This window comes from Musicola keenii (assembly GCF_014855505.1).
Taxonomy (GTDB): Bacteria; Pseudomonadota; Gammaproteobacteria; order Enterobacterales; family Enterobacteriaceae; genus Musicola; species Musicola paradisiaca.
Genome location: NZ_JAAWVW010000005.1, coordinates 57,672 through 288,357 on the forward strand (window position 1 = coordinate 57,672; position 230,686 = coordinate 288,357).

Below are 230,686 nucleotides of genomic sequence, written 5' to 3' on the forward strand. Positions count from 1 at the left end.
CACAAGGCACGGAATCCTGATAACAGGTACGTAACGCAGCATGCTTGCGGATCACCTTAGACCAAGCTTGAAGGTAATTATTAACGTTCAGTTCAGAGAAATTCTGTTCAGCATAAATATGTGCTACCGCATTGCCATCCGGAAAAATATCACTCTCACCAAGAATATAAGCTTGCTGAATGTCAGTCAGTTTTTTATATTCCGTCGCTTGCGGTCTGATGTCACCTTTAGGACTCGTTTCTGCACGGATGGTTTCAATAAGTAACGAGAGGATATTCTCTAGGCTACCGGTGAAAATATCTTTTATAGCTATGCGGATATTAAAGTGGCTTTCAATTTTTTTCTTTATCGACAAAATCGTCAGTGAATCAATGCCATTATCCTGCAGCGTATTTTCGGCAAGTACGACCTCGGGCAGTCGCAATGCACTCTCGACAACAATATCGTTTAGCACTTGCCGGACTTCTGACGTTTTGCTGTCAGTCTTATCACTCAGCCAACGAATATTTTTGACACCTGGCTTCTCTTTTACGCCAAAGATCGCCTGAAGATCGGTGTTGAAACGTTGATTGCGGATCAGGGTCGGAATTAAACGTAAGTCTGATCTGCCGCTGGCAGCCTCGACATACTTTAACAGTGTCGGATGAGGGCTGATCTCAATATAGTCGGTATAATCATCCGCGAGCGCCTCTGCCAGCGCAGCCGAAAAGCGAACTGGAAACATTTCGCTCTCAGCCCAATATTCTGGCGTAAGCTGATTGCCGTCGATGGCATAACCATAGCGAGTCGAATAATAAGTTTTGCTGCCTTTTCCTGGTACAATGCCTTTGAGATCGTCGATCAACGCATCTCTGATTTCTGCAACATACGGAGAGTGTGAAGCATGATTGACCGCGAGGATCTTATGAAAAATATTGTTGCTTTCCAGCCTTTTCACCAGGACATCAAGGCTCTGTTTTTTACCTGAAACCACATGGGATTGCTGGCTGTTGTATACCGAAATATATAAATTTTCATAGGGGGCAATCAAATCTACCACCTGTTCCAGAGGCAAGTTGATCGCCATCATGCTGCCATCGCTCTGCGAGGCAATCGTCTTTATCTTCTCGACCCGGGCATACACAATTTTTAAGGCGTCTTTCAGGCTAAGATAACCGCCATAGCAGGCTGCGGTAATTTCCCCCAAGCTGTGCCCAATCACGGCGTCAGCCCGTACCCCCAGGCTGTTCCACATGCGTGCAAGCGAGTATTGTATGCAAAATAAAACCGGCTGAATTCGAGTTATATCATCATATATCTCCGGGGTTCCTCTGGCACTTGCAAGTAAATCAAGTACCGATAAACCGGAAATACTCTGGTATATTTCATCGCACTCAGCCATCTGTTTTCTGAATGTATTATTATTTTCTAATAAATCGTCACACATTCCGGGCCATTGATTCCCCTGACCAGGGAAAATAAAACAGATACTTTTTTTTTGCATTATTTCACGGCCCATAACACACCACCTAAGTCATGTTCACCCGAACGGAGTTGTGAATAACCCCACTCTCGGAACCCGGCGGTGATAAACATTTGTAACCATTCTTCGCGCTGTAAAAAACCGGATACATTCCACCAACCATCAAAAAGGCCAAATAATCCATTTAACGCCCAAGGCGTTCCGGCGTTATTTGTTGTATTATTACCTTCCCCCAGTACCAGTGTGCCACCGTGCTTCAGCATCTGATAAAAGTGACAGAGCGTTGCCTGTTTATCCGATGCACAATGAATAGCATTGACTGAAAATATTGTGTCAAGATCGCGCCAGTTGCCCGGTTGATTAAAATCGTAGAATTCACAGTGGCCGCGTACGGAAATTTTGCTCAAAATCTGAGTGTTACAGTCGGTTCTGATATAGTCGGAATTTATCGCATCCGCGATCAACCTAGTCGTATTACCCACCCCGGCCCCCGCTTCCAAAACCTGTCCCTCCAGCAACCGATTGGCGATCAAGAAATCAGCGGTCATTCGGGCATAGGCATCCATCGGCCACTCGCACATCAGGCGGGTCCATAAGCCCTTTTCTTTACGGACAATGTCTTCCCCTGCTAGCTCGCCCTGCACCAGCGAATTAATATTATCCACCAGCATCTTTAGCAATTGCATTGCTGGTGCCGCTTCCACCAGCGAGTTGTTAGTATTTCTGCCGTCGATAGCGGCTCTGTGAGCAACTAGGCGCTGGGCTTCCCGAAGTATATAGCCAGCCGGACTATCTACTGTGACAGGTTGGCCACTAATTTGGCTGATGATATTATCCGCATAGTCGGCAGCGAGTGACAGCAGGGAAGCATATTTGATGTCATTCTCGGTAACACTAAACAGCTTAGCCCCCATCTCCCTCCTTCTTGGCTTACCTGTTGAGGTGGTTTTTAACGGGGCATAGGCGACAGCTGAAGGTATATAAGGTTTGAGCTTACGCAGCATAGAGAGATCACTTATCCCTCCTTGCTCAATACATAAACCAATATCTTCTCCCAATTTTTCATTCGCAATTTGCACGGCGGCAAAGGGTTTTTTCAGGCCGATGTTTTCCCAATGCTTCTCAATATCCACCGGGTAAAGAGTTTCTCCTCCACGGTTAATAATTTCCTTAACACGCCCTTTCAGTACCAGTAATCCATCCCGCATCTCACCAACATCACCGGTTTTCAACCAGCCATCAGCGGTCAATGTTTCGCGGGTTTTTTCCTCGTTTTTCAAGTAACCATTCATGATGGTTTCACCACCAATCACCACCTCTCCGCTATCAAGGATTCGGTATTGCTGGCCTGGAAGAATTTGGCCGACTGGGGGGTAATTATCTATATACAGTCTGACAAAATCTTCATCACTGAGCTTAGGCATTAAAAAGCTAAAATTAACCGCTTCAGATAACCCGTAACCTTGTCTGATGCGTGGCCCATACTTCTGGTAAAAGCGTTTGGCCAGGCTCTGACTCAAAGGTGCTGCTGCGGTGATCAGATACTCCAAGCAATCCGGCCATTCAGGGTTGCATTCGACCAGCTCTTCCAACAGTGCGGGAACAATGGTTGCGGTACGAATTCGATGTTTCCTGATATTTGCAAAATAGTCATATGCATCAAAACGATGCTGTATCAGCAACCTCGTACCAGCAAGATGGCTGCCAATCAGAGACATCATTAGCGCATTACAGTGAAAAAGCGGCAAACAGGTGGCATGTCCATCTTTAAAATTATGGATATCAGAAAGCACCCGGGCATTTTGTTCGATTGCTGGCTTTTGCAGAACAATGCCTTTCGGATCTCCCGTTGAGCCCGAGGTGTACATAATAAACGCCGCTTTATTATCCAGTGGATTGCTGTAGGCATTATTTAACCTATTCAACCCCTGCTTATTATATAAAAAAGTGGCTTCGCTATGATCAGCATAAAAGCTAATCTGCTTTGCAGTTGCGCTAGGACTTACAGGGACAGATACAATTCCTGATGTATAAGCATGGATCAATACTCTGGCCAGCATTATTCCGTTTGGTAGTGAAACTAAAATTCTCTCACCAGAAGGTATTTGCTCAAGAACCGAGAGTTCAATATTCTCAATACTTTTTTCAGAAGTTATTAAATCCATGTTTATTCCCTTAAAAATTATTATGCGCCCTGATTCATCATATAGGTTCCATTAAACATTGGGTGCGATGTTTCCTGAGCACCAGTCGAAGAATATATATGCAGAGGGATGACCACTAGCGGTTCACCATAAGGCGTTTCAAAATGATGTGGGCACATAGGCTCGAGGATACACACCATTCCGGGAAGTAAATCTTGCTCAACGCTTTTACCTTCCATTCCGACAATGCTTTTTCCTTTACCACTTAAGACATAAACTACGCGCACCGTAGAATGGATATGATGAGCCTGCTCTGCACTATTCGCGGGAATTTTAAGCAGTTGCAGTGTGGGGTCGCCAACGCGCGGAGGAAAGAAAATTTGTTTGGTCGAGCAGCCATTAACATAAGGAAGTAGTGTTGTACCTTCCAGTGAGGCAGTCACTTCGCTCGGCATGTAGCCGCGAATAATTGTTGCACAATGTTTAGAGCTGACCTGACAAGGGCCACGTTTCAGGGAAGCGTTTTTATTGCAGTCACTGATAAAATAGACGCAATCCCCACGCTCTACATTAATTTCATATTCACCTATGTAGGTTTCAAAATAATAGGCCTGAGAAGCAGGGGCTTCGTACTTATATCTATCGCCTGATTGATAATAGCGTACGCCATAAAGCTCTTGAATTTCTTTTTTTTCTGAAGACTCTTTGTATTCATGTAGATGCATATTCCTCTCCTTATGATGATACAACTAAAATTCACTATTAATTGTTCAGACGTAATCCTTTAAATACTGCAACGAGACCTTCCGCATAGTGAAGGCATGCCTCACGCCCCAAAAACATTAGTTAAATTAACATAACATACTGAATAAACACTCTCAATAGGTTAATTTAACTTATGGGTAACAAACTTACCTCATCTATTAAAAGAATGTAAAACTATAAAAAAAATTATTTTCAGATAAAAAACCTATTTTAAATTTTAAAAAAGAATAATATTTTAAATTTATTGGGTTGATAGTGAATGTCAAATATAATTATCATATCTCTATTAAAAATTTCGTTTTTTTGTTATGAATTGACGAAAGGTTGTGTTTAGTTTTTTTTATATGTTCGATTTTTGTAAACATCCCACTAAACCGAACCATTCATTTTTAGAGATCTTCCGACATACTGATTATGTCCCTTTGAGGAGATCGCCATGCGCAAAGTCCGATTCACTGAGTACCAGATTATTGCCGTTCTCAAGTCCGTGGAAGTTGGGCGTGTCGTTCAGGATGTCTGCCGTGAAGCCGGGATTTCTGAAGCCAGCTTTACAACTGGAAAGCGACGTTTGGCGGTATGGAAGTCTCTGATATCAAAAAGTCGAAAGATCTGGATGAAAAAATCGGATTATAAAACAGACAGTTGGCGATCTCAGTTTGGCGTGCCGGGCACATCAGCGATATTATCGAAATGATCTGCCTGTCAGTAAAACGTGATCGCTTCATAGAAATCCCCCCTGCATTCAGGTTAGGCGAAAATTCTACTTATGCATGCACTGGTTTTTTGGGGGGGATGACCGCTGTCCCGACCCCGGTATCAAGTAGGGCAAGTTGCTACCGTCTCAGTTCCTTTGTGCGGCCCATTTTCGGTATTGGGTCGGTGTCATTCCCATCAATTGGGAAAAGGCGCGTCTGAAAGCCGTATCTTCACTGTAACCACACTCTTCTGCGACCTGTTTGATGCTGGCCGCCGGATTTTCAAGCAGCATGCACGCCGTTTCGATTCTGACGCGAGTAATAAAATTTTTAGGGCTTTCGTTCGTGAGCTCTTTCAGTTTTCGATGCAGTGTCCGGTCACTAAAATTAAGCGCGCTGGCCAAATCTTCCGCCGTCATTGATGGGTTCTGATACCGAATCAGATGTTCGGCACGCAGCAGTAGCGGATCGACAGTATTCATGAACCCCTGTGGGGCATAAATACGCTGAGACAGCGGCTGGCTATCGGCGACTGCGATGTCCGCCGCTAGTTTGGCGATGTCCGGGCCTGCGTTACGCCGGATAATGTGCAGGGCCAGCTCAACCCAGGACAACGGGCCGCCTGTCGTAATGACGCCATCCTGTTCTTCCAGCGCTTTGCCCCATACAGGTTTTGCCTTGGGATACTGTTGTTTAAAAATGTGGTAAAGCCACCATGTTGTGCTGCAAAACCGTCCATCCAGCAACCCAGCTTCCCCCAGAATAAAACTTCCTGCGCAGGCGCCGCCTATCAGTGAGCCACGCTGGAATTGCTCTTTGAGCCAGCGCGCCGATTCATTTACAGGCCCGGTCGCCATAGGCAGTTTATTGGGGCCGAGCACCATTCCCGTTGCCAGAACGATATCTGGCGTGCCGACTGTTTCAAATGAATGGTCTACATGGATGAGCCTTCCCTGCGCATCGGGTACCGGCTTGCCGTCGGCGCTGATAATCGATGTTTCAAAAGCGCGCTCGGCAGGTGGCGACTGATGCGCTTCGTCCAGCCGCGTTATCAGCGCTTGATTGACGATCCAAAATATATCGGCGAGCCCCGATATCGCTGACGACATACTGCCCGGCAGCGCCAGGATGGCGATACGCATGGTGTGTTCTCTCATTATGGAATGTTGGCGAATTTTGCATGAACAATGTCAACTTTGCCATCTTATCAGAGGCCGCCATGCAGGCTAAGCTTTCCTCACTCCCTCTTGTAGGAATAATCAGCGCGTTTGAAAAAACGGTGAATAGCAACCCCACTGTTAACGGTGAACTTATGATGGATTCTCGTATTAATTGGCTGAGTAATCTGATGATTGCAATAAGTTTGGTTTTTGTTATTACCGTTCAGAACATTGCGGAGGCGGCAAAAATTAAAAATATCGTTTTAGTGCATGGGGCATTTACGGATGGCTCCAGCTGGGCATCGGTGACGGCCAAATTGCAGAATATGGGATACCATGTTACCGCGGTTCAAAATCCATTGACGTCTTTAGCCGATGATGTCAGGGCGACAGAGCAGGTTTTGCAAAGACAACCAGGCGAGGTATTACTAGTCGGTCATTCATGGGCCGGTGCTGTAATTACCCGGGCGGGAAATTATCCCAACGTGCGCGGTATCGTTTATTTGTCGGCATTAGTTCCAGATAGTGGGGAATCTGTTGCTGATTTATTACAGCGCCTGAATGCGCCTATGGACAGTATGGTCCCGGATGCCCATGGGTTAATTTGGCTAGATAATCCAGAAAAATATCATGAAATAATGGCTGGGGACGTGCCGCTAAAAAAAGTGTTGGCATTAACCGCCGTGCAGCAGCCGATCGCGGCCAGCGCATTTGGCGAAAAAATTCAGCACGCTGCCTGGAAAGAAAAACCAACATGGTATTTGCTAACCCGTAATGACAAGGCATTAGATCCATCCGTGCAGAGAAGAATTTCCGACCAAATAGGGGCGAAAGTTATGTCAATTTCATCCAGTCATATGTCTCTCGTCTCTCATCCTGAAGATGTCGCGAGATTTATTGATAACGCAGCCAAGGCTATCAAGTTGTAAATCCTAACAGAGAGATTATTTTGATGAATATATTACATATAGACTCCAGTATTCTTGAAGATGATTCCGTCACACGACAAATTTCCGCTGAGGTGATTACCAGTCTGGTTGAAAAACATCCTGATGCGGCGGTGCATTATCGCGATGTGGTTAAAAATGAAATACGCCATCTCACGGGGGCCATCGCCGCCGGGTTTCGTCCAATAGCGTCAGCCTCGGCAGACAGTGACATGGTGCAAGAACACCAGCTTTCTGACCAACTGGTCTCAGAATTTCTGGCGAGTGACATCATTGTTATTGGTGCGCCAATGTACAATTTTTCGGTGCCCAGCCAGTTAAAATCATGGCTGGACAGGCTGGCTCAGGCCGGGAGAACCTTTAAATATACGGAAAAAGGGCCGATAGGTTTATCCAGCGGGCGAACCGTTATCGTTGTTTCCGCGCGCGGGGGTTTTTATGTTGTTCAGCCTATTGCCGATATGGATTTTCAGGAGCGATATCTCCAGGCTTTCTTCAAATTTCTGGGCATTACCAATATTCATTTCATTCGTGCGGAAGGCGCATCAAAAGGCGATGAAATAAAAAATCGTGAAATCAAAAATGCTAAATCATCTATCCATACTGTTATCGACGCTATTGCTGGCTAATTATTTTAAAGGTGGTCTTTATGTTACACGCAATTACACTTGAGTATACCAGCCCTAAATATGAGTTTGAAAAGCATATGGACGCGCATAAAAAGTGGCTGGCAGATAATATCCGAGGTGGCCATATCATTTTTGCCGGGCCGCTGGAGAATGGAACGGGAGGGTTTATTCTGGCTTCTGGTATCAATGCAGCTGAAATCGGCATGTTGCTATCTGACGATCCATTTGTGATTTTTAAATTGGTCAAGATAGATATAAAAACGATTGAGCCAGCGATTTGCTCTGGTAGTTTTTACTCAGAATGGGCGAGCGGTGCGACGTTCCTATAATATAACGTCGAAATATGAAAAATAAGTCGACTCATATCTATGATGAGAATGAGTTTAATGACAATCACTGTAGTGATATGTTGCGCATTTAAATATTATTAATAAGGGTATTTCTATGTGATGCGGTGACGTTTTTTATGTTGAATTTAGCGTAATACATTTGTTGATTGCATCAGAGTGTTATAACGAATTAGCCGCTCTATTTAACTTTGGATAAAGGGTTATGGTTAATTTAATGATGTTAACGGTGCCGAATGTTAATGTGGCGCCGGTTGTGATAGTCATCATTGATGGAAAGCATAACGGCTAATTTATTCTGTTGAATATCATTGACTCCAATGTTCGCCAGTCATATTTTTCTGGCGAACATTTTATTCTGGATATCACCGCAATTCGCTGAATGCAGTTTTTATCGTCGATGGTTCGGTTGGCGAAAATTTCATTCATTCAGAGCCAATCCTATTTCGGGCAATTCACTGGCCATGTTGGTTCTTGGCAGCGCTCGAAACCCTCACATACTCCGTATACGCTCCGGTTTACTCGCTGCGCGCGCGCGTTGACAGTACACTGGCTGAATGGCGGTTATCTGAACGGAATGCGGCATGATTACCCACATTCCTATCCTGTTTGCTCCTTTTCCACGGAGGTTATCTCTGGATGAACTACCTCAAGATGCTGGGCGTCGGTTTTATCAGCGTATTAATCCTGTCATTAGGGCAAAGCTTGGCACAGGCGACGCGCAATGACGAAAACCTTAAGGGGCAGAGTTGGCAGTCGGCGCGCCGCGATTCTGCCGGAGTGGCGCCGGATCCGGTCAAGAATGGCGATATCGCCATTGTGCAGGTGTATGCGGCGCCGACTTACGGCTGGCGTGGCCTGCTGGCTGTGCATCCCTGGATTATCTTCAAAAGGGCGGGGGAAACCCGCTATAGCCGCTATGAAGTGATCGGCTGGGGCGGGGATAACGTTGTCCGGCGCGACTACACCGTCCCTGATGGGTTTTGGTTCGGTTCGAAGCCGCGATTATTGGTGGAGCATCGTGGGGCGGGCGCGGAAACGATGATCCCGAAAATTGAGGCTGCGATCAAAAGCTACCCCTGGCCGCACACGTATCACGCCTGGCCTGGGCCGAACAGTAACACTTTTATGGCGCATATCGGCCGGGAAGTGCCGGCGTTGACGTTGGATATGCCGGCCAATGCGATTGGTAAAGATTTCCGCGCGATTACGCGCCCGGTGGGGTTATCGCCGTCGGGCAGCGGCGTGCAGGTATCGTTGCTGGGCGTAGTGGGCGTTACGTTGGGCGTGGAGGAGGGGGTTGAGGTCAATATCCTCGGCGCCAGTATGGGGATCGATCTGAACCCTCCGGCACTGCGTCTGCCCTTTATCGGCCGGCTGGGGTACGACAATGCGAAGCAGGATGAGGGGTAAGTCTGCGTATTGCAGCATCGACATCCGGCTTTTACTCATGCGACGAAGCCCGCTCTAATGGGGGCTGAGGTTGCTGAACAATACGCCATCCCGTCGCCGGTGGTACAGACGCCGGCCCCGAAGTTCAGGTGTCACGGACGGGAGCGAGACCGCACTTCGTCAGGTTTAGGCTGGCGCCGATCGCTGTTCATCTGGCGCACTTGGCTAGTTCACCGAGGGGCGTGGCCCTTTATGGTGAAGGCCTCTTCACTCGATGAGGTGTAACATGTTTACCAAAGGAAAAAAAACGGCGCTGGTCACTGGCGCGTCGTCAGGCATGGGCAAGGCCATAGCTCAGCGTCTGATAAAGGATGGCTACCAGGTTTATGTGGCGGCGCGTAGCGTGGACAAGATGGTCGATCTGGCCGCACTGGGTGCTCAACCTTTGCGCATGGACGTCTCCAGGGATGAGGAGATCGTCGCGGGCGTTGAGACCATCCTTTCCCTGACGGGGGGAGTGGACGTGCTGGTCAACAACGCAGGCTTCGGCTTATATGGGCCGATCGAAGAAATCAGCATCGACGAAGCGCGCTACCAGTTCGAGGTCAATCTCTTCGGCGCCGCCCGGCTCACGCAGCTGCTACTGCCCGCCATGCGGGCCAAAAATTCCGGACATATCGTCAATATCACCTCAATGGGCGGCAAGATGTACAGCATTCTGGGCGCCTGGTACCACGCGACCAAACATGCGCTGGAGGGATGGTCGGATTGCCTGCGCCTGGAAGTCGGTGAGTTCGGCATCAAGGTTGTGATCGTCGAACCCGGCGTGATCGAGACGGGGTTCGGTGATGCCGCCACGGACAGCATCGTCAAGCGCTCGGCCAGCGGCCCATATGGCCGGCTGGTGCAGATGGTGGCCAAGTCTATCAAAAGCACCTACGGGCATGGCACGGGTAGCGATCCGCGCGTGATCGCAAACGTGGTTTCCAGAGCGGTGTCCAGTAACAATCCTCGTACGCGCTATGCTGCCGGTAAGTTCGCAAAAATGCTGATCCGCATGCGCGTTTGGTTAGGCGACCGCATGTTCGACCGCATCATTCTGAGCCAGACCCGCTGATAGGCGCCGGCGATATTGCGACTAAAGGCCGCCATGTCGCGAATTGCCGGACTCTATGCGAACGATGCGCATTTTCTGCATCCAGTCACCTTGCATGATGACCTGCGTACCGTGGTCGATGAGAATATTGGCGCACATATCTTCGATTCGGGTGATATGGAAGAGATAAAACGCGAGTGTGCAATATCCCTGATATTGGGGGCTTCTGACGACCCGAAACATCGACTCGTCGAGATCAACAGTGGGTATAGTGTTACCGCTGTGTACCAGACCGTGCGGCGTCAGCGCGGTCTCGATGATTTGCGTCAGACCCCTGTTTTTGATGCTGTCCTTGAGGTTTTTTTGCAACGGATTCCAGTCATGAGTCACGCTGAGCATAGTTCTGCCTTTAACCAAACGGTTGAGTGAAGGGCAGCGTTATGAGCATCTCCTTATCGTCGCAATGTGTTGCAGCCTAATACCTGATTGGGCCTATGTATTGCGGCATATCAAAAGAGCCGGTTTTTGATCCGCAACGACCGGGCAGGTAGGGGCGCTGGCTTCCCTCCGTTTATGCAAAACTGCGGTTCGTCCTTCCGTTCAATATCTTCGGGTATGGCATTGCCATCCCCTGAAATTCATTGATTTTCCTGAAACGCATAAACCGATTGACGCATAGATCCGGTTGGGATAGTTGTGAGTCATATAATCTTAAAACATTACTTTTTATGGCGTTCGGGACGCACGGCGATGCGGCTACGGGCGTACTAAGGAACCGAGATGCAACTGACACCCCACCTGGCGGATGCGTTCGCCCGTATGCCGTTGACCTACCTACGGCAGGAATACCCCAACCACATTATGCACCTGATGAATAGCGATGCCGATGCGTTGCCGCCACGTGAGTTGCACCCGGTATTCTACGGCTGTTTCGACTGGCATTCCGCTGTGCATGGCTACTGGCTACTGCTGCGTAGTCTCCGTGAGTTTCCCGAACTGCCTTGTTACGACGACATTACCCGGCTGTTTGACGAGCATTTTACGCGGGATAACATGGCGCGTGAGGCGGCGTATTTTCAGGCGCCGATGCGTGCCCCTTTCGAACGGCCTTACGGCTATGGCTGGCTGTTGGCGTTGGCGGGAGAGCTCGCTCAATCGCGGCACCCTGCCGCGGCCAGTTGGTTGGATGCACTGCGGCCGTTGGTGCAGGATATCCGGCAGAGGTTGATCGACTATCTGGACAAACTGACCTACCCCATCCGGGTCGGCACTCACTTCAATACCGCTTTCGCGCTGAGCCTGTCGCTCGACTATGCACGCATTGTGGCGGACAGCGAACTGGAGACCGCCATTGCCCAGGCAGCCATGCGCTATTTTGTCGATGACATCGCTTATCCCGCGCATTATGAACCGGGCGGGGACGAATTTTTGTCCGGCGCCTTGACCGAAGGGTTATTGATGAGCCAGGTGCTGGGGGCGGCATTCCCTGCCTGGTTTGATGCATTTTTACCGACAATGTCTGTGTGCAATACGCTGCTTCATCCGGCACGGGTGAGTGATAGGGCCGATCCGAAAATTGCGCATCTGGATGGGTTAAACCTCAGCCGTGCCTGGTGTATGCGCCATATCGCAGAACAACTGCCGGCATCGGCCGCTTCGCGGTCGGTCTTGCTGGATGCCGCCGAACGGCATCTTCACGCCAGCGTTGGGCATGTGGTGGGAAGCCACTACAGCGGCGGACACTGGCTGGCGAGTTTCGCCATGTTGGCGCTGGTGCGCTGACCTTTACGGTTGCCCGACAGGGGGGCGCAATCATCCGTGGCGTTTTTCATGCCATTACGCAGTGTTCTCTTTGCCGATCACGATCAGGTTTCCCGTGAAACGGTGGGGGTATGGTGGCGTGATATCCTCCATAACAACCATCAGCAAGGAGACATCATGCTGGATCATCTGAGTATTCCGGTGACGGATATAACCCGTAGCCGACAGTTTTATGAGGCTGCGCTCAGGCCGTTGGGTTATCGCCTGATTAAGGATATGTCGTTCGCCGTCAGCTTCGCGGTGACGGACGGGTACGGGCAAGCCAGTGATCCGGGCGGCGAACTCTGGTTCTATCAGGCGGAGGCAGGAGCTTGCCCGGCGGTGCACTTTGCGTTCAGTACCGCATCGCGTGAGCGGGTCGATGCTTTCTTTGCCGCAGCTATCGCTGCGGGGGGCCGGGATAATGGGGCCCCGGGGCTGCGTCCGAACTATCACCCGAATTACTACGCGGCCTTTGTGTACGACCCTGATGGGTACAATATTGAGGCGGTGTATCACCGTGCACCCTGAAGTGACGGCATTCTGCCGACACCATGATTTAGCACGCGGGTGTGATGAGGTGCTATTGCGACTGCATTGATGGATGAGGCGGTGTGGCCGTTAATGGACTGACGCCTGGGATCAGGAAACCGTAGTGATTGATCTTTTCCCAAACGCTCTGAATAATACCGCTGTTGACTCGGGGTGCCCTTCTGAAAAGCGGGGCTGAGAAATACCCGTATTACCTGAACTGGATAATGCCAGCGTAGGGAAGTCACGGTATCCCGCCGGTTGCCGTCTTCTTCCACGCCGGTCGGGAGGTTTATGAAGATGCAAGCAACACCTTTCCCTGCCGCCTCTGTCGCGGATTCCCTCGCTTTGTTTCACCAGCGTTCTCCGTTGGTTCATTGTCTCACTAATGACGTGGTGCAAAGTTTTACCGCCAATGTTCTGCTCGCGTTGGGTGCCTCTCCTGCGATGGTGGTGGATCCGGGCGAAGCGGCGCAATTCAGCGCACTCGCTGATGCACTGCTGATCAATATTGGAACGCTAGAAACATCCCGTGCGGATGCCATGCTGGCGGCGATCGCCAGCGCGACACAGGCAGGCACGCCCTGGGTGCTGGATCCGGTTGCTGTCGGCGGGTTGACATATCGCACGGCATTTGCTCAGCAACTGCTCACGATGAAACCGACCGCCATTCGTGGCAACGCCTCGGAAATTCTGGTGCTGGCCGGGGAAGGTTCCGCCGGGCGCGGTGTCGACAGCGGCAACGATTCATGGTCCGCGCTTCCCGCTGCTCGCTCGCTGGCGCAACGTTGGTCGACCTGCGTCGCCGTCACCGGTGAGGTGGATTACGTCACCGATGGTCAGCGCGATTGGGCGGTGGGCGGTGGCGATCCGCTAATGACGCGAGTGGTGGGCACTGGCTGCGCGTTGTCGGCCGTGGTGGCTGGGTTCTGTGCACTGGAGGGGGATCGCCTGGCCCATGTGGCGGCGGCTTGTGCCATCATGTCGCGTTGCGGTGCGCGGGCCGCTCAGCAGGCGTCGGGGCCGGGCAGCTTTATTCCCGCGTTTCTGGATGCGCTGTATGCCGAACGCGGAGGGGTGAAGGTATGAAACGCATTAATGCATTAACCATCGCCGGTACCGATCCCAGCGGCGGCGCGGGGATTCAGGCTGATCTTAAAACGTTTTCCGCGTTGGGAGCTTATGGCACCAGCGTGATTACCGCATTAGTGGCGCAGAACACGCGCGGGGTGCAGTCGGTATACCGGATCGAACCGGCATTTGTCGCCGCACAACTGGATTCCGTGTTGAGCGATGTGCGTATTGATTGCGCCAAGATCGGCATGCTGGCACAGACGGACATCGTGGAGGCGGTGGCAGAACGATTGCAACGTTACCCGGTGCCGCATGTGGTGCTGGATACGGTGATGCTGGCGAAAAGCGGCGATCCGCTGCTGGCGCCAGAGGCGGTGGAGGCAGTGCGTCAACTGTTATTGCCGCGCGTGTCGTTGATTACCCCCAATCTGCCGGAAGCCGCGGCGTTGTTGCAGTGCGCGCCAGCGGTCGATGAGGCGGAAATGCGGCAACAGGGCGAGCGGTTGTTGGCGATGGGGTGCCAGGCTGTACTGATGAAAGGCGGGCATCTAAGCGACCGGGAAAGCCCGGACTGGTTGTTTACGACGCATTGTGCGCCGGTACGTTTCAGTACGCCGCGTGTCGTGACCCGTCACACTCACGGGACCGGCTGTACGCTATCCGCGGCGCTGGCGGCGTTGCGTCCGCGTCATGCCGACTGGCAGGAGACGTTGCCCGCCGCGAAAAATTACCTGCAGGGCGCGTTGGAGCAAGCGGATTCGTTGCAGGTCGGCGGAGGGATCGGCCCAGTGCACCATTTTTATCGTTGGTGGTGATTGGGCCTTAAGGGATAAGAAAATCAGATAAATAGCAAAAAATATTGCATAGACAGCTCGCCCGCTACCCGTTAATTTTGTGATCTGTGTCAGATTATTGTCAGCGTGGCGACATCTGCGGACAGTAGTCTGGCGGTCACGGTTGTGTCGATGAGTGGACTTAAGGAGGGGCTCATGGCGGGTTCAATACGTGCGGTAATGATTGCCCGAGGACTACAGACGATCCTCAATGTCGGGCTGCTGGCACTGGCGGTGATGCTGGTCATCTTCCTTGCCAAGGAGACTGCGCATCTGTCGACGGTACTGTTTGTCAGCAATGAGAAGGAATCTTCCTACATGCTGATCGAGAGCCTGGTGATCTATTTTTTATATTTCGAATTTATTGCATTGATTGTGAAGTATTTTTTGTCTGGATATCACTTTCCGCTACGCTATTTCATCTATATCGGTATTACCGCCATCATTCGGCTAATCATCGTCGATCACAAAAATCCGGTCGATACTCTGACCTATGCCGGCGCCATCCTGATTTTGGTGGTGACGCTCTATTTGGCCAACAGCCCGCGCCTGAAACGTGAATAAGCGACGGGCTGGTGTGTCATGTTGGTCAATTAACACCCGGCGTCGGCGGGGCGATGCCGGATGAGGCATCGCTCTAGAACACCACTCTGCGTTTCCGCCCCACAATCATGTTTAACAGCACGGGCATTACGACACACCACGGCTTGTTTAGGCCGGGGGTGCGTCCGGGCCGGCATTGGCGCAGCCGGTCGACGAGGGTGAACGTAAACCGCAGGTTGTACGAAAAAGGAGTTTAGAATCAAAAAGAAAAAGCCAGCCCAAGGGAGATTGGGCCGGCCAAGGAGGTGGTTCCTAGTAGTATAACTACGCTTGTTTTCGTTCTGTATTTTCTCAGCGCTGCAATAGTAACCAGTTGTCGCCGTCATTGATGTGATCGGATTCTAAAAATACGACAACTGGCCGCTATTGTGCTGTATTCCGCTTATTTCAGGTGAGGATTCCGGGTGTTGGTGCCCGGCAGGTTACGCAACAGCAGAGCGTAATCCAGCGCGATATCTTCCGGCACCGGCAAATAGACGGTATGCCCGTCGCCCGGTGCGACGTCAATCGCTTCCCCTTTGCGGTTTTGCATTAGCGTAATGGTGAACTGCACATTACCGCCGGGTGTCATCATTTCTACGCTGTCGCCGACTGAGAATTTGTTTTTGACCGCGACGGCCGCCAGCCCGTTCAGACGTTCGCCGGTGAACTCGCCGACAAACTGCTGACGGTCGGAAACCGAATAGCCGTAGTCGTAGTTTTGATAATCCTCATGGACATGGCGGCGCAGAAAGCCTTCGGTGTAGCCGCGGTGCGCCAGCCCTTCCAGCGTTTGCAGCAACGTAGGATCGAACGGTTTACCGGCGGCGGCGTCGTCAATGGCGCGGCGATAAACCTGCGCGGTGCGGGCGCAGTAGTAGAAGGATTTGGTGCGGCCTTCGATCTTCAGCGAATGCACCTGCATCTGAGTCAGGCGTTCGACATGCTGGATGGCGCGCAGATCGCGCGAGTTCATGATGTAGGTGCCATGTTCGTCTTCAAATGCGCTCATGTATTCGCCCGGACGCTGGCTCTCTTCCAGCATGAAGACCTTATCGGTCGGGGCGCCGATGCCCAGCGTTGGATCGACCTGGGTGACGGCGATAGGCTCATGGATGTGCACAATGTTGCCGACGTCGTCTTCCTTGCCTTCCTGCACCTTGTATTCCCAACGGCAGGCGTTGGTGCAGGTGCCCTGATTGGGGTCGCGTTTGTTGATGTAGCCGGACAGCAGGCAGCGGCCGGAATAGGCCATGCACAGCGCGCCATGGACGAACACTTCCAGTTCCATTTCCGGTACCTGGGTGCGAATTTCTTCGATTTCTTCCAGCGACAACTCGCGGGACAGGATCACGCGGCTCAGCCCCATCTGTTTCCAGAATTTAACGGTGGCCCAGTTGACGGCGTTGGCTTGAACAGAGAGGTGGATCGGCATCTGCGGGAAGTTTTCCCGTACCAGCATGATCAACCCCGGGTCGGACATGATCAGCGCATCCGGATTCATTTCCACGACCGGTTGCAGATCGCGCAGGAAGGTTTTCAGTTTGGCGTTGTGGGGCGCGATATTGACCACCACGTAGAATTTTTTCCCCAGCTCATGGGCTTCGGCGATCGCCTGAGCCAGCGTCTGGTGGTTGAACTCGTTATTGCGCACGCGCAGGCTGTAACGGGGCTGGCCGGCATAAATTGCGTCGGCGCCGTAGGCAAAGGCGTAACGCATATTTTTCAGGGTGCCGGCCGGAGACAGTAATTCCGGTTTAAACATGGTATCTCTCAATGTCTGATCGCAGGTCAGGCTGCTCCCGAACGGAAGCAGTAAAAGCGGGCGATTCTAACGCCAACGGCGGGAAAAATCAGTAGTTCACGGAGGAAAAGTACGGCTATCCGGCTATACCGGGCGGGTGTGACGCGAAGGATGAATGAAATTGCCGCCTGCAGGCGACGGTACCCGGTAGCCTGACGCTCGGGCGGAAAGACACGTCAGGATAGGGGGCGGTGGCCGGGCCGCCGCTTTATCCCAGGGTACCGGCATAAAGCGACGGGGCATCGAGCGGGTCAGCGGGAGCGAATGCCGGCGGAAGGGCCGACGTGATCACGCCGGTGAGGGCGGGTGAAGTCCACCGTCGGGCCTTTCGGTACGATCCCGGTAGGATTCAGCCAGCGGATGCCGTAGTAGCCAATCTTGATGTGCGACAGATTGACCGTGCTGCTGATGCCCGGCCACTGGTACAGTTCGCGCAGGTAGCCCGAGAGGTGCTGATAATCCTCCAGACGGCGGATATTGCATTTGAAGGCGCCGTGGTAGGCGGTATCGAAACGTACCAGGGTCACAAACAGGCGCCAGTCGGCCTCGGTCAGCGTATCGCCGGCCAGATAGCGGTGCGTCGCTAGGTGAGCTTCAACGGTATCCAGAGCGTCGAACAGTGCAGTGACGGCACCGTCGTAATGCTCTTGGGTTTTGGCAAAGCCGGTTTTGTACACGCCGTTGTTGATATTGTCGTAAATCAACGTGTTCCAGCGGTCGATTTCTGCTCGGAGTTCGGTGGGATAGAGATCCAGCCGGTTGCCGGTCAGCACATCGAACGCCTGATTGAGGATACGGATAATATCCGAGGATTCATTGTTAACGATGCGGCCAGTGTTGCGATCCCAGAGCACTGGCACAGAAACCTTGCCGGTGTAGTGGGCATCGCTGGCGGTGTAGAGCTGGTGCAGGTAACGCACCGGTTCGAGATGTTCCCCGACGTCTTGCGGGGTACGGAATTCCCAGCCTTGTTCGCCAATCGTGGGTTCAGCAACGGAGACGGCGACGATGGATTCCAGCCCCTTCAACGCGCGGAAAATCAGTGTTCGCGACGCCCAGGGACAGAGGTAGGAAACAAAAAGCTGATAACGCCCGGCTTCCGGGACTAATGCCGTCTCCCGGAATCGGGTCTCCTGGCGGTGAAACGCACCGTTTTTGATCTCCTCCGCCGCGACATCGCCATCCACCCATTTTCCATTTACCAAACCCGACATGTTCGACCTCGTTACTGTGATAGTTGCCCGTCGACTATGTTAGCGAGCGGGGCTGGGCAGTCCTATCGTAAATTTTTAACGAAGTTGAACAGTTTCTTTGACGCCATCACGGATAGGATTACACCTCCTGACTGGCGGCCGCTTCCCAGCGGTAGCCGATACCATAGACGGTGCGGATAAACGACGTTTCCTGATCGAACTGCTCCAGTTTGCGACGCAGGTTCTTGATGTGACTGTCGATGGTGCGATCGGTGACGACGCGATAATCGTCGTACAGATTGTCCAGCAACTGTTCGCGGGAAAATACCCGATTAGGCTCGGCGGAGAGAATTCTCAGTAACCGGAATTCGGCGGGCGTTAAATCGAGATTGCGGCCCAGATAGCTGGCCTGATAACGATATTGGTCGATCAATAACGCAGGGCGATCGGTGACGGCAGTAGGTTCCGATTGCCAGTGGCAGCGGCGCAACAGGGTTTTGACTCTGGCCACCACTTCGCGCGGGCTGTAGGGTTTGCAGATATAGTCGTCAGCGCCTATCTCCAGCCCCAACAGGCGATCGATCTCTTCCGTCCGTGCCGTGACCATGATGATGGGCACATTGGAGAAACCGCGTATTGCCTGACACAAAGACAGCCCATCGCGGCCAGGCAGCATCAGATCCAGCAGCACCAGGCGGCAAGGATGCGCCCTGACCCAGGGCTCGACATCATTACCCTGGGTCAACCAGTGTGTTGCATAGCCGGATGCCTGTAGGTAATCCACCAGCAACTGGCCAAGTTTGGGTTCATCTTCCACGATCAGTACCGGCAATGTGTCATCGGTGGCTGGAGCGGCGGATGTCGCAGTCATTACGATACCTCTTGTATTCAGCGCGTATGCAATGGGAGTTCGACGGTAATTTGTACGCCGCCGAGCGGTGAGTGTGCGGCGTAAAGCCGGCCGTTATGCGCTTCGACGATATTGGCGCAGATGGCGAGCCCCAGCCCTGAGCCGCCACTGGCGCGGTTACGGGAGTTTTCCGCACGATAAAAACGTTCAAAAATCAGCGATAGCTGCTCGTCGGTGATACCGGGGGCGCTGTCGCGCCAGTGGATCATCAACTGCTGAGGATGCCACTCTGTTTCCACTTCCAGCAGACCGTGATCGTCAGTATAGCGCAGGCTGTTTTCCAGCAGATTGTTAAACAACTGACTAAGCCGATCCGGATCGCCGAATACAGTGCTCTCGTCGACGCCGAAACGTGTCGTCAGCGTGATGCCTTTGTGCTGAAAACGCTCCCGGTAGAGCGCCACGGATTGCTGCAACAAGTCGATGACCGTCACTGGCATTTTGCGGTAGGCCAGCGCACCCAGATCAGACAACGACAGTTGATGCAGGTCATTTACCAGCTTGGTCAGGATTTCCACTTCCATCTGCAACGAATGAAACGCGGAGGCGTCGGGGCGTCGGACACCGTCTTGCAGCGCTTCCAGCTCACCGCGCAATACTGCCAGCGGTGTGCGCAACTCATGGGAAACATCCGCCATGAACGCCCGGCGCGACTGTTCGTTTTTTTCCAGTGCGGACGCCAGTTGGTTAAAATCCTGTGCCAGACGCCCCAACTCATCGCGGCCGCTGGCGGTCACTCGGGCGCTGAAATTTCCTCCCGCCAATTGATGGATGCCGTCCACCAGCCGTTTTACCGGCGCCAACAAACCGCGAGACATCAGCCAGGTGACGACGATGGCCAGCAGTGTAGAGAAAGCGACAATCAACCAACTGGTACGCTGTTGCTGACTATCGAAGCTGATATCCGCATTACGGGTCAGGCCATCGATCGGCGCACTGACCATCCAGCCGACGGTCTGATTTTTGTAACGGAAAGGTTGCCAACTGCTGCCTGCCGGAATCGCTATCGGCGGCCCAAGCAGACGTTGATCATTGGTGTCCATGACCCAGAATCGGGTTCGCCAACCATGTAGCGCCCCATCGTTGCTTTGTTCCAGCGAGCGGATCATGGAAAAAATGCCGCGTTCGTTATTCCGCAAAAACTCCCAACTGCCGTGTTGCTGATACTGTTCTTCCACTAACCCTTTAAGCTGCGTGATGCGCTGCTCATTGCTGCGGCGGATATAGTCGATGAAACCTTTTTCAAAACTCATCCGCACGCCAAAATGCATGATGATCAGCACCAGCATGCTGGTGATGAAGATAGCGAGAAACTGTCTGGCGGCGATTCCGAATTTCATGGTGGGCCTCATGAACGACGCGGCAAAGTTGCCTGTTGCAGAATGTCGGCGGGCGCCCGGCTGAATATTAACGCCGGAAACGCCATGACGGCCGCCATACACAAATAGGTATAGAGGAAGATGATATTGGTTTCCGTCGTTCCGGCGACCAGATGCTGGTGTGCGAACAGCCCCAGTAGCAGGCCGGCGATACTGACCCCCATGCTGGTGGACAACTGCATCGACATTGATAGCAGGCTGTTGCCGCCGCTGGCGAGGTCATCCGGCAAGTCTTTCAACGTCAGGGTATTCATGGTGGAGAAACGGATGCCGTTGACCATACCGACCATAAACAACACGCAAGGCATCAGCCAGCGCCAGTTCATCATCGCCACCAGCGCGAACAGTAGAGATGCGATCGCCAACGTCAGCGTCGAGACGATCAGCACGTTGCGATACCCGAAACGGTTGACGATCTTCACCACCAATCGTTTCATCCCCATATTGCCCATCACCAGCGGGATCATCATCAGACCGGCATGGAACGGCGAATAACCCAGGCCGAGTTGCAGGAAGACCGGCGTCATAAAGGGCAACATGCCGCTGCCGATGCGCGCCAGCCAGCCGCCGAACAACCCGATGGTAAAGCTATGGGTGTTGAACAATCGCAGGTTGAACAGCGCCTGTTCGTTGTGTCTGGCGTGCAGCCAGTAGCCCGCCAGCGCCAGGCTGCCGGTGCCGATCAACGCGGTGATCATCGCAGGCGAAAAACCCAGGCTTTTTTGCCCATCCAACGCCAGCGTCAGGGTTGCCATACAGATGACTAAACAGAAAAAACCACGCAGGTCGAAGCGTCGAGCGGGCATGGTGAAATTGGGCATCAGCAGCCCGGTGGCGATGGCGCCGATAATGCCCACCGGAATATTGATCAGGAAGATCCAGTGCCAACTGGCGTACTGCACCAGAAAACCGCCGAGCGACGGCCCCATCAATGGGCCGATTTGCCCAGGTAGGGTCACGAAGGTCATCGCCGCCATGTACTGATCTCTGGGCACCAATTTCATCACGGTCAACCGGCCGATGGGCACCATCATCGCGCCGCCAAACCCTTGCACTACGCGCGATAGCAACAGTTCGTTGAGGCTTTCCGAACGGGCGCACAGCAGCGAGCCGAGGCTGAACAACAGGATGGCGGATAAAAATACATTGCGCACGCCAAGTCTATCCGCCAGCCAACCGCTGGCGGGCAGTACCATGGCGACGGTCAGCACATAGGCGACAATCACCGCATGCATATGTAGTGGACTTTCGTTTAGGCTGACCGCCATCGACGGTAATGCCGTGTTGACGATGGTGGTATCCAGTGTCTGCATGAAAAAGCCGAAGGCCACGATCCACAGTTGCCAGCGAACGGCAGCAGGCGAGTCGGTCATGGATGGGAATACTCCTTGGGTCATATCATTCATGGTAAACAGACGCCGGGCAATCCCGGCGTCTGTGCTGGCGGCTAATGGCCCTTAGCTCGCTATTCGCCGGGCTCGACCTGGGTGAGCCCGGTTTCGGTCTGTGTGCCGGAACGCCGACGCAGACGATCGAAAAACAGATAAACCACCGGCGTCGTATACAGTGTCAGCAACTGGCTCATCACCAGCCCGCCGACAATCGTGATTCCCAGCGGCTGCCGCAGTTCCGCGCCGTCGCCGCTGCCCAGTACCAGCGGCAGTGCGCCGAACAGCGCCGCCATGGTGGTCATCATGATCGGCCGGAAACGCAACATGCAGGCGCGGAAAATCGCCTCCTGTGCCGACAATTTGCCCTCACGCTGCGCCACCTGAGCAAAATCCACCATCATGATGGCGTTCTTCTTCACAATCCCGATCAGCAACATGATACCGATGAGCGCAATCAGGCTGAACGGTTTGCCGAACAGTTCCAGCGCCATCAGCGCGCCCACGCCGGCGGAGGGCAGGGTGGAGAGGATCGTCAGCGGGTGGATGTAGTTTTCGTACAGAATTCCCAGCACGATATACACCGTAATGATCGCGGCGATGATCAGGATCACCTGAGAATGCTGAGACTGCTGGAACGCCAGCGCGGTACCGGCGAATTGACCACGGATCGAAGAGGGCACCCCCAGCGCGGTCATGGTGCGTTGGATGGCGTCGGTCGCGTCCGACAGGCTGGCGCCTTCCGGCAGGTTGAAGGCAATGGTGGCCGCTGCCGACAACCCTTGATGGTTAACCGCCAGCGGCGTGTTGGCCGGCCGCCAGTGGGCGAAAAACGACAGCGGTATCGGTTTGCCATCACTGTTGATCACAAACATTTTTTCCAGTGATGAAGGATCCTGGGTGTAGGCGGAGTCCACCTCCATCACCACTTTGTACTGGTTCATCGGCTGGTAAATGGTGGAGATCTGGCGCTGACCGAAGGCGTCATTCAACAAGGCGTTGACGCTGGCAACGCTGATGCCGAGACGTGCGATGGCGTCACGATCGTATTCCAGCATCATTTCCGCCCCTTTATCCTGCTGATCGGAACTGACGTCGGCCAGTTGCGGCAATTTACTCAGTGCGGCGCGAATTTTAGGCTCCCAACTGCGCAGTACCGCCAGATCATCGGACAACAGGGAGTATTGATAGCCAGCGTTGGCTTCGCGGCCGCCGATACGTACATCCTGTACCGCCATCAGATACAGGTTGGCGCCCGGTTCTTTCGAGAGTTTTTCGCGTAGACGGGAAATCACCTGCTGGGCGGTGACGTCGCGTTCGGATAAGGGCTTGAGACTGATAAACATCGAGCCGCTATTGGTACGCATCCCGCCGGTAAAGCCAGTGACATTATCTACCGCCGGATCGTCCCGCACGATTTTCATAAAGTCCTGCAACTTGCCCTTCATCGCCTGGAACGAAATGCTCTGATCCGCCTGGATGAACCCCATCAGGCGCCCGGTGTCCTGCTCCGGGAAAAAAGTCTTGGGAATGCTGATGTACAGCCAGACACTCAGCGCGATGGTACCCAGCAGCACCATCAGAACCCAGCGCGAGTGATTCAATACCCATTGCAGCGAACGGCCATAGCCTTGCTGCACGCTCAACAGCACGCGGTTGAAACCGCGCTTGCGCGGCTGGCTGCGCGCCGGGTGGGCACGTAGCAGACGGGAGCACATCATGGGCGTCAGAGTGATGGACACCAGCAGAGAGATCAGGATCGCGACCGACAGTGTGACAGAAAATTCGCGAAACAGGCGCCCCGGCAGCCCACTCATCAATAACAGCGGAATAAACACTGCGATCAGCGACAGGCTCATGGACACCACGGTAAAACCCACTTCCCGCACCCCTTGCAGCGACGCCTGCAACGGTTTCATACCGGCTTCGATGTGGCGGGAAATGTTTTCCAGCACGACGATAGCGTCATCCACCACAAAGCCGGTGGCGACGGTCAGCGCCATCAACGATAAGTTGTTGAGGCTGAAACCGCAGAGATACATGGCGGCAAATGTACCGATCAGCGACACCGGCACGGCGATGGCCGGTATCAGCGTGGCGCGGCCGGAACGCAGGAACAGAAACACCACCAGAATCACCAGCGAAACGGCGATCGTTAGCGAGCGCTCTACGTCACGTAGTGACGCACGAATCGTGGGGGAACGATCCTGCGCGACCTCCATGTTGATGGACGCGGGCAACAGTGTGCGTAATTCCGGCAATGAGGCGCGGATATTATCGACGGTGGAGATGATATTGGCGTCCGGCGCGCGTCGGATCAGGATCAACACCGCCGGTTTGGCGTTGGTCATCCCGGCGTTCAGGACGTTCTGTACCGAATCCCTGACGCCGGCGACATCGCTCAGACGTACCGGCGCGCCATTGTTGTAATGAACAATCAACGAACGATAGGCATCGGCGGTCTTCAGTTCATCGTTGGTCTGAATCTGGTAGTGGATGTCGCCGCTGTCCAGACTCCCTACCGGCTGACGCACGTTGGCCTGAGCGATGGACTGGCGGACTTCATCCAGCGATACCCCCTGATTGAACAACGCCTGTGGGTTCAGCGATACCCGAACGGCGGGCAGGGAACTGCCGCCGATGGTGACATCGCCGACCCCTTCGATTTGCGAGACGCGCTGGGCGATTTGGGTGGAGGCGTAGTCATAAAGCTGGCCTGGGCCGTAGGTATCGGAGGTCAGCGTCAGAATCACGATCGGCGCATCGGACGGATTGACTTTGCGATAGTAGGGGCGGCTCGCCATGTTGCTGGGCAATAAGCTTTGCGCGGCGTTGATGGCGGCCTGGACATCGCGGGCGGCGCCGTTGATATCACGATCCAGGGCAAATTGCAGAATGATGCGGGTACTGCCCAGCGAACTCATGGAGGTCATTTCATTGATGCCGGCAATACGCCCCAGTGATCGTTCCAGCGGTGTCGCCACCGATGACGCCATGGTTTCCGGCGAGGCGCCCGACAAGGTTGCCGTCACTGCAATCACCGGAAAATCCACCTGGGGCAGCGGCGATACCGGCAATAGTCGGTAGCCAAGCACGCCGCACAGGGTAATCGCCAGCGCCAACAGCGTGGTGGCGACCGGCCGTTGGATGAACAGTGCGAAGAACTTCACTGCGCCTCTCCTTCCTGCGGGCGGGTACGGCGTAGACGATGCGCCAGGCGATCAAACAGCAGATAGATCACCGGCGTCGTGAACAATGTCAGCACCTGGCTCATCACCAGCCCGCCGACCATACAGATCCCCAACGGACGCCGCAGTTCGGCGCCGACGCCGGTGCTGAACATCAAGGGGACGGCGCTGAGCAGTGCCGCCATGGTGGTCATCAGAATCGGGCGGAAACGCAACAGACACGCCTGATAGATCGCCTGATACGGGCTCATGCCTTGCTCACGCTCGGCGGCCAGCGCAAAGTCGATCATCATGATGGCGTTTTTCTTCACGATACCGATCAGCAAAATAATGCCGATGATGGCGATGATGTTCAGATCGCTGCCCGAAATCATCAGCGCCAGCAAGGCACCGACGCCCGCAGTGGGCAGCGTGGACAGGATAGTGACCGGATGGATAAAGCTTTCGTACAAGACGCCCAAGACGATGTACATCGCCACGATCGCCGCCACGACCAGCCAGATGGTGCTGGTCAGCGCAGCCTGGAACGCCAGCGTGCTGCCCTGGAAGCGGGTGATGATATCCGACGGCAATTGCATCTGCTGTTGGGTGGTTTCAATCGCCTTGACGGCATCACCCAGCGCATAACCCGGTGCGACGTTGAAAGAGATGGTGCTGGACGGGAACTGGTCGATATGGTTGACCGCCAGCGTACCTTTGCGCTCTTCAATCGTCGCAATGCTATCCAACGGTACGACGCCGCCGGCACTGTTCACCAACCGGATATCGTGCAACGGATCCAGCCCGGTTTTGCTGGGTGAGTGCTGTTCCAGTACCACGCGATATTGGTTGGATTGGGTATAGATGGTGGAAATCAGCCGCTGGCCGAAGGCGTTATACAGGGCGCTGTCGATCTGCGACATGGTAATGCCCAGCCGGCTGGCATTGTCGCGGTCAACCTTGACGTAAGCTACCGCGGCGCCGTCTTGCCAGTCGCTGCTGACATCCTGTAATTGCGGCAGTTTTTGTAGCTCAGCGGTCAGCTTGGGTACCCAGACGCCCAATTCATCCAGTGACATGGTTTGCAAGGTGAACTGGTATTGGGTGCGGCTGACCTGGGTGTCGATAGTCAGGTCTTGTACCGGTTGCAGATAGAGTTGAACGCCGGGAATCGCGGCGGCTTGTTGTTGCAATCGATCGATGATGGTTTGTACGCGCTCACTGCGTTCGCTGAACGGCTTGAGGTTAATCTGCAGGCGACCGCTATTGAGCGATGGGTTGGTGCCATCAACGCCGATGAATGACGAGACGCTCTCGACGGTCGGATCTTTCAGGATGGCTTCGGTGACTTGATGTTGCTTGTCCACCATGCTGTTAAACGAGATCGTCTGCGCCGCTTGCACCGTGCCCTGGATGATACCGTTGTCCTGAATCGGGAAAAATCCTTTGGGGATGACGATATACAGCAGAACGGTTAATACCAGCGTGCCGATAGCCACGCTAAGCGTTATCCACGGATGGCTGAGTACCCGTGTCAGGCCACGACCGTAAGCGGCAATTACCCAGTCGAAGAAACGTTCACTGGCACGAGTAAACCTGTTTTGATGAGCCAGCGCTTCATGATTGAGTAAGCGAGCGCACATCATGGGCGTCAACGTCAGCGAAACGATCGCGGAGATCAGAATCGAGACGGCCAGGGTGACGGCGAACTCACGGAACAGTCGGCCGATGATATCGCCCATGAACAGCAGCGGGATCAGCACAGCGATCAGCGAGAAGGTCAGTGAAATAATTGTAAAGCCAATCTCTCCGGCGCCTTTCAGCGCCGCATCCAGCGGTTTTTCGCCTTTTTCGATATAGCGGGCGATGTTCTCGATCACGACGATCGCATCATCCACCACGAAGCCGGTGGCGATGGTCAGCGCCATTAACGTTAGGTTATTAACGGAAAACCCGAGGAAGTACATGGCGGCAAAGGTGCCCACCAGCGACAGCGGCACGGCGATGCTGGGGATCAGCGTCGCTACCGCATTGCGCAGAAACAGGTAAATCACCATCACCACCAGCGCGATCGCCAACAGCAGTTCGAATTGAACATCGTCTACCGAGGCGCGAATGGTGGTTGTGCGATCCGCCAGCAGCGTGACATTGACGGATTTGGGTAAGCTGGCTTGCAAGGTCGGCAACAGATTACGGATATGATCCGCAGTGGCGATAACATTGGCGCCCGGCTGCCGTTGAATATTGAGAATGATGGCCTGATTTTGATTAGCCCAGGCTGCCAGTTTGGTGTTTTCCGGCGCCTGTTCGACGGTGGCGACATCCTGTAGCCGTACCGGGGCGTTGTTCTTCCAGGTGATAATCAACTGGCGGTAGTCATCCACCGAACGAATTTGGTCGTTGGCGGACAGTGTGACCGAACGGGTCGGGCCATCAAAACTGCCTTTCGGCGTGTTGACGTTGGCGGCGGTAATGGCAGTACGCACCGATTCGCTGCTCAGCCCGAAGGAAGCCAGCGCGCCCGCATTCAGCTTCACCCGTACTGACGGTCGTTGGCCGCCCGCCAGTGTCACCAGACCTACCCCTTCGACCTGGGAGATTTTCTGCGCGATGCGGGTTTCAAGCATATCCTGCACCTGCGTCATGGGCATGGCGGTGGACGTGACCGCCAGCGTCATGATCGGCGGATCCGCCGGGTTGACTTTGTTGTAAGTCGGCGGGAAGGGCAGGTCGGTCGGCAGCAGATTAGTGGCGGCATTGATCGCCGCCTGAACATCCTGCTCCGCGACGTCCAGCGACAGCGAAAGCTGGAATTGCAGTGTGATGACGGATGCGCCCGCAGAACTCTGGCTCGACATCTGTTTGAGCCCGGACATGCTGCCGAACTGGTGTTCAAGCGGCGCAGTGACCGACGAGGTCATGACATCCGGGCTGGCGCCTGGATAGAGCGTCACAACCTGGATGGTCGGGTAATCGACTTCGGGCAGCGCGGATACCGGCAGTGCGCGGTACCCCACCAGACCCGCCAGCAGAATGGCGACCATCAGCAGGGTGGTGGCGACCGGCCTGAGGATAAACAGGCGCGACGGGCCGCCGCCGTGAATCGGCGAGCTTTCCTGCATCAGGATTTCTCCGCTTTACGCTGACGTTTTTCACCGCTGGCGGTGGCCTGGGCATCGGGTTTTTCGGGCGACAGCACTTCAACGCGCGCCCCTTCGGTCAGTTTGTCGATACCATCCGTCACGACGCGCTCACCGGCATTAAGCCCGCTGGTGACGACGGTTTGTTGGCCGTACTGGATGCCGGTAACGATCATGTGTTTGCTGACCTGATCTTTGTCGTTCAGTACCCAGATAAAGCGTCCGTCATTACCCATCTGAATCGCCGACGACGGGGCTACCACCACATTCTGCAAGGTATCCACCTTGATGCGGATGTTGACGAACTGATTGGGAAACAGGGCATCGTCCTGATTGTCGAACCGAGCTTTTAGCTTGATGGTGCCGGTGGTGCTGTCGATCTGGTTGTCCATGCTCAGCAGGGATCCCTGCGAGAGCATTTTCTGATTGGCGCGATCCCAGGCTTCAACCGGCACCGGTTGCCCGGATTTCTGCGCTTTCAAGACAGTGGCGATATCCCCTTCTGGCAGCGTAAACACCGTATCGATCGGGTGTGTTTGCGTCAGTACCAGTAAGGTGGTGGTGCTGGTGATGTAGTTACCGACATCGACCTGGCGTAACCCGACCCGACCGCTGATTGGCGCCGTAATCCGACTGTAGTCCAGTTGCAGTTGAGCACTGGCGACCGACCCCTGATCCGATTTCACGGTGGCTTCATACTGCCGTACCAGCGATTCTTGGGTATTCAACTGTTGCCCGGATACCAGACTGGTTTTGGATAGCTGCTGATAGCGCGCCAGATCCTGCCTAGCATTGACCAGCAATGCCTGATCTTTGGCCAACTGCCCTTGGGCCTGGGTCAGTTCAACCTGGAAGGGGCGAGGATCGATTTCGAGCAGGAGTTCCCCCTGCTTGACCTGTTGCCCCTCCTGGAAATGAATGGCCATCAGTTGGCCGCTGACCCGGCTGAGTAGGGTGACGGTATTGGCGGCATTTACCGTACCTAATGCAGAAAGATAGTGTGGAATCGACGCGGTGGCGGTCATAGCGGCTTGTACCGGCGGCGGCGCCATAGACCCTCGTCTACCACTCCGGCCTTGACTGGATGACTGTTGAGTGCGGCTGGCTTCTGACGATGCGGATTGTGCTGGTGTTTGATGGAAATAACGCCATGCAAAAAAAGCGGCTGCGATGGCAATGACGACTATCAATAATTTAAGGGAGCGTTTGGCATTCATAGTAATGAAATCGTGTCTCCAATGAGCACAGGCCGCTGATAAGCCTATGAAAGCTTGAGGTATGTAACGATACTAGTTTAAACAGCAACCAGCAGAACAAAAATGGAGGAAATATGGAAGATATGTCAGTGTTTGTAGAGAAAAAAAGCCCCGGCGTGGTATTTGCCGGGGCTGATTTAGAGAGCGTCAATCGGAAAAATAATTGGTTACAGTACCAGACCGGCAATAGCGGCGGAGAGCAAGCTCACCAGTGTGGAGCCATACACCAGTTTCAGACCGAAACGGGAAACGGTATTACCCTGTTTTTCATCAAGGCCTTTGATGGCGCCGGCAACAATGCCGATCGATGAGAAGTTAGCAAAAGACACCAGGAAAACGGACAGAATACCCACGCTGCGCGGAGACAGTTGGCCCGCTACTTTTTGCAGTTCCATCATGGCGACAAATTCGTTGGAAACCAGCTTGGTGGCCATAATGCCGCCGACTTGTAATGCTTCCTCTTTGGGAATGCCGACGATCCAGGCAAATGGATAGAAGACATAGCCCAATAGCTCCTGGAAGCTCAGCCCAAGAATGGTGCTGAACAGGGCGTTGACAGCGGAAATCAGCGCGATAAAGCCGATTAGCATAGCCGCGACGATAATCGCCACTTTGAAACCGGCAAGAATGTATTCCCCCAGCATTTCAAAGAAGCTCTGACCTTCATGCAGGTTGCTTAATTGCAATTCCTGTTCTTCGTCCACACGGTAGGGGTTGATCAGCGAAAGTACGACAAAGGTGCTGAACATGTTGAGTACCAGCGCTGCGACCACGTATTTGGCATCCAGCATCGACATGTAGGCGCCTACGATGGACATGGAGACGGTTGACATGGCGGTTGCTGCCATGGTGTACATCCGTTTTTCCGACATCTTGCCTAGTATGTCTTTGTAAGCGATGAAGTTTTCAGACTGGCCAAGGATCAACGAGCTGACGGCGTTAAAGGATTCCAATTTCCCCATACCGTTGACTTTGGACAGGATGGTTCCGATCAGACGAATGATGAACGGTAGAACCTTGATGTGTTGCAGGATGCCGATCAGCGCGGAGATAAATACGATGGGGCATAGCACTTTCAGGAAAAAGAACGCCAATCCCTGATCACTCATTTTACCGAAGACGAAATTGGTGCCTTCGCCGGCAAAGCTGAGCAGTTTGTCAAACAGCGATGCAAAGCCTTTTACAAAACCTAAGCCTACGTTGGAATAGAGGAAAAAATACGCTAATAGAATTTCGATAACGAGTAACTGAATAATGAATCTGACACGAATACCTTTTTTGTCACGACACACCAGTAGCGACAAGGCGGCAACAACAGCTAAGGCCAGAACGAAGTGAAGGATATTGGACATTTTTGCTCCAAACATGACTAGGGCCGATTTTTGGTCGTCATTTTATGTAACAGATGCGCCTAAAATGAGATGAACGACGCAAAAGCTGAATTATATCTTGGAAAATAACCTAAACTAAAGCCTTGGTCTCATAGCATTCGCTTTTGTCTGCCGTCTGGCATGAAATTTCATCTAACGGCACTGATCGGAAGTATAGCTGTTTCCCTTTTTTGGGAAATATGGGTTCAACAAGGAGATGGACTATGCCTGTTTCAGATGTATTCCGTGAACTTGGCCATTCGGGGATTCGCGTGCCGGTATTGACGTTTGGCGGGAATGTGTTCGGCTGGACGGTTGATGAGTCGTCATCGTTTCAGATTCTGGATGCGCTGGTCTCCGAAGGGTTGACGTTTATCGATACGGCAGATGTGTATTCAACCTGGGCGCCAGGAAATAGTGGCGGAGAATCGGAAACTATCATCGGCAATTGGTTGAAAAAACGCGGCAATCGCGACAAGGTTATTATTGCTACCAAAGTCGGTAAAAATATGGGCGAAGGTCGACACGGGCTGTCTGCCGCGTATATTCGTCAGGCGGTTGAAGCATCGTTGCGTCGTCTGCAAACCGATTATATCGATCTGTATCAATCTCACGAGGATGATAAAGAGACTCCGCTTGAGGAAACGCTTGCAGCATTCGATACGTTAATTCGGGAAGGTAAGGTTCGCGCTATTGGGGCTTCAAATTATGAAGCCGACCGTTTAGCTGAGGCATTGAAAATCAGTCGCGAAAACCATTTAGCGCGTTATGAAACATTACAGCCTGAATATAATTTATACGACCGTCGGCATTATGAAGAAACACTATCTCCCATTGTGAAGTCAGAGCAATTAGGCGTGATTGGTTATTATTCTCTCGCCAGCGGGTTTCTCTCCGGAAAATATCGTGTGCCGGAAGACGCGGTGAAAAGCCCGCGTGGCCAGGGCATCATCGCACGTTATTTGAACCCTCGCGGTTTGGCTATCCTGAATGCGCTGGAACAGGTAGCGACGGTACATAGATCGACAGCTACGCAGGTCGCTTTGGCTTGGTTGATTGCTCGTCCGGAAGTGACTTCGCCGATTGTCAGTGCGACTACGGTCGATCAGGTAAAAGAGTTGGCATCAGCGACGCGACTGACTCTAACTGCACAGGATATATCGCTGATTGATGGCGCTAGCGCCTGGTAAGCTAGGTTGACGCGGTTCTTAAATCTCATGTAGTTACACAACGAAGAAAGCAGGAAAGATGCTGCCGGCAGGGTAGGGTGTCAACAATACCGCCTAATGACTGCTTTGGGGGGCGGACTGTATTTTCAGATGAGAGACAGCATGAATACATGAGGGTGGATGTATTAGGTGGGATTGAGCCAATAGAGGGTCCGAGGCTAATTCATCCATGTTCAGATATAAAAACAGCCCTGATCAAGGGCTGTTTTTATTGCCAGCGTTAAACCACCTCCTCGGGAGGTGGTTTTTTACTGGAGTCAAACGAATGCTTGAAGATACTTATTCGCTTACTCGTCGGGTATTGACGAAAACTTAAGCCTGAGGCTGAGTTACAACGTCTTTGATACCTTTAACTTCGATTTCTACGCGACGATCCGGGGCCAGACAATCGATCAGTGCAGCACGAGCTTTCACGTTAGCACAGGTGGAACCGCTGACCGGATTCGCTTTACCCATACCGCGAGCAGAGATCTTGTTAGCTGGAACGCCTTTGTGAACCAGGTAATCAACAACGCTCTGCGCACGTTTGGTAGACAGTGCCTGGTTGTACTGATCAGAACCCAGACGGTCCGTGAAGCCCAGAACAACTACGGAACCATCTTTCGGATCGATAGTGCTTAACTGGGTATACAACTGATCCAGAGAACGCTGACCTTCAGGTTTCAGAGTCGCTTTGTTGAAGTTAAACAACACATCAGATTTCAGCGTGAAACGTTTGGTCTGCACAACAGGTGCCGGGGCTGGGGTCGGCGCTGGAGCCGGTGCCGGGGCAACGATCGGTGCCGGAGCTTCCTGACCGAAACGGTAAGAAACACCTACACTTAGCAGGCCATTATCAGGACGACCACCTACAGTGGAAGCATCACCGATATTGTTCACCCACTGGTAATCCAGACGTGTAGCCCAGTTTTTGGTGATAGCGTATTCAACACCCACTGCAGCCAAAGGAGAAACACCGGTGTCGTGACCGCTATTGCCAGAAACGTCGTCATGGCTATCTGCACGCCATACGAAACCACCCAGACGAGTATAAACATCCAGATCGTCAACAATCGGATAACTCAGCTTAGCGGCTAATTGAACGCCTTGAGCTTTGAAATTGCCACGGTTTACGCCGGTATATTTCATACGGCCAAGCCAATCGTAGCCCATCTCAAAACCTAAATAAGGGTTAGCCTGGTAACCACCGAATACACCAGCACCCAGTTGATTTTCCTGCGCATCGTTGGTGGTCTGATAACCACTGCCGTTCAGGCCTGTATCGTGGAACTGAGACCAGCCCAGTTTACCGCCTGCGTACCAGGTGTTATCGTTCGGTGCGGCTTGCGCTACGGTAGCAAAGCCAGCCACTGCCACTGCTATCGCGATAGCTGTTTTTTTCATTTTTACGCCTCATTATCATCCAAACTGGCAATTGGTTTTCAGATCCAATGTGCCCTTGGTTAAAATTCTTGTTGGAGGTACTGCCCTTATATTATTACACATCATCAGTAACCTGACGTTATATGAGGAAGGGCAACTCCAGCGTGCTAAAGTCTACAACGTGGTGAGAAAGTTACAAGCGTGATGTGATGTGAGTTCTGAAAAAGCTAGTAGAACATACATATTTATTAACAAATAATAGATAATTTTGGCAGTTTGCGTGGTCTAATTTCTTATTTTCAAAATCCGCAACAAGACTATGAATGCTATTTTGCTGTGAATTTTTTCATTCAAACCCATTCCGATGAGAAAATTCTTAATTTATTCAATGATACAGCCGCGAGTGAATTTTCAGTGTGGAAAATGGCCTTTCAATTGATTTTTCCTCTGAGCGAATAATAAATCCATAGGTATTTCCATGTTGTGCCGCATGACGTAATCGCATTTTTTGTTCATCACTCACTTCAGTATTTAACCAGCACAACACCACACTGTAATTTCCTGTTATTAGCGCTTTTTCCATGGCATCGACGATATAAGCCGGATCAAGATGATGGAACGCTATCATCTTATTCAGTGGAAGACCTGACTGCTGTAACCAGGGACGACTGAGTTTCTGTTGTGGCGATAACCACAATAACCAGCGAGACTGCATTCCCAACTGCTGTAGTAGAGGTAGCAACAACGGAGCAAATACAGGCTGTTCACCCCCATAAACAATTTCACTGATAACACCGCAGCCTGGTGAAATGGAAGGTATCTGCTGCCCTTGATGGGGGGCCTGAAAAAACGGACGAGAGTGAATGGTTTGATGGCGCATGATTTTCTGCCTCACAGTGATACTGTATGTGTGTACAGTATCTGTTGTGTGAGCAAAGATCAACCGTAATTTCTGAAAGCGCTTCGCATAATCTGATCGTAACCGTATGAATAACACGTTTTGTATTTGATGTGAGAGTTTTGCTGTGATTAATTAATTGTTAATTTTGTTAATGTTTTTAAAAAGCAGGAATGTCCTTTCAATACAAGGAATAAGTAATGAAAAAGTTATGTGAAAAGAGGATTTTGCAGTCTAAAACGGTGCTTGCACCTTTGGGAAAAATAACATCTCGCTCCCAGTTTGGCGGTTATAGTATCGCGGCTAATCAGGTTATTTTTGCATTGGTGGCTCATGGCGAGCTTTATCTGCGAGCCTCAAAGTTAAACGAACACCTGTTTCAGGGCCGTCAGATGCCAGGCTTGATTTATACCAAGAGAGGCATTCCTATTCCGCTTAATTACTATTTGGTTGACGATGCTCTGTGGCAAAGCGAGCAAACGTTGCTGGAGTTGGCGCGTTTTTCCCTGCAAGGCGCCAATAACGATAAAATCGCCAAGGTACAATCTGCCCGTCTAAAGGATTTGCCAAACCTCAACCATGGTCTTGAACGCCTGCTTTGGAAAGCAGGTATTAAAAATATTGACGATCTGCGTCAACTGGGTGCCAAAAGTTGCTATCTGCGGATGAGAGCGGTCAAACAAAATCTCAGCGTCAATATATTGCTGGCTCTGGCCGGAGCGATTTGCGGCATACATCAGGCAGCATTGCCCGCAGTTATGCGACGAGAACTGCTGGAATGGTACGAAAGTAATCAACCTCACTCGAACAAACGGCATAAACACTGATTGCGTCGGCATGATATGCGCTTGCCCACAGTATTCTGGTATTCCTGTGGGCAAGCGCATAGCGTATGAACGATCGATAAGAAGTTAAAGCGTCAATTAACTCTGTGCTTGAGTTTGTGTTTCTTCCGCCAGTATTTCATTTTTCAACTGTGTCAACTCAGGAAGCAAACTGATAATCAAACGTATCTGCTGCAGCACCAGTTGCTCTTTGCTGTCCTGCTCTGGAGCATGATCGCGGAGGCGTTGTTCCAATATCTGGCGTTCTCCGGCCAGCTTTGGCTGGTACTGCGTATCCTGATATAAGGCGTCTTCTACGTAGCAAACGGCATCATTTAGAAGCTGCAAAACGTCTGGCGAGGTGATGCGTTCACGATGTGAGCCTAGCGTCGAGATGTAACTCAGGAAAGTATGGTTGAGGCACATTAACCGGAAAGCCCGTTCCATTCCTTCTGATGAGGTATGAGGCTCGGCGGACATATTGGCGATAACTGATGCCAGTTCTGCATCGCTGTTATGGGCATCCCGACGGGCTACCCGATAGGAAAGGCCATTATCTTTGCCCTGGTGATATTGCACCATAATGGCATCCAGATAACGGCAGTTGCTGTTCAATACTTTACTAATGACGGCCGGCAATCCCCGGAATCGCCAGTCGGGCCAGATAAAACTCACCGCTGCCCAAGCTATACCACATCCAAGTAAAGTATCGATGACCCGTGGAAGCGCCACGTCGAAACCTTCCCCCAACAGATTGAAACACATCAAAACCAACAGGGTGATGAACAAGGTCGCCTGCGCATACTGTACGGTACGCAGCGCAAAGAACAGAACCCCGCTGATGACGATCAAGAGCAATTGTCCTTCAATAGACGGGACGAAGTAGAGCAATGGAACACCAATTAGCACCCCGGCCAGTGTCCCGATAATGCGTAAGGCCAGACGACGGCGGGTCGCGCTGTAATTGGGTTGGCAGACAAACAGACTGGTCAGCAGGATCCAGTAACCATGTTGCAGCCCGGAGAATTGAATAAACGCATAGCCGGCGCACAGAACCAGCGACATACGAACAGCATGGCGGAACAGCGCGGATTTTGGCGTCAGATGACGACTGATTCGTAGTCGCACATCGCTCCAGCCGGTGATTTTATCGTCTGACAATGAACTTTCGGTGGCGAGGCTATGGTTGTGCCGTTCAAGCGTTTGTTCCGACTCTATATTGAGCAACTGTGCATCGATAGCGCGCAGATTATTAAGCAGGTAACGCAACGCTTTAGTGTGCAAAGCATCTACGCCTTGCATCGACAGCCGATCGATAGCGATATCCAACCGCGAGAATGCTTTTTCCAGACGTGCTTCGTGCTGATATTTCTGCTGCAGCAAAATGGACTGCGAGAGTTGCTGACAGGCATGGGAAAGCAGGGTTAGCAAGCGCTGAAAGCGAAAAGGAACGTCGCTATAGAGCAACGTCTGACGTAATTGTTCATATTGAATATGGGCGGAGCTGACCCGCTCATGGATATCTTGCGCGACAAAATAGTAGTGCAACGTGCGGCGTGTTCCTCGCTGGCCGCGATCGCCGCGTAATCGCGTCAACAGTGTGGCTTTGGCTTGATTCAGCATGTCCACCACTTTTCCGTTAACCATGGTGACAGCGATAAGTGTCTGGTGTGTGTCGTCATTATCAGGGTCGAACAGGGTAGACTTGGCGTCCAGATAACTGGCTAGTTGCTGATAACAACGAGCGATACTGTCCTGCAGAGGTCGAATCGGAAAAATCAAGTGGCCTGATAGCGTCAGCAGGTTGTACCAGAGTGCGCCGATAAAGAGCAAAAGTGGTTGTTGATACCAATTGGTATAGAGCGATGCGCCCAACATCGTGTAAATCGCGATCAATAACGCGCCAAAAGCGATAGTGGCATAACGCTGCCCCAGCGAGCCCAGCAGGATAAACGCCCAGGTGGAAACCGCCAGGCCGATGACGAAGAACCAAGGGTAAGGATAAAGTAGTTCGACGGAAATGGATGCAACCAGAAAACAAATCAAAGTAATCAGTAGGTTGAACAACCTGCCGGACAATCGATCATCAAGATCAGCCAACGCGGCCGCGACTACGCCCAAGGTTAATGGGATAGTGCTGGTGGGCGCTCCCAACCACCAGGGAACGATAGCGGCGCCGCTGAGCGCCAGTAGAATTCTAAGGTTATATAACCCACTACTGTTGTAGATAAAACGGCGTAAGCCAGTACCGACGTTGACGTGCACGATGATCCCTACTGATAACGTTTACGGGCATTGGCCTCTCTGGCTGCCCGGGCTTCTTCCACTGATACCACTCGTCTACCTACCGGCCAGAGTGCAATCGCAGCAATTTTGAAATTGGCGATGCCGACAGGAATACCGATGATGGTGAGACACTGGGCGATACCACTGCAGATGTGAGATAAGCACAGCCACCAGCCGAAAAAGATAAACCAAAATACGTTGAGCAGGGCTCCGCTGGCATTGCGCAGCGAATTCTTCCCATCCGGATGCAATTCATCAACATGAATGGCTTCGTTACCGTAAGGAAACAGCGACAGACGGGTGATTTCCCAACAGGAACGTGTCAATGGCAGTGTAAACACCAGAATGATGCTGATGCAGGTCGCCAATAGCCAGGCGAAGGTAGTGAAGAACCCTCCCAGCACGAAATTCAGAACATTAAGTACGCTACGCATAGTATCCCGTTACAGGTTCGAAAATTACCGTGGTAAGTGAATTATCTTACTATTAATCAGGCTATTTGAACCTGTTTTTTATGCCTGGAGCCTGAGCTGATATCGCGGTTACACTATGAGCATAAATAATAATTTCGCAGTGATGGCGCAGGGATTATGGAACTGAAATCGACTGCTTTGGGTAAGCATTTGGCACAGCATCCCTACAATCGGGTGGAATTGCTGAATGCGGGGGTGCGTGTCAGTGGTGAGCGCCATGAATATCTGATTCCATTTAATCAATTGCAGGCGATCCGTTGCAAAAAAGGACTGATTTGGGGGGAACTGGAGTTTGAATTACCGGATGGTCAGGTCGTCCGGCTCCATGGTACCGAATGGCAGGAAACGCAACAGTTTCACCGTTATTTACTTCAGTCCTGGATGGCGTGGAGCCATGAGATGGGGGAGATCAGCACATCGGTTTTGCAACAGCAGGTGCAAGCCATTGCACAGTGGGCGTCTACCGGGCACTGGTTTACCCGTAAAGCGTTGGCGCAGCTGCAACAGGATATTCGACATTGTTTTTCCGCTATCCCCTTGCCGTTGACACGTCTGGACGAATTTGAACGCTGTCGTGACGCCTATCGCCTGTGTCAGAGCTGGCTGGATCATGGGGAACGTTTGCGTCAGCAAACCAATCAGCGCTGGGCTGACGATACCTTAGTGCAGCAACGGACTTTTTTTGAATCAGTAGAATCTTCGCCGTTGAACGACAGCCAGTCTCGGGCCGTGATCAACGGTGAGGATGCCGTGTTGGTTTTGGCCGGAGCGGGCAGCGGTAAAACGTCGGTGCTGGTGGCGAGGGCGGCATGGTTGCTGCGCAGCGCACAGGCGCGGCCAGAGCAAATACTGTTGCTGGCGTTTGGCCGACAAGCAGCAGAAGAGATGAATGGACGTGTACGTGAGCGTTTGCATACTGAAGAGATTCAGGCCAAGACTTTCCATGCGTTGGCGTTGCACATCATCCAGCAGTGTAGCCGAAATGCTCCTGTCATTAGCCGGCTTGAAACTGATGCAGAGGCTCGTCGCTCGTTTCTGCTGCAACAGTGGCAGCAGCAATGTGCGGAAAAAAAGACACAGGCTAAAGGGTGGCGCCAGTGGCTATCGGACGAAATGGAATGGGGGTTGCCGGAAGGGGATTATTGGCATGATCCCGTTGTGTCGGGGCGGGTAGCGGGACGGCTGGAGCGTTGGTTGGGATTAATGCGTATGCATGGCGGTACGCAGAGTGAGATGGTGGAGCAAGTGGATGAAGAGGTGCGTCCCGCAGTGCAACAGCGTCTGCGGTTGATGGCCCCCTTGTTGAAAGCCTGGAAGAAGGCGTTGAAAGACGAAGGTGCCGTTGATTTTTCCGGTTTGATCCATCAGGCAATCAACTACCTGGAAAAAGGACGGTTCATCAATCCCTGGAAACATATTCTGGTTGATGAGTTCCAGGATATTTCGCCGCAACGAGCACAATTGTTGTCGGCGTTAAGACGGCAGAACAGCGGCACCAGTTTGTTTGCCGTCGGCGATGACTGGCAAGCTATCTACCGCTTCAGTGGTGCGGAACTTTCTCTGACCACCTCGTTCGAGCATCACTTTGGCATCGGTGCTCAATGCGTGTTGGATACGACGTACCGCTTCAACCGGCGTATCGGCGAGATCGCCAATCAGTTTATTCAACAGAATCCGGCGCAATTGAAAAAATCCCTCAACAGCTTGCGGGATGGAGACAGACGTTCGGTTGCGCTATTGCCGGATGAGCAGCTTGAGGCGTTGCTGGATAAAATGAGTGGTTATGTCACGGAGCAGGAGCGCATTCTGGTGTTGGCTCGGTACCATCATCTGCGACCTGATGTGTTGCAAAAAGCGGATACCCGATGGCCCAACCTGAACGTTGATTTTATGACCATTCACGCCAGCAAGGGGCGGCAGGCGGATTATGTGATCATTGTCGGGCTACATGAAGGGAGCGATGGTTTCCCCGCTCCTGGCCGGGAATCTCTGCTGGAAGAGATATTGTTGCCGGCTTTGGAGCCGTTTCCTGATGCGGAAGAACGTCGGTTGCTGTATGTGGCGCTTACCCGGGCCAGACATCAGGTCTGGTTATTGTATGACCGGGAGAAACCGTCGGTTTTTGTCGAACAGCTACATGGTTTGGGCGTGCCTAAGCAACGTAAACCGGGATGATGAACAAACGACAGGGCGGATGAATCTCCCTGTCGTCACATGAATGGAATTACTTCAGCCGGGTATGGAGATAACGCTGATAGTCGGGGATCGTGATATCGACTTTCTGTTTGAACAACGCAGAGTTAATCAGGAAGTCTGCGGTTGCGCGATTGTTGGCTACCGGAATGTTCCACACGGTAGCCAGCCGCAACAAGGCTTTGACGTCTGGGTCGTGAGGCACGGCGTTCAGAGGATCCCAAAAAAACATCAGCATGTCGATTTTGCCTTCGGCAATCAGGGCGCCCACCTGTTGATCCCCCCCCATCGGGCCACTCATCATACTTCTAACGGGCAGACCGGTATGCAACTGGATCAGATTACCTGTAGTGCCGGTTGCGTACAGGTGGTGTTCTGAGAGCTGCGATTTATTGGTGCTGACCCATTCCAGCAGCGTTTGTTTACAGTGATCATGTGCGACCAGCGCAATATGCTTATGCACTTCTATCGTACGGGTGGTGAACTCCATGGTGACATCCTTCGAACGGTGAGATGTTCACAGATTACGGAAACCTTATTTCGGTGAAAAGCGGCGAACCGAAAAAATGCGAACGCCTTTTCAAAAATGAGGTTAATTGATTGTAAAACAAACAATACTGCCAGCTGGAGTCGAGATTATCGTTGGTGGTGCGTTACCATTTATCACCATGTGGTTTTATTGTTTCGATGTGGCTGCTGGCAATGGATATGGACAAACAAGAACAAAAGGAAACGTACTGGACGATGAATGTGCGGTGCAGAGCGCGGTCTGCCGTCAGACATTTACGTTACACTTAATCTCTGTGGCCGAATCGCAAGGTGAGACAACTATGCAAGACAGTGATATCAAATCCATTTTAGCTCAGGTCAAAACCATTGCATTGGTTGGGGCCAGCGAAAAAGCTACACGACCCAGCTATGGCGTGATGGCTTATCTACTTGCGCAGGGGTATCAGGTGATTCCGGTAAGCCCCAAACTGGCAGGGCAGTCATTGCTGGGGCAACCGGTTTATGCGTCGTTGGCCGATATCCCGTATCCTATTGATATGGTTGATGTGTTTCGGCAACCTGATGCCGCCTGGGAAGTTGCTCAGGAAGCGATTGCGATTGGTGCTCGGGTATTGTGGCTGCAAATCGGCGTGATCAACGAGCAGGCCGCCGTCCTTGCACATAACGCAGGTCTAAAAGTCGTGATGGATCGCTGCCCAAAAATTGAGATACCCAGACTGGGAATGGAGAAATAACCCTTGCTCGGCTTTATTACGTACGCGGTGGTGATAAAGCCTGCGTCTGTTCTGATTAATGCAGAAGCCGTGGAGCCCTGCGTTTAATGGTTTCAGACAACTCATCCAACGACGGGTGGTCGCTTTGGTTCAGTGTTTCATCCATCAGTTGCTCTTCGGCCAGGTAAGTGTGTATGGGATGGCCTTCTTCGTCTTCCATAACCACATGGTACCAAGGCGCGGTGCGTAAGGTATCGTTCGTCGCGAGTTCTTCCCATTTGGGTTGCTCAAGTGAATACTCGGGATCAATATCGATAACTACCCCGGGATATCCCAGCAGCTTATGACGAATCTGTTGTCCGATGGCAAATTTACAGATAATCATATGACCTCCTGAGAAACGTAGTACATATCCTAAGTTGGGGGAGATACGCGGTTTTCAAGTTGTCAGGCAGTCTTGTTTCTCGTTATTACCGTCTTTGCCAGCAAAGATTCTCCTTGTTTACAGCATAGTGTCTGCTGGCATCCAAATGCGTTAACTGTGGTGCATTTTTGTACTCATGAGATGTGTTTTCCAAGGGGGAATGTCAATGCCGACTGTCTCGATGATTGCCTGGGTATATGGGGTAGTGCAGGGTGTCGGTTTTCGCTATCACACCCAATTGCAGGCGCAACGACTGGGGGTGTGCGGTTACGTTAGGAACTGCGACGATGGCAGCGTTGAAGTCGTTGCCTGTGGCGAGCCGCAGGCCGTCGAACAGTTAATCAACTGGCTCAGGCAAGGCGGGCCACGTTATGCCAGAGTGGATCGGGTGCTAGTGGAGCCTTGCGCTGTCGCGGATTTTGAGGGTTTTGGCATTCGTTACTGACGGCTAGATGCATTTTACCGGTTTGGGTAAACCCGCAATTTTAGTGGCCTGCTTAGCGGGGCCTTTAGGAAAAAGCCGATAGAGATAGCGGCTGTTGCCTTTTTCTTCGCCGTACTTTTGCGCCATAGCTTTTACCAGCATACGAATTGCTGGGGATGTATTAAATTCCAGGTAAAATGCGCGAACGAAACGCACCACTTCCCAGTGTGCTTCCGTAAGTTCAATTCCTTCCTGGGCTGCCAACTCTGGAGCCATTGCTTCCTGCCAGTCGCGGGTATTTTTGAGATATCCCTGGGTATCGGTTTCGATAACCCGGCCTTCAAACGTTAACATATCACCTCGATCACCATGAAAAGCGTCCTCATGCTAACAAATTTCGTCATGGCGAGCATCGTACTGCTGGGGTTCACTGGCGCATAAAACGCTCAAGAGCGCCATTGGCGCCCTTGATGATGTACTTTCATTCTCGTTGTCGCTATTCGCTGCGCGACATGCCTAGCAGGCTCAGCAAACTGACAAACAGGTTGTAGATGGAAACATACAGGCTGACCGTCGCCCGGATATAGTTAGTTTCCCCACCATGGATGATATTGCTGGTTTCCCACAGGATGGCGCCGGTGGAGAACAGAATAAACATCGCACTGATTGCCATCTGCAGCCCCGGCAGGTTAAGGAACAGATTGGCGATGACGGCGACCAGTAAGACGACAAATCCGGCCATTAGCATGCCAGACAGGAATGACATATCTTTGCGGGTCGTCAGTACGTAAGCGGAACAGCAGAAGAAGACCAATGCCGTGCCACCTAGTGCCAACATAATGATATCGCCCGCGTTGGCGCTAATCAGCGCGCTGAGGATCGGGCCGAGGGTATACCCCATAAACCCAGTCAACGCGAATGCCGCCAGAATGCCAGCCGGGCGATCAGACAGACGATAGGTTAGAAACATCAGGCCGTAAAATCCGACCAGCGTCAAAATCAATCCGGGTGCCGGTAGTTGGAATACCGTACTCAGAGTAGCGGTGAGCGCGGAAAAGCCCAACGTCATCGACAACAGGAAATAGGTGTTGCGCAGCACTTTATGCGTGTTGAGCAGGGAATATTCACGTGTCGAGGAAACAACGATGCGATCCATGATAACGACTCTCTCTCTTCAGGGTGCCATTTGTTTCAGAGAGTAAGTAGTTGCGCGGTGCAATTAAAGGTGTTTTACCCTTCTTTACGCTGAATTATCGTCGCTTTCTGAACATAATGACGGTTTTATATGCTTTTGGTACCGTATCGACTATTTTTCAGGCGATTGAGCCGGTGGTCGCTTTACAATATCGGGCAGTCTGTTTATAGTTCGCGTCGTTGCGGAGGAGTGGCCGAGTGGTTGAAGGCACCGGTCTTGAAAACCGGCGACGCGAAAGCGTTCTAGAGTTCGAATCTCTACTCCTCCGCCAGAATTCGAAAAAGCCAGCAGAAATGCTGGCTTTTTTCGTTTTTATTGTTTTTTCAAACAGGCCTGTGTGCTCTCTTCCTCATTAGGATCAGAGAATTATGGGTTTCTGTACATCTATATGCATATGCTCATGATGAATGGCTTTCCATCCTTATTGTTGCCTCGGTAGCGGCAAAAATTATGCGCATGCCGAGTAGCATGCAGGAGAAAAAGATGCAGCTGTTGATGGTTATTGACATGCAAAACTCAGTGTTTCAGACATCTCGTTACCAGAAAGATGCGGTAGTCGGGCGGATCAACCAGCTGATTGATGCTGCTGATAGAACATTGTTCATTCTTCATGTAGATGAGGCGATGCAGCCTGGAAGCGAAGGGTGGCAACTATTACCGGAACTCCATCGCCCGAAAAATGCCATTTATATCAATAAAACAGCCTGTGATGCATTCTACTGTACCGAATTGGCCGCTACGCTGGAGCAGCTTGGGGTACATCATTTCACCGTATGTGGTTGTGCTACCGATTATTGTGTTGATGCGACAATAAAAAATGCCGCTAGCCGGGGATATGCCCAGACTGTCGCCGCGGATGCGCATACCACGGCAGATCGCCGTGCGGTTAGTGCCGCGCAATTGATTGCACAGCATAACGAGGTGTGGGCGGATTTCATCATTCCCGGCAATCAACTATGGGTAAAAGAGACGCAACGGATTTTGCAGGAGTGGGATGTGAAAACGGGCGACGCTGAGAGTTCATTGCCCGCCGTCTAGCAGATCTTTCTCAAGCCAATACAGGATAATATCCACGATATAGCGTTGTTCCTGTTCAGTCAGCGCCCGTTGTTGCGGGATACCATGCCACTTGGCCAAACATCCGCGGCAGCAGGTAGCGGTTGCATGCTGTGCAATGAATACTGGATGCCCATGCATCGGAGTCTGTTTGCCATCGTTGGCCGGCAATGCGGGTGCCAGCCGTTGGGCAATAAACTCTGCGGCGTGGGATGAAATCACCTCTTTGCCTTTACTGAAGCAATAATTGCGTTCCCTGGGGCCTAAATGAAAACGCTGACGAAAGCGTGAGCGTGATAATCGGAGGAACAGCGCATTAATGGTATTCATACATGAGGGGCCGACATCGAAGCGGAAGAACAAAGCCTAGCGCCATGACGAATCGAGGGCAATTGTAAATATATAACTCATTGTATTTTATTGGTAATGTGTTTTTTTTAAATATCGCGTCGCTTCACAAATACCTTAAAAATCCGTGTCGCTTAACGTCAATCGGGTCTACGCTGTCAGTGTCGAGTTGATAAACCTAGGGAGCTTTTATGTACAAGACTATCCTGGTGCCTGTGGACATTGATGAAGAAGAGCTGACCAAAAAAGCGCTTTCCCATGCAGTGATGTTGGCAAAGCTAGCCGATGCAAAGCTACACCTGTTTCATGCCTTGCCCGATGCCTCGGCATTTATGTCGGCCTATTCATTCGGTATCAAAGAGTTTGAAAACGAAGCGGTGGTTAAGGCGGATGAGAAACTACACTTGCTGGTGAGCACGATCGACCTGCCGCCTGAAAAGCTTTCCCATAGTATTAGCTTTGGGATACCGCGCGATGAGGTGCTGGAATTGGCGCAAGAAATCGAGGCTGATCTGATTGTGATTGGTTCGCGTCGCCCAAATGTTAAAACCTATTTGTTAGGCTCCAATGCCGCCGCGATTGTTCGTCATGCCCAGACGACGGTGCTGGTGGTAAGGTAGTTCCTGCTGCGGGGTTGCGCGAGCAGCTCCGTGTTTATCTTAACTGGCTGTCCTTGCTGCCCCTGCGGTTATAGCCGCTGATGAGTGTGTTTTTGCGATCCCGTTTTTCCTGACAATCGACGCAATAACGAACCCCCGTTAATGCTGTACGGCGGGCTTCGGGAATAGGCTCTCCACACGCCTCGCAATATTGCGCGCTATCACCCTGATGTAACTGACTGCGGGCATGTGCAACGGCGTCATCCACCGTCGCATCAATCTGATCCTGAACGGCGCCATCGTTAGACCAACCACTCGCCATTTGTATGCCTCCTGCTCCTGGGTTTGATGACACAGCTATAGAATCAAGTATGGCATTAATGCAGTACAAACAGGAGAACAGCGGAGAAAATAGGGTACGTGGGGGAAGCTCGTTATTGATCAGCGAGTGACTTCGGGATATGGCCGGCAACATTCCTCACCGAAAGTCTGCTTCGGCGATTATCATCGGCAAACTGCGCCATGTTGGCATAATAACAAGGGAGAACGGGAGTGCGAGCCCTACTCCCGTTGGGAAGGGGGAAGGTTAGTCGTTGTCGTCAACGGTTGTTCAATGCGTTGCTGCTGTTTTTCCTGGTGGTGGAAAAATGCGCCAATAGCTGAGTAGGCAAAACGGCCGAGAAGGATGAGGAGACTGATGATGAGAACAGTTCGGGCGACCTGGGCGGTGCTACTTCGTCGGCGCCTGATGGATATTCGTCGTTTATGAGTGATAGAGGACATTATCCTTCATTTTCCTGGTGATCGCGGGGATTCGCTGTTTTTTATTTAGGCACAGGAGATGAAGACGGTCAATGCAGTAGGGGCAAAAAGCACTTTTCGTCACCATTTGGCGGCGATTGAAACGATGGAATGTTACTGCGATCACGGCAACTAGAACGGGCGGGCGTCAGTTTGAGACGCCCGCCCGTGAGAGTGGTCAATCCGTCAGTTTTTTTCTTCTTCGAGCAGTAGTTTCCAGCCACTGACTTCCTGCCAATACTGTTGCTCCCGCTCAAGATCGAGCTGAACCAGCATATTCTGGCTGAAAAAACCTTGGGGGAAAATCAGCGTCCAGGCGCTTTCGGTTGCGATAAGCTGCAGTGTTTTGGGCGTGGTCGTCGCCTGCCGCTGATTGTTCAGCAACGTTGCCAGCCGCAGCAGTTGCACCATCGGCAGGTACTGCTTTTTCTTGAAAAGATTAAGCCGCGGTAGTTCCTCAAGCCGGATGGCCTTACGGTGTAGACGCACCATCAGCGCCAGCAACAACTGCTGCTCCTGATTGAATCCCGGCAGGTTGGTATTCTGCAAAATATAAGCGGAGTGACGATGCATGCCGCTATGGTTGATGCCCAACCCAACTTCATGAAGCATGGCTGACCATTTCAGCAGCGCCTCAAGCTGCGGATTCACTAACGATGGGTTCTGCTGCGCCCACTGGGCGTAGAGCAGTTCGGCGGTTTCCCTTACGCGCCGGGCCTGCTCGCGGTCGATATTGTAGTGGCCGGCCAGGCTTTGCGCCGTGCGGATACGGATATCCTGATGGCGAAAACGTCCTTCCATCTCATACAGTACGCCTTCGCGCAGCGCGCCGTCGGAAAGCCTCAGTTCCTTGATGGCCAGCGCGTCGAACACGCCGCACAAGATAGATAAACCGGGAACCAAAACCGTCTGGCGGTCTTCCGTCAGCCCCGGCAGGCTAAGCGCTCGGAAATTTTTGAACTGTAGGATGCGATCCTTCAGCATCTCCAGTCTATCCGGCGTGATCAGGCCGTCTTTCTCGCCCATCGCTACCAAAATCTCATGGGTCGCCTTGATGGTGCCGGATGCGCCGAGCGCGTAGTCCCAACTATAAATACGATATTCCCATGCCAGCGTTTCCAGTTTTTGTGCCGCCGCAAGGCGGGCTCGGCGGAAATTCGCTTCGCTGATTTCGCCGTTGGGAAAAAACTGTTGGGCGAAGCTGACGCACCCCATACGGCGACTTTCCACCAGAATGGGTTCGAAATCTTCACCGATTACCAGCTCTGTAGAGCCGCCGCCGATGTCGATAACCAGCTTGCGGCCCTTCTCCGGCTGGGTATGTTCGACACCCATGAAAATCAGACGGGCCTCTTCATGACCGGAAATGATTTCAATGGGATAGGGCATGATTCTGGCCGCGCGTTTGAGAAAATCCTGAGCGTTGACAGCCTGACGCAACGCATGGGTGCCGACGATGGAAACGTTGGTGGCTGGGAATCCCTGCAGTCGTTCGGCAAACAGCGCCAGACAACTCAAACCGCGCTGGATGGATTCCTCGCTGAGTCGGTTGGCACTGTCGAGGCCGTCGGCCAAATGGACGCGCTGCTTCAGGCGTCCAAGCACCTGAAGCGCGCCGTTGACCACGCGGGCGACCACCATGTGAAAGCTGTTGGAGCCGAGGTCGATGGCGGCGAATTCCTGCGGTTGTTCGGTAGTGTAATTCGTTAACGGCATGGGGTCAGGCCTGTTCTCCGTGTTGCTCAAGCGCCTTGATATAGTCATAGATGGCATACTGGGCGCGTACTTTGCGCCGGTTACCGCGGGCGACATAGCAATTGCTCTGTTCCTTGTCGACTACGCGGGCTTTTACCGTATCGCTGAACAGGATCTCCAGTATGTTCAGCACCCGTTCCTTGAGAGTGTGATCCAGCACTTCCACCGCGACCTCAATACGGTAATCAATATTACGGGTCATCCAGTCAGCAGAGGAGAGGAACACCTTCTGATCGCCGCCGTTATGGAACACATAGACACGATCATGCTCCAGAAAACGGTCAACAATACTGACGACTCGGATATTATCGCTGATCCCCGGCAATTCTGGAATCAGGGAGCACATCCCGCGCACCAGCAGGTTTACCTTGACGCCAGCCGCAGAGGCCATATACAGCCGCTCGGCTAATCCCTTGTCCACCAGGTTATTGACCTTCAACGTAATCCCCGCCTCTCTGCCCGCCGTCGCATGGGCGATTTCACCATCAATCAGCTGATAGAGGCGATCGCGGGAGTTTTGCGGGGAAACCAGCAGGTAGTCGAAACTGACCGGACGATAGGGGTTCTCAATGAAATTGAATACCCGGCGAACTTCATTGGTGATGCGTTCATCGGCAGTAAGCAGTGAATAGTCGGTATAGAGCCGGGCAGTTTTCTCGTTGAAGTTCCCGGTGCCGATATGCGCATAACGTACGATGTTATCCCCCTCTTTGCGGGAGATCAGAAACAACTTGGCATGGATTTTCAGCCCAGGGACAGAAAAAATCACATGCACGCCGGCTTCAGTCAGCCGTTTGGCCCAATGGATATTGGCTTCTTCATCGAAACGCGCTTGCAGTTCAACGACGACAGTGACTTTTTTGCCGTTATGGGCGGCGTGAATCATCGAGTTGATGATGCGGGAGTCCTTGGCCACACGATAGATATTGATGCGGATGGACAACACGTTAGGGTCAAAGGATGCCTGACGCAGCAGTTCCAGTACGTGCTCGAAAGTATGGTAAGGGTAGTAGAGCAGTATATCGCGCTGCCGAATGGCCTCGAACCCGTTGCGGAAGCGGCTGAATCCGTCGTGACGCAGGCGCGGCAGTGGCTTGTTCACCAGATTGGCGCGGCCGACATTGGGAAACCCGATGAAATCCTTGAAGTTATGATAACGCCCGCCGGGAATGACCGAATCGTAGGACGAAATCCCCAACTTACCGAGCAGACAACGCACCATGGCGTCCGGCATATCACGCTGATAGACGAAGCGCACCGGCTTGGCGGTCAGACGCTGTTTCAGGCTGGATGACATCAGCTCCAGCAGGCTGGACTCCATTTCCGTGACCAGATCGTATTCGGCGTCACGAGTCATCTTCATCGAATAGGCGTTCAGCGAATCGAAGTCAAAAAAGCCCCTGAAGATGTCATCCAAACAGTAACGAAGGATATTATCTATTAATATCATTGTCTTGCGACGGCGCGGTGCTTCTGATGGCAGATCGACGAAGCGCGCTATCTTGTCTGAAGGGATTTCCAGCAGTGCGTAATCGGTTTTGTCGCCGCGGATAATTTCTACGGCCAGATAGGTGTAGTCATCTTTGAGAAACTCGACCAGATTGGTCTCCGGCAACAGCAAGATCGGGGTAATCAGCGGGCGCAGGTACTGACGGAAATACTCACGCAGCCAGATTTGCTGGCTGGGGGAAACCTGCCGCTCATTAACGAGAAAAATCTGGTTGCGAGCCATTTCCAGCAGCAGTTCGTTGTAAAGGTTGTCGAACAGCTGGTCGGTTCTTAGCACTCGTTCCTGTATTTTATTCAACAGATGGCGCAATCCACTGTCGGAGCCTTGTTCTTCATTGATCAGGATGCGGCGTTTGAGGTCGGCAAAACGGACTTTGTAGAATTCATCCAGGTTGCTGGAGTAGATGCCCAGAAAACGCATACGTTCGATCAGCGGGTTGCTTTTATCTGCGGCTTCCTGCAGTACACGTTCATTGAAAGATAACCAGCTCAACTCTTTGTCTATATAGAGTTTGTCCTGACTCATTGTCACTCCGTTACACTATTTTTAATAAAGTGCAGCTACTATCTACCCGCATTGTGGCGTGCACATGACGATAAAAGCGAATGTACGGGCAGACTTACCATTGTCATATTCCAGGGGTAAAGGCAACATATGTACCCCATTTATGGTGATAGTAAGCCAAATCATCCGGCGGGCCGAATGTCGTTTCGGGCGCCAGACCGTATTGGCTACCGATTTCAAATGAACCGGCAGGATTGACGACGACAGCGATGGCAGACACAGGCAGATTACCGTATCGGGACAAACGGCGGGCGTTGATTGATCGCCTGACCCACCGGATCGTGGTGGGAAGCGGTTGGCTGGTGTTGCTGGCGCTGCTGTTGATTTTTTTCTATCTGCTGTATGTAGTGATTCCGTTGTTCTTCCCGCCCTCAATCCATGCAGTACAGGAAGTGACATTCGACGACCGGGAACCGGCGGTAGCGCTCGGCATCAGCGATGATGGTCAAACTGGTTTTCGTCTTGATCGTCATGGAAACGGCGAATGGATTTCGCTGACGCGCGGCCAACGCACCGCACGTCTTCCTCTTATGCCCGAGGTGGTTTTGACGGCCAGCAGCATTGATGAACGGCCGTTGCTGGCGCTGGGGCATCCCGATGGTTCAGTGAGCATCGTGCAACCTGATATGTCGCAGCCCGCAGGCGCGACGCCACAATGGCGGTTCCCCCTGGGCTCCAGGCCGTTGACGTTAGATGGCGATGCCGCGCCATTGCGATTATTAGCGATTGCCCATGGAGACGACGGCCCGCGCCTTGCCGTGGTGACGCAGGATAACCAGTTGCGATGGTATTTGCCGGGGGCGGCGGGTATGACGCCGGGCGGGCGAATTGCATTGGACGATGTTGTCGGGCAACTGTTGCTCGCGCCGGATGGGCAACAACTGTATACCTTGTCTGAACGTCGGTTAACGGTGTGGGAATGGCGCGGTTCGATGCTAAGTATACGTGAAACCCTGGTGCTTCCCGGCACGGCGCCTTTTTCGCTCTCCTTGCTGGCTGGTGGGCATTCGCTGTTGATCAATGACGCCAATGGCGTTCTCAGCCAGTGGTTTGATACCCCGACGGAGAACGGCATGCGGCTCACTGCGGCACGTCATTTTCCGGTGGCCGAACCACCATTCCGCCTGATTGTCGAACCCCGTCGTCGGGTGTTTGCCACCCTGACCCCCGCGGGGGCGTTTTCGTTATTCGCCAGTAAACAGCCGGGCGCATTGCTGACTGCACAACTGGCATCGTCGGCGACGTTGGCGGCATTTTCGCTGCATGGGCGAGCATTGTTGATTGAGTCGCCTCAGGGTTGGCATACCTATCAGTTGGATAATGCGTACCCGGATATCGGCTGGCGCGGGCTTTGGCAAAAGCTCTGGTACGAGAACTATCCCCACCCTGATTATGTCTGGCAGCCAACGGCGGCGGATGACAGTTATCAAGCCAAATTCAGCCTGACGCCTTTACTGGCGGGGACGCTCAAAGCGGCGTTTTACGCCATGCTGTTCGCCACGCCGCTGGCGCTGGCTGCCGCCGTCTATACCGCTTGTTTTATGGCACCGACGTTGCGGCGTTGGGTAAAACCGACAATGGAAATCATGGGCGCGTTGCCTACCGTAGTGATCGGGCTTATCGCGGCGCTCTGGCTGGCGCCGCAGATGGCCGATTATCTGGCTTCATTACTGCTGTTGCCGGTGCTGTGGACACTGGCGGTGCTGGCGTGCGGCTGGTGGTTGGATCGTTTGCCGGCGTGTTGGCGCAGGCGCTTGCCGACGGGGTGGGATGCCATGTTGCTGATCCCCGCCATGTTGCTGATGCTGGCGACGGCCTGCTGGTTGGGGCCACGGCTGGAGATGGCGTTGCTGGGGCAACCGCTTTGGCAATGGTTGGGCGACGGGTTCAGCCAGCGTAACGCGCTGGTCGCTGGCGTAGCGTTGGGTTTTGCCCTGATCCCGCTGATTTTTTCGCTGGCGGAGGACGCGCTATTCAGTGTCCCCGCTGCGTTGAGCCAGGGCTCGCTGGCATTGGGGGCGACCGCTTGGCAGACGTTGTGGCGCGTGATTTTGCCTTCGGCCAGCTCCGGGATTTTTGCCGCGTTGATGCTGAGTTTCGGCCGTGCAGTCGGCGAAACGATGATTGTATTGATGGCGACGGGCAACACGCCGGTGATGGATAACAGCCTGTTGCAGGGGCTGCGTTCGCTGGCGGCGAATATTGCTATCGAGATGCCTGAGGCGGCGATGGCGAGCGGCCATTACCGGGTGCTGTTTTTCGCGGCGTTGGCGTTATTCATTTTTACTTTTGTTGTCAACACGTTGGCGGAGACAATTCGCCAACGTCTGCGTCGGCGTTATCGCGATGAGGGAGAGCAGGCATGAAACGCTGGTTTGGCGGCGGCACGCCGTGGATCTGGCTGACGGCGTCTTCCATCAGCTTTAGTCTGATCGCGCTGGCGGCGGTGTTTATCCTGTTGGCTGGTCAGAGCGCCCGTTATCTCTGGCCGCAGCCGCTGTGGGCTTTCAGTTACAACGATCGGCAGGGCAGCCCGCGTCAGTTAATTGGCGAACTGTACAGTGAGCAGCCGCTTTCGCTGCAGCAGCGGAAAGCGTCCGGCATCACGCTGCCGTCGCAGGAGACGGTCAGCCGTTATCTGGTGAAAACCGGTATGCGGGAAGTGTACGGGCAGAGTTTCCAGACGTTGTTGTCCACCGATATCGCGCAAAGGGAGCGTGCTGCGGCATTGCTGGCGTTGCGCCGTACCGTCAACGGGATGGCGTATGGCTATCTGGACGGCATGACGGAGGATGGTCAGCCGTTGGTGGCGGAAAATCCGGCGACTGCGCTGCAACAACGTATTGCGCAAGTGCAGGTGTTGATGGGGCGTGCGCAGGACATTCGGTTGAAAAGCATGGTCAGAATCAACCAGCAGTTCGAGTCGTTGCGGTTGGACGAGCGTAAGCGCCTGCAGGAAAACCGGTTGGATAGCCGTACCCAGGCGCGGCTGCGGGCGGAGCGTATCGAGCTGGAGCGTCAGTTTGATGAGTTGAACCAGCAACTGGTCAGCCTTAACAGTGAAATTAATCGCACGACGTTGCTCCTGCGAGACGCCGATGGCCGGAAGCATGAGATCCCGGTGAAGTTGATTGAGGCGGCATGGTACCCGAACACCATGACCACCGTGCAGAAAGTGGCGCACGCCTGGCAGACGCTGGTATCGATGATGGCCCGTTTCTCGCCGGATAACAGCGGGCCGGGCCAACTGTTCCCCGCCATTTTCGGCACCATCCTGATGGTGATTCTGATGTCGATCATCGTGATGCCTCTGGGGGTGGTGGCGGCAGTATATCTACATGAATATGCTGATAATAATGGTTTAACGCGCTGGGTGCGGATCGCCGTGGCGAACCTGGCGGGGGTGCCTTCCATCGTCTATGGCGTATTTGGGCTGGGCTTCTTCGTCTATCTGGTCGGCGGAACGCTGGATTCACTGTTTTACAGCGCATCGTTGCCCAACCCGACATTGGGTACGCCAGGATTGTTATGGGCGTCGCTGACGTTGGCACTGTTGACATTGCCGGTGGTGATCGTGGCGACGGAGGAGGGGTTATCACGCATCCCAGCGTCGATTCGTCATGGGTCGCTGGCGTTGGGGGCGACACGCGCGGAAACGCTGTGGCATGTGGTGCTGCCGATGGCGGTGCCGGCGATGATGACCGGGTTGATTCTGGCGGTGGCGCGTGCCGCCGGTGAAACCGCGCCCCTGATGCTGGTGGGGGTGGTGAAATCGGTGCCGGCGTTGCCGGTGGACGACCTGTTCCCTTATCTGCACCTGGAGCGGAAATTCATGCATCTGGGATTCCAGATTTACGATCTGGCGTTTCAAAGCCCGGATGTGGAGGCGGCGCGCCCGCTGGTGTACGCCACGGCGCTGCTGCTGGTACTGATTGTGGTGGCGTTGAACCTGTCGGCGATTGGCATCCGCCATGTGCTGCGCGAAAAATACCGGGCGATGTCGCTGTGAGTAACGGGAGTAAATGGATGGGCATATTCAAACAGTCGGAATCGCTACCCTTGATGGATGTTCAGCAACTTAGCGATGAGCAGACGGCGTTGTCGGTGGATCACCTCAGCCTGTATTACGGCGGCACACAAGCGCTGTGCGATATCTCGCTGCGTATTCCGAAACATCGCGTTACTGCGCTGATTGGCCCTTCCGGTTGCGGTAAATCGACATTGTTGCGTTGCTTCAACCGCATGAACGATCTGCTGGATAATTGCCGGATTGAAGGCGATATCTATCTGCAGGATATGAAGATCAACGATCCCGCGGTGGATGTACCGAGGCTGCGTCGCCGTGTCGGTATGGTGTTTCAGCGGCCGAACCCGTTTCCGAAGTCCATTTACGACAATGTGATCTACGGCCTGCGGCTGCAAGGCGTGAAGACGCGCCGTGTGCTGGATGACGCCGTGGAGAGCGCATTGCGAGCGGCGGCATTGTGGCATGAGGTGAAAGACCGCCTGAGCGATAACGCACTGACTCTCTCCAGCGGCCAGCAACAGCGTTTAGTGATCGCTCGGGCGATCGCCATCGAGCCGGAGATTCTGTTGCTGGACGAGCCGACATCGGCGCTGGATCCGATTTCTACGCTGGTGATTGAAGAACTGATCGGGGCGCTGAAGCAGCGGTTTACGCTGGTGCTGGTGACGCATAATATGCAACAGGCGGCACGAGTATCGGATTACACCGCCTTTCTCCATCAGGGGCGCATTATCGAATATAACCACACCGATGCGTTATTCACCGCGCCGTCCGAACGGCGTACCGAAGACTACATCACCGGGCGTTTTGGGTGAATAGTCATATCTTTTTCTTATGAAAAATTGACCTGCGTCGAGAATCCGGCGTTTTGTTGCCGGCCCGCCTCCGCCATTTATCGGTGCAATGGTAGAATATGCGCACTTTAACAGCGGGGCGGCCAATAGCATTATGAGATTCAGCACCATGAGCGAAGGTGACATCATCACCGAGCTTTGCCGACGAATAAAAGATGCACGTATCCAGCAACGATTATCGCAGGTCGATTTAGCCGAGCGAGCCGGGCTGGGCATCGCCACCATCAAACGCGCCGAAATGGGCGAATCCATCACGTTGAGCAGCCTGTTGTCCATTCTGCGCGGCCTGAATCGGCTGCATCAGCTGGAAGGTGTCTTATTTGATGCCAGCGTGGAAACCTTCAATGCGCAGGTGAACGGCGAACAGTCGAAAACGCCGATGCGTATTCGCAAGAAAAATGCAGCCTTCCCGGCCGGCGCTATGCCAGTCGACGCTAGCGTACCCAAGGCGGCGACAGCCAGCAGCGCGCTGGATTGGTATGTCTCGGCGGCGGAAAACAACCTGATCTGGTCCTGGCCGAGTGGCGAAAAAAAGAACGTCTGACTTGCCGATGGCTGGTGACAGGTGCGCTTTGTGTGGGATGTCGGCGGTAGCGGTAAAACACGTGGGGCTTTTTAAGCACTAGCGGTAACGGATAACCCTGATGGTACCTGTGAGACGCTGGCGAGAGCGGTAAGATGGGCGGTGCTTTTCCGAAGCGTCAGCGGTAGTGGATAACCAGATAACCGTCGATAGCGTCAGTAATCAGTAATCAGTAATCAGTAATCAGTAACCGGTAAAAAGGGCCGATGCGTCTGCATCAGCCCTTTTTCTATAGTGTGATTGCCATGGTTCGAGTGGCTATTGTCCAGGTTGCTATTGTCCGCGTCGGGCGTGTCGCGCATCCATATCCGACATCCAACGCCTATCCCGCGCGGACGATGACCCGATCAACGTTTATTCACACTGCACCACTTTGATAGCCAGGCCGCCGCGCGAGGTTTCACGGTACTTGGCGTTCATGTCTTTACCGGTTTCGTACATGGTTTCAATCACTTTATCCAGCGATACGCGGGGTTCGCTGGCGCGGCGAATCGCCATGCGTGCGGCATTAATCGCTTTCACTGCAGCGATGGCATTGCGTTCGATGCAGGGAACCTGCACTTGGCCGGCGACCGGGTCGCAGGTCAACCCCAGGTTATGTTCCATACCAATTTCCGCAGCGATGCACACCTGTTCCGGATTGGCGCCCAACAGTTCAGCCAACCCTGCGGCGGCCATCGAGCAGGCGACGCCGACTTCCCCCTGACACCCGACCTCCGCACCAGAGATGGAGGCATTCATCTTGAACAGGATGCCAATAGCGCCCGCCGCCAGAAAATAACGTAAGCTGGTTTCCGGTGTTACCGGCTGAATAAAGCGGTCGTAGTAGGCCAGTACGGCGGGAATAATGCCGCAGGCACCGTTGGTCGGGGCAGTGACTACCCGCCCGCCCGCGGCGTTTTCTTCAGATACTGCCATCGCGAACATATTGACCCAGTCCATCGCGTCCATCGGATCGCTGGAGTAACGACCGTTGATGAACAGCAGACGGTGCAGGGCAGAGGCGCGGCGCGGTACGCGCAACGGCCCCGGCAGTACGCCTTCGGTATTCATGCCGCGATGGATACCGTTCTGCATGGTTTGCCAGACGCTGGCAAAGTAACTTTCCAGCGCTTCGCGGCTATGCATGGCGATTTCGTTTTTCATCACCACGGCAGACAGCGACAGGCAATTGTCATGGCAATGTTGCAATAGCTGTCGGGCGGAATAGAACGGCCAAGGGGCGCTTTCTTCCTGAACCGACGGCTTGCCGAAACTTTCCTGATCCACGACGAAGCCGCCGCCGATGGAGTAGTAGGTCTTGCTGTATAGCACCTCTTGCTGATCGTTGAGCGCGTTGATAGTCATGCCATTTTCATGCAGCGGCAGATTTTCCGGCTGAAAACGCAGTGCGCTGTTCAGCGGGAAACTGACCTCATATTGCCCATGCAACAGCGGCAAACGCTGAGTGTGTTGAACTTGTTGGATAAAGGCGGGGATAGCATCGATATCAACAGTATCCGGTAGATTACCCGCCAGGCCCATAATGATGGCGATATCGGTATGGTGCCCTTTGCCAGTCAGAGAGAGGGAGCCATAAACGTCCACCGTGATAGCGGCAACCGATGGCATCAGATCGCGACTGACCAGATCGTCCGTGAACATTTTGCCAGCTTTCATTGGGCCAACAGTATGCGAACTGGAAGGGCCGATACCGATTTTGAAAATATCAAATACGCTGACCATAAGGGGTTCCTTTCAGACTACGGCGTTGGTGATGGTGGCTGCCAGCGCCGGGGATAACAATGGGGTGTCGGGCGGTGTCGGCGCTATCCGGCAGCATGACGCGCGGTAGGGCGCGTTCGGCTCACCGGATAGCGCCGCACAAGGGCGGCGCGAAGCCCCGGGATTATTCAAACAGGGTGTAGATGATGGCGGTAATGGCAATCAGACCCAGCAGGGTGATGAACAGGTTGCTGAGTGCGCCACTGTATTTCTGCATCGCCGGTACACGACGGATGGCGTACATCGGCATCAGGAACAACAGACAAGCGATAACTGGGCCGCCCAGCGTTTCAATCATACCCAGAATGCTGGGGTTCAATGTAGCGACCAGCCAGGTGGTTAACAGCATGAACAGCGCGGTGATGCGGTTGAGTTTAACCGGAGAGACCGTTTTGCCGCGGCTGCGCAGGCTTTTCAATATCATACCGTTGAAGCCTTCGCTGGCGCCCAGGTAATGGCCCAGGAATGACTTGGAAATCGCAATGGTCGCGATGATGGGCGCCATGTAGCCCATAACCGGATTGTTAAAGTGGTTAGCCAGATAAGACAGGATGGAAATATTCTGTGATTTGGCTTCCATCAGATCCGACGGCGATAACGCCAGTACGCAACTGAACACAAAGAACATGACGGTCAACACCATCATGGTGTGGCTACAGGCCAGAATATGGGAGCACTTTTTCTCGGCATAGTCGCCATACTCGCGACGTTTAGCGACCGCGAAGGATGAAATGATCGGCGAGTGGTTGAATGAAAATACCATTACTGGGATCGCCAGCCACAAAGTAGCCAATAGGCCATTACCGGTAACGCTATTGCTCAGAGAAATATTTTCAAATACGCCAGTATTCCAGTGCGGGATTAAATAACAGGCCAGCATCATTAATACGGCAAGGAAGGGATAAACCAGAACACTCATTGCTTTAACAATGATGGCTTCGCCTAAACGAACAACAAACATTAACCCAAGAATAAGCACCAGCGACAGGATGGCGCGTGGCGGTGAGGGTAAATGAAGTTGATGAGTAATAAAACTATCTACGGTATTAGTAATGGCGACACTATAAACAAGAAGAATCGGGTAAATAGCAAAAAAATAAAGCAAAGTGATTAATTTACCCGCGCCGACGCCGAAATGTTCTTCCACGACTTCGGTAATATCTTCACCACCGTTTTTGCCAGATAATACAAAGCGACATAATGCGCGGTGAGAATAATAGGTCATCGGGAAAGCAATAATTGCCATGATAATTAACGGGATAAGCCCGCCAATGCCCGCGTTGATGGGTAAAAACAGCACGCCTGCGCCAATGGCCGTGCCATAAAGTCCCAGCATCCAGATGGTGTCGCTTTTGCGCCAGCCAGAGGCCTGATCAAGTGCCTGACCGCTGTCTTGAACTATGCTCATAGTTGTGTCTCCTTGGTGAACACAGGTATAAAAAAGTACCGTACTGGCTTGATGCCAATACTGAATTAATTTGCAGGTTCAAACATGAAATATCATGTTTTTGGGATAATCTGTTTGTGGCGGCATTCTATATCCGGGGTGGGTTTAAATAATAGCGGAGCGATCACACAAATGGATGGGGGTGAATTATTTTTATTTTATCTCATTAAAATTAAAATATCAATCCTGATGCGTTAAATATGCCGTAATTAAGGGTATCTATTTTGATGCGTTATATTGATTACGCTTAATTTATTCTGTCATCTGTATGTTAATAACGAATAATTAACGTATGCGCTAATTAATATCAAGATGCTTTTTATCGAGTGGGGAAATAATACCCTCGCTGGTTTATCTGTGGTACTAAAAAATGTCATAGACTGAATAAGTTTACGTTATCGGATTAAGAGCCTATCCCATTAGGGCTATTTCACTTGCCACTTTGGCCCTGGGCAGTGCTCGAAATCCTCATGTACTCCGCGTACGCTCCGGTTTCTGTGTGCTGTCGAGTCCAAACTGGCTGCGCCAATAACGCCTACTGGGATAGGCTCTAAGCCATACGCAACGGTGGCGGTGATGATGCCGGTCGTTCCTGCAGAAACGACCGGGGTAATAAGCCGTCTCAGTCAGTCAGACACTGTTGCGCCCAGGCCAAGCCCGATTGGTATTCCTTGGGCAGCAGCGGTGATAGCGACGCCAGCGTGCGGCACAGCAGAGAACGGTCTGAGTGATTGAAATTGAGATGCCCCACCTTGCGTCCCGGACGCACTTCTTTTTCGTACCAGTGCAGTCGCAGCAGCGGCAAGGCTAACCAGTCGATATTCACATCGGTACCGATCAGGTTGATCATCACCGACGGTGCGTCGACCTCCGGCATCGGCAGCGGCAAGTTCAATATGGCGCGTAGGTGCAGCTCGAATTGGCTGATGGAGGCACCGTTCTGCGTCCAGTGGCCGCTGTTGTGTACCCGCGGCGCCAGTTCATTGATCAGCAGACGGTCGCCGACGATAAAACACTCCATCGCCATTACGCCCACATAGTCGAGGCGGTTCATGATGGCGGACAGCATCTGTTCTGCCTGCTGCTGCAACTGCGGGGCGGGGTGCGGCAAAGCAACGCTGGCGCGTAGGATCCCATCCTGATGCAGGTTATGGGTCAGCGGGTAGAACACGCATGCGCCCTGCGCGCTGCGCGCGCCCACCAGCGAAACTTCACCGGAAAAGTTGATGCCCTGTTCGACGATGCATTCGCCGTAGCACTCGGCCGGCAGACTATTCTCTTCGCCGGGACGGATCCGCCACTGGCCGCGACCGTCGTAACCGCCGGTGCGGCGTTTGACGATCGACAGTTCGCCCAAGCGGGCGAAGACGCCCGGCCATTCCTGATCTGATGCCAGTAACTGCCAGGGCGCGGTTGCCAGATCGAGCTCATCCAGCAACTGCTTCTGGGTATAGCGATCCGCCAGCAGTGGGAAGATGTCGCGATTAACGAACGCCGGATGACGGGCCAGCTCGCGGGTGAGCGCGGTTTCCGGCCAACGTTCGATTTCAGCGGTGATAACGCTGTGATGCACCGGCACCGATTCCGGCTCCGCATCCAGCCCCACCGGATAAACGGCGATGCCCAGCGGTTCGCCCGCCTGACGCAGCATACGGCCCAATTGGCCGTTACCCAGTACGCAAACCGGTTTCATGCTTCCTCCCGCGGGTCGGGATGGTTCAGCACTTCGTCAGTCTGTGTTTGGCGCCAAACCGCCAAACGGCCTGCCAGTTCGCTGTCGTGACGCGCCAGAATTTGTGCGGCCAGCAGTGCCGCGTTGGCGGCACCGGCTTTGCCGATGGCCAGCGTACCGACCGGGATGCCGCGTGGCATCTGCACGATGGAATAAAGACTGTCGACACCGCTCAAGGCTGCGCTCTGCACCGGAACGCCCAGCACCGGCACTAATGTTTTGGCCGCCAGCATGCCCGGTAGGTGGGCGGCGCCGCCCGCGCCGGCGATGATCACATCAAAGCCGTTGTGTTCCGCCTGTTCGGCAAAACTGAACAGTTTGTCCGGCGTGCGGTGCGCGGAAACGATTTCGACATGATAGGGAAGGTTCAGCGTGGTGAGGATTTCTGCAGCAAACTGCATGGTGGCCCAGTCACTCTTTGATCCCATGACAATGGCGATTTTCGCTGGGGCAGCGTTGGATGACATGCCTGTAATGCTCCTGTGATTGCGCGTAGTGCGGGTGTCGTGCGGGTAGTGCAACGGTCATCGATACCACAGCGACCGGCGACGGAGCGCCGATCGCGAGGGCGTAGAGCATACCACGAGCCCGAAGGGAGGAAAACGGTTGCGTGGCGATGAAATGCGGCTTCCCGTGGAAAGTTGACTGTACGGCCGGCGCGTGAAATTTCCGGTTTACGTGGGAAACCTTCAGTACGGAAATGTGGTCAGCGTGATGTCGCCGTCCGGTGCGACGCGAATCGCCGATCCTGCCTGATGCCAGGCGCCCAGCACTGCACGCTCGGCGTGCTTTCCGTCGAGCAGAAGAACATGAATGGCCGGACGGTGGGTATGGCCGTGGATCATGCGATCAACCTGATGGTGGCGCAGGCGTTCAAACACGGTGTGCGGGTTGACGTCCATGATCGCCATGGATTTGGTCTGGTTCGCTTGCCGGCTGGCGGCGCGCATACGGGCGGCGATGCGTAGCCGAACAAAGAGCGGCAGGCGCAGAAATAGCCATTGAATCAGCGGATGATGAACTTTACGGCGAAAGTGTTGATAGGCGGCGTCGTCGGTGCAAAGTGTATCGCCATGCAGGATCAGCGTGCGGCGGCCGTAGAGATTGAGCACAGTCTCCGTCGGCAATAGCGTCATTCCGCTCTGGCGGGCAAAACACTTTCCTAACAAAAAGTCACGGTTGCCGTGGACAAAGTAGCAAGGGACGCCCTGTTGAGCGAGCGCTTGCAGCGCCGTAGCGATCGTCGCATGCAACGCTTTGGGATCATCATCACCGATCCAGGCGTCGAACAAGTCGCCAAGAATGTAGAGCGCATCGGCGTGCGACGCTTCTTCCTGCAAAAAACGCAGAAAACCGGCGGTAATCGCCGGCTCCTGTTCGCTCAGATGAAGATCGCCAATAAACAGCGTGGACATGCAGCGAAATTACTCGCTGATGGTCACTTTGGTGACGATGACGTCTTCTTTCGGCACGTCCTGATGCATACCGCTGCGGCCGGTGGCGACCGCTTTGATTTTGTCGACGACATCCAGGCCTTCCGTCACTTCGGCAAATACGCAGTAGCCCCAGCCGTTGGCGTTTTCAGCACGAAAATTCAGGAAGTCATTGTCTACTACGTTGATGAAAAACTGGGCGGTAGCAGAGTGCGGATCGTTAGTGCGAGCCATAGCCAGTGTGCCGCGGTTGTTTTTCAAACCGTTGTTGGCTTCATTCTTGATGGGGGCTTTGGTCGCTTTCTGTTCCATACCCGGCGCAAAACCACCGCCCTGGATCATGAAACCGTTAATAACACGATGGAAGATGGTGTTGTCGTAAAAACCGCTGCGGCAGTAGTTCAGGAAGTTTTCCACGGTGATTGGCGCTTTGTCAGCAAACGTATTGATAACGATATCGCCGTGATTGGTATGAAACGTAATCATAAATGAACCTTACTTAGCCATAATAAGTCATAAAGAAAGATGTTCACGGAAGCAGTGAGCCACCAAAAGCGCTCTTATAACATAAGTGAATGACTGAGTCAGCACGACGCCGTGGTAAAGCGCGGCTAAGGGGGGGAACGCAGGAATCTACTTCAAAATAACTTTCTTATTTCATTGATTTTAATGAATTAATTTGAATTAGAAAATTCTTGCGCTAAATCAATATTTAGTATCATTTAGATATGTTTTTTTACTTCCAAAATTTACTCTTATCGCAACTGAGATCTCCTCGCGTTAACACACTATCCTTGAATACAACCTTAATAGGCAGGTGAATTATGTTGGACCGGATTAATCAACTGTTGGACAAACCAGATTTAGGCAAGCTGATTCTTCGTGTGTCGTTTAGTGTGCTGATGTTGTTTCACGGTATTCACAAAGTTATCGCGGGTATCGGCGGTATTCAGGGAATGCTGGCGGCAAAAGGGTTGCCGGGCTTTATTGGTTACGGTGTGTTTGTCGGCGAGGTGATTACGCCGGTGCTGATGATTTTCGGTATCCTGACGCGCGCCTCGGCGCTGGCGTTCTCCTTTACCATGATCGTTGCTTTCTTGTTGGCCCATCCCGAAGCGATCTTCACGCTGGATAAAACCGGCGCCTGGGGTATTGAAAGCGTCGCCGTTTATTTCTTTGCCGGGATCACGATTGCTTTGCTGGGCAGCGGCAAGTATTCCGTGATGTCCAATCCACGCTGGCGTTAAGCCGTCGCTACTCGACGCAGCAGTAAGTCGTAAACGTAGTAAGTTGTCAGTTGTGTCGCGGGCCCGATCGAACGATCGGGCTCTTGTTTTTGGGCTCGGTGATAGTTTTTGGGCTCGGTGATAGTTTTTGGGTTCGGTGATAGTTTTTGGGCGCAGGGATAATGGCTTTATCGTCAGAGTGCGCCGGAAATAGCCGAGCGGCCAGCGATATTCACATTGCTGGCGGGTAGCGATCTTGCAATGGTGCAGGGTTCAGGGTTCAATACACAGCCTAAGTTGTAAAACCGGATAAAAACTGTCTTTTACGTGTACTGCAGCCGTGTGCCCATCGCCTGCGAAACCATGGAACGTCCTGATGCTAAAGATTTTTAACACCCTGAGTCGCCAAAAAGAGGAATTCAAACCTATTCACGCCGGCAAGGTTGGCATGTATGTGTGCGGGATAACCGTTTACGACCTGTGTCACATCGGGCATGGGCGTACTTTCGTGGCATTCGACATGGTTTCCCGTTATCTGCGTTATCTGGGCTACGACGTTAAATACGTTCGTAACATCACCGATATCGATGACAAAATCATCAAGCGTGCAGCGGAAAATGGCGAGACGATCGCGCAATTGACCGATCGCATGATTGCGGAAATGCATGCAGATTTCGCCTCTCTTAATATTTTGAGTCCGGATGAAGAGCCTCGTGCCACCCACCATATCGCCGAAATCATTGAACTGGTGGAAAAACTGATCGCCCGTCGCCATGCCTATGTGGCGGAAAACGGCGACGTGATGTTTTCGGTGGATACCGCGCCGGGTTACGGCGTATTGTCCCGTCAGGATCTGGAGCAGTTGAAGGCCGGCGCTCGGGTGGAAATCGCCGAAGTAAAACGCAATCCGATGGATTTCGTGTTGTGGAAAATGTCTAAACTGAACGAGCCGAGCTGGCCGTCGCCGTGGGGAAATGGCCGTCCGGGTTGGCACATCGAGTGTTCGGCGATGAATTGCAAACAGTTGGGTGAGCACTTCGATATCCACGGCGGCGGTTCTGATTTGATGTTCCCGCACCATGAAAACGAAATCGCCCAGTCGACCTGCGCCCACGGCGGCGAATACGTCAATTACTGGATGCATACCGGCATGGTCATGGTGGATCGGGAGAAGATGTCCAAGTCGTTGAACAACTTCTTTACCGTGCGTGATGTGCTGGCGCATTACGATGCAGAGACCATCCGTTATTTCCTGATGTCCGGTCATTACCGCAGCCAGCTCAACTACAGTGAAGAAAATCTGAAGCAGGCGCGCGCGTCGCTGGAACGGCTTTATACCGCGTTGCGTGGTACGGATGCGTCGGCGTCGCCAGCGGGCGGCGAGGCGTTTGAAGTCCGTTTTTGCACGGCGATGGATGACGACTTCAATACGCCGGAAGCGTATTCGGTGCTGTTTGATATCGCACGCGATATCAACCGCCTGAAAGCGGAGGACGCCGCAGCGGCTAATGCACTGGCGGCAGAGTTGCGTCGTCTGGCGGGCGTGCTGGGCTTGTTGGAGCAGGATCCGGAACTGTTCCTGCAAAACGGTGCGCAGGCCTGTGATGACGAAGTACAGGAAATTGAAGCGTTGATTAAGCAGCGTAACGATGCGCGTCAGTCGAAAGACTGGGCGGCAGCGGATGCGGCGCGTAACTGTTTGACCGACATGGGCATCGTACTGGAAGACGGCCCGCAAGGTACTATCTGGCGCCGTAAATAGTCTTGACTGCCAGACCACACGATAAAGGCCCGGTTTCGCCGGGCCTTTTCACATAGGATGACAGGGAGAAGAACGCGCGTGTCAATCCTGAACGGTCACTGATTCGCCGTGAAAAAGCACTGTCTGGCCGGCGATGATTTTGCAGCGTTTACGGGTTTCGGTTTGGCCGTTCACCGAGACTTCCCCGGCAGCGATAGCGACCTTGGCCGCAGCGCCGCTTTCGGCCCAACCCAACAGCTTCAGCAAGTCGCACAGTTCAACGTGCGGATGTTTATCGAGATGAAAAATTGCCATAAGTATCATGCCTGCACTGGAGTGTCGTGATATTCCTCGCATGCCTGCAAGGTATTCTGGATCAGGGTTGCCACGGTCATCGGCCCGACGCCGCCAGGCACCGGCGTAATGAGTGATGCGCGTTCTTGAGCTTCGTCAAAGCGAACATCGCCGACAACTTTGCCGTTTTCCAGGCGGTTGATGCCGACATCAATCACGATAGCGCCGGGTTTGATCCATTCACCGGGGATAAAGCCGGGTTTGCCGACTGCAACGATCAGCAGATCTGCATGCTCGACGTGGTGGCGCAGATCCTTGGTAAAGCGATGCGTCACCGTGGTGGTGCAGCCAGCCAGCAGCAGTTCCATACTCATGGGGCGACCGACGATGTTGGACGCACCGACGACCACGGCATTCAGACCGAACATATTGATGTCGTAGCGTTCCAGCAGGGTGACGATGCCGCGCGGCGTACAGGGACGCAACAGTGGATCCCGCTGGCACAGACGGCCAACGTTATAGGGATGGAAACCATCCACGTCTTTATCGGGCGCGATGCGTTCAATCACCCGGGTGTTGTCGATCCCCGCCGGCAGCGGTAATTGCACCAGAATGCCATCGATTGCCGGATCGGCGTTCAGCGCGTCGATAAGCGTTAACAGTTCTGATTCGGTAGTGGTGGCGGGCAGGTCGTAAGCACGGGAAACGAACCCGACCTCTTCGCACACCTTGCGTTTGCTGGTGACGTAAATTTGCGACGCGGGGTTTTCGCCCACCAAGACTACAGCCAGACCCGGTGCGCGTTTTCCGGCCGCCAGACGCAGTTTCACCCTGGCGGCGACTTCGTCCTTAACCTGCTGCGCAATCGTTTTACCATCAATAATTTTTGCAACCATCTACGGAAAATCCATCATTTTCAATGCGGGGAGATGCGTCTATTTTGGCAGAAGCGGCGCGGGCTGTCAGGCGTTGTGTGGTGATTAATTGCGAGGCGGCGGCATAAATGCCGTGAATGCGCGTTTTTTATCTGAAAGACAACCGGCTATGGCACCATGCATATCCATTACCTTTCCGAGTCGATGTCGCGGCGGTTTTGCCGGGGATCGTACTGTCACACCTTTCATTAACATACGCTTAACAGTACAGTGTTACTGATTTATGGCGGTTTTTTATGCCCGGAGATTGTATTTCAGTCATGCAATAACGGGCAGACTCCGCTTGGATTGCTACTCTCTACTATATCGTCGGGAAACCGGGGAGAGCAGACCGTGAAGCAATGTGCTTTGGGTTTTTCATTAACGATTCTGATGTGAACAGAACGAAATAAGAAAGCCATAACATTGAGGCTAGACTACACAAATCGTCGGGGGACGTTCATGTTGCGATTATCTTCACTTTCTATGCGATACAGGTTTGCGTTGGCGCTGATGCCATTGTTGATTGCGTTGTTATGGTTCTCTTCTAACGGCATGCTGGAGCGCCGTCAGGCAGAGCGGGAAATGGCGCAGTTTTCGCAGTTACTGACACTGGCGGAGTATGCGGGGAATGCCGCACACGCTATGCAGCGCGAGCGCGGTATGAGTTCCGGTTATATCGGCAGTAAAGGGCAGAAATTCGCCACGTCGCTGCGTGATCAGCGGCTTGAAACGGACAAAACGCTGGCCATCTTGTGGCAAGGCTGGGCAGCGTTGCCGCAGAACGAGATATCGGGCGTGATTGCACAACGCCTGAACACGCTCAAAGAGCGTCAGCAAGGGCTGTCTGCACTGCGTGCGCAAGTCGATACGTTTTCACTACCGACGTCGCAGGTCGTGGGGTGGTACACCGCCAATATCAGCGACATGATCGCCGTGGTGGGCGACATGGGCAATCTGGTGACGGAAGGGGAATTGGTGACGCGCGTGGTGGCGTATTACAGCCTGCTGAACTTCAAGGAACAGGCGGGCATCATGCGGGCGCTGTTGTCGGAAGTTTTTGCAGTGGATCGGTTCGGCGCCGGGCAGTATGAGCGGTTTAGCCAACTGGTGGGGATGGAAAATGCGTATGGCGCGGCGTTTAACCAGTTTGCGCAGCCGACGCTTAAACAGCGGATGCGGGATGGCCTCAACAGCCCCGATGCGCAGCCTGCGATCGCCATGCGTGATCTGGCGTTTGCCAAAGCGGCGACCGGCGGGTTTGGTGTGAATGCGGATGAATGGTTCAAGCAGCAGACGGTGCGTATCGATAGGTTGAAAGTGATCGAAGATGCGGCGGCGGAAACATTGCTGAGTTTTGCCCAACAACTGGAGCACAATGCGAAACAGAGTTGGCACGCCTATCTGGTCGGGATGGTCGTGGCGTTGGCGCTGGCATTGCTTTTGGCGGTACTGGTGGTGCGCAGCATTTATCGGCAGATGACCTCCACGCTGCAAACCATTGATGAAATGGGGAATGACTTGACCCGCCGGCTGTATGTACCGGGTAACGATGAGTTGTCGCAGTTGAACCGGGCTTACAACCGTTCGTTGGAAAATATTGAGCGCATTGTTTGCTCCATTAAGAAAAATGCCAGTCTGGTGGGGCGTGCCAGTAATGACATCTCACAGGGAAATCAGGATCTGGCCCAGCGTACCGATGCTCAGGCGGCGTCTCTGGTCGAGACGGCAAGCAGTATGGAGCAAATCTCCAGTGCGGTGAAACAGACCGCAGACTATGCGGCGCAGGCATCGGCATTGATGCATAGCATGGAAGAACGGATCATGCTGGCGGAGCAGATTTCCCGGCAGGCCAATGACGCGATGGCGCAAATCCAAAACTCCAGCGCACAGATGTCGCAACTGACAGGGGCGATTGACACCATCGCCTTTCAGACCAATTTGCTGGCGTTGAATGCGTCGGTCGAGGCAGCCCGAGCTGGCGAACAAGGCAAAGGGTTTGCCGTCGTAGCAACGGAAGTACGTAATCTGGCGCAGCGCAGTGCGAGCGAATCACAACGTATCCGGGAACTGATTTCCGCCAGTATTGAACAGGTTCGATCCGGCGTCATGCTGGTGGATAGCAGCAGCCAGACTCTACGCGAGATCATGACCAGTTCCGCACAGGTGCGGGATTTTGTCAGTGACATCGCGACGGCGGCGCGTGAACAATCGCTGGGCGTCGAGCAAGTGCATCAGGCACTTAACCAACTGGAACGGGTGACGCAACAGAATGCCACCTTGGTTTCACAGGCGGCTGACGCCAGCCAATTGTTGGATCGGCAGGCTAGCGATATGCGGGAAACCGTCGACCGCTTTGTGGTCTCGGATGAGGAACAACATAACGCATTGCCTGTTTACTAAGACTATGAAACGACGGTCAGGCGCGGTAGCGCGCCGCCGTCGATGTCACAAATGTCGTCACGATATTTTTCAGCATTGGTTGCAGTTCGGCGGCTTTGCCCAAATCCCAGTCGAATGGCGCCAGTTCACTCATGTAGTTGCATTGCGCCAGTTCCAACTGCATGGCGTGCTGGTGTTGATCCGGCTGTCCGTAGGCGCGGGTGATATGGCCGCCTTTGAAACGACCGTTCAGCACCCAGCTCCAGCGTTGCTGGGGCTGGCATACCGCCCGCAGCGCTTCTTCCGCCTCGATCGAACAACTCAAACCGCCGTTGGTGCCCAGATTCAAATCCGGTAAGCGCCCTTCGAACAAACGAGGGATCTGCGAGGCGATCGAGTGGGCGTCGAACAGACAGGCGTAACCGTGTTGCTGCCTGATGCGAGCCAGTTCCTGGATGATTTTCTGGTGATAAGGCTGCCAGATATCATGCAGATAACCCGCGCGAACGGCGGACGTCGGGGCTTTCCCCGGCAGAAATGCTGGCGTGCCGTCGAACAGGATATCCGGGAACAGGCCGGTGGTTGCGGTGGCATACAGCGGTTTGTCGTCGGCGGGGCGGTTCAGGTCGATAACGAAGCGGGAATAGCGGGCAATCAGCACGCTGGCGCCCATCTCCTGCGCGAACTGATACAGCCGGGGGAGGTGCCAGTCGGTATCCGGCAAGGGTTTAGCCACGTCGCTCAAGGCGTCGGCCACTTCCGGCGTCAGCGCTGTCCCGGCGTGCGGGATGCTCAGTAGCAACGGGCCATCGCCCGGAATAAAAGTGAATGCATCCATTAACGGGGTTCTCCACGGAAAATGGTGGTACAGGAAAGTTGACCGCCCAGCCAGTAAACCAGCTCTGCCGGGTGTGCAAGCGGCCAGTGGACAAAATCCGCCACTTTTCCCACCTCTAACGAACCGTGGCTGTCTTGTAAACCCAGCGCGCGAGCGGCGTGCAGCGTGACGCCCGCCAATGCCTCTTCCGGTGTAAAACGGAACAGCGTACAGGCCATATTCAGCATCAGGCGCAGCGACAGCGCCGGCGATGTCCCAGGGTTGCAATCGCTGGCGATGGCCATCGGTACGCCATAACGACGGAATAGCTCAACCGGCGGGCATTGCGTTTCCCGCAGCAGATAGTAGGCGCCGGGCAGCAGGACGGCGACGGTGCCCGCCGCGGCCATTGCGGCCACATCCTGTTCGGTGGCGTATTCCAGATGGTCGGCGGAGAGCGCCTGAAAGCGGGCGGCCAGTTCGCTACCGTGCAGGGAAGACAGCTGTTCGGCGTGCAGTTTGACCGGCAGACCGAGCGCCTGCGCCGCCGTAAACAGCCGCTCGACGTGCTGTGGGCTGAAGGCCAGATGTTCGCAGAAAGCGTCGACCGCATCGGCCAGGTGTTCCTGCGCCACTGCGGGCAGCAGCGACTGGCAAGCCAGTTCGATCCAGGCATCCGGTTGCCCCCGGTATTCAGGCGGAATGGCATGGGCCGCAAGACAAGTCGAGACGACGTGTACCGGCTGTTGCTGCGCCAACGCGCGGATAACCCGGAGCATTTTTAGCTCGGCGGCGACATCCAACCCATAACCGGATTTGATTTCAATCGTGGTGACGCCCTCGGACAATAGCGGGCGCAGGCGGGCCAGCGCCGAACGCAACAGGCTGTCGTGGTCGGCCTGACGGGTGGCGTTGACGGTGGAGAGGATACCGCCGCCCTGGGCAGCGATGTCGGCATAGCTAGCGCCGTTGAGGCGTTGTTCGAATTCATGGCTGCGATTACCGCCAAACACCAGATGGGTGTGGCAGTCAATCAAACCGGGGGTAATGATACCGCCGCCGAAATGGGTGACGCGCTCAGCTTGTATCTCCGGCATATCAGCGCGCGCGCCAAGCCAGACAATCCGGCCTGCGTTAACCGCCAGCGCGCCGTCTTCAATGATGTGATAACAGCCGTTACGCAAAGTCACCAGATTGGCGCCAAGCCACAGGCTATCGCAGTTGAGCATCACAGTCGCTCCTGGTTTTATAATCTTGTATAGACAAGTTATACGCCCGCCGCGGTTTTCAGCAAGTCGCAATCGAATAGGAGTTTCTTATTTTCCACCCGCATGACGAGTTGCGACGGCGTGTCATGATAAAAAAGCGCTATGTCATTTAGCGCCTACTTTGGTGTATAGGTAAGTATATACAACCTCACGACAGGATTTTCCCATGACTGCTTTCTTTGCTCCTCGCGCCTTATTGCCGCAAGGCATGGCGCGCAATGTCCGGCTGGATGTGGACGCGCAAGGCTATTTGCTGGCGGTAACGCCGAATGCGTCGGTGGAGGGGGCGCAAATGCTGGCCGGTACGGTGCTGCCCGCCATGGTTAACCTGCATTCCCATGCATTTCAGCGGGCGATGGCCGGGCTGGCGGAGGTCGCCGGCCATCCGCAGGACAGCTTCTGGACCTGGCGCGATCTGATGTACCGGTTGGTGGGTAAGTTGACGCCGGAACAGGTCGGCGTCATCGCCACCCGGCTGTATATCGAAATGCTGAAAGGCGGTTACACCCAGGTGGCGGAGTTTCACTACCTGCATCACGATACGCAGGGCAAACCCTACCGCGACCATGACATGCTGCGCCAACTGATGGCGGCGGCGAAGCTGGCGGGCATCGGTCAAACGCTGTTGCCGGTGCTGTACAGCTACAGCGGGTTTGGCGCGCAGGCGCCGACGCCGGGACAACAACGTTTTATTCAGAATGTCGATCGCTACCTGCAACAACTGTCCGCACTGGCGACGCTCACCCGTGATGACGCATTGCTCAATCATGGCGTCTGTTTCCACTCGCTGCGGGCGGTCAGTCAAAACCAGATGGAAGACGTACTGGAAGCCACTGACAGCACGTTGCCGGTACATATCCATATTGCTGAACAGCAGAAAGAGGTGGACGACTGTCTGAGCTGGAGCGGTGAGCGGCCGGTTAACTGGTTGTTGAACCGGTTCGCGGTAGACGGACGCTGGTGCCTGGTGCACGCCACCCATCTTGACGAGCGCGAGCGAACGTTGCTGGCGCAGAGCTTAGCGGTCGCGGGGCTGTGTCCGACCACCGAAGCCAACCTGGGCGACGGCATCTTTCCGTTGGATCGGTATGTGGAGCACGGCGGGCGCTGGGGGATTGGTTCCGACAGCCATGTCTCGGTCAGCGTGCTGGAAGAGCTGCGCTGGCTGGAGTATGGCCAGCGACTGCGTGATCGTCGGCGCAATCGGGTCGTCACGCCGCAGCAGCCTGCGGTCGGTAATGTGCTTTATCAGCAAGCTGCACAGGGTGGCGCACAGGCGTGCCGCGTGCCGGTGGGGGAACTGAGCGTGGGCTGGCGGGCGGACTGGCTGGTACTAAAAGATGACGCCATGCTCGGTGCGGTGCCGGACGACGCGGTATTGAATCGTTGGTTGTTCGCCGGCGAACGTCAGCAGATCCGCGATGTCTGGGTGGCGGGTAGGCAAGTCGTTGCTAAAGGGCGGCATGCGCTGGATGACGACTATGACGCCCGCTTCGTCGCAGTGATGCGTCGCTTGCAGGAGACGGCATAATGAAACGGTTTTCATTGCAGCAACTGCCGGTCAGCCGTTGGAAGAACGGCGGTGGAGAAACCCGAGAGATCTGCCGGATTGCCGCGCCGCAAGGCGAGTTTGTCTGGCGCGCCAGTATCGCGACGTTGTCGCAGGATGGCGCGTTCTCCCTGTTTCCAGGCATTGACCGGGTGATTACGTTGCTGTCCGGCGAGGGCGTGGAGTTGCAGGCGGAGGACTGGCGGCATGCGTTGCGCTGCCATCAACCGTTTCGTTTTACCGGTGAGCAGGCGATTGTCGCCCATTTGTGCGGCGGCGAGAGTTTGGATTTCAACATCATGACCGATCGTCGTTATTGCCGGTCGCAGGTGGAGGTGGTCAGCGCCAGTGCAATGCCACCGGACGATTGCGGCGGCATTGCCTACGTGTTGTCAGGGGATTGGCGATGCGATGGCGCAGTTTATACCCCGGGGGATGGGGCATGGTGGCTATCGCATGGCGCCTGCTGGATGCCGGAAGGTGAGGAGAGCGCGTTATTATTGACGACTATCTATTCAGACCAGCCAATATCTTCCTCACTGCCTAAGTAGCGGTACCCAATGGTGTTTTGCCGCTGTCACCCGTTTATAAAGCCGAAAATGAAGGGATTTACTGTACAAGCGATACAGCGAATGGGTCATCAGGCGCTCAGATACGGCGGCTAATGGCCATGACAGTGGGTGAAGTAGCGGTGTTATGCGTATCTATTCTAGCCGTTGCTGGCAAAGCGCCCGAACAACTGATAGCGCGAGCCGGGGTAGAGCAGACGCGCTGACGTCACCACCCGCGAGCCGTGCCAGGTACGGCGGCGGATCAGCAGGCAGGGTTCATGGTCGCCAAGCGCCAGCACGTCACGCTGGGCGGCTTCGGCGGCGACGGCCTCCACCCGATGTTCGCCGGCGGTCAGCGGCGCCACGCGCGTCAGATAACTGTGCGGCGTTTCGCGCGTGAAGTCTTGCTGCAGATAGTCCGGCGCCAGCGAAGGGTTGACGTAGCGCAGTTCTAACTGCACCGGCACATCGTTTTCGTAATGCACAATCTGCGAGTGAAACAGCGGTTGGCCGGGGGATATTTCCAACTGAGCCGCCTGATCGCCGTCGGCGGTGAGCGATTCCAGCACGATCACTCGGCTACTGTGGCGGTGGCCGCGAGCGGCGATTTCATCGGCGATATTGTGCACCTCCAGCAGGGCGGTATAGGCCTTTTGTTCGGCGACAAAGGTGCCGACGCCCTGCATTCGCACCAGATAGCCTTCGCTGGTCAGTTCCCGCAACGCGCGGTTGATGGTCATGCGGCTTACGCCCAACTCATTCACCAGTTCGCTTTCCGACGGGATACGCTGGTGCGCCTGCCAGGCGCCGCTGCGAATTTGGCTGATGATCGCCTGTTTAACCCGTAGGTAAATCGGTGCGGGCACATCGCTCATGGCGGCGGCGAGTTGGGAGGCGGTTTGCGGTTCTGTCACGGTATCGTTCTCAACATCAATGGATACGTTGCAGTGTAGCCAACAACCGCTGCTCCTGTATAGACAAGCTACCTATGCCATTTACAGCGCACCGACTTTGGCTGGTCAGCGGTAGGGGTGGTGGACTTCGTAAACCAATATATTCCAATGTTTCAATGTGTTAGTGGCTGTGTTTTCCACTGGAAAAACAGCGCCTATGCCCTATGCTGACGACGGCTGCCGGTGATGGCAGCGACCGAGGCGTCCTTTCCGCACGGCACAGTGGTCGGTGCCGGATCGATAATGGCTATGCAGGAGTCCGTATCATGAAAAAAGGGTGGATACTTTTGCTCACGCTTTCCGCGTTTTCCGTCCAGGCCAGTCTTAAGGTCATCAGCACCCCCGGCGTTAAGGCTGAGGAGGTCGACAGCGTCAAAATGTATTTCACCGGCGCGGTTAACCAACACAAAGTCACCGAACTGACCACCGCGCTGGATGAGGCTAACATGCGGTTTAAAAACGCCCAGGCGATTTATCTCTACATCAACAGCAGAGGGGGGGAGATGGACAGCGGGCATTCCGGTTATCTGGCGATCCGCAGCTCTCGTATTCCCGTGACCACGGTCGATTTGTCCGTCGTGGGGTCGGCGGCGACCATGCTGTTTTGCGGTGCGCAGAACCGGGTGATGTTGAAAGACACCTTAATCATGATTCATGCCCCCAAAGTAGGAATCGGGGAAAAAGAGGCGGCGCCGGACATGCTGGATAGCCATCATCAGTGGATGGACAACTACGTCGGGATGTTGAAAAACATCTACCGGGAGTGCACCTCGCTCAGCGATGACGAGCTGCGCCAGCGGCTGTACAGCGAGGATAACCACCTGTTTTTGAATAATCAGGATGCAGAAAAAATCAAAATCAGCACACGCACCGAGGACAAAATTCGTGCGGCGGAAGTGGTTTACTTTATCGATGACGATAACAGCTCGGCTAACAATCCATCCTGAGGCTGGTTGAAAACGGTGCAATGCACCGTTTTGGCTCATGTTTGCGTCACCTGGCGTGCCGGGATACTGCGCCCGGAAGAGGCCGGTATCCAGCCGGGCACGCCTGTTCCGGCGATTATTGGGTATTGATCCAAACTGGCATAGCCATTGCTTGTATAGACAAGATTATACACTTTGAATCATCCCCTTCACGACAGGAGCAGGAACATGAGTACAGCATTACGCCATGCCGGTTGGAAACTTTCCCTGATTGCCGTCTGTTTGTCTGCCGCTACGCTGGCTCAGGCCGAGGAGACGCCGGTGGCGATCGGCATCTCTGGATGGACCGGCTTTGCCCCGCTGACGCTGGCGGACAAGGCGGGTATTTTTCAGAAACACGGCCTGAAGGTGGATTTGAAAATGATTCCGCAGAAAGACCGGCATCTGGCGGTGGCGTCCGGCGCTATTCAGTGCGCCGCCACCACGGTGGAGACCTATGTATCCTGGGCCGCGGCTGGCGTGATGCTCAAACAGATCGTCCAGCTGGATAAATCCTACGGTGCGGACGGCCTGGCGGTGCGCAACGACGTTAACAGCGTGCGCGACCTGAAGGGGAAAACCATCGGCGTGGATGCGCCGGGCACATCACCTTATTTCGCGCTGGCGTGGATCCTGGATAAAAACGGCATGAGCATCAAGGATGTGAAAGTCGCTACTCTGTCGCCGCAAGCCTCGGCGCAGGCCTTCGTCGCCGGTCAGAACGACGCGGCGATGAGCTACGAGCCCTACCTGTCCACCATTCGTCAACAGCCGGACAAAGGTAAAATTATCGCCACCACGCTGGATTATCCGATGGTGATGGATACCTTGGGTTGCACGCCTGATTTCCTGAAACAACATCCGCAGGTGGGAAAAGCGTTGGTGGAAAGCTATTTCGATGCGCTGGACATGATCACATCCCAACCGGACAAATCCTACGAAATCATGGGGGCAGCGGTGAAATCGAGCGGCAAGGAGTTCGCCCAGTCGGCCCAGTATTTGCGTTGGCAGGATCGCGAGCAGAATCGCGTGTTCTTCAGCGGTGAGATCGCCAAATTCAGCGAAGAAGCCGCCAAGCTGTTGCTGGAGGCCAAGGTGATTCGCCAGAAACCGGATCTTTCGGCGCTGTATGACGCCAGTTATGTGAAATAAACCGATGAAGGAAGCGGACATGAACAGCCTTACCCGCACGGACGCGGCGCCCGCCGCCCTGCCGGATGCGCCGCGCCCTTCGCACCATCCGCTGATGGTGCCGCTGCGGCCGGTATCCTACCGCCTGCGTTGGACGCTGGGGGTCGGTTTTTTTGTACTGTTTTTCGGTGTATGGGGCGGTGTGACGCTGGGCGGATGGGTGCCTGTCACCTTCCTGGCCGACCCGTTCACCATGCTGCGCGAAGGCGTGTTGCTGTTTACCGACTACGATTTCATTCAGGATATCGGCATGACGGTGATGCGAGTGGTGGCGGGGTTTCTGCTGGCGGCGTTGATCGGCGTGCCGTTGGGGATCTTGATGGGCGCCTACAAGCTGGTGGAAGCGTTCTTCGAGCCGTTCGTTTCTTTTTGTCGTTACTTGCCTGCGTCCGCCTTTGTGCCGTTGCTGATCCTGTGGGCCGGTATTGGCGAAATGCAGAAGGTTTTGGTGATTTTTATCGGCTCGTTCTTTCAGATCGTGCTGATGGTGGCGGTCAGCGTCGGCACCGCTCGCCGCGATCTGGTGGAGGCCGCTTACACGCTGGGCTGTTCCAGCCGTAGCGTGGTACTGCGGGTGCTTATCCCCGGTTCCGCGCCGGATATCGCTGAACTGCTGCGGCTGGTGCTGGGCTGGGCCTGGACTTATGTGATTGTGGCGGAGTTGATCGGCGCCTCCAGCGGTATCGGCCATATGATCGTCGGCAGCCAGGCGTTGCTGAATACCGGGCAGATTATCTTCGGCATTATCGTGATCGGGGTGATCGGCCTGTTGTCGGACATGTTATTTAAGGCGCTTAACCGCCGGCTGTTTGCCTGGAGCGTGCGATGAAATACAGCAAATTATCGATTCGTCAGGTCGAGCGGGTGTTCACCAGTCCGAAGGGTGAGCGGGTACAGGCGCTGCAACCGATCGACTATCAGGTGAATGAGAACGACTTCATCACTATTCTGGGGCCTTCCGGCTGCGGCAAATCGACGCTGTTGCGTATTATTGCCGGGCTGGATGCGCCGGATCGCGGTGAAGTGTGGCTGGACGGGCGGCTGGTGGACGGCCCCGGTGCCGATCGCGGCATGGTGTTTCAGAGCTATACGCTGTTTCCGTGGCTCACGGTGCGGGAGAACATCTGTTTCGGCCTGCAGGAGCGCGGCATCAGCAAGGCGCAGCAGCAAGCGCGCAGCGATTACTATATCCATCAGGTGGGGTTGCGCGGTTTTGAACATCACTATCCGCGCCAGTTGTCCGGCGGGATGCAGCAGCGCACGGCTATCGCCCGTGCGTTGGCCAATGATCCCAAGGTCTTGTTGATGGATGAACCGTTTGGCGCGCTGGATAACCAGACGCGGGTGATGATGCAGGAGTTGTTACTGTCGGTGTGGGAAGCGTCACGCAAAACGGTACTGTTCGTCACCCATGACATCGATGAAGCCATTTTTATGGCGAACCGGGTAGCGATTTTCAGCGCCAGACCGGGCCGGATCAAAGACGAGGTGGCGGTGGATTTTCCCTGGCCCAGAGACTATACCCTAAAGACCTCGCCGGCGTTTATGGCGCTCAAGGCGCGTATTACTGAAGAAATTCGCAGTGAGACCCTGCAGGCGTTGGCGCATTGACGCTGGGCCGTTCGACGCGGGAATCCGTGCTGGGAGGCGGCAGATCTTCCGCGCGCCCGGTCAGCCTGAATAGGTTTATGGCCGGGGCATGCGTTGGCTTAAGTTCGGCCGGCGGGGAAATGCAGGGCGCGGCGTTTCCGGTTGTGCGTCTCATGACGCTTGCCGGATGCCGCATCGGCGTGTATCACTGACAGGGCCGCATTTTTTTTATTCATACTTGTATATACAGGATTAGATTATGTCGCACATCCCAAGTTATTGCCTGACGCCCGGCGCAGTGGATCTCGCCACGCTGCGCGCCATTTACCACGGCAATGTGACGCTGACGCTGGCGGAGCCGGCGCGCGCCGCGATTGAGGCCGCGCAGGAGACGGTGCAAAACATCGTGGCGCAAGGCCGGGTGGTCTACGGCATCAATACCGGTTTCGGCAAGCTGGCGCAAACGCGCATTCCGGTGGATCGGCTGGCGGAACTGCAACGCAATCTGGTGTTATCGCATAGCGTGGGCGTCGGCGAACTGTTGCCGGACGATGTGCTGCGTTTGGTGATGGCGACCAAGGTGGTCAGTTTGGCGCGCGGACACTCCGGGGTACGGATGCGGGTGATTGACACGCTGCTGGCGCTGTTCAACGCCGGCGTGATGCCCTGCGTACCTGAAAAGGGCTCGGTGGGCGCGTCCGGCGATCTGGCGCCGCTGGCGCATTTGTCGCTGATGCTGCTGGGAGAAGGCCAGGTACGGGTTAATGGCACGCTGATCCCGGCGCGGGACGGGCTGGCGCTGGCCGGTGTCGAGCCGTTAGTGCTGGGGCCGAAAGAGGGGCTGGCGCTGCTTAACGGTACGCAGGTTTCCACCTCGCTGGCGCTGCGCGGGTTGTTCGACGCGGAAAATGTGTTTGCCGCCGGTCTGGTGGCGGGCGCGTTGTCGCTGGAAGCCATCAAAGGGTCGGTCAAGCCGTTTGACGCCCGTATCCATCAGGCGCGCGGCCAGGCTGGGCAGATCGCCGTGGCGGCCGCCATCAGCGAGCTGTTGGCAGACAGCGAAATATTGCAGTCGCATGTGAACTGCGGCCGGGTGCAGGATCCCTATTCCATCCGTTGCGTGCCGCAGGTGATGGGCGCCTGCCTCGACAACCTTAACCACGCCGCACGCATTTTGCAGATCGAGGCGAATGCCGCTTCCGATAACCCGCTGGTTTTCCCGGAAACGGAAGAGGTGATTTCCGGCGGTAACTTCCACGCCGAACCGGTGGCGTTCGCGGCGGATATCATCGCGCTGGCCGTCGCGGAAATCGGCGCTATTTCCGAGCGCCGCATGGCGCTGCTGCTGGACAGCGCGCTGTCCGGCCTGCCGCCGTTTCTGGTTAACGACGGCGGCGTCAACTCCGGGTTTATGATTGCACAGGTCACTGCCGCCGCGCTGGCGTCGGAGAACAAATCGCTGGCTCACCCCGGCAGCGTGGACAGCCTGCCGACGTCCGCTAATCAGGAAGATCATGTGTCAATGGCGACCTACGCCGCTCGCCGTCTCGGTAGCATGTGCTTCAACACCGCCACCGTCGTGGGCATCGAAGCGATGGCCGCCGCGCAGGGCATCGATTTTCACCGGCCGCTGAAGAGCTCGCCGCTGCTGGAGCAGGAATTACTGCAACTGCGGGAGCGGGTGGCGTTTCTTGATAGTGATCGCCTGATGGCGACGGATATTGAACGGATGCGTCAGTGGGCCGTCAGCGGCCGTTGGCCGACGCCTATCTTCACCTTGTTACCCAGTTATGCCGCCGTAGCGGCGCACGCCTGATAAGGAATTTGCCATGACAACTCAACCCACCGCTTTGGCCCGCGTGGTGCGGGCCCCGCAGGGAACCGAACTGCATTGTGAAAACTGGCTGATTGAAGCCGCCTACCGCATGATCCAGAACAACCTGGATCCGGATGTGGCGGAGCGGCCGGAAGATCTGGTGGTGTACGGCGGCATCGGCAAAGCCGCCCGCAACTGGCCGTGCTTTGACGCTATTCTTGCCAGCTTGCGTGCGTTGAAGGCGGACGAAACCCTGCTGGTGCAGTCCGGTAAACCGGTGGGAGTGTTCCGTACCCATGCGGATGCGCCGCGTGTGCTGATCGCTAACTCCAATTTGGTGCCGCACTGGGCCACCTGGGAACACTTTCACGAGCTGGATAAGGCCGGGCTGATGATGTACGGCCAGATGACCGCCGGTTCCTGGATTTACATCGGCGCGCAGGGCATCGTGCAGGGCACCTATGAAACCTTCGCCGAAGCCGGTCGCCAGCACTATAACGGCGATTTGAGCGGCAAATGGATCCTCACCGCCGGTCTTGGCGGTATGGGCGGCGCCCAGCCGCTGGCCGGGGTGCTGGCCGGCGCCAGCGTGCTGGCGGTGGAGTGTCAAGAATCCCGTATTGATTTCCGGCTGCGTACCCGTTATCTGGATTACAAGACCGACAGTATCGATGAGGCGCTGGCGATGATGGCCGACGCCTGCGCGCAGAAAAAAGCCATTTCCGTTGGCCTGCTGGGTAACGCCGCCGAAGTGCTGCCGGAGCTGGTGAAACGCGCCAACGCCGGGGGGCTGAGGCCGGATATCGTCACCGACCAGACCTCGGCGCACGACCCGCTCAACGGCTATCTGCCGATAGGCTGGAGCGTGGCGCGCTGGCAGCAGGAGCGCGTCGATAATCCCGATGCGGTGGTGAGCGCCGCCTGCGCATCCATGGCGGTGCATGTTCAGGCGATGCTGGATTTTTGCCATATGGGTATCCCCACCGTGGATTACGGCAACAATATCCGCCAGCGCGCTTTCGATGCGGGTGTTGAAAATGCCTTTGATTTCCCAGGCTTTGTCCCGGCGTATATCCGCCCGCTGTTCTGCGAAGGCAAAGGGCCGTTCCGCTGGGTGGCGCTGTCCGGCGACCCGGAGGATATCTACAAGACCGACGCCAAACTGAAGGAACTGTTCCCGGATAATCACCACCTGCACCGCTGGCTGGATATGGCGCGGGAGCGCATTGCCTTTCAGGGCCTGCCGTCGCGCATTTGCTGGCTGGGGCTGGGCGAGCGGCATCTGGCCGGGTTGGCGTTTAACGAAATGGTGCGTAACGGCGAGTTGAAAGCGCCGATCGTGATTGGCCGCGACCATCTTGACTGCGGTTCGGTCGCCTCGCCCAACCGGGAAACGGAAGCGATGAAAGATGGCTCCGATGCTGTTTCCGACTGGCCGTTGCTCAATGCGCTGTTGAATACGGCGGGCGGCGCGACCTGGGTCAGCCTGCATCACGGCGGCGGCGTCGGGATGGGATTTTCCCAGCATGCCGGGGTGGTGATCGTCTGCGACGGCAGCGAGCAGGCGGATGTCCGGCTGGCGCGGGTACTGTGGAACGATCCGGCCACTGGCGTGATGCGTCATGCCGATGCCGGCTACGACACCGCCAAGTCCTGTGCGGCGGCGCATCAGTTGAATCTGCCGATGGTGAAGTGAGTCATTGACGGGCAGCGGCGCAGCTGCCCGGTTAACGCCGCGCCGGTGAAAGACCGGCCGGCGTGACGGGCCGTGAAATCGCCGCCGTACCGCTTTTCGCCACATTCCCCCTGGACATGCTTCCGTACCTTGCCGGATACGTCGCCAGTCTCAGTTATTCGGCCGTCTTCAGGCTTTTTTTGTAAATCAGGCTGGGTATCCCGCCGATATTTTTTCGGGCATCGAGCATAAATCCGTTTTTTTCATACAGGCGCTGGGCGGCGGTTTGTTTTTCACCGGTGTCCAACATCAGGGTTTCAACACCGTGAATGCCGCGGACAAACTCAAACAGGGTGTCCAGAATGGCCTGGGCGATGCCTTCCCGGCGGGCATCCGCCGCGACCCGCATTCTTTTAATCTCGTAAACGGTGGCGGAGTGGCGGCGAATCGCGCCCATCCCGACGATGCGCTGTTCCGGCGTGACGGCAACCAGAAAGCGCGCGCTGTCGCGGGGGTAGTGTTCCGCGAGGTGGTAGAGGTCGGCGTCCAGCGACGTATCCGGCGATAACGATCCGCTTTCTCGCAGCCCGGCGAAATGCAGGCCGATGATCGAGTCAGTATCGGCGGGTACAGCGTCTCTGATAATGAACATAGGTTATCTCCGAGCGGGGGCTCTTCGAGGGGCAGAGCGGGGATGCGATAAGAAACGTCGGCCTTCCCGGTTTCAGATGGCGGGGAGACCGACGGGGTTTTAGCCGAGATTCAGGTTGCAGGCGTTGACGAAGGCGGCGACGGACGCCGGGGCGTTGGCGGCACCGGTGGAGAAGGTGGTTTTCTTCTCGCCGGCTTTAATACCGACGAGGATTTTGGTCTTGGCCGTTTTGGCTTGTTTCAGCACGGCGACGATTTTTTGTTTATCGGTGGTTTTGCCCTGTACGTATTCGTCATTGCGTTTTTGGTAGACGATCGGCAGGGTGACGACCTCACCCTCGTCGATCTTGATCAACAGATCGGCCGCCATATTGGCTTTGGCTTCTCGGAAGGTTCCCTTTTCGACATAGGCGAACGATAAGTCGTTTTTGTTGCATTCGAACATGAGGCCGTGCTGGGTCGATTTGTCGTCGGTTAATACCGCCATGGCGGCTTTTTTGCCGCCGGTGAAGACGTCGTCTTCCACTTTGGTTTGCCAGGCGGCCAGCGTGGTGGCGGGCAGCAGCGCTGCCGACAGGAACATTGCGCTAATGAGTTTTTTCATGTTCTACCTTGTATTTCCTACGGTTGTTTCAGGCGGTATGCGAGACCTTCAGCGGTCAGGCATGTTCAAACCAGTCCCGATTCTGCTCGGCGATGGGGGTAATGGAGTGAATCATTTCCTGCAGGTGTATGTTCATGGCCTGTTCCACCGCGTTCGGGTCGCGGGCTTTTAGCGCGTTGAAAATCACGTAATGTTGCTGGATGAGGCTAGCCGGCGGCGATACCTGGCTCAGGCTCAGGAAACGCACTCTGTCCATGGTGGCCTTGATGGACTCGATAGTTTCCCAGGCCAGCGGGCAGCGGGCGATGTGCGTCAGTAATTGGTGGAAATCGTCGTCCAGGCTGAGAAATTCCCGGATCTGCTCGTTCTGAGCCGCCAACTCCTGCCGCCGTAGGTTGTGCTCCAGCACCAGCAGTTGCTCGTCCGTTATGTATTCCGCCGCACGGCGGACAATCGCGCACTCCAACGCCTGACGGATAAAACGGGCATCGGCGACGCGCTGTTCGGAGATTTTCATGACGAAGGTGCCGCGTTGCGGCAGTATTTGCACCAGCCCAGCTTCCGCCAGCTTGATAAAGGCTTCACGCACCGGTTGGCGGGAGACGGAAAAACGTGTCGATATTTCCTTTTCAGACAAGAGTTTGCCCGGTGGGATCGTGCATTCCACAATATCCTTGCGCAATACGCGGTAGATCTGCTGGTTGACAGGCTCGCTGCTGTTGATTTGAGAGTAGTTATCCATGCATCCATTGTGTATTTAAGCCGTTTGTCATCATGATACATGGTTAACCTGCGCCTTATCCATAAGGCGCGTGATTTTCCCGCTCGGTGAAAGTGAGGCTCACTGTGAAGGGCGCGCGCCGCAGACAGCGGCGCGGATCGGCGGTGGTGCCTGCTACGCTATAGCGCCAACGAGCGCAGTGTGGCTTGAACGCCGTGATTGACCAGCGACAGATAGTAACGGGTGACGGTCTGAACAAAGCGGCTGTCGTCGGGGAGATCGCGGCCGAAAATGGCGTCCAGCGTCAGTAGCGCCCGGACGCGATCTGCGCCTTGCTCGCTGTGGTGGACGGTTTGCGCCAGCGTCTCTTTCAGCGGATCGCTGATCTCGATCGGCTTGCCTAGCTCATCAATGCCGTTGATATAACGCATCCAGCCCGCGACGCCCAGCGCCAGCATCTCGAATTGGCTTCCATGCGCCAGATGCCAGCGGATGGAGTCCAGCATGCGCTGTGGCAGTTTCTGTGAACCATCCATGGCGATTTGCCAGGTGCGGTGTTTCAACGCGGTATTGCGATAGCGTTGTAGCAGTGCGTCGGCATAGGTGGCCAGATCAACCCCTTGTGTGCGTAAGGTTGGGGCTTGCTCTTGCAGCATCAAATGATGGGCTGCCTTCACCAGTGCTTCATCCTGCATACAGTCGCTGATATGCGCATAACCAGCCAGATAACCCAGGTAGGCGAGAAACGAGTGACTGCCGTTCAGCATACGCAGCTTCATCTCTTCATAGGGCAGTACATCCTGTACCAACTCGGCACCGGCTTTCTCCCAGGCTGGGCGCCCGTTAACAAAGTTATCTTCGATGACCCACTGGAAGAAGGGCTCGCAGGCGACGCCTGCCGGGTCATCAACCCCCAGCATGGTAGTGATTTGTGCCCGTGTTTCTGCCGTGACCGCCGGTACAATGCGGTCCACCATGGTTGACGGAAACGTCACATGCTGTGCTATCCAGTCTGCTAGAGCGGGATCTTGCTCCTGCGCTAACTGGGTGATGACGTTGCGTGTCACATGGCCGTTTTCCGGCATGTTATCGCATGACATGACACTGAACGGCGGCAAGCCGTGTTCTTTGCGACGTTTGATGGCAGCCAGTATCACGCCCGGCAGGGAGCGTGGCTGTTGCGGGTGTTGAAGATCATGCGCGATCAAGGGGTGTTCGGTGTTTAACTGCCCGGTAGCGGGATGATGGCAGTAGCCTTTTTCCGTCACGGTGATCGACACAATGGCTATCTCGGGTGCGCTGAGCGCCGCCAGGATGCTTTCAATGCCGTCCAATTCGGCGTGCAATGCCTTTTTCGCCACACCGATGAGGCGGCTGCTCCAGTTATCGCCCGCCATTTCCGACACCGACCACAACAGATCCTGCTGGCGGATATCGTTGATCTGTTGCTCTCCGCCAATCAGGTTAATTTCGCAATAGCCCCAATCACTGCCGAATTGTGCGGCCAGTTTATCTGCGCACACCGCCTGGTGAGCGCGATGGAAGGCACCAAAGCCAATATGGGCGATACGTGCCACCAGTTTGCTACGGTCATACTCAGGCTTTACCGCGTTTGCCTGTAACAGTGGAATGGTCATGACTTTTTTCCTAACGTGAATGCTTGCCGGTGGTTTTTGACCACCGGCGTGACTGCTGAAATGTTATTCACCGACGTGGGTGATGGTTCGCGCCCGGTTGAGGGTGGGGGATTCGCTGTGTTGCCACAGGGTGTCGTAGGCATGACCGGTCAAGTCCTCCACGATACGACGTGTCTCTGGTGTGACATCCTGCTTCCTGCCGTTCGCCTTCAGGCGTTCGACTTCATCGATAAGGACTTTGTGCGTTTGCTTATTGAGGTGGAAGGTTAGAGCCTGCCACAGCGCAATCAGCAATAATCCGGCGGTACCGATAAACATCAGCCCGGCGATGGTGTTAATCGCTTCCTGCGGTTGCACCTGACTGCCTTTTACAAAGCCCCCTGACTGCAACAGCAAACCGACGACAAAGGTGGCGATGGCAACCGTGGTTTTACGTGAGAAGGTCATGACCGCCGCGAACAGCCCTTCACGGCGCTGACGTGTGACCATCTCATCGATATCCGGAATAAACGGGAAGACATTCCAGGGGGTAAATTCCAGTACGCAACGGCCAACCTGATAGACACCCGCCAGCGCCACCAGTGCCACCGCCTTGTTATCCATCGGCACGCGGTAAACATAAAAGAAACCGGCGAGACACACCATCATCACCGTGTAGGCGAAGACGTACAAACGTGATGGACCGTATTTGATCATGGCAAGCCCTGCCAGCAACGTCACCGGTAATCCGACAATGCTCATGGAGAGGAGACTCCCGGCGAATGACGAAGAAACGTTCAGGCAGTAGACGCAGAAGAACACGAACACGGTGTTATAGACGTCTTTGGCGGTAAACGAGAACAGGTAAATCGCCAGGTGTTTTCTAAAGGCCCGTACACGCAGGGTAGAAGCATAATCTTTCAGCAGTCCACCGAGCATCCGCAATTTTTCCCATACGGTGCCAGGGTGCCGTTTCGCTTCCAGTTCCGCCAGCATGTCGGGGGTGAGTTCACGTTCCCAGGTCACTTTCCATGAGATAAACACGCACAGCATAAAGGTTACGGCGAACATCACGCCATTAACCAGATACGCGTTGGCATCGTGCTCACCATAGTGCTTAATCAGCAAACCAGGGATAAAGGTGGCAAGGAATGTCCCCAGTGCAGATAAAAACATACGGCAGGTAGAGAGCTTGGTACGTGAGTTAAATCCTTTGGTCATTTCCGATGGTAGTGTTTCCCACGGGATGAGCACCATCGCGGCGATAATTTCGAATGCCAAATACACCGACAAATAAAACCAATAATTCATGCCGTTTATCCATAACAGGGAATAAACCAGCATCAGCGGTGCGCCAATTAATAAAAAGAATCGGCGGCGGCCAAATTTTTTACCAAAATAATTCTTATAAAAATGATCGGTAAAGCTGCCCATAAATAAACTGACAATCGCATCGACAATACGAGCGATGGCGACAATAGAGGCCGCCTCTACGGGGGTTAACCCCACGAAGGTGGTGTAGAAAAATAGTAACCAGGCTCCGATGACGGTAAAGGCCCCGCCACCCATAATATCTGTCAGGCCATAACCAATACTGACGGGTATCGTGACTTTCTTGGTACCAGACATAATTTATCCTCATTGAAATGAGAGTAATAATCAGAATTTAAAATAGTGTAGGGCGTTATCGTGGCAAATATTTCTTACCATGCGTTGGAGAATGAGCGTGTCGGCAGGATAGTCTCCATTTTCAATCCACTGCCCGATTAATCCACAAAGAATGCGTCGGAAATAATCATGCCGGGGATAAGAAACAAAACTGCGTGAGTCAGTCAGCATACCGACGAAATTCATTAACAACCCCTGGTCTGCCAGAGTGTTAAGTTGGTTTTGCATACCACGGCGGGTATCGTTAAACCACCAGCCAGAACCGAACTGTAGCGGTGATTTAATGCCGCCTTCGCCAGATTGGAAATTGGCAATCGTCGAGGCCACAATATCGTTGTACGTTGCATAGAGATTATAGAGAATGGTTTTCGGTAAGTGATTCTCCCTGGTCATAGCATTGAGAAAGGCATTCAGATTGCTGGCTAATTGATTCTGATCGGCAATGGAATCAAACCCACTGTTAATGCCCACGTTTTCAAGCATTCGCTGGTTGTTATTACGAATGGCACCGAAATGAATTTGCATGGCCCAATCATATTTTTTATAAAGCCTGGAGAGCGTCATTAATAATACACTCTGCCAGGTGATGTCTTCTGCGGGGGATAATGCCTTGTTCTGTGTTTTTTTCAGGAATACCGTATCGGCTTCAGCAGGCGTGAATTCGCTAAACGTGAATGCTCCCAATCCGTGATCGGAAATACGACAGCCGACATCATGGAAATATTTCACACGCGCTTCCAGCGCACGCTCAAAATCCGCCAGTTGGGTAATTTTTTCACCCGTTAATTCCGACAGGCGTGTCAGTGCAGTAAAAAATACCTGATGTTGCTGGGAAAAAAACTCATCTGGACGGAACGTTGGCAATACGCGAGGCGTGAAGGTGTCGTCCTGTTTTAATAACTGGTGGTAGTGCAAGTCGTCCAGCGGCGAGTCGGTGGTGCAGATAACCTCCACCCGTGAGCGCGTCATCAGCGCGTGTGGCGTGAAAGCCTCGTCGCGGAGCTGGCGATTACAGGCCTCCATGATTTCACGCCAGTTACGGCTGCTGAGCGGTTCATCAATGCCAAAGTACTGTTTAAGCTCCAGATGCGTCCAGTGATACAGCGGGTTGCCGAACGCCGCTTCCACAGTTTCTGCCCAGGCCTGAAATTTTTCTTCTGCCGTGGCATCGCCAGTGATTTTAGCTTCGGGGACGCCGTTGGCGCGCATCGCGCGCCATTTGTAGTGATCGCCTGCCAGCCAGAGCTCGGTCATGTTGCTGAACGGGCGGTTGTGGTAAATATCCCTGGCGTCCAGGTGACAGTGATAATCAATGATGGGTAAGTCACGCGCTACCTGTTGGTAGAGCGCTATCCCCGTTGGGTTGCCTATCATGAAGTTGTCGTTAATTAAGCTCATGGCTTTCTCTCCACCCTGTCGTTGGTTTACCAGTTCCACAACGTGCCGTCTTCCAGACGGGCTATCGGCAGATTGGCGGGTTCGAAGGGATATTTGGCCGCCAGTTTTTCGTCAAATTCGATGCCGAGGCCGGGCTTATCGCCGGGGTGCATATAACCTCCGTCGAACGTCCAGCTGTGCGGGAACACTTCCAGCATCTGTTCCGAGTAGCCCATGTATTCCTGAATGCCGAAATTGGGTACCCAAAGATCGAAATGCAACGCCGCCGCCATACAGATGGGCGAAAGGTCGGATGGGCCGTGCGAGCCGGTACGAACCTGATACAGCGAGGCGAAATCGGCGATGCGCCGCATCCCGGTAATGCCGCCGGCGTGAGTGATGGTGGTACGGATGTAGTCGATCAGCTGTTCTTCAATCAGTTGTTTGCAATCCCAAATGCTGTTGAACACTTCGCCGACGGCGATCGGGGTCACGGTGTGCTGGCGAATCAGGCGGAAGCAGGCCTGATTTTCGGCCGGTGTCGGGTCTTCCATCCAGAAGAGCCGGTAAGGCTCCACGCTTTTGCCGAAGCGCGCCGCTTCGATGGGGGTCAGACGGTGGTGCATGTCGTGCAGCAGGTGTTCATCGAACCCGAATTTGTTGCGTACCGCCTCAAACAAATTGGGTACGAAGTCGAGGTATTTTTCCGTCGACCAAATCTGTTCTTCCGGCCAGTTGCCCTTGGTGGCGGGTTCATAGGCCAAGCCTTTACCCTTCGCCATGCCGTAGGTGGTTTTCATGCCGGGAACGCCGCACTGCACGCGGATGGCTTTAAACCCCATCTCGCGGTGTCTGGCGTAGTCATCCAGCACTTCGTCGATGGAGTGGCCGGTGGTGTGGCAATAGACCATCACGCCGGCGCGGGAGGCGCCGCCCAGCAATTGGTACAAGGGCATGTTCGCCATCTTGCCTTTGATATCCCACAGTGCCATGTCGACGGCGGAGATGGCGGACATTGTCACCGGGCCGCGACGCCAGTAGGCGCCTTTGTAGAAATATTGCCAGATATCCTCAATTTGCCGGGCATCCCGCCCGATTAACTGCGGGCAAATATGATCCTTCAGATAGGACGCCACAGACAGCTCGCGGCCGTTAAGGGTGGCGTCGCCAATGCCGCTGATGCCGTCGGCGGTAGTGATTTTCAGGGTGACGAAGTTGCGTCCCGGGCAGGTGACAAAGACCTCTGCACTGACAATTTTCACGTTACTGATTCCTTTTGGATGCTCTTGATGCAACTACCATACAAGTCTGACTATTTGGATACTATGCGTTGCTTCACATTTATCATTCCAGCGCGATAAAAAGATCCTGATGCTATGATGGTGGCCGACGAGAAGCTGCGGTTGGCGGTGGGATAACTCTTTCTTATACATAAGGTTATAACAATACGTGACGCGCTGATGTCGAACGGTTAGGCTCAGCGGACGGGAAAACGCAGGTACCGGTTTGTGCGAGTTCCCCCGCGTGATAGAACGCAAGCGTGGATGTTAACGGGTCGGCATCAGGCGATCCCCCGGTATTGATTAATGTGCAATTAACAGGAATAACAATGACACAACAGGTCTTTTTCCCGGCCACCGTGCTGCGCGGCGCCGGCGCCAGTCAGCAACTGGGGAAAACATGCGCCCGTCTGGGCACGCGCGTTTTGGTGGTTGGCGGGCATCGGGCGCTGGCCGCCACGGAGTCCCTGATTCGCGAACAACTGCAGCAGGCTGGGGTGACGCTGGCCGGGCTGGAGTGGACGGGGGAACATTGCAGCATCAGCCAGATTGAGCGTCTGTGCGGCCGGGTACGGGATACCGACAGCGATGTATTGCTGGCGGTGGGCGGCGGTAAGGCGCTGGATACCGGCAAAGCCGTTGCGTATCAGTCCGGGATCCCGGTGGTGACATTGCCGACCATCGCGGCAACCTGCGCTGCCGTGACGCCGTTGTCGGTGCGTTACCATGACGACGGCCATTTCCACGATTTGTACCTTCTGCCGGTGGCACCCGCCGCCGTGGTGATCGACAGCGCGCTGCTGGCGCGTGCGCCGTTACGCTGGCTGGCGGCCGGATTGGGCGACACGCTGGCGAAATGGTATGAGTTCCGCGCCATTGACACCGGTCACAGCGACAATGGGTTTGCCTCCTCTTCCCGCGCCAACAGCGAAATCTGTTTCCAACTGATCCAACGCTACGGCGCGCAAGCCTGCCAGACGGTTGCCGTCGGCGAGAGCAACGCCGCGTTGGATCAGGTATTGGATGCGATCTTTCTGTTCGCCGGTTTGACATCGCTGATGGCCAGCGGCGCCCACGCTGCGGCGGCTCATGCGTTGTATGAAGGCTTTACCGTGTGCGACAAGACCCGGGAGTTTGGCCACGGCCTGTTGGTGGGGTTCGGCAATCTGTGCCTGCTGGCGCTGGAGCAGCGCAGCGATGCGGAACTGCTGGAAGCGATTCGACTGGCGGATGCGTGCGCGGTGCCGCTGACGCTGGCGGAGATCTGCCCCGATCTGAGCGATGATGAACTGAATGCGATTGTGAGCGCATCGGTGAAGGCGCCGGATATGGCCAATCTGTCGTTTGCCGTGACCGACGCCGATGTGCATCGCGCCATTCGCCGCGTAGAGGCGCTGGCGGCGCAACGTTGACCGGGTGGCGGTTTTCGCCTGCCCACGGATCACTGGGTGGGCGACAGATATAACCCGATGATAAACGACTGGCACAGCGCCACGATCTTGTTGTCACAGGCTTTGGGGTCATCCGGAATGGCGATTTTACCGTCGATCATCAGCGTAGCGACGCCGTGCACCAGCGACCAGGCGCCCAGCGCGGTTTCTTCTGTTTGCAACAGCGAATTGCGGCGTTCAGCCAGAATGATCGAAATGGCGTTGCGCATAGGTTGGTAGCTGCCTTTTTCCGCCTCCCGCCGCGCCGGTGAAGGGAGGCTGTGGGAAATCTCATGGCCGAACATCAGACGAAACAGGTTGGGATGTGCCAGTGCGAACCGGACGTACCCCAGCGCCAGCCGTTCGGTCAGCGGTCGCTTCTCTTCCTGGTTGACCGCCTGGTCGATATGGTTGCGCAGGCGTAGAAAGCCTTCCGTCGCCAGTGCTTCCAGCAACTGTTCTTTGTTGCTGAAGTGTTTGTAAGGGGCCGCTTCGCTGACGCCTAACTGTCTGGCCAGCGTTCGGAGCGAGAGTCCGCGAATTCCCTCGCTGATGAGCACTGACTCCGCTTTTTCCAGTAACTCCGCTTTTAAATTGCCGTGGTGATATTTTCCTTTCTCACTCACTTTTCACGCCTCCTGTGTTGTGTACTGCATTATTCCAATTTCTGTAGATCTATTTAGTCATTATAAAGTTTAGTTAGCTGGAGATCAGTTTTACTGCTTTTTTCTGGACATAATACTGATCTGTCTCTAAGTTAACAGTGATAACATTGTTATCACTGTTAACTTGATGGGAAGAGAAGATGATCGTTATTTATGTGTTGTCAGGGGCTCTATTGTTGTTGGAATTGAGCACCCGTACCTGGCTGCATGGCTATGCCAAACAACATGGCTGGGTATTGACGGATAACCTGCGTATTGCCGTTGTGCTGGTGTTGATAACGACCAGCAGCGCGCATTTTTCCTCATTACGTTATGACCTGCTGGCGATGCTGCCCCCGCCAATACCGCGTGAGATGTGGATTATCTCTGCAACGGGCGTCATTGAATTGCTGGGGGCGGCAGGGCTGCTGTCTGTACGATGGCGTTCGGCTGCGTGCGCAAGCCTGATTGTGTTTCTGATGAGTGTCTTCCCGGCCAATATTTATGCCGCGCTGAATGATATTCCCTTCAGCGGACGTCCTGCTACGCCCTTGCCGTTGCGTACAGCGATACAAATATTGCTTATTGGCGTGATTGGTTGGGTGATGTGGTATGAACGTCGGCGAAAACGCCTGCATGTCGCGTGATGAGCAGCCACCGAGTGTGGTGCCGGTAAGATGTGCTAAACCGCGCCGTCAACGCGGTTATGCCGTTCAGTGGTGAATGATTGGGTTGTAAAGACGCAGAAGTACGTCCTGAAAGAAGGCCGCCCCGGCGGCCTGGCGATGGAACACGGGGCGGTACCCCGTCATTCATTCTCGGGATGCGTGGTGCAAAACGGAATTCAACCTGCTGATGTGATGAACCGATTACGCCAATGTTGACTGCCGGAACCGGTTCGTTTTACAGGAGTTTTCACCACGTTGCGGATTGAGCGCCTGTACCTACGACATCCATCTGATGCCGCTGGCCTCAGCCCAATACTTTTTCCACACAGCGTTTAAATACCTTAACGCCGACGTCCAGCGAATTGAGGTCGAAATGCATATCGGGGTGGTGCAGGCCCGGTTTCAGATTGGTGCCCAGCCCCCAGAAACCGGATTTCACCTCCGGTTTCAGACGCGGATAGAAGAAGAAATCCTCGCCGCCCGCGGTGCTTTTCGGCGCTGTCAGCCCCTGCGGCCCAAGTACGTCCACAATCGCATCGCTGATGAGCGCGGTCGCCTCTTCGTGGATTTCCGCCGCCGGAATTTCCTTCGTCAGCTTGATCTCTACGGTGGCGCCGAGGGCGGCGGCGCTGTGTTCGATAGCCAGGCTGACCTTCTCCTTCAGCGTTGCCATCAGGTCATTTTGGGCGGAGCGCAGATCCCAGCATACGACCGCTTTATCCGGGATGGAGTTGGTGACGCCGGCATCACATAAGAAACGTGTCGCCTTGGCGCTCCAGGTCAGGTGGGGAGGCAACGGAATGGCTTTGACCGCCATCACCGCGTTGGCTGCGGCTTCCAATGCGTTGACCCCGAGGTGCGGGCGTGCGCCGTGGGCCGGTTTACCGTGGAAGGTGACTTCCAACGTGCTGCTGGCGGAGTAGTACACAGCGGGAATGGCCTCCCCCAGTACACACTCTTCTACCGGGCGCAGATGGAAGCCGAGGATGGTCTCCACATCGTCCAACGCCCCGCCTTCCACCATGGCGATGGCGCCGGTGCCCAGTTCTTCCGCCGGCTGAAACAGGATCTTCAGCCGCCCTTTTTTCACCAGACCTTCGCGGATAATCTCCTGAGCTGCCGTCAGCACCACGGAAGAGTGGGCATCGTGGCCGCAGGTATGACGGGCGCAGAACTCGCCGTTGATCACATGGCCCAGCGCGTCCATATCGGCGCGCAGCGCCAGCACCGGGCCGGGCACGCCGCTGTCCAGCTCGGCAATGATGCCGGTGGTGCCGTTGACGCCGCGGGTAACGCGATAACCGGCGGCTTCAATCTGTCCGGCCAGATAGTCGGAGGTTTTGAATTCCTGAAACCCTAACTCCGGAATGGTGTGCAGGTAGTTGTAATGCTCTAAAACGATGGACATGTTGCGCTCCCTGGAATTGTATTGGTTCAGGCGAACAGGCGCATGATCAGCATGGCGATCACGGCATTGAACAGGCTGGTCAGCATCAGCAACGGCCAGTATTTTTTCGGTACGTCGGCGACGCCCAGCAGGCGACCCATATACTGCAACTGTGAGCCCATCAGAAAGATGGCAGGCGCCAGAATGGTAATGGCGTGACCATCCAGAACCCCTTTGGACAGCAGGCTGACCGCCACGCCGGTGCCGGCGGAAGCGGAAAGCCAGGACGTCAGCAGCACGGTGATGGCTTCGCCCGGCAGGCCGAACAGCCCCATGATCGGTGCGAACACCTTGCCTAGCAGCGTCATCACGCCCAACAGATTGAGGATTTCAGCAATCACGTAAGCCATCAGGACGTTGGGCAGCAGATTGTTGATAGCGATGTTGAAGCCTTTGCGGGCGCCGATGACGAAAATGTCGAACGGGTTGTTGGAGACGTTGGTCTGGCTATTACTGCTCATGGTTAAAATCCTTCCGATATACGCTGTTCAGTATTATGCGCACCAGCGCGGCGCCGACGAATTTCAGTACCAACATCAGTACCAGCGGGATGACCACCGGCGCGGTCATAGACGCGAACAGCGCAGAGCCGATGGAAAAATAGTTGTTGATCAGACCTGCGCCGGAGTATTGCCAGGCCCCCATGATGACCACGTCTTTTTTGGTGATTTCCCCACGATCATGCAGTTCTTTGGTGAGTGCAGCGCCGGCATCGGTGCTTTGCAGGTCGGTAATCAGCGCCAGACCGGTGCGGCCGGGAATACCGAGAATCGGGCGCAGCAGTGGCGTCAGCAGCCGATGCGCTGCGCGAATGGCGCCATAGTGGGTAAAGATTTCCAATATGCCGAGCGCCAGCATCACGGTCGGCACCAGCGATAGGGCAAACAGGAAGCCGGCTTTGGCGCTGACGCCGCCGACGCCGATGAAGGTGCTGGTGGCATCCTTGATGGTGCCGAAGCTACCGCCAAGGGTGGTGAAGTCGAACGCGCCGAGCCATTTCAGACCGTCGACTTTAAAAAATAGCCCTGAAAAAAACAGAATCGCGGCAAGCAGTGCAAGATAGGGCCCTATCGCCCCAAACCTGCTTTTCCTGCCGGTAGTTGGCAGAGTCACTTCCTCTGACATCGAATTAACCCTCTTTATTTGAATATGGTGATGATGTTGTGATGTGCATGTCTATACCTGTCATACGTTAAGTCGCAGTTGCATATTGTTTGGACAGCAAGCCGGTACTTAATCGGTACTCTGTCTCTTAATCATCCCGCTGCTAAATACCGCGAGCGGAAAGTCAGTAGCAAAAGACGTGCCCGTAAATATATAACCGCAACCGGAGATAAATAAAATAGCTTTCGCAGCGGTAAATAAAGGGGGTTTGGATTGTGATGTGAAAAAAGATAAGTGACAGCGCGCGTTAATTCAGAAAAAAAAAGTCCACGGAAATAGAATGCGTTGATGAATTGATTAAAATGCGAACGTTATATTTCGTTTTTTTTATTTTATTGTTTTTTTGTCAAGAGATTATCCGTGTGTTTATTGGCGTTTGCGGAAAATGCAAAGCAGCTTTCTATAAATATTAAAAATTGATTTTCAGTCATTAACCGTAAATCAGGCAATGTCATGCGCTGTGGAATCTCACTATTCTGGTGCACGCTATGCACCCTGGCGGTGAATGCCGCCCGTTGCCTGCATTGCTCATCGGGCGCCTGGTGGTGTCGATGCGTTGCCGCTATTAATAGCAACATAGCGTTAACAGCACATCGGTTTTATTGTCACTTGAATATATTATTTAAATTAAGTTTCTTTAAAAAAGACAGAGTGCGATCAAAATAAGCAATTACGTGCCTTAACCGAATATATATCCGTCATGCTTCACGTTGCTGGTGTATTGGATGCCCTGGCTTATTGATGTAAACGCCAGGAAATTCATTTGCTTGTTATTCTGTTTATTTTAAGAGGCGGTATAACTATTACTGTATGCTGTGCGTATATCCGTCTGTTGATATTCCCGAAAGGGTAAGCGGAGTTGGACATTGTCGCTATTTCACTTTCTGGCGTGTTAAACCTTACCCCTGCATATAGGCGCCGTTTCCTGGGCGTAGGTGATGTTAAAACCGGTAAATCCATCATATCTGGCGGGAATGGTTTTTATTTCCTCGGAGCGTATTGCGTTATAAAGAATAAAGGGTTGCTGCGGTTCGGATGGGTGGTTTTATACCTTTATGCCTTCGCTGGCAGAAAATCGGTAACGCTACGAATCGCCGGGCGTTGACTCAAGCCGGTGCTCGGGGCGAGGAAAGCCGACGCACCGGCAATGTAAACGGTTCTCCCTCTGAGCTGCACTCGCATGACGCACCATGACATACCATTGTCTGCCTGGTTGGCGAGCAACAACCGCCATGACGGATCGCGATCGTGGATGTCGATGACGGCATACCATGATTATTTTTCGCTTCACACTCAATTGATTAGCTCAATTCCTGCAGCTTAATGTCATGAACCAATAAAAATTGGTTCGATTATTGCCTGTTTTTGTATCAGCGGCATTGATACGAGTGGTGCAAGTTTTGCGATGGTTAATATCTGTTTTGATGAAAAAAAGAGCGAACCAATCATGAATGGTGCGAAAGAGGCCGGCGCCAATTCCAGTTCGGCGCTGGATAAGCTGCGACATCTGATTCAGCAACATGACCGCAATCCAGAGCAACCGCTGCCGGCTGAACGCGAGTTGGCGGAGCGTTTTGGCGTCGGACGCCGTGAAATCCGCCGGGCGCTGGATGTGCTGGAGGAAGAGGGTCGTGTCTGGCGTAAACAAGGAAAGGGGACGTTCGTCGGGCCGTCCGCGCCGGTGCAACCGCTGGTGCTACAGGGGTTGCCGCAACAGTCCAATCTGCTGGAGGTGATGGAGGCACGGTTACAACTGGAGCCGGGGCTGGCGCGGCTGGCGGCGCTGCGCGCCAGCCGGGAGCAGATCGCGTTGATGGAGCGGCTGGCGGAACGGATGCAAACCATCACCCTGACCGACGGCGATCAGCACGAACTGTGGGACAGCGCCTTTCACCGCGCTATCGCCGAGGCGGCAGGCAACCGGCTGATGCTCAGCCTGTTCGACGCTATCGATGCCGTCCGGCGCGAACCCGGCTGGCAGCATTTACGTGTTCAGGCGCGCACGCCGGATCGGCTGGACAATTACGATCACCACCACCATCGCCTGATTCGGCATATCGCTGCGCGTCAGCCGGTCGACGCTGCAGCTGTGATGCGTGAACACCTGCTGGCGTTACAACAGGCGTTGATGGACGCCATTCACCCTAATGAGGATGAGGAACGGTCATGACTCATGCGAATCCTGAGCCGGTGCTGCATCTGCGTGATTTGCAGGTGCGGTTTAACGGCTCGCCGGTCACGGTGCTGGACGGCATCAGCCTGACATTGCAGGCAGGCGAAACGCTGGCGCTGGTCGGAGAATCCGGCTGCGGCAAGAGCATTACCTCGCTGGCGCTGATGGGGTTGTTGCCGCCCGGCGCGCGCATTGTCGGCGGCGAGATGCGCTTTGGCGAGCATGACTTACGTACGTTGTCGCCCCGGCAGTACGCCGACCTGCGCGGCAACCGGTTGGCGATGGTGTTTCAGGAGCCGATGACCTCGCTGAACCCGGCGTTCATGCTGGGCGACCAGCTTGCCGAAGCGGTGATACGCCACCGCCCGATGCGGCGGGAGGCGGCGTTGCATGCGGCGCTGGCGATGCTAGAGAAGGTACAGATCCCGGCGGCGGCGATGCGTCTGCGCGCCTGGCCGCACCAGCTTTCCGGTGGGATGCGCCAGCGGGTGATGATCGCCATGGCGTTGATTAACCAACCGTCGCTGCTGATCGCCGACGAGCCCACCACCGCGCTGGATGTCACTATTCAGGCGCAGATACTCACGCTGCTCAATCAGTTGCAACAGGATACCGGCGCCGCGGTGCTGATGATTACTCACGATCTGGGCGTGGTGGCGGAAGTGGCGCAGCGCGTGGCGGTGATGTATGCCGGGCAGGTGGTGGAAACCGGCGACGTCGCGGCGATTTTCAACGATCCACAGCACCCGTACACCATCGGGCTGATGGGGGCTATCCCGAGTTTGGGTCAACGCCAACAGGCGCTGGCCACCATTCCCGGACAGGTGCCGCTGCCGGAGGCGATGCCGGCCGGGTGCCGCTTCGCCACCCGTTGCCCGTTCGTGCAACCGCAGTGCCATCAGCACAAACCGCCGTTGCAGGATTTGGGCGACCAACACCTCGTCGCCTGTTTTCGCGTACCGCTGGAGCAGCATGTCGCGCTGGAGGCGATTGCATGAGCACACCCATTCTTGAATGCCGCGATTTGAGCAAGCAGTTTCCGGGGCCGGTACGTCTGTTGCGTCGCACGCAGCACATCACGGCGGTGGATCGCGTCTCGCTGAGCGTTCAGCCGGGTGAAACGCTGGCGATCGTCGGCGAATCCGGTTCCGGCAAATCCACGTTGGGCCGCCTGTTGCTGCGCCTGCTGACGGCGTCCGCCGGGCAGGTGTTTTATCAGGGCGAGGAGATCACCCGCGCCGGCGGCGATCGGCTGAATCAATTACGGCGCGAGCTACAAATTATTTTTCAGGATCCGTTCGCCTCGCTGAATCCGCGCATGACGGTAGAGAGCCTGGTCGGGGAGCCTTTGTGGCTGCATACCACTATGGCCCGGCCTGAACGGCGCGACCGGGTACACGACCTGTTGCGTACCGTCGGCCTGCCGGAGGCTTGGGCGCAGCGCTATCCGCACGAGTTTTCCGGCGGCCAGCGTCAGCGCATCGGCATCGCCCGCGCGCTGGCGTCGTCACCGAAATTGCTGCTGGGTGATGAACCGGTGTCGGCGCTGGATGTGTCGGTGCAGGCGCAGGTGGTGAACCTGCTGGAAGATCTCAAAGCCCGTTTTGGTTTGACCATGATCATTGTGGCGCATGGGCTGGCGGTGATCCGCCATATGAGCGACCGCGTGGCGGTGATGTATCTGGGCCAGATTATTGAACTGGCGCGCGCGGATGAACTGTTCGATGCGCCGTTGCATCCCTACACCCAAGCGCTGATCGCCTCCGCGCCGCAACTGCAACCTGGGCTGCGGCAGTCGATGCCGGTGTTGCAGGGCGATCTGCCCAATCCAGCAGCACCGCCGTCCGGGTGCCGTTTCCATACCCGTTGCCCGTATGTGCGCGACGAGTGCCGCCAGCTTGAGCCGATTCGCCAGGTGTTACCCGGCGGACGTCAGGTCGCCTGCCACCGCTGGCAGGAAATTCATGCCGATCGCAGTGTGATAACCGTTGCGCCGCCGTCGGAGGCTTTTTTACGTCGTCGGGCCCTGTTCGAACAGGCGGCTCGTCATACATCCTGAACTTCTGGAGAAACGAAGTGATGAAAGTCCGTCATACGTTATTGACCGCAGTCGGTGGCCTGATGTTGTTCGGGGCCAGTCTTTCCTCGCAGGCAGAGAGTACCCTTCGTATCGGGTTGGGGGCGGATCCGGACATGCTGGATCCGCATCTGGCGCGAACTTACTACGGCCGTTTCGTGTTCGCCGCGCTGTGCGACCGGCTGGTCGATGTGGACGAGCACCTGAAGGTTGTCCCCGGTCTGGCGACGGACTGGTCGTGGAGCGACGACGCTAAAACCCTGACCATGAACTTGCGGCAGGGGGTGACATTCCAGGACGGCGAGCCGTTCAACGCCGAGGCGGTGAAATTTAATATCGAACGGGCGTTGACCTTGCCGGGGTCGCTACGCAAAAGCGAGATTTCCTCTATCGAGCGGGTGGAGGTGACAGGGCCTTATCAGGTGGTGTTTCATCTGAAAACCCCGGATGCGGCGTTGCTTAGCCAATTGACCGATCGCGCCGGCGCGATGCTGGCGCCGCAGGCCGCCGCCAAACCGGATTTCGCCATGCATCCGGTGTGCTCCGGGCCGTATGCGTTTGAAAGCCGGGTGCAGCAGGATCGCATCGTGCTGAAACGCTTTGAAAACTACTGGAACAAGGCGGCTTATCACTTCGACAAAGTGGTGTTCCTGCCGATTCCCGACGCCTCGGTGCGGCTGGCCAACCTGCGTGCCGGCGATCTGGATCTGACCGAAGGTATCGCCCCGACGGACATCAAAACCCTGGAGTCCAACCCCAATCTGCGTCTGGCGAAGGTGACGGGGCTCGGCTATCAGGGCATCACATTCAATATCGCCAACGGCAAGGTCGAGCCGAACAGCCCTTTCAGGGATGCGCGGGTACGTCAGGCGTTCTCGCTGGCGATCGATCGCGATGCGCTGAATCAGGTGGTGTTTGAAGGCCAGTTCGACCCGGCTAATCAGGCTTTTTCGCCGGTAAGTCCTTATCACGTCAACACGCCGATCAGCGCGCGTGATGTCGATAAAGCCAAAGCGTTGCTGGCGGCGGCAGGCGTGAAAACCCCGGTCAATGTGGTGCTGCTGGTGACGAATAACCCCACGGCGCAACAGGTAGGGCAGGTGATCCAGGCGATGACTGGCGAAGCCGGTTTCAACGTAACGTTGCAGATGAGTGAATTCGCGACGCTGCTGTCCCGTCAGCAGAGCGGCGAGTACCAGCTCAGCCTGTCGGGATGGTCAGGGCGCCCGGATCCGGACGGCAGTATTTTCTCGTTCATCCACAGCAAAGGCACGCTCAACGATGGGCGCTACAGTAACCCGCAGGTAGACGAGTGGCTGACGCAGGCGCGCCAGACCAATGATATCGCCGCCCGTCAGGCGCTGTACGGCAAGGTGGTGAATCAATTGCAGACCGACATGCCGATTGCCTATCTCTACTTCGAGCCGCGCATCTTCGGCATGACCAACAAGCTGAACGGTTTCACGCCGTCGCCGGATGGTCTGGTGCGGCTGGCCGGCGTCAGCCTGAAATAATCCAGGGGTGTCGACATGCTTGAGCTGATCGGTAAGCGGCTGCTGCTGGCTGTTCCCACGTTGCTATTGGTGAGCGTGATGGTGTTCGCGTTGCAGAAGCTGCTGCCGGGCGACCCGGTACTGGCGATGGCGGGGGAGGAGCGCGATCCGGCGGCGATTGCGCAACTGCGCGAGGAGTATCACCTGAATGACCCGCTGTCGTCCCAGTATCTGTATTGGGTGGGGAATGCGTTGCAGGGCAATCTGGGCGTCTCGCTGCGCACCAAAGAGCCGGTGACGGCGCTTATCGCCAGCAAACTGCCGGTGACGCTGGAGTTGTCGCTGCTGGCGATGCTGGTGGCGCTGGTGGCTGGCGTCGGTGCCGGGATTGTCGCCGCGGTACGTAAGAACAGTTGGGTGGATCACACCGCTAACCTGGTGGCGCTGTCCGGCATTTCGGTACCGCATTTCTGGCTCGGCATTCTGCTGATCCTGCTGTTCTCGGTGCACCTGCATTGGCTGCCCGCTTCCGGCTATGTGCCGCTGGCGGAGGATGTGACGCAAAACCTGCGCACGCTGTTGCTGCCGGCGCTGGTGCTGGGCACCGGGCTGGCCGCTACGCTGATGCGCCATACCCGGGCGGCGATGCTGGCGGTGTTGCAGGCGGATTACATTCGCACCGCCCGCGCCAAAGGGTTGCTGCCTGCGCGGGTCGTGTTGCGTCATGCCTTGCGTAATGCACTGGTGCCGATCGTCACGTTGACTACGCTGTTGTTCGGCGAATTGCTCGGCGGCGCGGTGCTGACCGAGCAAGTTTTTACGATCCCCGGTTTCGGCAAAATGATCGTCGACGCGGTCTTCAACCGCGACTACGCGGTGGTGCAGGGCGTGGTGCTGGTGGTGGCGATCGGTTTTCTGCTGCTCAACCTGCTAGCGGACGTACTGTACCTGTTGATTAACCCGAAAATGCGAGGCTGACCATGAGTGATGCTGCGATCCCCGTCGCCGCGGCGCGGCGCAAACCCGTCAACCGGGTGTTGAGCAAGTTTCTGCGCAACAACAGCGCGCTGGTTGGCGCCGCCCTCGTCGTGCTGTTTGTCGGCATCGCGCTGTTGGCGCCCTGGCTGGCACCGTTCGACCCGATCAAAACCAATTTTCTGGCGGTACGCAAAGCGCCGTCGGCGCTGCACTGGCTCGGTACTGACGAGCTGGGGCGCGACATTCTGTCCCGGGTGATCTGGGGGGCGCGTACCTCGCTGCTGGCAGGTGGCATTTCGGTGCTGATCGCTATCTTCATCGGCGTGCCGCTGGGGTTGATTGCCGGTTACTGGCAGCGGATGTGGGACGGCGTGATTTCCCGCATCATCGAGGCATTGCTGGCCTGCCCGTTTCTGATCCTGGCGATTGCGCTGGGGGCGTTTCTCGGGCCGAGCCTCGGCAATGCGATGATCGCCATTGGTTTGTCGGCGATGCCGATTTTCGCCCGTTTGACGCGGGCGCAGGTGATGGCGGTGCGCAGTGAAGAGTACATCGACGGTGCCCGGGCCATCGGCCTGCCGGATCGCTGGATTGTGATCCGTTACGTGCTGCCCAACGTGCTGTCGCCGATTTTGGTGCAGGCCACGCTGGCTATCGCCGCAGCGATCATCACCGAGGCCAGCCTGTCGTTTCTCGGGCTGGGGCAGCAACCGCCCGCGCCGTCGTGGGGGGCGATGCTGAATACCGCTAAAGGCTATCTGGAACAGGCACCCTGGATGTCCATTTTCCCAGGGATCGCCATTTTTCTGACCGTGCAGGGGTTCAACCTGTTGGGCGACGGACTGCGCGATGCGCTCGATCCGCGCAATGATTAAAGGAAACATGATGAGTGGAATGAGTGATTTCAATGTGGGCTACCCCTCCTATCGGGTGCCGATGATGGGCCGCAACGCCGTCGCCACCTCGCAGCCGCTGGCGGCGCAGGCTGGGCTGCGGATGTTGCAGGCGGGCGGCAACGCGGTGGATGCCGCCGTCGCCTGCGCTATGGCGCTGACCGTGGTGGAGCCGACCGGCAATGGCATCGGCAGCGATGCGTTCGCCATCGTCTGGGACGGTAAGCAACTGCATGCGCTGAATGCCACCGGCCGCGCCCCGGCGGGCTGGAGCCCGGCGCGTTTCGCACACCTTTCCGCCATGCCGCAGCTCGGCTGGGAGGCTGTGACGGTACCGGGGGCGGTGTCTTCCTGGGTAGAGCTGACGCAGCGCTTCGGCACATTGCCGTTGACCACGCTGGCGCAGCCGGCGATCGAATACGCCCGTCAGGGGTTTCCGGTGTCGCCGTTGATTGGCCGGCTGTGGCAGAAAGGGGTCGATAAGCTCAAAAACCAGCCGGGATTCAGCGCCTGTTTTGCACCCCTGGGTCGTGCGCCGCACATCGGCGAGATTTTTCGTAATCCGGATCAGGCCGAGACGCTGGAGAAGATCGCCGCCACCAACGGTGAGGCGTTTTACCGCGGCGAGCTGGCGGAGCGCATCGCGGCGTTCGCCCGTGAGCATGGCGCCGCGCTGACGCTGGATGACCTGCGCAATCACCGGGCCGATTGGGTGGAAACGCTGTCGGTGCCGTTCGCTGGCGGCAGCGTGCATGAATTGCCGCCCAACGGGCAGGGGATCGCCACGCTGATCGCGCTCGGCATTTTGCGGCACTGCGGCATCGAGCGCTATGCGCCGGATTCCGCGCCTTGGCTGCATCTCTCCATCGAGGCGATGAAGCTGGCGCTGGCGGATCTGGATCGCTACATCGCCGATCCCGACCATCTGGCGTTTCCGGCGCAGCGGTTGCTGGACGACGACTATCTCCGGCAGCGAGCGGCGTTGATCGATCCGCAGCAGGCGGGGGATTTCGTGTTTGGTAAACCGAATCAGAGCGGTACCGTGTACCTCTCTGTGGCGGATGCCAACGGGATGATGGTGTCGTTTATCCAGTCGAACTATATGGGGTTCGGTTCCGGCGTGGTGGTGCCGGGCACCGGCATCAGCCTGCAAAACCGCGGCGCCGGTTTTGTGCTGGGGGAGGGGCATCCCAATCAGGTGGCGGGCGGTAAACGGCCGTTCCATACCATCATTCCGGCGTTTGCGCTGGATGGCAGCGGGCAGCCGCTGATGTCGTTCGGCGTGATGGGCGGGCCGATGCAGGCGCAGGGGCATCTGCAAATGGCGCTGCGTATCATGCTGCACCGCCAGAATCCGCAGGCGGCTATTGATGCGCCGCGTTGGCGGGTGGAGTCTGGCCGTCAGGTGGTGGTGGAAGCGACGCTGGATCGCAATACGCTGGCGGCGCTGCGCGAGATGGGGCATGACGTCACGGTGGAAGATCCGTTGCAGTCCTACAGCTTCGGTGGCGCGCAGGTGATCCTGCGTGATGAGCAGGGCATCTATATCGCCGCGACCGAGAGCCGTAAGGATGGGCAGGCGCTGGTGTTTTAACCGGCCAACCGGTCGCTGGCGATTTCCGATGGGCGATCTCCGGCGACCGCTCCCGCATTGTTGCGTTTACCTGGCGAGTATCGCTATTTAAGTTGTATTTAAAATGCAACTTAAATATCATAACGGCAGCGTAACCAGCCTGCACAGCGGAGAAGAGTGACATGATATCCACAGCCCCCATCAGTTTTTCCGAAGCCGAGCGTTTGAGCCAGATTTTTGACGCGGACAACCGCGAAGAGTGGCAGAAGACTTCCCATATTCTGCGGGTACTGAACCTGCGGCCCGATAGTGTGATCGCCGATGTGGGGGCGGGAACCGGGTATTTCTCCAGCCTGTTCGCCGAGCAGCTGACGGCCGGTACGGTTTATGCGCTCGATACCGAACCCAACATGGTGAGTTATATGGAGCGGCGTTTTGCGATGGAAGCGCGCGCCAATATCCGCGTTGGCCTGAGCCTGCATACCGATCCTTGCCTGCCGGCCGGGCTGGATGTGGTGTTTATGGCCAATGTTTACCGTTTCATTCGGGAGCGAGAGGCGTTTCTGGCGCAGCTTTACCGCCAGATTGACGCCGCAACCCGTGTCGTGTTTGTTGATTTCAAAGGCAGCCAAAGCCGCGTTGGGCCTCAGCAGGCGCAGGCGGAAGTAGTCGCCGCCGGTTTTGTAGTGGATGAGATGGATCTGGAGGGTTGCCCGGATCACTATATTTTGCAGTTCCGTAAAGGCTGCATGGTCTGAACCGTTTGACGTTAGCGCAGCCGCACAGGCTGCCGCTTCACCCTTCCTGACGCCGGCGTGCCGCCCGGCATCAAAACGCGCTGTTGGATCCCCTCTGGGTTGGATGTACGTCAGGCTTGACGTTGTTCTCCACTCAGGATTGCTCCATGTCTGGCCGACAGATACCCCGCAAGGCGCTGTTCTCGCCTATGTGCCGGGCGTTCAACCGTGAATACCTCGCTGCGCGTTATGTGTATCTGCTCGAGATATTTAGTTCAATTTTTTTGAAAACAAAAAGCAAATTGTTCAGCTGTTATTCATCAGTTGTCAGGTCTATTATTTTTCACATCGAGGCGAAATGCTTCTTAATAAACAAATTGATTAAGGAATACCATCATGAAAAACATCAAAAATTTTGTCGCTGTTTCCATTCTGTCCCTGGTTTCTTTCGGCAGCTTCGCGCAAAGTCTGAGCACCACGTCCAGCACGCTGGACGGTGCGGAAGCCAAGATTGCCGCGCAGGCGCATCAACAGGGCGCGTCCTATAAAATTATCAGCGTGACCGGCAATGACAGCAGCGATATTCGGATGGTGGCCGAACTGACCAAATAATCGGATGGCGGACGGGTGGTCGGCATGGCCGCCACCCGCCGGCCGGTCATTGTGGTAAAGCGTTTATTGCCCCAACCATCTTGGCCGACGTTCTTTTTCCCCTCTTTTCCCTTGCCGATGCATGTCCATCTGCATGCCTCACCCTGGTTTGGTCGCTGCCTAAAGCGCGTGAATTCATGAGGGGACTGGGACGACGGTGAGCGAGGTATCCATTAATTCGTCAAGCTATTTCCCGTATTTGCAATTAAATCCCAGCGCTTTGCCGGTGGTGTCGTATTCGCGGAATTTATAAATCAGCGGGTGCCATTTCAGGCTGTCCAGTTTGTCCTCTGCATTCAGCAGTGTTTCTTCGGCCCAAATGTGCCGTATTTCCAGCTCCGCGAGAATGAATGCGCCTTTATCCGTGATCTCCCGCGTTTTGCATTCTGCCTGTATCGGGCATTCGCGCACCCGCGGTGGTGCGATGGTATGCGATGGCTCCAAATGCATGCCGACAATGCCGGTTTTGTCGGCGCAGTACAGAACGCCTTGTTTGGCTTTGGATTCGGGCAGCGCTTGGGTACCGGTCAGGCGCCCCATCTGTTCGATTTCCTCCCACAGGCGATAATCCGGCACGTTAATCACCACGTCGGACCCTGCGAGAAGATTGTCGCTGGTTTTACTGGTTTTATTGACGCCGATAATAATCCTGTCCCCCAGCGACAATGATGATGACAACGGCGCGACATTCGGCGCCTGTGACCCCGGTTCAACGGTTGAGGCCAGAAATACCGGAAACCCGTAATAGAACGATTTAATTTCAATCTGTTTTTTCATGATATCTCGTCAGAGTAAGAGCCATGACGGCCACCGTATGTATCGATGTTGCTTGTGTTTCGATACTAGCGCCGATCGCTATTTCGCACAGTTACCCGTAAGGAGGAGAGTCATACTCAGTTGTGGGCGTTTGGGAGAGTTGTGGGCGTTTGGGAGAAATGTGGGTGCCAGTTCCTCAATCATGGGGAAGATGTCCGGGGAAAGTCGGTCAATGCCGTGGGGCGCAGAGCATTACTCGGCGCCAATGCCGTCATCGGGATTTTGCTTGGCGATGCCTGTATCGTGGCGTCCGGGTGGGCGCTAGTGGCCCGTGACCGAATCCCAGTAGTGCGCCAGCACTGCGTCGCCATCAACGCCGGTACAGATCAGCTGTGAACGGCGATCGCGCCACGGCGCCAGCGGCAGACGCTGCGCGTCCGGCATCTGGATGGTCTGCCCGCGTGCGATGCCTTCCCGCACTACGCACAGCGGCCCGCTGCGGGTGGCGAATAGTTCCGGCTTGACGACGTAGGCCACCGGCAGCAGGTCGTGCCCCACCACGCCGTCGATCCCGCGGGTTTGCTGGTAGAAGCGCCGATAGATCGCCGACATTTCCTGAATCAATTTGCCGTTTTCGCCTGCCTCCCGCGCCAGCGCCGCGAGGTAGTCCGCGCTCAGCACTACATCGTACGTTACGTCCAGACCGACCATGACCACGGGCCACGCGGCGGCCAACACGTCATCGGCGGCGATGGGGTCGGCGTGGATATTGGCTTCGGCTACCGGCGTCACGTTGCCGTGCCGGCCCTGATAGCCGAACGCGCCGCCCATGATGACGATGGCTTTGGCCATCCCGGCGATGTCGGGAGCCTGACGCAGCGCCAGCGCTAGGTTGGTCAGGCATCCGACGGCGATGAGGGTGACTTCGCCTGGATGAGCTCGCAGCGTATCGACGATGAACTGACTGGCGGAGCCGGGCTGCAGTCCCGAGGTATCGCTATCCGGCAACGGAATATCACCCAGCCCGTTGTGGCCGTGAATGCGGGTCGGGTATGGCGTGTCTACACCGTTCAGAGCGCGGGCCGCGCCGCGAATCACCGGCGCGGCAAGGCCAAAGCGCTGGCGCAGAAACAGGGCGTTGCGGGTCGTGGCATCCACGTCGGCGTTGCCGACCACCGTGGTGATGCCCAACAGCTCAAGCTGCGGCAGACGGCTTAAATAAAACAGTGCGATGGCGTCGTCGATGCCAGGGTCGGTATCAAAGATGACTTTCATGGGCGTTTCCGGTTGCGAGGGGAACGAAACCGGCGCGCAGCTGATCCGTATTGCTGGCTGCGCCGGTACGGGATTGGGTGTTGATTCTCGGCCGCTCGGCGGCGGCTGTCAAAGCTTGTCCTGGGGGCGGCCACGTTGGGAGCCGCAGAGCTTCACTGGGGCGGCATTTTTCTGACACCATCGAAACTGCGTTCCTGTAATACGCGCAGCAGTTTGGACTGGGCGGACGGCGTAATCGCTGGTCATCGTCGGTTCTACCGTGCCGACTTTTTGATTAATCCAGGCGATATTGATTTTATGGTGGCCGCCAGACTGACTGGGGCCGGCGAACCCCGGCGAATTGCAGACAAAAATATCCGCGTCCGGCCGTTCATCCATCATTGCTTGGGCGATAGCGGCAATGTCATCGCCGATTAATGCTGATGCGCAGGTTTGATAGATCATCATGCGCTTAATTTCTGGGTGAGCGTCGAAAACTTCGATAATCTTTTTTTCAGCACCTTTTCGGCGCCGAATACAATATGTTTTTCCTTCATGTCGGTGGCAAAGGCATATTTCAACTGAAAGTTGTCATTGTCACTGATATAACGCTTAGTCTGCCAGGTGTCATAGGTGCAGCCGACGGGGCCATGGCTGATGTGAATAACCTCTTTCATCGGTGTGCCAATAACATGCTTGGCGCCGCAATAAGCACAACCGCGTTCGGATATAGTACCGAGAATGGTATTTAAATATCCTAATGGCAATGCCAATGTCAGATCTTCATCCGGCCCTTTAACCACCGCGTGTTGTTTACGTTCGGGAATACATTTGCTGCATTCAAACTCATGGTAAGGCATAGGTTATCCCCCCATTCTGGGGCATATGGATAATGAAAAATAAAGCAGCATCAAGAACTCTAACGTGGTGATTAATCCATCAATCCGTATTTCACGACCATTTTTTCCAGTTGCTCCATTGAGAGCGGCGGGGGGATGACCAAGTCTTCATTTTCGATAATCTTGCGGCCGAGCTCGCGGTATTCCTGTGTTTGGTTGGTGTCCGGGGCGAACTCCGTCACGGTTTTCTTGTTGAATTCCGCTTTCTGAACAATGTTATCGCGCAGGACGAAGTGGAGCATTTGGGTACCAATGGCGGTGGTGAACTCTTTTTCTCCGCGCCCTGATCGCGCAGCACGTCCATTAATGTTTCCTATGGTTTTCCGCTGAGAATAAGCCGTGTGGAGTCAGCTTTCGGAGCGCAACCATGAATGAACACTTTTTTGCTATGGAAATACGTCAGCGCGGCGGCGGTATTTTGTGTGGTGGTCGATTTTTCGATATCTCCTTTGCCATAAATAGCCAGTTTACGAGTCATGCTATTTCCTCCTAGCAATAAAATAATCAAGTAGTCAGATGCAGTAACGTTGGTGTAGGAAATAGATTGCAAGGGCAGGGCCAGTGATATTTTTTAATGGCTTCCATAATTAAATCATAGGGTGTAAGTCTATTATCGTTTGAATTTCATCAGGTTATTTTTGCCGTGGTTCAGGAATAACGTCGTTGAATGTGAAATGGTTCGGATAGCGGGCAGTGCCAGGTGTTCATCGTGGAACTTTCTGGTTCTAAAGCGTTCCTGAGAGTCAAAAACGTGAAGCACTTCACGTTTGTGCTTGTACGGAAACTGACTGGTTCGTGAGTTGTTCCCGCAGCATCAGGGAATGCGGCATGGGATAAGAAAAAGCAGATAGCCGCTACAGGCGCAGCGGCTATCTGCTGGTGGGAACTGCGTTAAGCAAGAAATTACGCAGTGGTGTTGACGTTGCGCCCTATGGCCGGATTGGCCGGTAGCTGTGGTATGGACTGAATCAGACTGGATGCTGTGGCTTCTTGAGTATCCAAGGCTTTTTTCAGTACAGCCGTACCGACCTGGCTGCTGAGCTGCATACTACTCAGGCTGGAGGAAAGTGATTCAAGTTGTGAAACATCCATCTTGGCCATCCTATGTATCTGCCAGGGTTATATCGACGAGGAGCGGGGTGTTTTCCGCTCCGTCGATACCAGACGGTTCCCGCAGTGTAGTGCAGAACGCCGTCTGTATTATGTCGACAAGAAATGATTGTCGACATGATTCGGTATCGGTTTCGTCATTTCAAACTTTAGACCAGCTCGGTACCCTGCTCAAATCAGGTCGACGCTCTTCCGCGATGCCCGGTGGGAAGCGCTGCGTCCGGCAGCGATGACATCAGCGGCCAGAACTCGCTGTAGGATGATCGCACCTCTAGCGTCTCGGCCGAAAATCTTCGCTTGTAGAAACGCCGGTGTGCGATCCAGTCGCAGGATTGGAACGGTGGCGGGTATATTGAAGAATGCGGTGGTAGCGAGTGGCTGTAAATCGCATGGGAGGTGGGATGGAGCCGTTTCGTTAAACAAGGCTTATGAACTCTCTCAGCATACTTACTATCCCGTTGTGTGTGTTCTGCGAGGGCGTTACATAGGTCGTTGCCGTTTTGCATTCATTTTCATCGTCGAGCATTGGATAAAACCATTGCGCTGTCTTACCTCAATCAGAAGGAAATTGACGGCGATGACTCGTTTTTATTTTTATCGTTACTCTTTATTCTACGTAGTAATCGATTAACAAAGATAAGAAACAGTTAAGACGGAAATAAATTTAAAGTAAAAAGCACTAACAAGCGTGCTTGTCTTTTTTAAGTTACGACTGTCGCATTAAAAAAACGATTTTTATTTTATAAAAATTGTGTATGCGCGTGTGCAATATCTCGTATTGTTGCCGTTATTTGTGTATGCTGGCAGTAATTCCAACCATCAGGATGACTAACAATGACCGATGCTCTTAAAATATTAAATAACATTCGTACACTGCGCGCTCAGGCTCGTGAAATCGACCTGGAAACTCTTGAAGAAATGCTGGAAAAACTGACCACTATTGTTGAAGAACGTCGTGAAGAAGAAGCCAGCTCTCAGAAACACCACGCAGAACGTCAGGCCAAACTTGAAGCTATTCGTGCTCAATTGCTTGAAGATGGTATTGACCCGGCTGAATTGCTGGAGGGTGTAAAAGCCGCCTCGGCAAAACCCAAACGCACTCCTCGTCCGGCTAAATATAAATACACTGATGAAAATGGCATCGAACAGTCATGGACAGGACAGGGCCGTACTCCTAAAGCAATCAAGGAAGCGCTTGATAACGGTAAGACCCTGGATGATTTTTTGATTTAATAAAAATGATGAATACCGTTGGAGCAAGACACCAACGGTATTCATCTCCTGAAAATAGAAAGATTCAGGATGACTATCTCCCCACAATAGACGGTGAGTAATTAAAGCACTCTCTATTCTTCTCTGTTGTATTCTCTTCACGCTTTGCTCCATCGGTAGTGACTCCGGCGCTGGGCCGTCCGGCTATGGGTATAGACCCGCCATACGCCAGGTTGCAGGTGCGTTGGCTTTATTCCTCAGCCCATCCCTGGAGCTTGTTTCTTTGAGACCGCAATACGCCACGTTTAAAGCTGTTCTCGACAGATTCGTCGCTCACCCAAATCACTGACCGTACAGTCCATCGGGATTTACTTACTTGCTGTTCTCCTGAGGTTCGAATTATTTAGGGTATAAATGCGTGATGCATGTTGTCTGCCAATAATCGTATCTGGATGCGGATGAGTGTGGGCTATGGTATTAACCGCATGTATTTGTCCACATTCAGTTGCTGTGGAACAGACAGATTGAATATCCGTTCTGTCTTATCAAGGCACATTGAGTATGAATAGAGAGTTCGCATCATCGCTGTAATAGTTTTATCCCTGTGGCTTTATACCCGATAACCCAATCACCCTTTCATGTTTTTACCGTGGTGCCACTCGGAAGCATAGAGTGGCGCTTCACTGTTATATTCAGCCAACCACTGTGGTGATGCCCGCGATATAATCCGTTATGGAATGGCGTGTGTAACTAAAACGTATATTGAATAAGGAGGGGGTCAGCGATGTTGATGACGATAGCTTTTCCACTAATATAGTCCCCCGGGTTTTTGTGATAATGATGTTCTCTAATGTTGCATATTCATTGTCTATCCCTGTCATTCTGCAAGTTGCAGGTGCGTTGGCTGTGTTTGTTCACACGAGTCACTTATCGTGGCCGGCTTATCGGAATTCGCTGACTGGCTGCCTTCTGTAATTTGATGCATGGCCAGGGATATCCATTGTTATTATACCGGCCCGATTAAAACAGCAGTGTGCCGTCATCGCTATCGAATAAGGGTAATGAACGGTTTGGCAATCGGGTGGTGCGTTTTTTATTCCCGTATAAAATTCCGGTGCTATAATGTGGCCCGAAAATACCTTTCAACTCATACCGAGGCTTGCATGCTGGAGAATGTGATCATCTGATAATCAGCTTCCCGACCATCACCGGCCGGACTGATTATCGCTGCGCTTAAACCTTACGCGAACACCTACAGGTGTTGGCTTGTTTTTGCTCATGATGATTAACAGGTTTTCCAGAATGAATTTATCCCGTCAGGAACAACGTACCTTACACGTTCTCGCTAAAGGTGGCCGTATCGTACACACACGCGATGCATCTGGCCGCGTCACCTCTGTTGAGTGCTATAGCCGCGAAGGGCTATTGCTCAGCGACTGTACGCTCGCCGTCTTCAAAAAACTCAAAACTAAAAAGCTGATTAAGTCCGTCAATGGACAACCCTATCGCATTAATATCACTGGGCTGAACCATGTTCGCGCTCAATCGGATAACCGTTAAGGAGCAGGCAATGAATATGTCTGGCAGCACACCATTTACCGACAATTATGACAAAGCTATCCTTCTGGACACCATGATGGGGCCAAATGCCATGCGTCTTACGGAGGAAATGGCAAATACACTCCCCATTGCTTCCGGGATGCGTATTCTGGATCTTGGATGCGGTAAGGGTATCTCGTCTATTCTGCTTGCGGAAAAATACGATGTAACCGTATTTGCCGCCGACTTGTGGATTTCTCCCACTGAGAATGCCGAGAGGTTCTTAGCCCTGGGGTTGGATGCTAAGATTTTCCCGTTGCGGGTCGATGCCACGAAAGAGATCCCGTACCCTCATGAATATTTTGACATGATCATCAGTGTGGATGCTTACCAATACTTTGGCAGCAACGACATCATGTTGTCGACACTTCTACCTTTTGTGAAGCAAGGCGGGCTGATCGCAGTGGCTGTCCCCGGATTTATAGGGGATTACTCAGCGGGCAATTTACCCGAGGTTGTTAAGCCATTCTGGTCGCCGGACTGGTATTTTTATTCCTGTGATTGGTGGCGAGCGCTATGGGAAAAAGAGCCGGGTATAACCCTCACGATGCTGCGGGAAATGGATTCATGTCAGCAGGCGTGGGATGACTTTATGGCGTGTTCTCTTGCTCAGGAAATGATGATCCCCATCATGGAAGCTGGCGCTGGCGATTACTTCAATATCATCCAGCTTGTTGGACAAAAAAATAAAGTTCGCTACGACTAAATGTAAACGGTATCAACCATTACGATGGTTGGTACCGTGTTATGGAGGAAAAGCCGCAATAAGACATGCACATAGCAATAGAATCTGGCGGCATGCAGGGCGCTGTTGGGTAACGTGTATGATTTAGCCTGGTTTATGAGATGGAAAGCGTTTGGGGGCTGGCGTCGTCATGCCAATGACTGGCGTCCCCGACAGGAATCGAACCTGTAACTAGCCCTTAGGAGGGGCTCGTTATATCCATTTAACTACGGGGACTTGCGGATGCGCATTATACCTGATTTACCCACGCTCATAAGTCCTTGATAGCGCGATTGCTCATTCTGGCACCACTTTCCCGCAAGTTTTTATCGGCGATTCGCCAGAAGGGCGCCGCCGAGGCGTTGTCGATAGGGAAGAGCGTTGACCGGTTAGCATTTGGACATTAATAACGCGATCAAGAACATATCATTGCCGTTTTTTTCAGGCATGCCATTGCCGGTTAAGGAAAAATTGGCGGCAGTCGATTAGAATAAAGTGTAATTTTGCGGCGTAGTCGTCGGTGTGTTCGATGCCTACGGCACGCATAAGATTTCTGCAGGGAGAAACAGTTATGAATTTCCGTCTGGGTAGCATGGTGTTGGCGGGTGTGTTGTTGACAGGATGCGCCAGTTCAAAAAATACGGCTCCAGCGCAGCGAACCGATCCGCTGGAAGGGTTCAACCGTACCATGTTCAGCTTTAATTATAATGTATTGGACCCGTATCTGGTTCGCCCTGCTGCTGTGGCCTGGCGTGATTATGTGCCAAGGCCGGCGCGTAATGGGTTAAGCAACTTCTTTAGCAACCTGGCGGAACCGGCGACGATGGTGAACTATTTTGTTGAGGGAAACCCCTACAAAGCCATGGTGCATCTGAACCGTTTTTTCCTGAACACAGTGTTGGGGATGGGGGGGTTGATAGATGTTGCAACTATGGCTAACCCCAAACTGGCAAAGGATGAACCTCACCGATTTGGCAGTACGCTGGGGCACTATGGGGTTGGGTATGGCCCATATGTGGTATTGCCGGCTTACGGTAACTTTACATTGCGGGAAGACGGCGGCGGTGTGGTTGATACACTCTATCCACCGTTGAGCTATTTGACTTTCTGGATGTCTGCCGGCAAATGGATGGTCGAGGGATTGGAAACTCGGGCTCAATTGCTGGATTCCGATCGTCTGCTGCGTGACTCGACTGATCCTTATTCTGTTGTCAGAGATGCTTATTTCCAGCGGCATGATTTCCTTGCTAATGGCGGTAAAGTTGTACCTACGGTTAACCCTAATGCGAAAGCCATTGAGGGAAGTTTGGATGAAATCGACTCAGCAAAATAACCGAAAAATACTGCTCTGATTTCATACCAAAGGCGCCTTGTGGCGCCTTTGGTTTTTATTGCCGACAATGTATTTTCCAGCAGTCTGTGCGGTGTTTATGACAAGTTACAATTTGGTTATCTTGTTTGTGTGATTACCTGAAATTTTTTTTGTGGTTGTCCTCACAATAGTGGTACTTTGTTTTCGATGCTGATGATTCAGCAGCTCGAGATGGGCAGCCAGACTCGCTTTTCGCTACATATTCAGTGTTAATACCGGGTATTAACCCATTTTGCCAAATATGCAGGGGCACTTAGTGTCCCTTCATTGCGTCTGCTCGCCATCTCGCCAGGTAGTTAACAACCTGATAACATCAGTGTTCACCTGCAGGGATAATCATTGACATAAGTGGGAAGTAAAAGCATGAAGAATCTATTGGTCACCACGGCGGCGCAGTCAGTATCAGTGAGCGAGGATGTCACGAAGGATGTCGTGCTGATTGGCGGTGGTGTCATGAGTGCTACGCTGGGGACATATTTGCAGGCTTTGGAGCCTGGCTGGTCCATCAGTATGATCGAGCGTCTGGGTAGCGTGGCGGAAGAAAGCTCCAACGGCTGGAATAACGCGGGAACTGGGCATGCGGCATTTCTGGAACTGAATTACACTCCGGAAAAGGCTGACGGTTCGATTGATATCAGCAAAGCAGTGAATATCAGCGAAGCGTTTGAAGTTTCTCTGCAATTTTGGGCGTATCAGGTGGCGAATAACGTTATAGGCGATCCGTCCACCTTCATCCATAGCGTGCCGCACATGAGCTTTGTGTGGGGCGATGAAAACGTGAATTTCCTGCGTCGTCGCTATAAAGCATTGCAGCACAACACATTGTTTCAGGGGATGGAGTATTCCGAAAACCCTGAGCGCATCAAACAGTGCATTCCATTGGTGATGGAAGGGCGCGATACCCGGCAGAAGGTCGCCATGACCCGCATGCCCATCGGCACCGATGTTGATTTTGGTGAAGTTACCCGTCAACTGGTCGTCGGAATGCAGAAAAACCCTCATTTCACGCTGTGGCCGGAACATGATGTTCGCGATATCCGTCGCAATCAGGACGGCACCTGGAGCGTGGTGACTGCCGATCTGAGCGACGGCGGTAAAGAGCGTATCGTTCGGGCGCGGTTCGTATTCATCGGGGCTGGCGGGGCTGCATTACCCTTGCTGCAGAAGTCCGGTATTCCTGAGGCCAGCCAGTATGGCGGTTTCCCGGTTGGCGGTGAGTTTCTGGTGACTGATAACCCTGACGTGGTGAAACGCCATCAGGCTAAGGTGTATGGCAAGGCGTCGGTTGGCGCTCCGCCCATGTCGGTGCCGCATCTGGATTCACGCATGCTGGGCGGCAAGCCAGCCTTATTGTTCGGTCCGTTCGCTTCTTTCTCCAGTAAATTTTTGAAGAACGGATCATTGTGGGATCTGTTTTCTTCGGTGAACACCGCAAATGTTTTACCCATGATGCGGGTGGGGCTGGATAATTTCGATCTGGTGAAATATCTCGTTAGCCAGGTGATGATGAGCGAAAACGATCGCTTTGCCGAACTGAAAAATTATTTTCCGGATGCCAAAAAAGAAGACTGGCGGCTGGCGACGGCGGGGCAGCGCGTGCAGGTGATCAAAAAAGACAAACAGAAGGGTGGCGTGCTGAAGATGGGCACTGAAGTCGTCGCTTCGCAGGACGGTACGATTGCTGCGCTGCTGGGGGCTTCTCCTGGCGCCTCAACCGCGGCAACCATCATGATTGAACTGATGCAGGTTGCCTTCAAGGATAAGATGGCTTCAGTGGAATGGCAGACGCGCCTGAAAGAAATCATTCCTTCTTGGGGACAGAAGCTGAACGGCAATGTTGAGCTGACTAATGAGATTCGCCGTTATACCAGCAGTACGTTGAAGCTGCGATATATGGAAGTGAAAGCGGAGTCGGAATTAAGATCCCAGCTTGACGGTGCTCCAGAACATGAGATTCAGGTGGATCAGATTGTTCCAGTGATGTAACGCCTGTTCGGCGGTTCTGGGCGTGTCAGTGATGCCAGAAATAACAGGGCGTGAGGAAGACGACTTCCTCACGCCCTGTCTGTTTATGCCGCAGGATGCCTGGCTCCGTCGAAAACCGGGGCATCATCAGAATGCGTAGTTGAAGTTCACGCCATATAGCCAGGCACGCCCTTTAGAGGTAAAGGTATACGACGGCAACGACGAACTGATGCCGGCTTCATTGATGGTGACTTTCTGACCGCGCATATAGGAAACGCCAACATCGACAGACATATCTTTGTTAAACGCATAGGTAGTGCCTGCACTCAACCAGAGACGGTCTTGATCCGGTATGGAAATAGTGCGTTTGTCGGAAGGTACCGGGCTGTCGTCAAAGGCAATACCGGTGCGGAACGTCCAGTTCTCATTGTAAAAATAGGTGGTGCCCAGCGCGATACGATATGCGTCGTGGAAACCTTCTTCTTTACGGAATAATTGTTGACCGTTGTTGCCGGTTGCTCTCAACTCCTGGAATTCACTCCAACTGGTATATGCCAGGCTGTAATGAACCGCCCATTTCGGTGCGACGCGATGCCAGGCCGACGCTTCCCACATTTCCGGCAGGTTGAGCGTCAGATTACCAGGAATGGTGACGCCGGAGGTCCCGCCTGCACGAGCGGAAAGATCGCTGCTGAATTTACCATGGAAATCGATATCGACTTGGGAACGATATGTCAGGCCGAAGCGGTTGTTTTTATCCAGCTCATACAGGATGCCGGCATTCCAACCATAACCCCATTCGTTGCCTTCCAGACGAGAGATTTCTGATGAAGAACTCACGCCCAGCAACGGACCGATTTCACCTGCGTTACGAATGATCTTGGCATCGGCGTAGACGGCATTGACGCCCAGCCCGAAGCTGAAGTGCTGATTCAGACGATAGGCGGCGCTCAGGTTCAGGTTAGTGGTCTTGAGATCGGTTTTGCCGCCGATAGAACCTGCGGTGTAGTTATCGCTGAACTCGGTGGCCAGGCCGAAATTGGTAACAGCGGAAGCCCCTACTGCCCACTTATCATTGAGCGGCATGATGAAATGCAGATTGGGCACCCAGGCATGGGGCGCGATGTTGTTGGCGCTGGCGTCGCGTCCACTGGAACTGGAGCCGTGCAGATTGATATCCGGTTTGATATAGGTGGCGCCGCCGGAGAAGGCGGGACGATCGAACATCGTCATGGTCGCCGGGTTGCGGCTGCCGGATGTCGCGTTGTCCGCAACGGCGCCTTCGCCGGAGAATGCGCGCCCCAAACCGGAGGAGGAATATTCGTTCAGCTGGAAACCTGCAGCGAAGGCGTTAGTGGCCATCAGTGCCAGTGCAACAGAAAGAGATGTTTTTTTAAGCATGATTTTCTGGCCCATGACCAAAACCTCGCTGAATGTTTATTATTGGATGTTGTTACGCCTGTCATCAGGGGAGGCGCATTGTAGGGGGCGCAGCAGGGCCGACAAATCAGACCAGTGCGCCAGTAGCAGTGGCAGACATCATGCGTGTTATCATTTTGAAAATAAGATGTTTGATATCGAGAGTTTTTGCCTGCATTTGCTTAACAAATAATTGGCATTTATTGACATTAAAGCAACACTTCGGGCGGGGGAACTTCGGTAAACGGTGATTTTGTTCACGCAATCGGGCCGAGAGCAGTAAGCGCTAGTGATATAGCGCGGGCCGGGGGTAATATGGCGGGGAGATTATTGTTTTATGATCCGGATCTCAACCAGACCGGTTCATGTCGCCGAGAGGAGTTTTGCCATGACAAACGCGATGAATAAATGCAGCGCTGAAGAAACGGCCGCCTGTTGTTGTGTGGATGTCGGTACTGTGATGGATAATACGGATTGCACCGCATCTTACCGCCGTGTCTTTACTGATCGCGCCGAAGCCGAATCGGTACTGCAACAACTGACGGAAAAAGCGCGTTCCGTTGAGTCGGAACCCTGTGTGATCGACAGCCGTTTTGCTGAAACCGCCGGCGGCGTGCAGTTGGATATCGACTTTACGTTCAGTTGCCAGGCTGAAACGTTGATTTTCCAACTGGGTTTGCGTTAATCGCCGTACATCTATTTTCTGGCGCAGCCATTGTGCTGCCGTCCACGATGGCCGACAGAGATGTCGGCCATTTTGTTTTCTCCGTTCTGCTCGTGACCGCCGCAAAAGCGTGGTGTAGCTCGCTGTTTATTATCAGTTTGTTTGCGCGTTGTAATCCCAGCGTTAACAATGAATTCTATCCAGGCCGTATTACGCGATAATCGCCATACGTATATTGTCAAGACAGTGCCTGAATATCGCATTGAGAACAGGAGTGGATATGCAACAACGGGTACCGTTGGTCACTCGACAAGGCGATCGCATTGCGATTGTCAGTGGATTGCGAACCCCCTTTGCCCGTCAGGCAACGGCTTATCATGGTATCCCCGCGCTGGATCTTGGCCGGATGGTGGTTGCTGAGCTGCTTGTGCGCAGTGGTATAGCGCCAGAGCACGTCGAGTTGTTGGTCTTTGGGCAGGTGATTCAGATGCCTGAAGCACCCAATATTGCGCGTGAAATTGTGCTCGGTACGGGAATGAGTGTGCGGACGGATGCTTATAGCGTGTCGAGAGCTTGTGCGACCAGTTTTCAGGCGGTAGCCAATGTGGCTGAAAGCATTCTGGCTGGCGTCGTCGACGTTGGTATTGCCGGCGGCGCGGATTCGTCTTCCGTGTTGCCGATCGGCGTTAGCAAAGCGCTGGCGCGAACCTTGCTGGATGTGAGCCGGGCCAAAACGCTATGGCGGCGGTTGGCGTTGCTGGCGCGGTTGCGGCCAGGAGATTTGTTGCCGGTAGCGCCGGCCATTGCAGAATACTCCACCGGGTTACGGATGGGGGATAGCGCCGAACAAATGGCGAAAAGCCACCGTATCAGCCGTGAAGCGCAGGATGCCTTTGCCCATCGCTCGCATACGCTGGCCGCTCAAGCCTGGAAGCGAGGAACATTACGTGATGAGGTGATGACCGCATATATTCCGCCATTCAACCAGCTACTGGAACAAGACAACACGGTACGTTACGACAGCTCGCCCGCTCAGTATGCCCGGCTGCGGCCTTCGTTTGATCGTCGCTATGGCAGCGTCACGGCCGGTAACAGTTCACCGCTGACCGATGGAGCGGCCGCGCTATTGATGATGAGCGAATCTCGGGTCAGAGCGCTGGGACTGACCCCGTTGGGTTATCTGCGCAGCTATGCGTTCACCGCCATCCCCGTTCATGAGGATATGCTGGCGGGGCCGGCCTATGCCACGCCATTGGCGCTGACGCGCGCGGGGATTACGCTCTCCGATCTGACGTTGATCGATATGCATGAGGCGTTTGCCGCCCAAACATTGGCCAATCTCCAGCTCTTCGCCAGTAGCGAATTCGCTCGCGACCGGTTGGGGCTCAGCGCGCCGCTGGGGGAGGTGGATATGGAACGCTTTAATGTGCAGGGCGGCTCTCTTGCCTATGGGCATCCGTTCGCTGCCACCGGGGCACGAATGATTACGCAGACGCTGCGTGAACTGCGTCGCCGCGGTGGAGGGCTAGGGCTAGTGACCGCCTGTGCCGCTGGCGGGCTGGGTGCTGCCATGGTTTTGGAGGTAACGGAATGAGCGAAGAGCAAAGAGCGGAGGATAGTCAGCCAATGACCACTGCATTCACCCTGAGCTGGCTACCGGATGATATCGCTGTGGTGCATATCGATGTTATTGGCGAAAGGGTCAACACCCTGAAATCGGCGTTTGCTGAACACGTCGAGACGATTCTGGCGCAAGCGGCGGCAAAAGGCATGCCACGCGGGATGATCATCATGTCCGGAAAACCCGACAGTTTTATCGCCGGTGCTGATATCGGCATGCTGGATGCCTGCCCTGATGCCGGTGCAGCGCAGGCATTGTCCCGACAAGGGCAGGACACGTTTTCCCGTCTGAGCCGCTTATCGTTTCCGGTGGTGGCGGCTATCCATGGCGCTTGTCTGGGTGGTGGGTTGGAGTTGGCGCTGGCGTGTGATTATCGGATCTGTACGCCTGACGATGCGACTGTGCTGGGGTTGCCTGAAGTTCAGTTGGGGCTGTTGCCGGGCGCCGGCGGAACGCAACGGCTTCCGCGCCTGATTGGTGCGGATCGGGCGCTGGATCTGATGTTGACCGGGCGTCGTCTGCGCGCCGCACAGGCAAAAAAGTGGGGGCTGGTGGACGACGTTGTGCCGCGAACGATCCTTATTGAGGCCGCTATCGCACAAATTCGCTTAGGTAAACGTAAAGCGCGTGGTTGCGGGCAAAATGGGCGACAGCGTTTTTTGTCGCTACCGTTTGTGCGTCGCGTGTTGTTCGATCGAGTACGGAAACTGACACGGGCGAAAACCCAGGGGCACTATCCTGCGGCGGAGCAGGTGATTGATGTGGTGATCTGCGGGTTAACGCAGGGGGAAACGGCTGGCTACGCCGCAGAAGCGCGGGCGTTTGGTCAGCTGGTGATGTCGCCGGTTTCGAAAGCGTTGCGACGGTTGTTTTTTGCATCGTCGGCGTTGAAGAGCGAAGCGGAGGGCGGTAACGTCGGCCCATTGCGCCGGGTGGGCATTGTGGGGGGCGGCTTGATGGGGGGCGGAATTGCCGGTATCACTGTGCTGCAAGGGCATTTACCGGTACGTATCAAGGATATTGATCATCAAGGCGTCATCCATGCTTTGCGCCATAGCTGGCGACAGCTTGACGAGCTGGCGGCACGCCGGCGTATCACTCCTGCCGTGCAGCGTCAGCGTATGAGCCTGATATCCGGGGGTATCGATTATCAGGGGTTCGAACGGGCAGATGTCGTGGTTGAAGCGGTTTTCGAAGATCTGGCGTTGAAACGGCGAATTGTGGCCGATATTGAGGCGGTAACACCGGAACAGACTATCTTTGCTACCAACACGTCGTCGCTGCCTATCCATCAGATCGCCGACGGGGCTCGTCGTCCTGAGCGGATCGTCGGGCTGCACTATTTCAGTCCAGTAGAGAAAATGCCGCTGGTGGAAGTGATCCCTCATGCGGGGACTCACCCCGACGTAGTGGCAACGGTGGTGGAATTGGCGAAACGCCAAGGGAAAACCGCGATAGTGGTTGCCGATGGCGCCGGTTTTTATGTGAATCGTATTCTAACGCCGTACCTGAATGAAGCGGCTCGCTGCCTGCTGGAAGGCGAACCGGTGGATAGCATCGATCGGGCATTGGTGAAGTTTGGTTTTCCCGTCGGCCCATTCGCGTTGTTGGATGAAGTCGGGCTCGATGTGGCGATGAAGATTGCACCGGTGTTGTATCAGGCGTTGGGCGAGCGGTTTGGTGTATCGCCGGTGCTGGAGGCGATGCTGCGGAATAACCGGCTAGGCAGGAAGAATCATCGTGGTTTTTATCGTTACGCGCAGCGCGGTATCCGTTGGCGTCGTGCGGAAAAAAAGGTGGATGATCACGTTTATACGCTATTGGGTGTGACGCCTAAACCGCATTTGGCCCCGGAGCTTATCGCTCAGCGATGCGTGATGATGATGTTGAATGAAGCCGCATATTGCCTAGCGGAGTCCATAATCCGCAGTGAGCGGGATGGGGATATCGGCGCCGTGTTTGGTATTGGTTTTCCACCGTTCCTCGGGGGGCCTTTCCACTATATGCGGCAATTGGGTATGGATACTGTCGCCGCGTCTTTGCGTATTCTGCGTGAGCAGTACGGTGAGCGTTTTCGCCCTTGTGAGGCGCTGTTGCAAGAAAATGGTGAATAGCCTGAAGGGGATTTTTGACGGCTGGATCGAATCAGGTGCGGTAAATAATACCTTGTGATCGCCGGAATATTAGGCTAATCGATGTTTTTTCGAAAATTGCGCTATTGGAGATAAATAGAACGGGGAAATAGGGCGTGCGCGCGTTTTTTAATTCATTGCGGCATGTCTTGCTTTAAGGCCGTTTTTATTTTTTTAATCAAATGAGGGAAGGGCTTGTAACATCCTGTTTTTTATCGCCTGTCAATCATTTCCCTGAATGTTGGGCATAATTAATAAATATATATTAATGTGATGTTGCTACGGGGTTAATTCTTGTCAATTAATATAGCCCGTTATTATTTTTTCGCCAGTTTTAAAACGCGGACGTTATTAAAAAAATAAACAGTATTATTAAAAGAAACCGGTATCAGTTTATCTCGTATTGTATGGTTTTTTGAATTTTATGACTGTTTTTCTTTATATTGTTAACTTTATGTTTCGAACTGTGTGTTTTTAAAATGCGAGAACAGCACATTATTGTCAGGTATGGATTATTTCTCCTTATGCTTAACAAGGGTAATATGCTGAAAAGATTTGGGTTTACCCTTCAGCGAAAAGACAGTGATGCAGTTGCTTGCACTGACAGGCGGTGGGAGCGGTTGCGCCGCCCTGGCAATTCGGGTAAAAAATGCGGCCTTGTGCTGGTTAAAACACCAACAAAAGTCAGACGCATTTTTGAACTGTAGCGGTAAAATGTGTGCGGGCGTAAAGGATAACGAGGTTCCGACGATAATCCCTACGCGGATATGAGTAGGGAGCTGCCTGATGAGAGTGCAATGACGCAACTGCCGGGCGGATTCTGGATATATCCATAAGGTTTTTATAACCTTTTCAATTAAATAGCGGTGTAATATGCAAGTATTGATCATGCGTCACGGTGATGCTGTACCGGACGCTGCCAGCGATGCGCTTCGTCCTTTGAGTCTGCGTGGTTGTGATGAGTCGCGTCAGATGGCTGCTTGGTTGAACGATCAGGCGATTGATGTCGATCGGGTTCTGGTTAGCCCTTATGTTCGGGCTCTGCAAACGTTGCAGGTGGTGGCTGAAAGTTTGCCGTTGCCGCCGGAAAACGAATCGTTGCCAGAATTGACGCCGGGCGGTAATGCGGAGCTGGTCGGCGATTACCTGCTGGCGTTGGCGAAAGAAGGCGCTGGAACCGTACTTATCATCTCTCATCTGCCGCTGGTAGGGTATCTGGTGGCGGCGCTATGTCCGGGGGAGAACGCCCCCATGTTTGCGACTTCCGCCATTGCCTGTATTCAACTGGACGACGCCACGAGTGAGGGTGTTTGCCAGTGGCATGTCAGCCCTTCGCATCTGGTGGCCAAAACCCGTTCCTGAGCGTCGTCGTTGAGTGACGCAGGCCGTCGGCGTATCCGCCGGGGCCTTAAATGTGTTCGGGAATGTCCTGCACCACCAGAATCAGCAATGCTGCATCGCCGCCGAATTCTTTCGGCGCTTGGTGAAACGCCAGCACGTCGGGGTGCTGCGCCAGCCAGAGCGGGGTCTGCTTTTTCAGAATGTGCTTACCGTGGCCGTGCATGACGCAGGCGCAATAGACGTGCTCGCGACGGCAGGCCGCCAGTAAGGCGCCCAATTCCTGCTTGGCCTCCTGTTGCGTCAACCCGTGCAGATCTAAAAACAGTTCCGGCGAATAATCGCCCCGACGCAATTTTTTCAATTCATAGTGGCTGGCGCCCGGACGGACATAGCGCATCGGCCCTTCATGTTCCAGCTGTGGCTGAAATTCATCAGAAAAATAGAAACTGGCATCCACCTGTTCCTGAATGGCGCGGCGCGGCGGCAATACGCCGGTTTTGGGGCGGGCTGGCTGGTGGCGGTAGGTATCCTGACGCAGGCGGGACGCCCCCGCGACGGAGGTGCGAAACAGCGTCTGATCCTCCTCATTAAGCATGAATTTCTTTTTCATCGGTGCCTTACTCTGTCATCACTGTCTTGTCAGTTTACCTGTTCTTATGTCTCTCACTAAACAAAACCGTGTCTGGGTGATCGTCTGCCAGCCCGTAGTGATAGGTGCTGATTTGTTGTCGGCTTCATGGCACACTACGAGGCTTATCATGATGGCATCCTGCGCCAGCGCTGCGAAATATTGATGATTGCGGCCGAAAAACAGCGAGATTGACAGCAGTCTGTGGAGAATAAGTTTGGACAAGATTTTCGTCGATGAGGCGGTTAACGACCTGCATACCCTTCAGGATATGCTGCGTTGGGCGGTGAGTCGTTTCAATGCAGCTGGCCTGTATTACGGCCATGGTACGGATAATCCGTGGGATGAGGCGCTGCAACTGGTGTTGCCGACGCTGTTTTTGCCACTCGATATTCCGGAGCAGATGTACCGTTCCCGTCTGACGCTCAGTGAACGTCAGCGCATTGTTGAGCGGATTGTCCGTCGGGTGAACGAGCGAATTCCGGTTGCCTACCTCACCAACAAAGCCTGGTTCTGTGGGTTGGAGTTTTATGTGGACGAACGGGTATTGGTGCCGCGTTCGCCGATTGGCGAGTTGATCGATAACCGTTTCGACTCGTTGTTGCCGCATCAACCCCAGCATATTCTGGATTTGTGCACCGGCAGCGGGTGTATTGCCATCGCGTGCGCCCATGCCTTCCCGGAAGCGGAAGTGGACGCGGTGGATATTTCCCCAGAGGCGCTGGCGGTGACGGAACAGAACATCCAGCAACATGGTGTGGAACATAGCGTTACGCCAATCTGTTCCGATTTATTCCGCTCGCTTCCTGCCATCAAATACGATCTGATTGTGACCAACCCGCCGTATGTCGATGAAGAGGACATGTTCGATCTACCGCAGGAGTATCGCCATGAACCTGAACTGGGTTTGGCGGCCGGTGATGACGGGTTGGATCTGGTACGCCGCATTCTAGCCTGCGCGCCGGATTACCTGGGCGATGATGGTGTACTGATTTGTGAAGTAGGCAACAGCATGGTTCACATGATGGATCAATATCCGGACATTCCTTTCACCTGGCTTGAGTTTGATAACGGCGGCGACGGCGTCTTTATGTTGACGCGCGAGCAACTTATTGATTGTAAATCTCATTTCAGCCGTTGCCGGGATTAACTCAACGATGCAGGCATAACGACGCCTGCATCTTTTTTATCTTGTTCTAATGCTAAGGAGCCGTGATGGCAGGAAACAGTATTGGTCAGTTTTTCCGCGTCACCACTTTTGGTGAGTCCCATGGCATCGCCCTTGGCTGCGTGGTGGACGGCGTACCGCCGGGGATCGCGCTGACCGAGGCCGACTTGCAGCACGATCTGGATCGTCGCCGTCCGGGAACATCCCGTTACACCACCCAACGCCGTGAACCGGATCAGGTGAAAATCCTGTCCGGCGTGTTTGAAGGTGTAACCACGGGCACCAGCATCGGTTTATTGATTGAAAATACCGATCAGCGCTCGCAGGATTACAGCGCCATCAAGGATCTGTTCCGTCCAGGGCATGCGGATTACACCTACGAACAGAAATACGGTATCCGTGATTATCGGGGCGGGGGCCGTTCTTCCGCCCGTGAAACGGCGATGCGTGTGGCGGCCGGGGCGATCGCCAAAAAGTATCTGCAACAGCGCTTTGGGATCCATATCCGCGGCTATCTGGCCCAGATGGGCGACGTGGTCTGCGAATTGAAAGACTGGAATGCGGTAGAGCAAAATCCTTTTTTCAGCCCGGATCCGGACAAGCTGGACGCGCTGGATGAACTGATGCGTGCACTGAAGAAAGAGGGCGATTCCATCGGTGCGAAAGTGACTGTGGTGGCCGAATCGGTGCCGCCAGGGCTTGGCGAACCGGTGTTTGATCGTCTGGATGCCGATCTGGCGCATGCACTGATGAGTATCAATGCGGTGAAAGGCGTAGAAATTGGCGATGGGTTCGCCGTGGTGGGTAAGCGCGGTAGCGAGAACCGTGACGAAATCACGCCGGACGGTTTTGTAAGCAACCACGCGGGCGGCATTCTGGGCGGCATCAGCAGCGGCCAGACCATCACAGCGCATCTGGCGCTGAAACCGACCTCCAGCATTACCGTGCCGGGGCGTACCATTACCCGTGACGGACAGCCGACGGAAATGATCACCCGTGGTCGCCACGATCCCTGTGTCGGGATCCGGGCGGTGCCGATTGCCGAAGCCATGATGGCGATTGTGCTGATGGATCACGTACTGCGTCAGAGAGCGCAGTGTGGCGAAGTGGATTGCAAGGTGCCGCGCTGGTAATAACACGATGAATATGCGTTGGATTGGGATGGCGGCGCTGCTGTTGAGCAGTGTCGCGTTGGCGAAAACCCCCTGGCAGACGATAACCCAGCCGGTGGCGGGATCGCCGCAGTCCATTGGCGCATTTGCCAATGGCTGCATTGTCGGTGCGCGGCCGCTGCCGTTGCAGGCCGGCGATTATCAGGTTATGCGCGTCGATCAGCGCCGTTATTTTGGGCATCCGGATCTGCTGGCATTTATTAATCGGCTCAGTAGTCAGGTGCATCGCGCTACCGGCGGGACGGTACTGATCGGGGATATGGGTATGCCCGCCGGTGGTCGTTTCAGCAGCGGTCATGCCAGCCATCAATCGGGATTGGACGTGGATATCTGGCTGCAACTGCCGCGCCAACGTTGGAGCCAGCAGCAATTGCTACAGCCGCAACCGCTCGACCTGGTCATGGCCGATGGCCGTCGCGTCAATCCGACGTTGTGGAGCCCGGATGTGATGGCATTGGTGAAAACCGCGGCGCAGGATCGCGATGTGACCCGCATTTTCGTTAACCCGGCCATCAAAAAACAGCTGTGTCTGGATGCAGGCGCTGATCGTAACTGGCTACATAAGGTGCGTCCATGGTTCGCCCATCGCGCGCATATGCATGTGCGGCTGCGTTGCCCGGCGGACAGCCTGGAATGCCAGGAACAAGATACGCCGCCGGCGGGCGACGGCTGCGGTGCCGAGCTGGAAAGCTGGTTCAAGCCGCACCAGCCGGGCGCTGAAGCGCCGGGAAAAACCACGCCGCCTCCGTTACCCCCTTCCTGTCAGGCGCTGCTCGACAGGCATTTTGCTCCGGAATAAGTTATGGAATGGTTTATTGTCGGGCCGGATATTTTGGCTCTGTTGTTTTTAGCGAGTGTCATCGCCGGGTTTGTCGATTCGATAGCCGGTGGCGGTGGGTTGTTGTCGATCCCGGTATTGCTGGCTGCAGGGTTATCGCCGGCTCAGGTTCTGGCAACCAACAAATTACAGGCGGTGGGAGGGTCATTTTCCGCCAGCCTGTATTTCGTCCGTCGTAAAGCGGTGGACATGAAAATACTGACGCTGGCTGTGCCGCTTACCTTTTTAGGGGCGGTATTCGGTGCCTGGCTGATTCAACAGATTCATGCTGATTTCCTGCGTAAGTTATTGCCGGTACTGGTGATCGGCATTGGGCTTTATTTTTTGTTGATGCCGAAAGTGGGGGATGAGGACCGCCATGCGCGTCTGTCGCTGTTGCCTTTTTCCTTGCTGGGCGGTGCTTGCGTCGGTTTTTATGATGGTTTCTTTGGGCCGGGCGCCGGGTCTTTTTATGCGCTGGCCTATGTCACCCTGCTGGGCTTCAATCTGGCGAAAGCGACGGCACACGCTAAGGTGCTCAATTTCACCTCGAATTTCGGTAGTTTGTTGTTTTTCATGCTGGGTGGACAGGTGGTATGGGGCGTGGGGCTGGTGATGCTGGTTGGGCAGATTATCGGTGCTCGGTTGGGGGCCCGAATGGTGCTCACCAAAGGCCAGACGCTGATTCGCCCGATGTTGGTGATCATGTCCGCGCTGATGAGCGTCAAACTGATCCACGATAATCACGGCGGCGATATCGCCCGTTGGGTCGGGTATCTGTTCTCATGACTACGCCGAATGCGATGCGCGGTACACACCATTATGAACAGCTGATTGCTATTTTTAATCAGTGCTTTAGCGACGACTACAATACCCGGCTGGTCAAAGGTGACGACGAACCGATCTATCTTCCCGCTGATGAGCAGTCACCCTATCACCGTATTCTGTTCGCCCATGGCTTCTACGCCAGCGCGATGCATGAGATTTCCCACTGGTGCATCGCGGGTGCGGAGCGGCGCAAACAGGTGGATTTCGGGTACTGGTATTGCCCAGACGGGCGCGATGCGGCGACGCAGAGCCAGTTCGAGTCGGTAGAGATCAAGCCGCAGGCGCTGGAGTGGATGTTTTGCGTGGCGGCAGGCTTTCCCTTCAATGTCAGCTGCGACAATCTCAACGGCGATACCACCCCAGATCGCATCGCATTCCAGCGGCGGGTACACGCGCAGGTGATGGTTTATCTAGCGCAGGGCGTTCCGACGCGCCCGGCGCGGTTTATTGAGGCGCTACGGGTGGGTTATCAGACGCCACCTTTGACGCCGGACAACTTTCCCTACCCGGCCGATCTCTGCTGAGGCGCCGGACGTTCGATATTGAGGATATGTGATGATCGCAGAATTTGAAGCGCGCATTCTGACGCTGATAGACAACATGGTGGATCACGCCAGCGATGATGAATTGTTTGCCAGCGGTTATCTGCGCGGCCATCTGACGTTGGCGGTGGCCGACGCCGAGGCTGTCGGTGAGCAAACGGCTCAGGCGCTGAATACTCGGGTACAGCGCAGCCTGGATAAAGCCATCCAGAACGGTGAATTGTCGCCGCCGGATCAGGTGCTGGTCGCCCAGATGTGGGAAACGCTGTACCAGCAGGTGCAATGCTAATCATCCGTTTGGGCGCTTTCTGGTTTTGGGGGAGTGTCCCGCCCCTGCGGCGGGCGCAAGCTAGCTGAAATGTTCCTCTTTAGACAGGGTGCGAATATTGTTCAGCAGGTTTTCGAACAGGCGTAATGCAATACTAATGCTGTTGATATTGTAATAAAGCGCGGCGTCATGCTGTTGCAGGTAGCGCTCAAATGCCGGTTTATCGAGTATTTTTCTGATGGCCTGTTGCCGTAAGCGTAAATGGCGACAATTGTTGAGATAAAGCTCGAATGAGCGGTAATCGCTGTTGAGCAGTTGTGCCAGCAAGGCGGTGATCTGCTCAAATTCGTCGATCAGTCGCGAATGGTTGTTCAGGTTCTCCCTCTTCTCGGCATCGTGGTTCATCGTGTTCTTTCCCTTTTGCTGCGACCGGCCATTCGCCCGGATAGCGACAGATCACACCAGAGCATGCTCTGGTGTGATGCATGGTCAGGCGATTAGAAACTTTCCCAACTTGTTTCATTATGAGTTACCGCACGATTTTTCGTCGGCGAGACAAGACGTGGCGCCGGCGCGGAGGAGGTTGCCGCTAACTCAGGCGTGGCATGATGGCCGACGCTAAACTGCCCAACCAACTGGTTTAATACCGTTGCCTGCTCTTGCAAGGATTGTGATGCGGCAGAGGCTTCTTCTACCAATGAGGCGTTCTGTTGAGTCACATCATCCATCTGATTAACCGCTTGATGAACCTGATTGATTCCCTTGCTTTGCTCTTCGGTCGCGGCGGAGATTTCACTCATCAGATCAGAGACTTGTTGAATCGCATCTTTCATGGCCGACATCTTTTTGCCGACATCGCCAGCCTGTTCGGCACCGGTCAGGATCAACGCATTAGAGGTATCGATCAAATCTTTGATTTCACGCGCGGCCGTGGAGGAGCGCTGCGCCAGGGTGCGAACTTCCCCGGCGACGACGGCGAACCCACGCCCTTGTTCCCCTGCTCGTGCGGCTTCTACGGCGGCGTTCAATGCCAGAATATTGGTTTGAAACGCGATGCCTTCAATCAGAGCGATAATGTCGGTGATTTTACTGCCGCTGGTACGGATCTTATCCATGGTATCCAGCATCGTCGTAACCGAGTCGGCGCTACTGACCGATATCTGGCTGGCATTTCCTGCCAATATACTGGCTTGCTGGGTGTTCTCCGCATTCTGGCGTACCGTTTCGCTGATTTCTGTCATGCTGGCGGCGGTTTCTTCCAGCGATGCGGCCTGTTGCTCAGTCCGGGAAGACAAGTCTTCATTACCGGCGGCGATTTGCGTTGCTGCGCTGCTAACCGATTGTGCAGAGGCGCTGACGGAGGCCAGGGTAGTGGCGACACGTTGCATCAGTGAATTAAACGCCTGGGCAGTGATACCGATCTCATCCTTGCGCTGGTCGTTCGCTTTGAGCGTCAGATCCAGGGTTGTACTGGCGCTCTCCATGACGTGGCTCATGTTGCTCAGACTTTTTCGAATGCCCAGGATCGTTCTTACCGCCAGGATGCTGGTCAGTAATATGGTTAATAGCGCACCGCTTAACAGGCTAATCCAGCTCTGGTTGTAGATCCGTGTATTGGTCTGGCTCAGGTCATCGCTGATTTTGACGTTCAAATCGAACTGCTTGCGATAAGTGATGAGCATGTTACGCACGGCTTCGCCCACACCGCCGACACCTTGCAGCATACCCAGCGAGAGTTCATCCTGATTGGCTTTAGCGGCAGCCAGAAAAGCGGGCAACGTCGACTGCAAGTTTTTGACATTGTCTATGGCCACTAAAGTCAGGTTCTTATCCTCCTCGCTGGAAATATTGTTCGTCATATAGTTGCTATTGAGCGATTTAATATCCTCAATAGTTTGGTTTATGCCTCGTTCAATGTCGGGCAATTTACTGTCGTCCGGCGTGGTTTGATAACGATAAAGAAAAAGCACCAGACTGTTGCTTTTATCTACGACGTTATTCAGATCCCTAATACTGGCTATAGCATTATCCTGCACATATTCGGCGCGAGACTGGAAGCCAGATAAGAGCGACAGTGTAATTATCACCAGCGCAATGAGCGCCAGAGATAACAGTGAAAACGTTAATAGCAGGCGTTGCGTAATATTCATAACCTCTCCGTTTTATGTCTGTGATAGTCAGGTTGCAGGCGTACCGACGGATCGCTTTGCCCTGCCATGGGCTGATTCTTTAGGGCCGCGATACGACACACTAGATGCGACTGCGCTGCGGCTGCTGGCTGGGCAGCGGCTCTGCCGGGTCGCATATTTGACTCAGTCCAGGAGGGGGCCGTGTCGTCGTGTCATAAAGCTCGTCACGCACCCTGATCTTGTGGTTCAGAGCGTTGCGGTGATGAAAACACCAGAGTTTGTCCTGCAATCCGAACTGTCGGGGTATAGACCATGGTGTAAAGCGCGTGCTGAATCGTGATGTGTCGCGCCGGGTAAGCCGCTAACTGTTCGTGATTCATTAGCCGTTATCGGCATGGGTATAGGTATCTTGATGATTTTGATCGAGAAAACCATTCAATCAATAATTTTTGATATCTTTTAGGTATTGATACTGTGTTATCGATCGTCAAAAACGTTCGTAAATCTGACATTACTCAGCAACAGAAACCGTTTTTTTTAGATAACAGGATGAAAAATCACATAAAACGTCAGTAATTATCCGAAATACGCATGCTGTGTATGAGGATAAGTTTTATCAGTGATTATTTATCGGCTGGGGGTTATAGGGTGGGGCTGGTAGCGTCATTGATCAGGCGCAGGCTGTCTGTCCCGCCAGGGTGATGACAGCCTGCTTACGTTGCTGGCGATGAATGTTATCTAACGTGCGGATTTTTGCCTTTCAGCAATTTTCGCACCCAAAAACGGTGCGGATGCAATGCCGCCAGCGTGTCTTTATCCAGCGGCAGCGGTTCGCCAACGATCTGCGACGCCAGCAATTCCGCCGCTAGCGGTGCGGAACACAACCCGCGGGAACCCAGTGCGCCGATCATGAACAACCCGTCATGCACCGGCGCCGGGGGAATGTCTGTGTCATCGGCCAATTGCTGCGCCAAATCCTGATAGTTGATCAGCGTGCGTTCATAATCCGGCACCGCGCCAACCAGCGGCAGGTGATCGCGGATGGCGCAACGCACACCGCTGCGCGCCTGAGCGTCGCTGATATCGACGCTCTGCGTCCACTGGCTATCGGGCAGGCAATCGATCAGCCGCTGCCGGTTTTGCCGCTGGTCGTCGTCCCGATAGTCGGTACGTGTATCGCCGCGATGGTAGCTGGCGCCGATGCAATGGCGCTGGTGCGCCGGGCTGACCGGGGTGAGATAGCCGTCGTAACACAGCACCTGACGCAGCGCACCCAGTTCTTCCCCGGTCGGAACGTGGCTGACCTGGCCGCTTACGGCATACACCGGCACGTTTTGGGTTTGCGGCCAGTCGGCAAGCTGGTGGCCGTTGGCCAGAATCACCACGGCGTGCTCCGGCTGACGCCCATCGTCAAGACCGAGGCGCCAGCCCTTATCGGTTTGCTCCAGCGAATTGACCGTGGTTGCCATTTCCGCCTGCAGCCCTTGTCGTTTCGCCAGCTCCAGCGCTGAGACAGTTAATTCGGCGGGGCACAGCCAGCCGCCCTGTGGGTAGGTCAGGCCCCGGGTGGTCAGCTGAACGCCGGTGCGCACCGTCATAGCGGTTGCATCGCCAGCCTGAACCAGTTCCTGGGGCCAGTCGCCCTGCACTATCTGGTCGATTTTACGCGCGCTTTTCTCGTCGTAGGCAAGCTGGCTGACGCCGCACCAGTCGTGTTCAAACGCTGCGCCGGTCGCCGCCAGCGCGTCATAGCAACGGCGGGCATGTCCGAACGCCAGTGCGAAAAAGCGGGACAGTGCGTCCTGCTTGTCGTTCAGCAAGGGATAGAGCGCGCCCTGACGATTGCCGGAAGCACCGGTTCCCACCTGGAGATCGGCGCAGTAAAGGGTGACGCGCGCTCCGCGCCGCAACAACGCCAGTGCGCTCAGTACGGACGCCACACCGCCGCCGATGATGGCGATATCGTCGGTGCGGGCGGCGGCAGGGCGGGTATACCACGGCGTGTCATCCGGCGTGGGGATCGCCGCCGGCAGCGTACCGCTCAGCATCTCTCGCTTCTGGCCGAATCCTTTGATTTTACTCACGTTGAAACCGGCCTGCTGCAATCCGCGCCGTACAAAACCCGCCGCAGTGAAGGTGGCGAACGTGCCCCCGGCCCGGCACAGACGGGCCATAGCGCTGAACAGATTGTCCGTCCACATGTCCGGATTTTTGGACGGCGCGAAACCATCCAAAAACCAGGCATCGATGCGGTTCGTCAGGCTGTCGCTCAGTTGCGGTAGCAGATCGTTCACATCGCCGAACCACAAATCCAGCGTGATGCGGCCTTGCGCCAGAATCAGCCGGTGGCAACCCGGTATGGCGCTCGGCCATTGCTGTTGTAATGCCTGTGCATAAGACGCCAGTTCCGGCCAGCGTTGATGGGCGGCGATCAGGTCGGCTTGGCGCAGCGGAAATTTTTCAAAGCTGATGAAATGCAGACGTTGCAACCCGGCGTTGGGCTGCTGTTGATGAAACTGCGCGAACGCCTGCCACAGTGTCAGAAAATTCAGCCCGGTGCCGAAGCCGGTTTCCGCCACGGTGAACAGCGCCTCGGTATGCCGGGCGAAGCGTAGCGGAAGGCCGTTACCCTGTAGAAAGACGTAGCGGGTCTCCGCCAGACCGTCCTGATTGGAAAAATAGACGTCATCAAACTGTTGCGATACAGGTGTACCCTGAGCATTCCAACTCAGGTCGGCGTGCCGAATGGGGGGAGTGGTCACGGCAAATACTCATTATTCAAGCGGTGGCGCGATTTTAACGGCCAGCATGATAAGTCGCAAATTTGGGAAAAGTTCGTCTGATCGGACTTGTTCAGCTTACATCTGTAAGCTAGAGTGCTGTGCTAAATCCGAACACTAAGTGGAAGAGGTATTGAATGAAACGTGCGGTGATTACTGGTCTGGGTATCCTGTCCAGCATTGGTAATAACAAAGAGGAAGTGCTGGCCTCCCTGCGTGAGGGCCGTTCAGGCATTACTTTCTCCGAGGAACTGAAAGAATCCGGCATGCGTAGCCACGTGTGGGGCAATGTCAAGCTGGATACGGCCGGGCTGATCGAGCGTAAAGTTGTACGTTTCATGAGCGACGCTTCCATTTACGCTTATCTGAGCATGCAAGAAGCCATCAAGGATTCTGGCCTGTCGGAAGAGCAATATCAGCACAATCCGCGTGTCGGTTTGATCGCCGGTTCCGGTGGTTCTGCTCGTTCTCAGGTGTTTGGCGCTGATGCTATGCGCAGCCCGCGTGGTCTGAAAGCCGTTGGCCCCTACGTCGTGACCAAAGCCATGGGCTCTGCGGTTTCCGCCTGTCTGGCCACGCCGTTCAAAATTCAGGGCGTGAATTACTCCATCAGCTCCGCGTGCTCCACTTCTGCACATTGTATTGGTAATGCGGTTGAGCAGATTCAGATGGGCAAGCAGGACATCGTTTTCGCCGGCGGCGGCGAAGAGCTGTGCTGGGAGCTGGCGTGCGAGTTCGACGCGATGGGTGCGCTGTCCACGAAATACAACGAAACGCCTGATCGCGCTTCCCGTACCTATGACGCTGATCGCGACGGTTTCGTGATCGCCGGCGGCGGCGGGATGGTGGTGGTGGAAGATCTGGAGCATGCGCTGGCGCGCGGCGCGCACATTTATGCCGAAGTGGTGGGCTACGGTGCGACGTCCGACGGCGCCGACATGGTGGCACCATCCGGCGAAGGCGCAGTACGTTGCATGAAGCAGGCGCTGCAGGGTGTGGATACGCCGATCGATTACATCAACACGCACGGCACCTCAACGCCGGTTGGCGATGTGAAGGAACTGTGGGCAATTCGCCAAGTGTTCGGCGACAAGATTCCGCCGATTTCTGCCACCAAGGCGATGACTGGCCACTCGCTGGGCGCTGCCGGGGTACAGGAAGCGATCTACAGTTTGTTGATGCTGGAACACGGTTTTATCGCACCGAGCATCAATATCGACACGCTGGATGAACAGGCTCAGAACATGAACATCGTCACTGAGACCACCGAGCGTAAGCTTACGACGGTAATGTCCAACGGCTTCGGTTTCGGCGGCACCAACGCGGTGCTGGTGATGCGCAAATATCAGCAGTAATTCCTTTATGCCAGCATACCGGGGCGCTACCCCGGTATGTTCCCTGGTCTCGTCAGTTCTGTTTATTGTTCCCGATGGCATTGATTCCCGGCCATCAGACCACCTTATAGCAGTATCCACAACAGCAACACCGCCACCAGTGTCAGGATCAACGCCAGCCCCAGCGGTCGGTTGAAGAGCGGTCGCCAATCCGGCGGCAGGGCGAGAATAAGCGGATTGATGATCGGCTGAACGGGGACGGCGCTGCTTTCCTGCAACTGTTGCAAACGACGTCGATACAGAAAGGTGACGACCTCGCTGGCCTGAGTGGGGGTCAGCGGCGTTTGCGGCGCGGCGTTGAAACTGGTGCGCACAAAGTCCTGCAACAGTGATTGTTCCTGATGATCGGCGGGCTGCTTCAATGTGGTTAGTAAGGACAGCAACGTGGAGGTGGTGTGTTGCTGCAACAGCGCGGTCTGGGTTTGCAGGTATTGGCTCAGCGTCTGAAAATGCTGGGCCGGGATGGGTTGGCCGACGTCCAGTTTTTGCATTTCCAGCATCGTGCGCCAGACCTGTGCCGACGTCTCGCCGCTCAGCGCCACCAGCCGGGCGACCAGCTGATTCAGGCTGTTGTGTTCCGCTGCGGACAGCGGCCGCCCCGTCAGCAGCGCGATACCGGGCGATGAACCCAGCAGATTGGCCGTGGTGGCGAGCTGATTGGGCGTCAATGATGATGTCGCGAGCGGGCCTGATGAGGTTGGCGGCGATGGCTGCCCGCCGGAGGGTGTCGGCATCCCCGGCTGTGGCAGTGCTGGGGGCTGGGGTGTCGCGACGGCTGTATTTGGGGACAACGTGCCGCTTTGCAACACATTGACCACCTGTTGTAACTGGGATGGCGTCAGCGAACCCAGCGTAGTATGCCCGAACTGCTGTCGGATAAAGTTACTGACCGCCTGACGGTTATTGCCCTGTTGCAGCAAGCTAGTCACTTGCTGCAACAATTGTCGGGTTTGCTGGGCGTCCTGTGCCGTCGCCAGCCGCGCCTGCAGAATCTGCGTGGCGGCGGTGAACTGGCTGGAGAGCAAATCGGCATTACCGCTCACTCCCAGGGAATAACGCAGCCCGGCCCAGACTTCGGCGGATTTCGCTCCGCTCTGGCCGGTTATCTGATTGACCAGTTTTTCCAGCACGGTGCGTTGCGCCGATGTTAGCGGTGTATCGCCGGTTGTCGAGGCGTCGCTGGTGGTCAACGCCGCGGTTTTCAGCGAGGCCATATCCGCTTTTAATGATGCGGCATCAACATTGTTGTTTCCTGACAATGAGGTATTGCCGGAATTGCTGACCGGTTGCATGGCTCACTCCTTACTGAACGCGGATGACGTGTCAGACGGTGACAGTCACGCCATCATAGCAATGGCGTTGTTTTACCGATAGTCGACACGACATGTCGTTTTGCGATGGCAAACGACGATGGCGAGGGACGGTCAGGCGAGTCTCTGGGAGGATACGCTTCGCCGTAGCGAAGCGCAGGAGGATCAGGCGCGGCGTCGGCGCCAGTATTTCATCAGCAGCGGCGCTGACAAGACCAGAACGGAGAGTATTAACAGGAACTTACTGATATTTCCTTCCCAGAGAATCGATAGATGGCCATTACTGATGGAGAGGGCGCGCCGCAGGTTCTGCTCCAGCATTTCACCGAGTACGAAGCCGAGAATCAGTGGCGACATGGGAAAATGCATTTTTCGCAGGATATAACCGAAAACGCCCAGCCCAACCATCAGCAGCAGATCAAAGGTGGTGCTGTGAACCGCATACACGCCGACAGCTGAGATAGCAGTGATAACCGGAACCAGTATCCACATGGGAATGGCGAGCATGCGGGTAAACACGCCGATCAGCGGTAAGTTAAGCAGTAACAGCATCAGGTTGCCGATGAGCAAGGCGGCAATTAACCCCCAGACGATATCCGGTTGTTCGGTAAACATGGCGGGGCCAGGGGTAATGTTGTAGAGCGTGAGCGCGCCAACCATAACCGCAGTTGTACCGGAACCGGGGATCCCGAGCGTTAACATCGGGATGAAAGAGCCGCAGGCTGAAGCATTATTGGCGGCTTCCGGCGCGGCGACGCCGCGAATTTCTCCTTTTCCAAACGCCTCGCTGTTGCCGCTGAGTTTTTTCTCCGTCATCCATGCCATTGCACTGGCGATAGTGGCGCCGGCGCCGGGAAGAATACCGACGAAAAAACCTAATAGCGACGAGCGCAGCGTAGTGCCGAGGCACTGCAACCCTTCCTGCGTATTAAACAACATGCGTCCTGTTTTTTTTATGACGTTTTGCCCGCTACTGGTGTTTTCCAGCATCAGCAAGATTTCGCTGACGGAGAACAACCCGATAACGACGACGACAAACTGGATACCATCGGAAAGGTGGATAATGTCGAATGTAAATCGATAGACGCCGGTGTTGGCATCGACGCCGACGGTTGCCATGGCGAGCCCGATCAGCGCGGCGAGGAAGGACTTCAGCGGATTTTGGCTCATCATGCTGCCAAGGCAGGCGATGGCGAAAACCATCAGTGCGAAATATTCCGCCGGGCCGAAGGCGAGAGACCAGTTAGCCAGCAGCGGTGCGAATAGAATAATGCCCAGAATCGCGATGCTGGAGCCGATGAACGAACTGACGGCGGAGATGGATAACGCCACGCCGGCTTTCCCCTGTTGCGCCATGGGGTAGCCATCGAGTGCGGTCATGATGGCGCCTGCATCGCCCGGAACGTTCAGCAAGATGGAGGAAATGCGGCCGCCGTATTCGCAACCGAGATAAACCGTTGCCAGTAGGATCAATGCGGAATCAGCCGGCAGTTTCAGCGCAAAGGCCAGCGGCATCAGGATGGCAACGCCGTTAATCGGGCCTAAACCGGGCAGGAGACCAACAACGGTACCAATAAAACAGCCGATTAAGGCGATGGTCAGATTTCCCGGCGTCATGGCGACGGAAAATCCTTGCATGAGAAAAGACCAGGTTTCCATATTTCTCTCCTGAGATTACCACCATGAACCGATAGGGAGCGTGACGTCCAATAGCCGATCGAAGGCATAGAACATCGTGACCCCCATGATCGCGCCGGACAGCGCCGCGGCCCACCAGACTGCGCCGAATAACATACCCATTCCGCATGCCAGCAGGGCTGTCGATAAAGGAAACCCTAAAGACTCAAACAACAACGCATACAGGCTGATCATCAGAATCATCAGTAGCAACCGTTTGGCGACGATAGCCTGCGGCCAGGTAATGACGTCCGGTTTACGCAGCAACATCAGCATGGCGCACCATGCCATCAGTGTCAGAATGGCCAGGGGAAATGGCCGGGGGCCGACAGGTTCATAGCTGTATTCGCTGCGGATCTCCCAGCCGATAAACAAGCCGAAGACGCACAGGATTAACCCGATACCGGCAAACAGGCGATCGCTCATGGGACGCTCCTTATTTCGCCAACCCGAATGCTTTAGCCTGTTCGCGATACTCGCTAACTTGCTTTTTCACGTAGGCATCAAGCTCCTTGCCGGTCATGTTAAATTCAAACAACCCGCGCATATCGCGCTGTTTCTTGAATTCATCCGTCGCCGCGAGTTTTTTGAAGGTTTCTTCCCACCAGGCATAACTTTCGTCGCTGACTTTCGGGCCCAGATAAAAGCCGCGAATGACTGGCCATGTCAGGTCGTATCCTTGTTCTTTGGCGGTGGGAACATCAGCGAGCACGCCCGGTAAACGGTGGTCGGCGAAGACGGCCAGTACCCTGATTTTGCCGCTTTGCAGGTGGGGCACCATCTCACTCATATCACCGGAAAGCACATGGACATGGCCGCCGAGCATGGCGGTCAGTGGTTCTCCGCCGCCTTCGAAAGCGACATAGCGCATTTTCTCGGGGGTAATGTTGGCGTGTCGGGCCAGCATGGCGGCCTTCATCCAATCCTGGCTGCCAACAGACGCGCCGGCCCCCACGACTACGCGATCCGGGTCTTGCTGCATGGCGGTGAGGAGATCGTTGAGGGTTTTATAGGGTGAATCGCTACGCACGGCGATCGCACCGTAATCAGTGCCGACAGCGGCCAGCCATTTCACATCTTCAACGTTATAGCGACCGAATTTCCCTTGCGCCAGATTGAGCAACGAGCCGCCGGAGAAGGCGACCACAGTGCCCGCTTCGCTGGGGCGCTGTGCAATGATGGCGTTATAAGCCACGGCGCCAACGCCGCCGGGCATATAGGTGACGCGCATCGGGCTGTCGATCGCGTGTGTTTCCTGTAGCGATATTTGTAACAGTTTGCAGGTTAAGTCGAAGCCGCCGCCAGGTTTGGCGGGGGCGATACACTCTGTACGCGACGGTGTTGATGCCTGGGTAACGGGAGCGCAGAAAAGCAATCCACAGAGGAGCAAAGGCAGTTTTTTATGCATAGGACTTTTCCCTTCTTATTGGGGGGGTAAGAGGCTGTTATTGTTTTTTGTTGCCGAATTGTTATTTGCGTAACCTTTCAGTTTCCTTTCGGTTGCGAAAAATGTACGAAGGATGTGATTCAGGTCGCTTAAAAAATGGCCTTACGCTGGAGAGAATGGGCTTGATTGGCCCTAACGATGGATAACGAGACAACGGCGATGCGACTATTACTGGTTGAAGATCATGATGAACTGGCCCATTGGCTGGAGAAAGCGCTTAGCGAGTCCGGCTTTGCTGTGGATCGTGCCGGCGATGGCATGACGGCGGAGCAGTTGCTGCAGCTCGAGACCTATACGCTGATGGTGCTTGATGTCTCGTTACCGAAAATGGATGGTTTTTCTGTGCTGGCGCGTTTACGAAAGCGGGGTCAAAACCTGCCGGTCTTGTTGTTGACGGCGCGTACTGACGTCGCGGATCGGGTGCGGGGGTTGAATCTGGGGGCGGATGACTATCTGGCCAAGCCGTTCGATGTGGCTGAACTGGAAGCCCGACTACGAGCCTTATTGCGACGTAGTCAGGGGTTAGCGCAGTCGATCCAGCATTTTGGCGACTTGAGCTGGCATGATGAGGGGTATTTTTTGCTGTGGGGGAAACCGCTGGCATTGACGCCGCGAGAGCAGGCTGTGCTGCATACCTTGATGCAACGACGAGGGCGGCCGGTGTTGCGTCAGTATCTGTATGAACAGGTTTTTACGTTTTTGGATGACGTCAGTATCGATAGTCTGGATCTGTATGTTCATCGGGTGCGGAAAAAACTGGCTGGCAGTAATGTGGCGATCGTCACCCTGAGGGGGTTGGGGTATAGCCTGGAGTGCGAACATGCCAAAGGTTGATTCGCTGCGCGGGCAGTTGGTGATGTATTTGGGGCTGCCGATGGTGATGTTATGGGCAGTGTCGGTCTGGACGCATTACGACAGCGCCAGAGATGCGGCAACCCATGCTTATGACCGCACACTGTTGGCATCGGCACGCACGGTTGCAGAACGGCTGACGGTACGCGATGGACGGCTGGCCGTGGACGTTCCCTGGGTGGCGCTCGACAGTTTCGAGCGGAATATGAATGACCCGTTGTACTATCAAGTAGTTACGCCGCAAGGCGAAACTCTTTCCGGGTATGACGATTTACCCGCGGTACCGCAAAACACACCATTATCTCGGAGCTATCCGGCGTTGGTGCGTTTCTATGATGCCCGATATCTCGGCAATGATATTCGTGTCGCCGCGCTCTGGCAGCCGATCAATGAGGCGGGTATCGAAGGTATGGCGTTGATTCTGGTGGCAGAGCGCCTCTCGTCCCGTCAGTCGTTTGCTCAACGCTTGCTGATGACCGCGCTGATTAGCCAGAGTCTGCTGGTTTCGCTTGCGTTGTTGATGGTGGTGGTTTTGTTACGACAATTACTGCGGCCGTTACGTCAGCTTTCAAGCCTGATGCTGCGCCGGGAACCTGGCGATCTGACGCCGCTTCCACCACTATTGCGTTGGGCGGAAATGCAGCCGTTGATGGTGGCATTCAATCGCTATATCGAGCGGCTCAACAGAATGATTCAGCGGCAAGAGCGTTTTGGTGCTGATGCGGCGCATCAGTTGCGTACCCCGCTTGCCGTGCTGAAAACGCAGGTTGACGTTGCGCTGAAGAGTAAACAGCCTGCGCGTTGGCACGATAGTCTTGCGGGTATGCGGGTTACGTTGGAAAAGACCATCAACCTGACTGAACGGCTACTACAACTGTCGCGCTTACGCGCACAGGAGAAGCCGGAACTGGCGCAACAGTCTGTGGATTTGGCGGACATCGCGCGGGATGTTTGCTTTTCCCGATTGTCTGCGGCGCGCAGTAAGCGGATCGACCTGGGTTATGAAGGTGAGGAGCGTTGCCTGACCTGCGGCGACCCTGTGCTGTTGGCTGAACTGTGTGCGAATCTGCTCGATAATGCGGTGAAATATACACCGGATGGCGGAACGATCACGATCCGCGTCGCTAAAGGGGTATTGGATGTGGAAGACAGCGGGCCAGGTATTCCGCTGGCCGAACGCACTACCGCCATGATGCCGTTTCACCGGCTGGACGGGCACAGCGATTTGGCAGGCTCGGGGTTGGGATTGGCGTTGGTCAGGGATATCGCTCACTGGCATCACGCGCAGTTACAATTGCTGGAAAGCCAGTCCTTGGGGGGATTGTGTGCGCGCGTTACCTTCGTACCCCGATGTTCGGATGGCGGATAATCGACACGGGTAGCGGCTGACCGTTGTGTGGTTGATGTCAGCGCTGGCTGGTTTATGGCAGAATAACCGCCTTCCTTTTTTTACCGCCGTGCGTGCGGCGGTCGCTCGTGGTTTATCAGGAAAGCCAACGTGAAAATCCTTGTTGATGAAAATATGCCTTACGCGCAGGCGCTGTTCAGCCGCCTGGGCAATGTGACGGCGGTGCCCGGCCGTCCGATCCCGGTAGCCGCTCTCAACGATGCCGATGCGCTGATGGTGCGATCCGTCACCAAAGTGAATGCGTCGCTACTGGCGGGACACGCGATCCGTTTTGTCGGCACCGCCACCGCCGGTACCGATCATGTCGATGAGGATTATCTGAGAGAGCAAGGGATCGCTTTTTCCGCCGCACCGGGATGCAATGCGATTGCGGTGGTGGAGTATGTCTTTTCAGCGTTGCTGATGCTGGCGGAGCGGGATGGTTTCACTCTGACCGACCGTACTGTGGGTATCATCGGGGTGGGAAATGTCGGCTCTCGCCTCAATGAGCGGCTGCGAGCGCTGGGCGTGCGCACGGTGTTGTGCGATCCGCCGCGTGCCGATCGCGGTGATTCTGGCCCGTTCTTATCGCTGGATGAGGTGGTCGAACAGGCCGATGTGCTGACGTTCCATACGCCGCTGTTTCGCGATGGGCCTTACCAAACCTGGCACAGCGTTGATGAGGCGTTGCTTGAGCGTTTGCGTGACGGGACTATTCTGATCAACGCCTGCCGCGGCCCGGTGGTGGATAACCAGGCGTTGCTTAGCGTATTACAGCAGGGTAAGAAGATCAGCGTCGTGCTGGATGTCTGGGAACCGGAACCGGCGTTGTCCACGGCGTTGCTGGCGCGGGTAGATATCGGTACGGCGCATATCGCCGGCTACACGCTAGAGGGGAAGGCGCGCGGTACGACGCAGGTATTTGAGGCCTGGAGCCAATTCATCGGGCAACCTCAGCAGGTTGCGCTGACGGAACTGCTGCCGGCGCCGGAAATCTCCACCGTGACGCTGGATGCGCCGTTGGACGAGCGGCAGCTAAAACGTCTGGTGCATCTGGTGTATGATGTGCGCCGCGACGATGCATTATTGCGTCAGGTCGCTGACGTTGACGGTGGTTTCGATCGTCTGCGCAAGCATTATCAGGAGCGGCGTGAATGGTCGTCGTTACATGTCGTTTGTCACGATCGCGACAGCGCCGAGCGCCTGAACAAATTGGGATTTATCGCCTCCGTCATGCCCGGTCGCTGATTGTCCTAACCCATACCTATTATCCGGGCGGTGATATCACCGCCCGTCGTGTTTTATTCAATAAGTGGGGGAGAAACCACATGTCCAATGGTTGGAATGTTGCGCTGCTCGGGGCGACCGGCGCTGTCGGCGCGGCGTTGCTGGAACTGTTGCAGGAGCGCGGGTTTCCCGTGGGAGAGCTGTATCCGCTGGCCAGCGAACGCAGCGCAGGCGAGAGTCTGCGTTTTAATGGACGTTCGTTGCAGGTGACGGATGCCGCGGATTTTGACTGGTCGACGGCTGAGATCGCGTTTTTTGTAGCCGGCGCCGAGGCTAGCGCCCGCTATGCGGAAGAAGCGGGTAACGCGGGATGTCTGGTTATCGACAGTAGCGACTGTTTCGCGCTGTCTCCTGATGTCCCGTTGGTCGTGCCGGGGGTGAATTCCCATACGCTGGCGGATTATCGCAATCGTAATATCGTGGCTGTGGCGGATAGTTTGACCAGCCAGTTGCTGCGCGCCATCAAGCCCTTGACCGATCAGGCCGGGCTGTCGCGCCTGCATGTCACTTGCCTGCTGTCGGTTTCCGCGCACGGCAAGGCGGCGGTGGACGATTTGGCCGGGCAGAGCGCGCGCCTGCTCAATGGTATTCCTGTTGAACCCGGTCTGTTTGCCAAACAGCTGGCGTTCAACCTGTTGCCGCTGTTGTCGGATGACGAAGGCAGTGTGCGCGAAGAACGCCGGCTGGTGGAGCAGGTGCGTAAAGTGTTGCAGGATGAAGGCCTGCCGATTTCGGTGAGTTGCGTACAGTCTCCGGTATTTTACGGCCACGCTCAGGTGGTGCATCTGGACGCGCTGCGTCCGCTGTCGGCTGAAGAAGCACGAGAGACGTTGGAGCAGGTTCAGGATGTGAATCTGAGCGACGATAACGACTATCCCACACCGGTTGAGGATGCATCTGACACTGTTCAACTCAGCATTGGGTGCCTGCGTAATGACTATGGTATGCCTGAATTGCTGCAGTTCTGGTCGGTTGCGGACAACATCCGTTTCGGCGGGGCATTGATGGCGGTTGAAACCGCCGAACAGCTGATCGCGGAGTATCTGGGGTAATGATGGTGCAGCAGGAAAGCCCCGGCGGCGCGCCGTTGAAAATCGCCCTTGGGATTGAATATGACGGCAGCCGTTATTATGGCTGGCAAAGGCAGGCTGAAGTCGAAAGTGTTCAGGAATGCCTGGAAAAAGCATTGTCCAACGTCGCCAATGAACCCATTAGCGTATTTTGCGCGGGTAGAACCGACGCCGGCGTGCATGCCACCGGTCAGGTGGTGCATTTCACTACCGGTGCGGTGCGCAAGGATGCGGCGTGGACCATGGGGGTTAATGCCCATCTGCCTTCGGATATTGCGGTACGCTGGGTGACAACGGTTGATGAGGCGTTTCATGCTCGCTTCAGTGCGACAGCGCGTCGTTACCGTTATGTCATTTATAACCACCGCTACCGCCCGGCAATACTGTCGCACGGCGTCACGCACTATCATCTGCCGCTGGATGCGGCGCGAATGGAGCGCGCCGGCCAATGTCTGTTAGGAGAAAACGACTTTACCTCGTTTCGGGCGGTACAATGCCAGTCGCGTACGCCATGGCGTAACGTAAAGCATTTAAAGGTGACGTGTCACGGTGCCTATATTGTGGTAGACATCAAGGCCAATGCGTTTGTACACCATATGGTGCGCAATATTGTCGGCAGCTTAATGGAGGTGGGGTGCGGCAATCAGCCTGAAGGTTGGATCGCCGAACTGTTGGCGGCTAAAGACCGGACGTTGGCGGCGGCGACCGCCAGAGCGGATGGCCTTTACTTGGTGGCGGTGGATTATCCGGAGCAGTTCGCCATACCTGAGGCTCCGCTGGGGCCGTTGTTTTTGTCCAATGGCGTGTGACGACGGGGCAGGAGCCGGACTGACGGGAGATGACTATTGTGGTTGAGTTAGTGCAGTTTATTCAGTTTGTTATCGATTTTATCCTGCATATTGATGTGCATCTGGCGGAGTTGGTTGCGCAGTATGGTGTGTGGATATATGCCATATTGTTTCTGATTCTGTTTTGCGAAACGGGGCTGGTGGTTACGCCGTTTCTGCCGGGCGATTCGTTGTTGTTTGTTGCCGGTGCGCTGGCGGCGTTGCCGTCGAATGCGTTGGATGTCCACTTTATGGTGGTTGTGATGGTGGTTGCCGCGGTGCTTGGTGATGCGGTGAACTACACCATCGGTCGTTTGTTTGGCGAAAAACTGTTCCGTAATCCCGATTCGAAGATTTTCCGCCGCAGTTATTTGGACAAGACCCACCAGTTCTATCACCGCCATGGCGGAAAGACGATAATTCTGGCGCGATTCGTCCCGATTGTGAGAACATTTGCGCCGTTTGTTGCTGGTATGGGGCATATGCGTTACCGCCACTTCGCGCTTTATAACATTGCAGGCGCGTTGCTGTGGGTTCTGCTATTTACCTATGCCGGCTATTTCTTTGGCGATTTGCCAGTAGTGCAAAGTAATCTTAAGTTATTGATTGTTGCTATTATTTTCATCTCTACCCTACCGGGTGTCATTGAAATCTGGCGTCATAAGCGCGCACAGGCGCGGCAGAATAAGGTGAGAATCTCCCGCGATTGAAGTGGGATGCGGAAGGTCATTCGCGCAGGAGTATCCTGGAGGATTCACGCCTGAACCCCGGTTTGACCAGTTTTTTATCCACACATCCGCAACGTTATGGTTTAATGAGCAGCATTTACGGCTGTGGGCGACACAACAGCCTAAATGCTAATGTCGTATCCCTGACCGGTCGGGGATGTGGGCATCGCTTTATCGGCGGCGTTGCCAGGGAATGGTTAACGCATAAAGCAGCGTACTGGCCAGTGCCAGGTTCAAGCAGAAAGGTTATCAATGAGCTGGATTGAACGAATTCTTAATAAAAGTAATATCACGCCAACCCGTAAGGCGAACATTCCCGAAGGGGTCTGGACTAAATGTGATAGCTGCGGTCAGGTGCTTTACCGCGCCGAGCTGGAACGCAATCTGGAAGTCTGCCCGAAGTGCGATCATCACATGCGCCTTTCCGCGCGGGCGCGACTGCAGGCGTTTCTCGATAGTGACGGCATGGTGGAGTTGGGCAGTGAGCTGGAGCCGAAAGACGTACTGAAATTCAGAGACTCCAAAAAGTATAAAGATCGCATCAGCGCAGCCCAGAAGCAGTCGAGTGAAAAAGATGCGCTGGTGGTCATGAAAGGCACGTTATACGACATGCCTGTTGTCGCAGCCTCTTTCGAATTTGCATTTATGGGCGGTTCCATGGCTTCCGTGGTTGGTGCTCGTTTTGTGCGCGCGGTCGAGCAGGCACTGGAAGATAATTGCCCGCTGGTCTGCTTTTCCGCCAGCGGCGGCGCCCGTATGCAGGAAGCATTGATGTCGTTGATGCAAATGGCGAAAACCAGTGCGGCGCTGGCGAAACTGCGCGAACGCGGCCTGCCGTATATTTCAGTGCTGACTGACCCGACGATGGGCGGCGTATCCGCCAGTCTGGCAATGTTGGGTGATTTGAATATCGCGGAACCCAAGGCGTTGATTGGTTTTGCCGGCCCGCGTGTGATTGAACAAACCGTGCGTGAAAAATTACCGGCAGGCTTCCAGCGCAGCGAGTTTCTGCTGGAGAAAGGCGCGATCGACATGATCGTTCGTCGCTCGGAAATGCGGTTCAAGCTGGCGTCTATCCTCGCCAAACTGACCAATCAACCGGAGCCGCTGGAGCCTATCACCGAACGTATCACGGCTTCTTCTGAAAGTGATGCCTGATCTCTTATGGTGGGGATATCATCGTGATATTCTCACCATATCAACGCACCGTAAGTCGTCAGTGAACGGGACTCATGGACAATCTTCAAATACCTCAAGCCACGTCGCCTTTGGCCGCGTGGCTTCACTATCTTGAGCATTTGCACGGTCAACCTATCGATCTGGGGCTGGAGCGGGTCAAACAGGTTGCGGAGCATCTCCAACTGTTGCAGCCAGCCCCCAGGATTTTTACCGTTGCGGGCACCAATGGGAAGGGAACTACCTGCTGTACGTTGGCCGCTATTCTGATGGCGGCTGGCATGCGGGTCGGCGTTTATAGCTCGCCGCATCTGTTGCGTTATACCGAGCGCGTGCGTATCCAGGGGCAGGAACTGCCGGAATCACTGCATTGCCAGGCCTTTGCCGATATCGAAGCCGGTCGTAACGGTATTTCGCTGACCTATTTTGAATTTGGCACATTGGCGGCGTTGCAATTGTTCAAACAGGCCCGACTGGATGTGGTTATCCTCGAGGTTGGGCTGGGCGGGCGGCTTGACGCGACCAATATCGTTGATGCGGATGTAGCGGTAGTTACCAGCATCGCTCTGGATCATACCGACTGGCTGGGGAATTCCCGCGAAAGCATCGGCCGTGAAAAAGCGGGGATCTTTCGTGCAGGCAAACCCGCGGTGGTGGGCGAACCGGATATGCCGGATTCGATAGCCGCCGTGGCCGCCGATAAGGGTGCGTTGCTGTTTCGGCGTGGTGCAGACTGGTCGTTTGACGTGCAGAAGGATGCGTGGCGCTGGCAGTGCGGCGATAAACACATCGCGGGATTGCCCATGCCGTCAGTCCCCTTGCCTAACGCAGCGACTGCGTTGGCGGCGTTGCAGGTTTCGGGGCTGGATATCGACGAAGACATTATCCGTCTGGGATTGCGGAGCGCCACTTTGCCGGGGCGTTTTCAGATTGTGCGCGAAAAACCGTTGTTGATTCTGGATGTTGCGCATAATCCCCATGCTGCAGGCTATCTGGCATCCCGTCTCAACGCATTGCCGCGTTATGGACGAGTTCGCATCGTGATCGGCATGCTGGCGGACAAGGATATTCCGGGTACGCTGGCGTACCTGAAGCCGTTGGCGGATGACTGGTACTGTGCGCCGCTGGAAGGTTCACGAGGCGCTGGCGTAGAACAACTGGCTTGCCATTTGGCTGGCTGCGGGCAATATGCGGATGTCGCATCCGCCTGGCGGCAGGCGATGCAGGACGCCGGGCCGCAGGATATCGTGGTGGTTTGCGGTTCTTTCCATACGGTGGCGCATGTGATGGAAGCGTTGGAGGGGAGCGTAACGCATGGCGAGTAAATTCCAGAATCGCCTGGTAGGTACGGTGGTGCTGGTGGCGCTGGGGGTGATCGTGTTGCCCGGTCTGCTGGATGGCAAGAAAAAGCACTATGAGGATACCTTCGCCGCTATTCCTCTGGTGCCAAAACCGGGGGATACACTGGAGTCGGAGTCGATCCCACCGATTACGCAGTCGTTATCGGCTCAACCCCCGGAAGGCGCGGCGGCTGCGATGCAGGATAAAAATGGCTCGCAGGAGGATAAGGCTGAACCCGCTACTGAGTCGCCGGCAAGTCGTGTAACGGCTCAGCCCGTCCAACGCTCAACCCCGCCAGCGTCTCCTCCGATCGTGACCGAGCGACAGACCGTCACACAGTTGGCTCCGCCCGCCATGAAGGCTCAGCCCGTAAAGCCCGAGGCAAAGACAAAGCCGGAGGTGAAAGTGGAAACGCGCAATAAGCCTGAACTGAAGTCGCCTGAGGTGAAAACCGAAGCGCGTCAGCTTGAAGCAAAGAGCGTCGAAAAACCGGCTGACAATAAAACGACCGCCAGAGCGGTGGAAAAACCGATGCCAGTTCAGGAGCAGGCGCCTGCCGGGCAGGCATTTGTCGTGCAGTTGGGCGCGTTGAAGAATGCGGATAAGGTGAACGAAGTCGTCGCTAAGCTGCGCTTGTCGGGATATCGCGCGTATACGGTACCGTCTATGCCGGTGGCCGGGCAAATTACCCGTATTTATGTCGGCCCGGATGCGTCTAAGCAAAAATTGGAGTCGTCGCTTGGGGAACTACAGCAGATCAGCGGCTTGAGTGGTCAGGTCAGAGCCTATAGCGCACGCTGATCATCGGTGTTGTATTGAAGGGTAGGGGAGCATAGCGACCTTACCCTTTGTGTTTGGGCCGGTGGGATTGAGGGGGCGGAAATGGCGGTGCGTCCCGGCGACATCAACGGATATATACTGGGCATTCGTCTGTTATGGCGACAACGGAAACGGTTGCCTGTTATCTATATGGCGTGGCAGGCGTTTTTTTATTTATTCGCCTATCGAAAAAATCGGCGGGAAATACGCTACGCAAACGTTTTCTTTTTCTGTTAAAATGCGCCGCGAACAGAATGACCGGCGTATACCGATGTTCATCGTTCATTATTGGGATAGTTCATGGTTTGGGTTGATTACGTCATTATCGGTATTATCGGATTCTCGGCTCTGGTCAGTCTTATCCGGGGGTTTATCCGTGAAGCGCTGTCGCTGGTGACTTGGGGATGCGCATTTTTTATCGCCAGCCACTACTACGCCTATCTCGCGGTTTATTTCACGCGATTTGATGATGAACTGATACGTAACGGTGTCGCTATCGCCATTCTGTTTATTGCGACGTTGATTGTGGGTGCTATCGTCAATTATGTGCTCGGTTCACTGGTTGAACGTACTGGGCTGTCAGGCACCGACCGCGTACTGGGCATCTGCTTCGGTGCGTTGCGCGGCGTGCTGATTGTTTCCGCGCTGCTGTTCTTTCTGGACACCTTTACCGGATTTTCCCAGAGCGCTGACTGGAAGCAATCCCAGCTGATCCCGCTATTCAGTGACATCATTAGATGGTTCTTCAACTATCTGCAAAGCACGTCGAGTTTCTTGCCGCGGCATATCTAGCCGCGGTGGCGCTGATGAGGAAAAGACAACATGTGCGGTATTGTCGGTATCGCCGGTTTTACGCCGGTAAACCAGTCGATTTATGACGCGTTAACGGTGCTGCAGCACCGTGGGCAGGATGCCGCAGGCATCGTCACCATTAATGCTTCCAACTGCTTTCGCCTGCGTAAAGCAAACGGTTTGGTGAAGGATGTTTTTGAAGCTCGGCACATGCAGCGTTTGCAGGGCAATATGGGGATCGGTCATGTGCGTTACCCTACCGCTGGCAGTTCCAGTGCCTCAGAGGCGCAGCCTTTCTATGTTAATTCCCCGTTTGGGATCACTCTGGCTCACAATGGCAACCTGACCAACGCCCATGAACTGCGTAAAAAGCTGTTTGAAGAAGGTCGTCGTCACGTTAACACCACATCGGATTCCGAAATTCTGTTGAATGTGTTCGCCAAAGAGCTGGATCGTTTCCACCACTACCCGCTACTGGCGGAGGACGTGTTTTCTGCGGTTGCTGCGACGCATCAGCAGATCCGCGGCGCTTATGCCTGTGTGGGTATGATTATTGGCCACGGTATGGTCGCTTTCCGCGATCCGAATGGGATTCGTCCGTTGGTGATCGGCAAACGCAATTTGGCGGATGGGCGCAGTGAATACATGGTGGCGTCGGAAAGCGTAGCGCTTGATACGCTGGGGTTTGAGTTTTTGCGGGATGTCGCACCCGGCGAAGCTATCTATATTACCGAGCAGGGGCAGTTGTTTACTCGTCAATGCGCGGAGAATCCCAAAAGTCATCCTTGCCTGTTCGAATATGTCTATTTTGCTCGCCCGGACTCGTTCATCGATAAGATTTCGGTTTACAGCGCTCGTGTCCGCATGGGGCATAAGCTGGGTGAAAAGATTGCGCGTCAGTGGGAAGATCTGGATATCGACGTGGTGATCCCGATTCCGGAAACCTCCTGCGATATCGCACTGGAAATTGCCCGTATTATCAATAAGCCGTACCGTCAGGGGTTCGTGAAGAACCGTTATGTCGGCCGCACCTTTATCATGCCGGGACAGCAGACACGGATTAAGTCGGTACGTCGTAAATTGAATGCTAACCGTGCTGAATTCCGCGGCAAAAACGTACTGTTGGTGGATGACTCTATTGTGCGCGGCACCACGTCGCAACAGATTGTCGAGATGGCGCGAGAGGCGGGTGCCAAGCAGGTGTATCTGGCCTCTGCCGCGCCGGAGATTCGTTTCCCGAATGTGTACGGCATCGACATGCCGAGTGCCAATGAACTGATTGCCCATGGGCGTGAAGTCGAAGAAATTCGCCAGATCATTGGTGCTGATGCACTGATCTTCCAGGATCTTGACGACCTGATCGAAGCGGTACGCGAGGATAATCCGGATATTACCCAGTTTGAATGTTCCGTATTCAATGGCGTGTATGTGACCAAGGATGTCGATCAGGGGTATCTTGATTATTTGGAAGCGCTGCGCAATGACGATGCGCAAGCAATGCGCAGCCAGAATGAAGTCGAGGATTTGGAACTGCACAACGAAGGGTGATGCCGACGACGTGTTGGTTTCATACCAGGGGGAGCGCAGTGCGCTCCCCTTTGCTATGGTAGTTATTGTCAACTCAGGGTGTATGCGCGACCAAGTCAGTGCATTTTTGCTCCCTGCCGGCGGTAGGGGGTTCAGGAGACGTGAATGAAGCGACTGATTGTCGGTATTTCAGGAGCCAGCGGAGCTATCTACGGGGTTCGGTTGCTCCAGGTGCTGCAACCGTTGGAGACGGTAGAAACACACTTGGTGATCAGTCAGGCGGCCCGGCAAACGCTGGCGTTGGAGACGGATTTCAGCTTGCGAGACGTACAGGCAATGGCGGATGTGGTACATGACCAGCGGGATATCGCCGCCAACATATCTTCCGGTTCCTTCAAGACGGACAGCATGGTGATTTTGCCTTGCTCCATCAAAACGTTGTCGGGGATTGTCCATAGTTATACGGATAGTCTGCTGACGCGCGCGGCGGATGTGATGCTGAAAGAACGCCGGCCGTTGGTGCTTTGTGTGCGTGAGACGCCGCTGCATCTTGGGCATTTACGGCTGATGAATGCCGCAGCGGAAATGGGCGCTATCATCATGCCGCCGGTTCCTGCTTTTTATCATCGCCCACAAACTGTGCAGGAGATCGTCGATCAGACAGTGAATCGCGTCCTGGATCAGGTGCATATCGCGCTTCCTGAAGATCTGTTCACTCGCTGGCAGGGTGGGGTAACTGGTTAAAGCGGAAGGCAAAAATATTGTCTAACGGCGATGAAGTAAAAACATCCCCTCTGAGGGATTGCATTATTTTGTGGCGTTGCTTTTTTTTGGTGCATGTCGTTGCATTGTTGTTGTGCATTAATATGGCGTCACGTTTGTCCGCGCTGTTTTCCCGGAACCTCCCTCTTTTGCTAATCAGTTGATTGTATTAAGTGATTAGCAAAGATCGCCCGTATTCATTTGCCGGTACGCTATAATTGTGTATTGTGGCACGGAAAGTGCAGGATTTCGGTCAGTCACACACAACATCAAACCACAACAAAAGCAAATCGGATGTCACGAATCGCCCCTGGCATTCATGAGGATTGATAAAGGTAACTCTATGAAAAAAATGTTGAAACTTTTGCCACTAGCCTTGGTGTTCGCAGCAGGAACCGCGTTGGCCGACGTGCCCAAGAATATCAAAATCGGTACTGATCCTACCTATGCGCCCTTCGAGTCCAAAAATGCCAGCGGTGAACTGGTCGGCTTCGATATTGATCTGGCAAAAGAACTGTGTAAACGCATTGCCGCTAACTGTACTTTTGTTGAAAGCGATTTCGATGCACTGATCCCCTCTCTGAAAGCGAAAAAGATTGATGCCATCATCTCTTCCCTGTCGATCACGGAAAAACGTCAGCAGGAAATTGCATTCACCGACAAGCTGTACGCCGCCAATGCGCGGTTGATCGCCAAGAAAGGTTCGACGATTCAACCTTCCGTTGATGCGCTAAAAGGTAAACGTGTTGGCGTTTTGCAGGCGTCTACCCAGGAGGCTTATGCCAATCAGTATTGGCAGCCGAAAGGTATTGATGTGGTTGCCTATCAGAATCAGGATCTGATTTATGCCGACTTGACGGCAGGTCGTATTGATACGGCATTCCAGGATGAAGTCGCCGGGAGTGAAGGTTTCCTGAAACAGGATGCAGGAAAAGCCTATGCGTTTGCTGGCCCGGCGGTAAAAGACGACAAACTGTTCGGCGTCGGTACCGGTATGGGGCTACGCAAGAATGAGACTGAGCTCAAAGTTGCACTGGATAAAGCCTTTGCGTCCATACGCAAAGACGGCACCTATGACAAGCTGGCGAAGAAGTATTTCGACTTCAACGTCTACGGTGACTAAACCCGCCTGACTAGCGTCCGTCCGTGTTGCGGACGGGCGTATCTGAATTTTCTGAACGGATATATGTAATGCTGTATGGCTATTCCGAACTGATCATGGATGGCGCGCGCATGACGTTGCAACTGGCGATATGCTCGCTGGTGCTGGCTCTGGTCATTGGTCTGGTTGGCGCGGCAGCCAAGCTGTCTTCCAGTCGGCTGCTGTCGGGGTGTTTTTCCGCATATACCACGCTGATTCGTGGTGTACCGGATCTGGTTTTGATGTTGCTGATTTTTTACGGGCTGCAGATGGTGCTCAACAGCCTGACCGACACGCTGGGTATGGAGCAAATCGATATCGATCCTCTGGTGGCCGGCATCATCACGCTGGGATTTATCTACGGCGCCTATTTTACCGAAACCTTCCGTGGCGCTTATCTGGCTGTGCCTCGCGGGCAGATTGAAGCGGCGGTCGCGTTCGGTTTTTCGCCGATGAAAGTATTTCGTCGGATTATGTTTCCTTCCATGATGCGTTTTGCACTCCCCGGGATTGGCAATAACTGGCAGGTGATCCTAAAGGCGACGGCACTGGTTTCGCTGCTAGGGTTGAGCGATGTCATCAAAGCGACTCAACTGGCGGGGAAAGGCGCGCACCATCCCTTCTTTTTCGCCATTGTGGCGGGGGCGCTGTATCTGATTTTTACCACCCTGTCCAACGGGGTGCTGTGGTGGCTGGAAAAACGCTACTCCGCAGGGGTCCGGAAGGTTAACTATGAGTGAGATCTTACAACAATACTGGCAGGCTTTGCTGTGGAGTGACGGCTATCGCCTTACCGGGCTGGCGATGACGCTGTGGTTGCTGATCAGTTCCGTTGTCGTCGGCGGATTACTGGCGGTTCCCCTGGCTGTGGCTCGCGTATCACCGCGTCGGCGCTTCAGCCTGCCGGTGTGGGCGTTCACTTATGTGTTTCGCGGTACACCGTTGTATGTCCAATTGCTGGTGTTTTACTCCGGCGTCTATAGCCTGGAATTTGTGCGCGGTACCGATTTACTGAACGCTTTTTTCCGCAGTGGGTTGAACTGCGCCATTTTGGCGCTGGCGCTCAATACGTGCGCCTATACCACCGAGATTTTCGCCGGTGCCATTCGTTCCGTGCCTTATGGTGAAATTGAAGCCGCCAGGGCATACGGTTTTTCCCGGTTCAAACAGTATCGCAGCATTATTTTGCCTGGTGCCTTGCGTATCGCGCTGCCTGCCTACAGCAATGAAGTGATTCTGATGCTGCATTCTACCGCGCTGGCTTTCACCGTGACCGTCCCGGATATTTTGAAAATTACCCGCGATATCAATGCGGCGACCTACAAGCCGTTTCACGCCTTCGGTATTGCCGCCGTGATGTATCTGGCGATCTCTTTTGTACTGGTGAGCCTGTTCAGAAAAGCGGAGCGTCGCTGGTTACGACATCTTCACACTCGTTCATCCCATTAAATGCAGGAACAACGCATGCAGAATAATCAGCTGATGGTGACGGAATTACGTAAACGTTATGGTCAGCATGAAGTGCTAAAAGGCATTTCATTACAGGCTAAAGCCGGGGACGTCATTTCAATTATTGGTTCATCAGGTTCGGGTAAAAGTACGCTGTTGCGCTGTATCAATTTCCTTGAAAAACCTTGCGAGGGTGCCATTCATGTGAATGGTAAGGAGATCCATATGGTGCGGGATAAAGACGGTCAGCTTAAGGTGTTTGATAAAAAGCAGCTCCAGCTGCTGCGCACTCGCTTGACCATGGTGTTTCAGCATTTCAACCTGTGGAGCTTCATGACTGCGTTGGAAAACGTGATGGAAGCACCGGTACAGGTACTGGGGCTTAGCAAGGCTGAAGCCCACGAACGCGCAGTATTTTATTTGAACAAAGTCGGTATTACCGGCGCATCACAGGATAAATATCCTGCCGATCTGTCCGGAGGCCAACAGCAACGTGTCTCTATCGCTCGCGCATTGGCGATGGAACCGGATGTGTTGTTGTTTGATGAACCGACGTCGGCGCTGGATCCGGAACTGGTCGGCGAGGTGTTGCGCATCATGCAGCAGCTGGCGGAAGAAGGGAAAACCATGGTGGTGGTGACGCATGAAATGGAGTTTGCCCGCCATGTTTCCAGCCATGTCATTTTCCTGCACCAAGGGCTGGTGGAGGAAGAAGGCCCACCGGAAGAGGTATTCGGCAACCCGAAAAGCCCACGTTTGCAGCAATTTTTGTCCGGTGCGTTGAAGTAATCACTCCGGTATGAAGACCAAGGCACCCAGACAAGGTGCCTTGGCGTTTTGGTACAGGTGATTTCCGGCTTAGCGGGGAGGATTGAGTAAATCCGCCAGCGCTTCTTCCAATTCAAAAAAACGGAATCCGAAACCGGCTTTTTCCAACCGCTGCGGTATTGCTCTTTGTCCGCCGAGCAGAAGAGTCGCCGCTTCGCCCAGCGCCAGTTTCAGCGCCCAGCCTGGTGTCCGCAGGAAGGCGGGGCGATCCAGTACATGCGCCAGCATGGCCGAAAATTTCTCATTACGCACCGGGTAGGGCGAAACCATGTTGAAAGGGCCGCCCAGTATCGGATTATCCAGCAGGTAGAGGATGGCATTGATCATATCGTCGATGTGGATCCAGGGCAGGTACTGTTTGCCGGAACCGATCGGGCCGCCTAGTCCGACCCGGAACAGCGGCAGCATTTTTGCTAATGCGCCTCCCTCGCGGGAGAGTACGATACCGGTGCGCAGCAGACAGACACGGGTTTTGTCGCTTTCGGCATCCAGCGCCAGTGCTTCCCAACGCGCGCACAAGGTATGGGTGAAATCATCGTGCGCAGGCTCGTCTTCGGTGACTACTCCCTGGCCCTGATCGCCGTAATACCCTACGGCGGAACCGGACAGAAAGACAGACGGCGGCGTCTGGCTGTTCTGGATGAGCTGGGTTAATCGTTGGGTGATTTCCCAACGACTTTGGCAGAGTCTTTCTTTCTGGGCCGCACTCCAGCGTTTGCTGGCGATGGGCTCGCCCGCCAGGTTAATCACGCCGTCAAATCCATCCAGAGACGTTTTGTCATTCAAGTTGTGCCAGTAATTCACCTGAGTTCCCAGTATCTGGCGCGCCTGCTCTGGATCCCGGGTGACAACCGTAATCTGATGCGAAAGTGATAATAGACGCTGGACCAGTGGGCGCCCGATAAGGCCGGTACCGCCGGTGATCAGTAACTGCATATCTGACCTCGCTTTTGTCTCAGGTTATGCCCGATTGCCTGGAACGACAGACTCGCAGGCGGAACGATGGATGGGGATACAGCCAGCATACCGGTTTTTTCATCATTGTGGTTATGGCCGAAAGCCGCTGCCGGGGAATAGATCACATGTTGACGATAACGCATTCATGATGATGTTTTTTTTATCGATTGGCGACGGCGATGAACGCAGAAAAAACCATGGGTAATAAAGTAACAAGGCGCCCTGGGGCACCTTGTTATACGGATGATGAGGTGGCAACGCTCAGTCAGGCGCGGCTTGCCAGTTGGTAGGCGCGTTGAGTGGCCGGACGTTCGCGAATACGTTCGAACCACGTTTGCACTGCCGGGAATTCGTTCAGGTCAATGCTCTGACGTTCGTGGGAAACAACCCATGGATAAGTTGCGATGTCGGCAATACTGTAACTGTTACCGGCCAGCCAGGTATGCGTCTGCAACTGCTTGTCGAGCACGCCGTACAAGCGTTGGGTTTCCTTCTGGTAGCGTTCGATGGCATAAGGAACGGGCTGGGGCGCATAGTGGCTGAAATGATGGTTCTGGCCTAGCATCGGGCCGAACCCCGCAACCTGCCAGAAAAGCCACTGTAGGATTGCTGTACGTTCCCGCACGTCGGCGCTTAACAGTTGACCGGTTTTTTCCGCCAGATAGAGCAAGATAGCGCCCGACTCAAACAGACTGATGGGGGCTCCGGCGTCAGCGGGTTGAGTATCGACAATCGCCGGAATTTTATTGTTGGGGGAGATCGCCAGAAATTCGGGTTTGAATTGTTCGCCTGTACCGATATTCACCGGGTGCAACTGGTAAGGCAACTGGGTTTCTTCCAGAAACAGCGTGATTTTATGACCATTGGGCGTTGGGGCGTAATACAGTTCGATCATGAGTATTCTCTCCACATTATTAGATTCCAGCTACCGTTGAACGCAGCGGGCGCCAGTAAATTAACATTGTTGTAACCCGGATATAAATAACCGTTGCATCTATCAATAGACATGGCTGAATGATGCGTATTTGGCAAGTATTGCACGCAGCCGCGGTAAAAATTTTTGATACCATGGGGCATAGTGAAGATCTTAAATATGTCAGGAATACGATCATGAAACTGGTGTTTGCTTCCGATCTGCATGGGTCGCTATCCGCGACGGAGCAGGTACTGGAACGTTTTGAGCAGAAAGGCGCGCAATGGTTGGTGCTGCTGGGGGATTTTCTCAATCACGGCCCGCGCAATCCGTTGCCGGAGCGTTATCAGCCCGCTGATGTGGCAACCCGGCTAAATGATTATGCGTCCCGGATTATCGCGGTGCGGGGTAATTGCGACAGTGAAGTGGATCAGATGCTGCTGAATTTCCCGGTGACAGCGCCGTGGCAACAGATATTGCTGCCGGATTGCCGGTTATTTTTGACTCATGGGCATCTGTTTCATCCGCAACAACGTCCTGTGTTGAATGCAGGCGATGTGTTGGTGTATGGGCATACCCATATCCCTGTGGCGGAGCGATGTGATGACATCTTCTGTTTTAATCCTGGGTCGGCCAGCCTGCCCAAGGGCGGTTTCCCGGCCAGCTATGGCGTGCTGGAGGATGGCGTACTGCAGGTGCTGCCGTTGTCAGGCGGCGCGCCTATTGCGCAGGTTTCGGTTACACACTAAGTTAGCGTGACTCTCTCACTGTCTCTTATTCAAATAACGATGCGCGTGAACGCGCCACAACCAAAGGGTTTCCGAGGATGGTAGAACAAACTCAGGCGGCAGGCACGGAATGGGTCGATATCGTTGATGAAAACAACGAGGTCATTGCTCAATCAAGCCGTCAGCAGATGCGTGCTCAGTGTCTGCGACATCGTGCCACCTACATTGTTGTGCATGACGGCATGGGGAAAATTTTGGTTCAGCGGCGAACCGAGACCAAAGATTTCTACCCCGGCTGGCTGGATGCGACGGCGGGCGGCGTGGTGCAGGCGGGTGAAGCCTGGCTAGAGTCGGCCCGACGTGAAGCGGAGGAAGAACTTGGGATTGCCGGTGTCCCGCTCGCCGAGCATGGGGTGTTTTATTACGAAAGCGACGACTGCCGGGTGTGGGGAGCGTTGTTCAGCTGTGTGACTCATGGGCCGTTCGCCCTGCAAGCGGAAGAGATCGTGGAAGTCAGTTGGTTAACGCCGGAAGAGATTACTGCCCGCTGTGATGAATTTACGCCGGACTCGCTCAAGGCGCTGGCGCTATGGTTGAGCCGCAATAATAACAACGCGGCGGAAATGCAATTGACGCGATCATCACGGAGCCAGCCCGAAAAATCGGCGCGTCCGGAGAGCCACGACGCGGTGGACGAGAACTAAAATACAGATTGTCGGCACCATAAAAAACGCCAGCTTATGCTGGCGTTTGTTCTGTTTAAACCGACTTATTAGGCGATTTGAGTCGACTGAATAGCGGTCAGCGCTACGGTGTAAACGATATCGTCCACCAGTGCGCCGCGGGACAGGTCATTGACCGGTTTACGCATACCTTGCAGCATCGGCCCGATGGAGATCAGGTTGGCGGAACGTTGCACCGCTTTGTATGTGGTGTTGCCGGTGTTCAGATCCGGGAACACGAATACGGTAGCCTGACCGGCAACCGGCGAGTTCGGCGCCTTAGACTTGGCAACGTCGGCCATGATGGCGGCGTCGTACTGCAACGGGCCATCGATAACCAGATCCGGACGTTTTTCCTTGGCGATGCGGGTGGCTTCGCGCACTTTGTCCACGTCGCTACCGGTACCGGAGTTACCGGTAGAGTAGGAGATCATGGCGACGCGCGGCTCAACGCCGAATGCCGTGGCGGAATCAGCAGACTGGATAGCGATTTCAGCCAGCTGTTCGGCGGTCGGATCCGGGTTGATGGCGCAGTCGCCATAGACCAGAACCTGTTCCGGCAGCAGCATGAAGAACACGGAGGAGACCAGCGAGCTGCCCGGTGCGGTTTTGATCAACTGCAACGGCGGACGGATGGTATTGGCAGTGGTGTGAACCGCGCCGGAAACCAGACCGTCAACTTCGTTCTGTTCCAGCATCAGGGTGCCGAGTACCACGTTGTCTTCCAGCTGTTCGCGCGCAACCACTTCGGTCATGCCTTTGCTTTTGCGCAGTTCGACCAGGCGTGGTACGTAACGTTCGCGAACCACAGCCGGATCGACAATTTCAATGCCTTTACCCAGCTCTACGCCCTGAACCGCCGCCACACGCCGGATTTCTTCCGGATTACCCAGCAGCACGCACTGTGCGATACCGCGTTCGGCACAGATAGCAGCCGCCTTGACGGTACGCGGCTCGTCGCCTTCCGGCAGCACGATACGTTTACCGGCCTTACGGGCCAGCTCGGTCAGCTGATAACGGAAGGCTGGCGGAGACAGACGACGAGAGCCTTCGGACGCGGCGCTCAGCGAGTCGATCCACTGGGAATCAATATGGCGTGCAACGTATTCCTGAACTTTTTCCACGCGCTCGCGGTCATCGGCAGGCAGTTCCAGATTGAAACTCTGCAGGCTCAGGGAGGTCTGCCAGGTGTTGGTTTCCACCATGAATACCGGCAAACCGGTTTGGAAGGCGCGTTCGCACAGTTTGGCGATGCTGGCTTCCATGGTATAGCCGCCGGTCAGCAGCAGTGCGCCAATCTCGACGCCGTTCATGGCGGCCAGACAGGCGGCGACCAGTACGTCGGGACGGTCAGCGGAAGTCACCAGCAGCGAACCCGGACGGAAATGCTCCAGCATGTGAGGAATGCTGCGGGCACAGAAAGTGACGGATTTCACCCGGCGGGTTTCGATGTCACCGGTATTGATTATCTTGGCATTAAGGTGTTTGGCCATATCGATCGCGCGTGTGGCGATCAGATCGAAGCTCCAGGGAATACAGCCCAGTACCGGCAGCGGCGTATTGGCGAAGAGGTGCTTCGGATCGACGGTTTTCACGCTGGCCTTGGAGGAATCGTCGAAAATTTCCGACAGGTCGGGACGAGTGCGACCCTGTTCATCCACCGGAGCATTCAGTTTGTTGATGATAACGCCGGTAATATTTTTATTGCTGGCGCCGCCGAAGCTGGAACGGGCCAGTTCGATACGTTCTTTTAACTGATCCGGCGAGTCATTGCCCAGCGCCATAACGAATACGATTTCCGCATTCAGCGTTTTGGCGATTTCATAGTTCAGCGCATTGGCGAACTGGTGTTTGCGGGTCGGAACCAGACCTTCTACCAGGACGACATCAGCATCTTTAGTATTTTCGTGGTAACGGGCGATGATTTCTTCCAGCAGAACGTCCTGCTGGTTGCTGCTCAGCATGGATTCCACATAGCTCACCTGCAGCGGCTCTACGACATTGATTGCCGAGTTTGCACGGATGATGGTAGTGGTCTGATCCAGCGCGTTTTCGCCGGCACGCGGTTGGGCGACCGGTTTGAATACGCTCAGGCGTACACCTTTTTGTTCCATGGAACGAATGACACCCAGGCTGACGCTGGTCAGTCCCACACTGGTGCCAGTGGGAATCAACATGATTGTACGGGACACGGCTTAACCTCGTTTGCGGTTGCTCGTTGCTCAAAACAACTCCGTCAGCCGGAGCTGACGGAGTGGGGAAGTTATCAGGCGGTCAGACGGAGTGCGTCTTGCGCGATGACCAATTCTTCATTGGTGGGGATCACCAGTGCCGGACGGCAGCCATCTTTAGCGATGTTGCCGCCTTTGCCGAAGCGGGCAGCCAGGTTGCGTTCGTGGTCGACATCCAGACCCAGCAGGCCCAGCTGTTTCAGCGTCAATTCGCGTACCATGGCGGCGTTTTCACCAATACCACCGGTGAAGATGACGGCGTCCAGACGGCCTTCCATCAGGGCGCTGTAGGCGCCGATGTATTTGGCCAGACGGTGGCAGTACACGTTCATGGCGCGTTTGGCGTCTTCTTTCGTTTCGTAGTTGTCTTCAACGTAACGGCAATCGCTGGTGACTTCGGTCAGACCCAACAGGCCGGACTCTTTGGTCAGCAACTTGTTGATGTCCGCTACGCTCATGCCCATGGAATCGTGCAGGTGGAAAACAACCGCCGGATCGATGTCACCGCTGCGGGTACCCATCACCAGGCCTTCCAGCGGGGTCAGCCCCATCGAGGTATCGACGCATTTACCGTTGCGAATGGCGGAAACAGAACCACCATTACCCAGATGGCAGGTAATGACGTTCAGCTCATCAACCGGTTTGTTCAGCAGTTTCGCCGCTTCGCGGGAAACATAATAGTGGCTGGTGCCGTGGGCGCCATAGCGACGGATATGCTGTTCTTTGTACAGTTTGTATGGCAGAGCGTACAGGTAGGCTTCTTCCGGCATGGTCTGATGGAACGCAGTGTCGAAAACGGCTACGTTCTTGGATACAAGCTGCGGGAATTCTTTTAGCGCTTCTTCAATACCGATCAGATGAGCCGGGTTGTGCAGCGGAGCGAACGGGATAGCATCTTTGATACCCTGCAGCACTTCGTCGTTGATCACCGCGGACTGTGTGAATTTTTCACCGCCGTGAACAATACGATGACCGATGGCTACCAGTTGCGCGGACAACTCGGGTTTTTGGCTCAGGATGGTGTTGACAATGAAACTCAGTGCTTCGCTGTGGGCGGCACCGGAACCCAGTGCGGCTTCCTGTTTGGCGCCATCCATTTTCCATTTGATACGTGCTTCAGGCAGGTGGAAACATTCAGCCAGGCCAGACAGGTATTCATCACCGCTTACGGCATCCAGAATGGCGAACTTCAGGGATGAACTACCACAGTTAAGAACCAGTACTAACTTACTCGACATGGAAGTACCTACTTGTTATACATGGTTAAAAAAATGTCATACGGTGTTCAGCGTAGCGCAGAAAACCAACGACATTTATGATTAACATCATGGCCTGGCGATTTACCGGGCATGACAGCGAAAATTGCCGATGTGCAGGATGCTTTATGGCGTAGGAACGCGCGAGGCAGAATGGCATCGGCATGAAATATATGCGACGGCAGACTTGGGTTGAAAGCGTTTGCCCCAAAAGGCGGCCGTCAGCCGAGTGGCTCTGCGTCGAAACACGTTTTTATCGTGACCAAAAGGCAGTTTAGGATACCGATAGCAATCATTAAACTCAAAATATATTTTAAGCTTGTCAATTCTAGTTGGTAATTTGTACAAAAATTTTATTATTTATACGTGAAGTTGAGGTACGACTATGACAACCGCACCTGTCGGTAAGCCCGGATGGTTGAAATTGTTTCAACTAGGGCAGCATTACATGAAGACCTGGCCTGCTGATAAACGTCTGGCACCGGTTTTCCCTGAGAATCGTGTGGTGCGCGTGACCCGTTTTGCCATCCGTTTTATGCCGCCGGTTGCCATTTTTACGTTGACCTGGCAACTCGCGCTGGGTGGACAACTGGGGCCGTCGGTAGCAACGGCGCTATTTGCCTTGAGCCTGCCGATGCAAGGGTTGTGGTGGCTGGGCCGCCGGTCGGTTACGCCGTTGCCACCTTCGTTGCTGCAATGGTTTCATGAGATCCGGGCTAAGCTGTTGGAGTCCGGTATGGCGCTGGCGCCGGTCGAAGATACGCCGACTTACCAGATGCTGGCGGATGTGCTGAAACGTGCATTCAAGCAGTTGGATAAGACTTTTTTAGACGATCTTTGATGTAAACCCGATTTTGTGCGATTCAAGGCAACCATTTTTTCATTCGACTCTGCGCTAAATCAAAAAACCGGCCCCGCCCGATATGCCATCCTGCTATCAGTATCCTTTAAGTCGGAAAAAGATTCAGGAGTGCACCATGGAAATGACCAATGCCCAACGATTAATTCTGTCGAATCAGTACAAAATCATGAGCATGTTGGATGCGGATAACGCGGAGCGTTACCGGCGTCTGCAAACTATCATTGAACGCGGTTATGGCTTGCAGATGAGAGAACTGGATCGCGAATTCGGCGATCTGAGCGAAGACGTTTGCCGTACTATCATCAATATTATGGAAATGTACCATGCGTTGCAGGTGTCCTGGGCCAACCTGAAAGAAAAGCCTGATATGGATGAGCGCCGCCTGACATTTCTCGGATTTGATGTGGCGACTGAGGCTCGTTATCTGGGGTATGTGCGTTTCATGGTGCATGTAGAGGGCCGTTATCCGCATTTCGATTCTGGCACGCACGGGTTTAACTCCCAAACCAAAATGTGGGATAAATACAATCGTATGCTGGCGGTATGGCAGTCCTGTCCGCGTCAGTATCACCTGAGTGCGGTGGAGATCGCGCAAATTATTAATGCCTGATAAATAAAGAGGGGCTTTGCGTGGAGTGTAGAGGTTTTCTGTTTGATCTTGATGGCACGCTGGTGGATTCACTGCCTGCTGTCGAACGAGCCTGGAGCAACTGGGCTCGGGATCACGATATCAATCCGCAGGAAGTCCTGGATTTTATTCACGGGAAACAGGCTATTACGTCGTTGCGCCACTTTCTGGCGGGAAAAAGCGAAGCGACCATTCAGCAAGAGTTCGTCACGCTGGAGCAGATTGAGGCGACGGATACCGCGGGAATAGAAGCCATGCCTGGCGCGTTGGCTCTACTGAACCGTTTGAATGCACTCGGTATTCCTTGGGCGATAGTGACGTCGGGAACAATTCCGATTGCCCATGCGCGTCATGCGGCATCAGCGCTGCCTGCGCCGGATATATTCATTACCGCAGAACAAGTCGCGCGGGGTAAGCCTAATCCTGACGCTTATCTGTTGGGGGCCGAAAGGCTGGGGTTGGCTCCCGCCGAATGTGTAGTGGTCGAGGATGCGGCAGCTGGCGTGCAGTCCGGGCTTGCCGCTGGATGCCGGGTTATTGCTGTCAATGCGCCGGATGATACCCCTGGGTTGGAGTACGTTGATATCGTACTGCGCTCGCTGGAATCATTACATATCGACCTTGCTGCTGACGGGCTGGCGGTTGTCCGGCAGCGTTAGTCTAACCGGGCTAAACATGATCAAAACCTTGCTTCGGCGGGGTTTTTTTATGGCATGCTGACGGGTGTCGGAATCGCCAGCCAAAAGGAGAATGCATGTTGAACAGCGAGCTTATCTGGGTGTTTAGCCTGCTGTTAATCGCCATCGTGTTGTTTGCTATGGGGAGACTGCGCATGGATGTGGTGGCGATGCTGGTCATTATCGCCTTTGTATTGAGCGGCACGCTGACGTTGCAAGATGCGCTGATGGGCTTCAGCGATCCCAATGTCGTGTTGATTGCCGCGTTGTTTGTCGTCGGTGAAGGGTTGGTGCGTACCGGCGTGGCTTATCAGGTAGGGGACTGGCTGATGCATGTCGCTGGCCAGAGCGAAACCCGTATGCTGATTCTGTTAATGGCGACGGTGGCGCTGCTGGGCGCATTTATGAGTTCGACCGGGATTGTGGCCATCTTTATTCCTGTCGTGCTTAATGTGGCCGCCCGTATGAAAACTTCGCCGGCCAGGCTGATGATGCCGCTGGCATTCGCTGGATTAATCAGCGGCATGATGACGCTGGTGGCGACGCCTCCCAATATGGTAGTCAGCAGCGAATTGACCCGGCTGAGTGGGCAGGGGTTCAGCTTTTTCACTACCACGCCGATTGGTGTGGTGGTATTGCTTGTTGGCATTGGTTATATGTTGTTGGCGCGTTTTCTGTTGGCGAACGCTGACGGCGATAACAGCAAAGACGTTTGGAAACGGAAGACCTTTCGTGACTTGATTCGTGACTATCGTTTGACGGGAAGGGCGCGGCGTTTAGCTATTCGCGCCGGTTCTCCTTTTATTGGTCAGCGGCTGGACGACTTACTGCTGCGCCAACGCTATGGCGCCAATGTTGTCGGCATCGAGCGCTGGCAGCGTTTTCGGCGCATCATGGTCAGCGTGGCGGGAAATACGGAACTGCGGCTGAATGATGTGCTACTGATCGATATGTCGGCTTCGGATGTGAATTTGCGTGATTTTTGTTTTTCACAGCGGCTGGAGCCCATGGTTTTGCGTGGTGAATACTTTTCGGAACAGTCGCGTGATGTGGGGATGGCTGAAGTCTTATTAGTCCCCGACTCCGGTTTATTGGGTAAAACCTTGCAGGAAGTCGGGTTTCGTAGCCGGTATGGTCTAACGGTTGTCGGTATTCGACGTGGAAATGAAGCGTTGGATGGTGCGTTGGCGGACGAACCTCTGCAATTAGGCGATGTTCTTTTAGTGATAGGGGATTGGAAAAATATTCGCTTACTGCATCAACATAAGCAGCTTTTTATTGTGTTAAATCTGCCTGCCGAGGTGGATGAAGTGGCACCGGCCCGGCATCAGGCGCCGCATGCGTTGTTCTGCCTGGCATTGATGGTGGCGATGATGCTGACCGATGAAATCCCCAATGCCGTGGCGGCGCTGATTGCCTGTTTACTGATGGGGCAGTTCCGTTGCATTGATATGGAAAGCGCGTATCGAGCGGTACATTGGCCGAGTTTGATCCTGATTGTCGGCATGATGCCTTTTGCGCAAGCGCTGCAGCAAACCGGCGGGGTCAGCCTGATCGTAAAAGGGTTGATGGAAATTGCCGGCGATGCCGGCCCGCAATTTATGCTGGTTTGCCTGTTTGTGATCTGCGCATTGATTGGGCTCTTTATTTCTAATACGGCGACGGCGGTGCTAATGGCGCCGATAGCGGTGGCAGCGGCAGAGCAGATGCAGGTCTCGCCTTATCCGTTCGCCATCACTATCGCTATTGCCGCCTCTTCGGCATTTATGACGCCGGTTTCTTCGCCGGTGAATACGCTGGTGCTGATGCCGGGCGGGTACCGTTTTAGTGATTTTGTCCGGGTTGGCGTGCCGTTTACCGCGTTGGTGATGCTGATCAGCGTTGTTATGATCCCCTGGTTGTATCCTTTTTGATCGCTTGATCAGCGGTTATAGCGACAAATCCTGGCTAATTTCGTCCAGCGACAAATTGAAACTGGGAATGAAGACTGTCATGAAATAGTCCATTTCCGGGCTCTGGCGCTGCTGGAGTGTTTTTTCCAGCCGCCCTTTGGCGGGGAGAAATTCATTGTTGCCAGCGGACAGCTCTTCCAGACATTTCAGGTAAGCGCACAGCGCATCCGCCTGCTTGACAATGGCTTGTTCCTCTTCGCTGGCTTGCCGTTCATCCAGCAGCAGTCGGAAATCCTGCTGTAATTCCTCCGGCAGCATACTGATCAATTTCTGGCGGGCGATTTTTTCTATTTTTTTATATTCATGCGCAATCTGGGCATTGTGGTACTTGATGGGGGTCGGCATATCGCCGGTCAGCACTTCGCTGGCATCATGATACATCGCCAGCAGTGCTATGCGTTCGGTATTAAGGTTGCCGTTGAATTTACGATTCTTGATGACGGCCAAAGCATGGGCGACAAACGCTACCTGCAAGCTGTGTTCCGACACATTTTCCGTGCGAACATTTCGCATTAATGGCCAGCGATTAATCAGCTTCAGTCGGGATAAATGGGCAAAGAAGTGGCTCTGAATCATAACCTTCTCTCGATATTCGGCAGGAAGGCATTCATTTTGTGGGGCAAAAACGGAATAAGCAATCGGATTGAACGGTATCCTTATTACCAGAATTAAGCAGGCTACATGCAACGGTAGCCTGCCAACGTGGGATTACTGATGATAGTGTCCCAGGAATCGCCCCAGTTTGCTGACAGCCATTTCCAGGTCATCAACACGCGGCAGCGTTACAATACGTACATGATCCGGCTCCGGCCAGTTGAACGCGGTGCCTTGAACCAGCAGAACCTTTTCCTGGAGCAAGAGATCCAGCACCAGCTTTTGGTCGTCATGAATGTTGAAGCGTTTGGCATCAATACGCGGGAACATATAGAGCGCGCCGCTGGGTTTAACGCATGAAACGCCGGGGATTTGGTTAATCAGCTCCCAGGCGCGGTTTCGTTGCTCATACAGGCGGCCGCCGGGATGGATGAATTCGCTGATACTTTGATAACCGCCTAACGCCGTCTGGATCGCGTGCTGCATGGGGACATTGGCGCACAGACGCATTGATGCCAGCATCTCCAACCCTTCAATGTACCCACGGGCATGTTTTTTCGGGCCATTGAGTACCATCCACCCTTGACGAAAACCGGCTACGCGATAGGTTTTGGACAGGCCATTGAACGTCACTGTCAGCAGGTCCGGCGCCAATGCGGCGATGGAGTGGTGTTGTGCTTCGTCGTAAAGAATCTTGTCGTAAATTTCGTCAGCGAAGATGATCAGACTATGCTGGCGCGCTAATTCAACGATCTCCAGCAGTAATTCTTTGCTGTAAACTGCCCCAGTCGGGTTATTCGGGTTGATGATGACGATACCGCGGGTGTTAGGGGTGATTTTTTTGCGAATATCATCCAGATCCGGAAACCAACCCGCCTCTTCGTCGCAACGGTAATGCACGGCGTTGCCGCCGGATAGTGAGACCGCTGCAGTCCAGAGTGGATAATCTGGTGCTGGCACCAGCATCTCATCATTGTCATCCAGCAGAGCCTGCATGGACTGAACGATAAGCTCAGATACGCCATTGCCGATATACACATCTTCAAGAGTGATATCGCGCATGCCGCGCGCTTGGTAGTGCTGGACGATGGCTTTACGAGCGGAGTACAGGCCTTTGGAATCGCAGTATCCCTGCGCTGTCGGCAGGTTACGAATAACGTCGACCAGAATTTCATCCGGTGCATCAAAACCGAATGGCGCCGGGTTGCCGATATTAAGTTTAAGAACCTTGTTTCCTTCTTCTTCCAGTCGTTTGGCTTCTTTGAGTACCGGGCCGCGGATGTCATAACAGACATTTTCAAGTTTTTTCGATTTTTCTATTGGGGACATTTAACAAACCTTTTACAGGACGCCTTCCTGAGTGGTAATAGCATAAGCAGCTTAATGTACTCCTCCCGTCCCCTATTTTGAAGAATGTTTCCTGACTACGGGGTATACCCGCAAAGTAATTCTCTGTGGTGCCATGTTGGTTTAAAATACTGGTTGTTAATTTTATGCTGGCGTTTAGTCCTGTTAAAAAACATGTGGGTAGCTCATTTCTGCAGATCGTTGGGGAATGTTAAAATATTCCATCGCCATGTATTGTTCGCATAAAACAGCGCCTGAGCGTTGCGAATGCCACACCTGCAGATAGGATGAATATCGTGGTGAGATCTGGGGGGCTATTCCATGATTAATTATAGACTGAAACCGGTATCAGAAATTGATGCTGTTTTAAACTGCATACAAACACAGTAGGGATATATCTGATGATCGTGGTGGACTACATAATTTTCATATCTCGAATAGATTTCGCTTATGACTAGAATTGAGCAAAGCAACAGAGAATGAATAGGAATAAAAGATGAGTGCAAATTCAGCGCGAAGGGAAAGTCAGTAATTAATATAAAAGACAAGAAACATAATTCAGATATTCCACGCCTATGTTCTGAAATAAACGTGTTATCACCGAGACTCCAGTACCACTTATGTTATGTGAGCCTTTTTTTATTTGCGATTATTTTTTACAAAAAAGTAAAAAAAATTACATAAAATTTAAGTGAGGGAGTGATAGTAACTAACTGTATTAATAGCTTTTAATAAGGCCTGCTTCAAGTGAGGAAAAGAGAGAAGGCAGATTATCGTTAAAAAATGCACACAACCTATCATGGAAACTAAAGCGTTTTGCCGAAGTGGATGAAACGAGAGTTCAGGAAGAGAGAATGAAAGTAGCAGGGCTGCTGTTTTTATCAGCGGAATGTATTTTTCTGGTAAACCGAAACATTAAGTGCATGAGGAATGCATGTACGTCGGGAAATAACAGGATGCAGATATTTTTCTTACTGATTTTGTATAAGGTAAGCGCAATCATAATCTTATATCTCTGAACTGGATCTCATTAAGAAAACATCCGGCATCTGGTTTTTTAGATAGTTTTATTTTATCATGTAAAATAAATAAAAGAGTTCTTTTTGCATGTCTGATTACGTAATAAGATAGTCAAATAAACAGTCATGCATAGAGCGTGATTATGGCAAAAAGAATATTGATTCGCTTTTGGCCGTGAAAACGCTCTGCGATACTGTTTTTTCATTATGTATCAGGCTTTGCCGATGCTCTTACACCAACACCAGGTATGTTTGTTAAAAATTAAAATAGATAAGTGAAGAACCATATGACAAATGCAAGTCGTCCCGTCCTCAATCTGGATCTCGATCTGTTGAGAACGTTTGTTGCTGTCGCCGATTTGAATACGTTCGCAGCCGCTGCAGTGGCGGTTTGCAGAACCCAATCGGCAGTCAGTCAGCAGATGCAACGATTGGAACAACTGATCGGAAAGGAGTTGTTTGCCCGACACGGGCGGAACAAGCTGCTGACTGAACATGGCATCCAGTTTCTGGGTTATGCCCGGAAAATACTCCAATTTAATGATGAAGCCTGCGCATCGCTAATGTTCAGCGATATTCAGGGAACCCTCACTATAGGTGCTTCGGATGATACGGCTGACACTATTCTTCCGTTCATTTTGCAACGAGTGACAACCGTGTTTCCTAAACTGTCGATTGCGGTCAGCATTAAGCGCAGCGCAGAAATGATGGAAATGTTGAATCAGGGAAAAATTGATCTGGTTATCACGACCTTTAACAATAATAATTTTCCCCATGTCTTGCTGCGTACATCGCCAACGCTGTGGTACTGCGCGGCGGATTACCAGTATCAACCAGGGGAGACAGTACCGTTGGTCGTGCTGGATGAGCCCAGCCCCTTCAGGTCTCTGGCGCTGGAACAGTTGAACGCGGCAGGTATTCCATGGAAGATCGCCTATGTGGCGTCCACCTTATCGGCTGTGCGCGCCGCAGTGAAGGCTGGTTTGGGAATTACCGTGCGTTCGGTTGAAATGATGAGCCCGGAGCTGCGAGTTCTCGGTGAAGAGGAAGGATTACCTCGCCTGCCTGAAACGCGCTATTACTTGTGCAAAAACCCGTCGCATGACAACGAACTGGCTAATGCCATTTTCGGTGCTATTGAGTCTGGAACCCGATCCCAACTGTTGCCTGTCGTGCCGGGAACTGATGGTGAATCGCGGGAACCTGCTGTGGATGAATCGTAATTGCGGCGGGGGTTGAATCCTCGGTAGACAAACAGCGTTACTGAATCATTTCCCCTCACACCTGGTGTATGACGTTGTCGTGCATCAGGTGGATTGTTTCAATTCATTTCGCCTTTCCCCGTTTCTGACTACTTGGCTATTCTTTTTGTTGTCAATGCGTTGCTTTAGCGATAATGGTCATCTAACCCAATGAAATGCTGTTTCTTTTTTTTTAAATCTATATTGCCGTCCGGTGGCTATCGATGGGAGGGTTAAAGGGGTAATTTAATTACTAACATAATCGATAAAAGTGTGTTCTGGATCAAAAAATATCCCTAATGACACTATGGAAGAACAGGAATTCTTGATGGAAATGGTATAGTGCACGTGGGTATAGCGTTGCAGTGCATAGCTATCCGTTAACAAATCGGCCAGCACTGACACGTTTTAGCGGTGATAGTGTTTGAAGGTTGTTAACAAAAATGCGTGCGTGTAAAGTAATGCGCTGCTATTTTTTGAGATGTTTAAAATAAAGTTATACAACAGGGAATCAGGCCACAAAGGATAGCTGCTTAACCTTTTCAGTCGTGTGCTTATGTGGCGATAAATCCTTCCTTTTAATCGATGTGGCAGCCGAACTGCCGACCAGAGCAGAGAGCTGACCGCTTTTGATGAGTAAGCAAGAGTATGTCAACAACTACTGAAGTTCTCGCCCATCACTGGGCCTTTGCGCTATTTATCGTCGTTGCCGTAGGTCTCTGCGGTTTTATGCTGCTTGGTGGTTTTCTGCTTGGGGGACGCGCAAGGGCGCGGCACAAAAATATCCCTTATGAGTCTGGTATCGACTCTGTCGGCTCAGCGCGGTTGCGTCTCTCCGCCAAATTCTATCTGGTCGCAATGTTTTTCGTTATTTTCGACGTCGAAGCCCTGTATTTGTATGCCTGGGCCGTTTCCATCAAGGAGAGCGGTTGGGTGGGGTTCGTCGAGGCCGTCATTTTCATTTTGGTGTTGTTGGCTGGTCTGGTCTATTTGGTTCGTATCGGCGCGTTGGACTGGACGCCTGTGCGTTCCAAACGACAAGTCGTGAAGTCCAGTATTGCGGCACAAACCACCAACATTCACCAGCAGTAATAGCGAGGCATTAAACGATGGATTATACGCTCACCCGCATAGATCCGGACGGTGAGAACGACCGTTATCCCCTTCAAAAACAAGAGATTGTTAACGACCCTCTTGAGCAGCATGTTCATCGCAGCGTCTTCATGGGAAACCTGGAACATGCGCTGCATAATATGGTGAACTGGGGCCGGAGTAATTCCCTATGGCCCTATAACTTCGGTCTTTCCTGCTGCTATGTAGAAATGGCCACTTCATTTACCGCAGTCCACGACGTAGCGCGATTTGGTTCTGAAGTTATCCGCGCTTCCCCCCGTCAGGCGGATTTCATGGTAGTGGCAGGCACTCCGTTCCTGAAAATGGCTCCGGTCATTCAGCGTCTCTACGATCAAATGCTTGAACCCAAATGGGTGATTTCCATGGGAGCCTGCGCCAATTCAGGCGGTATGTACGATATTTATTCCGTAGTTCAGGGCGTGGACAAGTTCCTTCCGGTGGATGTGTATATCCCGGGGTGTCCACCGCGGCCTGAAGCCTATATGCAGGCATTGCTGTTGCTGAAGGAATCCATTCGTGAAGAACGCCGCCCGCTGTCATGGGTGGTGGGCGATCAGGGGGTTTACCGCGCCAATATGCAGTCTGAGCGTGAGCGCAAACGTGGTGAGCGGATTGCAGTAACCAATCTGCGGACCCCTGACGAGATTTAACCTGTGGGTGAAAGGCCGTCGATGGCTGCGTAATATCACGATAACAGTGTGCAGCCATCATCAGTCACAGAATTAACACATTCACTGTGGTGACAAAACTTATGACAGATTTAACGACGCACGATGCCGCTCTGCCTGTCTGGCAAACCCGCGATCACCTTGATGATCCGATCGTCAGCGAGCTGTGCAACCGTTTTGGTTCGGAAGCTTTTACTGTTCAGGCGACGCGCACGGGTATGCCGGTTGTCTGGGTGAAGCGAGAACAATTGCTGGAAGTGGTTGCCTTCCTTAAGAAACAACCGAAACCCTATGTCATGTTGCTGGACTTGCATGGCGTGGATGAGCGTCTGCGCACACATCGCCAGGGGTTGCCGGACGCTGATTTCACCGTGTTCTACCACCTGATTTCCATCGACCGCAATAAAGACATCATGCTGAAGGTGGCGTTGGTAGAAAAAGATCTGAACATGCCGACGCTGACCAAACTGTTCCCGAATGCCAACTGGTATGAGCGTGAAGTTTGGGACATGTACGGCATTACCTTCAATGGTCATCCCCATCTGACGCGCATCATGATGCCGCAGACCTGGGAAGGTCATCCGCTACGTAAAGATTTTCCGGCCCGTGCGACGGAGTTCGATCCTTTCGTGCTGACCAAACAGCGCGAAGACATGGAAATGGAGGCTCTGACCTTCAAACCCGAAGAGTGGGGAATGAAGCGCGGTACCAGCAACGAAGACTTCATGTTCCTCAATCTCGGGCCAAACCACCCGTCGGCGCATGGTGCATTCCGCATCATTCTCCAGCTCAACGGTGAAGAGATCGTCGACTGTATTCCCGATGTCGGTTATCACCATCGCGGCGCGGAAAAAATGGGCGAGCGCCAATCCTGGCACAGCTATATTCCCTATACCGACCGTATCGAGTATCTGGGCGGCTGCGTGAATGAAATGCCTTACGTGCTAGCGGTGGAGAAACTGGCCGGCATTGAAGTGCCGGAGCGTGTGAACGTTATTCGCGTCATGCTTTCTGAGTTGTTCCGCATCAATAGCCATTTGCTTTATATCAGTACCTTCATTCAGGACGTCGGTGCTATGACGCCGGTGTTCTTTGCTTTTACCGATCGTCAGAAGATTTACGATCTGGTGGAGGCCATTACCGGTTATCGCATGCATCCGGCATGGTTCCGCATCGGCGGCGTGGCACATGATTTGCCGCGCGGTTGGGAACGCCTGTTGCGCGAATTCCTGGACTGGATCCCCGGACGCCTTGATACCTACATCAAAGCGGCGCTGGAAAACTCCATTCTGAAGGGGCGTACCCAGGGGGTCGCGGCGTACAACGCCAAGGAAGCGCTGGAGTGGGGCGTAACTGGGGCGGGGCTGCGTGCGACGGGCGTGGCGTTCGACGTGCGTAAATGGCGCCCTTATTCCGGTTATGAAAACTTTGATTTTGAGGTCCCGGTGGGTGATGGCATCAGCGATTGCTATAGCCGCGTCATGTTGAAGGTTGAGGAGCTGCGTCAGAGCCTGCGTATCCTTGAGCAGTGTCTCAAGCATATGCCTGAAGGCCCGTTTAAGGCTGATCACCCGCTGACGACGCCGCCGCCGAAGGAACGCACGTTGCAGCATATCGAAACGTTGATCAACCACTTCCTGCAAGTTTCCTGGGGGCCGGTAATGCCTGCCAACGAGTCGTATCAAATGATCGAGGCAACCAAGGGAATCAACAGTTATTACCTGACCAGCGACGGCGGCACCATGAGCTATCGCACCCGTATTCGAACGCCGAGCTTCCCTCACCTGCAGCAGATCCCGTCGGTGATTCGCGGGTGTCTGGTATCCGATCTGATCGTATACCTCGGCAGTATTGATTTTGTCATGTCAGATGTGGACCGCTAATTATGCACGATCATAACAACACGCAAGAACCTATCGACGCTCAGGGGCAGCCCGCAGGGGAGGCTTTTGTGTTAAGTGACGCGGAGCGCGACGCCATCGAGCATGAAAAACACCACTACGAGGATGCACGGGCCGCTTCCATCGAAGCGTTGAAGATTGTGCAGAAACAGCGTGGCTGGGTGCCGGACGGCGCTATTACGGCTATCGCCGATGTGTTGGGCATCCCTGCCAGCGATGTGGAAGGCGTGGCGACATTTTACAGCCAGATCTTTCGCCAACCGGTTGGCCGTCATGTCATCCGCTACTGTGACAGCGTGGTATGCCATATCACCGGCTATCAGGGTATTCAGGCCGCTCTGGAGCGGAAGCTGAATATTAAACCGGGGCAGACCACATTTGATGGTCGCTTCACCCTACTGCCGACCTGTTGCCTGGGTAATTGCGACAAGGGGCCGTCCATGATGGTGGATGAGGATACCTACACGCGCCTGAAGCCAGATGATCTCGATTCGTTACTGGAGCAGTATCAATGACTAAAAACATTGTTCTGACGGCTGAACAGCATCCTCTGACGTGGCGTCTGCGTGCTGATGAGCAGCCAGTGTGGCTAGATGAATATCGCAGCAAGAACGGTTATGCCGGTGCCGCCAAGGCGTTGACCGGCATGTCCCAGGATGAAGTGGTGACGCTGGTCAAGGATGCCGGGCTGCGCGGCCGTGGCGGCGCAGGCTTTTCCACTGGGCTCAAATGGAGCCTGATGCCGAAAGATGAAAGCATGAATATCCGCTACCTGCTGTGCAATGCGGATGAAATGGAGCCAGGCACCTATAAAGATCGCTTGCTGATGGAGCAAATGCCGCATCTGCTGATCGAAGGCATGGTGATCGGCGCCTATGCGCTGAAAGCCTATCGCGGCTACATCTTTCTGCGCGGCGAGTATATCGAAGCTGCCGCTAACCTGCGTCGTGCGATAGAAGAAGCCAAGGCTGCGGGGTTGCTCGGTAAGAATATCTTGGGCACCGGGTTTGATTTTGAACTGTTCGTTCATACCGGTGCCGGGCGGTACATCTGTGGTGAAGAAACCGCATTGATCAACTCGCTGGAAGGGCGTCGCGCCAATCCGCGTTCGAAGCCGCCGTTTCCCGCGATGGCTGGAGCCTGGGGCAAACCGACCTGCGTCAACAATGTGGAAACCCTGTGTAACGTGCCGGCCATTGTGGAGCATGGTATTGAGTGGTATCAGGGGTTGTCGGCCGGCAAGAGCAAAGATGCCGGTACCAAATTAATGGGATTCTCCGGCCGGGTTAAAAATCCGGGCTTGTGGGAACTGCCGTTCGGCACCACTGCCCGTGAAATTCTTGAGGATTACGCCGGCGGTATGCGCGATGGCCTGAAACTCAAAGCCTGGCAACCGGGCGGCGCAGGAACCGACTTTCTGACCGATGCGCATCTGGATTTGCCGATGGATTTTGAAAATATCGGCAAAGCAGGAAGCCGTTTGGGCACCGCGCTGGCGATGGCCGTCGACAATGAAATCAATATGGTGTCGTTGACACGCAATCTGGAAGAGTTTTTTGCCCGCGAGTCGTGCGGCTGGTGTACGCCATGCCGTGACGGATTGCCGTGGAGCGTAAAACTGTTGCGTGCGCTGGAGCGAGGGGAAGGGCAGCCGGGGGATATCGAAACGCTGGAGCAGATTTGTCGTTATCTCGCGCCGGGCAATACCTTCTGCGCGCATGCGCCGGGTGCGGTCGAACCACTGCAGAGCGCCATAAAATATTTCCGGGATGAATTCGAAGCCGGTATCGCCAGACAGGCGCCCGGTAACACCAAAGATATTCGCGGCATTCAGCCAAACCTGCTGAAACAGCGCTGGTAATCCCGGAAACCGGCAGGCAGCCGACATGGCTGTCCTGTCAGGCAGAATTTTTGATTAGTGCCCGCCCGTGGCGGGCTGTTATGGAAGCATGCTGACTATGGCAACGATTCATGTAGACGGCAAAGAATATGAAGTGGACGGTTCGGACAACCTACTGCAGGCGTGTCTGTCTCTGGGGCTTGATATTCCTTACTTTTGCTGGCATCCGGCGCTGGGCAGTGTCGGGGCTTGCCGCCTGTGTGCGGTTAAACAATACCAGAACGCGGAAGACACCCGAGGCCGTCTGGTGATGTCCTGTATGACACCAGCGACCAACGGCACCTACATCGCGATTGACGATGCGGAAGCCGTCGCGTTCCGTAAGACCATCGTGGAATTCCTGATGACCAACCATCCGCACGACTGCCCAGTTTGTGAGGAAGGGGGGAACTGTCATCTTCAGGATATGACGGTTATGACGGGGCATAATTTCCGCCGTTACCGATTCACCAAACGAACCCACCGCAATCAGGATCTCGGGCCTTTCATTTCCCACGAGATGAACCGCTGCATCGCCTGTTACCGCTGTGTGCGCTACTACAAGGACTATGCCGACGGTACAGACCTGGGCGTTTATGGTGCGCATGACAATGTGTATTTCGGCCGCGCAGAGGATGGCGTGCTGGAAAGCGAGTTTTCCGGCAACCTGGTGGAAGTGTGTCCAACCGGGGTGTTTACCGACAAGACCCATTCCGAGCGTTATAACCGTAAATGGGACATGCAGTTCGCCCCCAGCATTTGCCAGCAATGTAGCGTTGGGTGCAACACCAGCCCAGGCGAACGCTACGGCGAACTCCGGCGTGTCGAAAACCGTTATAACGGCAGCGTGAACCATTATTTCTTGTGTGATCGTGGTCGTTTTGGCTATGGCTACGTCAACCTGAAAGACCGCCCGCGTCAGCCGATTCAGCGTCGCGGTAACGATTTGATCGCCCTGAACGCCGAACAGGCGTTGCAAGGCGCGGCTGATGTTCTGCGCCAGGCGAAGAAGGTCATTGGTATCGGTTCCCCCCGCGCCAGTATTGAGAGTAACTTTGCATTGCGCGAACTGGTTGGTGCTGAGAATTTCTACACCGGTGTGTCCCGCGGCGAGCAACAGCGCCTGCAACTGATGCTGAAAGTGCTCAGTGAAAGCGGGGTTCGTACCCCGTCTTTGCGAGAGATCGAAAGTTATGATGCCGTGTTGGTACTGGGCGAGGATTTGACCCAGACCGGTGCCCGCATCGCACTGGCGGTACGTCAGGCAGTGAAAGGTAAAGCCCGTGAAATGGCGGCGGCACAGAAAGTGGCGGATTGGCAAATCGCCGCGATTCTGAACATTGGTCAACATGCCAAACACCCACTGTTCGTCACCAACGTCGACAGTACCCGGCTGGATGATATCGCTGCCTGGAGTTATCGGGCGCCTGTCGCCGATCAGGCGCGACTTGGTTTCGCGATCGCCCATGCGCTGGATAACGCAGCACCGGCGGTCAGTGATTTGTCCGCCGACTTGACTCAGAAAATGGATGTGGTCGTCCAGGCGCTGGCCAGTGCGAAGAAGCCGCTGATTATTTCCGGCACCAACGCCGGCAGTGACGATGTGATCGCTGCCGCTGCAAACGTCGCCAAAGCGCTGAAAAACCGAGGTGCAGACGTCGGTATTACCTTTGTCGCAGCAGGTGCCAACAGCATTGGCGTGGCCATGATCGGCGGAGGTTCTCTGGATGATGCGCTGGAGCAGTTGGAAAGCGGCGCTGCGGATAGCGTTGTCGTGGTGGAAAACGATCTTTACCGTCATGCACCGGCTGCGCGAGTTAATGCCGCCTTGGCCAAAGCCACCAATCTGGTGGTGGTCGATCATCAGCGCACCGCTATCATGGACAAGGCCAGTATGGTTCTTTCGTCCGCGAGCTTCGCTGAAAGCGACGGTACGCTGATCAATCAGGAAGGTCGCGCTCAGCGCTTCTTCCAGGTCTATGAACCCGCCTTCTATGATGACAAGGTGGTCATGCTGGAAAGCTGGCGCTGGCTGCACTCACTCTATATTACCTATAACAGCCGCCAGGTGGACTGGACGCAGCTCGATCATGTCATCGACGCTTGCGTCAAGGCGTTGCCGCAGCTGGCCGCCATCAAGGATGCTGCGCCTGATGCTTCTTTCCGCATCAAAGGGCAAAAGCTGGCGCGCGAACCGAACCGCTACAGTGGCCGTACTTCGCTGCGTGCCAATATCAGCGTGCATGAACCGCGTCAGCCGCAGGATCGCGACACCATGTTCGCTTTCTCGATGGAAGGGAACAACAGCCCGCAAGCCGAGCGTCAACAGGTGCCATTCGCCTGGGCGCCGGGTTGGAACTCTCCGCAGGCGTGGAACAAATTCCAGGATGAAGTGGGCGGTCATCTGCGTCATGGCGATCCCGGGGTGCGTCTGATCGAGGCTGGTGAGGGTTCTCTGGCGTATTTCGGCCAGGTACCTGCGCCGTTCTCGCCCCAGGCGGGGCAGTGGACGGTCGCACCTTACTATTCGCTGTTCGGCAGTGACGAGCTATCGCAGCGCTCATCGGTGATCCAGGCGCGGATGCCGGAAGCCTGTGCAGTGGTCAACCCGACGGATGCCGCTGTGTTGGGCGTCAACCCCGGAGCATTGCTGGATATTACTTGCGGTGGTCAGACGCTGCGCCTGCCGGTGCGCATCAGCCATGAGCTGCATCAGGGGCAGGTTGGGTTGCCGCTGGGCTTCCCAGGTGTTGCTCCGGTGTTGGCCGGTGCGACTGTTGAAACCCTGCGGGAGGCTGCACAATGAACTGGTTAACGCCTGATATGCTGGAAATTTTGTCCACCGTGGGAAAAGCGTTGCTGATCCTGGTCGTCGTAGTGAGCTGCGGTGCGGTCATGAGTATGGGGGAGCGCCGTTTACTGGCGCTGTTCCAGGGCCGTTACGGGCCAAACCGCGTCGGTTGGGGCGGTTCGCTGCAACTGGTTTCGGACATGCTCAAGATGTTTTTCAAAGAAGACTGGACGCCGCCTTTTGTCGACAAGGTGATATTCATTCTGGCGCCGATGATTGCATTCACCTCGTTGCTGATGGTATTTGCGATCGTACCGGTCAGCCCGACCTGGATAGTGGCTGATCTGAATATCGGTATCCTGTTTTTCCTGATGATGGCCGGCTTAGCGGTATATGCCGTGTTGTTCGCCGGCTGGTCGAGTAACAATAAATACTCGCTGCTGGGGGCAGTGCGCGCCTCCGCACAGACGCTGAGTTATGAAGTGTTTCTTGGTTTGTCGCTGATGGGGGTGGTGGCGCGTGCCGGTTCGTTCAACGTGGGCGATATCGTGGCTTCACAAGCACATTTGTGGAATGTCGTGCCCCAGTTCTTCGGTTTCATTACCTTCGCTATCGCGGGTGTGGCAGTGTGCCACCGTCATCCTTTTGACCAGCCGGAAGCTGAGCAGGAACTGGCGGACGGCTACCACATCGAATACGCCGGGATGAAGTTCGGCCTGTTCTTCGTGGGAGAATACGTCGGTATCGTTACGGTGTCCGCGCTGATTGTCACCCTGTTCTTCGGTGGTTGGCAGGGGCCGTTCTTGCCGCCGTTTATCTGGTTCGCGTTGAAAACAGCGTTTTTCATGATGATGTTCATCCTGATCCGCGCTTCGTTGCCTCGTCCACGTTATGACCAGGTGATGGCGTTCGGTTGGCGGGTCTGTCTGCCGCTGACGCTGCTGAATCTGCTGGCGACTGCTGCAGTCATTCTGTTGAACGCTTAGGAAGGGGTGATAAACCATGACACTAAAAGAGCTTTTGATTGGTTTCGGCACCCAGGTGCGCAGTATCTGCATGGTGGGTTCTAATGCGTTCAAAAAACGCGAAACCAAAATGTATCCGGAAGAGCCGGTAAACCCACCGCCGCGTTTCCGTGGGCGCATTGTGCTGACCCGCGATCCTGACGGTCAGGAACGTTGTGTTGCCTGTAACCTGTGTGCGGTAGCCTGTCCGGTAGGCTGTATTTCACTGCAGAAGGCGGAAATGAAGGATGGTCGCTGGTATCCGGAGTTTTTCCGCATCAACTTTTCGCGCTGCATCTTCTGCGGTATGTGTGAAGAAGCCTGCCCGACAACGGCGATTCAATTGACGCCAGATTTTGAAATGGGTGAATTCAAACGCCAGGATCTGGTTTATGAAAAAGAAGATCTACTGATCTCGGGGCCGGGTAAATATCCGGAATATAACTTCTACCGGATGGCAGGCATGGCGATCAATGGTAAAGACAAGGGCGAAGCTGAAAACGAAGCCAAACCCATTGATGTCAAAGGCCTATTGCCCTAAGGAGCCAAGCATGGAATTCGCGTTTTATGCGACTGCGATTATTGCGGTACTGGCAACATTGCGTGTCATTACCCATACCAATCCAGTACATGCATTACTGTATCTGATTATCTCGTTACTGGCGGTGGCTGGTGTGTTCTTCTCTCTCGGTGCGTATTTCGCCGGCGCGTTGGAGATTATTGTGTATGCCGGCGCCATTATGGTGCTGTTTGTCTTCGTGGTGATGATGCTGAACCTCGGCCACTCGGTAGTGGATCAGGAGAAAGCCTGGTTGAAACCTGGTGTGTGGATCGGGCCGGGCATTCTGTCGCTGGTATTGCTGGGTGTCATTATCAAGGGGATCTTCAGCCTGAACGGCCAGAATATCTCCGGCGGAATGATTGACGCTAAGGCGGTGGGCATCAGCCTGTTCGGCCCGTATGTTCTGGCTGTGGAGTTGGCATCCATGTTGTTGCTGGCCGGTCTGGTGGTGGCGTTCCACATCGGACGTGAAGATAAGCGCGGTGGTGACGTTCTTGCCAAAGATGACAAAAAATCAACGGAGGAACGCGCATGATACCGCTTCAACATGGCCTGCTGCTGGCAGCCATTCTCTTCGTGCTGGGGCTGACCGGGCTGGTGATTCGTCGCAACCTGCTGTTCATGCTGATCAGCCTGGAAATCATGATCAACGCTTCGGCGCTGGCCTTTGTCGTCGCCGGAAGTTACTGGGGCCAGTCGGATGGTCAGGTGATGTACATTCTGGCTATCACGCTGGCGGCAGCGGAGGCCAGTATCGGTCTGGCGCTGTTGCTCCAGCTTTACCGTCGTCGTCAGACCCTGAATATTGACACTGTCAGTGAGATGCGCGGATGAACTTACTCTATTTAACTATTCTGTTTCCGCTACTCGGATTCTTATTGCTGGCTTTCTCCCGTGGGCGTTGGTCGGAAAATCTGTCCGCCGCCATTGGTGTGGGCTCGGTCGGGTTGGCTGCGTTGGTTGCTTGTAAAGCGGCGCTGGATTTTGCCGGTCAGCAGCACGCAGGCGGTGTCACTTTCTTCACTCAGCATTTGTGGACCTGGATGACGGTCGGCAAGTTTGATATCAGCGTGAATCTGGCGCTGGATGGGCTGTCGCTGACGATGCTGTCTGTGGTGACGGGCGTGGGTTTCTTTATCCACCTGTTCGCATCCTGGTATATGCGTGGTGAAGAGGGATACTCCCGTTTCTTTGCCTACACCAATCTGTTCATCGCCAGCATGGTGGTGCTGGTGCTGGCGGATAACTTGCTGCTGATGTATCTCGGTTGGGAAGGGGTGGGGCTGTGCAGCTATCTGCTGATCGGCTTCTACTACACCAATCCGAAAAATGGTGCAGCGGCCATGAAAGCGTTTATTGTTACCCGTGTAGGGGATGTATTCCTGGCGTTTGCGCTGTTCATCCTGTATCGCGAATTGGGGACATTGAACTTCCGCGAGCTGATGGTGCTGGCGCCGCAGCGTCTGGCCGAAGGGTCGCCGGTTATTACTTGGGCAACCCTGATGTTACTGGGCGGTGCGGTGGGTAAATCGGCTCAGTTGCCGTTGCAGACCTGGCTGGCCGACGCGATGGCGGGCCCGACTCCAGTTTCCGCACTGATCCATGCTGCGACGATGGTGACTGCCGGCGTATATTTGATAGCACGCACGCATGGTCTGTTCCTGATGGCGCCGGATGTGTTGAATCTGGTGGGTGTCGTTGGGGCTGTAACCCTGTTGTTGGCTGGTTTCGCTGCGCTGGTGCAGACTGATATCAAGCGTGTGCTGGCGTATTCCACCATGAGCCAGATCGGTTACATGTTTCTGGCGTTGGGTGTTCAGGCGTGGGATGCGGCGATTTTCCATCTGATGACCCATGCATTCTTCAAGGCGCTGTTGTTCCTGTCATCCGGCTCGGTAATTCTGGCCTGTCACCATGAACAGAACATCTTCAAGATGGGCGGTTTACGTAAGACGATTCCGTTGGTGTATGTGTGCTTCCTGGTCGGCGGTTCGGCGCTGGCGGCGCTGCCGCTGGTGACGGCTGGTTTCTTCAGTAAGGATGAGATTCTGGCCGGCGCCTGGGCCAACGGTCATCTTAATCTGGTGGTCGCCGGTCTGGCCGGGGCGTTCATGACGTCGCTCTATACCTTCCGGATGATTTTTATCGTGTTCCATGGCGAAGAAAAAACCAAGGCTCACGCCGGCAAGGGGATCTCGCATCACCTGCCGCTGCTGGTGCTGATGGTGCTGTCCACCTTTGTGGGCGCCATGATTGTGCCTCCTTTGCATGGCGTTCTGCCTGCGACTACTGAGTTGGCGCATGGTCAGGTTATGACGCTGGAAATTGCCTCCGGTGCAGTGGCTGTCGTCGGTATTCTGCTGGCCGCCGCGCTGTGGCTTGGCAAACGCCAAACGGTCAACGCGGTTGCCGCCAGTGCCCCAGGGCGTTTCTTCTCCACCTGGTGGTTCCATGCCTGGGGCTTTGACTGGCTGTACGACAAAATTTTTGTCAAACCGTATCTGGCTATCGCGACGCTGTTGCAGCGAGACCCGTTGAATGCGCTGATGAATATTCCAGCCATACTGGTTCGCTGGGGCAACCGTGCTTTGCTTGTCAGCGAGAACGGTCAATTGCGCTGGTATGTTGCCTCAATGGGTGTCGGTGCCGTGGTGGTGCTGGCGCTGCTGTTGCTGGTATAGGTTTCGGTAACGCAGAGGGGCGGAGGCGAGGCCACATTGGGTAGCCTCCGCAGGCAGCAAGTTTTTCGTTTTCTTTAATTTAGGGACACAAAACGCCATGCTACTACCTTGGCTGATTCTTCTCCCCTTCATCGGCGGCCTGCTGTGTTGGCAGCTCGAGCGTTTTGGCACGCGGGTGCCGCGCTGGATTGCGCTGATCTCCATGGGGCTGACACTGGTGCTGTCGTTGCAGTTGTGGCTGCAGGGCGGTTTCTCACTGAGTACGCCGTCGGGGTTGCCCCAATGGCAATCGGAGTACAACCTGCCATGGATACCGCGCTTTGGTATCTCTATTCATCTGGCGCTGGATGGGCTATCGCTGTTGATGGTGGTGCTGACCGGTCTGCTGGGTGTGTTGGCTATTCTCTGTTCCTGGAATGAAATCCAGCGTTATCAGGGCTTTTTCCACCTGAATCTGTTGTGGATCTTGGGCGGTGTTATCGGCGTATTCCTGGCTATCGACATGTTCCTGTTCTTCTTCTTCTGGGAAATGATGTTGGTGCCGATGTACTTCTTGATCGCACTCTGGGGTCACAAAGGATCGGATGGGAAAACCCGTATTGCGGCGGCCACCAAGTTCTTTATTTATACGCAGGCCAGCGGCCTGGTGATGTTGATCTCCATTCTGGCGCTGGTGTTCGTGCATCACAACGCTACCGGCGAATGGTCGTTCGATTATCAGCAGCTGTTGAAAACGCCGATGTCGTTCGGGCTTGAATATGCGCTGATGCTGGGCTTCTTCGTCGCTTTCGCAGTAAAAATGCCGCTGGTGCCACTGCACGGCTGGCTGCCGGATGCCCATAGTCAGGCGCCGACGGCTGGCTCCGTGGACTTGGCCGGTATTCTGCTGAAAACGGCGGCCTACGGCCTGCTGCGTTTCAGTCTGCCGCTGTTCCCAAATGCGTCTCATGCGTTTGCGCCGGTGGCGATGTGGTTTGGCGTCATCGGTATTTTCTACGGTGCCTGGATGGCATTCAAACAGACGGATATCAAACGCCTGATCGCCTATACCTCGGTATCCCATATGGGGTTTGTGATGATTGCCATCTATACCGGCAATCAACTGGCCTATCAGGGCGCGGTGGTGCAGATGATTGCACACGGCCTGTCCGCCGCCGGTATGTTCATTATCTGCGGCCAGCTTTATGAACGCCTGCACACGCGCGATATGCGTCAGATGGGGGGGCTGTGGAGCAGAATTCGTTATCTGCCGGCGCTGTCGCTGTTCTTTGCCGTCGCAACGTTAGGTATGCCGGGCACAGGCAACTTTGTCGGCGAATTCATGATTCTGTTCGGCAGTTACCAGATCGTTCCGGTGATCACGGTGGTTTCCACTTTTGGGCTGGTATTTGCCTCCGTTTATTCGCTGATCATGATGCAGCGCGCGTTTTATGGCGCACCCAAATCGGATGAAGCGTTGGCGGGCATGTCACCCCGTGAGCTGTCGCTCATTCTGCTGCTGGTTGTTCTGTTGGTGCTGCTGGGTGTGTATCCGCAGCCGATTCTGGATACCTCCAGTGCGGCGATGACCAATATCCAACAATGGTTTACGTCATCGATTCAGGGTTCAACAATTTCAACGACAGGGCTGTAATTCGCCATGACAATAACTCTTCAACAATTGATCGCGCTCTCGCCGCTGTTAATCGTCGGATTGACGGTGGTGGTTGTGATGCTGTGCATTGCGTGGCGACGCAACCATTTCGTCAATGCGACACTGACGGTCATTGGTCTGAACATCGCGCTGCTTTCGCTGTATCTGGTGAGCCAGGCCGGCACGACGGACGTTACTCCGTTGCTGCGTGTGGACGGGTTCTCGATGTTCTATACCGGGTTGGTACTGGCTGCCAGCCTGGCGACCAGTACGTTCGCCTATCCGTGGCTGGAAGGGTATCCAGATAATAAAGACGAGTTCTATCTGCTGGTGTTGATTGCCGCCATGGGGGGCATCTTGCTGGCCTGCGCCAATCATCTGATGGCGTTGTTCATCGGTATCGAGCTGATCTCTCTGCCGTTATTCGGTCTGGTAGGGTATGCCTTCCGTCAGAAACGCTCACTGGAGGCCGGCATCAAGTACATGCTGTTGTCTGCGGGAGCGTCTTCCTTCCTGCTGTTTGGTATGGCGCTGGTTTACGCGGATTCCGGTAGTCTGAGCTTCGCCAGTCTGGGTAAAAGTCTGAGTGATCACCAAATCCATACGCCGCTGTTGCTGGCAGGCCTAGGGATGATGGTAGTTGGGCTGGGCTTCAAACTGTCGTTGGTACCGTTCCACTTATGGACGCCTGATGTGTATCAGGGGGCGCCGGCGCCGGTTTCCACTTTCCTGGCGACGGCCAGTAAGATCGCCATTTTCGGTGCTGTGATGCGTTTGTTCCTGTATGCGCCGATGGTGGATAGCGGATCAGTACGTACTGCATTGGGTATTATTGCGTTTGCCTCTATTTTGTTCGGTAATTTGATGGCGGTCGCACAGAGCAATATCAAACGCCTGCTGGGGTATTCGTCCATTGCGCATCTAGGGTATTTGTTGGTGGCATTGATCGCTGTGCAGTCGCATCAGCTGGCGTTGGAAACTATCGGCGTCTATCTGACCGGCTATCTGTTTAGCAGTCTGGGCGCATTCGGCGTCGTCAGCCTGATGTCCAGCCCGTACAGCGGCCCTGATGCTGATTCATTGTTCTCCTACCGCGGCCTGTTCTGGCACAAGCCGATTCTGTCTGCGGTGATGACGGTGATGATGCTTTCCCTGGCGGGTATTCCGATGACGCTAGGCTTCTTCGGGAAATTCTATGTGCTGGCGGTTGGCGTCAACGCGCACCTGTGGTGGCTGACGGCAGCGGTGGTGGTGGGTAGCGCTATCGGCCTTTATTACTATCTACGTGTGATGGTTAGCCTGTATCTGACCGCGCCGCAAACGCTGAAACGCGATACGCCAAGCAACTGGGCACTAACGGCGGGTGGTGTGGTGGTACTGATTTCTTCGGTATTAGTGTTGATTTTGGGGATCTACCCACAGCCGTTAATTACGTTGGTGCAACTGGCGCAGCCACTGATGTAACCGACATTTGAAGGTTGAAAAGCCGCGGCACTGACCGCGGTTTTTTTATGGCGCCATCCCGATGCGGGGTGTTTTTGCTATGGCGTGCCCCTTCCCCCGCAGGCTGATGCGAGCGTTGTTGAAATCATGCCTGGCATTTTTATGCGCAATGTTTTTTTGCATTAATGGGCGAAGCGACGGCAACGTTCGGTGGCAGAGAGAAAACGGGAAATGTCGAAAGATGGAGAGTTTCGACCGGATAATGAATGGTGTGTGACGCGAGATAATCTTCAGGTAATAAAAAACCGCCTTGTGTAGTGGCGGTTTTTTAAATCAGGTTACGGTTATCAGAATGGGCTGATGATGGAACCGATACGTTCACAGTAGCTGACATACACATTACCCAGTTTCTTGAACAGATTGCTGACGTTGCGAAATACGCGCATGATGACCTCTCGATGTACAGTTTATGTGATTTTCGTCACGTTTTTAGCGTAATCAATTGGCTGTCCGAAGACAAGTTTTTTGTGACTTAAATCACATAAAAATAAGCGCGAAGCGTATGGAGCGCCTCGCGCCTGGCTGAAAATGTCGAAAGAGCGAAGGGAAGTGATGAAAGCGCGTCGTCAGCTATAGCCTAATCACGCCATCAATCAGCGTAGTGCTGTACCCGCCGATCCACGGTTGATCGTCTATCCAGGTGACATGAACCTGCCCGTTCCTATGAAGCATCGTGCCCTGGCGAACCCGATAACCGTGCTGTCTGGCTGTAGGATGTTGGCTCGGATATTGATGTATGACCTGAGCGATGCAGGCATTGGCGCTGCCAGTTACCGGGTCTTCGATCAGGGTATCGTCCAGCATGAAAAATGTACGGACTTCGTAATCCGCGATGGCAGGTGTCGCATGCGGGCCATAAATCGCGATGCCATCAGTCTGACAGTGGTCGAACAATTGTTTTAGTCGCCTGATATCTGGACGGACGTCGAGGCAAGCCTGGGCACTGTGCAGACGCACGGTCAGCCAGCGGATACCCATGCTGACATTGATTGGTGGGAATGACACATCGCGGGCATGGCTGCCTAGCGCGTGGTCGATCAGCGGAGAATGAGCGGGATCGATAGTTGTCAATTCTGCCTCTGGCGCCCTGAAAGCCAACTGACCGTCGTGATGGATAGAGATCGGCACCAGTCCCACGCCGCACTGCTGGATAAGCTGCCCGGGAGTGCGCGGTTTTAGCCCTGCCTCTAATAAGGCATAGGCGGTTCCTAGTGTCGGGTGTCCGGCGAAAGGAATTTCCGATGAGGGTGTGAAGATTCTTACCCGATAGTCTGCCGCAGGGTCGTCCGGCATCAGTACGAAGGTGGTTTCGGACAAGTTCGTCCATCGGGCGATGGATTGCAGCTGCTTGTCGGTTAATCCATCCGCTTCCAAAATCACCGCCAGCGGGTTGCCCTGGCAGGGATGATTGCTGAAAACGTCAATCTGTTTGAATTTTCGTTGTCGTGACATTTTGTGTTCCTGTTGTTGTTTCTCGGCGGCGATGACTATTGCGGTGCGGATGGAATAGGGCGCTATTGGTGAATATTTGTACAAATATGGTCGGGATTCTCGTTTCCAGCTGTGGCATAATGCGCGCCAAATCACAATTTAGTCGAGAATGTGCTGTGCTAGCCACTAACAATATCACGATTCAATTCGGCAGTAAGCCGTTGTTTGAAAACATCTCTGTCAAATTTGGCGGCGGTAATCGCTATGGCCTTATCGGTGCCAACGGGTGCGGTAAATCTACTTTTATGAAGATCCTCGGCGGCGATCTGACGCCGACCGCCGGGAATGTCGCTCTCGACCCTAACGAGCGTATTGGTAAATTGCGCCAGGATCAGTTCGCCTTTGAAAAATACACAGTGCTGGACACGGTGATCATGGGGCATACCGAACTGTGGGCGGTAAAAGAAGAACGCGATCGTATTTATGCCTCCGGCGATATGAGCGAAGAGGACGGCTATCGTGTTGCCGATTTGGAAGTGCAGTACGGGGAAATGGACGGCTATAGTGCCGAAGCGCGGGCGGGAGAACTCCTGTTGGGGGTAGGCATTCCGCTAGAGCAGCACTATGGCCTAATGAGCGAAGTCGCACCCGGCTGGAAGCTGCGCGTGTTGCTGGCGCAGGCGCTGTTCTCCAATCCCGATATTCTGCTGTTGGACGAACCGACCAACAACCTGGATATTGATACCATCCGCTGGCTGGAGCAGGTGCTGAACGAGCGCAACAGTACCATGATCATCATTTCCCATGACCGTCACTTTCTGAATATGGTGTGCACCCATATGGCGGATCTGGACTACGGCGAGCTGCGCGTCTATCCCGGCAACTATGATGAGTATATGACGGCAGCGACACAGGCGCGTGAGCGTCTGCTGGCGGATAACGCCAAGAAGAAGGCGCAGATTGCCGAGCTGCAATCGTTCGTCAGCCGGTTCAGTGCGAATGCTTCCAAGTCCCGTCAGGCAACTTCTCGTGCCCGGCAAATAGAAAAAATCCAGTTGGAAGAGGTGAAAGCCTCCAGCCGTCAGAACCCGTTCATTCGGTTCGAACAGGATAAGAAGCTGTTCCGCAATGCATTGGAACTGGAAGGTATCACCAAGGGGTTCGATAACGGCCTGCTGTTCAGCCAGGTCAAAATGCTGGTGGAAGCCGGTGAGAAAGTGGCGGTATTGGGCACCAACGGTATCGGCAAATCGACGTTGATGAAAACGCTGGTCGGTGAGCTGCAGCCGGATGCCGGCAGCCTGAAGTGGGCCGAAAACGCCCACATCGGTTATTACGCGCAGGATCACGAATATGAGTTTGCAGAAGATCTGACCGTATTCGATTGGATGAGCCAGTGGAAGCAGGAGAATGACGACGAGCAGGCGGTGCGCAGCGTGCTGGGGCGCCTGCTGTTCTCGCAGGATGACATCCGCAAAAAGGTTAGCGTGCTGTCCGGCGGCGAAAAGGGCCGTATGCTGTTCGGCAAATTGATGATGCAACGCCCGAACGTATTGATTATGGACGAGCCGACCAACCACCTGGATATGGAATCGATCGAATCGTTGAATATGGCGCTGGAGTTGTATCAGGGGACGCTGCTATTTGTCTCCCACGATCGGGAGTTCGTCAGTTCGCTGGCAACCCGGATTGTGGAAATCACGCCGGGCAAAGTGATCGATTTCAGCGGTAATTATGATGATTATCTGCGCAGCCGCGGCGTCGAATAAGCGCCAATATTTTGCAGGATTGTTGGTGAGCTTTGCAGGATTATTGGTAAAAACGCCGTTTTGACGGCGTTTTTATCGCATGGATGCATAATCGATGAGTGAACGATGTTATGAAAATCGTAATAATCATCAGTATGACGCGCGGTGTAGAATAATGTGTAATGACATTAAGACATCGCAGAATAATCGTCAGAGATATGCAAGATTATTAGGTGGGCCGTCGATAAAACGACGGCTTTTTTTTATATCATCAAAGAAAGAAATAGAATGAATTTCAATTTTTCGTTATCAGGGGAATAAAAATTAACGCGCTGCTATTACCAGAAAATCTGGCAGGCTATTTTTAACAAATGCAGGAGTGTTAACCCGCGCGGTTTTTTTTAAGTAAAGTATTTAAATTAACCGCTCTGCTTAATCGATATTATTCAGAGGAATATCAAGCAGGGGAAATATCACTTTCAGAGTAGGGAAATTTAAAATTAATCTTTTTAAATCAATATATTGATGTTTGTGATAACAGATATAGGTCACAGTTAAATCGATTAAGCAACGTTAAGTCACCACAGCCATTTATCTTACTATGAGTGAGATATTTTCTCATTTGATCACAATAATGGCCGCGTTTAAAACGACGGCTGCGGTGAATATCACAGAAGGCATATAAATAGAGAGGTTATTTCCCGTGCTCTTGATGGAGATCAAGTCGGTTAAATTATCTTCCTCATTATCCTATTCCCCACACACTGGTGTGTTACTCCGATTTTATTACAGGAGAATAATAAAGAATGAGTGGGGAAAATATGATGCTTTCCCATCACGGCCTCAATCGCCGTGATTTTATGAAGCTATGTGCAGCACTTGCCGCCACCATGGGGTTGAAGGATGCCGCCGCCGCGGAGATGGCGAAATCGCTGACTTCGCCTCAACGTCCGCCGGTCATCTGGATCGGTGCCCAGGAGTGTACGGGATGTACCGAATCTCTGTTGCGCGCAACGCACCCGACTATCGAGAATCTGCTGTTAAACACCATCTCTCTGGAATACCACGAGGTGCTTTCAGCTGCGTTCGGCGAACAGGCTGAGGAGAACAAGCACCGCGCGATTGAGCAGTACAAAGGCAAGTTCGTGCTGGTGGTGGATGGTTCCATACCGATGAAGGATGGCGGAATCTACTGCATGGTGGCCGGCAAGCCGATTGTCGAGCATATTCGTGCCGCAGCGGAGCATGCCGCCGCGATCATCGCCGTCGGTTCCTGTTCTGCCTGGGGCGGTGTGCCGGCCAGCGGCGTCAACCCGACCGGCGCGGTAAGCCTGCAGGATATTCTGCCGGGCAAAACCGTCATCAATATTCCCGGTTGTCCGCCCAACCCGCACAACTTCCTGGCCACCGTTGCGCACGTTATCACCTACAACCGCGCACCGGCGCTCGACAGCCAGAACCGTCCGACCTTCGCTTATGCTCGTCTGATCCACGAAAACTGCGAACGTCGTCCGCACTTCGATGCTGGACGCTTTGCCAAGGAGTTCGGTGATGAGGGGCATCGTCAGGGCTGGTGCCTGTATCACCTCGGCTGCAAGGGGCCGGAAACCTACGGCAACTGCCCGACGCTGGAGTTTTGCGACGTCGGCGGCGGGATCTGGCCGGTAGGGATCGGGCATCCGTGCTACGGCTGCAACGAGAAAGATATCGGTTTCACCAAGGGCATTTTCCAACTGGCGAACGTAGAAAACCCGACCCCTCGGGTCGAGAAACCCGCGGTCAACAGCCCTGAAGGCGGCAACAGTTCTGCGACGGCAACTGGGCTTATCGGCGGCGTGCTGGGTGCGGTGGCCGGCGTCAGTCTGATGGCGGTACGTGAGCTGGGGCGCCAGCAAAAACAGCAGGACGCCGGAAACTCATCCCGGGAGGGCTAAGCCGTGAACAGACGCAATTTTTTCAAGCTGGCGTCCGCGGGAGCGCTGCTGGCGGGTACGCCGCTTACCAGTCAGGCGGAGGCCACCAACCGGCCGCCGATCCCCGGTGCGCTCGGCATGCTGTACGATTCGACGCTGTGCGTGGGGTGCCAAGCGTGTGTGACCAAATGCCAGCAGCTTAACCAGCTGGATTACAAGCCGGACAGCACGGTCTACAGCGGCGGTGCGGCGACCTGGTCCAACAACGACAAACTGAGCCCTTATACCAACAACATCATCCAGGTGTGGAGCGATGGCGATGGCAAGAATAAGGATCAGGCCAAAAACGGTTACGCCTACATCAAGAAGCAGTGCATGCACTGCGTCGACCCCAACTGTGTCTCGGTCTGCCCGGTTTCTGCGTTGAAGAAAGACCCGAAAACCGGCGTGGTGCATTACGACGCCAGCATCTGTACCGGTTGTCGCTATTGCATGGTGGCTTGCCCGTTCAATGTTCCCAAGTACGATTATGAAAACCCGCTCGGCAAGTTGCACAAGTGCGAACTGTGCAACCAGCCCGGTTTGGAACGTCTCGATAAGGGCGGCATGCCGGGGTGCGTGGAAGTCTGCCCGACCGGCGCGGTGATTTACGGCACCCGCGAACAGCTGCTGGCGGAAGCGAAACGCCGCCTGACGCTCAAGCCGGGCGACGAATACGCCTATCCGCGTCAGACGCTGGACCGCAACGACAGCTATCTGCACACCGTTCCCACTTATGAACGTTACGTGTACGGCGAAGAGGAAGCGGGGGGTACGCAGGTGCTGGTGTTGGCCGGGGTGCCGTACCAAAACCTGGATATGCCGACGCTGGACAAGCTGTCTACCGGTGCCCGGTCGGAACATATCCAGCATACGCTCTACAAAGGGATGGTGCTGCCGCTGGCGGTGCTGGCCGGGCTGTCGGTGCTGGTGCATCGCAATACCCGCGCCGAGCGGGAAGAGGGGCACGAATCACAGGAGAATCATCATGACGGCGCATAAAGCGAGTCCGCTGGGAGGGCGGCTGGTGAGCTGGCCCATCATGCTGCTGGCCCCGTTCGTGACGATCTGCGCGATACTGATCGTGAAACGTCTGTTTCTGGGGATCGGTTCCGTTGCGGATCTGAACGGCGGTTATCCGTGGGGCATCTGGATCGCCTTCGACTTGCTGGTCGGCACCGGGTTTGCCTGCGGCGGCTGGGCGCTGGCCTGGGCGGTGTATGTGTTCAACCGCGGCGAATACCATCCGCTGGTGCGTCCGGCGTTGCTGGCCAGTTTGTTCGGCTATTCGCTGGGCGGCCTGTCGATCACCATCGACGTCGGTCGTTACTGGAACCTGCCGTATTTCTACATTCCCGGCTATTTCAATACCAACTCGGTGCTGTTTGAAACCGCAGTGTGTATGACCATCTACATCGGCGTGATGGCGTTGGAATTTGCGCCGGTGGTGCTGGAGCGCTTTGGCTGGCATGTGTCGCTCAAACGTCTCAACAAGGTGATGTTCTTCATCATCGCGTTGGGCGCGCTGCTGCCGACCATGCACCAGTCCTCGATGGGGTCGCTGATGATCTCCGCCGGCTACAAGGTGCATCCGCTGTGGCAGAGCTATGAATTGCTGCCGCTGTTGTCGCTGCTGACTGCCTTTATCATGGGGTTTTCCATCGTCATCTTCGAAGGCTCGCTGGTACAGGCCGGGTTGAAGGGGCGAGGCCCGGACGAGCAATCGCTGTTCCGCAAGCTGACGTGTCTTACCGAGGTGCTGGTGCTGCTGTTCGTGGTGCTGCGCTTTGGCGAGATCGTCTGGCATCAGAAAACCGCGCTGCTGTTTGCCGGCGATCGCTATGCCATCACCTTTTGGTGTGAGGCGTTTCTGATGGTCTTCCCGCTGGTGTTGCTGCACCTGCCGAACGGCCGCCGCGATGCGCGCTGCCTGTTCCTGGCTGCGGTCAGCATGCTGCTGGGCGCGGCGCTATGGCGTCTGAGCTACTCTCTGCTGGCGTTTAACCCCGGCGGCGGCTACCACTATTTTCCCAAGGCACAGGAAATTCTGATTTCCATCGGTTTCGTGGCAATCGAAATCTGCGCCTACATCTTGTTAATCCGTCTGTTGCCGGTACTGCCGGCGCTGGGCGGCGAACATAAGCATCATCAGGCTGAGGTAAAGCATGAGCCAACGCATCACCATTGATCCCATCACCCGTATTGAAGGGCATCTGCGCATTGATTGCGAAATTGAAAACGGAAAAGTGACCAAAGCATGGTCCTCCGGCACCATGTGGCGCGGTATGGAGGAGATCGTCAAAGGGCGCGACCCGCGCGATGCCTGGATGATCGTACAGCGCATCTGCGGGGTATGCACCACGGTGCACGCCATTGCGTCGGTGCGTGCGGTGGAAAACGCGCTCGGCCTGAACATTCCGGTCAACGCGCAATACATTCGTAACCTGATTCTGGCCGCCCACAGTATCCACGACCATATCGTGCACTTCTATCAGTTGTCCGCACTGGACTGGGTGGACGTGACATCCGCACTGAAAGCCGATCCGCAGAAAGCGGCCGACTTGCTGAAAGGGCTGTCGAATTGGCCGCTGAATAATGCGGCTGAATTCACCAAGGTGCAGCAGAAACTGAAAGATCTGGTGGCCAGCGGGCAACTCGGTATTTTCGCCAACGGTTACTGGGGGCACCCGGCGATGTCGTTGCCGCCGGAAGTGAACCTGATCGCCGTCGCCCACTACCTGCAAGCGCTGGAATGCCAGCGTGACGCCAACCGCATCGTCGCCATTCTGGGCGGTAAAACGCCGCATATCCAGAACCTGGCGGTCGGCGGCGTCGCCAACCCGATCAATCTGGACGCGCCCAGCGTGCTCAACCTGGAACGGTTGATGTACGTGAAAAGCTTTATCGACCGTCTGGGCGATTTCATCGAGCAGGTGTACAAGGTGGATTGCGCCGTCATTGCCGCGCACTACCCGCAGTGGCTGACGCTGGGACGCGGCGCGGATCACTATCTGAGCGTGCCGGAACTGCCCACCGACAACAAGGGCGGCAGCTTCCTGCTGCCGGGCGGCTATCTGGAAAACGGCGATCTGGCCAAATTCCGGCCGATCACCAGCCATAGCGACAAGTTCCTGATCGAAGGGATCCGTGAAACCGGCAAACATGCCTGGTATCAGGATGAACAGCCGCTGGCGCCGTGGGAAGGGCTGACCCGTCCGAAATACACCGGCTGGCATGAAGACGGCAAATACTCGTGGGTGAAATCGCCGACGTTCTACGGCAAGACGGTGGAAGTCGGCCCACTGGCCTGGCTGTTGTGCGGTATGGCGGCTAAACATCAGGGAACGCTGGCGCATTTCAATCAGGTCAAAGCCGCCTATCAGGCACTGAGCGGACGCCAACTGGAAGAGAAACACCTGCACTCCACGCTGGGCCGCATCATCGGCCGTACCGTGCACTGCTGCGTGTTGAAAGATACGCTGGCGCAACAGTGGCAGGCGTTGGTGACTAACATCGGCAACGGTGATCATCAGACCTTTATCAAACCGGATCTGTCGCCAAATACCGAGTTTCGCGGCGTCGGTTTCGGCGAGATGCCACGCGGCATGCTATCGCACTGGATTGTGTTCAAAGACGGCAAGATCACCAACTATCAGGCGGTGGTGCCTTCAACCTGGACGTCCTGCCCGCGTAACGGCGACGACAAGCCGGGCCCTTACGAACAGTCGCTGGTGGGAACGCCGGTGGCGGATCCGCATAAGCCGCTGGAAGTGGTGCGTACCATTCACTCGTTCGATCCGTGCATGTCTTGTGCGGTGCACGTGGTGGATACGGTTAGCGGTAACGAAGTGACTCGGGTGAAGGTGCTGTAATGAACATACTGGTGTTGGGGATCGGCAATATTCTGCTCATGGATGAGGGGGTAGGGGTACGGTTGGTAGAGGAACTGGAGCGGCGTTATTGCTTCACGCCCGCCATCGATATTCTGGATGGCGGCACGTCCGGTATGGAGCTGATGGAGAGTATGGCCGGGCGCGATCACCTGATCGTGGCGGACGCGGTGCTGACCGGCAAACCGGCGGGTAGCGTCAGCGTGCTACGCGACGGCGAAGTGCCTGCACTGTTTACCCGCAAGTTGTCCCCACACCAGTTGGGTTTGGCCGATGTGCTGATGGCGCTGCAACTGACCGGCGAGTTTCCCCGCCAGCTTACGCTGGTGGGTGTTGAACCGGCGTTGCTGGAGTCCGGTATCGGTCTGACGGAAACGGTGGAATGCGCACTGGAAAAAGCGTTGCTGGCGATTTTGGATGCGTTGCGCCAAAGCGGCATCGCGGTATCGGTGATGCCGGTACCGGCAGCGCAGGAGGTGAGCTGTGACTGATGTCTCTTCGGCATCGATGTTATCGTCATCGTCTGAGCAGGATCGGCCCACAATACCCGGTGAGCGCAAAGAAATGCCTCTGGTGATGGGGCATGATCAGTCTCCAGTGGCCTGGCTGGAGGCGGAGTTTTCCCGCATTGCCCGGGAGCGGATGCAGTCCCTGCCGTTTTATCGCGCGGGCATTCCGGTACAGGCTTGCGGATTTACCCTGTTTGAACAGCAGTGGTTCGGTTGTCTGTTGACGCCGTGGATGATGAGCCTGGTGGTGTTGCCGGGGCCGCAGCAGCAGTGGCCGCGCAGAACGGTGTCGGACAAGCTGGCGCTGAGCCTGCCGTGTGGCGAAGTCGGGTTTATCGTCGGTGCGACCGACGACGGCAGCCAGTACCTGACCTGTTCGCTGATGTCGCCGCTGGATACGGCGCTGGATGCGGAGCAGGCGGTGCGACTGGCGGAGCAGAGCGCGCGCATGGCGTTGTCTCTGCCGGTGGTGGATGCCGCCGCGCCGCAGAACCCGGGCCGACGAGCGCTGTTCGGCCGTTATCGGAGTCAGTAGCATGCATGAAATTTCCATGTGCTATAACGCGCTGGAACTGATAGAGCAACAGGCGCGCCAGCATGGCGCCAGTAAAGTCACCGGTGTGTGGCTGGAAATCGGCGCGTTGTCCTGCATTGAGGAGAGTGCCCTGCGCTTTTGTTTTGAGTCCGTCTGTCGGCAAACGCTGGCGGAGGGATGTGAGTTGCATATCGCCGTGCGCCCGGCGCAGGCCTGGTGTTGGGCCTGCAGCTGCGCGGTGGAGGTTTCGGCCCATGACGGCGGCTGTCCGAAATGCGGTAGCAACTGTCTGCGGGTAGAGAGCGGCGACAGCCTGCAACTGAAGCAGCTTGCCATTGAATAACGCTGCGCCCGTGCGGCGCAGATAACAAAACCGGTCTGGTAACCGAAGGAGTCGTCTTAATGTGTACCACATGCGGTTGCGGTGAAGGCGAACGCAAAATCGAGGGCGATGAACACCCTCATGATCACGACCATCACCACGAACATTCCCATCATCATGAGCATGTCCATGCTCACCCCCATCATCATCACCATGCCCACGCGCACCACCATGAAGCGGGTCACGCGCATGCTGATGATGGGCATGACCATGACCACGGCGACAGGCAGCCGGCCCAGTGCGTGATCATTCATCATCACCATTACTATCATCATCATGGCGATGTGCATCACTACTACCACGAAACGGCAACGTTGCGAGCGGGGGATCTTGATGTCGGCGCGCATCGCCGTTACGGCCATCACCCGCATCATGAGCATTCACACGATCATGCACATTCCCATGATCATGAACACCCGCAGCCGCCAGCCGTTCAGCCGGAAGATCGCTTCGAGCCGGTGGTGCAGGATCAGGATCTGCATTATGGACAAGGCGCTGCCGGCACCCATGCGCCGGGCGTCGGTCAACAGCGTTTGTTGCAGATCGAAATGGACGTGCTGAGCAAAAACAATCAGGTCGCGCAGCATAACCGCGAGCATTTCGAGGCTGGGCATATTCTGGCGCTGAACCTGGTCTCCAGCCCCGGCTCCGGCAAAACCACGTTGCTGACCAGCACGCTGCATCTGCTGCGCGATCGCCTGCCTTGCGCAGTGATTGAAGGCGATCAGCAGACCACCAATGACGCGGAACGCATCCGCGCGACCGGGGTGCCGGCGATCCAGGTGAATACCGGCAAAGGCTGCCATCTGGATGCCGAAATGGTGCACGATGCCGCGCATCGGCTGTCGTTGCCGGATCACAGCCTGCTGTTTATTGAAAACGTGGGTAATCTGGTGTGTCCGGCCGGTTTCGATCTGGGCGAGCGCCATAAAGTGGCGGTACTGTCCGTGACCGAAGGTGAAGACAAACCGTTGAAATATCCACATATGTTTGCGGCGGCGTCGCTGATGATCATCAATAAGATCGACCTGTTGCCCTATCTGGATTTTGACCTGGAAGCCTGCGTGCGCAATGCGCGCCGTATCAACCCGGATATCGCCGTCATCGCGCTGTCGGCCCGAACCGGCGAAGGGATGGACGAGTGGTTGGCCTGGCTGGAAGCGCAATTGCTGGGGAGTCAGCCATGTGCCTAGGCGTGCCCGGTAAAGTAGTGTCGGTCGGGGCGGATATTCATCATCCGGCCCGGGTGGATGTGTGTGGTGTGCAGCGCGACGTCAACATCGCGCTGGTGTGCGACGGCGAGCCCGCCGAACTGATCGGCCAATGGGTGTTGGTTCACGTTGGGTTCGCCATGAGTCTGCTGGACGAACAGGAAGCGCAGGACACGCTGGAGGCGTTGCAGTCAATGCAGGCCGTCGGACTAGAGCTGGATGAAGTCCGGCAAACCGGAGCTGTTTATGCAGTACGTAGATGAATTCCGCGATCCGGAACTGGCCAAGGCGCTGTTGCAGCGGATCCGGGCGCTGGTGGCGGATCGTCCGCAGTGGGCGGCGCGTCCGCTGCAATTGATGGAGGTGTGCGGCGGGCATACCCACGCCATCTTCAAGTTCGGCATCGACCGGCTGTTGCCGCCGGAAATCGAATTTGTGCACGGCCCGGGCTGCCCGGTGTGCGTGCTGCCGATGGGCCGCATCGACGCCTGTCTGGAGATCGCCGCGCGGCCAGAAGTCATTTTCTGCACCTTCGGCGATGCGATGCGGGTGCCGGGGCGCAATGGCTCCTTGCAGGACGCTCGTCGTCACGGCGCCGATATCCGGGTGGTTTACTCGCCGATGGATGCGCTGGCGTTGGCGGAACAGCACCCCGATCGGCAGGTGGTGTTCTTCGGGTTAGGGTTCGAAACCACCATGCCGAGCTCAGCATTGACGCTGCAACAGGCCAAGCGTCGCGGCATTGATAATTTCTCGCTGTTTTGCCAGCACATCACCATCATTCCTACCTTGCGCAGCCTGCTGCAGCAGCCGGATTTGCGCATCGACGGCTTTCTGGCGCCGGGTCATGTCAGCATGGTGATCGGTGCTTATCCGTATCAACCGCTGAGCGAACAGTTCCACAAGCCGTTTGTGGTCACTGGGTTTGAGCCGCTGGATATTCTGCAGGCGCTGTTGATGTTGGTGCAGCAACTGCATGACGAACGTTGCGAAGTGGAAAATCAGTATCGCCGTATCGTGCCGGACAGTGGCAACGTATTGGCGCAACAAGCGATGGATGAGGTGTTTGAAACCAAAGCCAGCAGCGAGTGGCGTGGGTTGGGCGAGATCGCCAACTCCGGCATGCAACTGCGTGCGGCGTATGCTGGGTTTGATGCGGAACGGCGCTTTCAACCGCAACAACAACGGGTGGCGGATGAGCCGTTATCCCGCTGCGGTGACGTACTGACCGGGCGTTGCAAACCGAGCGACTGCCCGCTGTTCGGGCAACGGTGTTCACCGCAAAATGCCATCGGCGCGCTGATGGTGTCTTCTGAAGGGGCCTGCGCGGCCTATTACCAGTATCGCCGGGAGTGTGCCTGATGACTGCAACCATTCTGCCCAAAGAGATTACCCTGGCGCACGGCAGCGGCGGCCAGGCGATGCAGCAGCTGATTGAGGCGTTGTTTCTGCAGGCGTTTGACAACCCGCTGCTTGGCGCACGGGAAGATCAGGCTCGTCTGCCGCTGGCGCCGTTGGCGGCGGCGGGCGACCGTCTGGCGTTTACCACCGACAGCTATGTCATCGACCCCATCGTCTTTCCCGGCGGCGATATCGGCAAGCTGGCGGTTTGCGGTACGGTGAACGATCTGGCGGTCAGCGGTGCGCTACCGCGTTATCTCTCCTGCGGTTTCATTATTGAAGAAGGGCTGAGCGGCGAGATGCTGGCCCGTATTGTGAGTTCCATGGCGCAAACCGCCCGCGACGCCGGGGTACACATTGTCACCGGTGATACCAAAGTGGTGCCGCGCGGTGCGGCGGACAAACTGTTTATCAATACCGCCGGAATCGGCGTGATCCCGACGGAGGTCAGTTGGGGAACCAGCGAGATCCGCCCCGGCGATCGCATCCTGGTCAGCGGGACGTTGGGCGACCACGGCGCAACCATTCTCAACCTGCGGGAAAATCTGGGGCTGGAGGCGGAACTGGTCAGCGATTGCGCCGTGCTGGAGCCCTTGATCGCGCCGCTGCGGCGGATTGACGGCGTGCGTGCATTGCGCGACGCCACGCGCGGCGGGGTGACGGCGATCCTGCATGAGTTCGCCGCCGCCAGCGGTTGCGGGATGGAAGTGCAGGAAAACGCGCTGCCGGTCAAAACTGCGGTGCGCGGTATTTGCGAGCTGCTGGGGTTAGAGGCGTTGAACTTCGCCAACGAAGGCAAACTGGTGCTGGTGGTGTCGCCGGAAGCGGAAGACCGGGTGCTGGACGCGCTGCGCTCCCATCCGCTGGGACACGATGCCGCAGTTATCGGTAGTGTCACCGATAAAAAACAGGTACGCCTGTGCGGTGTGTTTGGCGCGTCCCGTCTGTTGGATCTGCCGCACAGCGAACCGATGCCGAGGATTTGTTGACTCGCTGCTGTTGGTAAACAGCCGTACTATTTTTCTTGGCAAGAGAGCGGAGAGGTTTCGTGCGGGATAAGCCACATTATTTCTCTGTTATTTCATCACCCGCACGACAAGGAGAGGCTCAGCGCCGCCTCTCCTTGACCTCTGGCTGGTGGCAAAACTGTGCCGCTAACGCGGTTCCTTCGGCGTTCGACTTCGCTGTTCGGGCCGCCCGTGACGCTCTCCCGGAGCGGCACGGGCTTTCGCCGCGTCCATGCGGCTCACCCGGCGAAGCCGTCCTCCTCAGCACAGTTTCTGACGCCAAAAAAACGAACATCGGCATCTTTGCTACAGAAAATTTATCCTACAGACCCCAAATATAGGTTCTTACCTATGTCAGCTATTCAGGTAACGATGACATCAGGCGTTGAAATCCGCATTAAAGGCAAGGTGCAGGGGGTGGGGTTTCGGCCCTATGTCTGGCAGATCGCCCATCGGTTAGGTGTTAAAGGTAGCGTGCTTAACGACGGTGCGGGCGTGTTGATCCGGTTATGGCCGACGAGCGCTGAAGCTGATTTCGTGGCGGCGTTACACGCCGAATGCCCACCTCTGGCGCAGATTGACCAGTTGACATGTCAGCCTTATTGCTGGGTCTCGCTGCCGGATGATTTCACGATTGAACATAGCGGCAGCGGCGCGATGGATACCCATATTGTGCCGGATGCCGCTACCTGCGATGCCTGTCGTCAGGAGTTGTTCGACCCAGCCAACCGCCGCTATCGCTATCCGTTCATCAACTGCACCCACTGCGGGCCGCGTTTTACCATTATTCGCCAGATGCCCTACGACCGGCCGTATACCGCGATGGCGGCGTTTCCGCTCTGCGCCGACTGCGATGCAGAGTACCGCCATCCGGCTGATCGGCGCTTTCACGCGCAGCCCAATGCTTGCCCGACGTGCGGGCCCCATATGTGGCTGCATGACGGTCAACAGCGATGTGCGGAAGGTGACGAGGCGATTGAGCAGGCGGCGCAGACGCTGCTGGCCGGCGGGATCGTCGCCGTCAAAGGGTTGGGCGGTTTCCATCTGGCGTGTGACGCCATCTGCGACGATGCCGTGGCGCGGCTGCGGGCGCGCAAACACCGTCCGGCCAAACCGCTGGCGGTGATGTTGCCGGATGACGGCTGGCTGGCCGCGTGCAGCGCGCTCTCTGACGTTAATGCCGCACGGCGTCTGTTGCGCAGCCCGGCGGCACCGATTGTGTTGTTGCCACTGCGCACTGACGGCGCGTTGTCAGCCGGGATTGCTCCCGACTTGGATGAAGTGGGGCTCATGCTGCCCGGCAATCCGTTACAGCACCTGTTGCTGGCGGCAGTCGGACGACCGTTGGTGATGACCTCCGGGAATGCCAGCGGCAGGCCGCCGGCGCTGGATAACGCACAGGCGTTAACGGATCTCGCCGGCATTGCCGATGTGTGGCTGCTGCACGATCGCGACATTGTGCAGCGGGCGGACGATTCGGTGGTGCGGATGCAGTCCGCTGGCCAGGCGGAACTGTTGCGTCGCGCACGCGGCTATGTGCCGGATGCGCTGCCGCTGCCGCCAGGATTCAGCGAACAGCCGTCGCTGTTGGCGATGGGAACGGATCTTAAAAATGCCTTCTGCCTGTTGCGTGGCGGCAACGCCATCCTCAGTCAGCACCTGGGCGATCTGTCCGATAGCGGTATCGAACGGCAGTATCACCAGACGCAGGCGCTGTTTGCCGATGTGTACCGGTTTACGCCACAGGCCATCGTTGTGGATGCGCACCCCGGTTATGTCAGCCACCGGTGGGGAAAACAGCAGGCGCAGGTGTTGCAGATTCCCTGTATCGAAGTGCTGCATCATCATGCGCACATTGTGGCCTGCATGGCGGAGCACCAACGGCCGCGTGAGGCCGGGCCGGTGATCGGCCTGGCGCTGGATGGTATCGGCTACGGCGCGGATGGGCAGTGGTGGGGCGGCGAATGTCTGCTGGTGGATTATGCGCACTGTCGGCATCTGGGGGGCTTGCCGCCGGTGGCGTTACCCGGCGGTGATCTGGCGGCTCGCCAACCTTGGCGTAATCTGTTGGCGCAGTATCTGGCGTTTGTCCCTGACTGGGCGCAGCGCCCGGAGGCGACGGCGATCCCGGCCAGCGCCGTGCCGCTATTGACGCGGGCCATCGAACGCGGCGTCAACGCGCCGCTGGCGTCATCCACCGGCCGGTTGTTTGACGCCGTGGCTGCCGCACTCGGGTTTAATGGTGAACAAAGCTGGGAAGGCGAAGCCGCCTGCTGGCTGGAAGCGCTGGCCCGTCAACATACCGACGCAGCGCCGCCGGTGACGTTGCCGCTGGCGGGGAATCAGTTGGATCTGGCGGTGTTTTGGTCGCAGTGGCTGGCGTACTGCGCCGCGCCGTCCGATCGGGCATGGGCGTTTCACGTGGCGCTGGCGGATGGGGTGGCGGCGCTGGCGCGTCGGGCGGCCGCCGAGCATCAGACCGATTGCGTGGTGCTCTCCGGCGGCGTGATGCACAACCGGTTGTTGGCGGCATTGTTGCGCGACAGGCTGGCCGGGTTCGAGCTGCTGCTGCCGCGTCAGCTTCCCGCCGGTGATGGCGGTGTGGCGCTGGGGCAGGCGCTGATCGCCGCCAGCCGGTTCGCGCAGGCAGGCAAACTGTTATAGCGTTCTTGTTTTTGGCTGTATCTGTTCTGTCTCTGAATGGGCGCGTGACTGTCGCACCATCCGGCGAATGGCCGCTGGACGGGTCAACAGGAGGACGGCATGGACGAGGTCAGGCGTATCCTCGGTGCGGAAATCGAGCAAATCAATCGCGATGAACAGCGGGATAATCGCATTCGCTTCAGCCGCCGTTTTATCGTTACCCATCCGGTTTGGTTTGGCGCCATATTGGTGAGCGATATCCCGGTGGCGCTGATCCTGTGGTACGCGCCGTATTCGGCATGTTGGTGCCGCCGTGACAGGGCATGGCGCTGGTGGTACTGTCAAAATGATATTGGATTGATGACAGGACAACAGTATGAGCCGGACTTCCCCTTTTTCTCCGTCTTCCCCCACTAAAACCGTATTGGTCGTCCAGATGGGCGAGCCGCCGACGCCGATCGCCGATGCCGTGGGGCAACAGGCCCATTGGTTTACCGATGCCTTGGCAGCGGAGGGCGCCACTGTGCGGGTGGTGAGGCCGGATGCCGGCGAAAGCTTGCCGGCGCCGCAGGAGCAGGATGTGGCGATCATCAGCGGCTCCTGGTCGATGGTGACTGATCGGCTCGACTGGAGCGAGCGTACTGCCGACTGGTTGCGGCAGACGGTCAACGCCGGTTTACCGGTACTCGGTGTCTGTTATGGCCACCAGTTGTTGGCGCACGCGCTGGGTGGCACGGTAGCGGATAACCCCAACGGGCGAGAAATGGGGTTGAAAACGGTGTCGTTGCACGTTAATGCCGACGCTGATGATTGGTTGGACGGCGTCCCTGCCTGTTTTGATGCCTACCTGAGTCACCAACAGTCGGTGCTGGTACCACCGCCGGGAGCGCAGGTACTGGCGTTTTCCGAGCAGGATGGATGCCAGATTATTCGTTACTCGCCGCATACGCTGTCGGTACAGTTTCATCCAGAGATGGACAAAGCCGTGATGAATGCGTGCCTGCGCCACTGCCGGTTGCCGGAGCTGACCAATGATAACGAGCCGGTGTGGGCCAGACGCCTGCTGCTGAATTTTGTCCGCCAGGCGTTTGCGCGCAGGGTGTGCGATGCTTAATAAGTTCGAACAGCCGGCGCACCCGATGCGCGAGCAATTGCAGGCCGGTGTCTGGCAACCCGGCGAGAAGTTGCCGTCGCTGCGATAGAACGTGGTACACAGCGGGCTGAGCCTGATGACGGTGTTGCATGCCCACCAGTGGCTGGAAAGCCAGGGGCTGATCGTTTCCTGGCTACAGTCCGGCTATGATGGGCGTCTAAACCCATACTAAAAACACGGTTACATTATGACGGCTGGATAGTTCAACCGGTGATATATCGGTTATCTTGCTCATGGCGCGGTGTCGACGTTTTTTATGAACCGCTTATTTTTATTCGTGGTTTTTAATTTTTATCGTAATGAATGGTTTTATTCCGTTCATTATAGTTAGCTTATCCGGGGAAGCATTTCAAACTCCGTTTTTTTTATATTTCATCTGAATCCTTCTGCGTGTTTTTATTATTTCTTCGGAATAAAAGATGAGTGGAAATAAATAACCATCTCATCAGTAGGGTGGCGTATTTATTCACCAAAATGATAAACAATATTAATCAATACAAATGCTCATGCTGAAGCGTTGCGTTATCGTTATGTAAAATAATATATAACGATTAGTTGGTTACGATTTTTTTGATAATGAGAATTGTTCGCCATAAGTGGGTGTTTGCGTTAAAAAACATCGTTGTTGTGATGAAGTGTGACGGATTTGTTGTTATTGAGATAAACGCTTGGCGCTTTTTTTTTGCCGGCGCATAATGCGTATGTTTAGTAAGGTTTTATGCGCCAATTCGTAAAAATCTATTCATATCAATAAAGCATCATCGTATTTATGTCGATATGGCTCTGAGTGATGTCGTGCGAGGAATATCCCATGCAGGTCAGCAGAAGACAATTTTTCAAAATATGTGCGGGTGGTATGGCCGGTACCACGGTCACTGCCCTGGGCTTTTCTCCCAGCGTTGCGTTAGCTGAGACGCGGCAATATAAATTACTGCGCGCTAAAGAGACGCGAAATAATTGCACGTACTGTTCCGTTGGGTGCGGCATTTTAATGTATAGCCTGGGCGACGGTGCCAAAAACGCCAAATCTTCCATTTATCATATCGAAGGGGATCCGGATCATCCGGTTAGCCGAGGTGCACTGTGCCCTAAAGGCGCCGGCCTGGTGGATTTCATTCATAGCGATCAGCGGCTGCTGTATCCGGAATATCGCGCGCCGGGCGCCGATAAGTGGCAGCGCATCAGTTGGGAAGAGGCGTTGGATCGTATCGCGCGTCTCATGAAAAAAGACCGCGACGCCAACTTTGTGGAAAAAAACAGCGCCGGAGTCACGGTTAACCGCTGGCTGACTACCGGGATGCTGTGTTCTTCGGCGGCCAGCAATGAAACCGGTATTCTTGATCAGAAGTTCGCGCGTGCGTTGGGCATGATCGGTATCGACACTCAAGCTCGTCTGTGTCACGGCCCGACGGTGGCTGCGCTGGCGCCTACCTTTGGCCGTGGCGCCATGACCAACAACTGGGTGGATATTAAGAATGCCAACGTCGTGCTGGTGATGGGGGGCAACCCGGCGGAAGCGCACCCGGTAGGATTCAAATGGGCAGTCGAAGCCAAAATTCATAATGGCGCCAAACTGATCGTCGTTGACCCGCGTTTTAACCGTTCAGCTTCTGTCGCGGATCTGTACTCGCCGATTCGCGCCGGCTCCGATATTACTTTTCTGTTAGGGGTCGTGAATTACCTGCTGACCCACGACAAGATCCAAATGCCGTATGTGAAGGCCTACACCAACGCCAGCCTGATTGTGCGTGACGACTACAGTTTTGATGAAGGTATCTTCAGCGGCTATAGCGAAAAAGATCACCGCTATGATCGTACCTCATGGCAGTACGCGCTGGATGAGAACGGTTTCGCCAAACGTGATTTAACCTTGAGCGATCCGCGTTGCGTGTGGAACCTGCTGAAGGAGCACGTCAGTCGTTATACGCCGGATCTGGTGACATCGGTGTGCGGTACGCCGAAACAGGACTTCCTCACTATTTGCGATCTGCTGGGCTCAACCAGCGTTCCTGATCGTACCGCGACCATTATGTATGCGTTGGGATGGACTCAGCACACTGCGGGTGCGCAGATTATTCGCACCGCAGCCATGATCCAACTGTTGTTGGGCAACGTCGGTATGGCGGGGGGCGGCGTCAATGCGTTGCGCGGCCACTCCAATATTCAGGGATATACCGATCTGGGGCTGCTGTCGCTGAACCTGCCGGGCTACATGCCGTTGCCGTCGGAAAAACAGACCTCATTGAAAGAATACCTGGATCAGATCACGCCGAAGGCGCTGCTGGCGGATCAGGTCAACTACTGGAAGAACACGCCGAAATTTTTTATCAGCATGCTAAAGAGTTTCTGGGGCGATAAGGCGACGAAGGACAACGACTGGGGTTACGACTGGCTGCCGAAGTGGGACAAAAGTTACGATGCGCTGGCCTATTCCCGCATGATGTTGGATGGCAAGGTCAATGGCTATATCGTGCAGGGCTTCAACCCGATGGCGGCGTTTGCTGATTCCAACAAAGCGCGCGATGCGTTGAAAAAGCTGAAGTACATGGTTGTCATCGACCCGTTGGCGACCGAAACCTCCAACTTCTGGCAGAATCATGGTGAGTTGAACGATGTAGATTCAAGCCAGATACAGACGGAAGTGTTCCGTCTGCCTTCCAGTTGTTTTGCCGAAGAAAACGGCTCCATTGTGAATTCCGGCCGTTGGTTGCAATGGCACTATCAGGGGGCTGAGCCGCCGGGTGAAGCGCGTCACGACGGCGTGATTCTGGCAGGGTTGTTCTTGCGCCTACGTGAGTTATACGCCAAAGAAGGCGGCGCCAATCCATTGCCGGTGCTGAATATGAGCTGGGATTATCTGGAGCCGGAAGATCCGTCGGCTGAAGAGATTACCAAAGAAGCCAATGGTCGTGCGCTGGCAGATCTGCTTGACGACAAAGGCAACCTGATTCTGAAGAAAGGGCAGTTGCTGGCTGATTTTTCCCAGTTACGAGATGACGGTACGACGTCCAGTTTCTGTTGGATTTATTCAGGATCCTGGACGGAGGCGGGCAACCAGATGGCGCGGCGTGATAACTCTGACCCATCAGGATTGGGCTGTACGCCGGGATGGGCCTGGAGCTGGCCACAGAATCGTCGCATTCTCTACAACCGTGCTTCGGCAGATGAACAGGGCCGCCCGTGGGATCCCAAACGTGAATTGATTCGCTGGAACGGCCAGAAATGGACTGGGGTCGATGTGGCGGATTTTGCTGCGACCGTGCCGCCGGGCAATGCGGCGGGGCCATTTATTATGAACACGGAAGGATTGGGGCGGCTGTTCGCCATCGACAAGATGGCGGAAGGCCCGTTCCCGGCGCACTATGAGCCGCTGGAATCCCCGCTGAAGAATAATCCGGTCTATAGCAAGGCGCAGGTCAACCCGGCCGCCCGGATTTTGGAAGCGGATCGCCCACGCATGGGAACGGTGGATGAGTTTCCGTTCGTCGCTACGACCTATTCCATCACCGAACTGTTCCGCCACTGGACCAAACATGCCCGGCTTAATGCCATCGTACAGCCGGAACAGTTCGTCGAAATCGGCGAGGGGTTGGCGAAGCAGAAAGGCATTCAGGCTGGCGATATGGTGAAAGTCAGCAGCAAACGCGGTTATATCAAGGCTAAAGCGGTAGTCACCAAGCGTATCCGCACCCTGACGATTCAAGGTAAACCGGTGGAAACCATCGGCGTTCCTTGTCACTGGGGCTTTGAAGGCACCACGCAGAAAGGCTTTATGGCTAATATCCTGACGCCGCATGTTGGTGATGCCAATAGCCAGACGCCGGAGTACAAGGCGTTTCTGGTGAATGTGGAAAAGGCGTAGCGGAGAAACACTATGGCAATGCAATCTCAAGATATTATCCGTCGCTCCGCGACCAATTCATTGACACCGCCGCCACAGGCCCGTAATCACAAAGAGCAGGTGGCTAAGCTTATTGACGTCACCACCTGCATCGGCTGCAAGGCTTGTCAGGTGGCCTGTTCCGAATGGAACGATATCCGTGATGATGTCGGGCATAACATCGGGGTGTACGACAACCCTACCGATCTCAGCGCCAAATCCTGGACGGTGATGCGTTTCTCTGAAGTTGAAGAGAACGGCAAGCTGGAATGGTTGATCCGTAAAGATGGCTGTATGCATTGCGCTGACCCTGGCTGCCTGAAGGCGTGTCCGGCGGAAGGGGCGATCATTCAGTATGCCAACGGTATTGTTGATTTTCAGTCGGAACACTGCATTGGTTGCGGTTACTGCATCGCGGGGTGTCCGTTCAATGTGCCGCGCATGAACAAGGACGACAACAAGGTGTACAAGTGCACTCTGTGCGTTGACCGTGTGGAGGTTGGTCAGGAGCCCTCTTGCGTGAAGACCTGCCCAACCGGCGCGATCCATTTCGGTACCAAAGACGAGATGAAAGTGCTGGCGAGCGAGCGGGTGAAAGACCTGAACAGCCGTGGTTACAACAATGCCGGCTTGTATGATCCCGCGGGTGTCGGTGGGACACATGTGATGTATGTCTTACATCATGCCGATCGTCCCCAGCTCTATCATGGTCTGCCGGATAACCCGAGCATCAGCCCAGCGGTGACTTTCTGGAAAGGCGTTTGGAAGCCGATGGCTGCTATTGGTTTTGCCGCCACCTTCGCTGCCAGCGTATTCCACTATGTTGGCATTGGTCCGAACCGCGTAGAGGAAGAGGACGAAGAGCACCACGAGGACAAGCAGCATGAAAAAGAATAATCGTATTCAGCGTTATAGTGCGCCAGAGCGCATCAACCACTGGATTGTCGCGTTCTGTTTTGTGTTCGCTGCACTCAGTGGATTAGGGTTCTTTTTCCCGTCGTTTAACTGGCTGATGAATGTATTGGGTACGCCGCAACTGGCGCGTGTTCTGCACCCGTTTGTCGGCGTGGTGATGTTTGTGGCGTTTCTGCTGATGTTTTTCCGTTACTGGAAACACAACCTGATCCAGCGTGATGACATCGAATGGGCCAAAAATATCCACAAGATCGCCCGCAATGAAGAAGTGGGCGACACCGGTCGCTACAACTTCGGCCAGAAATGCGTGTTCTGGCTGGCCATCATCAGTTTGCTGTTGCTGTTAGGCAGTGGGGTGGTGATCTGGCGGCCTTACTTTGCGCCAGCGTTCTCGATCCCGGTAATCCGGGCGGCGCTGGTGGTGCATTCCGTCGCTGCCGTCGGGCTGATCTTGGTCATCATGGTGCACATCTACGCGGCGCTGTGGGTTAAAGGCACCATTACCGCGATGGTGGAAGGCTGGGTGTCAACGTCCTGGGCGAAGAAACACCATCCGCGCTGGTACCGTGAACTGCAATCCAAAGGTCAGGAAAAGCAGCCCTGACGATACGCGGTGCGACATTGGCATCATCACAAGGGGAAGCGTAGGCTTCCCCTCTGATGTTTTATGGCGTACATCCTTACGCTGCCCTGCACATCTCTTCTCCATACGTCGGTAGCCAGCGCAGTGAGAATCTGCGCGTTTGGCGCGCCATTCAGCCGGCTTGAGCCGCTGCCCGGCCACAGCGGGAAACACCATGCGAGCGTGTTGCCCTGCAACTCGAATAGTTAAGGCATCGCTACGCAGTCATGGTCACAATTTTGCGGATGATGCGCCGCGCTGCTCGTCTTGTCGCTCACCCGCGCGGCAAATGAGGAAAATCACTGCTGTCAGCAGGGAATAACCTGTTAACATTGGCGGCCTCAGAGCCTATCCCTTCAGGTTGTTGCGGCGCTAAAATTTTGGCGCATTGTTTATACCCTGTTTGGGGTGCGCGGGGCGGGATAGGCCTTTAATTTGCGCGATCGCCGGCGGTGGTCGTTTCGTCACCATACCGTGATGGTTACAGCCGACACGCGGTGTGCTTTTCAATATCGACAACGGGAAATATCACCTGATGAGTATTCGTATCGTGCCGCAGGATCAACTGGCAGGCCAGAATGATAAATCTTCCACTCTCGGCGCAATCCCGCCACTGCTGTTTGCGAATCTGAAAAGCCTGTACAGCAACCGAGCCGAACGTCTGCGCCAACTGGCGGAGAATCATCCGCTGGAGGATTACCTTGATTTCGCCGCTACGGTGGTCGAGGCGCAGCAAAAAGTTCTGCACGATCACCCCCTGCAACAGGATCTTACCTTTTTGCTGGAAAACAATGGTGAACGTCCGCCGCTGGACGTCAGCGTCTTCCCGCGCGATCCGCACTGGCAGACGTTGCTGCGGGCATTGGTTGAGGAACTGAAACCGGGTGCCGACGGCCAGGTGCTGTCCACGCTGGAGAATCTGGAAAAAATGTCGGCGCAGGAGTGGGAGACGCTGGCGAGCGCGCTGCTGAACCAGCAATTCAGTGAGGAAGACAACGACAAAGCGCCATTCGTCTGGGCGGCGTTGTCGCTGTACTGGGCGCAAATGGCGACCGGCCTGCCGGGCAAGGCGCGCGCGGAGTTGGGCGAACATCGGCAGTTCTGCCCGGTGTGCGGCAGCATACCGGTTTCCGGCGTGGTTCAGCTCGGTACTACCAGCGGTTTGCGTTATCTGCACTGCAATTTGTGTGAGACCGAATGGCATATGGTTCGGGTGAAATGCAGTAACTGCGAGCAGGCCGGTAAGCTGAATTATTGGTCGTTGGATGACGAAAATTCAGCCATCAAGACCGAGAGTTGTGATGACTGCGGCACCTATCTAAAGCTGTTGTATCAGGAGAAAGATCATCGGGTGGAAGCCGTCGCCGACGATCTGGCGTCACTGGTGCTGGATATCAAGATGGAAGAAGAGGGTTTTGCCCGCAGTAGTATCAATCCGTTTCTGTTCCCGAATAGCAATATTTAAGGCGCTATGGCGTCTCCGTGTTGATGGAGACGCCGGCATGATACCCGCCGTTCAGTTGGCGACGTGCAGTGATCGCCACCAACAGAAGGTGGCCAGCAAATAACACGTCAGGATCACTACCCCCATCGATAGCGCACTGGTCCCGCCACTGAGTCCGGTAAGTGGTACGCTCAGCGCGCCGAGGGCGAACATGCTAAGCCCCAACAGTGCCGATGCGCTGCCTGCTTTGCCGCCCTGGCTCTGCATTGCCAGCGCAGATGCGCAGGGGCCGATAAAACCAATCATCGATACCGCCAGGAACAGCGGTAGCAGAATCCCTATCAACGGCGCGTGCAGATAACCGGCCAGCGCCAGCACCAGCGATGCGACGATGGCGATCCCCAATCCCAGACGCAGTACGCCGTTTTCCCCCCAACGACGACACAGCCGCTCGGCGAGCTGCCCGGCAATAATCAAGCCAACGCTGTTGACGGCGAAACACAGGCTGAACGCTTGCGGGCTGAGCCCATAAATCTCCTGGAGTACAAACGGCGATCCTCCGATATAGGCAAACATTCCTGCACCCGAAAACCCCTGCGTAAGGCACAGACCCATAAACTGGCGCGCCTGCAGCAGGCTGCCGAGCGACGCCAGCATGGCGCCGATGCCGCCGTCGATACGGCGTTTGGCCGGTAATGTTTCCGGCAGCCGCAGTGCGCTCATGAGTAACAGCAGGATGGCGATAAGCGTCAGCGTAACGAAAATTCCGCGCCAGTTGGTGAGCGTCATCAACGCACCGCCCAGTACCGGCGAAAGAATAGGGGCCAGTCCGTTAACCAGCATCAGCAGTGTAAAGAACCGGGTGAGTTCGTGTCCGGCATACAGATCGCGCGCGACGGCACGCGACAGTACCGCACCGCCCGCACCGGCAATTCCCTGTAACAGGCGAGCAATAATCAACTGGCCGATATCCGATGCCAGCGCACACCAAGCGGAAGTGAGCAGCAACATGATCAATGACCATAGCAATGGCCCGCGCCGTCCGCGTTTGTCGCTAAGCGGGCCGAAAATCAGTTGGCCGAAGCCCAGGCCCAGCAAGCCTGCGGTCAGGCTGAACTGCGCGGTGGCGGTAGATGTGGACAGCTCGCTGGCCAGTTGCGGCAGTGCGGGCAGATAAAGATCGGTACAAAGTGGCCCCAATGCCGCCAGCGAGCCGAGGATCAGCGCGTAACCGAACCTGGAGTGATTGGACGTGGATTTACTCATGGTGGTCCTGTGGAAAGGTGAGATTAATCAAATTTTCGTATAACGGTTGCAGCACGTCGGCGGCATAGTAGGCCGGCAGCAGGCTGCGCCAGGCGGTGCCTTCACCCAGCACCGCCATCAGTTCGACCCGGGCTGCGATCTCCGGGTCGCTGAAATGGGGATAGCGCAGCTTCACCAATGAGCAGGCTTGCTGAAACAGCCGCCGATCCGCGTCATGCAAAATAGCGGCGACTCGTGGATTGCGCGTCGCTTCAGCGGCGACCTCCAGCATCAATGCGTGGTCGTCGCTCCAGCTGGGGTCATTGTCCGGCAGTTCGCGCCGCGCCAGTCTGGGGGCGAAGAGCAATGGATCCTCCTTGCCCGGCGACATGTGTTTCAATCGGCATTCCACGATGCGGCGCACGATCTCTTCGATGATGTCGTCCTTGTTGATGAAATAGCGATAGATTTGCCCGACGCTGAGCCGGGCCTGAGCGGCGATTTCCGCCATGCTGGCGCCATGGAATCCGGCGTGACGGAAACAGTAGCGGGCAGCGGCAATGATCTGATCCCGCCGGGCCAGCGTTTTGTCGTCTGTACGTGGTAATGACACGGTATGCTCCAGTAAGTCCGGATAACGTTGCTTACGTTACCCTTGCAAAGGTCATAAGAAGATTGACGTAATTTTTTTTATATTGAGAATGAACGTTCATTCTCAATTTTAGGGACGGCTTGATGCGAAGTAAAATGTTAATTGTGACAACCAGTGTCGTGCTGATGGCATGGAATTTGGCCGGTTGTGAGCAGAAAAATGAATCCCCAGAGAGGGCTGCGCCGGTGAAGGTAACGGTACAAACGCTGAAAAGCGCCCCTGTCACCTTGCACAGTGAATTGACCGGGCGCGTGACTGCGGCGCAGGTGTCCGAGGTGCGGCCGCAGGTAGACGGCATTATCCTCCAGCGGCTATTTACCGAAGGCAGCGAGGTGAAAGCCGGGCAGGTGCTGTACCAGATTGATCCGGCCAGTTATCAGGCCGCTCAGGATCAGGCTGCCGCTGCGCTGAAAAATGCCCAGGCCACGGTGCGCTCGGCGAAGCTGAAGGCAGAACGCTATGCGCGCCTGTTGAAAGAAGAAGGCGTCTCGCAGCAGGATGCCGACGATGCGCAGGCCACTTACGAAGAGAGTGTGGCTAATGTCGCGGAAAAGGCGGCGGCACTGAAAACGGCGCAGATTAATCTGGCTTATACCCGAATCACCGCGCCGATTGCCGGGCGCATCGGCATCTCCTCCGTCACGTCGGGCGCGCTGGTCACGGCCAGTCAGAGCACCGCACTGGCGACTATCCGTCAATTGGATCCTATTTACGTCGACCTCACCCAGTCCAGCCGCCAGCGGTTGGCGTTGTTGTCCAGCCAGCGGCAGCCCCAGACTCAGGCCGTGTTGACGCTGGAAAATGGCCAGCGTTACGCGCAGTCCGGCACCGTGAAGCTGGCGGAAGTCGCCGTGGATGAAGCCACCGGCAGTGTCATATTGCGGGCGGAGTTCGCCAACCCGGCCCATACGCTGTTGCCGGGCATGTTCGTCCGGGCATCGGTTGCTACGGCGACGTTGCCGGATGCCATTCTGGCGCCTCAGCAAGGGATTATCCGTGATGCCAAAGGCCGGGCGACCGCCTGGGTGGTGAACGATAAACAGCAGGTGGAACTGCGGCAGGTGGAAACCGGCGAGGCGATCGGTGACAACTGGCTGATTACTCAGGGATTGCACACTGGCGAGCGCATCATCACGGAAGGTACCGACAAAGTGCATAACGGGGAGACGGTAACGGCGGTTGAAGGTAAGACACCCTCCGACGCGGTATCTCAACGCGGCACGGAGGCGCAGTAACTATGTTCTCCCGCTTTTTCATTTATCGCCCGGTTTTCGCCTGGGTGATCGCCATCGTCATTATGCTGGCCGGCGCATTGTCCATCGAGTCGCTGCCGGTGGCGCAGTACCCGGATGTGGCGCCGCCGTCGGTATCCATCAAGACCAGCTATCCCGGTGCATCGGCGGAAACGTTGGAAAACAGCGTCACTCAGGTGATTGAACAGCAACTGACCGGGCTGGACGGGTTGCTCTATTTTTCGTCGACCAGCGACTCCAGCGGCGATGTCAGAATCACTGTAACCTTCGCCCAGGGAACCGACCCGGATACCGCGCAGGTACAGGTGCAGAACAAAGTGCAGCAGGCCACCAGCCGCCTGCCGACCGAAGTGCAGCAGCAGGGGTTGACGGTCACGAAGTCGCAAAGCAACTTTCTGTTGATCGCCGCGCTGTATGATGTCACCGATAACAGCAGCGCCGCCGATATCGCCGACTATCTGGTCAGCAATATGCAGGATGCCCTGTCGCGCGTGGCGGGGGTCGGTAGCGTACAGGTGTTCGGTTCCCAGTACGCCATGCGTATTTGGTTGGATCCGGCCAAACTGGCGTCCTACAGCCTGATGCCGTCGGATATCTCCTCGGCGATTGAAGCGCAGAACACCCAGGTATCCGCCGGCAAGATCGGCGGGAAACCGGCTTCCGCCAATCAGCAATTGACGGCCACGGTCACGGCACAGTCCCGGCTGAAAACCCCGGAAGAGTTTCGCAAGATCATCATCAAAAGCGAAACCAGCGGGGCGTTGGTTCGGCTGGAGGATGTCGCCCGGGTGGAGATCGGTAATGAAGATTACTCCATGTCCACCCGGTTGAATGGGCACCCCGGCGCGGGGATTGCGGTCATGCTGTCGCCGGGAGCGAATGCGTTGTCCACCGCCGAGCGCGTCAAGGCTAAAGTGGCGGAGTTCGAACCGCAGATGCCGCAAGGCTATAAAGTGGCCTACCCGAAAGACAGTACCGACTTCATCAAGATTTCAGTCGAAGAAGTCGTGAAGACGCTGTTCGAGGCCATCCTGCTGGTGGTGCTGGTGATGTTCCTGTTCCTGCAAAACCTGCGTGCAACGTTGATCCCGGCCGTCGCGGTGCCGGTGGTGTTGCTGGGAACCTTCGGTGTGCTGGCGGTCTTCGGTTATTCCATCAACACCCTCACGCTATTCGGCATGGTCTTGGCCATCGGTTTGCTGGTGGATGACGCCATTGTGGTGGTGGAAAACGTCGAGCGTCTGATGCGGGAAGAACGGATGGCGCCGGCCGCCGCTACCGAAAAATCGATGCGCGAGATCGGCAGCGCGCTGGTCGGCGTCGCCATGGTGCTGAGCGCCGTCTTTCTGCCGATGGCGTTTTTCGGCGGTTCCACCGGTGTAATTTACCGCCAGTTCTCCATCACCATCGTGTCCTCCATGCTGCTGTCGGTACTGGTGGCGTTAACGCTGACGCCGGCATTGTGTGCATCGTTGCTGAAACCGACGGCGCATGCGTCGACCGGCAACGGTTTTTTCGCCCGCTTCAACCGGGGGTATAACGCGCTGCAAACCCGTTATGTCGGGCGGGTGGCGCAGGTGCTGACCCGCTCCTGGCGCTATCTGGCGTTGTACGGGCTGGTTGTGGCGGTGATGGGGGTACTGTTCGTGCGGTTGCCGGGCGGTTTTCTGCCTAACGAGGATCAAGGCGACGTGATGGTGCAGTTCACGCTGCCGGCCGGCGCGACCGATGCGCGCACCCAAGCAGTGGGAAAGACCATCGAGAACTATTTCCTCACCCAGGAAAAAGACAATGTGGAGGCGATCTTCGTGATCTCCGGGTTTAACTTCAGCGGCAGTGGCCAGAATGCCGGTATGGCGTTCGTCGCACTAAAAAACTGGAGCCAGCGCTCAGGCGAACAAAACAGCGCTGAAACGATCGCCCGCCGGGCGATGGGGGCGCTTGCCAGCATCCGTGATGCGCAGGTCTTTACCATGTCGCCGCCGGCGGTGCAGGGGATGGGGCAATCGAACGGTTTTACCTTCGAATTGCAGGCGACCGGCAGTACCGACCGCAGCCGGTTGTTGGCGCTGCGTGACCAGTTACTGGCCGCGGCGGCGAAGAACCCGCGGTTGTCGGCGGTGCGCCCCAACGATCTGGCGGAGATGCCGCAGTTACAGGTGGATATCGATTACGCCAAAGCCAGCGCGCTGGGGCTGTCAGTCAGTGATGTCACCAGTACGTTGAGTAGCGCCTGGGGCAGTACCTACGTCAACGATTTTATCGATCGTGGACGGGTAAAAAAGGTTTATATTCAGGGGGATGCATCTTCCCGCAGCAAACCGGCCGATCTCGATAAATGGTTTGTGCGCGGTACCGACAGCAGCGGTGACAGCGTCATGACGCCATTCTCCGCGTTTGCCTCCACGCGCTGGAGCTTCGGCCCGGAGAGCTTGTCGCGTTACAACGGGCTGGCGGCCTATGAGATTCAGGGCGCGGCCGCCTCGGGCGTCAGCTCAGGCGAAGCGATGGACGAGATGGAGTCACTGGCGCGCTCGTTGCCGTCCGGCACCACCTTCTCGTGGAGCGAACTGTCGTATCAGGAACGGTTGGCCAGCGGGCAGTCGGTATCGTTGTACGCCATTTCCATTCTGGTGGTGTTCCTGTGTCTGGCGGCGTTGTATGAAAGCTGGAGCGTCCCCTTCTCGGTGATGATGGTGATCCCGCTCGGCGTGGTGGGCGCGGTGTTGGCGGCGACCCTGCGCGGGCTGGAAAACGATGTCTATTTCCAGGTGGCATTGTTGACCACCATCGGGCTATCGGCCAAAAACGCCATCCTGATCGTTGAGTTCGCCGAAGCGGCCTACCGGCGCGGCGCCACGCTGTATGAAGCGGCGTTGGAGGGGGCGCGCACCCGGTTGCGTCCGGTGCTGATGACCTCGCTGGCGTTTATCGCCGGTGTGCTGCCGCTGGCGGTGGCGACCGGGGCGGGCGCCAACAGCCGTATCTCCATCGGCAGCGGTATTGTCGGTGGGACGCTGACGGCGACGATACTGGCGATCTTCCTGGTGCCGTTGTTCTTTGTTCTGGTGCAGCGGGTCTTTTCCGGTCGTAAACACGAGTCCCGGCAGTTACCGGTCGACCCTTCACAGGGAGAAGTCTAATGCGCGTTATCACAGGCATCGTCACCGGCGTTATGTTGTTGTCCGGTTGTACGCTCGATCCACACTATCAACGGCCATCCGCGCCGGTGCCTGAACACTGGCCGCAGGGCGCGGCCTATCAAACCGCTTCGCCCACCGAGCGCGCCGCAGACGACATTCCGTGGCGCGAGGTGATGGTGGATGCGCGTCTGCGCCAGGTGGTCGATATGGCGCTGTCGGATAACCGCAGCCTGCGCAAAGCGATCGCCGATATGGAGGCGGCGCGTGCCCTGTATGGTGAACAGCGTGCTGATCAGGTGCCGTCGCTCAATGCCACGCTCGACGGTACGCGCAGCCGTACGCTTAATAGCAGCGGCAGCGGGACATCGCTCAGCCAAAGTTATAGTGCGGGGCTGTCCGTCAGTTCCTTCTCGCTGGATCTGTTCGGTAAAAACCGCAGCCTGACCGGTGCAGCGCTGGAGACTTACCTTGCCAGCGCGGAAACCGCCACCAGTACCCGGTTGACGCTGATTGCCGACAGCGCCACCGCTTGGGTGACGTTGGCGACTGCCCGCAGCGATCTGGCGCTGGCGCGGCAGACGATGGCGAGCGCCGGGCAGTCGCTGGCGGTAACGCACAGCCGGCAGCGCAACGGCGTGGCGTCGGCGGTGGATGTGGCGCAGGCGGAAACCCTCTATCAACAGGCGCGGGCGGATGTCGCCAGCGCGTTGACCACCGAAGCGCAAAGCCGGAACGCGCTGGATCTGCTGGCGGGCCGTCCGGTGCCGGAGGTATTGCTGCCGGACTCGTTGGAAAGCGTGACCGGGGCGGTCGCGCCGGTAGCGGCGGGGATCTCCTCCACGGTGTTGTTGCGCCGTCCTGATGTGCAGGCGGCGGAACATACCCTGAAATCCGCCAACGCCAATATCGGCGCGGCGCGGGCGGCCTTTTTCCCCAGCATCACCCTCACTGCCAGTAATGGCATCGGCAGCAGCGAGCTGTCATCGCTGTTCCGTCATGGTTCTCGGGTCTGGTCGGTTGCTCCCAACGTGAGCCTGCCGATTTTCGATGGTGGTGCCAATCTGGCGGCGCTGCGTTATGCCGAGGCGGAGAAAAAAGGCGATATCGCCAGCTATGAGAAAGCGGTGCAAACCGCATTTAGCGACGTGGCCGATGCGCTGGCCCGCAAAGGAACCCTTGCTGAGCAGCAATCGGCGCAGCAGGATTATGTGTCGGCGGCGCAACGCAGCTATCAGTTGGCCAGCAGCCGTTATCGTGAAGGCGTGGACACCTATCTGAATGTACTGGATGCGCAACGCACGCTGTACAGCGCCCGTCAGTCGCTGATTTCGCTGGAGCAAGCGCGGCTGAACAACCTGATTACCCTGTATAACGCATTAGGCGGCGGGGTGAACTAGACGATGACAAGGCAGCAAGCAACCTCGTGACATGACTTGGGCCAGTGGCGTGGTGTGAGCAATGCAGGCGCCCGGAAGGGCGCCTTTTCCCGGACGTCGCGGTTTGGCTCGACAGATCAACCGACACGTTGCCCAGCATGAGAGCCCCTTATCCCGGCAATATCCTCACTGTGCGAGACTGACGCATGGCGGCAGGAATAGCCTGTCAGCGCGGTGTTCGTCGGTTGTTGACGGCATGCGTGCGAATGTCATGTCTACGGAAAACCCTGGGCAACCAGAGTCACCAAGACAGAAAAATGTCGATGTGTTCAGCGTGAATAAAAAAACCACAAGATACTGACAACACCGTTGCTTCGTTCAGCTAACCGCCGGACTGAATCGTTATTCAGTAATTAAGTCTTTGGTGGATTGGCGGTGTTGCGGTACGACAAGGCTTCTATGAGCCTTGTCTGAGAAACTAATGCATGGTGTGGTTTCAATTCGTTTTAACATCAACGCCTTACGATACCAATGGATGGTCAACTGAGCCCAAACGTTTTGCGTAAACTGGCATCGACCGGCCCGGCAGGCATAAAGCGGCGCAGTTTACGTAACAGAGACGCCTGTCCTGCCGGTGTGCGGCGCATCTGCCACGGCCCTAGTGCAGCATCGACAATCGAGGCAGCCACCCCTTCAGGTTCAGGGGCGGTATTGACGCTGTTGACGATGGCGTGTGATGCCAGCGCCCGCTCGCGATCGTAGCTGTCGAGTTTGGCGCGGGTCTGCGGCGCATTGATATCCAGATGGGTGCGGGTGAAGGACGGTTCCACCAGCGTGACGCGGATACCAAACTGGCGGACTTCGTGATCCAGGCTTTCTGTGAGCCCTTCCACCGCGCGCTTGGAGGCTGAATACAGCCCCATGTACGGCGCCGGGAGGAAACCGAGCACCGAACTGACATTGACGATCCGCCCGCTACCCTGCGCGCGCATGAGCGGCAGCACCGCCTGTACCGTGCGCAAGATACTGAACACGTTGGTCTCGAACAGCGCGGCGGCTTCCGCCGTCGAGGTCTCTTCCACCGCACCGACTAAGCTCGTGCCTGCGTTATTGACAAGCACATCAATACGTTGAGTGCGCTCAATGATTGACTGAAAGCCGCGTTGTACCGCGTCGTCATCACGTACATCCATTTCGATCAGTTCCACACCGGGCAAGGCGTTCGCGGTGTTGATGTTGCGCACGGTGCCGAAGACTACACAGCCCTGGCTGGCAAATTTCTGTGCGACGGCACGCCCTATGCCTGACGAAACGCCAGTAACCACCACAACCTTTTGTTCTGACATAGTAAGCCCTCTCAAATTAGACAATTAATGGTCAGTGGACAGATCACGCAGGGCGAACCGCCTTGATCTTGAACCAGATGGAATACATGGCCGGTAAGAACACCAGTGTCAGGATTGTCCCGGCCAACGTGCCGCCAATCAGGGTGTAGGCCAGTGTTCCCCAGAACACCGAATGGGTGAGCGGGATGAACGCCAGAACCGCTGCCAGCGCCGTCAGCAGCACCGGTCGGGCTCGCTGTACGGTGGCTTCGACAACCGCACGGAACGGATCCAGCCCCTCCTGTTCGTTGTGGTGGATCTGCCCAATCAATATCAGCGTGTTACGCATCAGGATCCCTGATAGCGCGATAAGCCCAACCAGCGCATTGATACCGAAGGGTTGCTGGAACAGCAGCAGGGTTGGCACCACGCCGATCAAACCCAGCGGACTGGTCAGGAACACCATCACCATCGCCGCAATCGAGCGCACCTGCAGAATAATGATGAGCAGCGTGAGGGCGATCATGATCGGGAACAGCGGCAGCATGGCTTGGGTCGCCTTGGCGGATTCCTCGATCGAGCCGGCCAGTTCGATCCGGTAGCCTGCCGGCAGACGCGCGATAATGGGTTGCAACTGCGTCATGATGGCGGTGGAAACATCCGGCGGTTGCAGCCCTTCGGCGATGTCGCCGCGCACCGTGATGGTCGGCGTGCGGTCACGACGGCGCAGGATCGGGTCTTCCATGCGTACATCGACCGACCCCACCTGAGACAACGGGATGCGCTGTCCGGCGGAACCGACCAAGGTAAAGTCGGCGATCCGGGCAGGATCAAGGCGGATATCACCCGCCGCGCGGCCGACCACCTGCACCGAACGAATGTCTTCGCGTACCTCGGTAATCGGTACTCCGCTCAGCAGGAATTGCAGTTGCAAGGACACTGAGTTGGTGGTTAACCCTACCGCCTGGAGACGGTCCTGGTTGAGCGTGAAGTGTAAGGTTGGAACACGCGGCCCCCAATCCGTATTGACGGTGCGCATCATCGGGCTGGCGCGCATCACTGTCTCGACGTCATCGGCGATGGCGCGCAGTTTGTCCGGATCCGGCCCCATGACGCGATAGGCGACGGGGAACGGCGACGGTGGGCCAAACACGATCTGAGTGACACGCACCTGCGCCTCCGGTGCTAAGCCGCCGGCGATCGCCTCGCGCAACCTGAACTTGAGGGCTTCGCGCTCTTTGTCGTTACCTGCCAGCACCACGATTTTAGCGAACGAGGGATCGGGCAATTCAGGCGACATGGCGAGGAAGAAACGCGGCGCGCCTTGACCGATGTAGGACGTCACAATGCGCGCTTCTTGCTGCTGCGCCAGCCAGGCTTCGACTTTCGCGGTGGCGGCGCTGGTTTGCTCAATCGAGGTGCCATACGGCATCTGCACTTCTACCAGCACTTCTGGTCGGTCGGACGTCGGGAAGAACTGTTTCTTGACGGCACCCATACCCAGCACCGATACCACGAACAGCGTGATAACCGTGCCGACGACGAGCCACTTGCGGGCAATAACCAGCCCCAGCACCTGCCGAAAGCGGTTGTAATGACGGGTGTTGTAGATGGCGTCGTGTCCGCCCTCGACCTGCTTAATATCCGGCAACAGCTTCACCCCCAGATAAGGGGTGAACGCCACCGCCACCACCCAGGACGCGATCAGCGCGATGCCGACGATCCAGAACATATTGCTGGTGTATTCACCGGCGGTGGAGCGGGCGAACCCGTTCGGCATAAAGCCGATGGCCGTTACCAGCGTACCGGAAAGCATCGGGGCTGCCGTATGGCTCCAGGCATAGGCCGACGCTTTGATGCGGCTATACCCTTCTTCCATTTTCACCACCATCATTTCGATGGCGATGATGGCGTCATCCACCAGCAAGCCCAACGCCAGAATCAGCGAACCCAGCGTGATGCGGTCAAAGTTTTTGCCCGTGGCGGCCATGATGACGAACACCGCCGCCAGCGTCAGCGGCACTGCCGCGGCGACCACGATACCAACGCGCCAGCCCATGCTGATAAAACACACCACCATCACGACCAGCAACGCGACGAAGAATTTGACCATGAACTCGTCGACCGCCGAACTGATGTTGACGGCCTGGTCAGTCACCTTGCTCAAGGTCATGCCCAGGGGAAGCTCGGCGTTGATACGGGTGACTTCCGTTTCAAGCGCCTGGCCGAGTTTCAGCCCGTTCCAGTCGTCGCGCATCACGACGCCCAGCAACAGCGCCGGTTCACCGTTGCTGCGAACCATGAAGGTCGAGGGGTCTTCATAACCGCGCTCGACGGTGGCCACATCCGCTAACTTCAGCGTCCGTCCCTGCGCCACGACAGGGGTCTGGCGAATTTTCTCCAGGTTATCGAACGCGCCGTCGACGCGCACAAATACCTGCGGCCCTTTGGTTTCGATGGAACCGGCCGGGGTCAGTACGTTCTGGTTATTGAGCGCAGCGAAGATATCCTGCGGCGTGACACCCAGCGTCGCCAGGCGGTCGTGGGAGAATGAAACGAAAATACGTTCGGGCTGCTCGCCGATGATATTGACCTTCTTCACTCCGGGAACGTGCAGCAGTTGCTGGCGCAAGGCTTCCGCATCCCGCACCAGCAACCGCTGCGGTTCGCCTTTGGCTTTGAGCGCAAACAGTGCGAACGTCACGTCGGCATATTCGTCGTTGATGAGGGGGCCGACGACGCCGGCAGGCAAATTTTTGGCTTCATCCCCCATCTTCTTACGCGCCTGATAAAACTCTTCCTGAATCTCCGAAGGCGGTGCGCTGTCTTTCAGGGAAAGCATGGTGATAGCCAAACCGGGACGAGTGTAGGTTTCCGCGCGGTCATACCAGCGCAGCTCCTGCAGGCGTTTTTCCAGCGGTTCGGCGACCTGGTCCTGCATCTCCTGCGCCGTGGCTCCCGGCCAGGCGGTGATGATCGTCATCTGCTTGATGGTAAACGGTGGATCTTCCGCGCGTCCAAGCTGAAAAAACGCGAGGATACCGGCGACGGAGATCAAGAAGATCAGAAACAGCGTAATGGCACGTTCGCGTACCGCGAGCGCCGACAGATTGAAATGGCCTTCACTCATGGGCGACCTCCCGCAGTAGCTGTCGTGGCGGCAACCTCAGCGATCCGCACCGCTTCGCCTTCGTGCAGCAGGTGCGCGCCGAGTGCGACGATCTGTTCGCCTTGTTGTATCTGGCCGGTGATGCGTGCGGTGTCGTCGCTCATCGTCTGAATGACGACCGGGCGCCAGGCTACCGTCGCCGGTTCGCCGTGGATCACCCACACGCCCGGCCCCTTGCCGGCGTCAAACAGGGCGGCCAGCGGCACTTGCAGGCTTTTCTGCGTCGCGAATTGCGGGTCGGGGATGCGGATCATCACCGTGGTTCCCAGCGGAGCGTCGGCTTGCTCGCCTTGCAGTACATAGCGTGCTTCGAATGTGCGCGTCAGCTTATCCGCCGTGTTGGAGAGTTGTCGCAGGGTGGCCGGGGTGCCGGCGCCTGATTGACCAAAGCGCGTTGCCAGCCCGGTTGAACCGAGCGCGGGACGCAGCGTTTCCGGTAACTGGATAATCGCTTCGCGCTGCCCGGCCTGCGCCAGACGAACGACGGTTTGCCCGGCGCTGACCACCTGGCCCGGTTCGGCCAGCGTATCCATCACGATGCCGTCACTGTCAGCGACAAGTACCGCATAGCGGTTAGCGTTTCGGGCCACATCAGCCTGAGCCTGAGCGGCGCTGAGCTGGGCTTTGGCCGCGTCTGCCGCGGCTTTCACCTGGTCGTAAGCGGATGACGATATTGCGCCGGTTCCACGCAGGTCACGGTAGCGGGCTTCATCTTCGGCAGTTTGTAGCGCTCGGGCACGGGCAGCGACGACGGCTTCCTGCTGTGCACGAGCGGTGAGCTCCAGATCGGCAGGGTCAAGGCGCATCAGCGGTTGACCGCGTTTAACGGCTTGCCCGGTATCGACCAGCCGTTCCAGCACTTTGCCGGAGACCCGGAACCCTAAATCACTCTCTATTCTGGCGGCGACCGTTCCGGTAAATGTCCGTGATGCAACCTCTGAACCCTGTAGCGTTACTGAACGTACCAGTGGCGCCTGCGTTCGCGGGTCGGAGGGTGTTTTTTCGCCGCAGGCGGCCAGGGCAAGCGGCAATGCGCAGATGATTGCAAATGAAAGGAGGCGGCGACGAGCCATAGTGTAGAGTCCCCTTGACGGATTAATCAGGTGACTCATCTTTAATCATGTGACCAATTTAGTCAATAGTCACAAAACATAATCCCCCTTGAACTATGGCGATAAGCTACGCAGTATCAGGCTGGACAGTTGTGCCGGCGCCTTCTCGGCATAGTCGAAACTGTACTGCAATATCAGTGGGTTGAGATAAGGGCGCATGACGAGATAAATCGCTGCTGCTGTTTCATCCAGTGGTGTTTTCCGTTCAAAATCCCCGCTCTGTCGGCCTTCCAGCAAAATATCATGCAGCAGTGTCTGGATGCGTTCTTCATAGGCGATCGCCGACTGCCAGCGCTCGCTGGCGGAGGAGGCGGCAATTTCATACAGCTTTCTGTCCTGGAAGAACAAACGCAGGCTGGCTTCGACGGCGGCCTTAAACATTTGTCGCAATTTTTCCGGCGGCTGATCGGCTTCCTCAATGGCAGCACGCACTTCCGCTTCGATCTCTCGCAGGCAGTTGGCACAAATCATCTCACCGATGACCTGCTTGGATGAGAAGAACTTGTAAATGTAGGCCTTGGAAAAACCGATGGCTTTGGCGAGGTCGGAAACCGTCGTTTTTTCATAGCCATACAGTCTGAAGTGCTCAGTCGCAGCGCTCACTATCTGATCCCGTACATCATGATCAGCTGGGCCCCGGTTCGACACGGGATAAGCGTTTTCTTTACTCATGGTCTGCAATTTGCCCCTGGCGTAATACATGGGGGGAAGTTTACCCCCTGACTTACTCGTTGACAACGAGTGACTAATTTGTAATATGGTCACAAGTCAGTGCAACGTTTATGGTGAAAAAATATGTTACCCAAGTCTCCTGTTATCGTCCTTACCGTGGCTGGTTTGTTAGCCGGTTGCGCTGTCGGCCCTGATTACACCCGGCCTGCCGTGTCAATGCAGGAAAAATACCTGGGTCAGGAGGCGGTAAATCAACGGCACGCCGCCACCCGTGCCGAGCTTCTGACGTGGTGGGAGGGCTTCGGCGACCCGCAATTAACCCGATTTGTCACGCAAGCGTTGCAGCAGAATCTTTCCCTGGCGCAGGCTTCCGCGCGGGTCATACAGGCTCGTGCCGGTCTTGGCGCGGCGAATGCCGCACTGCTGCCTTCCGGCAACCTTTCCGGTCAGGCGGGCCGTGCCTACCAGTCTGTCGAAACCCCGTTGGGGCGAGTATTGAATTCGACGCCGAATTTTGACCGCTACGGTAATAGCTACGAGGCTGATCTTGGCGCCAGTTGGGAGCTGGATGTGTTCGGCGGCCTGCGCCGCGGACGCGAAGCGGCTCTTGCCGAGTATCAGGCGTCTGAAGCGGGAGTGGCGGCAACCCGTCTGGCGGTGGCCGCGCAGACCGCTGACATCTACATCAGGATTCGTGAATTACAGGCCCGCCTGAATGTCGCCCGTCGGCAAGTGCAAACGCAGCAGGATTTGCTCGCCACCATCAACCGTTTGTATGGCAAAGGGTTGGCGGCAGAGCTTCAGGTAAAACAAACCGAAGGCGCGTTGGCGCAGGTGCAGGCATCGGTGCCGGTTTTACAAACCGCGCTGGATACGGCAATGAACGCGCTGGATGTGATGCTGGGGTCAGCGCCGGGCACGAACCGGGCTGTACTGGCTGAGACCAGCGCCATTCCCGCCGCGCCGCAAATCGCCGCCACCGGTACGCCGGGTGAGCTGCTTCGACGCCGACCGGACTTGATCGTGGCGGAGCGTCGCTTAGCCGCCTCCAACGCGCGTATTGGTGTCGCCATTGCCGAGTATTACCCCAAATTTTCCCTGAGCGGGCTGCTTGGCAGCGCGACGACGGTATCCAGTAGCAACCTGTTTAGCAACGGCGCCAGCCAATCGTCCGGGGTGATTGGTTTGCGCTGGCGGCTGTTCGATTTCGGCCGCATCAATGCGCAGATCAATCAGGCCAAAGGCCAGGAAGCCGAGATGCTGGCGGCCTATCGGCTGGCGGTATTGCAGGCGACTGAAGATGTGGAAAACGCCTTCTCGGCGCTGGTTAACCATGAGGAGCAGGCCCGCGTGCTGACACAAGGGGTTGATTCACTCAGCCGGGCGCGGGATGCCGCATTTGCGGCCTATCAGCACGGCACCCTTAGCCTGATCGAGGTGCTGCAAGCCGACGACAGTCTGCTGCGAGCTTCTGATGCGCGACTTCAGGCGCAAGCCGAATCCGCCCGTGCGGCGGTCGCAGCGTTCAACGCGCTCGGCGGCGGCTGGCAACCCGGCGACACGGGGGAGGCCGCACCCAGTCAGCACAGCAAGAGCGGCGTTTAACTGTTATTCATCACACTGATTGTTGGGCCCATATGATGACGAAATTATTACCGAACGCCAATCGAAGCCACGAGCCGACCGCCAAACAATTGACCACGGATATTCTGGTCGGCCCCATCTTGCCGGTCATGCTGCGTCTGGCGTTGCCGACGGTGGCGGTGTTGGTGGTGCAGACACTCGTAGGTGTGATGGAAACCTACTTTGTCAGCTCACTTGGCGCCGATGTATTAGCCGGGGTGGCGGTGGTCTTTCCCGTGTTGATGCTGATGCAAATGATGGCGAATGGCGGCATCGGCGGGGGATTGTCATCGGCGATATCACGGGCATCGGGTGCCGGTCGATGGCAGGATGTGCAGGCGTTGGTCTGGCACGGTGTGATGATCGCGATGGTCATGGGGGCGGTGTTTGCCGGTCTTCTTCTTATTGGCGGTGAGGCGCTATATCGCGTCATGGGGGTTAACGGGCCGTCGCTTGCTGCCGCGCTGGCCTATTCCAATCTTGTGTTTGCCGGGGCACCGCTGGTCTGGCTGGTTGCGTTGCTGTCTGCCGCTCTGCGCGGCGCGGGCGACACGAAAACCCCGGCGCGTATCACCTTGCTGGGGGGCGCTATTTTGCTGCCGCTCTCTCCTGCATTGATCATGGGATGGGGGCCGCTACCCTCGTTTGGCGTCGCCGGCGCGGGGATAGCGATACTGATTTATTATTTGTTTGCCACGTTATTGCTGATCAGGCATATGCGTTCAACCCACAGTGTCATCAAGCTGTCAATCACACCACTGAGTTCCCGATTATTCAAAGAGGTGCTTGGCGTGGGTTTCCTGTCGGCCATCGGTACTGTGCAGATCAATTTGACCGTTACCGTAGTGACTGCTGTTGTCGGGCTGTTCGGGCCGGATGCCATCGCCGGGTATGGCATTGCTTCACGGCTGGATTATCTGCAAATCCCGCTGCTGTTTGGGCTGGGGACGGCGATCATGACCATGGTCGGCGTCAATATCGGTGCGGGGAAAAGGCAGCGCGCACAACGTATTGCCTGGGTTGGCGCCGCCGTCGCGTTTATGTTTACCGAGTTAATCGGGCTGGTCGTGGCGGTTTATCCGCGCCTTTGGCTTTCGCTGTTTAGCGACGATCCAGCCATTCTGGCGGCAGGAACCCACTACCTGCAAAACGTCGCGCCGTTTTATGGCGCCATCGGCATTGCTATGGCGCTTTATTTTGCCGGTCAAGGCGCGAAAAGCGTGCTCTGGCCGGTACTCGCCGGGACGGTACGCATGGTGATCGCGGCGGTTGCCGGGGGACTGGCCGTCACACGGTTTGAAGCCGACCTGGCATCGCTTTTCAACATCATCGCGTTAAGTGCGTTTGCTTATGGCGCTATCACCGTCGTGGCCAGTTTAACCCTTGGGCGCGTAAATCGGTTGGTGGCCTCGACGACATCTGCCGAGCGGTAAGCCGCTCGCATCCTGCGTCTTGTACGGGGGGGCCGCTCAGGGCCGGAGGGTGACGCGGTGTTCGACATCGCTCCGCCCTGCTGGTGACTACGCTCGGTTTGACGGGCGATCGGGGCGCGCAATTCAGGTTGGGTTCTTTTTATGTGCGCACAGTATTTATCATGCGAGACCCTCATTCTGGTCGTGTGGAATAGCGGCCCGGCGGCATGGCGTCGCCGGGCCGATGCGTTACGACGTCAGAATGTCTGCCAGTTATCGTCGCGGTTCTTCCTGCCGCCCTGGTTGCTGAAGGTCGGCAGCGCTGCGGCGGGCGCAGTGGTCGCCAGCGCCGGACGACGCTGCGGGGCGCCTGGACTGTCAGGCAGTTGGAATACCGCCACCGCCGAGGTTAACTGGCGGGCCTGATCCTCCAGTGATGCCGATGCCGCGGCGGATTCCTGCACCAGTGCGGCGTTTTGCTGGGTGACGCCGTCCATTTCCGTTACCGCCTGGGCTATCTGGGTGATGCCGCGTTCCTGTTCAATCGAAGCGGAAGCGATTTCCCCTATCAGGTCAGTCACCTGGGTGACGGCGCGAATAATGTCGTGGATGGTTTCCCCGGTACTGGCGACCTGCTCGGAACCGGTGTTGATGCGGATGACCGATTCGGAAATTAACCCCTCAATCTCTTTGGCGGCTTGGGCGCTGCGCTGCGCCAGGTTGCGCACTTCGCCTGCCACTACCGCGAATCCCCGGCCTTGCTCGCCGGCGCGGGCGGCTTCTACCGCAGCGTTCAGCGCGAGAATGTTGGTCTGAAAGGCGATGCTGTTGATGACGCTGGTGATATCGACGATTTTGCGTGAGCTTTGGGTGATGTTATTCATCGTCGTGACGACATTATCCACCAGTTCGCCGCCATTCTTCGCCATGTGCGAGGCATCCTGCGCCCGTTTGTTGGCCTGGGAAACGTTGTCGGCGTTTTGTTTCACGGTGGCACCCAACTGTTCCATGCTGGCGGCGGTCTGTTCCAGTGCGGAGGCTTGTTGCTCGGTACGGGCAGAGAGATCGTTGTTGCCGACGCTGATTTCGCCCGCGCCTTGATAGATGGCGTGAGCGCTATCGCGGATCAGGCTAACGGTACGAATCAGGCTTTCTTGCATGTCGCGCAGGTAAGGGATGAGTTGGCCGATATCGTTACGGCCCAGATCGCTGATGGCGTGATGGAGCTGGCCATCGGCAAGCGTTTTAAAATGGTTGCGGATATGGCGCAACGGCATAAGCAGGCAGGCCACCAGATAGCGGTCAGTGAGAAACAGGATCACCATGCCCAGCACCAATGCGCCGATCAGCGCTTGCTTGCAAGTCGCGATCATGGCTTCGATATTTTGGTCATTACGCTGGTTCTGCTGTTCCAACTGCTGCAGGTACTGCTCGCTGGCTTTGCTGAATGCGATGCTGATGGGGGGAAGCTTGGTGCGGGTAAATGCCCTGAACTGTTCGAGATCCCCTTTGTTTAGCAGGTCGATCATGTTGGCGATCTCGACATGGATCTGGCCCCAATGCGCCAGAATGCCTTGTAATACCTCATTGGAGATGCCGGTATGAGACGACGCAGTGAACGTTTTCAGATCATGAATACTGAGGTTGATGGTATCTGATGCGGATTGCACCAGCTTTTTGGCATTATCGTTGTCACCGATCTGAAAAAGATCGGCGGCCATAAATAACCTGACCGAGGTACGAAAATACGCTTCAGTGCCGTGGCTCATGCTCTCAGCATTTCGCTGCTGTGTCTGATTAAGTTGCAATAATGTATTAACGTGATTTAGGGAGGAGAGTTCCAGCCAGGAAATAGCACACCAAAGTAATAAAAAAATAGACAGTATCGCGAGCATTGCCTTGCGGATGGTTATATTTCTAATGTATTTCATAAAGTTATTCCTGCTTTATTGTTATTGACTCTTTTCCGGGATATGAAGAAAAAGTTTTTTAATGTTGCTGCTTTGGTAAGAGAAATACCGTCATCCTCCATGATGAATACAACAAAAATATATCGGCATGGTTTACCTCTTCATCATTACTTTTTTATCTCAACGAGGGAATAACAGGGGGTATTTATTGGGTTAAGCAATAAATGAAATGACAACCCGATAAACCAAGACCTCAATTCATTCGCGTGACAATCAGCAAGCAAGTGAGCGGATCTCGATGCGCTGAGTCATGCCCTAACCGATCACCGGCATAGCCAAAGCCTGCGACATGTTTGCCACCGTGTGGCGACCTGTTGCGCCGTCGCCTTCTGTCCGCTCAAATTATTTGGGGTATCGATTGCTGCACAGGCATACTGTCGAACGATGTCTTGCCGGGAGAGAACTATGACAGTCGCGGATCCTTCAACCACCATTCGTTTCCTGATGGCGTCACGCCAGTGTGAACTGAACAGTTTGCGGGGGTTGCTGCAGAGCGGCGAGCTGGTCGGACGTATCAGCCAATTGGTGCATATGCTGCAACGTGAACGCGGCACCACCAATCTTTTTTTGTGCTCCGGCGGGCGCCTGTGCGCCGATGAGCTGTTGTTGCGCGAACAGGATGTCACTCAGGCGCAGGCGCAATTTATGGTGCAGGTGGGGGTATTGGAACAACGCGCAGTCAGCCTGCCGCAGGCCAGCAGATTGTTCAGCCGCACCGCGAGTGTTCTTTACTCTCTCGGCTTGTTGCCTGGGTTGCGTCAGCAAATTCGTCAGCACAATCTGCCGCAGCCGGACGCGATGGCGGCGTTCAGCGACGCAATACGCCATCTGTTGACGTTGGTGTTCGAGGTGTCGGATACCGCGGCGGAACCGGTGATTGCCCGGGCGTTGATCGCCATGTTCAGCTTTATGCAGGGTAAGGAGCTGGCGGGGCAGGAGCGGGCGCTGGGGGCAGCTGCCTTCGCCGCCGGCGGTTTTTCCCCGACGGAACAGCAAACGCTGCTGGATCTGATCGAGCGGCAGGAGCGTTGTTTCGATACCTTCGTCAGCTTTGCGGATGACGACAACC

At 55.1% G+C, this 230,686-nt stretch carries 196 protein-coding genes, 2 tRNA genes, 4 pseudogenes and 1 riboswitch (2 of these 203 only partly in view); of the genes and pseudogenes, 124 read left to right on the forward strand and 78 right to left on the reverse strand.

From position 1 onward, the window contains the following. The 3 genes in view from HEP82_RS06720 to HEP82_RS06730 are tightly spaced (at most 20 nt apart) and all read right to left on the reverse strand, a layout consistent with a single transcriptional unit that may run on beyond the window. Positions 1 to 1,498, reverse strand: partial view of a non-ribosomal peptide synthetase gene (locus tag HEP82_RS06720; RefSeq protein ID WP_192457383.1) — the beginning only. Its footprint begins 3,698 nt before the window's first position; the window shows 1,498 of its 5,196 coding nt (coding positions 1-1,498); the start codon lies at positions 1,496 to 1,498; its stop codon lies off the left edge, out of view. After that, positions 1,483 to 3,627 carry an AMP-binding protein gene (locus tag HEP82_RS06725; protein WP_192457384.1) on the reverse strand — a complete coding sequence of 715 codons (2,145 nt, stop codon included), beginning with the start codon at positions 3,625 to 3,627 and terminating at the stop codon, positions 1,483 to 1,485. Before HEP82_RS06725 ends, HEP82_RS06720 begins: the two co-directional genes overlap by 16 nt. A 20-nt stretch (positions 3,628 to 3,647) precedes the next feature. Next, complete coding sequence (locus HEP82_RS06730; RefSeq protein ID WP_192457385.1) at positions 3,648 to 4,331, reverse strand: cupin domain-containing protein; 684 nt, start codon at positions 4,329 to 4,331, stop codon at positions 3,648 to 3,650. 476 nt (positions 4,332 to 4,807) lie between these two features. Between HEP82_RS06730 and HEP82_RS06735 the strand changes: the two are divergent. Beyond that, a pseudogene (locus HEP82_RS06735) lies at positions 4,808 to 5,030 on the forward strand (transposase); the annotation flags it as partial. A gap of 182 nt (positions 5,031 to 5,212) precedes the next feature. Here HEP82_RS06735 and HEP82_RS06740 read toward each other — a convergent pair. Next, positions 5,213 to 6,208 carry a GlxA family transcriptional regulator gene (locus tag HEP82_RS06740; protein ID WP_192457386.1) on the reverse strand — a complete coding sequence of 332 codons (996 nt, stop codon included), beginning with the start codon at positions 6,206 to 6,208 and terminating at the stop codon, positions 5,213 to 5,215. Positions 6,209 to 6,378: 170 nt separating this feature from the next. Between HEP82_RS06740 and HEP82_RS06745 the strand changes: the two genes are divergently transcribed. From HEP82_RS06745 to HEP82_RS06765, 5 genes are all read left to right on the forward strand, one after another. Next, a complete protein-coding gene (locus HEP82_RS06745; protein ID WP_192457551.1) occupies positions 6,379 to 7,155 on the forward strand; it encodes an alpha/beta hydrolase in 777 nt (258 codons plus the stop codon). 23 nt (positions 7,156 to 7,178) lie between these two features. Further along, a complete protein-coding gene (locus HEP82_RS06750; protein ID WP_192457387.1) occupies positions 7,179 to 7,802 on the forward strand; it encodes an FMN-dependent NADH-azoreductase in 624 nt (207 codons plus the stop codon). Between the two features lie 20 nt (positions 7,803 to 7,822). Further along, positions 7,823 to 8,131 carry a YciI family protein gene (locus HEP82_RS06755; RefSeq protein WP_192457388.1) on the forward strand — a complete coding sequence of 103 codons (309 nt, stop codon included), beginning with the start codon at positions 7,823 to 7,825 and terminating at the stop codon, positions 8,129 to 8,131. A gap of 657 nt (positions 8,132 to 8,788) precedes the next feature. Continuing rightward, positions 8,789 to 9,562 (forward strand): DUF3750 domain-containing protein, encoded by a 774-nt coding sequence (locus tag HEP82_RS06760; protein WP_192457389.1) that lies wholly within the window; start codon positions 8,789 to 8,791, stop codon positions 9,560 to 9,562. Positions 9,563 to 9,827: 265 nt separating this feature from the next. Continuing rightward, positions 9,828 to 10,658 (forward strand): oxidoreductase, encoded by an 831-nt coding sequence (locus tag HEP82_RS06765; RefSeq protein ID WP_192457390.1) that lies wholly within the window; start codon positions 9,828 to 9,830, stop codon positions 10,656 to 10,658. A gap of 21 nt (positions 10,659 to 10,679) precedes the next feature. Here HEP82_RS06765 and HEP82_RS06770 read toward each other — a convergent pair whose 3' ends face one another. Beyond that, positions 10,680 to 11,036: a hypothetical protein gene (locus HEP82_RS06770; RefSeq protein WP_192457391.1), complete on the reverse strand. Its 357-nt coding sequence runs from the start codon at positions 11,034 to 11,036 to the stop codon at positions 10,680 to 10,682. 381 nt (positions 11,037 to 11,417) lie between these two features. On the opposite strand from HEP82_RS06770, the gene HEP82_RS06775 reads away from it, so the two are divergent. From HEP82_RS06775 to psiE, 5 genes are all read left to right on the forward strand, one after another. Further along, a complete protein-coding gene (locus HEP82_RS06775) occupies positions 11,418 to 12,419 on the forward strand; it encodes a DUF2891 domain-containing protein (protein ID WP_192457392.1) in 1,002 nt (333 codons plus the stop codon). Positions 12,420 to 12,575: 156 nt separating this feature from the next. Continuing rightward, entirely contained in the window at positions 12,576 to 12,968 is a 393-nt protein-coding gene (locus HEP82_RS06780; RefSeq protein WP_192457552.1) for a VOC family protein, read from the forward strand. A 160-nt stretch (positions 12,969 to 13,128) separates the two neighbouring features. Further along, positions 13,129 to 13,227: riboswitch (TPP riboswitch) on the forward strand. A 41-nt stretch (positions 13,228 to 13,268) separates the two neighbouring features. Beyond that, positions 13,269 to 14,057, forward strand: coding sequence for a hydroxyethylthiazole kinase (thiM, locus tag HEP82_RS06785; protein ID WP_192457553.1), 789 nt, complete (start codon positions 13,269 to 13,271; stop codon positions 14,055 to 14,057). After that, positions 14,054 to 14,857 carry a bifunctional hydroxymethylpyrimidine kinase/phosphomethylpyrimidine kinase gene (gene thiD, locus HEP82_RS06790; protein WP_015854393.1) on the forward strand — a complete coding sequence of 268 codons (804 nt, stop codon included), beginning with the start codon at positions 14,054 to 14,056 and terminating at the stop codon, positions 14,855 to 14,857. The genes thiM and thiD overlap by 4 nt, the downstream gene beginning before the upstream one ends. A 174-nt stretch (positions 14,858 to 15,031) precedes the next feature. Beyond that, positions 15,032 to 15,439, forward strand: a complete 408-nt coding sequence (gene psiE, locus HEP82_RS06795; protein WP_192457393.1) for a phosphate-starvation-inducible protein PsiE — start codon at positions 15,032 to 15,034, stop codon at positions 15,437 to 15,439. 421 nt (positions 15,440 to 15,860) lie between these two features. Here psiE and trhP read toward each other — a convergent pair whose 3' ends face one another. The 9 genes from trhP to HEP82_RS06840 all read right to left on the reverse strand — a co-directional run bounded on the left by trhP (position 15,861) and on the right by HEP82_RS06840 (position 31,046). After that, positions 15,861 to 17,222: a prephenate-dependent tRNA uridine(34) hydroxylase TrhP gene (gene trhP / locus HEP82_RS06800; protein WP_192457394.1), complete on the reverse strand. Its 1,362-nt coding sequence runs from the start codon at positions 17,220 to 17,222 to the stop codon at positions 15,861 to 15,863. A gap of 290 nt (positions 17,223 to 17,512) precedes the next feature. Further along, complete coding sequence (locus HEP82_RS06805) at positions 17,513 to 18,475, reverse strand: glutathione S-transferase family protein (RefSeq protein WP_192457395.1); 963 nt, start codon at positions 18,473 to 18,475, stop codon at positions 17,513 to 17,515. 118 nt (positions 18,476 to 18,593) lie between these two features. Beyond that, on the reverse strand, positions 18,594 to 19,325 hold the full coding sequence (gene baeR, locus HEP82_RS06810; RefSeq protein WP_015854389.1) for an envelope stress response regulator BaeR: 732 nt from the start codon (positions 19,323 to 19,325) through the stop codon (positions 18,594 to 18,596). Between the two features lie 17 nt (positions 19,326 to 19,342). Continuing rightward, positions 19,343 to 20,704: an envelope stress sensor histidine kinase BaeS gene (gene baeS, locus HEP82_RS06815; RefSeq protein WP_192457396.1), complete on the reverse strand. Its 1,362-nt coding sequence runs from the start codon at positions 20,702 to 20,704 to the stop codon at positions 19,343 to 19,345. Positions 20,705 to 20,712: 8 nt separating this feature from the next. Next, positions 20,713 to 22,116, reverse strand: a complete 1,404-nt coding sequence (gene mdtD / locus HEP82_RS06820; RefSeq protein ID WP_192457397.1) for an MFS transporter — start codon at positions 22,114 to 22,116, stop codon at positions 20,713 to 20,715. A 92-nt stretch (positions 22,117 to 22,208) separates the two neighbouring features. After that, positions 22,209 to 25,301, reverse strand: a complete 3,093-nt coding sequence (gene mdtC, locus HEP82_RS06825) for a multidrug efflux RND transporter permease subunit MdtC (RefSeq protein WP_192457398.1) — start codon at positions 25,299 to 25,301, stop codon at positions 22,209 to 22,211. Then, positions 25,298 to 28,420 (reverse strand): MdtB/MuxB family multidrug efflux RND transporter permease subunit, encoded by a 3,123-nt coding sequence (locus HEP82_RS06830; RefSeq protein ID WP_192457399.1) that lies wholly within the window; start codon positions 28,418 to 28,420, stop codon positions 25,298 to 25,300. The genes mdtC and HEP82_RS06830 overlap by 4 nt, the downstream gene beginning before the upstream one ends. Further along, positions 28,420 to 29,655 (reverse strand): MdtA/MuxA family multidrug efflux RND transporter periplasmic adaptor subunit, encoded by a 1,236-nt coding sequence (locus HEP82_RS06835; protein ID WP_192457400.1) that lies wholly within the window; start codon positions 29,653 to 29,655, stop codon positions 28,420 to 28,422. The genes HEP82_RS06830 and HEP82_RS06835 overlap by 1 nt, the downstream gene beginning before the upstream one ends. A gap of 206 nt (positions 29,656 to 29,861) precedes the next feature. Then, a complete protein-coding gene (locus tag HEP82_RS06840) occupies positions 29,862 to 31,046 on the reverse strand; it encodes a NupC/NupG family nucleoside CNT transporter (protein ID WP_015854383.1) in 1,185 nt (394 codons plus the stop codon). Positions 31,047 to 31,288: 242 nt separating this feature from the next. Here HEP82_RS06840 and HEP82_RS06845 point away from each other — a divergent pair, with 242 nt between their 5' ends. Further along, entirely contained in the window at positions 31,289 to 32,254 is a 966-nt protein-coding gene (locus tag HEP82_RS06845) for an aldo/keto reductase (protein WP_192457401.1), read from the forward strand. Between the two features lie 351 nt (positions 32,255 to 32,605). Here the strand turns inward: HEP82_RS06845 and ompA are convergent, their stop codons facing one another. Together ompA and sulA are read right to left on the reverse strand one after the other, a co-directional pair. Next, positions 32,606 to 33,676: a porin OmpA gene (ompA, locus tag HEP82_RS06850; protein ID WP_192457402.1), complete on the reverse strand. Its 1,071-nt coding sequence runs from the start codon at positions 33,674 to 33,676 to the stop codon at positions 32,606 to 32,608. 364 nt (positions 33,677 to 34,040) lie between these two features. After that, positions 34,041 to 34,535, reverse strand: coding sequence for an SOS-induced cell division inhibitor SulA (gene sulA / locus HEP82_RS06855; protein ID WP_192457403.1), 495 nt, complete (start codon positions 34,533 to 34,535; stop codon positions 34,041 to 34,043). A gap of 218 nt (positions 34,536 to 34,753) precedes the next feature. On the opposite strand from sulA, the gene HEP82_RS06860 reads away from it, so the two are divergent. Continuing rightward, on the forward strand, positions 34,754 to 35,380 hold the full coding sequence (locus tag HEP82_RS06860; protein WP_192457404.1) for a TfoX/Sxy family DNA transformation protein: 627 nt from the start codon (positions 34,754 to 34,756) through the stop codon (positions 35,378 to 35,380). Positions 35,381 to 35,476: 96 nt separating this feature from the next. Here the strand turns inward: HEP82_RS06860 and yccS are convergent, their stop codons facing one another. Next, complete coding sequence (gene yccS, locus HEP82_RS06865; protein WP_192457405.1) at positions 35,477 to 37,642, reverse strand: YccS family putative transporter; 2,166 nt, start codon at positions 37,640 to 37,642, stop codon at positions 35,477 to 35,479. A gap of 8 nt (positions 37,643 to 37,650) precedes the next feature. After that, positions 37,651 to 38,097, reverse strand: coding sequence for a YccF domain-containing protein (locus HEP82_RS06870; RefSeq protein WP_192457406.1), 447 nt, complete (start codon positions 38,095 to 38,097; stop codon positions 37,651 to 37,653). 156 nt (positions 38,098 to 38,253) lie between these two features. On the opposite strand from HEP82_RS06870, the gene helD reads away from it, so the two are divergent. Continuing rightward, positions 38,254 to 40,311, forward strand: coding sequence for a DNA helicase IV (gene helD, locus HEP82_RS06875; RefSeq protein WP_192457407.1), 2,058 nt, complete (start codon positions 38,254 to 38,256; stop codon positions 40,309 to 40,311). Positions 40,312 to 40,360: 49 nt separating this feature from the next. Here the strand turns inward: helD and HEP82_RS06880 are convergent, their stop codons facing one another. Continuing rightward, complete coding sequence (locus tag HEP82_RS06880) at positions 40,361 to 40,819, reverse strand: methylglyoxal synthase (RefSeq protein ID WP_192457408.1); 459 nt, start codon at positions 40,817 to 40,819, stop codon at positions 40,361 to 40,363. A 340-nt stretch (positions 40,820 to 41,159) separates the two neighbouring features. Here HEP82_RS06880 and HEP82_RS06885 point away from each other — a divergent pair, with 340 nt between their 5' ends. Further along, entirely contained in the window at positions 41,160 to 41,573 is a 414-nt protein-coding gene (locus HEP82_RS06885) for a CoA-binding protein (RefSeq protein WP_192457554.1), read from the forward strand. 55 nt (positions 41,574 to 41,628) lie between these two features. Here HEP82_RS06885 and hspQ read toward each other — a convergent pair whose 3' ends face one another. Next, entirely contained in the window at positions 41,629 to 41,937 is a 309-nt protein-coding gene (gene hspQ / locus HEP82_RS06890; protein ID WP_192457409.1) for a heat shock protein HspQ, read from the reverse strand. Between the two features lie 205 nt (positions 41,938 to 42,142). On the opposite strand from hspQ, the gene yccX reads away from it, so the two are divergent. Next, positions 42,143 to 42,421 (forward strand): acylphosphatase, encoded by a 279-nt coding sequence (gene yccX, locus HEP82_RS06895; protein ID WP_192457410.1) that lies wholly within the window; start codon positions 42,143 to 42,145, stop codon positions 42,419 to 42,421. A gap of 3 nt (positions 42,422 to 42,424) precedes the next feature. Here the strand turns inward: yccX and tusE are convergent, their stop codons facing one another. Together tusE and yccA are read right to left on the reverse strand one after the other, a co-directional pair. Continuing rightward, the gene (gene tusE, locus HEP82_RS06900; protein WP_192457411.1) at positions 42,425 to 42,754 is read right to left on the reverse strand and encodes a sulfurtransferase TusE; all 330 of its coding nucleotides are present in this window, start codon (positions 42,752 to 42,754) and stop codon (positions 42,425 to 42,427) included. Between the two features lie 142 nt (positions 42,755 to 42,896). Further along, positions 42,897 to 43,556, reverse strand: a complete 660-nt coding sequence (yccA, locus tag HEP82_RS06905; protein ID WP_192457412.1) for an FtsH protease modulator YccA — start codon at positions 43,554 to 43,556, stop codon at positions 42,897 to 42,899. Positions 43,557 to 43,778: 222 nt separating this feature from the next. On the opposite strand from yccA, the gene HEP82_RS06910 reads away from it, so the two are divergent. Both HEP82_RS06910 and HEP82_RS06915 read left to right on the forward strand, forming a co-directional pair. Beyond that, a tRNA-Ser gene (locus HEP82_RS06910) sits at positions 43,779 to 43,866 on the forward strand. Positions 43,867 to 44,078: 212 nt separating this feature from the next. Continuing rightward, a complete protein-coding gene (locus HEP82_RS06915) occupies positions 44,079 to 44,633 on the forward strand; it encodes an isochorismatase family protein (protein WP_192457413.1) in 555 nt (184 codons plus the stop codon). Here HEP82_RS06915 and HEP82_RS06920 read toward each other — a convergent pair. Further along, positions 44,616 to 44,981, reverse strand: coding sequence for a DUF4186 domain-containing protein (locus HEP82_RS06920; protein WP_192457414.1), 366 nt, complete (start codon positions 44,979 to 44,981; stop codon positions 44,616 to 44,618). The genes HEP82_RS06915 and HEP82_RS06920 overlap by 18 nt on opposite strands. Positions 44,982 to 45,190: 209 nt before the next feature. Here HEP82_RS06920 and HEP82_RS06925 point away from each other — a divergent pair, with 209 nt between their 5' ends. Then, positions 45,191 to 45,619, forward strand: a complete 429-nt coding sequence (locus tag HEP82_RS06925) for a universal stress protein (RefSeq protein ID WP_015854359.1) — start codon at positions 45,191 to 45,193, stop codon at positions 45,617 to 45,619. A 34-nt stretch (positions 45,620 to 45,653) separates the two neighbouring features. Here HEP82_RS06925 and HEP82_RS06930 read toward each other — a convergent pair whose 3' ends face one another. The 3 genes from HEP82_RS06930 to ppk1 form a co-directional block, all read right to left on the reverse strand. Further along, complete coding sequence (locus HEP82_RS06930; RefSeq protein WP_192457415.1) at positions 45,654 to 45,920, reverse strand: DksA/TraR family C4-type zinc finger protein; 267 nt, start codon at positions 45,918 to 45,920, stop codon at positions 45,654 to 45,656. Positions 45,921 to 46,585: 665 nt separating this feature from the next. Then, entirely contained in the window at positions 46,586 to 48,115 is a 1,530-nt protein-coding gene (gene ppx / locus HEP82_RS06935) for an exopolyphosphatase (RefSeq protein ID WP_192457416.1), read from the reverse strand. Between the two features lie 4 nt (positions 48,116 to 48,119). Continuing rightward, positions 48,120 to 50,189 (reverse strand): polyphosphate kinase 1, encoded by a 2,070-nt coding sequence (gene ppk1, locus HEP82_RS06940; protein WP_192457417.1) that lies wholly within the window; start codon positions 50,187 to 50,189, stop codon positions 48,120 to 48,122. A 248-nt stretch (positions 50,190 to 50,437) separates the two neighbouring features. Between ppk1 and HEP82_RS06945 the strand changes: the two genes are divergently transcribed. The 4 genes from HEP82_RS06945 (at position 50,438) to HEP82_RS06960 (ending at position 55,653) form a co-directional block, all read left to right on the forward strand. After that, entirely contained in the window at positions 50,438 to 52,594 is a 2,157-nt protein-coding gene (locus HEP82_RS06945; RefSeq protein WP_192457418.1) for an ABC transporter permease subunit, read from the forward strand. Beyond that, on the forward strand, positions 52,591 to 54,237 hold the full coding sequence (pstA, locus tag HEP82_RS06950; protein WP_192457419.1) for a phosphate ABC transporter permease PstA: 1,647 nt from the start codon (positions 52,591 to 52,593) through the stop codon (positions 54,235 to 54,237). Before HEP82_RS06945 ends, pstA begins: the two co-directional genes overlap by 4 nt. 17 nt (positions 54,238 to 54,254) lie before the next feature. After that, positions 54,255 to 55,070 carry a phosphate ABC transporter ATP-binding protein PstB gene (gene pstB / locus HEP82_RS06955; protein WP_192457420.1) on the forward strand — a complete coding sequence of 272 codons (816 nt, stop codon included), beginning with the start codon at positions 54,255 to 54,257 and terminating at the stop codon, positions 55,068 to 55,070. A 133-nt stretch (positions 55,071 to 55,203) separates the two neighbouring features. After that, positions 55,204 to 55,653: a helix-turn-helix domain-containing protein gene (locus HEP82_RS06960; protein ID WP_192457421.1), complete on the forward strand. Its 450-nt coding sequence runs from the start codon at positions 55,204 to 55,206 to the stop codon at positions 55,651 to 55,653. Positions 55,654 to 56,046: 393 nt separating this feature from the next. On the opposite strand, the gene HEP82_RS06965 is transcribed toward HEP82_RS06960, so the two are convergent. The 6 genes from HEP82_RS06965 to ppiB all read right to left on the reverse strand — a co-directional run bounded on the left by HEP82_RS06965 (position 56,047) and on the right by ppiB (position 62,554). After that, positions 56,047 to 57,417 (reverse strand): L-serine ammonia-lyase, encoded by a 1,371-nt coding sequence (locus tag HEP82_RS06965; RefSeq protein WP_192457422.1) that lies wholly within the window; start codon positions 57,415 to 57,417, stop codon positions 56,047 to 56,049. 163 nt (positions 57,418 to 57,580) lie between these two features. After that, positions 57,581 to 58,864, reverse strand: a complete 1,284-nt coding sequence (locus HEP82_RS06970) for an HAAAP family serine/threonine permease (RefSeq protein ID WP_192457423.1) — start codon at positions 58,862 to 58,864, stop codon at positions 57,581 to 57,583. A 661-nt stretch (positions 58,865 to 59,525) separates the two neighbouring features. Further along, the gene (gene purK, locus HEP82_RS06975; protein WP_192457424.1) at positions 59,526 to 60,596 is read right to left on the reverse strand and encodes a 5-(carboxyamino)imidazole ribonucleotide synthase; all 1,071 of its coding nucleotides are present in this window, start codon (positions 60,594 to 60,596) and stop codon (positions 59,526 to 59,528) included. Continuing rightward, a complete protein-coding gene (gene purE, locus HEP82_RS06980; RefSeq protein WP_192457425.1) occupies positions 60,593 to 61,102 on the reverse strand; it encodes a 5-(carboxyamino)imidazole ribonucleotide mutase in 510 nt (169 codons plus the stop codon). Before purE ends, purK begins: the two co-directional genes overlap by 4 nt. Before the next feature lie 222 nt (positions 61,103 to 61,324). Continuing rightward, entirely contained in the window at positions 61,325 to 62,050 is a 726-nt protein-coding gene (gene lpxH / locus HEP82_RS06985; protein ID WP_192457426.1) for a UDP-2,3-diacylglucosamine diphosphatase, read from the reverse strand. Between the two features lie 9 nt (positions 62,051 to 62,059). Continuing rightward, positions 62,060 to 62,554, reverse strand: a complete 495-nt coding sequence (gene ppiB, locus HEP82_RS06990; RefSeq protein WP_192457427.1) for a peptidylprolyl isomerase B — start codon at positions 62,552 to 62,554, stop codon at positions 62,060 to 62,062. Positions 62,555 to 62,892: 338 nt separating this feature from the next. On the opposite strand from ppiB, the gene HEP82_RS06995 reads away from it, so the two are divergent. Together HEP82_RS06995 and cysS are read left to right on the forward strand one after the other, a co-directional pair. Further along, entirely contained in the window at positions 62,893 to 63,315 is a 423-nt protein-coding gene (locus HEP82_RS06995) for a DoxX family protein (protein ID WP_192457428.1), read from the forward strand. A 355-nt stretch (positions 63,316 to 63,670) separates the two neighbouring features. Then, on the forward strand, positions 63,671 to 65,056 hold the full coding sequence (gene cysS, locus HEP82_RS07000; protein ID WP_192457429.1) for a cysteine--tRNA ligase: 1,386 nt from the start codon (positions 63,671 to 63,673) through the stop codon (positions 65,054 to 65,056). A gap of 81 nt (positions 65,057 to 65,137) precedes the next feature. Here cysS and ybcJ read toward each other — a convergent pair whose 3' ends face one another. Next, the gene (gene ybcJ / locus HEP82_RS07005; protein ID WP_015854342.1) at positions 65,138 to 65,350 is read right to left on the reverse strand and encodes a ribosome-associated protein YbcJ; all 213 of its coding nucleotides are present in this window, start codon (positions 65,348 to 65,350) and stop codon (positions 65,138 to 65,140) included. Positions 65,351 to 65,355: 5 nt separating this feature from the next. Beyond that, positions 65,356 to 66,225 (reverse strand): bifunctional methylenetetrahydrofolate dehydrogenase/methenyltetrahydrofolate cyclohydrolase FolD, encoded by an 870-nt coding sequence (gene folD, locus HEP82_RS07010; protein WP_192457430.1) that lies wholly within the window; start codon positions 66,223 to 66,225, stop codon positions 65,356 to 65,358. Between the two features lie 480 nt (positions 66,226 to 66,705). Between folD and HEP82_RS07015 the strand changes: the two genes are divergently transcribed. Continuing rightward, the gene (locus tag HEP82_RS07015; protein ID WP_192457431.1) at positions 66,706 to 68,646 is read left to right on the forward strand and encodes a methyl-accepting chemotaxis protein; all 1,941 of its coding nucleotides are present in this window, start codon (positions 66,706 to 66,708) and stop codon (positions 68,644 to 68,646) included. A 16-nt stretch (positions 68,647 to 68,662) separates the two neighbouring features. Here HEP82_RS07015 and hutG read toward each other — a convergent pair whose 3' ends face one another. Then, positions 68,663 to 69,463, reverse strand: coding sequence for an N-formylglutamate deformylase (gene hutG, locus HEP82_RS07020; RefSeq protein ID WP_192457432.1), 801 nt, complete (start codon positions 69,461 to 69,463; stop codon positions 68,663 to 68,665). Continuing rightward, entirely contained in the window at positions 69,463 to 70,674 is a 1,212-nt protein-coding gene (gene hutI / locus HEP82_RS07025) for an imidazolonepropionase (RefSeq protein ID WP_192457433.1), read from the reverse strand. The genes hutG and hutI overlap by 1 nt, the downstream gene beginning before the upstream one ends. Positions 70,675 to 70,876: 202 nt before the next feature. Between hutI and HEP82_RS07030 the strand changes: the two genes are divergently transcribed. Further along, positions 70,877 to 72,241 (forward strand): formimidoylglutamate deiminase, encoded by a 1,365-nt coding sequence (locus HEP82_RS07030; RefSeq protein ID WP_192457434.1) that lies wholly within the window; start codon positions 70,877 to 70,879, stop codon positions 72,239 to 72,241. Beyond that, the gene (locus tag HEP82_RS07035; protein ID WP_192457435.1) at positions 72,241 to 72,810 is read left to right on the forward strand and encodes a HutD/Ves family protein; all 570 of its coding nucleotides are present in this window, start codon (positions 72,241 to 72,243) and stop codon (positions 72,808 to 72,810) included. Before HEP82_RS07030 ends, HEP82_RS07035 begins: the two co-directional genes overlap by 1 nt. Positions 72,811 to 72,968: 158 nt before the next feature. Here the strand turns inward: HEP82_RS07035 and hutC are convergent, their stop codons facing one another. Beyond that, complete coding sequence (hutC, locus tag HEP82_RS07040) at positions 72,969 to 73,724, reverse strand: histidine utilization repressor (RefSeq protein WP_192457436.1); 756 nt, start codon at positions 73,722 to 73,724, stop codon at positions 72,969 to 72,971. A gap of 305 nt (positions 73,725 to 74,029) precedes the next feature. Between hutC and HEP82_RS07045 the strand changes: the two genes are divergently transcribed. The 6 genes from HEP82_RS07045 (at position 74,030) to hutU (ending at position 81,021) form a co-directional block, all read left to right on the forward strand. Further along, entirely contained in the window at positions 74,030 to 74,710 is a 681-nt protein-coding gene (locus tag HEP82_RS07045) for an ATP-dependent Clp protease proteolytic subunit (protein WP_192457437.1), read from the forward strand. A 207-nt stretch (positions 74,711 to 74,917) separates the two neighbouring features. Beyond that, entirely contained in the window at positions 74,918 to 75,880 is a 963-nt protein-coding gene (locus HEP82_RS07050) for an ABC transporter substrate-binding protein (RefSeq protein ID WP_192457438.1), read from the forward strand. A 19-nt stretch (positions 75,881 to 75,899) separates the two neighbouring features. Beyond that, positions 75,900 to 76,748, forward strand: coding sequence for an ABC transporter permease (locus HEP82_RS07055; RefSeq protein ID WP_192457439.1), 849 nt, complete (start codon positions 75,900 to 75,902; stop codon positions 76,746 to 76,748). Then, a complete protein-coding gene (locus HEP82_RS07060; RefSeq protein WP_015854326.1) occupies positions 76,745 to 77,530 on the forward strand; it encodes an ABC transporter ATP-binding protein in 786 nt (261 codons plus the stop codon). Before HEP82_RS07055 ends, HEP82_RS07060 begins: the two co-directional genes overlap by 4 nt. 238 nt (positions 77,531 to 77,768) lie before the next feature. Continuing rightward, positions 77,769 to 79,325 (forward strand): histidine ammonia-lyase, encoded by a 1,557-nt coding sequence (gene hutH / locus HEP82_RS07065; RefSeq protein ID WP_192457440.1) that lies wholly within the window; start codon positions 77,769 to 77,771, stop codon positions 79,323 to 79,325. Positions 79,326 to 79,338: 13 nt separating this feature from the next. Next, the gene (hutU, locus tag HEP82_RS07070) at positions 79,339 to 81,021 is read left to right on the forward strand and encodes a urocanate hydratase (RefSeq protein ID WP_192457441.1); all 1,683 of its coding nucleotides are present in this window, start codon (positions 79,339 to 79,341) and stop codon (positions 81,019 to 81,021) included. A gap of 154 nt (positions 81,022 to 81,175) precedes the next feature. On the opposite strand, the gene HEP82_RS07075 is transcribed toward hutU, so the two are convergent. From HEP82_RS07075 to manD, 7 genes are all read right to left on the reverse strand, one after another. Further along, on the reverse strand, positions 81,176 to 81,652 hold the full coding sequence (locus HEP82_RS07075) for a GNAT family N-acetyltransferase (RefSeq protein ID WP_192457442.1): 477 nt from the start codon (positions 81,650 to 81,652) through the stop codon (positions 81,176 to 81,178). A gap of 99 nt (positions 81,653 to 81,751) precedes the next feature. After that, positions 81,752 to 82,255, reverse strand: coding sequence for a hypothetical protein (locus tag HEP82_RS07080; RefSeq protein WP_192457443.1), 504 nt, complete (start codon positions 82,253 to 82,255; stop codon positions 81,752 to 81,754). Between the two features lie 55 nt (positions 82,256 to 82,310). Next, positions 82,311 to 82,997 carry a GntR family transcriptional regulator gene (locus HEP82_RS07085; RefSeq protein WP_192457444.1) on the reverse strand — a complete coding sequence of 229 codons (687 nt, stop codon included), beginning with the start codon at positions 82,995 to 82,997 and terminating at the stop codon, positions 82,311 to 82,313. Between the two features lie 158 nt (positions 82,998 to 83,155). Beyond that, positions 83,156 to 84,613 carry a mannitol dehydrogenase family protein gene (locus HEP82_RS07090; RefSeq protein WP_192457445.1) on the reverse strand — a complete coding sequence of 486 codons (1,458 nt, stop codon included), beginning with the start codon at positions 84,611 to 84,613 and terminating at the stop codon, positions 83,156 to 83,158. A 63-nt stretch (positions 84,614 to 84,676) separates the two neighbouring features. After that, positions 84,677 to 86,221 carry an MFS transporter gene (locus HEP82_RS07095; protein ID WP_192457446.1) on the reverse strand — a complete coding sequence of 515 codons (1,545 nt, stop codon included), beginning with the start codon at positions 86,219 to 86,221 and terminating at the stop codon, positions 84,677 to 84,679. Positions 86,222 to 86,251: 30 nt separating this feature from the next. Beyond that, complete coding sequence (gene uxaC / locus HEP82_RS07100; protein WP_192457447.1) at positions 86,252 to 87,658, reverse strand: glucuronate isomerase; 1,407 nt, start codon at positions 87,656 to 87,658, stop codon at positions 86,252 to 86,254. Positions 87,659 to 87,684: 26 nt separating this feature from the next. Continuing rightward, complete coding sequence (gene manD / locus HEP82_RS07105) at positions 87,685 to 88,899, reverse strand: D-mannonate dehydratase ManD (protein ID WP_192457448.1); 1,215 nt, start codon at positions 88,897 to 88,899, stop codon at positions 87,685 to 87,687. 347 nt (positions 88,900 to 89,246) lie between these two features. Here manD and HEP82_RS07110 point away from each other — a divergent pair, with 347 nt between their 5' ends. Further along, the gene (locus HEP82_RS07110; protein ID WP_192457449.1) at positions 89,247 to 90,329 is read left to right on the forward strand and encodes an iron-containing alcohol dehydrogenase family protein; all 1,083 of its coding nucleotides are present in this window, start codon (positions 89,247 to 89,249) and stop codon (positions 90,327 to 90,329) included. 29 nt (positions 90,330 to 90,358) lie between these two features. Here the strand turns inward: HEP82_RS07110 and HEP82_RS07115 are convergent, their stop codons facing one another. Then, entirely contained in the window at positions 90,359 to 90,973 is a 615-nt protein-coding gene (locus tag HEP82_RS07115) for a TetR/AcrR family transcriptional regulator (RefSeq protein ID WP_192457450.1), read from the reverse strand. A 179-nt stretch (positions 90,974 to 91,152) separates the two neighbouring features. Between HEP82_RS07115 and HEP82_RS07120 the strand changes: the two genes are divergently transcribed. Beyond that, positions 91,153 to 91,638: a DoxX family protein gene (locus HEP82_RS07120; protein ID WP_192457451.1), complete on the forward strand. Its 486-nt coding sequence runs from the start codon at positions 91,153 to 91,155 to the stop codon at positions 91,636 to 91,638. A 325-nt stretch (positions 91,639 to 91,963) separates the two neighbouring features. On the opposite strand, the gene HEP82_RS07125 is transcribed toward HEP82_RS07120, so the two are convergent. Genes HEP82_RS07125 through HEP82_RS07135 form a run of 3 tightly spaced genes read right to left on the reverse strand, consistent with a single transcriptional unit; the run spans position 91,964 to position 94,231 of the window. Next, positions 91,964 to 93,067 (reverse strand): M20 peptidase aminoacylase family protein, encoded by a 1,104-nt coding sequence (locus tag HEP82_RS07125; protein WP_192457452.1) that lies wholly within the window; start codon positions 93,065 to 93,067, stop codon positions 91,964 to 91,966. A gap of 26 nt (positions 93,068 to 93,093) precedes the next feature. Beyond that, entirely contained in the window at positions 93,094 to 93,567 is a 474-nt protein-coding gene (locus HEP82_RS07130; RefSeq protein ID WP_192457453.1) for a YjiG family protein, read from the reverse strand. After that, positions 93,557 to 94,231 carry a nucleoside recognition domain-containing protein gene (locus HEP82_RS07135; RefSeq protein WP_015854313.1) on the reverse strand — a complete coding sequence of 225 codons (675 nt, stop codon included), beginning with the start codon at positions 94,229 to 94,231 and terminating at the stop codon, positions 93,557 to 93,559. The genes HEP82_RS07130 and HEP82_RS07135 overlap by 11 nt, the downstream gene beginning before the upstream one ends. Before the next feature lie 1,486 nt (positions 94,232 to 95,717). On the opposite strand from HEP82_RS07135, the gene HEP82_RS07140 reads away from it, so the two are divergent. The 9 genes from HEP82_RS07140 (at position 95,718) to HEP82_RS07180 (ending at position 104,806) form a co-directional block, all read left to right on the forward strand. Then, positions 95,718 to 96,440, forward strand: coding sequence for a FadR/GntR family transcriptional regulator (locus HEP82_RS07140; RefSeq protein WP_192457454.1), 723 nt, complete (start codon positions 95,718 to 95,720; stop codon positions 96,438 to 96,440). Then, positions 96,437 to 97,441: an ABC transporter ATP-binding protein gene (locus tag HEP82_RS07145; protein ID WP_192457455.1), complete on the forward strand. Its 1,005-nt coding sequence runs from the start codon at positions 96,437 to 96,439 to the stop codon at positions 97,439 to 97,441. Before HEP82_RS07140 ends, HEP82_RS07145 begins: the two co-directional genes overlap by 4 nt. Continuing rightward, positions 97,438 to 98,502, forward strand: a complete 1,065-nt coding sequence (locus HEP82_RS07150; protein ID WP_192457456.1) for an ABC transporter ATP-binding protein — start codon at positions 97,438 to 97,440, stop codon at positions 98,500 to 98,502. The genes HEP82_RS07145 and HEP82_RS07150 overlap by 4 nt, the downstream gene beginning before the upstream one ends. 20 nt (positions 98,503 to 98,522) lie before the next feature. After that, positions 98,523 to 100,034: an ABC transporter substrate-binding protein gene (locus HEP82_RS07155; RefSeq protein ID WP_192457457.1), complete on the forward strand. Its 1,512-nt coding sequence runs from the start codon at positions 98,523 to 98,525 to the stop codon at positions 100,032 to 100,034. A 15-nt stretch (positions 100,035 to 100,049) separates the two neighbouring features. Next, positions 100,050 to 100,991 (forward strand): ABC transporter permease, encoded by a 942-nt coding sequence (locus HEP82_RS07160; protein WP_015854308.1) that lies wholly within the window; start codon positions 100,050 to 100,052, stop codon positions 100,989 to 100,991. 2 nt (positions 100,992 to 100,993) lie between these two features. Beyond that, a complete protein-coding gene (locus HEP82_RS07165; protein WP_192457458.1) occupies positions 100,994 to 101,866 on the forward strand; it encodes an ABC transporter permease in 873 nt (290 codons plus the stop codon). Between the two features lie 10 nt (positions 101,867 to 101,876). Continuing rightward, positions 101,877 to 103,478 (forward strand): gamma-glutamyltransferase family protein, encoded by a 1,602-nt coding sequence (locus HEP82_RS07170; protein ID WP_192457459.1) that lies wholly within the window; start codon positions 101,877 to 101,879, stop codon positions 103,476 to 103,478. 161 nt (positions 103,479 to 103,639) lie between these two features. Then, positions 103,640 to 104,215, forward strand: a complete 576-nt coding sequence (locus HEP82_RS07175; RefSeq protein WP_192457460.1) for a class I SAM-dependent methyltransferase — start codon at positions 103,640 to 103,642, stop codon at positions 104,213 to 104,215. Positions 104,216 to 104,590: 375 nt separating this feature from the next. After that, on the forward strand, positions 104,591 to 104,806 hold the full coding sequence (locus HEP82_RS07180; protein ID WP_192457461.1) for a YdgH/BhsA/McbA family protein: 216 nt from the start codon (positions 104,591 to 104,593) through the stop codon (positions 104,804 to 104,806). 225 nt (positions 104,807 to 105,031) lie between these two features. On the opposite strand, the gene HEP82_RS07185 is transcribed toward HEP82_RS07180, so the two are convergent. Continuing rightward, the gene (locus HEP82_RS07185; protein ID WP_192457462.1) at positions 105,032 to 105,622 is read right to left on the reverse strand and encodes a flavin reductase family protein; all 591 of its coding nucleotides are present in this window, start codon (positions 105,620 to 105,622) and stop codon (positions 105,032 to 105,034) included. A gap of 216 nt (positions 105,623 to 105,838) precedes the next feature. On the opposite strand from HEP82_RS07185, the gene HEP82_RS20170 reads away from it, so the two are divergent. Next, complete coding sequence (locus HEP82_RS20170) at positions 105,839 to 105,997, forward strand: DapH/DapD/GlmU-related protein (RefSeq protein WP_243061607.1); 159 nt, start codon at positions 105,839 to 105,841, stop codon at positions 105,995 to 105,997. Here the strand turns inward: HEP82_RS20170 and HEP82_RS07195 are convergent. The 4 genes and pseudogenes from HEP82_RS07195 to HEP82_RS07210 form a co-directional block, all read right to left on the reverse strand. Next, on the reverse strand, positions 105,923 to 106,876 hold the full coding sequence (locus HEP82_RS07195) for a nucleoside hydrolase (RefSeq protein WP_192457463.1): 954 nt from the start codon (positions 106,874 to 106,876) through the stop codon (positions 105,923 to 105,925). The genes HEP82_RS20170 and HEP82_RS07195 overlap by 75 nt on opposite strands. Before the next feature lie 108 nt (positions 106,877 to 106,984). Next, positions 106,985 to 107,715, reverse strand: a pseudogene (locus tag HEP82_RS20205) (nitrogenase component 1). Positions 107,716 to 107,786: 71 nt separating this feature from the next. Then, positions 107,787 to 108,232, reverse strand: a pseudogene (locus tag HEP82_RS07205) (hypothetical protein). 425 nt (positions 108,233 to 108,657) lie between these two features. Further along, positions 108,658 to 108,846 (reverse strand): YjfB family protein, encoded by a 189-nt coding sequence (locus tag HEP82_RS07210; RefSeq protein WP_192457464.1) that lies wholly within the window; start codon positions 108,844 to 108,846, stop codon positions 108,658 to 108,660. Positions 108,847 to 109,698: 852 nt separating this feature from the next. Here HEP82_RS07210 and HEP82_RS07215 point away from each other — a divergent pair. From HEP82_RS07215 to HEP82_RS07225, 3 genes are all read left to right on the forward strand, one after another. Further along, on the forward strand, positions 109,699 to 110,097 hold the full coding sequence (locus tag HEP82_RS07215) for an H-NS family histone-like protein (protein WP_192457465.1): 399 nt from the start codon (positions 109,699 to 109,701) through the stop codon (positions 110,095 to 110,097). Positions 110,098 to 111,378: 1,281 nt separating this feature from the next. Then, a complete protein-coding gene (locus HEP82_RS07220; RefSeq protein WP_192457466.1) occupies positions 111,379 to 111,636 on the forward strand; it encodes a YjhX family toxin in 258 nt (85 codons plus the stop codon). A gap of 10 nt (positions 111,637 to 111,646) precedes the next feature. Then, on the forward strand, positions 111,647 to 112,381 hold the full coding sequence (locus tag HEP82_RS07225; RefSeq protein ID WP_192457467.1) for an SAM-dependent methyltransferase: 735 nt from the start codon (positions 111,647 to 111,649) through the stop codon (positions 112,379 to 112,381). 180 nt (positions 112,382 to 112,561) lie between these two features. On the opposite strand, the gene HEP82_RS07230 is transcribed toward HEP82_RS07225, so the two are convergent. Continuing rightward, a tRNA-Arg gene (locus HEP82_RS07230) sits at positions 112,562 to 112,636 on the reverse strand. A gap of 334 nt (positions 112,637 to 112,970) precedes the next feature. Here HEP82_RS07230 and mlaA point away from each other — a divergent pair. Then, positions 112,971 to 113,732, forward strand: a complete 762-nt coding sequence (mlaA, locus tag HEP82_RS07235; RefSeq protein ID WP_192457468.1) for a phospholipid-binding lipoprotein MlaA — start codon at positions 112,971 to 112,973, stop codon at positions 113,730 to 113,732. A 402-nt stretch (positions 113,733 to 114,134) separates the two neighbouring features. Continuing rightward, positions 114,135 to 115,757: a malate dehydrogenase (quinone) gene (gene mqo, locus HEP82_RS07240; RefSeq protein ID WP_192457469.1), complete on the forward strand. Its 1,623-nt coding sequence runs from the start codon at positions 114,135 to 114,137 to the stop codon at positions 115,755 to 115,757. Positions 115,758 to 115,883: 126 nt separating this feature from the next. On the opposite strand, the gene fadL is transcribed toward mqo, so the two are convergent. Further along, a complete protein-coding gene (fadL, locus tag HEP82_RS07245) occupies positions 115,884 to 117,152 on the reverse strand; it encodes a long-chain fatty acid transporter FadL (RefSeq protein WP_192457470.1) in 1,269 nt (422 codons plus the stop codon). 391 nt (positions 117,153 to 117,543) lie between these two features. Between fadL and HEP82_RS07250 the strand changes: the two genes are divergently transcribed. From HEP82_RS07250 to sixA, 4 genes are all read left to right on the forward strand, one after another. Further along, positions 117,544 to 117,840, forward strand: coding sequence for a YfcZ/YiiS family protein (locus tag HEP82_RS07250; RefSeq protein ID WP_192457471.1), 297 nt, complete (start codon positions 117,544 to 117,546; stop codon positions 117,838 to 117,840). A gap of 259 nt (positions 117,841 to 118,099) precedes the next feature. Then, positions 118,100 to 119,413 carry an acetyl-CoA C-acyltransferase FadI gene (fadI, locus tag HEP82_RS07255; RefSeq protein WP_192457472.1) on the forward strand — a complete coding sequence of 438 codons (1,314 nt, stop codon included), beginning with the start codon at positions 118,100 to 118,102 and terminating at the stop codon, positions 119,411 to 119,413. Continuing rightward, positions 119,410 to 121,554 carry a fatty acid oxidation complex subunit alpha FadJ gene (gene fadJ / locus HEP82_RS07260; RefSeq protein WP_192457473.1) on the forward strand — a complete coding sequence of 715 codons (2,145 nt, stop codon included), beginning with the start codon at positions 119,410 to 119,412 and terminating at the stop codon, positions 121,552 to 121,554. Before fadI ends, fadJ begins: the two co-directional genes overlap by 4 nt. A gap of 891 nt (positions 121,555 to 122,445) precedes the next feature. After that, positions 122,446 to 122,934, forward strand: a complete 489-nt coding sequence (sixA, locus tag HEP82_RS07265; protein WP_015854279.1) for a phosphohistidine phosphatase SixA — start codon at positions 122,446 to 122,448, stop codon at positions 122,932 to 122,934. A 46-nt stretch (positions 122,935 to 122,980) separates the two neighbouring features. Here the strand turns inward: sixA and smrB are convergent, their stop codons facing one another. Continuing rightward, positions 122,981 to 123,523 (reverse strand): endonuclease SmrB, encoded by a 543-nt coding sequence (gene smrB / locus HEP82_RS07270; RefSeq protein WP_015854278.1) that lies wholly within the window; start codon positions 123,521 to 123,523, stop codon positions 122,981 to 122,983. Between the two features lie 235 nt (positions 123,524 to 123,758). Between smrB and prmB the strand changes: the two genes are divergently transcribed. The 6 genes from prmB to HEP82_RS07300 all read left to right on the forward strand — a co-directional run bounded on the left by prmB (position 123,759) and on the right by HEP82_RS07300 (position 128,357). Then, positions 123,759 to 124,691, forward strand: a complete 933-nt coding sequence (gene prmB / locus HEP82_RS07275) for a 50S ribosomal protein L3 N(5)-glutamine methyltransferase (RefSeq protein ID WP_192457474.1) — start codon at positions 123,759 to 123,761, stop codon at positions 124,689 to 124,691. Between the two features lie 65 nt (positions 124,692 to 124,756). Next, positions 124,757 to 125,842 carry a chorismate synthase gene (gene aroC / locus HEP82_RS07280; RefSeq protein ID WP_192457475.1) on the forward strand — a complete coding sequence of 362 codons (1,086 nt, stop codon included), beginning with the start codon at positions 124,757 to 124,759 and terminating at the stop codon, positions 125,840 to 125,842. Positions 125,843 to 125,849: 7 nt separating this feature from the next. Beyond that, positions 125,850 to 126,680 carry a penicillin-insensitive murein endopeptidase gene (mepA, locus tag HEP82_RS07285; RefSeq protein WP_192457476.1) on the forward strand — a complete coding sequence of 277 codons (831 nt, stop codon included), beginning with the start codon at positions 125,850 to 125,852 and terminating at the stop codon, positions 126,678 to 126,680. A 3-nt stretch (positions 126,681 to 126,683) separates the two neighbouring features. After that, positions 126,684 to 127,487: a sulfite exporter TauE/SafE family protein gene (locus HEP82_RS07290; RefSeq protein WP_192457477.1), complete on the forward strand. Its 804-nt coding sequence runs from the start codon at positions 126,684 to 126,686 to the stop codon at positions 127,485 to 127,487. Positions 127,488 to 127,501: 14 nt separating this feature from the next. Next, on the forward strand, positions 127,502 to 128,050 hold the full coding sequence (locus tag HEP82_RS07295; RefSeq protein WP_192457555.1) for an elongation factor P hydroxylase: 549 nt from the start codon (positions 127,502 to 127,504) through the stop codon (positions 128,048 to 128,050). A gap of 31 nt (positions 128,051 to 128,081) precedes the next feature. Then, positions 128,082 to 128,357 carry a YfcL family protein gene (locus HEP82_RS07300; RefSeq protein ID WP_192457478.1) on the forward strand — a complete coding sequence of 92 codons (276 nt, stop codon included), beginning with the start codon at positions 128,082 to 128,084 and terminating at the stop codon, positions 128,355 to 128,357. A gap of 60 nt (positions 128,358 to 128,417) precedes the next feature. Here the strand turns inward: HEP82_RS07300 and HEP82_RS07305 are convergent, their stop codons facing one another. The 3 genes from HEP82_RS07305 to mnmC form a co-directional block, all read right to left on the reverse strand. Further along, on the reverse strand, positions 128,418 to 128,741 hold the full coding sequence (locus HEP82_RS07305; RefSeq protein ID WP_192457479.1) for a hypothetical protein: 324 nt from the start codon (positions 128,739 to 128,741) through the stop codon (positions 128,418 to 128,420). Between the two features lie 92 nt (positions 128,742 to 128,833). Next, complete coding sequence (locus HEP82_RS07310) at positions 128,834 to 130,486, reverse strand: methyl-accepting chemotaxis protein (protein WP_192457480.1); 1,653 nt, start codon at positions 130,484 to 130,486, stop codon at positions 128,834 to 128,836. Between the two features lie 713 nt (positions 130,487 to 131,199). Continuing rightward, positions 131,200 to 133,227 (reverse strand): bifunctional tRNA (5-methylaminomethyl-2-thiouridine)(34)-methyltransferase MnmD/FAD-dependent 5-carboxymethylaminomethyl-2-thiouridine(34) oxidoreductase MnmC, encoded by a 2,028-nt coding sequence (gene mnmC / locus HEP82_RS07315; RefSeq protein ID WP_192457481.1) that lies wholly within the window; start codon positions 133,225 to 133,227, stop codon positions 131,200 to 131,202. Positions 133,228 to 133,382: 155 nt separating this feature from the next. Here mnmC and fabB point away from each other — a divergent pair, with 155 nt between their 5' ends. Next, entirely contained in the window at positions 133,383 to 134,600 is a 1,218-nt protein-coding gene (gene fabB, locus HEP82_RS07320; protein ID WP_192457482.1) for a beta-ketoacyl-ACP synthase I, read from the forward strand. A gap of 104 nt (positions 134,601 to 134,704) precedes the next feature. Here fabB and flk read toward each other — a convergent pair whose 3' ends face one another. The 4 genes from flk to HEP82_RS07340 all read right to left on the reverse strand — a co-directional run bounded on the left by flk (position 134,705) and on the right by HEP82_RS07340 (position 139,034). Then, entirely contained in the window at positions 134,705 to 135,931 is a 1,227-nt protein-coding gene (gene flk / locus HEP82_RS07325) for a flagella biosynthesis regulator Flk (RefSeq protein WP_192457483.1), read from the reverse strand. Between the two features lie 183 nt (positions 135,932 to 136,114). Then, a complete protein-coding gene (locus tag HEP82_RS07330) occupies positions 136,115 to 137,608 on the reverse strand; it encodes a tripartite tricarboxylate transporter permease (protein ID WP_192457484.1) in 1,494 nt (497 codons plus the stop codon). 15 nt (positions 137,609 to 137,623) lie between these two features. Continuing rightward, the gene (locus HEP82_RS07335; RefSeq protein ID WP_192457485.1) at positions 137,624 to 138,052 is read right to left on the reverse strand and encodes a tripartite tricarboxylate transporter TctB family protein; all 429 of its coding nucleotides are present in this window, start codon (positions 138,050 to 138,052) and stop codon (positions 137,624 to 137,626) included. A gap of 10 nt (positions 138,053 to 138,062) precedes the next feature. Continuing rightward, on the reverse strand, positions 138,063 to 139,034 hold the full coding sequence (locus HEP82_RS07340) for a Bug family tripartite tricarboxylate transporter substrate binding protein (RefSeq protein ID WP_192457486.1): 972 nt from the start codon (positions 139,032 to 139,034) through the stop codon (positions 138,063 to 138,065). 198 nt (positions 139,035 to 139,232) lie between these two features. Between HEP82_RS07340 and tctD the strand changes: the two genes are divergently transcribed. The 16 genes from tctD (at position 139,233) to hisP (ending at position 155,020) form a co-directional block, all read left to right on the forward strand. Next, the gene (gene tctD, locus HEP82_RS07345) at positions 139,233 to 139,907 is read left to right on the forward strand and encodes a transcriptional regulator TctD (RefSeq protein ID WP_192457556.1); all 675 of its coding nucleotides are present in this window, start codon (positions 139,233 to 139,235) and stop codon (positions 139,905 to 139,907) included. After that, the gene (locus tag HEP82_RS07350) at positions 139,894 to 141,294 is read left to right on the forward strand and encodes a sensor histidine kinase (protein WP_192457487.1); all 1,401 of its coding nucleotides are present in this window, start codon (positions 139,894 to 139,896) and stop codon (positions 141,292 to 141,294) included. The genes tctD and HEP82_RS07350 overlap by 14 nt, the downstream gene beginning before the upstream one ends. A 129-nt stretch (positions 141,295 to 141,423) precedes the next feature. Beyond that, positions 141,424 to 142,560 (forward strand): 4-phosphoerythronate dehydrogenase PdxB, encoded by a 1,137-nt coding sequence (gene pdxB, locus HEP82_RS07355; protein ID WP_192457488.1) that lies wholly within the window; start codon positions 141,424 to 141,426, stop codon positions 142,558 to 142,560. 80 nt (positions 142,561 to 142,640) lie between these two features. After that, positions 142,641 to 143,651, forward strand: a complete 1,011-nt coding sequence (locus HEP82_RS07360; protein WP_192457489.1) for an aspartate-semialdehyde dehydrogenase — start codon at positions 142,641 to 142,643, stop codon at positions 143,649 to 143,651. Continuing rightward, positions 143,651 to 144,478 carry a tRNA pseudouridine(38-40) synthase TruA gene (gene truA / locus HEP82_RS07365; protein ID WP_192457490.1) on the forward strand — a complete coding sequence of 276 codons (828 nt, stop codon included), beginning with the start codon at positions 143,651 to 143,653 and terminating at the stop codon, positions 144,476 to 144,478. The genes HEP82_RS07360 and truA overlap by 1 nt, the downstream gene beginning before the upstream one ends. A 29-nt stretch (positions 144,479 to 144,507) precedes the next feature. Beyond that, entirely contained in the window at positions 144,508 to 145,206 is a 699-nt protein-coding gene (locus HEP82_RS07370) for a DedA family protein (protein WP_225622368.1), read from the forward strand. Between the two features lie 270 nt (positions 145,207 to 145,476). Then, the gene (gene accD / locus HEP82_RS07375) at positions 145,477 to 146,382 is read left to right on the forward strand and encodes an acetyl-CoA carboxylase, carboxyltransferase subunit beta (RefSeq protein ID WP_015854257.1); all 906 of its coding nucleotides are present in this window, start codon (positions 145,477 to 145,479) and stop codon (positions 146,380 to 146,382) included. 74 nt (positions 146,383 to 146,456) lie between these two features. Then, positions 146,457 to 147,725 (forward strand): bifunctional tetrahydrofolate synthase/dihydrofolate synthase, encoded by a 1,269-nt coding sequence (folC, locus tag HEP82_RS07380; protein ID WP_192457491.1) that lies wholly within the window; start codon positions 146,457 to 146,459, stop codon positions 147,723 to 147,725. Next, positions 147,715 to 148,542, forward strand: coding sequence for a cell division protein DedD (gene dedD, locus HEP82_RS07385; protein ID WP_192457492.1), 828 nt, complete (start codon positions 147,715 to 147,717; stop codon positions 148,540 to 148,542). The genes folC and dedD overlap by 11 nt, the downstream gene beginning before the upstream one ends. Positions 148,543 to 148,860: 318 nt before the next feature. Continuing rightward, a complete protein-coding gene (gene cvpA, locus HEP82_RS07390) occupies positions 148,861 to 149,352 on the forward strand; it encodes a colicin V production protein (RefSeq protein ID WP_192457493.1) in 492 nt (163 codons plus the stop codon). A 30-nt stretch (positions 149,353 to 149,382) separates the two neighbouring features. Then, a complete protein-coding gene (purF, locus tag HEP82_RS07395; RefSeq protein ID WP_192457494.1) occupies positions 149,383 to 150,900 on the forward strand; it encodes an amidophosphoribosyltransferase in 1,518 nt (505 codons plus the stop codon). 144 nt (positions 150,901 to 151,044) lie between these two features. Continuing rightward, complete coding sequence (locus HEP82_RS07400; protein ID WP_192457495.1) at positions 151,045 to 151,623, forward strand: UbiX family flavin prenyltransferase; 579 nt, start codon at positions 151,045 to 151,047, stop codon at positions 151,621 to 151,623. 361 nt (positions 151,624 to 151,984) lie between these two features. Then, complete coding sequence (locus HEP82_RS07405; protein WP_192457496.1) at positions 151,985 to 152,764, forward strand: lysine/arginine/ornithine ABC transporter substrate-binding protein; 780 nt, start codon at positions 151,985 to 151,987, stop codon at positions 152,762 to 152,764. 68 nt (positions 152,765 to 152,832) lie between these two features. Further along, positions 152,833 to 153,522, forward strand: a complete 690-nt coding sequence (locus HEP82_RS07410) for a histidine ABC transporter permease HisQ (protein WP_015854250.1) — start codon at positions 152,833 to 152,835, stop codon at positions 153,520 to 153,522. Next, positions 153,515 to 154,231 (forward strand): ABC transporter permease, encoded by a 717-nt coding sequence (locus tag HEP82_RS07415; RefSeq protein ID WP_015854249.1) that lies wholly within the window; start codon positions 153,515 to 153,517, stop codon positions 154,229 to 154,231. The genes HEP82_RS07410 and HEP82_RS07415 overlap by 8 nt, the downstream gene beginning before the upstream one ends. A gap of 15 nt (positions 154,232 to 154,246) precedes the next feature. Further along, positions 154,247 to 155,020, forward strand: a complete 774-nt coding sequence (gene hisP / locus HEP82_RS07420) for a histidine ABC transporter ATP-binding protein HisP (RefSeq protein WP_192457497.1) — start codon at positions 154,247 to 154,249, stop codon at positions 155,018 to 155,020. 69 nt (positions 155,021 to 155,089) lie between these two features. On the opposite strand, the gene HEP82_RS07425 is transcribed toward hisP, so the two are convergent. Further along, on the reverse strand, positions 155,090 to 155,995 hold the full coding sequence (locus tag HEP82_RS07425; RefSeq protein ID WP_192457498.1) for a TIGR01777 family oxidoreductase: 906 nt from the start codon (positions 155,993 to 155,995) through the stop codon (positions 155,090 to 155,092). Positions 155,996 to 156,281: 286 nt separating this feature from the next. Beyond that, a complete protein-coding gene (gene yfcG / locus HEP82_RS07430; RefSeq protein WP_192457499.1) occupies positions 156,282 to 156,911 on the reverse strand; it encodes a GSH-dependent disulfide bond oxidoreductase in 630 nt (209 codons plus the stop codon). Positions 156,912 to 157,126: 215 nt separating this feature from the next. Here yfcG and yfcE point away from each other — a divergent pair, with 215 nt between their 5' ends. Together yfcE and yfcD are read left to right on the forward strand one after the other, a co-directional pair. After that, the gene (gene yfcE / locus HEP82_RS07435; RefSeq protein ID WP_192457500.1) at positions 157,127 to 157,678 is read left to right on the forward strand and encodes a phosphodiesterase; all 552 of its coding nucleotides are present in this window, start codon (positions 157,127 to 157,129) and stop codon (positions 157,676 to 157,678) included. Positions 157,679 to 157,755: 77 nt separating this feature from the next. Continuing rightward, positions 157,756 to 158,361: an NUDIX hydrolase YfcD gene (gene yfcD / locus HEP82_RS07440; protein ID WP_192457501.1), complete on the forward strand. Its 606-nt coding sequence runs from the start codon at positions 157,756 to 157,758 to the stop codon at positions 158,359 to 158,361. A gap of 68 nt (positions 158,362 to 158,429) precedes the next feature. Here the strand turns inward: yfcD and pta are convergent, their stop codons facing one another. Both pta and ackA read right to left on the reverse strand, forming a co-directional pair. Beyond that, complete coding sequence (gene pta, locus HEP82_RS07445) at positions 158,430 to 160,571, reverse strand: phosphate acetyltransferase (RefSeq protein ID WP_192457502.1); 2,142 nt, start codon at positions 160,569 to 160,571, stop codon at positions 158,430 to 158,432. Between the two features lie 74 nt (positions 160,572 to 160,645). Beyond that, positions 160,646 to 161,848, reverse strand: a complete 1,203-nt coding sequence (gene ackA / locus HEP82_RS07450) for an acetate kinase (protein ID WP_192457503.1) — start codon at positions 161,846 to 161,848, stop codon at positions 160,646 to 160,648. 403 nt (positions 161,849 to 162,251) lie between these two features. On the opposite strand from ackA, the gene yfbV reads away from it, so the two are divergent. The 4 genes from yfbV to HEP82_RS07470 all read left to right on the forward strand — a co-directional run bounded on the left by yfbV (position 162,252) and on the right by HEP82_RS07470 (position 165,946). Continuing rightward, positions 162,252 to 162,707, forward strand: a complete 456-nt coding sequence (gene yfbV, locus HEP82_RS07455; RefSeq protein ID WP_192457504.1) for a terminus macrodomain insulation protein YfbV — start codon at positions 162,252 to 162,254, stop codon at positions 162,705 to 162,707. A gap of 136 nt (positions 162,708 to 162,843) precedes the next feature. Continuing rightward, the gene (locus HEP82_RS07460; protein WP_015854240.1) at positions 162,844 to 163,338 is read left to right on the forward strand and encodes a YfbU family protein; all 495 of its coding nucleotides are present in this window, start codon (positions 162,844 to 162,846) and stop codon (positions 163,336 to 163,338) included. 20 nt (positions 163,339 to 163,358) lie between these two features. Continuing rightward, positions 163,359 to 164,015, forward strand: a complete 657-nt coding sequence (locus HEP82_RS07465) for a sugar phosphatase (protein ID WP_192457505.1) — start codon at positions 163,359 to 163,361, stop codon at positions 164,013 to 164,015. A 95-nt stretch (positions 164,016 to 164,110) separates the two neighbouring features. Continuing rightward, positions 164,111 to 165,946, forward strand: coding sequence for an SLC13 family permease (locus HEP82_RS07470; RefSeq protein ID WP_192457506.1), 1,836 nt, complete (start codon positions 164,111 to 164,113; stop codon positions 165,944 to 165,946). Positions 165,947 to 165,961: 15 nt separating this feature from the next. Here the strand turns inward: HEP82_RS07470 and yfbR are convergent, their stop codons facing one another. Both yfbR and HEP82_RS07480 read right to left on the reverse strand, forming a co-directional pair. Further along, the gene (gene yfbR / locus HEP82_RS07475) at positions 165,962 to 166,561 is read right to left on the reverse strand and encodes a 5'-deoxynucleotidase (RefSeq protein WP_015854237.1); all 600 of its coding nucleotides are present in this window, start codon (positions 166,559 to 166,561) and stop codon (positions 165,962 to 165,964) included. A 132-nt stretch (positions 166,562 to 166,693) separates the two neighbouring features. Continuing rightward, complete coding sequence (locus HEP82_RS07480; RefSeq protein ID WP_015854236.1) at positions 166,694 to 167,908, reverse strand: pyridoxal phosphate-dependent aminotransferase; 1,215 nt, start codon at positions 167,906 to 167,908, stop codon at positions 166,694 to 166,696. Positions 167,909 to 169,232: 1,324 nt separating this feature from the next. Between HEP82_RS07480 and lrhA the strand changes: the two genes are divergently transcribed. The 14 genes from lrhA to nuoN all read left to right on the forward strand — a co-directional run bounded on the left by lrhA (position 169,233) and on the right by nuoN (position 185,903). Then, positions 169,233 to 170,168, forward strand: coding sequence for a transcriptional regulator LrhA (gene lrhA / locus HEP82_RS07485; RefSeq protein ID WP_192457507.1), 936 nt, complete (start codon positions 169,233 to 169,235; stop codon positions 170,166 to 170,168). A gap of 666 nt (positions 170,169 to 170,834) precedes the next feature. Continuing rightward, positions 170,835 to 171,278, forward strand: coding sequence for an NADH-quinone oxidoreductase subunit A (locus tag HEP82_RS07490; protein ID WP_015854233.1), 444 nt, complete (start codon positions 170,835 to 170,837; stop codon positions 171,276 to 171,278). Between the two features lie 17 nt (positions 171,279 to 171,295). Next, positions 171,296 to 171,970 (forward strand): NuoB/complex I 20 kDa subunit family protein, encoded by a 675-nt coding sequence (locus HEP82_RS07495; RefSeq protein ID WP_192457508.1) that lies wholly within the window; start codon positions 171,296 to 171,298, stop codon positions 171,968 to 171,970. An 89-nt stretch (positions 171,971 to 172,059) separates the two neighbouring features. Continuing rightward, the gene (gene nuoC, locus HEP82_RS07500; RefSeq protein ID WP_192457558.1) at positions 172,060 to 173,871 is read left to right on the forward strand and encodes an NADH-quinone oxidoreductase subunit C/D; all 1,812 of its coding nucleotides are present in this window, start codon (positions 172,060 to 172,062) and stop codon (positions 173,869 to 173,871) included. Positions 173,872 to 173,873: 2 nt separating this feature from the next. Next, the gene (gene nuoE / locus HEP82_RS07505; protein WP_015854230.1) at positions 173,874 to 174,404 is read left to right on the forward strand and encodes an NADH-quinone oxidoreductase subunit NuoE; all 531 of its coding nucleotides are present in this window, start codon (positions 173,874 to 173,876) and stop codon (positions 174,402 to 174,404) included. Next, positions 174,401 to 175,750 (forward strand): NADH-quinone oxidoreductase subunit NuoF, encoded by a 1,350-nt coding sequence (gene nuoF / locus HEP82_RS07510; protein ID WP_192457509.1) that lies wholly within the window; start codon positions 174,401 to 174,403, stop codon positions 175,748 to 175,750. Before nuoE ends, nuoF begins: the two co-directional genes overlap by 4 nt. Positions 175,751 to 175,847: 97 nt before the next feature. Beyond that, positions 175,848 to 178,574, forward strand: a complete 2,727-nt coding sequence (nuoG, locus tag HEP82_RS07515; protein WP_192457510.1) for an NADH-quinone oxidoreductase subunit NuoG — start codon at positions 175,848 to 175,850, stop codon at positions 178,572 to 178,574. Continuing rightward, positions 178,571 to 179,545 carry an NADH-quinone oxidoreductase subunit NuoH gene (gene nuoH / locus HEP82_RS07520; protein ID WP_015854227.1) on the forward strand — a complete coding sequence of 325 codons (975 nt, stop codon included), beginning with the start codon at positions 178,571 to 178,573 and terminating at the stop codon, positions 179,543 to 179,545. The genes nuoG and nuoH overlap by 4 nt, the downstream gene beginning before the upstream one ends. 16 nt (positions 179,546 to 179,561) lie before the next feature. Beyond that, on the forward strand, positions 179,562 to 180,104 hold the full coding sequence (gene nuoI, locus HEP82_RS07525; RefSeq protein ID WP_015854226.1) for an NADH-quinone oxidoreductase subunit NuoI: 543 nt from the start codon (positions 179,562 to 179,564) through the stop codon (positions 180,102 to 180,104). Between the two features lie 10 nt (positions 180,105 to 180,114). Beyond that, positions 180,115 to 180,660, forward strand: a complete 546-nt coding sequence (gene nuoJ / locus HEP82_RS07530; RefSeq protein WP_192457511.1) for an NADH-quinone oxidoreductase subunit J — start codon at positions 180,115 to 180,117, stop codon at positions 180,658 to 180,660. Then, positions 180,657 to 180,959 (forward strand): NADH-quinone oxidoreductase subunit NuoK, encoded by a 303-nt coding sequence (nuoK, locus tag HEP82_RS07535; protein ID WP_015854224.1) that lies wholly within the window; start codon positions 180,657 to 180,659, stop codon positions 180,957 to 180,959. The genes nuoJ and nuoK overlap by 4 nt, the downstream gene beginning before the upstream one ends. Continuing rightward, positions 180,956 to 182,806 (forward strand): NADH-quinone oxidoreductase subunit L, encoded by a 1,851-nt coding sequence (gene nuoL / locus HEP82_RS07540; RefSeq protein WP_192457512.1) that lies wholly within the window; start codon positions 180,956 to 180,958, stop codon positions 182,804 to 182,806. The genes nuoK and nuoL overlap by 4 nt, the downstream gene beginning before the upstream one ends. Positions 182,807 to 182,903: 97 nt before the next feature. After that, a complete protein-coding gene (gene nuoM / locus HEP82_RS07545) occupies positions 182,904 to 184,439 on the forward strand; it encodes an NADH-quinone oxidoreductase subunit M (RefSeq protein WP_192457513.1) in 1,536 nt (511 codons plus the stop codon). 6 nt (positions 184,440 to 184,445) lie between these two features. Further along, a complete protein-coding gene (nuoN, locus tag HEP82_RS07550; RefSeq protein WP_192457514.1) occupies positions 184,446 to 185,903 on the forward strand; it encodes an NADH-quinone oxidoreductase subunit NuoN in 1,458 nt (485 codons plus the stop codon). Positions 185,904 to 186,512: 609 nt separating this feature from the next. On the opposite strand, the gene HEP82_RS07555 is transcribed toward nuoN, so the two are convergent. After that, positions 186,513 to 187,394 (reverse strand): PhzF family phenazine biosynthesis protein, encoded by an 882-nt coding sequence (locus tag HEP82_RS07555; protein WP_192457515.1) that lies wholly within the window; start codon positions 187,392 to 187,394, stop codon positions 186,513 to 186,515. A 119-nt stretch (positions 187,395 to 187,513) separates the two neighbouring features. Between HEP82_RS07555 and HEP82_RS07560 the strand changes: the two genes are divergently transcribed. The 8 genes from HEP82_RS07560 (at position 187,514) to hypA (ending at position 196,350) form a co-directional block, all read left to right on the forward strand. Continuing rightward, positions 187,514 to 189,142 carry an ABC-F family ATPase gene (locus tag HEP82_RS07560; protein ID WP_225622370.1) on the forward strand — a complete coding sequence of 543 codons (1,629 nt, stop codon included), beginning with the start codon at positions 187,514 to 187,516 and terminating at the stop codon, positions 189,140 to 189,142. Between the two features lie 785 nt (positions 189,143 to 189,927). Beyond that, entirely contained in the window at positions 189,928 to 191,055 is a 1,128-nt protein-coding gene (gene hybO / locus HEP82_RS07565) for a hydrogenase 2 small subunit (RefSeq protein ID WP_192457517.1), read from the forward strand. A 3-nt stretch (positions 191,056 to 191,058) separates the two neighbouring features. Next, positions 191,059 to 192,075, forward strand: coding sequence for a hydrogenase 2 operon protein HybA (gene hybA / locus HEP82_RS07570; RefSeq protein ID WP_192457518.1), 1,017 nt, complete (start codon positions 191,059 to 191,061; stop codon positions 192,073 to 192,075). After that, on the forward strand, positions 192,062 to 193,261 hold the full coding sequence (gene hybB / locus HEP82_RS07575; RefSeq protein WP_192457519.1) for a Ni/Fe-hydrogenase cytochrome b subunit: 1,200 nt from the start codon (positions 192,062 to 192,064) through the stop codon (positions 193,259 to 193,261). Before hybA ends, hybB begins: the two co-directional genes overlap by 14 nt. After that, positions 193,239 to 194,945 (forward strand): hydrogenase 2 large subunit, encoded by a 1,707-nt coding sequence (gene hybC, locus HEP82_RS07580; RefSeq protein WP_192457520.1) that lies wholly within the window; start codon positions 193,239 to 193,241, stop codon positions 194,943 to 194,945. Before hybB ends, hybC begins: the two co-directional genes overlap by 23 nt. Further along, positions 194,945 to 195,454, forward strand: a complete 510-nt coding sequence (locus tag HEP82_RS07585; protein WP_192457521.1) for a HyaD/HybD family hydrogenase maturation endopeptidase — start codon at positions 194,945 to 194,947, stop codon at positions 195,452 to 195,454. Before hybC ends, HEP82_RS07585 begins: the two co-directional genes overlap by 1 nt. 73 nt (positions 195,455 to 195,527) lie before the next feature. Further along, positions 195,528 to 196,007: a hydrogenase-2 assembly chaperone gene (hybE, locus tag HEP82_RS07590; protein WP_192457559.1), complete on the forward strand. Its 480-nt coding sequence runs from the start codon at positions 195,528 to 195,530 to the stop codon at positions 196,005 to 196,007. Between the two features lies 1 nt (position 196,008). Continuing rightward, a complete protein-coding gene (gene hypA, locus HEP82_RS07595; protein ID WP_192457522.1) occupies positions 196,009 to 196,350 on the forward strand; it encodes a hydrogenase maturation nickel metallochaperone HypA in 342 nt (113 codons plus the stop codon). Positions 196,351 to 196,406: 56 nt separating this feature from the next. Here the strand turns inward: hypA and HEP82_RS20175 are convergent, their stop codons facing one another. Beyond that, positions 196,407 to 196,652 (reverse strand): hypothetical protein, encoded by a 246-nt coding sequence (locus HEP82_RS20175; RefSeq protein WP_243061605.1) that lies wholly within the window; start codon positions 196,650 to 196,652, stop codon positions 196,407 to 196,409. Here HEP82_RS20175 and hypB point away from each other — a divergent pair. The 12 genes and pseudogenes from hypB to fdhE all read left to right on the forward strand — a co-directional run bounded on the left by hypB (position 196,632) and on the right by fdhE (position 210,686). After that, positions 196,632 to 197,582 (forward strand): hydrogenase nickel incorporation protein HypB, encoded by a 951-nt coding sequence (gene hypB, locus HEP82_RS07600; protein WP_243061606.1) that lies wholly within the window; start codon positions 196,632 to 196,634, stop codon positions 197,580 to 197,582. The two genes, HEP82_RS20175 and hypB, sit on opposite strands and share 21 nt — an antisense overlap. Beyond that, positions 197,573 to 197,863, forward strand: coding sequence for a hydrogenase maturation factor HybG (gene hybG / locus HEP82_RS07605; protein ID WP_015854209.1), 291 nt, complete (start codon positions 197,573 to 197,575; stop codon positions 197,861 to 197,863). Before hypB ends, hybG begins: the two co-directional genes overlap by 10 nt. Next, on the forward strand, positions 197,847 to 198,962 hold the full coding sequence (hypD, locus tag HEP82_RS07610) for a hydrogenase formation protein HypD (RefSeq protein ID WP_192457524.1): 1,116 nt from the start codon (positions 197,847 to 197,849) through the stop codon (positions 198,960 to 198,962). The genes hybG and hypD overlap by 17 nt, the downstream gene beginning before the upstream one ends. Further along, positions 198,962 to 199,990 (forward strand): hydrogenase expression/formation protein HypE, encoded by a 1,029-nt coding sequence (gene hypE / locus HEP82_RS07615; protein ID WP_192457525.1) that lies wholly within the window; start codon positions 198,962 to 198,964, stop codon positions 199,988 to 199,990. The genes hypD and hypE overlap by 1 nt, the downstream gene beginning before the upstream one ends. A 369-nt stretch (positions 199,991 to 200,359) precedes the next feature. Next, positions 200,360 to 202,672, forward strand: coding sequence for a carbamoyltransferase HypF (hypF, locus tag HEP82_RS07620; RefSeq protein WP_192457526.1), 2,313 nt, complete (start codon positions 200,360 to 200,362; stop codon positions 202,670 to 202,672). Between the two features lie 99 nt (positions 202,673 to 202,771). Continuing rightward, positions 202,772 to 203,068 (forward strand): YlaC family protein, encoded by a 297-nt coding sequence (locus tag HEP82_RS20100; RefSeq protein WP_269150416.1) that lies wholly within the window; start codon positions 202,772 to 202,774, stop codon positions 203,066 to 203,068. Continuing rightward, complete coding sequence (locus HEP82_RS07630) at positions 203,028 to 203,765, forward strand: glutamine amidotransferase (protein ID WP_192457527.1); 738 nt, start codon at positions 203,028 to 203,030, stop codon at positions 203,763 to 203,765. The genes HEP82_RS20100 and HEP82_RS07630 overlap by 41 nt, the downstream gene beginning before the upstream one ends. Next, positions 203,758 to 203,952: pseudogene (locus HEP82_RS07635) on the forward strand (GntR family transcriptional regulator); the annotation flags it as partial. The gene HEP82_RS07630 and the pseudogene HEP82_RS07635, both read left to right, overlap by 8 nt. A 663-nt stretch (positions 203,953 to 204,615) precedes the next feature. Then, positions 204,616 to 207,666: a formate dehydrogenase-N subunit alpha gene (gene fdnG, locus HEP82_RS07640; protein ID WP_192457528.1), complete on the forward strand. Its 3,051-nt coding sequence runs from the start codon at positions 204,616 to 204,618 to the stop codon at positions 207,664 to 207,666. Positions 207,667 to 207,678: 12 nt separating this feature from the next. Beyond that, complete coding sequence (gene fdxH, locus HEP82_RS07645) at positions 207,679 to 208,581, forward strand: formate dehydrogenase subunit beta (protein ID WP_192457529.1); 903 nt, start codon at positions 207,679 to 207,681, stop codon at positions 208,579 to 208,581. Next, the gene (gene fdoI, locus HEP82_RS07650; protein WP_192457530.1) at positions 208,568 to 209,203 is read left to right on the forward strand and encodes a formate dehydrogenase cytochrome b556 subunit; all 636 of its coding nucleotides are present in this window, start codon (positions 208,568 to 208,570) and stop codon (positions 209,201 to 209,203) included. Before fdxH ends, fdoI begins: the two co-directional genes overlap by 14 nt. Positions 209,204 to 209,756: 553 nt before the next feature. After that, a complete protein-coding gene (gene fdhE / locus HEP82_RS07655) occupies positions 209,757 to 210,686 on the forward strand; it encodes a formate dehydrogenase accessory protein FdhE (RefSeq protein WP_192457531.1) in 930 nt (309 codons plus the stop codon). Between the two features lie 51 nt (positions 210,687 to 210,737). Here the strand turns inward: fdhE and HEP82_RS07660 are convergent, their stop codons facing one another. Both HEP82_RS07660 and HEP82_RS07665 read right to left on the reverse strand, forming a co-directional pair. Continuing rightward, positions 210,738 to 211,931: a multidrug effflux MFS transporter gene (locus tag HEP82_RS07660; protein ID WP_192457532.1), complete on the reverse strand. Its 1,194-nt coding sequence runs from the start codon at positions 211,929 to 211,931 to the stop codon at positions 210,738 to 210,740. After that, positions 211,924 to 212,523, reverse strand: a complete 600-nt coding sequence (locus HEP82_RS07665; protein WP_192457533.1) for a TetR/AcrR family transcriptional regulator — start codon at positions 212,521 to 212,523, stop codon at positions 211,924 to 211,926. The genes HEP82_RS07660 and HEP82_RS07665 overlap by 8 nt, the downstream gene beginning before the upstream one ends. Before the next feature lie 122 nt (positions 212,524 to 212,645). Between HEP82_RS07665 and HEP82_RS07670 the strand changes: the two genes are divergently transcribed. The 3 genes from HEP82_RS07670 to HEP82_RS07680 are packed head-to-tail and all read left to right on the forward strand — an operon-like array spanning position 212,646 to position 218,355. Then, the gene (locus HEP82_RS07670) at positions 212,646 to 213,797 is read left to right on the forward strand and encodes an efflux RND transporter periplasmic adaptor subunit (protein WP_192457534.1); all 1,152 of its coding nucleotides are present in this window, start codon (positions 212,646 to 212,648) and stop codon (positions 213,795 to 213,797) included. 2 nt (positions 213,798 to 213,799) lie between these two features. Beyond that, positions 213,800 to 216,958, forward strand: coding sequence for an efflux RND transporter permease subunit (locus HEP82_RS07675; protein ID WP_192457535.1), 3,159 nt, complete (start codon positions 213,800 to 213,802; stop codon positions 216,956 to 216,958). Then, the gene (locus HEP82_RS07680) at positions 216,958 to 218,355 is read left to right on the forward strand and encodes an efflux transporter outer membrane subunit (RefSeq protein ID WP_192457536.1); all 1,398 of its coding nucleotides are present in this window, start codon (positions 216,958 to 216,960) and stop codon (positions 218,353 to 218,355) included. Before HEP82_RS07675 ends, HEP82_RS07680 begins: the two co-directional genes overlap by 1 nt. Positions 218,356 to 218,873: 518 nt before the next feature. On the opposite strand, the gene HEP82_RS07685 is transcribed toward HEP82_RS07680, so the two are convergent. The 4 genes from HEP82_RS07685 to HEP82_RS07700 all read right to left on the reverse strand — a co-directional run bounded on the left by HEP82_RS07685 (position 218,874) and on the right by HEP82_RS07700 (position 224,612). Further along, entirely contained in the window at positions 218,874 to 219,680 is an 807-nt protein-coding gene (locus HEP82_RS07685) for an oxidoreductase (protein WP_192457537.1), read from the reverse strand. A 43-nt stretch (positions 219,681 to 219,723) separates the two neighbouring features. After that, on the reverse strand, positions 219,724 to 222,789 hold the full coding sequence (locus HEP82_RS07690; protein ID WP_192457538.1) for an efflux RND transporter permease subunit: 3,066 nt from the start codon (positions 222,787 to 222,789) through the stop codon (positions 219,724 to 219,726). Next, a complete protein-coding gene (locus tag HEP82_RS07695) occupies positions 222,786 to 223,901 on the reverse strand; it encodes an efflux RND transporter periplasmic adaptor subunit (protein ID WP_192457539.1) in 1,116 nt (371 codons plus the stop codon). The genes HEP82_RS07690 and HEP82_RS07695 overlap by 4 nt, the downstream gene beginning before the upstream one ends. Before the next feature lie 93 nt (positions 223,902 to 223,994). Next, on the reverse strand, positions 223,995 to 224,612 hold the full coding sequence (locus HEP82_RS07700; RefSeq protein WP_192457540.1) for a TetR/AcrR family transcriptional regulator: 618 nt from the start codon (positions 224,610 to 224,612) through the stop codon (positions 223,995 to 223,997). Positions 224,613 to 224,735: 123 nt separating this feature from the next. Between HEP82_RS07700 and HEP82_RS07705 the strand changes: the two genes are divergently transcribed. Together HEP82_RS07705 and HEP82_RS07710 are read left to right on the forward strand one after the other, a co-directional pair. Further along, positions 224,736 to 226,217, forward strand: coding sequence for an efflux transporter outer membrane subunit (locus HEP82_RS07705; RefSeq protein ID WP_192457541.1), 1,482 nt, complete (start codon positions 224,736 to 224,738; stop codon positions 226,215 to 226,217). A 32-nt stretch (positions 226,218 to 226,249) separates the two neighbouring features. After that, positions 226,250 to 227,668: an MATE family efflux transporter gene (locus HEP82_RS07710; RefSeq protein ID WP_192457542.1), complete on the forward strand. Its 1,419-nt coding sequence runs from the start codon at positions 226,250 to 226,252 to the stop codon at positions 227,666 to 227,668. A gap of 236 nt (positions 227,669 to 227,904) precedes the next feature. Here HEP82_RS07710 and HEP82_RS07715 read toward each other — a convergent pair whose 3' ends face one another. After that, a complete protein-coding gene (locus tag HEP82_RS07715; RefSeq protein ID WP_192457543.1) occupies positions 227,905 to 229,578 on the reverse strand; it encodes a methyl-accepting chemotaxis protein in 1,674 nt (557 codons plus the stop codon). A gap of 444 nt (positions 229,579 to 230,022) precedes the next feature. Between HEP82_RS07715 and HEP82_RS07720 the strand changes: the two genes are divergently transcribed. After that, positions 230,023 to 230,686, forward strand: the 5' portion of a protein-coding gene (locus HEP82_RS07720) for a nitrate regulatory protein (RefSeq protein WP_192457544.1). 620 nt of this gene lie beyond the right edge of the window; the window shows 664 of its 1,284 coding nt (coding positions 1-664); the start codon lies at positions 230,023 to 230,025; its stop codon lies off the right edge, out of view.

Bases quoted from the DNA above. Each gene is read 5' to 3' on its own strand.
- HEP82_RS06725 (WP_192457384.1), bottom strand. From the start codon at position 3,627: ATGGATTTAATAACTTCTGAAAAAAGTATTGAGAATATTGAACTCTCG.
- HEP82_RS06730 (WP_192457385.1), bottom strand. From the start codon at position 4,331: ATGCATCTACATGAATACAAAGAGTCTTCAGAAAAAAAAGAAATTCAA.
- HEP82_RS06740 (WP_192457386.1), bottom strand. From the start codon at position 6,208: ATGCGTATCGCCATCCTGGCGCTGCCGGGCAGTATGTCGTCAGCGATA.
- HEP82_RS06745 (WP_192457551.1), top strand. From the start codon at position 6,379: ATGATGGATTCTCGTATTAATTGGCTGAGTAATCTGATGATTGCAATA.
- HEP82_RS06750 (WP_192457387.1), top strand. From the start codon at position 7,179: ATGAATATATTACATATAGACTCCAGTATTCTTGAAGATGATTCCGTC.
- HEP82_RS06755 (WP_192457388.1), top strand. From the start codon at position 7,823: ATGTTACACGCAATTACACTTGAGTATACCAGCCCTAAATATGAGTTT.
- HEP82_RS06760 (WP_192457389.1), top strand. From the start codon at position 8,789: ATGAACTACCTCAAGATGCTGGGCGTCGGTTTTATCAGCGTATTAATC.
- HEP82_RS06765 (WP_192457390.1), top strand. From the start codon at position 9,828: ATGTTTACCAAAGGAAAAAAAACGGCGCTGGTCACTGGCGCGTCGTCA.
- HEP82_RS06770 (WP_192457391.1), bottom strand. From the start codon at position 11,036: ATGCTCAGCGTGACTCATGACTGGAATCCGTTGCAAAAAAACCTCAAG.
- HEP82_RS06775 (WP_192457392.1), top strand. From the start codon at position 11,418: ATGCAACTGACACCCCACCTGGCGGATGCGTTCGCCCGTATGCCGTTG.
- HEP82_RS06780 (WP_192457552.1), top strand. From the start codon at position 12,576: ATGCTGGATCATCTGAGTATTCCGGTGACGGATATAACCCGTAGCCGA.
- thiM (WP_192457553.1), top strand. From the start codon at position 13,269: ATGCAAGCAACACCTTTCCCTGCCGCCTCTGTCGCGGATTCCCTCGCT.
- thiD (WP_015854393.1), top strand. From the start codon at position 14,054: ATGAAACGCATTAATGCATTAACCATCGCCGGTACCGATCCCAGCGGC.
- psiE (WP_192457393.1), top strand. From the start codon at position 15,032: ATGGCGGGTTCAATACGTGCGGTAATGATTGCCCGAGGACTACAGACG.
- trhP (WP_192457394.1), bottom strand. From the start codon at position 17,222: ATGTTTAAACCGGAATTACTGTCTCCGGCCGGCACCCTGAAAAATATG.
- HEP82_RS06805 (WP_192457395.1), bottom strand. From the start codon at position 18,475: ATGTCGGGTTTGGTAAATGGAAAATGGGTGGATGGCGATGTCGCGGCG.
- baeR (WP_015854389.1), bottom strand. From the start codon at position 19,325: ATGACTGCGACATCCGCCGCTCCAGCCACCGATGACACATTGCCGGTA.
- baeS (WP_192457396.1), bottom strand. From the start codon at position 20,704: ATGAAATTCGGAATCGCCGCCAGACAGTTTCTCGCTATCTTCATCACC.
- mdtD (WP_192457397.1), bottom strand. From the start codon at position 22,116: ATGACCGACTCGCCTGCTGCCGTTCGCTGGCAACTGTGGATCGTGGCC.
- HEP82_RS06830 (WP_192457399.1), bottom strand. From the start codon at position 28,420: ATGCAGGAAAGCTCGCCGATTCACGGCGGCGGCCCGTCGCGCCTGTTT.
- HEP82_RS06835 (WP_192457400.1), bottom strand. From the start codon at position 29,655: ATGAATGCCAAACGCTCCCTTAAATTATTGATAGTCGTCATTGCCATC.
- HEP82_RS06840 (WP_015854383.1), bottom strand. From the start codon at position 31,046: ATGTCCAATATCCTTCACTTCGTTCTGGCCTTAGCTGTTGTTGCCGCC.
- HEP82_RS06845 (WP_192457401.1), top strand. From the start codon at position 31,289: ATGCCTGTTTCAGATGTATTCCGTGAACTTGGCCATTCGGGGATTCGC.
- ompA (WP_192457402.1), bottom strand. From the start codon at position 33,676: ATGAAAAAAACAGCTATCGCGATAGCAGTGGCAGTGGCTGGCTTTGCT.
- sulA (WP_192457403.1), bottom strand. From the start codon at position 34,535: ATGCGCCATCAAACCATTCACTCTCGTCCGTTTTTTCAGGCCCCCCAT.
- HEP82_RS06860 (WP_192457404.1), top strand. From the start codon at position 34,754: ATGAAAAAGTTATGTGAAAAGAGGATTTTGCAGTCTAAAACGGTGCTT.
- HEP82_RS06870 (WP_192457406.1), bottom strand. From the start codon at position 38,097: ATGCGTAGCGTACTTAATGTTCTGAATTTCGTGCTGGGAGGGTTCTTC.
- helD (WP_192457407.1), top strand. From the start codon at position 38,254: ATGGAACTGAAATCGACTGCTTTGGGTAAGCATTTGGCACAGCATCCC.
- HEP82_RS06880 (WP_192457408.1), bottom strand. From the start codon at position 40,819: ATGGAGTTCACCACCCGTACGATAGAAGTGCATAAGCATATTGCGCTG.
- HEP82_RS06885 (WP_192457554.1), top strand. From the start codon at position 41,160: ATGCAAGACAGTGATATCAAATCCATTTTAGCTCAGGTCAAAACCATT.
- hspQ (WP_192457409.1), bottom strand. From the start codon at position 41,937: ATGATTATCTGTAAATTTGCCATCGGACAACAGATTCGTCATAAGCTG.
- yccX (WP_192457410.1), top strand. From the start codon at position 42,143: ATGCCGACTGTCTCGATGATTGCCTGGGTATATGGGGTAGTGCAGGGT.
- tusE (WP_192457411.1), bottom strand. From the start codon at position 42,754: ATGTTAACGTTTGAAGGCCGGGTTATCGAAACCGATACCCAGGGATAT.
- yccA (WP_192457412.1), bottom strand. From the start codon at position 43,556: ATGGATCGCATCGTTGTTTCCTCGACACGTGAATATTCCCTGCTCAAC.
- HEP82_RS06915 (WP_192457413.1), top strand. From the start codon at position 44,079: ATGCAGCTGTTGATGGTTATTGACATGCAAAACTCAGTGTTTCAGACA.
- HEP82_RS06920 (WP_192457414.1), bottom strand. From the start codon at position 44,981: ATGAATACCATTAATGCGCTGTTCCTCCGATTATCACGCTCACGCTTT.
- HEP82_RS06925 (WP_015854359.1), top strand. From the start codon at position 45,191: ATGTACAAGACTATCCTGGTGCCTGTGGACATTGATGAAGAAGAGCTG.
- HEP82_RS06930 (WP_192457415.1), bottom strand. From the start codon at position 45,920: ATGGCGAGTGGTTGGTCTAACGATGGCGCCGTTCAGGATCAGATTGAT.
- ppx (WP_192457416.1), bottom strand. From the start codon at position 48,115: ATGCCGTTAACGAATTACACTACCGAACAACCGCAGGAATTCGCCGCC.
- ppk1 (WP_192457417.1), bottom strand. From the start codon at position 50,189: ATGAGTCAGGACAAACTCTATATAGACAAAGAGTTGAGCTGGTTATCT.
- HEP82_RS06945 (WP_192457418.1), top strand. From the start codon at position 50,438: ATGGCAGACACAGGCAGATTACCGTATCGGGACAAACGGCGGGCGTTG.
- pstA (WP_192457419.1), top strand. From the start codon at position 52,591: ATGAAACGCTGGTTTGGCGGCGGCACGCCGTGGATCTGGCTGACGGCG.
- pstB (WP_192457420.1), top strand. From the start codon at position 54,255: ATGGGCATATTCAAACAGTCGGAATCGCTACCCTTGATGGATGTTCAG.
- HEP82_RS06960 (WP_192457421.1), top strand. From the start codon at position 55,204: ATGAGATTCAGCACCATGAGCGAAGGTGACATCATCACCGAGCTTTGC.
- HEP82_RS06965 (WP_192457422.1), bottom strand. From the start codon at position 57,417: ATGGTCAGCGTATTTGATATTTTCAAAATCGGTATCGGCCCTTCCAGT.
- HEP82_RS06970 (WP_192457423.1), bottom strand. From the start codon at position 58,864: ATGAGCATAGTTCAAGACAGCGGTCAGGCACTTGATCAGGCCTCTGGC.
- purK (WP_192457424.1), bottom strand. From the start codon at position 60,596: ATGAAACCGGTTTGCGTACTGGGTAACGGCCAATTGGGCCGTATGCTG.
- purE (WP_192457425.1), bottom strand. From the start codon at position 61,102: ATGTCATCCAACGCTGCCCCAGCGAAAATCGCCATTGTCATGGGATCA.
- lpxH (WP_192457426.1), bottom strand. From the start codon at position 62,050: ATGTCCACGCTGTTTATTGGCGATCTTCATCTGAGCGAACAGGAGCCG.
- ppiB (WP_192457427.1), bottom strand. From the start codon at position 62,554: ATGATTACGTTTCATACCAATCACGGCGATATCGTTATCAATACGTTT.
- HEP82_RS06995 (WP_192457428.1), top strand. From the start codon at position 62,893: ATGTTGGACCGGATTAATCAACTGTTGGACAAACCAGATTTAGGCAAG.
- cysS (WP_192457429.1), top strand. From the start codon at position 63,671: ATGCTAAAGATTTTTAACACCCTGAGTCGCCAAAAAGAGGAATTCAAA.
- ybcJ (WP_015854342.1), bottom strand. From the start codon at position 65,350: ATGGCAATTTTTCATCTCGATAAACATCCGCACGTTGAACTGTGCGAC.
- folD (WP_192457430.1), bottom strand. From the start codon at position 66,225: ATGGTTGCAAAAATTATTGATGGTAAAACGATTGCGCAGCAGGTTAAG.
- HEP82_RS07015 (WP_192457431.1), top strand. From the start codon at position 66,706: ATGTTGCGATTATCTTCACTTTCTATGCGATACAGGTTTGCGTTGGCG.
- hutG (WP_192457432.1), bottom strand. From the start codon at position 69,463: ATGGATGCATTCACTTTTATTCCGGGCGATGGCCCGTTGCTACTGAGC.
- HEP82_RS07030 (WP_192457434.1), top strand. From the start codon at position 70,877: ATGACTGCTTTCTTTGCTCCTCGCGCCTTATTGCCGCAAGGCATGGCG.
- HEP82_RS07035 (WP_192457435.1), top strand. From the start codon at position 72,241: ATGAAACGGTTTTCATTGCAGCAACTGCCGGTCAGCCGTTGGAAGAAC.
- HEP82_RS07045 (WP_192457437.1), top strand. From the start codon at position 74,030: ATGAAAAAAGGGTGGATACTTTTGCTCACGCTTTCCGCGTTTTCCGTC.
- HEP82_RS07050 (WP_192457438.1), top strand. From the start codon at position 74,918: ATGAGTACAGCATTACGCCATGCCGGTTGGAAACTTTCCCTGATTGCC.
- HEP82_RS07055 (WP_192457439.1), top strand. From the start codon at position 75,900: ATGAACAGCCTTACCCGCACGGACGCGGCGCCCGCCGCCCTGCCGGAT.
- HEP82_RS07060 (WP_015854326.1), top strand. From the start codon at position 76,745: ATGAAATACAGCAAATTATCGATTCGTCAGGTCGAGCGGGTGTTCACC.
- hutH (WP_192457440.1), top strand. From the start codon at position 77,769: ATGTCGCACATCCCAAGTTATTGCCTGACGCCCGGCGCAGTGGATCTC.
- hutU (WP_192457441.1), top strand. From the start codon at position 79,339: ATGACAACTCAACCCACCGCTTTGGCCCGCGTGGTGCGGGCCCCGCAG.
- HEP82_RS07075 (WP_192457442.1), bottom strand. From the start codon at position 81,652: ATGTTCATTATCAGAGACGCTGTACCCGCCGATACTGACTCGATCATC.
- HEP82_RS07080 (WP_192457443.1), bottom strand. From the start codon at position 82,255: ATGAAAAAACTCATTAGCGCAATGTTCCTGTCGGCAGCGCTGCTGCCC.
- HEP82_RS07085 (WP_192457444.1), bottom strand. From the start codon at position 82,997: ATGGATAACTACTCTCAAATCAACAGCAGCGAGCCTGTCAACCAGCAG.
- HEP82_RS07090 (WP_192457445.1), bottom strand. From the start codon at position 84,613: ATGACCATTCCACTGTTACAGGCAAACGCGGTAAAGCCTGAGTATGAC.
- HEP82_RS07095 (WP_192457446.1), bottom strand. From the start codon at position 86,221: ATGTCTGGTACCAAGAAAGTCACGATACCCGTCAGTATTGGTTATGGC.
- uxaC (WP_192457447.1), bottom strand. From the start codon at position 87,658: ATGAGCTTAATTAACGACAACTTCATGATAGGCAACCCAACGGGGATA.
- HEP82_RS07110 (WP_192457449.1), top strand. From the start codon at position 89,247: ATGACACAACAGGTCTTTTTCCCGGCCACCGTGCTGCGCGGCGCCGGC.
- HEP82_RS07120 (WP_192457451.1), top strand. From the start codon at position 91,153: ATGATCGTTATTTATGTGTTGTCAGGGGCTCTATTGTTGTTGGAATTG.
- HEP82_RS07125 (WP_192457452.1), bottom strand. From the start codon at position 93,067: ATGTCCATCGTTTTAGAGCATTACAACTACCTGCACACCATTCCGGAG.
- HEP82_RS07130 (WP_192457453.1), bottom strand. From the start codon at position 93,567: ATGAGCAGTAATAGCCAGACCAACGTCTCCAACAACCCGTTCGACATT.
- HEP82_RS07135 (WP_015854313.1), bottom strand. From the start codon at position 94,231: ATGTCAGAGGAAGTGACTCTGCCAACTACCGGCAGGAAAAGCAGGTTT.
- HEP82_RS07140 (WP_192457454.1), top strand. From the start codon at position 95,718: ATGAATGGTGCGAAAGAGGCCGGCGCCAATTCCAGTTCGGCGCTGGAT.
- HEP82_RS07145 (WP_192457455.1), top strand. From the start codon at position 96,437: ATGACTCATGCGAATCCTGAGCCGGTGCTGCATCTGCGTGATTTGCAG.
- HEP82_RS07150 (WP_192457456.1), top strand. From the start codon at position 97,438: ATGAGCACACCCATTCTTGAATGCCGCGATTTGAGCAAGCAGTTTCCG.
- HEP82_RS07155 (WP_192457457.1), top strand. From the start codon at position 98,523: ATGAAAGTCCGTCATACGTTATTGACCGCAGTCGGTGGCCTGATGTTG.
- HEP82_RS07160 (WP_015854308.1), top strand. From the start codon at position 100,050: ATGCTTGAGCTGATCGGTAAGCGGCTGCTGCTGGCTGTTCCCACGTTG.
- HEP82_RS07165 (WP_192457458.1), top strand. From the start codon at position 100,994: ATGAGTGATGCTGCGATCCCCGTCGCCGCGGCGCGGCGCAAACCCGTC.
- HEP82_RS07170 (WP_192457459.1), top strand. From the start codon at position 101,877: ATGAGTGGAATGAGTGATTTCAATGTGGGCTACCCCTCCTATCGGGTG.
- HEP82_RS07175 (WP_192457460.1), top strand. From the start codon at position 103,640: ATGATATCCACAGCCCCCATCAGTTTTTCCGAAGCCGAGCGTTTGAGC.
- HEP82_RS07180 (WP_192457461.1), top strand. From the start codon at position 104,591: ATGAAAAACATCAAAAATTTTGTCGCTGTTTCCATTCTGTCCCTGGTT.
- HEP82_RS07185 (WP_192457462.1), bottom strand. From the start codon at position 105,622: ATGAAAAAACAGATTGAAATTAAATCGTTCTATTACGGGTTTCCGGTA.
- HEP82_RS07195 (WP_192457463.1), bottom strand. From the start codon at position 106,876: ATGAAAGTCATCTTTGATACCGACCCTGGCATCGACGACGCCATCGCA.
- HEP82_RS07210 (WP_192457464.1), bottom strand. From the start codon at position 108,846: ATGGATGTTTCACAACTTGAATCACTTTCCTCCAGCCTGAGTAGTATG.
- HEP82_RS07215 (WP_192457465.1), top strand. From the start codon at position 109,699: ATGACCGATGCTCTTAAAATATTAAATAACATTCGTACACTGCGCGCT.
- HEP82_RS07220 (WP_192457466.1), top strand. From the start codon at position 111,379: ATGAATTTATCCCGTCAGGAACAACGTACCTTACACGTTCTCGCTAAA.
- HEP82_RS07225 (WP_192457467.1), top strand. From the start codon at position 111,647: ATGAATATGTCTGGCAGCACACCATTTACCGACAATTATGACAAAGCT.
- mlaA (WP_192457468.1), top strand. From the start codon at position 112,971: ATGAATTTCCGTCTGGGTAGCATGGTGTTGGCGGGTGTGTTGTTGACA.
- mqo (WP_192457469.1), top strand. From the start codon at position 114,135: ATGAAGAATCTATTGGTCACCACGGCGGCGCAGTCAGTATCAGTGAGC.
- fadL (WP_192457470.1), bottom strand. From the start codon at position 117,152: ATGGGCCAGAAAATCATGCTTAAAAAAACATCTCTTTCTGTTGCACTG.
- HEP82_RS07250 (WP_192457471.1), top strand. From the start codon at position 117,544: ATGACAAACGCGATGAATAAATGCAGCGCTGAAGAAACGGCCGCCTGT.
- fadI (WP_192457472.1), top strand. From the start codon at position 118,100: ATGCAACAACGGGTACCGTTGGTCACTCGACAAGGCGATCGCATTGCG.
- fadJ (WP_192457473.1), top strand. From the start codon at position 119,410: ATGAGCGAAGAGCAAAGAGCGGAGGATAGTCAGCCAATGACCACTGCA.
- sixA (WP_015854279.1), top strand. From the start codon at position 122,446: ATGCAAGTATTGATCATGCGTCACGGTGATGCTGTACCGGACGCTGCC.
- smrB (WP_015854278.1), bottom strand. From the start codon at position 123,523: ATGAAAAAGAAATTCATGCTTAATGAGGAGGATCAGACGCTGTTTCGC.
- aroC (WP_192457475.1), top strand. From the start codon at position 124,757: ATGGCAGGAAACAGTATTGGTCAGTTTTTCCGCGTCACCACTTTTGGT.
- mepA (WP_192457476.1), top strand. From the start codon at position 125,850: ATGAATATGCGTTGGATTGGGATGGCGGCGCTGCTGTTGAGCAGTGTC.
- HEP82_RS07290 (WP_192457477.1), top strand. From the start codon at position 126,684: ATGGAATGGTTTATTGTCGGGCCGGATATTTTGGCTCTGTTGTTTTTA.
- HEP82_RS07295 (WP_192457555.1), top strand. From the start codon at position 127,502: ATGCGCGGTACACACCATTATGAACAGCTGATTGCTATTTTTAATCAG.
- HEP82_RS07300 (WP_192457478.1), top strand. From the start codon at position 128,082: ATGATCGCAGAATTTGAAGCGCGCATTCTGACGCTGATAGACAACATG.
- HEP82_RS07305 (WP_192457479.1), bottom strand. From the start codon at position 128,741: ATGAACCACGATGCCGAGAAGAGGGAGAACCTGAACAACCATTCGCGA.
- HEP82_RS07310 (WP_192457480.1), bottom strand. From the start codon at position 130,486: ATGAATATTACGCAACGCCTGCTATTAACGTTTTCACTGTTATCTCTG.
- fabB (WP_192457482.1), top strand. From the start codon at position 133,383: ATGAAACGTGCGGTGATTACTGGTCTGGGTATCCTGTCCAGCATTGGT.
- flk (WP_192457483.1), bottom strand. From the start codon at position 135,931: ATGCAACCGGTCAGCAATTCCGGCAATACCTCATTGTCAGGAAACAAC.
- HEP82_RS07330 (WP_192457484.1), bottom strand. From the start codon at position 137,608: ATGGAAACCTGGTCTTTTCTCATGCAAGGATTTTCCGTCGCCATGACG.
- HEP82_RS07335 (WP_192457485.1), bottom strand. From the start codon at position 138,052: ATGAGCGATCGCCTGTTTGCCGGTATCGGGTTAATCCTGTGCGTCTTC.
- HEP82_RS07340 (WP_192457486.1), bottom strand. From the start codon at position 139,034: ATGCATAAAAAACTGCCTTTGCTCCTCTGTGGATTGCTTTTCTGCGCT.
- tctD (WP_192457556.1), top strand. From the start codon at position 139,233: ATGCGACTATTACTGGTTGAAGATCATGATGAACTGGCCCATTGGCTG.
- HEP82_RS07350 (WP_192457487.1), top strand. From the start codon at position 139,894: ATGCCAAAGGTTGATTCGCTGCGCGGGCAGTTGGTGATGTATTTGGGG.
- HEP82_RS07360 (WP_192457489.1), top strand. From the start codon at position 142,641: ATGTCCAATGGTTGGAATGTTGCGCTGCTCGGGGCGACCGGCGCTGTC.
- truA (WP_192457490.1), top strand. From the start codon at position 143,651: ATGATGGTGCAGCAGGAAAGCCCCGGCGGCGCGCCGTTGAAAATCGCC.
- HEP82_RS07370 (WP_225622368.1), top strand. From the start codon at position 144,508: ATGACTATTGTGGTTGAGTTAGTGCAGTTTATTCAGTTTGTTATCGAT.
- accD (WP_015854257.1), top strand. From the start codon at position 145,477: ATGAGCTGGATTGAACGAATTCTTAATAAAAGTAATATCACGCCAACC.
- folC (WP_192457491.1), top strand. From the start codon at position 146,457: ATGGACAATCTTCAAATACCTCAAGCCACGTCGCCTTTGGCCGCGTGG.
- dedD (WP_192457492.1), top strand. From the start codon at position 147,715: ATGGCGAGTAAATTCCAGAATCGCCTGGTAGGTACGGTGGTGCTGGTG.
- cvpA (WP_192457493.1), top strand. From the start codon at position 148,861: ATGGTTTGGGTTGATTACGTCATTATCGGTATTATCGGATTCTCGGCT.
- purF (WP_192457494.1), top strand. From the start codon at position 149,383: ATGTGCGGTATTGTCGGTATCGCCGGTTTTACGCCGGTAAACCAGTCG.
- HEP82_RS07400 (WP_192457495.1), top strand. From the start codon at position 151,045: ATGAAGCGACTGATTGTCGGTATTTCAGGAGCCAGCGGAGCTATCTAC.
- HEP82_RS07405 (WP_192457496.1), top strand. From the start codon at position 151,985: ATGAAAAAAATGTTGAAACTTTTGCCACTAGCCTTGGTGTTCGCAGCA.
- HEP82_RS07410 (WP_015854250.1), top strand. From the start codon at position 152,833: ATGCTGTATGGCTATTCCGAACTGATCATGGATGGCGCGCGCATGACG.
- HEP82_RS07415 (WP_015854249.1), top strand. From the start codon at position 153,515: ATGAGTGAGATCTTACAACAATACTGGCAGGCTTTGCTGTGGAGTGAC.
- hisP (WP_192457497.1), top strand. From the start codon at position 154,247: ATGCAGAATAATCAGCTGATGGTGACGGAATTACGTAAACGTTATGGT.
- HEP82_RS07425 (WP_192457498.1), bottom strand. From the start codon at position 155,995: ATGCAGTTACTGATCACCGGCGGTACCGGCCTTATCGGGCGCCCACTG.
- yfcG (WP_192457499.1), bottom strand. From the start codon at position 156,911: ATGATCGAACTGTATTACGCCCCAACGCCCAATGGTCATAAAATCACG.
- yfcE (WP_192457500.1), top strand. From the start codon at position 157,127: ATGAAACTGGTGTTTGCTTCCGATCTGCATGGGTCGCTATCCGCGACG.
- yfcD (WP_192457501.1), top strand. From the start codon at position 157,756: ATGGTAGAACAAACTCAGGCGGCAGGCACGGAATGGGTCGATATCGTT.
- ackA (WP_192457503.1), bottom strand. From the start codon at position 161,848: ATGTCGAGTAAGTTAGTACTGGTTCTTAACTGTGGTAGTTCATCCCTG.
- yfbV (WP_192457504.1), top strand. From the start codon at position 162,252: ATGACAACCGCACCTGTCGGTAAGCCCGGATGGTTGAAATTGTTTCAA.
- HEP82_RS07460 (WP_015854240.1), top strand. From the start codon at position 162,844: ATGGAAATGACCAATGCCCAACGATTAATTCTGTCGAATCAGTACAAA.
- HEP82_RS07470 (WP_192457506.1), top strand. From the start codon at position 164,111: ATGTTGAACAGCGAGCTTATCTGGGTGTTTAGCCTGCTGTTAATCGCC.
- yfbR (WP_015854237.1), bottom strand. From the start codon at position 166,561: ATGATTCAGAGCCACTTCTTTGCCCATTTATCCCGACTGAAGCTGATT.
- HEP82_RS07480 (WP_015854236.1), bottom strand. From the start codon at position 167,908: ATGTCCCCAATAGAAAAATCGAAAAAACTTGAAAATGTCTGTTATGAC.
- lrhA (WP_192457507.1), top strand. From the start codon at position 169,233: ATGACAAATGCAAGTCGTCCCGTCCTCAATCTGGATCTCGATCTGTTG.
- HEP82_RS07490 (WP_015854233.1), top strand. From the start codon at position 170,835: ATGTCAACAACTACTGAAGTTCTCGCCCATCACTGGGCCTTTGCGCTA.
- HEP82_RS07495 (WP_192457508.1), top strand. From the start codon at position 171,296: ATGGATTATACGCTCACCCGCATAGATCCGGACGGTGAGAACGACCGT.
- nuoE (WP_015854230.1), top strand. From the start codon at position 173,874: ATGCACGATCATAACAACACGCAAGAACCTATCGACGCTCAGGGGCAG.
- nuoF (WP_192457509.1), top strand. From the start codon at position 174,401: ATGACTAAAAACATTGTTCTGACGGCTGAACAGCATCCTCTGACGTGG.
- nuoG (WP_192457510.1), top strand. From the start codon at position 175,848: ATGGCAACGATTCATGTAGACGGCAAAGAATATGAAGTGGACGGTTCG.
- nuoH (WP_015854227.1), top strand. From the start codon at position 178,571: ATGAACTGGTTAACGCCTGATATGCTGGAAATTTTGTCCACCGTGGGA.
- nuoI (WP_015854226.1), top strand. From the start codon at position 179,562: ATGACACTAAAAGAGCTTTTGATTGGTTTCGGCACCCAGGTGCGCAGT.
- nuoJ (WP_192457511.1), top strand. From the start codon at position 180,115: ATGGAATTCGCGTTTTATGCGACTGCGATTATTGCGGTACTGGCAACA.
- nuoK (WP_015854224.1), top strand. From the start codon at position 180,657: ATGATACCGCTTCAACATGGCCTGCTGCTGGCAGCCATTCTCTTCGTG.
- nuoL (WP_192457512.1), top strand. From the start codon at position 180,956: ATGAACTTACTCTATTTAACTATTCTGTTTCCGCTACTCGGATTCTTA.
- nuoM (WP_192457513.1), top strand. From the start codon at position 182,904: ATGCTACTACCTTGGCTGATTCTTCTCCCCTTCATCGGCGGCCTGCTG.
- nuoN (WP_192457514.1), top strand. From the start codon at position 184,446: ATGACAATAACTCTTCAACAATTGATCGCGCTCTCGCCGCTGTTAATC.
- HEP82_RS07555 (WP_192457515.1), bottom strand. From the start codon at position 187,394: ATGTCACGACAACGAAAATTCAAACAGATTGACGTTTTCAGCAATCAT.
- HEP82_RS07560 (WP_225622370.1), top strand. From the start codon at position 187,514: ATGCGCGCCAAATCACAATTTAGTCGAGAATGTGCTGTGCTAGCCACT.
- hybO (WP_192457517.1), top strand. From the start codon at position 189,928: ATGAGTGGGGAAAATATGATGCTTTCCCATCACGGCCTCAATCGCCGT.
- hybB (WP_192457519.1), top strand. From the start codon at position 192,062: ATGACGGCGCATAAAGCGAGTCCGCTGGGAGGGCGGCTGGTGAGCTGG.
- hybC (WP_192457520.1), top strand. From the start codon at position 193,239: ATGAGCCAACGCATCACCATTGATCCCATCACCCGTATTGAAGGGCAT.
- HEP82_RS07585 (WP_192457521.1), top strand. From the start codon at position 194,945: ATGAACATACTGGTGTTGGGGATCGGCAATATTCTGCTCATGGATGAG.
- hybE (WP_192457559.1), top strand. From the start codon at position 195,528: ATGCCTCTGGTGATGGGGCATGATCAGTCTCCAGTGGCCTGGCTGGAG.
- hypA (WP_192457522.1), top strand. From the start codon at position 196,009: ATGCATGAAATTTCCATGTGCTATAACGCGCTGGAACTGATAGAGCAA.
- HEP82_RS20175 (WP_243061605.1), bottom strand. From the start codon at position 196,652: ATGGTGATGATGAATGATCACGCACTGGGCCGGCTGCCTGTCGCCGTG.
- hybG (WP_015854209.1), top strand. From the start codon at position 197,573: ATGTGCCTAGGCGTGCCCGGTAAAGTAGTGTCGGTCGGGGCGGATATT.
- hypD (WP_192457524.1), top strand. From the start codon at position 197,847: ATGCAGTACGTAGATGAATTCCGCGATCCGGAACTGGCCAAGGCGCTG.
- hypE (WP_192457525.1), top strand. From the start codon at position 198,962: ATGACTGCAACCATTCTGCCCAAAGAGATTACCCTGGCGCACGGCAGC.
- hypF (WP_192457526.1), top strand. From the start codon at position 200,360: ATGTCAGCTATTCAGGTAACGATGACATCAGGCGTTGAAATCCGCATT.
- HEP82_RS20100 (WP_269150416.1), top strand. From the start codon at position 202,772: ATGGACGAGGTCAGGCGTATCCTCGGTGCGGAAATCGAGCAAATCAAT.
- HEP82_RS07630 (WP_192457527.1), top strand. From the start codon at position 203,028: ATGAGCCGGACTTCCCCTTTTTCTCCGTCTTCCCCCACTAAAACCGTA.
- fdnG (WP_192457528.1), top strand. From the start codon at position 204,616: ATGCAGGTCAGCAGAAGACAATTTTTCAAAATATGTGCGGGTGGTATG.
- fdxH (WP_192457529.1), top strand. From the start codon at position 207,679: ATGGCAATGCAATCTCAAGATATTATCCGTCGCTCCGCGACCAATTCA.
- fdoI (WP_192457530.1), top strand. From the start codon at position 208,568: ATGAAAAAGAATAATCGTATTCAGCGTTATAGTGCGCCAGAGCGCATC.
- fdhE (WP_192457531.1), top strand. From the start codon at position 209,757: ATGAGTATTCGTATCGTGCCGCAGGATCAACTGGCAGGCCAGAATGAT.
- HEP82_RS07660 (WP_192457532.1), bottom strand. From the start codon at position 211,931: ATGAGTAAATCCACGTCCAATCACTCCAGGTTCGGTTACGCGCTGATC.
- HEP82_RS07670 (WP_192457534.1), top strand. From the start codon at position 212,646: ATGCGAAGTAAAATGTTAATTGTGACAACCAGTGTCGTGCTGATGGCA.
- HEP82_RS07675 (WP_192457535.1), top strand. From the start codon at position 213,800: ATGTTCTCCCGCTTTTTCATTTATCGCCCGGTTTTCGCCTGGGTGATC.
- HEP82_RS07680 (WP_192457536.1), top strand. From the start codon at position 216,958: ATGCGCGTTATCACAGGCATCGTCACCGGCGTTATGTTGTTGTCCGGT.
- HEP82_RS07685 (WP_192457537.1), bottom strand. From the start codon at position 219,680: ATGTCAGAACAAAAGGTTGTGGTGGTTACTGGCGTTTCGTCAGGCATA.
- HEP82_RS07690 (WP_192457538.1), bottom strand. From the start codon at position 222,789: ATGAGTGAAGGCCATTTCAATCTGTCGGCGCTCGCGGTACGCGAACGT.
- HEP82_RS07695 (WP_192457539.1), bottom strand. From the start codon at position 223,901: ATGGCTCGTCGCCGCCTCCTTTCATTTGCAATCATCTGCGCATTGCCG.
- HEP82_RS07700 (WP_192457540.1), bottom strand. From the start codon at position 224,612: ATGAGTAAAGAAAACGCTTATCCCGTGTCGAACCGGGGCCCAGCTGAT.
- HEP82_RS07705 (WP_192457541.1), top strand. From the start codon at position 224,736: ATGTTACCCAAGTCTCCTGTTATCGTCCTTACCGTGGCTGGTTTGTTA.
- HEP82_RS07710 (WP_192457542.1), top strand. From the start codon at position 226,250: ATGATGACGAAATTATTACCGAACGCCAATCGAAGCCACGAGCCGACC.
- HEP82_RS07715 (WP_192457543.1), bottom strand. From the start codon at position 229,578: ATGAAATACATTAGAAATATAACCATCCGCAAGGCAATGCTCGCGATA.